This window comes from Clostridium sp. ATCC 25772, assembly GCF_001573875.1.
Lineage (GTDB): Bacteria > Bacillota > Clostridia > Clostridiales > Clostridiaceae > Clostridium_J > Clostridium_J senegalense.
Genome location: NZ_LFRG01000010.1, coordinates 57,672 through 288,357 on the forward strand (window position 1 = coordinate 57,672; position 230,686 = coordinate 288,357).

The 230,686-nt window shown below is 26.8% G+C and carries 233 protein-coding genes, 1 other RNA gene and 3 riboswitches (2 of these 237 only partly in view); of the genes, 24 read left to right on the forward strand and 210 right to left on the reverse strand.

The genetic code is table 11. The annotated features are described in order from the left end of the window. From AZI32_RS04890 to AZI32_RS04965, 16 genes are all read right to left on the reverse strand, one after another. Positions 1 to 53, reverse strand: the 5' end (the start) of a protein-coding gene (locus tag AZI32_RS04890; protein ID WP_061994781.1) for a response regulator transcription factor. Its footprint begins 622 nt before the window's first position; only the first 53 of its 675 coding nucleotides appear in the window; the start codon lies at positions 51 to 53; its stop codon lies beyond the left edge, outside the window. A 92-nt stretch (positions 54 to 145) separates the two neighbouring features. Next, a complete protein-coding gene (locus AZI32_RS04895) occupies positions 146 to 451 on the reverse strand; it encodes a hypothetical protein (RefSeq protein WP_061994782.1) in 306 nt (101 codons plus the stop codon). A gap of 237 nt (positions 452 to 688) precedes the next feature. Then, positions 689 to 2,380, reverse strand: a complete 1,692-nt coding sequence (locus AZI32_RS04900; protein WP_061994783.1) for a cell wall-binding repeat-containing protein — start codon at positions 2,378 to 2,380, stop codon at positions 689 to 691. A 291-nt stretch (positions 2,381 to 2,671) separates the two neighbouring features. Then, entirely contained in the window at positions 2,672 to 3,199 is a 528-nt protein-coding gene (locus AZI32_RS04905) for a GyrI-like domain-containing protein (RefSeq protein WP_061994784.1), read from the reverse strand. A gap of 344 nt (positions 3,200 to 3,543) precedes the next feature. Next, positions 3,544 to 4,104, reverse strand: a complete 561-nt coding sequence (locus AZI32_RS04910) for a GNAT family N-acetyltransferase (protein ID WP_061994785.1) — start codon at positions 4,102 to 4,104, stop codon at positions 3,544 to 3,546. Between the two features lie 234 nt (positions 4,105 to 4,338). Then, a complete protein-coding gene (locus tag AZI32_RS04915) occupies positions 4,339 to 5,052 on the reverse strand; it encodes a class I SAM-dependent methyltransferase (protein ID WP_061994786.1) in 714 nt (237 codons plus the stop codon). Between the two features lie 130 nt (positions 5,053 to 5,182). Beyond that, positions 5,183 to 5,503: a quaternary ammonium compound efflux SMR transporter SugE gene (gene sugE / locus AZI32_RS04920; protein WP_061994787.1), complete on the reverse strand. Its 321-nt coding sequence runs from the start codon at positions 5,501 to 5,503 to the stop codon at positions 5,183 to 5,185. A gap of 127 nt (positions 5,504 to 5,630) precedes the next feature. After that, positions 5,631 to 5,735: riboswitch (guanidine-I (ykkC/yxkD leader) on the reverse strand. 126 nt (positions 5,736 to 5,861) lie between these two features. Further along, entirely contained in the window at positions 5,862 to 6,371 is a 510-nt protein-coding gene (locus AZI32_RS04925) for a hypothetical protein (protein WP_061994788.1), read from the reverse strand. Between the two features lie 72 nt (positions 6,372 to 6,443). Beyond that, positions 6,444 to 6,869: a hypothetical protein gene (locus AZI32_RS04930; protein ID WP_061994789.1), complete on the reverse strand. Its 426-nt coding sequence runs from the start codon at positions 6,867 to 6,869 to the stop codon at positions 6,444 to 6,446. 360 nt (positions 6,870 to 7,229) lie between these two features. Next, positions 7,230 to 8,147, reverse strand: coding sequence for a hypothetical protein (locus AZI32_RS04935; RefSeq protein WP_061994790.1), 918 nt, complete (start codon positions 8,145 to 8,147; stop codon positions 7,230 to 7,232). A gap of 31 nt (positions 8,148 to 8,178) precedes the next feature. Beyond that, the gene (locus AZI32_RS04940; RefSeq protein WP_061994791.1) at positions 8,179 to 9,126 is read right to left on the reverse strand and encodes a J domain-containing protein; all 948 of its coding nucleotides are present in this window, start codon (positions 9,124 to 9,126) and stop codon (positions 8,179 to 8,181) included. Further along, positions 9,123 to 10,856 (reverse strand): Hsp70 family protein, encoded by a 1,734-nt coding sequence (locus AZI32_RS04945; protein ID WP_061994792.1) that lies wholly within the window; start codon positions 10,854 to 10,856, stop codon positions 9,123 to 9,125. Before AZI32_RS04945 ends, AZI32_RS04940 begins: the two co-directional genes overlap by 4 nt. Before the next feature lie 864 nt (positions 10,857 to 11,720). Next, positions 11,721 to 12,308 (reverse strand): DUF3862 domain-containing protein, encoded by a 588-nt coding sequence (locus AZI32_RS04950; protein WP_061994793.1) that lies wholly within the window; start codon positions 12,306 to 12,308, stop codon positions 11,721 to 11,723. A gap of 391 nt (positions 12,309 to 12,699) precedes the next feature. Continuing rightward, the gene (locus tag AZI32_RS04955; protein ID WP_082761142.1) at positions 12,700 to 13,476 is read right to left on the reverse strand and encodes a TraX family protein; all 777 of its coding nucleotides are present in this window, start codon (positions 13,474 to 13,476) and stop codon (positions 12,700 to 12,702) included. A 179-nt stretch (positions 13,477 to 13,655) separates the two neighbouring features. Beyond that, positions 13,656 to 14,111, reverse strand: coding sequence for a GNAT family N-acetyltransferase (locus AZI32_RS04960; RefSeq protein WP_061994794.1), 456 nt, complete (start codon positions 14,109 to 14,111; stop codon positions 13,656 to 13,658). 142 nt (positions 14,112 to 14,253) lie between these two features. Continuing rightward, a complete protein-coding gene (locus AZI32_RS04965; RefSeq protein WP_061994795.1) occupies positions 14,254 to 14,655 on the reverse strand; it encodes a GNAT family N-acetyltransferase in 402 nt (133 codons plus the stop codon). Between the two features lie 240 nt (positions 14,656 to 14,895). Between AZI32_RS04965 and AZI32_RS18300 the strand changes: the two genes are divergently transcribed. Beyond that, positions 14,896 to 15,102: a hypothetical protein gene (locus AZI32_RS18300; RefSeq protein WP_157450841.1), complete on the forward strand. Its 207-nt coding sequence runs from the start codon at positions 14,896 to 14,898 to the stop codon at positions 15,100 to 15,102. A gap of 162 nt (positions 15,103 to 15,264) precedes the next feature. Here the strand turns inward: AZI32_RS18300 and AZI32_RS04970 are convergent, their stop codons facing one another. Together AZI32_RS04970 and AZI32_RS18305 are read right to left on the reverse strand one after the other, a co-directional pair. Then, positions 15,265 to 16,137 (reverse strand): glycoside hydrolase family 25 protein, encoded by an 873-nt coding sequence (locus AZI32_RS04970; RefSeq protein ID WP_061994796.1) that lies wholly within the window; start codon positions 16,135 to 16,137, stop codon positions 15,265 to 15,267. Between the two features lie 414 nt (positions 16,138 to 16,551). Continuing rightward, the gene (locus tag AZI32_RS18305; protein WP_157450842.1) at positions 16,552 to 16,707 is read right to left on the reverse strand and encodes a hypothetical protein; all 156 of its coding nucleotides are present in this window, start codon (positions 16,705 to 16,707) and stop codon (positions 16,552 to 16,554) included. A 760-nt stretch (positions 16,708 to 17,467) separates the two neighbouring features. Between AZI32_RS18305 and AZI32_RS04975 the strand changes: the two genes are divergently transcribed. Beyond that, the gene (locus AZI32_RS04975) at positions 17,468 to 17,965 is read left to right on the forward strand and encodes a hypothetical protein (RefSeq protein WP_061994797.1); all 498 of its coding nucleotides are present in this window, start codon (positions 17,468 to 17,470) and stop codon (positions 17,963 to 17,965) included. 298 nt (positions 17,966 to 18,263) lie between these two features. Here AZI32_RS04975 and AZI32_RS04980 read toward each other — a convergent pair whose 3' ends face one another. The 9 genes from AZI32_RS04980 to AZI32_RS05015 all read right to left on the reverse strand — a co-directional run bounded on the left by AZI32_RS04980 (position 18,264) and on the right by AZI32_RS05015 (position 26,640). Next, positions 18,264 to 18,860, reverse strand: a complete 597-nt coding sequence (locus AZI32_RS04980; protein WP_061994798.1) for a hypothetical protein — start codon at positions 18,858 to 18,860, stop codon at positions 18,264 to 18,266. A gap of 230 nt (positions 18,861 to 19,090) precedes the next feature. Further along, positions 19,091 to 19,258, reverse strand: coding sequence for a hypothetical protein (locus AZI32_RS18310; RefSeq protein WP_157450843.1), 168 nt, complete (start codon positions 19,256 to 19,258; stop codon positions 19,091 to 19,093). 597 nt (positions 19,259 to 19,855) lie between these two features. Beyond that, on the reverse strand, positions 19,856 to 20,446 hold the full coding sequence (locus AZI32_RS04985) for a GNAT family protein (RefSeq protein WP_061994799.1): 591 nt from the start codon (positions 20,444 to 20,446) through the stop codon (positions 19,856 to 19,858). 66 nt (positions 20,447 to 20,512) lie between these two features. Then, positions 20,513 to 21,172 carry a hypothetical protein gene (locus tag AZI32_RS18315; protein WP_061994800.1) on the reverse strand — a complete coding sequence of 220 codons (660 nt, stop codon included), beginning with the start codon at positions 21,170 to 21,172 and terminating at the stop codon, positions 20,513 to 20,515. A 216-nt stretch (positions 21,173 to 21,388) separates the two neighbouring features. Next, positions 21,389 to 21,874 (reverse strand): GNAT family N-acetyltransferase, encoded by a 486-nt coding sequence (locus tag AZI32_RS04995; RefSeq protein WP_061994801.1) that lies wholly within the window; start codon positions 21,872 to 21,874, stop codon positions 21,389 to 21,391. 41 nt (positions 21,875 to 21,915) lie between these two features. Beyond that, positions 21,916 to 22,407, reverse strand: coding sequence for a GNAT family N-acetyltransferase (locus AZI32_RS05000; protein WP_061994802.1), 492 nt, complete (start codon positions 22,405 to 22,407; stop codon positions 21,916 to 21,918). Between the two features lie 728 nt (positions 22,408 to 23,135). Next, entirely contained in the window at positions 23,136 to 24,413 is a 1,278-nt protein-coding gene (locus AZI32_RS05005) for an FAD-dependent oxidoreductase (RefSeq protein WP_061994803.1), read from the reverse strand. Further along, positions 24,410 to 25,405, reverse strand: coding sequence for a sulfide/dihydroorotate dehydrogenase-like FAD/NAD-binding protein (locus tag AZI32_RS05010; protein ID WP_061994804.1), 996 nt, complete (start codon positions 25,403 to 25,405; stop codon positions 24,410 to 24,412). Before AZI32_RS05010 ends, AZI32_RS05005 begins: the two co-directional genes overlap by 4 nt. 119 nt (positions 25,406 to 25,524) lie before the next feature. Then, complete coding sequence (locus tag AZI32_RS05015; protein ID WP_061994805.1) at positions 25,525 to 26,640, reverse strand: D-alanyl-D-alanine carboxypeptidase family protein; 1,116 nt, start codon at positions 26,638 to 26,640, stop codon at positions 25,525 to 25,527. Positions 26,641 to 26,769: 129 nt separating this feature from the next. Between AZI32_RS05015 and AZI32_RS05020 the strand changes: the two genes are divergently transcribed. Both AZI32_RS05020 and ytfJ read left to right on the forward strand, forming a co-directional pair. Further along, entirely contained in the window at positions 26,770 to 27,342 is a 573-nt protein-coding gene (locus tag AZI32_RS05020) for a DUF2953 domain-containing protein (RefSeq protein ID WP_061994806.1), read from the forward strand. A 58-nt stretch (positions 27,343 to 27,400) separates the two neighbouring features. Further along, positions 27,401 to 27,859: a GerW family sporulation protein gene (gene ytfJ / locus AZI32_RS05025; RefSeq protein ID WP_061994807.1), complete on the forward strand. Its 459-nt coding sequence runs from the start codon at positions 27,401 to 27,403 to the stop codon at positions 27,857 to 27,859. 65 nt (positions 27,860 to 27,924) lie between these two features. Here the strand turns inward: ytfJ and scpB are convergent, their stop codons facing one another. The 46 genes from scpB to AZI32_RS05255 all read right to left on the reverse strand — a co-directional run bounded on the left by scpB (position 27,925) and on the right by AZI32_RS05255 (position 70,101). Beyond that, positions 27,925 to 28,524, reverse strand: a complete 600-nt coding sequence (gene scpB, locus AZI32_RS05030) for an SMC-Scp complex subunit ScpB (RefSeq protein WP_061994808.1) — start codon at positions 28,522 to 28,524, stop codon at positions 27,925 to 27,927. Beyond that, positions 28,517 to 29,287, reverse strand: a complete 771-nt coding sequence (locus AZI32_RS05035; protein ID WP_061994809.1) for a segregation/condensation protein A — start codon at positions 29,285 to 29,287, stop codon at positions 28,517 to 28,519. Before AZI32_RS05035 ends, scpB begins: the two co-directional genes overlap by 8 nt. A gap of 227 nt (positions 29,288 to 29,514) precedes the next feature. After that, positions 29,515 to 30,756: a S8 family serine peptidase gene (locus tag AZI32_RS05040; protein WP_061994810.1), complete on the reverse strand. Its 1,242-nt coding sequence runs from the start codon at positions 30,754 to 30,756 to the stop codon at positions 29,515 to 29,517. 237 nt (positions 30,757 to 30,993) lie between these two features. Continuing rightward, entirely contained in the window at positions 30,994 to 32,205 is a 1,212-nt protein-coding gene (locus AZI32_RS05045) for a D-alanyl-D-alanine carboxypeptidase family protein (RefSeq protein WP_061994811.1), read from the reverse strand. A 129-nt stretch (positions 32,206 to 32,334) separates the two neighbouring features. Next, positions 32,335 to 33,639 (reverse strand): pyrimidine-nucleoside phosphorylase, encoded by a 1,305-nt coding sequence (locus tag AZI32_RS05050; RefSeq protein ID WP_061994812.1) that lies wholly within the window; start codon positions 33,637 to 33,639, stop codon positions 32,335 to 32,337. Between the two features lie 268 nt (positions 33,640 to 33,907). Then, positions 33,908 to 34,723, reverse strand: a complete 816-nt coding sequence (locus tag AZI32_RS05055) for a purine-nucleoside phosphorylase (protein ID WP_061994813.1) — start codon at positions 34,721 to 34,723, stop codon at positions 33,908 to 33,910. 107 nt (positions 34,724 to 34,830) lie between these two features. Further along, a complete protein-coding gene (locus AZI32_RS05060; RefSeq protein ID WP_061994814.1) occupies positions 34,831 to 36,006 on the reverse strand; it encodes a phosphopentomutase in 1,176 nt (391 codons plus the stop codon). 440 nt (positions 36,007 to 36,446) lie between these two features. Further along, the gene (gene xerD, locus AZI32_RS05065) at positions 36,447 to 37,325 is read right to left on the reverse strand and encodes a site-specific tyrosine recombinase XerD (protein WP_061994815.1); all 879 of its coding nucleotides are present in this window, start codon (positions 37,323 to 37,325) and stop codon (positions 36,447 to 36,449) included. 230 nt (positions 37,326 to 37,555) lie between these two features. After that, a complete protein-coding gene (locus AZI32_RS05070) occupies positions 37,556 to 37,780 on the reverse strand; it encodes a hypothetical protein (RefSeq protein WP_061994816.1) in 225 nt (74 codons plus the stop codon). 13 nt (positions 37,781 to 37,793) lie between these two features. Further along, positions 37,794 to 38,408, reverse strand: coding sequence for a stage II sporulation protein M (gene spoIIM / locus AZI32_RS05075; RefSeq protein WP_061994817.1), 615 nt, complete (start codon positions 38,406 to 38,408; stop codon positions 37,794 to 37,796). A gap of 199 nt (positions 38,409 to 38,607) precedes the next feature. Then, positions 38,608 to 39,126, reverse strand: coding sequence for an NUDIX hydrolase (locus AZI32_RS05080; protein ID WP_061994818.1), 519 nt, complete (start codon positions 39,124 to 39,126; stop codon positions 38,608 to 38,610). A gap of 163 nt (positions 39,127 to 39,289) precedes the next feature. Next, a complete protein-coding gene (locus AZI32_RS05085) occupies positions 39,290 to 39,703 on the reverse strand; it encodes a DUF3139 domain-containing protein (protein WP_061994819.1) in 414 nt (137 codons plus the stop codon). 687 nt (positions 39,704 to 40,390) lie between these two features. Continuing rightward, the gene (spo0A, locus tag AZI32_RS05090) at positions 40,391 to 41,206 is read right to left on the reverse strand and encodes a sporulation transcription factor Spo0A (RefSeq protein ID WP_061994820.1); all 816 of its coding nucleotides are present in this window, start codon (positions 41,204 to 41,206) and stop codon (positions 40,391 to 40,393) included. A gap of 201 nt (positions 41,207 to 41,407) precedes the next feature. Next, positions 41,408 to 42,595: a SpoIVB peptidase gene (gene spoIVB, locus AZI32_RS05095; RefSeq protein WP_061994821.1), complete on the reverse strand. Its 1,188-nt coding sequence runs from the start codon at positions 42,593 to 42,595 to the stop codon at positions 41,408 to 41,410. A 717-nt stretch (positions 42,596 to 43,312) separates the two neighbouring features. Continuing rightward, on the reverse strand, positions 43,313 to 45,007 hold the full coding sequence (recN, locus tag AZI32_RS05100) for a DNA repair protein RecN (RefSeq protein ID WP_061994822.1): 1,695 nt from the start codon (positions 45,005 to 45,007) through the stop codon (positions 43,313 to 43,315). Between the two features lie 12 nt (positions 45,008 to 45,019). Continuing rightward, the gene (locus AZI32_RS05105; RefSeq protein ID WP_061994823.1) at positions 45,020 to 45,472 is read right to left on the reverse strand and encodes an arginine repressor; all 453 of its coding nucleotides are present in this window, start codon (positions 45,470 to 45,472) and stop codon (positions 45,020 to 45,022) included. Continuing rightward, positions 45,472 to 46,323: an NAD(+)/NADH kinase gene (locus tag AZI32_RS05110; protein WP_061994824.1), complete on the reverse strand. Its 852-nt coding sequence runs from the start codon at positions 46,321 to 46,323 to the stop codon at positions 45,472 to 45,474. The genes AZI32_RS05105 and AZI32_RS05110 overlap by 1 nt, the downstream gene beginning before the upstream one ends. Continuing rightward, positions 46,320 to 47,144 (reverse strand): TlyA family RNA methyltransferase, encoded by an 825-nt coding sequence (locus AZI32_RS05115; RefSeq protein ID WP_061994825.1) that lies wholly within the window; start codon positions 47,142 to 47,144, stop codon positions 46,320 to 46,322. Before AZI32_RS05115 ends, AZI32_RS05110 begins: the two co-directional genes overlap by 4 nt. A 10-nt stretch (positions 47,145 to 47,154) precedes the next feature. Further along, the gene (gene dxs, locus AZI32_RS05120; RefSeq protein ID WP_061994826.1) at positions 47,155 to 49,026 is read right to left on the reverse strand and encodes a 1-deoxy-D-xylulose-5-phosphate synthase; all 1,872 of its coding nucleotides are present in this window, start codon (positions 49,024 to 49,026) and stop codon (positions 47,155 to 47,157) included. A 1,090-nt stretch (positions 49,027 to 50,116) separates the two neighbouring features. Then, complete coding sequence (locus AZI32_RS05125; protein ID WP_061994827.1) at positions 50,117 to 50,983, reverse strand: polyprenyl synthetase family protein; 867 nt, start codon at positions 50,981 to 50,983, stop codon at positions 50,117 to 50,119. A gap of 27 nt (positions 50,984 to 51,010) precedes the next feature. Next, a complete protein-coding gene (locus tag AZI32_RS05130) occupies positions 51,011 to 51,226 on the reverse strand; it encodes an exodeoxyribonuclease VII small subunit (protein WP_061994828.1) in 216 nt (71 codons plus the stop codon). Next, positions 51,226 to 52,431 (reverse strand): exodeoxyribonuclease VII large subunit, encoded by a 1,206-nt coding sequence (xseA, locus tag AZI32_RS05135; RefSeq protein ID WP_061994829.1) that lies wholly within the window; start codon positions 52,429 to 52,431, stop codon positions 51,226 to 51,228. The genes AZI32_RS05130 and xseA overlap by 1 nt, the downstream gene beginning before the upstream one ends. After that, positions 52,421 to 53,269 (reverse strand): tetrahydrofolate dehydrogenase/cyclohydrolase catalytic domain-containing protein, encoded by an 849-nt coding sequence (locus tag AZI32_RS05140; RefSeq protein WP_061994830.1) that lies wholly within the window; start codon positions 53,267 to 53,269, stop codon positions 52,421 to 52,423. Before AZI32_RS05140 ends, xseA begins: the two co-directional genes overlap by 11 nt. 1,051 nt (positions 53,270 to 54,320) lie before the next feature. Further along, entirely contained in the window at positions 54,321 to 54,722 is a 402-nt protein-coding gene (gene nusB, locus AZI32_RS05145; RefSeq protein ID WP_061994831.1) for a transcription antitermination factor NusB, read from the reverse strand. A gap of 140 nt (positions 54,723 to 54,862) precedes the next feature. Then, on the reverse strand, positions 54,863 to 55,255 hold the full coding sequence (locus tag AZI32_RS05150) for an Asp23/Gls24 family envelope stress response protein (protein WP_010292270.1): 393 nt from the start codon (positions 55,253 to 55,255) through the stop codon (positions 54,863 to 54,865). A gap of 75 nt (positions 55,256 to 55,330) precedes the next feature. Then, positions 55,331 to 55,852 (reverse strand): SpoIIIAH-like family protein, encoded by a 522-nt coding sequence (locus AZI32_RS05155; RefSeq protein WP_061994832.1) that lies wholly within the window; start codon positions 55,850 to 55,852, stop codon positions 55,331 to 55,333. 41 nt (positions 55,853 to 55,893) lie between these two features. After that, the gene (gene spoIIIAG / locus AZI32_RS05160; protein ID WP_082761147.1) at positions 55,894 to 56,589 is read right to left on the reverse strand and encodes a stage III sporulation protein AG; all 696 of its coding nucleotides are present in this window, start codon (positions 56,587 to 56,589) and stop codon (positions 55,894 to 55,896) included. A 56-nt stretch (positions 56,590 to 56,645) separates the two neighbouring features. Beyond that, positions 56,646 to 57,236: a stage III sporulation protein AF gene (gene spoIIIAF, locus AZI32_RS05165; RefSeq protein ID WP_061994833.1), complete on the reverse strand. Its 591-nt coding sequence runs from the start codon at positions 57,234 to 57,236 to the stop codon at positions 56,646 to 56,648. Positions 57,237 to 57,307: 71 nt separating this feature from the next. Further along, a complete protein-coding gene (spoIIIAE, locus tag AZI32_RS05170; RefSeq protein ID WP_061994834.1) occupies positions 57,308 to 58,477 on the reverse strand; it encodes a stage III sporulation protein AE in 1,170 nt (389 codons plus the stop codon). A 12-nt stretch (positions 58,478 to 58,489) separates the two neighbouring features. Then, complete coding sequence (gene spoIIIAD, locus AZI32_RS05175) at positions 58,490 to 58,873, reverse strand: stage III sporulation protein AD (protein ID WP_010292278.1); 384 nt, start codon at positions 58,871 to 58,873, stop codon at positions 58,490 to 58,492. 19 nt (positions 58,874 to 58,892) lie between these two features. Then, on the reverse strand, positions 58,893 to 59,090 hold the full coding sequence (spoIIIAC, locus tag AZI32_RS05180) for a stage III sporulation protein AC (RefSeq protein ID WP_010292279.1): 198 nt from the start codon (positions 59,088 to 59,090) through the stop codon (positions 58,893 to 58,895). Between the two features lie 11 nt (positions 59,091 to 59,101). Beyond that, on the reverse strand, positions 59,102 to 59,620 hold the full coding sequence (gene spoIIIAB / locus AZI32_RS05185) for a stage III sporulation protein SpoIIIAB (protein ID WP_061994835.1): 519 nt from the start codon (positions 59,618 to 59,620) through the stop codon (positions 59,102 to 59,104). Further along, entirely contained in the window at positions 59,613 to 60,536 is a 924-nt protein-coding gene (spoIIIAA, locus tag AZI32_RS05190; protein ID WP_061994836.1) for a stage III sporulation protein AA, read from the reverse strand. The genes spoIIIAB and spoIIIAA overlap by 8 nt, the downstream gene beginning before the upstream one ends. A 544-nt stretch (positions 60,537 to 61,080) precedes the next feature. Next, positions 61,081 to 61,638: an elongation factor P gene (efp, locus tag AZI32_RS05195; protein ID WP_061994837.1), complete on the reverse strand. Its 558-nt coding sequence runs from the start codon at positions 61,636 to 61,638 to the stop codon at positions 61,081 to 61,083. Between the two features lie 85 nt (positions 61,639 to 61,723). Next, complete coding sequence (locus AZI32_RS05200) at positions 61,724 to 62,791, reverse strand: Xaa-Pro peptidase family protein (RefSeq protein WP_061994838.1); 1,068 nt, start codon at positions 62,789 to 62,791, stop codon at positions 61,724 to 61,726. A gap of 70 nt (positions 62,792 to 62,861) precedes the next feature. Next, the gene (aroQ, locus tag AZI32_RS05205; protein ID WP_061994839.1) at positions 62,862 to 63,311 is read right to left on the reverse strand and encodes a type II 3-dehydroquinate dehydratase; all 450 of its coding nucleotides are present in this window, start codon (positions 63,309 to 63,311) and stop codon (positions 62,862 to 62,864) included. Between the two features lie 142 nt (positions 63,312 to 63,453). After that, complete coding sequence (locus AZI32_RS05210) at positions 63,454 to 63,954, reverse strand: shikimate kinase (protein ID WP_061994840.1); 501 nt, start codon at positions 63,952 to 63,954, stop codon at positions 63,454 to 63,456. 65 nt (positions 63,955 to 64,019) lie between these two features. Then, positions 64,020 to 64,394, reverse strand: a complete 375-nt coding sequence (locus AZI32_RS05215; RefSeq protein ID WP_061994841.1) for a hypothetical protein — start codon at positions 64,392 to 64,394, stop codon at positions 64,020 to 64,022. Continuing rightward, a complete protein-coding gene (locus tag AZI32_RS05220) occupies positions 64,394 to 64,831 on the reverse strand; it encodes a hypothetical protein (protein WP_061994842.1) in 438 nt (145 codons plus the stop codon). Before AZI32_RS05220 ends, AZI32_RS05215 begins: the two co-directional genes overlap by 1 nt. Positions 64,832 to 64,840: 9 nt before the next feature. Next, positions 64,841 to 65,536 carry a hypothetical protein gene (locus AZI32_RS05225; protein ID WP_061994843.1) on the reverse strand — a complete coding sequence of 232 codons (696 nt, stop codon included), beginning with the start codon at positions 65,534 to 65,536 and terminating at the stop codon, positions 64,841 to 64,843. Between the two features lie 5 nt (positions 65,537 to 65,541). After that, positions 65,542 to 65,949, reverse strand: coding sequence for a hypothetical protein (locus AZI32_RS05230; protein WP_061994844.1), 408 nt, complete (start codon positions 65,947 to 65,949; stop codon positions 65,542 to 65,544). Then, entirely contained in the window at positions 65,928 to 66,383 is a 456-nt protein-coding gene (locus tag AZI32_RS05235; protein ID WP_162266734.1) for a type II secretion system protein, read from the reverse strand. The genes AZI32_RS05230 and AZI32_RS05235 overlap by 22 nt, the downstream gene beginning before the upstream one ends. Continuing rightward, positions 66,373 to 66,789 (reverse strand): type II secretion system protein, encoded by a 417-nt coding sequence (locus AZI32_RS05240; protein WP_061994846.1) that lies wholly within the window; start codon positions 66,787 to 66,789, stop codon positions 66,373 to 66,375. Before AZI32_RS05240 ends, AZI32_RS05235 begins: the two co-directional genes overlap by 11 nt. Beyond that, the gene (locus AZI32_RS05245; protein WP_061994847.1) at positions 66,770 to 67,198 is read right to left on the reverse strand and encodes a hypothetical protein; all 429 of its coding nucleotides are present in this window, start codon (positions 67,196 to 67,198) and stop codon (positions 66,770 to 66,772) included. The genes AZI32_RS05240 and AZI32_RS05245 overlap by 20 nt, the downstream gene beginning before the upstream one ends. A 193-nt stretch (positions 67,199 to 67,391) precedes the next feature. Then, positions 67,392 to 68,591 carry a type II secretion system F family protein gene (locus AZI32_RS05250; protein WP_061994848.1) on the reverse strand — a complete coding sequence of 400 codons (1,200 nt, stop codon included), beginning with the start codon at positions 68,589 to 68,591 and terminating at the stop codon, positions 67,392 to 67,394. Next, positions 68,581 to 70,101, reverse strand: a complete 1,521-nt coding sequence (locus tag AZI32_RS05255) for a GspE/PulE family protein (RefSeq protein WP_061994849.1) — start codon at positions 70,099 to 70,101, stop codon at positions 68,581 to 68,583. Before AZI32_RS05255 ends, AZI32_RS05250 begins: the two co-directional genes overlap by 11 nt. Positions 70,102 to 70,326: 225 nt before the next feature. Here AZI32_RS05255 and AZI32_RS05260 point away from each other — a divergent pair, with 225 nt between their 5' ends. After that, positions 70,327 to 70,599, forward strand: a complete 273-nt coding sequence (locus AZI32_RS05260; protein ID WP_061994850.1) for an autorepressor SdpR family transcription factor — start codon at positions 70,327 to 70,329, stop codon at positions 70,597 to 70,599. A gap of 2 nt (positions 70,600 to 70,601) precedes the next feature. After that, entirely contained in the window at positions 70,602 to 71,246 is a 645-nt protein-coding gene (locus tag AZI32_RS05265) for an SdpI family protein (protein WP_061994851.1), read from the forward strand. 26 nt (positions 71,247 to 71,272) lie between these two features. Here AZI32_RS05265 and dapF read toward each other — a convergent pair whose 3' ends face one another. Continuing rightward, the gene (dapF, locus tag AZI32_RS05270) at positions 71,273 to 72,094 is read right to left on the reverse strand and encodes a diaminopimelate epimerase (protein ID WP_061995079.1); all 822 of its coding nucleotides are present in this window, start codon (positions 72,092 to 72,094) and stop codon (positions 71,273 to 71,275) included. 456 nt (positions 72,095 to 72,550) lie between these two features. On the opposite strand from dapF, the gene AZI32_RS05275 reads away from it, so the two are divergent. After that, entirely contained in the window at positions 72,551 to 74,290 is a 1,740-nt protein-coding gene (locus AZI32_RS05275) for an NFACT RNA binding domain-containing protein (RefSeq protein ID WP_061994852.1), read from the forward strand. 48 nt (positions 74,291 to 74,338) lie between these two features. On the opposite strand, the gene AZI32_RS05280 is transcribed toward AZI32_RS05275, so the two are convergent. The 26 genes from AZI32_RS05280 to AZI32_RS05405 all read right to left on the reverse strand — a co-directional run bounded on the left by AZI32_RS05280 (position 74,339) and on the right by AZI32_RS05405 (position 98,609). Then, entirely contained in the window at positions 74,339 to 75,457 is a 1,119-nt protein-coding gene (locus tag AZI32_RS05280; protein WP_061994853.1) for a class I SAM-dependent RNA methyltransferase, read from the reverse strand. Positions 75,458 to 75,479: 22 nt separating this feature from the next. Then, on the reverse strand, positions 75,480 to 76,016 hold the full coding sequence (gene pyrR, locus AZI32_RS05285; protein WP_061994854.1) for a bifunctional pyr operon transcriptional regulator/uracil phosphoribosyltransferase PyrR: 537 nt from the start codon (positions 76,014 to 76,016) through the stop codon (positions 75,480 to 75,482). 13 nt (positions 76,017 to 76,029) lie between these two features. Further along, positions 76,030 to 76,950, reverse strand: coding sequence for an RluA family pseudouridine synthase (locus AZI32_RS05290; protein WP_061994855.1), 921 nt, complete (start codon positions 76,948 to 76,950; stop codon positions 76,030 to 76,032). Continuing rightward, positions 76,950 to 77,402, reverse strand: a complete 453-nt coding sequence (gene lspA / locus AZI32_RS05295; protein WP_061994856.1) for a signal peptidase II — start codon at positions 77,400 to 77,402, stop codon at positions 76,950 to 76,952. The genes AZI32_RS05290 and lspA overlap by 1 nt, the downstream gene beginning before the upstream one ends. A gap of 110 nt (positions 77,403 to 77,512) precedes the next feature. Continuing rightward, positions 77,513 to 78,121: a TraR/DksA C4-type zinc finger protein gene (locus tag AZI32_RS05300; protein WP_061994857.1), complete on the reverse strand. Its 609-nt coding sequence runs from the start codon at positions 78,119 to 78,121 to the stop codon at positions 77,513 to 77,515. Positions 78,122 to 78,199: 78 nt separating this feature from the next. Beyond that, positions 78,200 to 79,513 (reverse strand): 3-phosphoshikimate 1-carboxyvinyltransferase, encoded by a 1,314-nt coding sequence (gene aroA / locus AZI32_RS05305; protein ID WP_061994858.1) that lies wholly within the window; start codon positions 79,511 to 79,513, stop codon positions 78,200 to 78,202. 12 nt (positions 79,514 to 79,525) lie between these two features. Next, on the reverse strand, positions 79,526 to 80,320 hold the full coding sequence (gene aroF / locus AZI32_RS05310) for a 3-deoxy-7-phosphoheptulonate synthase (protein ID WP_061994859.1): 795 nt from the start codon (positions 80,318 to 80,320) through the stop codon (positions 79,526 to 79,528). 10 nt (positions 80,321 to 80,330) lie between these two features. Continuing rightward, on the reverse strand, positions 80,331 to 81,023 hold the full coding sequence (locus tag AZI32_RS05315) for a 5'-methylthioadenosine/adenosylhomocysteine nucleosidase (protein WP_061994860.1): 693 nt from the start codon (positions 81,021 to 81,023) through the stop codon (positions 80,331 to 80,333). A 1-nt stretch (position 81,024) separates the two neighbouring features. Further along, complete coding sequence (gene aroB / locus AZI32_RS05320; RefSeq protein ID WP_061994861.1) at positions 81,025 to 82,113, reverse strand: 3-dehydroquinate synthase; 1,089 nt, start codon at positions 82,111 to 82,113, stop codon at positions 81,025 to 81,027. A gap of 179 nt (positions 82,114 to 82,292) precedes the next feature. After that, positions 82,293 to 82,892 (reverse strand): DivIVA domain-containing protein, encoded by a 600-nt coding sequence (locus AZI32_RS05325; RefSeq protein ID WP_061994862.1) that lies wholly within the window; start codon positions 82,890 to 82,892, stop codon positions 82,293 to 82,295. 18 nt (positions 82,893 to 82,910) lie between these two features. After that, complete coding sequence (locus AZI32_RS05330) at positions 82,911 to 83,687, reverse strand: YlmH/Sll1252 family protein (protein WP_061994863.1); 777 nt, start codon at positions 83,685 to 83,687, stop codon at positions 82,911 to 82,913. A 3-nt stretch (positions 83,688 to 83,690) separates the two neighbouring features. After that, positions 83,691 to 83,960 carry a YggT family protein gene (locus AZI32_RS05335; protein ID WP_061994864.1) on the reverse strand — a complete coding sequence of 90 codons (270 nt, stop codon included), beginning with the start codon at positions 83,958 to 83,960 and terminating at the stop codon, positions 83,691 to 83,693. A gap of 15 nt (positions 83,961 to 83,975) precedes the next feature. After that, positions 83,976 to 84,443, reverse strand: a complete 468-nt coding sequence (gene sepF, locus AZI32_RS05340; RefSeq protein ID WP_010292327.1) for a cell division protein SepF — start codon at positions 84,441 to 84,443, stop codon at positions 83,976 to 83,978. Between the two features lie 29 nt (positions 84,444 to 84,472). After that, on the reverse strand, positions 84,473 to 85,138 hold the full coding sequence (locus AZI32_RS05345) for a YggS family pyridoxal phosphate-dependent enzyme (protein ID WP_061994865.1): 666 nt from the start codon (positions 85,136 to 85,138) through the stop codon (positions 84,473 to 84,475). 380 nt (positions 85,139 to 85,518) lie between these two features. Then, the gene (locus AZI32_RS05350) at positions 85,519 to 86,235 is read right to left on the reverse strand and encodes a DUF881 domain-containing protein (protein WP_061994866.1); all 717 of its coding nucleotides are present in this window, start codon (positions 86,233 to 86,235) and stop codon (positions 85,519 to 85,521) included. Positions 86,236 to 86,245: 10 nt separating this feature from the next. Next, positions 86,246 to 86,587, reverse strand: coding sequence for a DUF1290 domain-containing protein (locus AZI32_RS05355; RefSeq protein ID WP_061994867.1), 342 nt, complete (start codon positions 86,585 to 86,587; stop codon positions 86,246 to 86,248). A gap of 11 nt (positions 86,588 to 86,598) precedes the next feature. Further along, a complete protein-coding gene (locus tag AZI32_RS05360) occupies positions 86,599 to 87,321 on the reverse strand; it encodes a DUF881 domain-containing protein (protein WP_061994868.1) in 723 nt (240 codons plus the stop codon). A 15-nt stretch (positions 87,322 to 87,336) separates the two neighbouring features. Continuing rightward, positions 87,337 to 88,131: an FtsQ-type POTRA domain-containing protein gene (locus AZI32_RS05365; protein WP_061994869.1), complete on the reverse strand. Its 795-nt coding sequence runs from the start codon at positions 88,129 to 88,131 to the stop codon at positions 87,337 to 87,339. Positions 88,132 to 88,354: 223 nt separating this feature from the next. Continuing rightward, positions 88,355 to 89,464 (reverse strand): stage V sporulation protein E, encoded by a 1,110-nt coding sequence (spoVE, locus tag AZI32_RS05370; protein WP_061994870.1) that lies wholly within the window; start codon positions 89,462 to 89,464, stop codon positions 88,355 to 88,357. A 23-nt stretch (positions 89,465 to 89,487) separates the two neighbouring features. Next, a complete protein-coding gene (mraY, locus tag AZI32_RS05375; RefSeq protein WP_061994871.1) occupies positions 89,488 to 90,441 on the reverse strand; it encodes a phospho-N-acetylmuramoyl-pentapeptide-transferase in 954 nt (317 codons plus the stop codon). Continuing rightward, entirely contained in the window at positions 90,442 to 91,830 is a 1,389-nt protein-coding gene (gene murF / locus AZI32_RS05380; RefSeq protein WP_061994872.1) for a UDP-N-acetylmuramoyl-tripeptide--D-alanyl-D-alanine ligase, read from the reverse strand. Positions 91,831 to 91,833: 3 nt separating this feature from the next. Then, the gene (locus AZI32_RS05385; protein WP_061994873.1) at positions 91,834 to 93,279 is read right to left on the reverse strand and encodes a UDP-N-acetylmuramoyl-L-alanyl-D-glutamate--2,6-diaminopimelate ligase; all 1,446 of its coding nucleotides are present in this window, start codon (positions 93,277 to 93,279) and stop codon (positions 91,834 to 91,836) included. A gap of 392 nt (positions 93,280 to 93,671) precedes the next feature. Then, on the reverse strand, positions 93,672 to 95,861 hold the full coding sequence (locus AZI32_RS05390; RefSeq protein WP_061994874.1) for a stage V sporulation protein D: 2,190 nt from the start codon (positions 95,859 to 95,861) through the stop codon (positions 93,672 to 93,674). Between the two features lie 384 nt (positions 95,862 to 96,245). Further along, positions 96,246 to 96,737: a septum formation initiator family protein gene (locus tag AZI32_RS05395; RefSeq protein ID WP_061994875.1), complete on the reverse strand. Its 492-nt coding sequence runs from the start codon at positions 96,735 to 96,737 to the stop codon at positions 96,246 to 96,248. Between the two features lie 27 nt (positions 96,738 to 96,764). After that, entirely contained in the window at positions 96,765 to 97,688 is a 924-nt protein-coding gene (rsmH, locus tag AZI32_RS05400) for a 16S rRNA (cytosine(1402)-N(4))-methyltransferase RsmH (protein WP_061994876.1), read from the reverse strand. 702 nt (positions 97,689 to 98,390) lie between these two features. Further along, positions 98,391 to 98,609, reverse strand: a complete 219-nt coding sequence (locus AZI32_RS05405) for a hypothetical protein (protein ID WP_061994877.1) — start codon at positions 98,607 to 98,609, stop codon at positions 98,391 to 98,393. Positions 98,610 to 99,171: 562 nt separating this feature from the next. Here AZI32_RS05405 and ychF point away from each other — a divergent pair. Next, positions 99,172 to 100,269 carry a redox-regulated ATPase YchF gene (gene ychF / locus AZI32_RS05410; RefSeq protein ID WP_061994878.1) on the forward strand — a complete coding sequence of 366 codons (1,098 nt, stop codon included), beginning with the start codon at positions 99,172 to 99,174 and terminating at the stop codon, positions 100,267 to 100,269. Between the two features lie 55 nt (positions 100,270 to 100,324). On the opposite strand, the gene AZI32_RS18320 is transcribed toward ychF, so the two are convergent. Together AZI32_RS18320 and AZI32_RS05415 are read right to left on the reverse strand one after the other, a co-directional pair. Then, positions 100,325 to 100,501, reverse strand: coding sequence for a hypothetical protein (locus tag AZI32_RS18320; RefSeq protein WP_157450845.1), 177 nt, complete (start codon positions 100,499 to 100,501; stop codon positions 100,325 to 100,327). Next, entirely contained in the window at positions 100,488 to 102,782 is a 2,295-nt protein-coding gene (locus tag AZI32_RS05415) for an AAA family ATPase (RefSeq protein ID WP_061994879.1), read from the reverse strand. The genes AZI32_RS18320 and AZI32_RS05415 overlap by 14 nt, the downstream gene beginning before the upstream one ends. Before the next feature lie 268 nt (positions 102,783 to 103,050). On the opposite strand from AZI32_RS05415, the gene AZI32_RS05420 reads away from it, so the two are divergent. Then, positions 103,051 to 103,479, forward strand: a complete 429-nt coding sequence (locus AZI32_RS05420; protein WP_061994880.1) for a hypothetical protein — start codon at positions 103,051 to 103,053, stop codon at positions 103,477 to 103,479. Between the two features lie 48 nt (positions 103,480 to 103,527). Here AZI32_RS05420 and AZI32_RS05425 read toward each other — a convergent pair whose 3' ends face one another. After that, positions 103,528 to 106,059 (reverse strand): cation-translocating P-type ATPase, encoded by a 2,532-nt coding sequence (locus AZI32_RS05425; protein ID WP_061995080.1) that lies wholly within the window; start codon positions 106,057 to 106,059, stop codon positions 103,528 to 103,530. An 886-nt stretch (positions 106,060 to 106,945) separates the two neighbouring features. Here AZI32_RS05425 and AZI32_RS05430 point away from each other — a divergent pair. Further along, positions 106,946 to 108,586 (forward strand): putative manganese-dependent inorganic diphosphatase, encoded by a 1,641-nt coding sequence (locus tag AZI32_RS05430; RefSeq protein ID WP_061994881.1) that lies wholly within the window; start codon positions 106,946 to 106,948, stop codon positions 108,584 to 108,586. Between the two features lie 65 nt (positions 108,587 to 108,651). Here the strand turns inward: AZI32_RS05430 and AZI32_RS05435 are convergent, their stop codons facing one another. The 57 genes from AZI32_RS05435 to AZI32_RS05710 form a co-directional block, all read right to left on the reverse strand. Further along, entirely contained in the window at positions 108,652 to 109,437 is a 786-nt protein-coding gene (locus AZI32_RS05435; protein ID WP_061994882.1) for a flagellar hook-basal body complex protein, read from the reverse strand. A gap of 23 nt (positions 109,438 to 109,460) precedes the next feature. Beyond that, positions 109,461 to 110,234: a flagellar hook-basal body complex protein gene (locus tag AZI32_RS05440; protein ID WP_061994883.1), complete on the reverse strand. Its 774-nt coding sequence runs from the start codon at positions 110,232 to 110,234 to the stop codon at positions 109,461 to 109,463. Beyond that, complete coding sequence (locus tag AZI32_RS19025; protein WP_268869834.1) at positions 110,231 to 110,356, reverse strand: hypothetical protein; 126 nt, start codon at positions 110,354 to 110,356, stop codon at positions 110,231 to 110,233. The genes AZI32_RS05440 and AZI32_RS19025 overlap by 4 nt, the downstream gene beginning before the upstream one ends. A gap of 77 nt (positions 110,357 to 110,433) precedes the next feature. Beyond that, complete coding sequence (locus AZI32_RS05445; RefSeq protein WP_061994884.1) at positions 110,434 to 110,922, reverse strand: hypothetical protein; 489 nt, start codon at positions 110,920 to 110,922, stop codon at positions 110,434 to 110,436. Positions 110,923 to 110,933: 11 nt separating this feature from the next. Beyond that, the gene (locus AZI32_RS05450; RefSeq protein WP_061994885.1) at positions 110,934 to 111,665 is read right to left on the reverse strand and encodes a FliA/WhiG family RNA polymerase sigma factor; all 732 of its coding nucleotides are present in this window, start codon (positions 111,663 to 111,665) and stop codon (positions 110,934 to 110,936) included. Continuing rightward, positions 111,649 to 112,314 carry a PilZ domain-containing protein gene (locus AZI32_RS05455; protein ID WP_061994886.1) on the reverse strand — a complete coding sequence of 222 codons (666 nt, stop codon included), beginning with the start codon at positions 112,312 to 112,314 and terminating at the stop codon, positions 111,649 to 111,651. The genes AZI32_RS05450 and AZI32_RS05455 overlap by 17 nt, the downstream gene beginning before the upstream one ends. A 10-nt stretch (positions 112,315 to 112,324) precedes the next feature. Beyond that, positions 112,325 to 113,194, reverse strand: coding sequence for a MinD/ParA family protein (locus tag AZI32_RS05460; RefSeq protein ID WP_061994887.1), 870 nt, complete (start codon positions 113,192 to 113,194; stop codon positions 112,325 to 112,327). After that, positions 113,188 to 114,324 (reverse strand): flagellar biosynthesis protein FlhF, encoded by a 1,137-nt coding sequence (gene flhF / locus AZI32_RS05465; RefSeq protein ID WP_061994888.1) that lies wholly within the window; start codon positions 114,322 to 114,324, stop codon positions 113,188 to 113,190. The genes AZI32_RS05460 and flhF overlap by 7 nt, the downstream gene beginning before the upstream one ends. Beyond that, positions 114,324 to 116,387 carry a flagellar biosynthesis protein FlhA gene (gene flhA, locus AZI32_RS05470; RefSeq protein ID WP_061994889.1) on the reverse strand — a complete coding sequence of 688 codons (2,064 nt, stop codon included), beginning with the start codon at positions 116,385 to 116,387 and terminating at the stop codon, positions 114,324 to 114,326. Before flhA ends, flhF begins: the two co-directional genes overlap by 1 nt. Before the next feature lie 131 nt (positions 116,388 to 116,518). Beyond that, a complete protein-coding gene (locus AZI32_RS05475; protein ID WP_082761148.1) occupies positions 116,519 to 118,360 on the reverse strand; it encodes a fused FliR family export protein/FlhB family type III secretion system protein in 1,842 nt (613 codons plus the stop codon). 18 nt (positions 118,361 to 118,378) lie between these two features. Beyond that, entirely contained in the window at positions 118,379 to 118,642 is a 264-nt protein-coding gene (gene fliQ / locus AZI32_RS05480) for a flagellar biosynthesis protein FliQ (RefSeq protein ID WP_010292382.1), read from the reverse strand. An 11-nt stretch (positions 118,643 to 118,653) separates the two neighbouring features. Next, on the reverse strand, positions 118,654 to 119,466 hold the full coding sequence (gene fliP / locus AZI32_RS05485; protein ID WP_061994890.1) for a flagellar type III secretion system pore protein FliP: 813 nt from the start codon (positions 119,464 to 119,466) through the stop codon (positions 118,654 to 118,656). 37 nt (positions 119,467 to 119,503) lie between these two features. Next, positions 119,504 to 119,851, reverse strand: a complete 348-nt coding sequence (gene fliO, locus AZI32_RS05490) for a flagellar biosynthetic protein FliO (protein ID WP_061994891.1) — start codon at positions 119,849 to 119,851, stop codon at positions 119,504 to 119,506. Between the two features lie 9 nt (positions 119,852 to 119,860). After that, entirely contained in the window at positions 119,861 to 120,367 is a 507-nt protein-coding gene (locus tag AZI32_RS05495) for a flagellar basal body-associated FliL family protein (RefSeq protein WP_061994892.1), read from the reverse strand. 4 nt (positions 120,368 to 120,371) lie between these two features. Beyond that, a complete protein-coding gene (locus tag AZI32_RS05500; RefSeq protein ID WP_061994893.1) occupies positions 120,372 to 121,100 on the reverse strand; it encodes a flagellar motor protein MotB in 729 nt (242 codons plus the stop codon). Further along, positions 121,093 to 121,896, reverse strand: coding sequence for a motility protein A (locus tag AZI32_RS05505; RefSeq protein ID WP_061994894.1), 804 nt, complete (start codon positions 121,894 to 121,896; stop codon positions 121,093 to 121,095). The genes AZI32_RS05500 and AZI32_RS05505 overlap by 8 nt, the downstream gene beginning before the upstream one ends. Positions 121,897 to 121,908: 12 nt before the next feature. After that, positions 121,909 to 122,100, reverse strand: a complete 192-nt coding sequence (locus AZI32_RS05510) for a flagellar FlbD family protein (protein WP_061994895.1) — start codon at positions 122,098 to 122,100, stop codon at positions 121,909 to 121,911. 668 nt (positions 122,101 to 122,768) lie between these two features. Then, a complete protein-coding gene (locus tag AZI32_RS05515; protein ID WP_061994896.1) occupies positions 122,769 to 123,782 on the reverse strand; it encodes a flagellar hook-basal body complex protein in 1,014 nt (337 codons plus the stop codon). Positions 123,783 to 123,874: 92 nt separating this feature from the next. Next, on the reverse strand, positions 123,875 to 124,270 hold the full coding sequence (locus AZI32_RS05520) for a TIGR02530 family flagellar biosynthesis protein (RefSeq protein WP_061994897.1): 396 nt from the start codon (positions 124,268 to 124,270) through the stop codon (positions 123,875 to 123,877). A 26-nt stretch (positions 124,271 to 124,296) separates the two neighbouring features. Further along, complete coding sequence (locus AZI32_RS05525) at positions 124,297 to 125,088, reverse strand: flagellar hook capping FlgD N-terminal domain-containing protein (RefSeq protein ID WP_061994898.1); 792 nt, start codon at positions 125,086 to 125,088, stop codon at positions 124,297 to 124,299. A gap of 42 nt (positions 125,089 to 125,130) precedes the next feature. After that, positions 125,131 to 126,381: a flagellar hook-length control protein FliK gene (locus AZI32_RS05530; RefSeq protein ID WP_061994899.1), complete on the reverse strand. Its 1,251-nt coding sequence runs from the start codon at positions 126,379 to 126,381 to the stop codon at positions 125,131 to 125,133. A gap of 5 nt (positions 126,382 to 126,386) precedes the next feature. After that, positions 126,387 to 126,824: a flagellar export protein FliJ gene (gene fliJ / locus AZI32_RS05535; protein ID WP_061994900.1), complete on the reverse strand. Its 438-nt coding sequence runs from the start codon at positions 126,822 to 126,824 to the stop codon at positions 126,387 to 126,389. Between the two features lie 94 nt (positions 126,825 to 126,918). Next, a complete protein-coding gene (gene fliI, locus AZI32_RS05540; protein ID WP_061994901.1) occupies positions 126,919 to 128,232 on the reverse strand; it encodes a flagellar protein export ATPase FliI in 1,314 nt (437 codons plus the stop codon). A gap of 17 nt (positions 128,233 to 128,249) precedes the next feature. Beyond that, positions 128,250 to 129,011 carry a hypothetical protein gene (locus AZI32_RS05545; RefSeq protein ID WP_061994902.1) on the reverse strand — a complete coding sequence of 254 codons (762 nt, stop codon included), beginning with the start codon at positions 129,009 to 129,011 and terminating at the stop codon, positions 128,250 to 128,252. Next, positions 128,995 to 130,011 (reverse strand): flagellar motor switch protein FliG, encoded by a 1,017-nt coding sequence (fliG, locus tag AZI32_RS05550; protein WP_061994903.1) that lies wholly within the window; start codon positions 130,009 to 130,011, stop codon positions 128,995 to 128,997. Before fliG ends, AZI32_RS05545 begins: the two co-directional genes overlap by 17 nt. A 3-nt stretch (positions 130,012 to 130,014) precedes the next feature. Next, complete coding sequence (fliF, locus tag AZI32_RS05555; RefSeq protein WP_061994904.1) at positions 130,015 to 131,583, reverse strand: flagellar basal-body MS-ring/collar protein FliF; 1,569 nt, start codon at positions 131,581 to 131,583, stop codon at positions 130,015 to 130,017. A gap of 15 nt (positions 131,584 to 131,598) precedes the next feature. Next, on the reverse strand, positions 131,599 to 131,907 hold the full coding sequence (gene fliE / locus AZI32_RS05560) for a flagellar hook-basal body complex protein FliE (protein WP_061994905.1): 309 nt from the start codon (positions 131,905 to 131,907) through the stop codon (positions 131,599 to 131,601). A gap of 9 nt (positions 131,908 to 131,916) precedes the next feature. Continuing rightward, positions 131,917 to 132,348, reverse strand: a complete 432-nt coding sequence (flgC, locus tag AZI32_RS05565) for a flagellar basal body rod protein FlgC (RefSeq protein ID WP_061994906.1) — start codon at positions 132,346 to 132,348, stop codon at positions 131,917 to 131,919. A 3-nt stretch (positions 132,349 to 132,351) separates the two neighbouring features. Continuing rightward, on the reverse strand, positions 132,352 to 132,738 hold the full coding sequence (gene flgB / locus AZI32_RS05570) for a flagellar basal body rod protein FlgB (RefSeq protein ID WP_082761149.1): 387 nt from the start codon (positions 132,736 to 132,738) through the stop codon (positions 132,352 to 132,354). A gap of 86 nt (positions 132,739 to 132,824) precedes the next feature. Next, entirely contained in the window at positions 132,825 to 133,649 is an 825-nt protein-coding gene (locus AZI32_RS05575; RefSeq protein WP_061994907.1) for a flagellin, read from the reverse strand. A 797-nt stretch (positions 133,650 to 134,446) separates the two neighbouring features. Next, the gene (locus AZI32_RS05580; RefSeq protein WP_061994908.1) at positions 134,447 to 134,791 is read right to left on the reverse strand and encodes a flagellar protein FliT; all 345 of its coding nucleotides are present in this window, start codon (positions 134,789 to 134,791) and stop codon (positions 134,447 to 134,449) included. A gap of 5 nt (positions 134,792 to 134,796) precedes the next feature. Beyond that, positions 134,797 to 136,293 (reverse strand): flagellar filament capping protein FliD, encoded by a 1,497-nt coding sequence (gene fliD / locus AZI32_RS05585; RefSeq protein WP_061994909.1) that lies wholly within the window; start codon positions 136,291 to 136,293, stop codon positions 134,797 to 134,799. A gap of 281 nt (positions 136,294 to 136,574) precedes the next feature. Further along, positions 136,575 to 136,964, reverse strand: coding sequence for a flagellar export chaperone FliS (gene fliS / locus AZI32_RS05590; RefSeq protein ID WP_061994910.1), 390 nt, complete (start codon positions 136,962 to 136,964; stop codon positions 136,575 to 136,577). Positions 136,965 to 136,983: 19 nt separating this feature from the next. Continuing rightward, positions 136,984 to 137,388: a flagellar protein FlaG gene (locus AZI32_RS05595; protein WP_061994911.1), complete on the reverse strand. Its 405-nt coding sequence runs from the start codon at positions 137,386 to 137,388 to the stop codon at positions 136,984 to 136,986. 15 nt (positions 137,389 to 137,403) lie between these two features. Then, the gene (csrA, locus tag AZI32_RS05600; protein ID WP_010292432.1) at positions 137,404 to 137,619 is read right to left on the reverse strand and encodes a carbon storage regulator CsrA; all 216 of its coding nucleotides are present in this window, start codon (positions 137,617 to 137,619) and stop codon (positions 137,404 to 137,406) included. After that, positions 137,613 to 138,050, reverse strand: coding sequence for a flagellar assembly protein FliW (gene fliW, locus AZI32_RS05605; RefSeq protein ID WP_061994912.1), 438 nt, complete (start codon positions 138,048 to 138,050; stop codon positions 137,613 to 137,615). The genes csrA and fliW overlap by 7 nt, the downstream gene beginning before the upstream one ends. 19 nt (positions 138,051 to 138,069) lie before the next feature. Continuing rightward, positions 138,070 to 139,272, reverse strand: coding sequence for a flagellar hook-associated protein FlgL (flgL, locus tag AZI32_RS05610; protein ID WP_061994913.1), 1,203 nt, complete (start codon positions 139,270 to 139,272; stop codon positions 138,070 to 138,072). 12 nt (positions 139,273 to 139,284) lie between these two features. After that, entirely contained in the window at positions 139,285 to 140,892 is a 1,608-nt protein-coding gene (gene flgK / locus AZI32_RS05615) for a flagellar hook-associated protein FlgK (RefSeq protein ID WP_061994914.1), read from the reverse strand. A 12-nt stretch (positions 140,893 to 140,904) separates the two neighbouring features. Next, entirely contained in the window at positions 140,905 to 141,321 is a 417-nt protein-coding gene (locus AZI32_RS05620) for a flagellar protein FlgN (protein WP_061994915.1), read from the reverse strand. Beyond that, complete coding sequence (flgM, locus tag AZI32_RS05625; RefSeq protein ID WP_061994916.1) at positions 141,321 to 141,599, reverse strand: flagellar biosynthesis anti-sigma factor FlgM; 279 nt, start codon at positions 141,597 to 141,599, stop codon at positions 141,321 to 141,323. Before flgM ends, AZI32_RS05620 begins: the two co-directional genes overlap by 1 nt. 211 nt (positions 141,600 to 141,810) lie before the next feature. Next, positions 141,811 to 142,938 carry a flagellar motor switch phosphatase FliY gene (gene fliY, locus AZI32_RS05630; protein WP_061994917.1) on the reverse strand — a complete coding sequence of 376 codons (1,128 nt, stop codon included), beginning with the start codon at positions 142,936 to 142,938 and terminating at the stop codon, positions 141,811 to 141,813. After that, complete coding sequence (fliM, locus tag AZI32_RS05635) at positions 142,931 to 143,923, reverse strand: flagellar motor switch protein FliM (protein ID WP_061994918.1); 993 nt, start codon at positions 143,921 to 143,923, stop codon at positions 142,931 to 142,933. The genes fliY and fliM overlap by 8 nt, the downstream gene beginning before the upstream one ends. Before the next feature lie 30 nt (positions 143,924 to 143,953). After that, positions 143,954 to 144,352, reverse strand: coding sequence for a chemotaxis protein CheW (locus AZI32_RS05640; protein ID WP_010292448.1), 399 nt, complete (start codon positions 144,350 to 144,352; stop codon positions 143,954 to 143,956). A gap of 11 nt (positions 144,353 to 144,363) precedes the next feature. Beyond that, positions 144,364 to 144,723, reverse strand: a complete 360-nt coding sequence (locus tag AZI32_RS05645; RefSeq protein WP_061994919.1) for a response regulator — start codon at positions 144,721 to 144,723, stop codon at positions 144,364 to 144,366. After that, the gene (locus AZI32_RS05650) at positions 144,716 to 145,330 is read right to left on the reverse strand and encodes a chemotaxis protein CheC (RefSeq protein ID WP_061994920.1); all 615 of its coding nucleotides are present in this window, start codon (positions 145,328 to 145,330) and stop codon (positions 144,716 to 144,718) included. The genes AZI32_RS05645 and AZI32_RS05650 overlap by 8 nt, the downstream gene beginning before the upstream one ends. Before the next feature lie 15 nt (positions 145,331 to 145,345). After that, a complete protein-coding gene (locus tag AZI32_RS05655) occupies positions 145,346 to 147,772 on the reverse strand; it encodes a chemotaxis protein CheW (RefSeq protein WP_061994921.1) in 2,427 nt (808 codons plus the stop codon). 11 nt (positions 147,773 to 147,783) lie between these two features. Continuing rightward, positions 147,784 to 148,548 carry a protein-glutamate O-methyltransferase CheR gene (locus tag AZI32_RS05660; protein WP_061994922.1) on the reverse strand — a complete coding sequence of 255 codons (765 nt, stop codon included), beginning with the start codon at positions 148,546 to 148,548 and terminating at the stop codon, positions 147,784 to 147,786. A gap of 4 nt (positions 148,549 to 148,552) precedes the next feature. Continuing rightward, the gene (locus AZI32_RS05665; protein ID WP_061994923.1) at positions 148,553 to 149,602 is read right to left on the reverse strand and encodes a chemotaxis response regulator protein-glutamate methylesterase; all 1,050 of its coding nucleotides are present in this window, start codon (positions 149,600 to 149,602) and stop codon (positions 148,553 to 148,555) included. A 25-nt stretch (positions 149,603 to 149,627) separates the two neighbouring features. Beyond that, on the reverse strand, positions 149,628 to 150,116 hold the full coding sequence (locus tag AZI32_RS05670; protein WP_061994924.1) for a chemotaxis protein CheD: 489 nt from the start codon (positions 150,114 to 150,116) through the stop codon (positions 149,628 to 149,630). Positions 150,117 to 150,124: 8 nt separating this feature from the next. Beyond that, positions 150,125 to 150,571 carry a chemotaxis protein CheW gene (locus AZI32_RS05675; protein WP_061994925.1) on the reverse strand — a complete coding sequence of 149 codons (447 nt, stop codon included), beginning with the start codon at positions 150,569 to 150,571 and terminating at the stop codon, positions 150,125 to 150,127. A gap of 11 nt (positions 150,572 to 150,582) precedes the next feature. Beyond that, positions 150,583 to 152,346, reverse strand: coding sequence for a FapA family protein (locus tag AZI32_RS05680; RefSeq protein WP_162266735.1), 1,764 nt, complete (start codon positions 152,344 to 152,346; stop codon positions 150,583 to 150,585). Between the two features lie 214 nt (positions 152,347 to 152,560). Further along, positions 152,561 to 153,364, reverse strand: coding sequence for an aminotransferase class IV (locus AZI32_RS05685; RefSeq protein ID WP_061994927.1), 804 nt, complete (start codon positions 153,362 to 153,364; stop codon positions 152,561 to 152,563). Positions 153,365 to 153,378: 14 nt separating this feature from the next. Next, positions 153,379 to 154,020 carry an HAD-IB family hydrolase gene (locus AZI32_RS05690; protein ID WP_061994928.1) on the reverse strand — a complete coding sequence of 214 codons (642 nt, stop codon included), beginning with the start codon at positions 154,018 to 154,020 and terminating at the stop codon, positions 153,379 to 153,381. Positions 154,021 to 154,192: 172 nt separating this feature from the next. Beyond that, positions 154,193 to 154,594, reverse strand: coding sequence for a DUF1292 domain-containing protein (locus tag AZI32_RS05695; protein ID WP_061994929.1), 402 nt, complete (start codon positions 154,592 to 154,594; stop codon positions 154,193 to 154,195). A 576-nt stretch (positions 154,595 to 155,170) separates the two neighbouring features. Then, entirely contained in the window at positions 155,171 to 158,692 is a 3,522-nt protein-coding gene (nifJ, locus tag AZI32_RS05700) for a pyruvate:ferredoxin (flavodoxin) oxidoreductase (protein ID WP_061994930.1), read from the reverse strand. Positions 158,693 to 158,971: 279 nt separating this feature from the next. Continuing rightward, entirely contained in the window at positions 158,972 to 160,297 is a 1,326-nt protein-coding gene (locus tag AZI32_RS05705; RefSeq protein ID WP_061994931.1) for an MBL fold metallo-hydrolase, read from the reverse strand. A gap of 156 nt (positions 160,298 to 160,453) precedes the next feature. Continuing rightward, positions 160,454 to 161,521, reverse strand: coding sequence for an undecaprenyldiphospho-muramoylpentapeptide beta-N-acetylglucosaminyltransferase (locus AZI32_RS05710; protein WP_061994932.1), 1,068 nt, complete (start codon positions 161,519 to 161,521; stop codon positions 160,454 to 160,456). Between the two features lie 375 nt (positions 161,522 to 161,896). On the opposite strand from AZI32_RS05710, the gene AZI32_RS05715 reads away from it, so the two are divergent. The 4 genes from AZI32_RS05715 to AZI32_RS05730 all read left to right on the forward strand — a co-directional run bounded on the left by AZI32_RS05715 (position 161,897) and on the right by AZI32_RS05730 (position 162,937). Beyond that, complete coding sequence (locus AZI32_RS05715; protein WP_010292473.1) at positions 161,897 to 162,085, forward strand: alpha/beta-type small acid-soluble spore protein; 189 nt, start codon at positions 161,897 to 161,899, stop codon at positions 162,083 to 162,085. A gap of 94 nt (positions 162,086 to 162,179) precedes the next feature. Beyond that, positions 162,180 to 162,368: an alpha/beta-type small acid-soluble spore protein gene (locus AZI32_RS05720; RefSeq protein WP_010292475.1), complete on the forward strand. Its 189-nt coding sequence runs from the start codon at positions 162,180 to 162,182 to the stop codon at positions 162,366 to 162,368. An 88-nt stretch (positions 162,369 to 162,456) separates the two neighbouring features. Beyond that, the gene (locus AZI32_RS05725) at positions 162,457 to 162,645 is read left to right on the forward strand and encodes an alpha/beta-type small acid-soluble spore protein (protein WP_061994933.1); all 189 of its coding nucleotides are present in this window, start codon (positions 162,457 to 162,459) and stop codon (positions 162,643 to 162,645) included. A gap of 103 nt (positions 162,646 to 162,748) precedes the next feature. Continuing rightward, positions 162,749 to 162,937, forward strand: coding sequence for an alpha/beta-type small acid-soluble spore protein (locus tag AZI32_RS05730; RefSeq protein ID WP_010292479.1), 189 nt, complete (start codon positions 162,749 to 162,751; stop codon positions 162,935 to 162,937). Positions 162,938 to 163,178: 241 nt separating this feature from the next. Here the strand turns inward: AZI32_RS05730 and AZI32_RS05735 are convergent, their stop codons facing one another. Next, a complete protein-coding gene (locus AZI32_RS05735) occupies positions 163,179 to 163,406 on the reverse strand; it encodes a hypothetical protein (protein ID WP_061994934.1) in 228 nt (75 codons plus the stop codon). Between the two features lie 328 nt (positions 163,407 to 163,734). On the opposite strand from AZI32_RS05735, the gene AZI32_RS05740 reads away from it, so the two are divergent. Continuing rightward, a complete protein-coding gene (locus AZI32_RS05740) occupies positions 163,735 to 164,244 on the forward strand; it encodes a QueT transporter family protein (protein ID WP_061994935.1) in 510 nt (169 codons plus the stop codon). A 49-nt stretch (positions 164,245 to 164,293) separates the two neighbouring features. Here AZI32_RS05740 and recJ read toward each other — a convergent pair whose 3' ends face one another. Beyond that, positions 164,294 to 166,060 carry a single-stranded-DNA-specific exonuclease RecJ gene (recJ, locus tag AZI32_RS05745; protein ID WP_061994936.1) on the reverse strand — a complete coding sequence of 589 codons (1,767 nt, stop codon included), beginning with the start codon at positions 166,058 to 166,060 and terminating at the stop codon, positions 164,294 to 164,296. A 231-nt stretch (positions 166,061 to 166,291) separates the two neighbouring features. Here recJ and AZI32_RS05750 point away from each other — a divergent pair, with 231 nt between their 5' ends. After that, positions 166,292 to 167,110: a TIM barrel protein gene (locus AZI32_RS05750; RefSeq protein ID WP_061994937.1), complete on the forward strand. Its 819-nt coding sequence runs from the start codon at positions 166,292 to 166,294 to the stop codon at positions 167,108 to 167,110. 55 nt (positions 167,111 to 167,165) lie between these two features. Here AZI32_RS05750 and AZI32_RS05755 read toward each other — a convergent pair whose 3' ends face one another. From AZI32_RS05755 to AZI32_RS05790, 8 genes are all read right to left on the reverse strand, one after another. Further along, positions 167,166 to 168,380 carry a pitrilysin family protein gene (locus tag AZI32_RS05755; RefSeq protein ID WP_061994938.1) on the reverse strand — a complete coding sequence of 405 codons (1,215 nt, stop codon included), beginning with the start codon at positions 168,378 to 168,380 and terminating at the stop codon, positions 167,166 to 167,168. 78 nt (positions 168,381 to 168,458) lie between these two features. Next, the gene (locus tag AZI32_RS05760; protein ID WP_061994939.1) at positions 168,459 to 171,368 is read right to left on the reverse strand and encodes a DNA topoisomerase IV subunit A; all 2,910 of its coding nucleotides are present in this window, start codon (positions 171,366 to 171,368) and stop codon (positions 168,459 to 168,461) included. 12 nt (positions 171,369 to 171,380) lie between these two features. Continuing rightward, entirely contained in the window at positions 171,381 to 173,324 is a 1,944-nt protein-coding gene (locus AZI32_RS05765; protein WP_061994940.1) for a DNA topoisomerase IV subunit B, read from the reverse strand. Positions 173,325 to 173,853: 529 nt separating this feature from the next. Further along, a complete protein-coding gene (gene mnmH / locus AZI32_RS05770) occupies positions 173,854 to 174,885 on the reverse strand; it encodes a tRNA 2-selenouridine(34) synthase MnmH (protein ID WP_061994941.1) in 1,032 nt (343 codons plus the stop codon). 331 nt (positions 174,886 to 175,216) lie between these two features. Next, complete coding sequence (locus AZI32_RS05775; RefSeq protein ID WP_061994942.1) at positions 175,217 to 176,581, reverse strand: VWA-like domain-containing protein; 1,365 nt, start codon at positions 176,579 to 176,581, stop codon at positions 175,217 to 175,219. A 9-nt stretch (positions 176,582 to 176,590) separates the two neighbouring features. Further along, positions 176,591 to 177,709: an ATP-binding protein gene (locus tag AZI32_RS05780; RefSeq protein ID WP_061994943.1), complete on the reverse strand. Its 1,119-nt coding sequence runs from the start codon at positions 177,707 to 177,709 to the stop codon at positions 176,591 to 176,593. A gap of 20 nt (positions 177,710 to 177,729) precedes the next feature. Beyond that, positions 177,730 to 178,530 (reverse strand): hypothetical protein, encoded by an 801-nt coding sequence (locus tag AZI32_RS05785; RefSeq protein WP_061994944.1) that lies wholly within the window; start codon positions 178,528 to 178,530, stop codon positions 177,730 to 177,732. 274 nt (positions 178,531 to 178,804) lie between these two features. Then, positions 178,805 to 179,521, reverse strand: coding sequence for a metallophosphoesterase family protein (locus AZI32_RS05790; protein WP_061994945.1), 717 nt, complete (start codon positions 179,519 to 179,521; stop codon positions 178,805 to 178,807). Positions 179,522 to 179,959: 438 nt separating this feature from the next. Between AZI32_RS05790 and AZI32_RS05795 the strand changes: the two genes are divergently transcribed. Then, complete coding sequence (locus tag AZI32_RS05795; RefSeq protein WP_061994946.1) at positions 179,960 to 180,460, forward strand: GNAT family protein; 501 nt, start codon at positions 179,960 to 179,962, stop codon at positions 180,458 to 180,460. Between the two features lie 74 nt (positions 180,461 to 180,534). On the opposite strand, the gene AZI32_RS05800 is transcribed toward AZI32_RS05795, so the two are convergent. The 3 genes from AZI32_RS05800 to AZI32_RS05810 all read right to left on the reverse strand — a co-directional run bounded on the left by AZI32_RS05800 (position 180,535) and on the right by AZI32_RS05810 (position 183,044). Further along, a complete protein-coding gene (locus AZI32_RS05800; protein WP_061994947.1) occupies positions 180,535 to 181,068 on the reverse strand; it encodes an isochorismatase family protein in 534 nt (177 codons plus the stop codon). A gap of 183 nt (positions 181,069 to 181,251) precedes the next feature. Beyond that, complete coding sequence (locus tag AZI32_RS05805; protein WP_061994948.1) at positions 181,252 to 182,043, reverse strand: YhfC family intramembrane metalloprotease; 792 nt, start codon at positions 182,041 to 182,043, stop codon at positions 181,252 to 181,254. A 233-nt stretch (positions 182,044 to 182,276) separates the two neighbouring features. Next, the gene (locus AZI32_RS05810) at positions 182,277 to 183,044 is read right to left on the reverse strand and encodes a polysaccharide deacetylase family protein (RefSeq protein WP_061994949.1); all 768 of its coding nucleotides are present in this window, start codon (positions 183,042 to 183,044) and stop codon (positions 182,277 to 182,279) included. A gap of 175 nt (positions 183,045 to 183,219) precedes the next feature. Further along, positions 183,220 to 183,322: riboswitch (SAM riboswitch) on the forward strand. Positions 183,323 to 183,389: 67 nt separating this feature from the next. Next, positions 183,390 to 183,490, forward strand: a riboswitch (SAM riboswitch). A gap of 115 nt (positions 183,491 to 183,605) precedes the next feature. On the opposite strand from AZI32_RS05810, the gene AZI32_RS05815 reads away from it, so the two are divergent. From AZI32_RS05815 to AZI32_RS05825, 3 genes are read left to right on the forward strand one after another with little or no spacing between them, the layout of a single operon-like run. Then, positions 183,606 to 184,640: an ATP-binding cassette domain-containing protein gene (locus AZI32_RS05815; RefSeq protein WP_061994950.1), complete on the forward strand. Its 1,035-nt coding sequence runs from the start codon at positions 183,606 to 183,608 to the stop codon at positions 184,638 to 184,640. Next, positions 184,640 to 185,275: a methionine ABC transporter permease gene (locus tag AZI32_RS05820; protein ID WP_061994951.1), complete on the forward strand. Its 636-nt coding sequence runs from the start codon at positions 184,640 to 184,642 to the stop codon at positions 185,273 to 185,275. The genes AZI32_RS05815 and AZI32_RS05820 overlap by 1 nt, the downstream gene beginning before the upstream one ends. An 18-nt stretch (positions 185,276 to 185,293) precedes the next feature. Continuing rightward, a complete protein-coding gene (locus AZI32_RS05825; protein WP_061994952.1) occupies positions 185,294 to 186,130 on the forward strand; it encodes a MetQ/NlpA family ABC transporter substrate-binding protein in 837 nt (278 codons plus the stop codon). A gap of 69 nt (positions 186,131 to 186,199) precedes the next feature. On the opposite strand, the gene AZI32_RS17900 is transcribed toward AZI32_RS05825, so the two are convergent. Beyond that, positions 186,200 to 186,346, reverse strand: a complete 147-nt coding sequence (locus tag AZI32_RS17900) for a small, acid-soluble spore protein, alpha/beta type (protein ID WP_082761150.1) — start codon at positions 186,344 to 186,346, stop codon at positions 186,200 to 186,202. Positions 186,347 to 186,763: 417 nt separating this feature from the next. Between AZI32_RS17900 and AZI32_RS05830 the strand changes: the two genes are divergently transcribed. Continuing rightward, on the forward strand, positions 186,764 to 187,549 hold the full coding sequence (locus AZI32_RS05830; RefSeq protein ID WP_061994953.1) for a Cof-type HAD-IIB family hydrolase: 786 nt from the start codon (positions 186,764 to 186,766) through the stop codon (positions 187,547 to 187,549). A 198-nt stretch (positions 187,550 to 187,747) separates the two neighbouring features. Continuing rightward, positions 187,748 to 188,911 (forward strand): iron-containing alcohol dehydrogenase, encoded by a 1,164-nt coding sequence (locus AZI32_RS05835; protein WP_061994954.1) that lies wholly within the window; start codon positions 187,748 to 187,750, stop codon positions 188,909 to 188,911. Between the two features lie 99 nt (positions 188,912 to 189,010). On the opposite strand, the gene clcA is transcribed toward AZI32_RS05835, so the two are convergent. Continuing rightward, positions 189,011 to 190,588, reverse strand: coding sequence for a H(+)/Cl(-) exchange transporter ClcA (gene clcA, locus AZI32_RS05840; protein WP_061994955.1), 1,578 nt, complete (start codon positions 190,586 to 190,588; stop codon positions 189,011 to 189,013). Positions 190,589 to 190,919: 331 nt separating this feature from the next. On the opposite strand from clcA, the gene AZI32_RS05845 reads away from it, so the two are divergent. Continuing rightward, entirely contained in the window at positions 190,920 to 191,822 is a 903-nt protein-coding gene (locus AZI32_RS05845; protein WP_061994956.1) for a chemotaxis protein, read from the forward strand. A 403-nt stretch (positions 191,823 to 192,225) separates the two neighbouring features. Here AZI32_RS05845 and AZI32_RS05850 read toward each other — a convergent pair whose 3' ends face one another. The 10 genes from AZI32_RS05850 to AZI32_RS05890 all read right to left on the reverse strand — a co-directional run bounded on the left by AZI32_RS05850 (position 192,226) and on the right by AZI32_RS05890 (position 202,465). Continuing rightward, positions 192,226 to 192,723 (reverse strand): hypothetical protein, encoded by a 498-nt coding sequence (locus tag AZI32_RS05850; RefSeq protein ID WP_061994957.1) that lies wholly within the window; start codon positions 192,721 to 192,723, stop codon positions 192,226 to 192,228. A 577-nt stretch (positions 192,724 to 193,300) separates the two neighbouring features. After that, complete coding sequence (locus AZI32_RS05855) at positions 193,301 to 193,672, reverse strand: phage holin family protein (protein WP_082761151.1); 372 nt, start codon at positions 193,670 to 193,672, stop codon at positions 193,301 to 193,303. A 260-nt stretch (positions 193,673 to 193,932) separates the two neighbouring features. Next, positions 193,933 to 194,301, reverse strand: an RNA gene (gene rnpB, locus AZI32_RS05860) — RNase P RNA component class A. A gap of 179 nt (positions 194,302 to 194,480) precedes the next feature. Next, positions 194,481 to 194,615 (reverse strand): CPC_1213 family protein, encoded by a 135-nt coding sequence (locus AZI32_RS19030; protein ID WP_275934973.1) that lies wholly within the window; start codon positions 194,613 to 194,615, stop codon positions 194,481 to 194,483. 768 nt (positions 194,616 to 195,383) lie between these two features. Further along, a complete protein-coding gene (locus AZI32_RS05865; RefSeq protein WP_061994959.1) occupies positions 195,384 to 196,199 on the reverse strand; it encodes a Nif3-like dinuclear metal center hexameric protein in 816 nt (271 codons plus the stop codon). Continuing rightward, positions 196,190 to 196,882, reverse strand: coding sequence for a class I SAM-dependent methyltransferase (locus tag AZI32_RS05870; protein WP_061994960.1), 693 nt, complete (start codon positions 196,880 to 196,882; stop codon positions 196,190 to 196,192). The genes AZI32_RS05865 and AZI32_RS05870 overlap by 10 nt, the downstream gene beginning before the upstream one ends. A 15-nt stretch (positions 196,883 to 196,897) precedes the next feature. Beyond that, entirely contained in the window at positions 196,898 to 197,776 is an 879-nt protein-coding gene (locus tag AZI32_RS05875) for a PH domain-containing protein (protein WP_061994961.1), read from the reverse strand. Positions 197,777 to 198,218: 442 nt separating this feature from the next. Further along, a complete protein-coding gene (gene rpoD / locus AZI32_RS05880; RefSeq protein ID WP_061994962.1) occupies positions 198,219 to 199,286 on the reverse strand; it encodes an RNA polymerase sigma factor RpoD in 1,068 nt (355 codons plus the stop codon). A 19-nt stretch (positions 199,287 to 199,305) separates the two neighbouring features. Continuing rightward, entirely contained in the window at positions 199,306 to 201,072 is a 1,767-nt protein-coding gene (gene dnaG / locus AZI32_RS05885) for a DNA primase (RefSeq protein WP_061994963.1), read from the reverse strand. Between the two features lie 358 nt (positions 201,073 to 201,430). After that, positions 201,431 to 202,465 carry a deoxyguanosinetriphosphate triphosphohydrolase gene (locus tag AZI32_RS05890; protein ID WP_061994964.1) on the reverse strand — a complete coding sequence of 345 codons (1,035 nt, stop codon included), beginning with the start codon at positions 202,463 to 202,465 and terminating at the stop codon, positions 201,431 to 201,433. 854 nt (positions 202,466 to 203,319) lie between these two features. Here AZI32_RS05890 and AZI32_RS05895 point away from each other — a divergent pair. After that, positions 203,320 to 204,387 carry a CotS family spore coat protein gene (locus AZI32_RS05895; RefSeq protein ID WP_061994965.1) on the forward strand — a complete coding sequence of 356 codons (1,068 nt, stop codon included), beginning with the start codon at positions 203,320 to 203,322 and terminating at the stop codon, positions 204,385 to 204,387. Between the two features lie 54 nt (positions 204,388 to 204,441). On the opposite strand, the gene ppdK is transcribed toward AZI32_RS05895, so the two are convergent. From ppdK to AZI32_RS06020, 25 genes are all read right to left on the reverse strand, one after another. Further along, positions 204,442 to 207,078 carry a pyruvate, phosphate dikinase gene (gene ppdK / locus AZI32_RS05900; protein ID WP_061994966.1) on the reverse strand — a complete coding sequence of 879 codons (2,637 nt, stop codon included), beginning with the start codon at positions 207,076 to 207,078 and terminating at the stop codon, positions 204,442 to 204,444. 66 nt (positions 207,079 to 207,144) lie between these two features. After that, positions 207,145 to 207,777, reverse strand: coding sequence for a helix-turn-helix transcriptional regulator (locus tag AZI32_RS05905; protein WP_061994967.1), 633 nt, complete (start codon positions 207,775 to 207,777; stop codon positions 207,145 to 207,147). A 1,066-nt stretch (positions 207,778 to 208,843) separates the two neighbouring features. Beyond that, complete coding sequence (locus AZI32_RS05910; RefSeq protein WP_061994968.1) at positions 208,844 to 209,416, reverse strand: DUF4342 domain-containing protein; 573 nt, start codon at positions 209,414 to 209,416, stop codon at positions 208,844 to 208,846. A gap of 55 nt (positions 209,417 to 209,471) precedes the next feature. Then, positions 209,472 to 210,215 (reverse strand): DNA repair protein RecO, encoded by a 744-nt coding sequence (recO, locus tag AZI32_RS05915; protein ID WP_157450848.1) that lies wholly within the window; start codon positions 210,213 to 210,215, stop codon positions 209,472 to 209,474. Positions 210,216 to 210,226: 11 nt separating this feature from the next. Continuing rightward, positions 210,227 to 211,111 (reverse strand): GTPase Era, encoded by an 885-nt coding sequence (gene era / locus AZI32_RS05920; RefSeq protein ID WP_061994970.1) that lies wholly within the window; start codon positions 211,109 to 211,111, stop codon positions 210,227 to 210,229. A gap of 15 nt (positions 211,112 to 211,126) precedes the next feature. Then, a complete protein-coding gene (locus tag AZI32_RS05925) occupies positions 211,127 to 211,525 on the reverse strand; it encodes a cytidine deaminase (protein WP_061994971.1) in 399 nt (132 codons plus the stop codon). A 195-nt stretch (positions 211,526 to 211,720) separates the two neighbouring features. Then, entirely contained in the window at positions 211,721 to 212,419 is a 699-nt protein-coding gene (locus tag AZI32_RS05930; protein WP_061994972.1) for a diacylglycerol kinase, read from the reverse strand. Between the two features lie 139 nt (positions 212,420 to 212,558). Next, entirely contained in the window at positions 212,559 to 213,059 is a 501-nt protein-coding gene (gene ybeY, locus AZI32_RS05935; RefSeq protein ID WP_061994973.1) for an rRNA maturation RNase YbeY, read from the reverse strand. Beyond that, the gene (locus AZI32_RS05940; RefSeq protein ID WP_061994974.1) at positions 213,031 to 215,154 is read right to left on the reverse strand and encodes an HDIG domain-containing metalloprotein; all 2,124 of its coding nucleotides are present in this window, start codon (positions 215,152 to 215,154) and stop codon (positions 213,031 to 213,033) included. Before AZI32_RS05940 ends, ybeY begins: the two co-directional genes overlap by 29 nt. Positions 215,155 to 215,207: 53 nt before the next feature. Continuing rightward, complete coding sequence (gene yqfD, locus AZI32_RS05945; RefSeq protein WP_242865262.1) at positions 215,208 to 216,380, reverse strand: sporulation protein YqfD; 1,173 nt, start codon at positions 216,378 to 216,380, stop codon at positions 215,208 to 215,210. Continuing rightward, positions 216,373 to 216,657, reverse strand: coding sequence for a sporulation protein YqfC (yqfC, locus tag AZI32_RS05950; RefSeq protein WP_061994976.1), 285 nt, complete (start codon positions 216,655 to 216,657; stop codon positions 216,373 to 216,375). Before yqfC ends, yqfD begins: the two co-directional genes overlap by 8 nt. Positions 216,658 to 217,008: 351 nt before the next feature. Next, positions 217,009 to 217,455: a GatB/YqeY domain-containing protein gene (locus AZI32_RS05955; RefSeq protein ID WP_061994977.1), complete on the reverse strand. Its 447-nt coding sequence runs from the start codon at positions 217,453 to 217,455 to the stop codon at positions 217,009 to 217,011. A gap of 23 nt (positions 217,456 to 217,478) precedes the next feature. After that, positions 217,479 to 217,655, reverse strand: a complete 177-nt coding sequence (gene rpsU, locus AZI32_RS05960; RefSeq protein WP_010292600.1) for a 30S ribosomal protein S21 — start codon at positions 217,653 to 217,655, stop codon at positions 217,479 to 217,481. A 126-nt stretch (positions 217,656 to 217,781) separates the two neighbouring features. After that, positions 217,782 to 218,126: a histidine triad nucleotide-binding protein gene (locus AZI32_RS05965; RefSeq protein WP_061994978.1), complete on the reverse strand. Its 345-nt coding sequence runs from the start codon at positions 218,124 to 218,126 to the stop codon at positions 217,782 to 217,784. A 152-nt stretch (positions 218,127 to 218,278) separates the two neighbouring features. Beyond that, the gene (gene mtaB, locus AZI32_RS05970; RefSeq protein ID WP_061994979.1) at positions 218,279 to 219,583 is read right to left on the reverse strand and encodes a tRNA (N(6)-L-threonylcarbamoyladenosine(37)-C(2))-methylthiotransferase MtaB; all 1,305 of its coding nucleotides are present in this window, start codon (positions 219,581 to 219,583) and stop codon (positions 218,279 to 218,281) included. Further along, on the reverse strand, positions 219,583 to 220,332 hold the full coding sequence (locus AZI32_RS05975) for a 16S rRNA (uracil(1498)-N(3))-methyltransferase (RefSeq protein ID WP_061994980.1): 750 nt from the start codon (positions 220,330 to 220,332) through the stop codon (positions 219,583 to 219,585). Before AZI32_RS05975 ends, mtaB begins: the two co-directional genes overlap by 1 nt. Before the next feature lie 197 nt (positions 220,333 to 220,529). Further along, the gene (gene prmA, locus AZI32_RS05980) at positions 220,530 to 221,468 is read right to left on the reverse strand and encodes a 50S ribosomal protein L11 methyltransferase (protein WP_061994981.1); all 939 of its coding nucleotides are present in this window, start codon (positions 221,466 to 221,468) and stop codon (positions 220,530 to 220,532) included. A gap of 257 nt (positions 221,469 to 221,725) precedes the next feature. Continuing rightward, complete coding sequence (gene dnaJ, locus AZI32_RS05985) at positions 221,726 to 222,850, reverse strand: molecular chaperone DnaJ (RefSeq protein WP_061994982.1); 1,125 nt, start codon at positions 222,848 to 222,850, stop codon at positions 221,726 to 221,728. A 426-nt stretch (positions 222,851 to 223,276) separates the two neighbouring features. Next, on the reverse strand, positions 223,277 to 225,103 hold the full coding sequence (dnaK, locus tag AZI32_RS05990) for a molecular chaperone DnaK (protein WP_061994983.1): 1,827 nt from the start codon (positions 225,101 to 225,103) through the stop codon (positions 223,277 to 223,279). A gap of 20 nt (positions 225,104 to 225,123) precedes the next feature. Beyond that, positions 225,124 to 225,705, reverse strand: coding sequence for a nucleotide exchange factor GrpE (gene grpE / locus AZI32_RS05995; protein WP_157450849.1), 582 nt, complete (start codon positions 225,703 to 225,705; stop codon positions 225,124 to 225,126). Positions 225,706 to 225,732: 27 nt separating this feature from the next. After that, the gene (gene hrcA, locus AZI32_RS06000) at positions 225,733 to 226,767 is read right to left on the reverse strand and encodes a heat-inducible transcriptional repressor HrcA (RefSeq protein WP_199868936.1); all 1,035 of its coding nucleotides are present in this window, start codon (positions 226,765 to 226,767) and stop codon (positions 225,733 to 225,735) included. Between the two features lie 98 nt (positions 226,768 to 226,865). Further along, entirely contained in the window at positions 226,866 to 227,996 is a 1,131-nt protein-coding gene (gene hemW / locus AZI32_RS06005) for a radical SAM family heme chaperone HemW (RefSeq protein WP_061994986.1), read from the reverse strand. Between the two features lie 31 nt (positions 227,997 to 228,027). Further along, positions 228,028 to 229,836 (reverse strand): translation elongation factor 4, encoded by a 1,809-nt coding sequence (gene lepA / locus AZI32_RS06010; protein WP_061994987.1) that lies wholly within the window; start codon positions 229,834 to 229,836, stop codon positions 228,028 to 228,030. A 215-nt stretch (positions 229,837 to 230,051) separates the two neighbouring features. Beyond that, positions 230,052 to 230,300 carry a hypothetical protein gene (locus AZI32_RS06015; RefSeq protein ID WP_061994988.1) on the reverse strand — a complete coding sequence of 83 codons (249 nt, stop codon included), beginning with the start codon at positions 230,298 to 230,300 and terminating at the stop codon, positions 230,052 to 230,054. 158 nt (positions 230,301 to 230,458) lie between these two features. After that, positions 230,459 to 230,686, reverse strand: partial view of a stage II sporulation protein P gene (locus AZI32_RS06020; protein WP_061994989.1) — the 3' end only. 852 nt of this gene lie beyond the right edge of the window; 228 of the gene's 1,080 nt are visible here — the last part of the coding sequence; its start codon lies off the right edge, out of view — the gene reads right to left on this strand; its stop codon occupies positions 230,459 to 230,461.

Consider the following 230,686-nt stretch of genomic DNA (forward strand, 5'->3'; position numbering starts at 1 on the left):
TTCGTTATAACTTTCGATAACATTTTTTCATCTTCAACAAGCAAAAGTTTCATAAAACACCTCCTAAATATTCAAAGCCACACAAATTTGTGTGGCTTTTTATGATATATTTTAACCATATATATAATACTTATTTATTTCCTATTTAATTTTCAATGATTTGTTTGTTCATTTCTACGGCACCTTCTGGCTTCTCAGGCATTTCTCCTTGCTTATACGTTTTAACTTCACCATTTAAAATTTCTTCATTATCACTATTAACATTACTTTTCTCTAATTGTATCGCATCCTTTGGCATCTCAGGTGCCTTTCCTTCTGCATAAGTACCTATTTTTGCTGAAATTTTATCAACAATATTTTCCCCACCTTGGCTTGATGCAAAAACACTTGTTGTTGTACCTACTAACATAGCTAATGTTAAAAGTTGAATACCTAATTTTTTCATTTTCATATTAAAATCCTCCTTGTTTTTTATTGATGTTCTATATCATGGCTTTATTATACATAAGTTAAAGTTAGATTAAAGTTAGATTTTAAAATGAAATTTATTATATTTATATCTACATTATATATTTTTATAAAATGAATATTCTAATTTTAAATTAAAGTACCCTTACTGATTTTAAAATATTTTCCCTTCTAACTGCATTTACATCCTATGTTATAAACAGATATTTCTAACACATATTTATTCTGAATAAATTGCCTTTATATTTTCGCCTGGCAAAAAATTTATATCCTTTATAACAAACTTTTTGCTATCAACATCCCAAGTGTAAATAGTTTCAACTTTACATACATACTTTTTATAATCAAATATATACCAACTTGTTGTTTTTATATCATTCTCACCATTTTTATCAATATCAACTGGCATTACAAAAAGCCAATCAAAATATCCTTTTGAATCATCTATATAAGTATTATTTTTAAGATAATCCAAATAATCAACTTTAAATACTTTGTTACAATCTATATTTCTGAACTCTATTTCTTTTTCACCAGTAAAATGGTTCACAGATATATATTCATTTGGATGCATTATGCCATTGTTATTATTATTTTCATCATCATAAAGAACTTTTAATTTGTTATCTTTAAAGGAATAAATCTCTACTTGTACATATCCGCCACTTCCTCCACATGGCATTTGAACAAAGATATCCATACTTCCATCTTTATTAAAATCATATAATCTTAACGGACTAGTATGACACCCCTTAGCCTTAATCTCTTCTAAAACCATATCTGTATTAGCATCCTTTATTAAAATATATATTTCTTTAACAAAATACTCATCGTATTCCTTACTACACACTAACTGGACCTTTTCATCTTTTCCATCTCCATTTACATCTGAATATTTCTCATATTTTACATAATAATTGTTATTATTAGAAATATCTATTTTACCATTTAATATTATATTTACCATATCACTATTTACTACAGATTTTCCTCCTATAACATTAACATTTTTTATATTATCTACGTTTTTATTCATGAAGTCTAACATAGACACATCTACTTGACTTGAAGCTAACATTAAAGGGGCATTAATTTTTGCAGCCAATGAACTTACTGATAACGCATCTGGATAGTTACTCCCAGATACTACATATACACTTTCTAAATTAATTTCATCTACAAATTCATTTAATATAGCCACATTAGTAGCATACCTATTATTCCCACATATTCTTTTACAATTTTTTAAATTATATTCAACATTTTTTCCTACTACAGAATTACCACCTACAATATAACTTTTACTATATCCACTGTTATTAATAAAAGTTTTAATATCATTTGATAAATTCTCCGGCTTAGTTAGCAATATAGGCATCCCTTTATTTGCAGCTATAGATGATATGGATAAAGCATCTCCAAAATTATATCCATTAACCACTACTATGCCATTTTCTGAACCTATTTCCTTTGCAACTTGTAAACTTGTATCAAATCTTGAGTTTCCTGCAATTCTCCTTGTTTTTATATCCAAATTTTTTATTTCATTTTCTGTATTAGATGATATAGCCCCTATTCCTCCAACTATAATTACTTCTTTCACTTTTAATCTTTCTAATTCCTCTTTTGCATTTTCATTTAATCCTTTACATTCAGTTAAAATTATAGGTGCATCATATTTTTTAGCCATCGGTGCAGCTGATAATACATCTGCAAATCCTTCTCCACTAGCTATAATAGCATAATCTGCTTTTTCCCATCCATTCTTAGATATTTCTTTTGAAGTTTCATATCTATTCGCTCCAAATATTCTTTTATAATTTGGCATTGCATTAACTGTATTTATATTAATTGAATATATAACTATTAATACAATAAACGTAATGCTAATTGTTTTTAAGTATTTTTTCATAATCTCACCCTTTTACATTTTTTTAATATTATGTAATATTATATCATATTAAAAGTGTGATAAATCTTTATTTTTTTAAAAATATGTTCATCTATAAATAATTTAAATACAAAATATTAAGTTTAATATTTTTTCAAATTACTTTAAAACTTTTGTTATAAATCTTATTTAAATTTATATAATTTTGAAGTAATCATTAATAATATCTTTTTCATACTTAAATCCTTTTAAATATAGGAAATGACATAAGCTCTAACCTTATGTCATTTTCTATGTTTAAATAAATTATTTTTAATTAATTATTTTCCTCTTTCTCACAGGAATCCATACTTCAAAACCACATTTATTTGATTTTTCTTCTTCTGGACAATATACTTGAATTTCACAATTCATTGACTTTTCATAACCACTTGTAGGTAACCACTCTGTATTAATCACCTTCATTAAACTTTCTATAGTGTTGTTGTCCTTACTTAAAAATTCCTTAGTCTCAAATACAACCCATGTACTTGCTGGAATTTTAAATGTATCTAAATCTTTATAATCCTTACCATCAGCTTCTGCACCAATAGCTATAACGTTTTCTCCATTGTCTAATTTTTGCGTTGCACACATTCGCCAAAATGGTGGACGATAAAGCTTATACTCGTTTCCAATTTTCTTATCCATTCCCTTATTAAGAAATTCATCCCAAAATAACCATATATCTATATTTTTTTCTTGCCAATTATTAATTTTAGCATTTGTAGTACATTTTTCAAAATTTCTAATAGATCCTACAATCTCAATTTCTTGTTTTTCAATAATATGATATTCCATATCTCTACCCCCTTTTATTTCCATACAAAAGTCAACTTTATAATAGAAATTAATTTTTTCTATAAATCTATTTTTAGTATGAAATGGATGACATACATTTTAGAATAACTGTTTAGGGATGTATAACAATATTTTACAGCCATTTACAATAGTTTGCAACTTATGTATCTTAAATTATATGTTTTACCTAGTAAACGGCTTTATTGAAACTACATTACGTAATTCTACGCTTAGTTGTAAAACAAAGAATATGGATTTTATAGAAAGATAATATATAAAGCTACTCATTAATTTTTTGAGTAGCTTTATTTCATAAAATATGACTACTTTATTAAGTTTTAGTATTATTTATAATATTCATCTTTTAATATTGAATAATACTTGCAATCAACTAAGTTACAACTATTATCCTTAATAAGCTTTCTTAAAGTTCCTTCATAAATTAAATTACACTTTTCCATTACTCGTCCTGATGCAAGGTTATTTACATCAAAACGTGCTCCTATACGTTGAAAACCTATTTCATTAAAACCAAATTCAATTACTTTTAATAATGCTTCTGTCATAATACCTTTATTCCAAAATGCTTTACCTATACAATATCCTACCTCACAGTTTTCATCATTATTATTAATCTCTAGTAAGCTAATATTACCAATTGCATGTCCAGTTTCTTTTAACTCAATAGCCCATTGATATTGTTCCATATTTTTATAATTATTTATCCACATTTCTATGAGTTGTTTACTTATTTCAACACTTTTATGTGCAGACCATGAAAGATATTTAGTTACTTCCGAATCAGATGCCCAATTATTAAACATGTCTAATGCATCCGCTTCTTTAAATTTTCTTAAAATAAGTCTTTCAGTTTCTAGTTTTTCTGTTCCCTTATGTTTTAACACAACCTTATTCACCCCCTGTTATAGAATTCCAAATTGACTTTTAAAATTACTCATTCTAAAACTTGGATGCCTAAAATAGTGAAATATACTCTGAATCACTTAGAATTGAACATTCTATCTTGTATAAAATAAACTTAAATGGGAGCTTATTTCACTATAGCATAACCAATTAAAAACATCATAATTTTTAATTTATTTTATAAAATAAAAAAAGTAAGCTTCTCAAAAACCTCTTTATTTTTTCTTCACTAGTACTGTCCATAGAAAGCTTTTTCCAAAAACATTATCATTATATGATTCTTTCATTTCCCTAAATTCAACTATTTCAAAATATGGTTCCAAAATTTTTTTCAATTTATATTCAGTAAACCCAAGACCTCCATGCATTGAATAATCTCTATATACATCATAATCTGAAATATTTGCTCCACCCTTCAAATTGAAACAAGTCATTGCAAAATATCCATCTTTTTTTAGATATTTTAATATAATATTTAAATATTGATTTCTTCTATGTGGCTTTATATGATGAAAACATCCACTATCATATATAAAATCAAAGCTATCTAATTCATTCTCAAATTCAAATATGGATTGACATAAAAAGTCTACATTTATAGAACTTGCTTTAGCTGTTTCAATAGCCCATTCAATAGTAGTATTGGAAAAATCTATTCCTATAACATCCCACCCATTTTGTGCAAGATATAATGAATTTCTTCCATTTCCACAACCTATATCAAGTGCCTTTCCTTTATTCAATATACCTGAATCAAAATACGAAATAAGATTTTCATCTGGAATATTTTCAAAAAACGGTACAGGTTTATCCTTATTAGAATAAAAATCATCCCACCATTTGTTCTCTCTTTTTTCCATTAAGCTATCTAACATAATAAGTATGTCATCTTCACTATTTACAATTTCACTATCAATTGTATTACTCATCTATATTCCTCCTATACTAATTTGTATTTTTAACAAATTTATTATAATTATACTAAATATTGTTTAAAGAGTAAATATTTTAAATATTCAAATCCAACCATGAACTATCTCAAATATATTAAAACTTCAATTAATGAGATGATACTAACTTCAATCCCACAATTCCAATTACTATAAATCCAATACAAATTAGTCTAGTAATACTTATTGGTTCCTTAAATAATATTATCCCTAAAATTACAGTACCAACAGTACCAATTCCTGTCCAAATTGCATATGCAGTACCCAATGGAAGATTTTTTAATGATAATGATAAAAAATAAAAACTTGCTATCATTCCCAATACAGTAAATGCACTTGGCATAAATTTTGTAAACCCTTCTGAATATTTCAAGCCTAAAGCCCATCCTACTTCAAATAAACCTGCTAAAACTAAAAATAACCATTGCATAATTTTCATTCCTTTCTAATATTAAGTAGTTAAACGCAATTTATTTCTCATCTATTTCTTTTAAAATTTCAACCTATTCCCCTCCTTTTAATGACAAATAAAAAAAGCCAAGGTCGATACGCAAAATATCTCCCAGGCTTTTATCCTTCCGTGAATACAGTTAAACTGTACGTTTTATCTTGGACCAGACCAATTTCTAATTTAAAATTGCGGAACCCTATAAAACTTTTAAGACATATATATTTTTATGTGTCCTAATATATCAAAATTTATTAATATAGTCAATATTTATTAATGTTCTTATTTTCAACCTATATAAGAAAAATATGAAATTATTCAAAACATAATTTTCTTCAAATTACATATATACAAATCTTAATGAATAAACTTTACTTTCTACATAAATACCTTCTATTATAACAGTAGTTTCATAGTTATTATATATACATTCAATCATGATGAACTCTCTTAACATTTTATTTCTATGTTTCGTTACTGATTCTTCTTCATTAAATATTATAGCTTTTTTCTCAGACATTTTTTCACTAATATCTTCTTCATTACTTACATATATATTTTTTATATTATCTGCCTTAATGATTTTAGTCATTTCTGAAAATACAAATTGAATTTCATTATCCATTAAAATCATTGATTGTAGCATAGCTTTTCCCTTATCTTTAAACCCTGATATATATCTAAGTGAATCAGTAAATTTCATTATATAATTTTTATTATTTCTTTTAATTTCAGCTTTTATTTCTAACTCTTCTTTTTTCTCCATATCTTTTTCTTCTATTTTTCCTATTAAAGCTAAAATTAGTATTCCCCCTACAAAAACAAAAATTAATTTTTCAAAATTGTTCATAACAATATCCCCCACATCAAAACAAATCCACTTAAAATTTATTTTGCAGTAAAATAAGGCATAATGATACTTTTATGTTAATTTAATTTTAATATGACCTTTAGCATTATCACCATTAATTTCTACTTTTAATTTTTCATTGTTATTTGGAATTGAAATAGTTTTATCAACAATACCATCTTCCTCAAATAACACTTCACTATTGTTATAAATTTTAATGTTTAAATCTCCATGTTCAACATTAGAATCAATTTTCATTTTATAAGAATTCTTTGAAGAGCTTATTTCTTTTAACTCTGTTCCATCAAATGCTTGAAATTTAATATCATAAATATTATTTTTAGTCTTATCAGTCCACATTATTGTTTTAGCATTCCAACCTATTTCATTTATATTAAAATTTTTCTTTTGATTAATATTTACATATGAATATCCACCAGCAATACAAAACAAACAAGCTAATATACATCCAATCATAAATTTTTTCTTTTTTACCATTGTTTACACCTCTTTATTCTATTTTATTTATTATTTTAGTATTTATTTGTAAAAATGTATTATTTTCCTACAATTAAATTATACTAAACATTTTACAAATAATAAACCTCCATTATTTTTATATTTTTTCTTATTATTACTTTTTATAATTGTTTATATTATTCTGATATTTCCAACTTACATCAGAATAATATTAGATAAAACAGCACCTTTAAGAAAATGTATTTTTGACGGTTACAAAAAAGTTAAAAAGAATGGACATTGAGTCCATTCTCTTTAAAATATCTACAACAGAGGTTTTGTCATACTTAAAATATTTCAGAAACTTATTCTTTATTTCTTTCTTATTTGGGTATATTTTTACTTTTCATTAAGTGTTAGAATTATATTATCACTATTTGGATTAATAACTATTCCATTTAAAATATTAGAATCATTAAATATATCTACGCTAGTATTAACCACAATATTAAAAATTTCTTTATATGTAGCCATTATACTATGATTAAAATAATCAGTATTTATTTCACTATTTTCTGAATATACACAAATATACTTACCTCTATTTTTAACTATTTTAGTTTCATATTTATATGTTAATCCAGCATCATTGGTAATACAATTATCATACTCTGTAAAGTTTTCTAAAGTATAATTAATCGCTAGTAAAAACGTCATTTTTTTTATTTCATCATAAAATATTTGTTTATTAAAATCCGTAACTTTTAATAGTTGTTTAAAACTAGAATTTTTAAATTCTTTAGATAAATTTACATTTTTTATAAAAGTAAAGATATCTAAAAGATACTTTCCATTATTAATGTACCCGTCAATTAGAATAATTTGATTATCCCCCATAAGTTTAATATAATTATCTTCATTTTTTTGAACATCTCTAATGTCTTTAATGACATTTTTTATTATTTTATTCTCCTGGTAAATAACTTGGTTCTCTTTTATTTCAACACTTATATCCTTATTAATTCTTTTTTCATACTTTTTTAGTTGCTGATACTTTTTTACATATGGATAAGCAAAAAAAATCATAACTAAAGGAAAGTTCAGACTAAAAGTTGCCAAAATCATTTCAATACAAAAATGATGATTATTCTGTTGCTTTTTAATTGTACATATATTTATAGCTAAAAGAAAAAATATGATACTTATTACTATACCTATTAAAAAAAGATATATATATTTTTTACCATTTTCATAATATTTTCTAGCTTTATCAATATCCTTATTCAGAGCCTGTTTATCCATTCCAGTATATTTCATTGTAATTCCCCTCCCAAGATGATATTACTACTCAATTTTCATCAATACTAATGGTGTCTTGCTCTGGTATATCAATCTTAATTTTTCCATAATCCTCATTTAACATTTTATTTTCTCGTTTTTTAGTATTAGAAATATTTAATACCATCATAACAACAAAAAACAAAAAAATAATTAATACAAATATAGTTTTTTCTTTCTTTTTATGTGTCCATCTACCTTTTTTTATTAATTTAGTTAGTTTATAAGCTTTAGCTTGTACTTGAATATATTCCAAAGCTGCATCAGAATATAAATCTTCATATTTTAATAAAACATCTTGAAATATACCCTTAAATTCATTACTTTCTAAATATTTAATAACCCTATTATCTCTAAAAACATAACTTAATGTTTCTACACTAGGATTAATTTTAAGCTGATTATCAATCTTATTTAATGTGTAATTTATGTACTCTTTTTCATATAAATATTGATTTTCATCAAACCCCTTTGTATTTATATCTTTCTTTTTAATTTCTTCATTAATCAGCTCTAAATCAATATCTAAGGATAGGTTATTCTTATCTTTCTTTCTACTTTCTTCATCAAGTGAATCTAAATTAATATCTAAGAATAGATTATGGTTATCTTTCTTTTCAATTTCTTCATCAAGTGAATCTAAATTAATTCCAAATTGATATTGGTTATTATTTTTCTCAACATAATCAAATTCTACATCCATAATTATTTCTTTAGATTTGAATTTATCAAATGCTGTGTCAATATTATTGTGAAAATTCATATCATCCTTATTATCTTTATAGATACTATTAACATAATCTAATATGTTTTTATATGCTTGTTGAATTTTTTTAAATTCTTCTGGATACTCTTCAGGGTGATAAATTGCACATTGTTTAGCATAAGCTTTTTTTATGACCTTTCTATCAGTTGTCGGATCAATATTTAATATGTTATAAGCATCTTTAATTATCATAATAAATCCCCTTGATCATCAGAAAAAAATATATCTAATTTGTCTATATTATAATGCTGTTCAAATTGATTAAGAATTTCCTCAAAGCGAGCAATATTATCAAGTCGGCGACGTACATTGTTTTTTAAGTTCTTAATTTCATAGTTAAAACTAGCAACTATGTTTTGTAATTGTTCTTTGTTATAATCATCTAATTCTTCATAAATTCTATTTGCCCTTTCCATCAATAATTCAATTTCAGGATTTTGATTTAATTTTAAAGAAATATCCTTGATTGCATTAAGGTTCTTAACGTCATGGATATTTTGTAAAATATTATCTTCTCCTATTGTTAAAACTGTTTTTTCGCCTGTGGATATAATTTCTACCTCAATGTAAAGCATGGAATTAATATCATAAGAATAAGTTATATTAAATTGTTCTTTTTCTTTTAAATTCTTAGGCAATTTAATGGTTGTAGCACCTAAGAAAAGATTATTTTTAACATACATCCCTTCTCCCTGGTATACTTCTATATTTATTTCTCTTTGACCAACTTCCACAACCTGTAATCTTTTAGTATAACTAGCTGGTAAAACTGTATTTTGGGGAATAATCACAGTGGAATATAAGTTACCGTTATCAATTTCATTATGAGTACCTGTACTAAGTGAAAATGGACAAATATCAGTAACAACCATATTCTTTATTGTTTCATCACGTTGCTTAATTCCTATATATTTGCCTAGTCCCTTAGCTACCAGATAATCTATTTCATTATCTTGAATAACTGGTACTCTAATTAAGTTTGTTAGATATTCTTTAACAATTGGCATATAGCTAGAACCACCAACTAAAATTAAACTGTCTATTTCATCCGCACTGAAACCACTATCTTTTACAGCTTTTCCAATAATAACCTTAATTCTATTGAAGATTGACATTGTAATTTTTTTCAAAATATCAAGTGTAATCATACAACTATAGTAAACTCCATCTAGATTGTGTTGCATCAAAACACTATCCCTAGTTTGTAATTGAATCTTCACACGTTCACTATTTAAAATTAAACTTTCTTTTTTTGCACTATCTAACTGTTCAAAGTTTATATTATTATTGCTACAAAAATATTTAGCTAATATTAGATCAAAGTCACTTCCCCCTAAATGATTATCACCAGCTATAGAAGTAATACTAACCACATTGTCAAAACAATCAACCAAAGAAATATCCAAAGTTCCTCCACCAAAATCAAAAACAATAAATGTTTCATAATCCTCATTATTATGACAAGCAATAGCCGCTGCTGATGGTTCATTGATTAAACGTTCAATTTTAATTCCTAAAGTATTTCCCACTTTTTTAGTTGCCTTACGTTGTTTTGCATTAAAATATGCAGGTACACTAATTACCAATTCATGGATTTCTTCTTTTAAATAATTTTTTGCATCTTCAATTAATTGTTTTACAACTAATGCTGAAAGTTCTTCTGGTAAAAAATATTTTTTACCTAATAAAACTTTTTTATTAGTACCCATATTGCGTTTAAATAAACTAGCTGTCTGATTAGCATGGGTTACCAAACGTTCCTTTGCAATTTTTCCCACTATTAGTTTCTCATTATCATCAATACTCACCACACTTGGTGTAAGGTATTCGCCAAACTGGTTAGGAATCATTTCAACTTTACCATTACGGTAAACTACTGCTAAACTATTTGTAGTACCTAAATCTATACCAATAATTGACATTTTTATCCCCCCTAATTATCCCTATTAAATAGTTATTTTAATCTATGCTATATTCATAACCTTAAAAACAGTTTCTATATCTACATTATTTTTTACTTATTTATGAATCCATTGAATATTATCTTTTTTAATTTCATTTCTACAAATTAATAATCCTCCACTAAAGAAATCGTTCTCATTTTCTTCGATTAAACAGTTAGTATACGTTAATAAAATTTAAAATAACAATCTATCAATAGATTGTGCCAACCTTACTTGATAAATGTTTAATACAAGGTTATTTTTTGTTCACCTAAAAAATATTTTAATATGCCAACGATTATTATAATATTTAAGGATTTTTTCATTATCAGGAAAAGTCTCTATGTATAAAAAAGGCGTGTAATGTTTATTGGCAGGATGAAAGTGGCAACCACTTTCTGAAAATGATTTTAAAAAATCTATCAATATAATTTGATTTGAAAGCTTATAAAATATACGTTGAGAATTACTAGGAACGAAGTGAATAGCAATAACCACAACTGTTCACTATTCACTCTTAACTTTTAACTAAAATAATCTGTTAGTTATTGATAAAATATTAATTTGAGTTTTCTCATTTGATAAATGAATAATTTTAGAACTTAACTTGGAACCCTATAGTATTCTCATAATTTAAAAATAAACGAATTCAATGTTAAATAGAACTGGCTTATTGGTGATTTTCATGTTAAATTGTTTTTATAATATATACACTTCACATTTTATTGTGCAAAATAATTTATACAATAAAATGTGAAGTTTGTCTCTATTTTTTATGTTTTTTAACTGTAAATATATATTGTGAAATTTTCTCAAATATAGTTAGATTAAACTTTCATTATATTACTTTAAATTAAATTGAGCTTTCATAGTAACTACGTCACCTTGGAATGTTACATTACAATTTGTTCCATCCTTATTTATCCAAGAATATATACAACTATCTATATCCATTACCTTTGATTGTGAAGTTAACTCTCCTTCTCCTAGAATTGAATTTACTTCTTCTAAACTCATTCCTTCATTAATTTCATTGTATTTTTCTAATGTTATGTTTGCATCACTTTTTTTCAATCCTGCCTGAGCTTTTCCTGTAATAACTCCATTTTGAACTGTTATATTCATATTTGATATTCCACTACCTGTCCATGTATACATTTTAGTAGTAATTCCTCCAATATCAGAAGAAGTTGTCTCTGTACCCTCTCCTAATACTTCACACGCCTCTTCATAACTTTGATCCATTCCTATTTTTAAGAAATTTTCATATGTAACCTTAGTTTTCGCTTCTTTCTCTTTGTTATTTTGAGACGATGATGTTGCAGATTCATCAGTTTTATTATTATTATCCGATCCAGATGCTCCCTTAATCGCAATAACTATAATGATTATAGCAAGCCAAAACCACCATCTTTTGTAAATTTTTTTCATAATATTAAAATCCTCCTAAAATTTATTTCATTTTAAATTATAACTGTTAAATTTAAACGTGTACATGAGTTTAATATTTATTATAATATTAAAAATATTATGGATATTAATAATTTAAAATCAACTTCGGTAATATGCAATTTTATCTGATAAAAGTTAACATTAACACAAAAATATATCCTTGTAACCATTCAGTAATTAGAATATCATTATACTTTTATGTTACCTTAATTTTAATATGACCTTTATCATTACCACTATTAATTTCCAGTTAATAGCACTAAAAAAAGGAATATCCTAAAATAAGTTTATATTTTAAGACATTCCCTATTATTTTTTATATTAAATTTATATTAGTTTTTCATTAAACATTTTTATAAATTAACTTTATTTACCTTGTTGTCAAATATAATCTTACAAAGTATAGTATTAGTAAGTGTGCTGGATAAAAAAGATAAAAAAAGTATTTTATTTTCAAACCCCTTTCTCCATTGTAAAAATAGATTGCAAGTAGTGAGAGATACACTATTCCCAAACTTGAAGGTACCTCATATAAAAATACAATAGCTCCTGATAATATTTGTAACAATCTCTTTTCTCTAAATATATAAAAAAGAGCTATACAAAGTATTCCGTAATAAGTAAAATCACATTTTATAAATTTAGCCATTATTCCAAATAACACTATAGTAGCTATAATACAAAATATATTAACTACTTTATTCATTTTTTTGCTATTAATAACTTCAATTATATACATTACGCATACTCCTAAAAACAATGTGAAAAACACATTATTTAATCTAGAAATTGGTATAAACATTTTATTACCAAATGCTAAATTGAAAGGTATTTCAGAAACTAAAGCAAATATAAAAAGTCTAAATGCATATTTCTTTTTATTACTTGTATGAACATATCCTTCAACAAGCAAAAAACAAAATATTGGAAAACATATACGTCCTACAGCTCTCATCATTAAATATATGCCATTTAATGTATTCATATCTCCAGTATAAGGTATTTTTTTAGAATATATACCCATTAATATTAACATTGCTGCAAGATGGTCAATAAACATTAAAATTATTGCCATAATTTTTAATGTACTTCCTGATAATCCCCTTTTTGATGATATTTCTGTTTTTTCAATTATAGATGTATCCACTATTATTTCTTCCCCCTGTAATCATAGTTAATAAACATATTTATAAAAAATATATTTATTATAATACAATAAGTCTGTAATCATTTTCATACACTATTTTAACTATTTTTTGTTTAATTGTCAAATATTTCTCAATTTTTACAATATTTTCACTTATTGTATAAAAACCAATATTTTATTTATATTTCTAATTCCATAACTTCATTTTCTATTAAAAATCCATGACGTTTATAAAAGTTTATCGACCTTTCACTTGGCCAAACAAATAACAATTCAATTTTATTATATAATGCCCATTGTTTCACTTTTTTTATAAGCTCCGATCCTATACCTTTGTTTCTAAATTCTATTTTTGTATAAACATTTGTTACATATCCTATTTCTGCAAATAACTTTTGTGGTTTAGGTACCTTTCTTATTCTATTTATATATATATTTGAAACAATTTTATTACTATCTTCAGCTATCCAATATTCCCAACTTTCAGTTTTTAAACCATTTACTAAAAATACATTACACTCTTTAATAAAATCTTCTTTTGAAATCTCAAAATTTCCTTCTTCTTCATATTCGTGTTGCCACCTCATTTCTGAAAGTGTCGGAATATCTTTTTCTGTTGCTAATCTATATATCATATTATCATCCCTCCCACATAACATAAAATTTTTTGCGATTTTCTAATGCTATTACTTTATATTAATAAGTTTTTTCTGGAGTTGCATTTGCTATAATAGTTGAATACATTTTTTTCATAATGTCCATTAAAATATTCTACATTTATTTAATTAACCTCTTTCTTACAAGCTTTGCATAGGGATGTGTCCAACCTAATTTTAAATAAAATGATTCTGATGATGGTAAAGCATCAGTCATAATTAATTCACAGTTTCTCTCCATTAGAATATTTTCTACATGTTCAAGAAGTTTACTACCAATCCTATGTTTTTGCATTTCTTTAGAAACAGCAAGTTTTGCAATATAAGCCCTAAATCCAAAATCATATGCAAATATACAACCTACTATTTTATTTTCAATTTCATAGACAAATACAATAGCATTAGATGAATTAAATGCTTTTTCTAACGTCTTATTATTCCAGTTTGGATGCCAAAAGTCAGGAATTGATTGCATTAACTGTTTTACATAAAGTAAATCTTCCTTTTTCATTTTTCGAATCATACATAGACCTCCCACGTAAATTTAAATTTGTTTTTCTTATATATTATAATAAAATTAATTCTTAAATTAATTCCCAACTTTAAACATAAGTTTATTCGCCTATGTAATTCAATAAAAGTTTCAGAATTCCTTTATATAAGTATTTTTCTAATTCAAAGTACTCCCATAATTTGAATATCAAATACATCATAATCTCATATTATAATATATAAATATATATTAATTTTTGGGGGGATTTTTATGTCATGTAACAATTGGAATAATAACTGTTGCAATGATTGTAACAACAACTGTAATAATGATTGTAACAACAACTGCTGTGATAATTGGGATGACTGCAACAATGATTGTAATAACAATTGGATTGACCACTGTTTAACTGATTGGAACAATAACTGTTGTGATGATTGTGGCTGTGGCCTATTTGACTGGATATTTTGGTGTTAAATAATTATAAATATAATTTTATATTTTCTACACTAACTAAAAATCATCTAATACAATATTAGGTTTTAATATAATACCCACATATTAAACTAGACAAGCTTAATATGTGGGTATTTTTATATTATTTATTCTATATTAGTAACTTTTAATTAAGAGTTAATCTTATCTTAACCCTACCTTTTCCTCAGCAAGCTTAAGAGTTTCTTCTCTATTTTTACCGCGTATATAAACATTAGCCTCTACACCGGTTAATGCTCCAACACTATAAACACTTTTACCCATACCTTTTACATATTCTTCATGATTAACCACAATGCAATCTTCTAGTTTCCATGATAAAATTTTAGCTATACATTCATCTGCGTCTGATCCTTTAGCATAAACAACAACATTTCTATAAACTTTCAAATTTTTTTCACTTCCATTCAAGCTAGATTTTTTTATAATAGATTGATAGTCTACATAGCAATAATTCGTATCAACTTGTCCATTAACCCCATCAAAAGTTCCACTATCTGTAAACTGCCATATACCATAATTACCTCTATAATTACAATTAGAATTATATTCTGCTACCCATTTATCATATCTATTAAATATATCACTTGTAAGTTTATTATTAAACCAATAAGTGTTAGCATAAATTCCAACATGATATCCAGCAGCTTCTATAATATCGCAAAATGTTTTAGCTATAGATGCTATGACACTATTGTTCAAAGTTCCTGTAGTTCCATCGTCCTCTAAATCAAGGTATACTGGATAATCTAACTTGTAACCTTTTATATTTCTTAAAACGTGTTCTGCTTCACTTTTGGCATGGTCTATTGTAACTGCATAAGAGTATATATAAACCCCTACAGGAATACCTAAACGAGCACATTCTTGTATATTTCTTTTAAATTGACTATCGTCTTGACTAGTCATGTTATCTCCATAGCCAACCCTAATAATAGCAAAATCTATTTGACCTTTTATCTTGTCCCAATTTATAATTCCTTGATGTTCACTTACATCTATTCCTTTTAATTTCAAGTTGTTCTTCCTCCTTTAGCCTATTCATTGGTTCAATTGTGATGATATTATCTATTATTTTAAATACAGCATTTAAAAATTTTAATCTTAAAATGAGTAAAAAACTATTAAAAATAAAAGATAATATTCTATATATTTTTATTTTTCATTCTAAATATCTTTGTATAATAATTAGACTTATTTTTTTAATTGCTATAATATAAACTATGCTTTAATTAGTACTTTGCTTAATAATCTTTAAATTTAAAATAAAAATAAAGGAGACATCAAAAAACCACCTGCAATAATTAGAATCCTATCTTTTAATTAATTTTTTAGTACCATTTAAATATACATTAAGTTCTACATTATATAATTCATCACCATCTTCATAGGTACTCATCCCCATCCCAATTTTATGATTTTTCCTATGTATTAAAATAGCATCTTCACTCTTTGTATTGAACCATTTACAAAGATAAGCAGTAACTCTTTTATAAGCATTATTCCCATATAAAATATAATTTCTACTATTTGAAAAACTTCAACTATTCTTTTTCTCTTCTTATCAATTTTTTTTAACATATTCATAATATATATCCTCCATTGCTACCAAAGTATATAACATAAAATTTATTAGCTATTCATAACTCAATTTATATTTTTCTATTTATAATCATATATCTAGAATTATTCCCATTTTAATAATTCTAAACATTTATTCTCTATTTACTTTTCTATTTTTTAATCTAAATGGAAGCTTGTTTCACTATATAAATTTATTGCTAAAACAAAGAATGGTCTGTATTAGAATAAAGTATAAAACTTCATTCTAATACAGACCATTTTTTATATGATATTTTACTTATTCTAATCTGCAATATTAAATACTACTCCTTTAATGGTGAATATTTTAAGTTTTGTCTTTCTGAACTGTCTAAATAATTTCCACCCCAAATTTTTTCTTTTTATTTATTTTTCTCCCTCTTTATCTTTTATCAGAAACTTGAATAATTTAATAAGAATATTGAAAAAAAGTTATTATTATTTTCATGCTTTTTTCAATAAACATTTCTACTAATTCAATATAACATATTAAAATTCCTACTATTATGATTGAATGTATAAATCTATTTAATAATCTAAAATTAATTATATGTTAACTTTATGGAAACACAATAAAAATTTAATTATTTATATAGATTTATTTACTATAATAAAACTAAATTCCTCTGATTAAAAACTTTATAATAAGCGAGACTTATTGCTATTCTTTATAATAAGTAATTGCATAAATTCTCTTTATAATTAACCAGTTCCAATATGATAATTAAGTTAGGAGATATGTATTATGAAAAGATTAACCCCATTCACAATCACGAGTATATTAAAGAATTATAAAAAATTAAAATTATTATCTTTAATATTTTTAATTTTCATAATATTATTTTTTATAATTCCATTCTATATGCCTTTTATGCCACAATATACAATAAGATTGTATTTTAAAAGTGCTAATACAAATAATTTTAAATTATATGAAAAAGTTACTACTGAATTTCTTTCTCATGATGAAAATCTTTTTAAGGAGAGAAATAAATCAAATGATAAATGTTATATTTTTTTTGTTAAACCTACTAAAATGAATGAAGAAACTTTAAAATATAAAATATATGAGGTGAAAAGATATAACAAATCTCTTATAAATTACACAGAGAATGATATATTATTTTATAATATATATGGTATAAGCACTAATATTGATGAAGTTGTTGGTCCATATATAACATTAATAAGATCTAATGATAAAAATAAAACAAAGTGGATTGTTCAAGGGATAGGTTATTAGTATAGAAAAACAAGCTCCAATTTAAATTTATTCAATAACCTTAAACTATTGTTATACAAGATGTAGTGTTGCATTCTAAGTGATTCGGAACATGTGCCACTATTTTAGGTATCCAAGTTTTGGAATGGATAATTTTAAAAGTCAAATTGGAACTCTATAAATCAAAAGAAAGCTGTCTCAAAATAATTGATACAGCTTGTCTTTTTAATTACCTATTTTAATTAATTTTAAATCTTACTACATGTTTATTCCTAAAAAATATATATCTGTAGTAATACCATTACTAAAAGTACTATCACTAAAATTTATATTTAAAATAAGTTTTAACGAAATTAGCCATAGGCTGTTTTTCATCTTTATCTCCAATATAATCTAAGTCTTGATCATAAAAATATAAGTATGCTATACTTTTTTCTTTATCAGATGTTCCAATCATACCAAAAGCTTTTGGAAATTTTCTATTATTTTTTTCATTTTCATCTGCAACTCTAAAATTATAGCTGTTTATTAAAAATTCATGTTCTGGTATAACATATTTATCTTCACCATCATCTACGTTATACATTGAATCTAAACTAACTTTTGAATCTAAAAAATTATATTTTTCTTCTAGTTTAGCTTTTTCATTTTTATATGTTTCATCATCATAACTTACAACAAGAACAACTGAATGAGCTTGAAATATAACCATTGATTTATTAGTATATTTATATGTTATATCTTTATATGTAGGCAAGTCATCTAACTTAGGCATGAAATCCTTTGCATTTGAATCAATGTTACTACCTGTATTAAGATAACTTTCAATATCTGAATTTACTTTACTACAACCAGTAACACAACTAATTAAAACTATTAATAAAATAATAGAACATTTTTTTCTTATTTTTCTCATTCCTTTATACCTGTACATCTAATAATATTTTTTCAACATTAATTATAATTTACCTTTAATAACTCCCTAAATATTATTCTTTTCTTTACCTTAATCATTCTGTATAGATTGCGTCTCTTGTTCTAATTCAATAAGTGCTTCTATTATTATACTATATATTTTAATTTTTTCATTTATTTTGATAAAGAAATATCAAAAAAATAAAATTATAGCTAACCCATATATTATAATTATTCCAAAGAAAAATTTTTCATTTTTTCTTTTTGTATTCTTTCCAAATCAAAACTTAGCTCATTTTTATATTTATCTTTTATATCATCAATACGTCTACGATATTTATTGTATTTCTTATTACTGACCTCTTCTTGTAAGATGGTATAAAATTTAATATCTTTCATTATCTCTTTCCTCTAAAACAATCTATAATTTTAAATTTTCTTCTCATTGTTTTAATTTTTTACACTTACAGTTACTATTCAATAATACTATATATAGTCCTTTTTTATTACATTTCTAATTACAAAAGTAGTTCTAATCGTTCACTCTATACAATTTCTAAATAAAAAATAATACAAATTAAATTATATGTAACAAATTTTTTATAAAAATCATTATTCACTCAACATATTAAAATAACAATAAAAAAACTCTTATTCTCCAATGAACTATATTTATTCAACTACTCAATTAGAAGCTTTATATTTTAATTCAGTTTCTATATTATCTTGCTATTTATTATATTATAAATTTATTCGCATTTATAATATACAAATATATATTAATATTACCTATAATTATAACAATTTTAGTAAATAACTATGAAGGTTTTTGCATTGAAACTATAGCTGATTGTGAAGGTATCAATCGTAAATATATAACTCTTAAATTTAATTTATTATAAGTTAAATTTATTTCTATGATAAATAATAAAGGATGCTAAACAGCATCCTTTAAAATATATTTAACTTTATATTCTAGTCTTAAAGCAAATAACCTTATTTTAAATATTTGAACCTATTCCAAAATAATTCTTTATTTAATTTGAAAGTTAATCCATCATAAAGGTTTCCTATAACTTTCCTAATATTGATTTCTCTATTTACTTCTTTAAATCCACATTTTTTAGCAAGTCCTATCATTCTCTCATTTACTGACCATGTTTGTGTGTATATATCTAATGATTGTTTTGATTTTAATACATAAGAAATAAATAATGAAAATGCAGCTTCACCCAACTTTTTATTTCTAAATTCATTATTTACAATATCAATTCCTATTGCAAACTTTGTTTTATTTCCATCAATAAAATATGATGAAACCCAACCAATGTGTTCCCCATTAACATAACATACCTCTAATCTACTACGTATTTTGGGTAAATCTTTGTTTAGTTTTTTTAATAGTTCAATTTTTAATTCGCCTATATTTACATTTTCTTCTTTTTCCCAAGGAGCATCCCAATCTTGCCATTCAACTTCTTTTGTGTTCCAAATTATATAATCATCTATATCTTCAACACCTGTATCCCTTAAAAATATATCTTGATTATAGATTTTAAATACATTTTTATTAATTAAACTTGACATATTTATATCTCCTATTTCAAAAATAAAATTATGAATATTCTATAAATAACTAATTCAAATATACGTTTATGTACTTGGAATATCTACTAAAAGATTATTCAACAAAAAATTAGGTGTTTGCTCATATATATAATTTAAAATTCCTTGACCTTTACCTTCTTTATAATATTCTGTTGACTTAACTTCATTTAAAAATTGTATAGCTAAATCCTCAACACTTCTTGATGTTGTAATTTTCTTATCTTTCTTTGCAATCTCCACTATAATTTCTGAGTTACTTCTCATATAGTTTGAAAATGAATTTAATATAGCACTCTCAATTTCAATATCTGATGGAAAATATGGCTTAGGATTAAATTTGCTATCTGCCTGTTGATTTGATACTTCCTGCTGCTCTAACTCTTGAGACTCCTCTACCTGTTGTTGCTCCTCTTGCTGTCTTGCTTGTTCTTCTTCTATTTGTTTCTGATTTTCTATCTCTTGTTCTTTTTTAGCCTCTTCGTCCTTCTTTTTCTGTTCTTCTTCTTTTTGCTTCTTTTCCTTTTCGACTTTCTCTTTTTCAACCTTTTCTTTCTCTTCTTGTTCTTTCTGCATTACTATTTTAGTTTTTTCAATAGCTTCTCGCTCTATCTTCTTAATATGTTTGCTGATACCATAACCTATTCCTCCACTTATAATCATGATAGCAATTATGCAAATTATTAATATTTTTTTATTCCTATTCACTTCTTTAATTCCCCTTATTTTGTATTTTTACATTTTCTATTATATCATTTTTATGTAAAATTTAGTATTAATTTATATATTTATACACAAAAAGACCTGTACTAAACAAGTCTTTAAGTTATATACTAATATTTATCTAATTATAATCTCTATAATAACAGTTATAATCAAATTTTCAGATATTCAATATTAAACTATCCTATTTCATTTGAAATTTTAAATATTTTTTAACATAGATATATTCTCTCCTACTTCATCTATTATTTTGTATTCTAAGCTTTTATATAATGAAAAAGCAGGTTTATTATATTTAAAAACGTTAAATAACACTTTTTTAAGTCCCTTTTCTTTTGCTTCTTCTTCAACTAAAAGTAAAGTCTGCTTTCCATATCCTTGTCTACGGAAATTTTCATATATTAAAAAATCACATATAAATGCTATATCTTTCTGATACTTTTGGTACCAAATAATCCCCACATCTTCATTATTACTATTTACAACCATATAAATAAAATTATCTTTTGTATATTTTCCTTCTGGTAAAAATCCATGGAAACTTTTTTTAGCACTTTCAAGTGCATCTTCCTTACTGCATAGACCTGATTTTATCAAATCTTTTGAATAATCTAAAATGTCCCATTCAGCGAATTTATCAAATTCATCATCACTTAGTTCTCTGAACCTTATACTAAAATTTTTCACTTTATTTCTCCTTAACATTTAAAATTTCATAACAAACCTATTTATTTTAGACCATATTTACTAAAAACTAATGAACTAATTTTTTCTTCATAACCTTCATTTATAAATCCCAACTTTAACATAAGATTTTTACTTGCAATATTTTCTTTTTCAACACAAGCCACAAATTCATATTTATCATAATGATTATGTAATTCTTTAATTAATGCTGAAAGTAATTCATAAGCAAAACCTTGCCTATGGTATTTATATGAAATTGTATAGCCTAGTGAAATAGTTCGATTTTCTATAGAAATAAAAATATCTCCAACAATTTCATTTGTTTTTTTGAAAATAATAGCCAAACGCTTTTTGCCTATAGAAAACAAATCATCATTTTTACTCTTTTCAATAAGCTTTGTTAAATTTTTATTATCTTTAAATTGACCTCGTTGAAATTTTGAGCATAAATCATTACTTCTATAGTCTACTAATTCTTCTAAATCCTTAATTTCAAAATTTCTTAAAGCCAATCTTTTAGTTTCAAAATACATAAATCTCACCACATTTATACTTTCAAAATTTTTGTTTGATTTTTTTGACCTAATCCAAGGACGTCGCTTCTCATGGTAGGCATAAGAATCAGATGAAAATATATTTAGAGTTTCTTTAAAGATTTCACAGATTAGCATTTTAAATTTGTTCATTATTACTTTTTAATACTATCAAGGCAATAAAGCTAACTAAAATAACATTTATATTATCGCTAAAGTATCTTAAATCTAATGACCAAATTATAAAAAATACTACTGAAGTTCCACCTATGTAATCAATACTGCAATTGATTTTTCTATTTTTCTTTAAAGCTATTCTTATAGGGAAACAAGCTCAAATTTAAATTTATTCAATAACTTTAAAATATTTTTATACAAAATATAGTGTTGAGTTCTAAGTGATTCAGAGCATGTCTCACTATTTGGGATATCCAAGTTTTGGAATGGATAATTTTAAAAGTCAACTTGGAACCCTATACATATAAACAACTAATAATTAATATTCCTACAAACCATAAACTGAAATTTATTAAATCCTTTGTTATAATCTCTTTATCATAATACTTATTTCCATAAAAATTTTAAAATTCCTTTATAATGTCATGTATATTATTGTTACACTATAATATATAATTTTAAAAACAAAAATTATTTTCATAAAAATAAGCTATCACACAACTAATTTTAGTTAATTATGCAATAGCTCATTATTACTTTTTATTTAAAATTTATATCAACTTTTCATTAAATATTCCATCTAAATTAAGTTTATTTACTCTATTATATATTTCATCTTTATCTATAGTATATAACCCTAGCTCTTTCATTCTATTAAAGTACTCTGCACCTGCAAAGGTATATCTATTTCTTCGTCCTTCTTTTGTTTTTACTTTTTCATTAGCATAGGCTATTAAGTCTCCTATTGCTAATGCTCTTGGAAGTATTAACAGTGGCATTCCTAGGTAATTTCTTACTGCATTGTGTCCTGCGAGACTTCCTGTACATATGGCTTCTGTGTGACCTACAAATAACCCACTTTTCTCTCCGCCACAGAATAAATTTGAAAGTCCATCAACTTTCATATCATCACTTCTAGGTGCTACTGATAGATATCTTATAGAATTTCCTTTTCCTCCTGCATATGGATCTACAAACTTGGCATTTTCTAATCCATGTATTTTTCTTAATTTTTCTAATGGATAATAAGAAGTCATAAGTTTTGCATGTCCTGTATCTAGTAATACTATATTTTCCGCAAACTCCTTTAGTGCATATTGTTGACATACCTTTTGTTTTAATTTATCTAAATTTATATCTTCTTTCGGTACTGTTAACACTACAACACCAGTTTCATCTAATTGTTTTACTATTTCATCTGAAAGAGTTTCTTTAGCTAATTTGCAAGAACCACTAAATGCTCCATAAACATCTTCATCTCTTTCACCTTTTATATCTTCAATACCTGCTCTATAACTTATACTTATTCTTGGTCCAAAAGATGGACACCTTAAAACACACATAGAACATCCATTTCCATATCTTAAACAATTACCCATTGGACCTGTAGAACCTGTGGTTTCAATAAAAACATCACCTTCTATAAAGGAGCCATCATTAATATAAACACCTTTTAATTTATCTCCATCTTTTTCTACATCTACTACTCTAGTTACAACTTTAATCTCTATATCAAGCCCTTCAACATATCTTCTTACATCTGGCTCAATTTTATTTACATCATAAAGCCAAGCATGCTTATGCCCTGGAAAATCTATATCTTTATGCCTTGTATTTCTATCTGTTATATTTATTAAATCCCCAGCACCTAACGCTAATAATTCTTCTGCTGCTGTATATCTTCCGTTGTTTCTCATTATTCCTCCTACGTTTCCTAGTCCTAGTAATAAATCTGTTTTTTCTATTAATGTAACATCTGCACCTGCTTTTTTTGCTGTTATTGCAGCAGCTACTCCAGACCATCCACCACCAATTACAACGACTTTCACAGTGTTCTCCTCCCCTCTAAAATGTACTTAGGTTCAGTTTGTATTTTGCACAATCTTCTTAGTTTGTCATCATTATTTATTCTTGTACAACAACCACAAACCCCTTCACCACAACACATTTTTTCATTATTACTGCAAGAAAACTTAATATCCTTGTCATGGGCTTCTACAATTCTCATAATCTGGTAATTTAAAATATCTGCTGCATCGCAATGTACTATTGAAATATCATTTTCATTTAGTATATCTTCTAAAACTCTTTTAAATTTCCCACTTAATAATCCACCAGGTATTATACTGGTACATTCTATAACTTTATCTGAATACTTTATAAGTTTATCTTTTATAAATATATTTTCAAATGGACTTTTATCTATTATAGTTATAATTTTGTTTTCATTATGATGCAACCACTCTATAACTGGAATCATAGGCGCCTGTCCTATGCCTCTTGCAATAAGTAAACATTGCTTTTTCTTAGTTTCTAAAATTGATTTTACACCTAAAATACCATTCCAAAATGGTCCTTTAACCAATAAATAATCATCTTTATTAGCTTTTGCTAGTTCTTTTGTCTTTAATCCCTTTAATTCAACTGCAAAAGTTAAAGTACTATTTTCCCCATCATTTTCCATGATAGAAATAGGGGTGTCGTAATTGCTTTCTGTATCTTCTCTTCGTAAAAATACAAAACTTCCTGGACTAGCAAGTTCACTAACAAGTTTATCACTAGCAGATATTTTTAATATTAATATTTTATCTTCTAATATTTCTTTATATAAAACTTTGCATCTTTGATGTTTTCTTCCCGGTTTGCTTTTAAAATTATTTGTAACAAATTCTTGGTAGATGCAAACCCCATTCCAATTGCAACAGTCACAAAAATCTTTACCATCTAAATGTGAACATAGTATACAATTACCAGACTCCGCCAAATGACAGGGACAAAATTCACTTCCGCAGTCTATGCAAGTATAAGGTTCATAACTCATTTCAAAACCTCCTATAATACTCTACTATTAGAATATTTACATCATAAGCATTTTGTTACATTTTATAACTAAAACTACAAAACAAAAAATTGCCTTAAATATAAGGCAATTTAATAATTTTAGTTTAATAATTTTTCTTTTATTATTTTATATATAGGTTTTTTCTCTATTTCATTTTGAGATAGCATGTATTCATAAACTATTTTTCCATTTTCATCACTTACTCTAACAGTTCCTATTTTTTCTTCTTCGCTTATTGGTGCTTTTAAATTTTCTGGTACATCTACTTCTATATTTAATTTTTCATCTTCTTTAACTGGAAGAATTACGTCTTTTCTACTTATCAAGTTTAGCTTTCCATCACCATTTTCTATTTCTATGTTCTTTAGCACTTCGCCCTTTGAAATTACTTTTTTATAATCATAAACTTCATCTACATAATTAAAGATTTTTTTTGTTTCTTCCCATCTAGGAGTACAATTTAAAGTTACCATTATTATATCTCCCTCTCCCATGTTTACTGATGAAACAAGACATTTTCCAGCGCCTCCAGTATATCCTGTTTTTACACCATTAGCGTTAGGCATTTGATATAAAAGTTTATTTATATTTTGATAATCTCTTGTAAATCCATGTTTTGATTTATCTATTGATTTTGAAGATACAATTTCATGAAAAATGGGATTTTCTTTAGCTTTTTTAGTTGCTATAGCTAAATCATATGCTGTTGAATAATGATTTTGACTATCAAGACCATGTGGCGACTCAAAATGAGAATCTAACATTCCTATTTGAATACAATATTCATTCATAATACTACAGAAACCTTCTACAGATCCTCCAATACCTTCTGCTATTGCTATTGCTGCATCATTTCCTGATTTAAACATAAGTCCATATAACAATTCATATAATGTAATCTTTTCCCCAGCTTTATATCCAACTGTAGACCCTCTTATTGCTGCTGAATTTTTTGAAATAGTAAATTCCTCTTCTAAATCGCCATAACTTAATGCTACTAAAGCAGTTACTATTTTAGTAGTGCTCGCTACTGGTACTAAAGAACGAGAATTTTGTTCAAATAATACCCTTCCACTTAAACTATCTACCGCAATTGCACTTCCTGCATTTACTCTTAATTTTTTAGGACTTGCATAACATACAGTACTAAATATTTTAATAATAAGAATTGCTACAAGTATTACTGAAAGAGATTTTATATGTGTTTTTTTCATTTTTCTCACCTCTATATATTACTTTGAAAATTATGCTAAATGTGAATATTATTTCCCAATATGGTTAGGATAACTTATAGCTATTTAATTATAAATTTAAAATCCTATTTTATTTATTGGAGGATAACTATGAATTATTTTTTATTTATTTTAACAATAATATTAGCAATATTATTTTGTCCTATTCCTCTAAAATTAAAACTGAAATATATAAATAAAAAACTAGAAATTTTTATTTATAAAAAAAATTTAAATTTAGATAAAAAAACTAAATCTAATAAGATAAATATAGAAAAAAAAGAAGAACCTTCTAAAGAAGGTGGTATTAAAAGAAAATTTTCAAAAGATAAACTTTCTTCAATAGATATAAAAAGTTTATTAAATGATTTAATTTATAATAAATTCAAAGTAAAGATGAAAATTAAATCGAAAGTTGATTATTCGCTTTCAGATGCAGCACATACTGCTATTGTCTATGGATATGCTCATCAAGGTTTTGTACTTTTGCAATTAATTTTAAAACTCTTTTTTAAAGTTAATGATTTTAAATATGATTTAGATTTTGAGTTTAATAAAAGTTACATTAATGTGGAAACAGAGTGTATATTTTTTATAAGTTTAGCAAAAATTATATATGTATGCTTTTTAGTCTTTAAAAACATAAAAAGAAAAGATAAAGTTAAAATTTCACAGCCAGTATAAGCTGTTAAGTAATAAATTTATGTATTACTTAAATTGCTGTTAAGGAGGAGTTTATAAAATGGATAATCATCCAATAGAAAATCTTATGAAAGCAACCATGGAAAATATAAAAGATATGATCGATGTTGACACAATTGTTGGTAAACCCGTTACCGCTTATGATGGTACAGTTATAATACCTATATCTAAAGTTTCCTTTGGATTTGGATCTGGTGGATCAGAATTCGAAAGTGACAAAAATAAAAATTCTATAAATAATCCTTTTGGTGGTGGTTCTGGTGCAGGAATAAGCATCAAGCCAGTAGGTTTTTTAGTAGTTAAAGGTGATTCTGTAAGATTGCTTTCAGTAGATCACAATAATAGTTATGATAAATTAATAGATAGTATACCTCAAGTTTTTGATATGGTAAAAGACCTTTTCAAAAAAGATGATGATTATAAAGAAGATACTAAGAATAATAAGAAATGTTGTTGTGACAATGATGAGTTTGGTACTATAGATGACTTAGATATATAAATATATCTCCTTTCGTAAAATAAAGCAGTAAATTAATTACTGCTTTATTTTAATCCTTAATTATATTAAACTGTTTCAATTTTTTCTTTGCTTTCAATTTCTTCTACATTAAAAGTTTCTAAAGAAGGAAGTTCATCTATATTTCCAAAATCAAAATATTTTAGGAATTCATCTGTTGTACCATATAAATTAGGTCGTCCAACAACATCTTTTTTTCCACTTTCTTTTATAAGATTTTTATCTATAAGGGTATATATAGCTCTATCACTTTTAACCCCTCTTATTTCTTCAATTTCTACTCTCGTTATAGGTTGTCTATATGCTATTATAGATAAGGTCTCTAAGGCTGCTTGTGACAAAGATTGTCTTACATTAGTTTTTAATAATTTTTGTATGTAACTAGAGTTTTTTGGTTTTGTTACAAATTGATATTCTTTGTGATTTTTTATTATTTTAATGCCTCTACTTTCGTCTTCCTTATATATCTTCATAATATCTTTCATAAGTTTCTCTGTATATTCTACAGAACATTCTATTATTGAAGCTATAGATGATAAACTTATAGGGTCTCCACTAGCATAAAGCAGTGACTCTATTATTGAAAAATATACCTTCTTATGTGAAACTTCTTCGATTTCTAATTGCTCTTTATGCAAATTATTCATCTTCATCTGTCCTTTCTATATCATCTACTCTTTCTACATATATATCTGAGAAACTTTTTTCCTGTATAACATTTACCGTTTTTATTTTAATAAGTTCTAACAGTGCTAAAAAAGTTACTATTGCTTCACTTTTACTTTTATATCCTTCTATAAGCCTTGAAAAATGTATCTTAGGATAAGTTTTCATAAGAGTTGTAATTTCTGTCATCTTATCCTCTATTTTAAAGGTTTCAATTTTTATTTTGTCTTCAAAAAAATCTCCCTTTTCATTCATCTTATTAAGGTAATTATTCATCAACTCATTATATAAATTATATAAATCAAGCATTGTTCTATTTTTTAATAAATCTGCAATAGTTTCTTTTTTAGGATTTTTCTCTTCTATTATTTCTGGTTTTTTACTAAATACAGCTCCAGTTTCTAACTGTCTTTCACCTAAAAACTCAGCTACCATTTTGTATTTTTTGTATTGAATTAGTTTTTCCACAAGCTCCTTTGCTGCATCTTCTTCATTTTCATACTCTTCCACTTTAGGTTTAGGCAACAACAGCTTGGACTTTATTTCTATTAAAGTTGCTGCAATAACAATAAACTCAGAAGTTATTTCTAAGTCCATTTCTTGCATAGTTTTTAAATAACCTAAGTACTGATTAGTTATTTCTAATATTTTTATATCATATATACTCATTTCATTTTTCTTAATTAAATGGAGTAATAAATCAAATGGGCCTTCAAAATTTGTTATTTTTATACTTAACGACATATAAAACTCATCCTTTATAAGAATATAAAACCAAATTATTAAATAAAATTAAAACATCAATTTTAATCTTATATTAAATATTATGACTTTATAAATTTCTTTTTTCATATTTTCTAATTATACCACATGAAATTATTTAGTAAAAGAATAGACTTTATTGTGTCTTTATGTAGTTAAAAAAGTTATGGATATTAACTTTTTATAATATCCATAACCTTATATATAATTTAACTTTCTTTTTTTAATTTATCAATCAATTTTTTAGGATTTACAATTTTTTTAATCTCATATTCTTTATCATTCTTTTTAATTTTTAAAACATCACCAGTTTCCAACGCAGTATTCCAAAATACTTCTGGTGTAATATCGGGTTTAACCTGACAAGCCAATGCATATAGCCCTGCAATATATGGTGAACACCAACTCCAACCACCTTGAGAATAAAAAGCATACTCTTCTTTTCCTGTTTCACTTGCAAGTGTTCTTGAATCCATTGGAATAAATAATACTTCACTCTCTTTTAAACCTTTAATTCTAATATTATAAAATTTATCATTATCATCAAAAAAAAGCTTTTCGCTATAACAATTAGGTTTATAAGATGAAATTTCATCTGGATTACTCAATATATCTCTTCCAAGTCCATCATAAGCAAATCCATAGGTGTTTTTTAAAGATGATGAAACCACAAATATATTTTTATCTTTTGCTCTTTTTACAGCATCCATAAATTCTTCGTATCCTTTTTCTTTAGGATTAACTCCTATAGAAAGAGAAATAACTCTAATTTTTTTATTTTCTTCTAAAGTTTCATTTACCTTTAAAATTTTATCAATAGCCTTTACTAACCATACGAAATTCATCTCAACACTTCCAGACCTACTATCTCTGTCTTCCCAACTTGTTGAAATATAGTATAAATCTGCATTTGGTGCTATTCCTACAGTTTCTCCTACAGCAATAGATGCCACTCCCGCTCCATGCATAGTAGGTGAATTTTCAAAACTATGAAATTCTTCATAGTACTTAAGATTATCCTTATATTCCACATGATCTTTTAATAACATCCCATCAATTATTGCAATTCCAACATTCTCTCCTTTAATGCCACTTTTGTGAATGGTTTTTACTCCTAAGCCAGGATTCTTTCCATATTTAATTATTTTCTTAGGTTTATATTCTTTAGGAAGTTTTTTAGGCCACTTTGTAATAGTATCAAATGATGCATGAACTAAATTATCAGTTTCATCACTTAAATCTAACTGTGATAAATCCTTCCCCCTTACATCAACCTGAAATGATCCATAATTATTAGGATCATATTGTGGTAACTCTGTTAATTTGGGTATAGAATTTGTGTAACTAGCTTCATTTTTATTTAAAAAAGTCTGAACACTATTCAAATCTCTATTACATCCAACAGTAAATATAATTGTAGATATCAATAATATAATAAAACTTTTTCTCATAGTTCCCCCTCATAATTATATAGTTTTTATATTTTAAAGTTATTAAATAAATTTAAATTGGAGCTTATTTCCCTATATAACTCTTTACTACAATAATTTTATAGTATCATATATAAGCTAACTAACTAATTTTAAATCCAAATATTAACATTTTGTTTAGAATATTTATTTTAAAAATCTCTCATTATAAAAAGGGATACCAAAAGTATCCCTAATTTAATATTATAAACTTATGCTTTAAAATTCAACTAAGTTTACAACTCCAAATATATTACTTATATTATCTTTTAAATTTCTTAAAAATTGAGATTGTTTTACTTCTCTATCAGTATACATTTGAACAGTTCCTATTAATTCATCACCCATGTAGTATTCACAAGTTCCTATTATGTCCCCTTCTTTATAATGTTTTTTCTCCATATCAATATTGATTTTTTTAGTTATTTCTGCATCTTTACCTTTTTCTAAAGTTATATTTAAGCCTTCATTTGCTTTTGCAATAAAGAACTTATCTCCTTTTTTGTTTAATGGAATAGTTTCTATTTCCTCATCTTTAGCTACTACTTTTTTACTTTCAAATTTTGCAAATCCATAATTCATCAATTTGCTTGCTTCTGCGTTTCTTATTTTATATGTAGGTGAGCCCATAACAACAGCTAACATTCTTACATTATTTCTTACTGCAGTTGCTGATATACAATATTTTGCTTCTTCAGTATATCCAGTTTTTAATCCATCACAGCCTTCGTAAAATCTTACAAGTTTATTATGATTAACAAGTTCTATAGGTGTTTTACGTCCTTCTGATATTGTCTCCATATAAATTGATGAATATTTTAATATTGTAGGATGTTTTAAAAGTTCTATAGACATTGTAGCTATATCTCTAGCTGTACTTAAATGTCCTTCTATTGGAAGCCCAGTACAGTTTTTAAAAGTTGTATTAGTCATACCAAGTTCTTGAGCTCTTTTATTCATCATATCAACAAAAGATTCTTCACTTCCACCTAAATGTTCTGCCATAGCTACAGCTGCATCATTACCTGATGCTATAGCTATCCCTTTTAGTATTTCCTCAACAGTTCTTACTTCACCTTCATCAAGAATCATACTACTTCCACCCATGCTCTTAACTTTAGCACTACATACTATTTTATCATCTAGTTTTAAATCTCCATTATCTATTGCTTCCATAGCAAGAAGCATTGTCATTACTTTGGTTACAGATGCTGGAGCAAATTTTTCATCTAGATTTTTTTCATATATAACCTTTCCAGTAGTAGGTTCTATAAGTAATGCTGATTTTGCATCAACATCTAATGGTGCTGATGATTTTGTTTCCTCTTTTTTATTGATTTCTTTTCCATCTTCAACTGCTATTGCTGGAACTGTTATTTGAAATAATAATAATAAGCTTAAAATAACACTTATAATACTTTTCTTTTTCATTTTTATCCTCCTTATGAAATTAAACTATTTAAGCTTATTTTTACCTAAAAAGAAAAATTTATTAATATAATGATAAATAAAATTATTTTTTCGAACAAAAAAAACTGGCTAAATAAGCCAGTTCAATTTTTATCTTATTATGTCGTGTACTAGTGGTATGTTATCTGTATAATTTTCAGATATTACATAGTTATCTAGTATACCTTTTTTAGCCTTTTCTATGTTATTTTCATCATTTGAATGGATATATGCTAAAACATCTCCTTTAGAAACTTTTTCTCCTCTTTTCTTATTTAACACTATTCCTACTGCTAAATCTATTTCAGATTCTTTAGTTGCTCTACCTGCTCCAAGTTCCATTGCAACTATTCCCATTTTATCTGAATGTATTTTTTCAACTACTCCATCTTCTTCACTTAAAACTTCTACAACATATTTTGCCTTTGGAAGTTTTGATGTGTCATCAATAACTGAAGTGTCTCCACCTTGAGAAGCAACAAATTCTTTAAGTTTTTCTAATGCTTTTCCATTTTCTATTACTTCTTTTAACATTTTTCTAGCTTCATCTCTATCTTTAGCTTTTTCAGCTAATATAATCATTTCACTTCCTAATGTTAAGCATAATTCTTCTAAATCTTTTGGTCCATTTCCTTTTAATGTTTCTATAGCTTCTTCAACTTCTAATGCATTACCTATAGCTAATCCTAAAGGTTGATCCATATCTGATAAAACAGCTATTGTATTTCTATTAACATTTTTACCGATGCTAACCATTTCTCTTCCTAATATACGAGCATCATCTACGGTTTTCATGAATGCTCCATCTCCAACTTTAACATCTAAAACTATTGCATCAGCACCAGAAGCTATTTTCTTACTCATGATACTTGATGCTATTAAAGAAACATTATCTACAGTTGCTGTAACATCTCTTAATGCATATATCTTTTTATCAGCTGGAACTAATTGAGCTGTTTGTCCTGATACAGCTATTTTTAATCTATTTACATTATCTATGAATTTTTCTTCGCTCATTGCAACTGAAAAATTCTCAAAAGTTTCTAATTTATCAACAGTTCCACCGGTGTGGCCAAGACCTCTACCTGACATTTTAGCAACAGGTACTCCTAAGGCTGCTACCATTGGAGTTAATATTAATGTTGTAGTATCTCCAACCCCACCTGTACTATGCTTATCTACCTTTATTCCTTCTATTTTTCTTAAATCTATAACATCTCCAGAATTCACCATTGCCATAGTTAAATCTGCAGTTTCTCTATCATTCATTTTTTGAAAGTATATAGCCATTAATAATGCAGACATTTGATAATCTGGAATTGTTCCATTAGTATAGTTTTCTATTATAAAATTTATTTCTTCCGTTGAAAGTTCTTCCCCATTTTTCTTCTTTAATATTAAATCGTACATTCTCATATTTTGTTACCTCCTATTCTGCATAGTTTTGCAGAATTATTTTAACTTATTATTTTAACTTATTGTTTAAAATTAAAAATTTAATTTTAAAGGTATATTTTAATATAAATTCTACATTAAATCAATATTAATTGTATATTACATTAACAAAAAGTACATATTGTATTAATTAAATGTACATATATACTGTACAAATTACATATTTACTGTATAAAATATTATAGATGTATCACAAATAATGATACATCTATAATTTATTTTATTTATATTATAATTTTTCTATTATTGTTTTAACTAATGCAGTAAAATCTTTTTTTACTTTTGCAGAAGTTTCCATTACTTCTTCATGATTTAATGGTTGATCAAGTATTCCTGCTGCCATATTTGTTATACAAGAAATTCCTAAAACCTTTATTCCACAATGTCTAGCTGCTATAACTTCTGGAGCTGTAGACATACCTACAGCGTCAGCTCCTAATATTCTAGCCATTCTAACTTCTGATGGTGTTTCATATGTTGGGCCTGAGAACATCATATAAACGCCTTCTTTAAGTTTTAATCCTAAATCATTTCCAACTTTTTTAGCTATTGCTACATATTCTTTTGAATAAGCTTCAGACATATCTGGGAATCTTACACCTATTTCTTCATCATTTTCTCCTATTAGTGGGTTATTACCACAGAAGTTTATATGATCTTTTATTATCATTAAGTCTCCTGGTATAAACTCAGTATTTACTCCACCAGCTGCATTTGTAACCATAAGAGTCTTTACACCTAAACTTTTCATAACATATATTGGTAATGATAATAATTGTATATCATACCCTTCGTAAAAATGGAATCTTCCTTGCATCATTATTACATTTTTTCCATTAAGCTTTCCAACTACAAATTGACCCTTATGACCTTGAACAGTTGATACTGGAAAGTTTGGTATTTCATTATATTTTATTACTACTTTTTCTTCTATATTATCAGCCATATCCCCTAAACCAGATCCTAATATTACACCTATTTCTGGTTTAAAGTTTAGTTTACTTTCTATGTATTTAACACTTTCTGTAACTATTTTCATATTCATAGCAGGTTCCTCCTAAATGACGTATTTATCTTAAAAAATTTTCTATTTTAATATCTAGTTATTGCTTCTTCTTTTTTACTAACTCTATTTTTAATTTACACTTGAATTTATTTTATTATTTGATTTTTGAAACTTTCTCCATTTAAAGAGTTTTCTATATCTAATAAATCTAATATTGTCTTTCCTATATCACAAAAACTATTTCTTATTTGTAAATTAATATTATTTTTTAGATTTTTTCCATAAACTAATAATGGAGTGTATTCTCTAGAGTGATCTGTACTTTCATCTGTTGGATCACATCCATGATCTGCCGTTAATATAAGCACATCATCTTCTCCTAAAGCTTCCATTATTTCTGGTAGTCTTTTATCAAATTCCATTAAAGCATCTGCATATCCTTTTGGATCACTTCTATGACCATATTTCATATCAAAATCAACTAGATTTGTAAAAATTAATCCTTCTTTATCAGTTTTTAAGTATTCTAAAGTTTTATCTACTCCATCCATATTATCTTTTGTATGAATAGCATCTGTAATACCTTTTTTATTAAATATATCTTCTATTTTTCCAACAGCCATTACAGATTTATTGTTTTCTTTAATATAATCTAACATAGTTTTTCCAAATGGATCAACTGCATAGTCATGTCTATTTGAAGTTCTTTTAAAGTCACCTTTTTTACTTCCTAAAAATGGTCTTGCTATAACTCTACCTACCATCTTGTCACCAACTAGCATTTCTCTTGCTATTTCACACATTTTATAAAGTTCTTCTAGTGGTATTATTTCTTCATGTGCAGCAATTTGGAAAACACTATCTGCTGAAGTATAAACTATTGGGTAGCCAGTTCTCATATGTTCCTCACCTAATTCATCTATGATAACTGTACCTGAAGCTACTGTATTCCCTAATATTTTCCTTCCGATTTTGCTCTCAAATTCATCTATAATTTCTTTTGGAAATCCTTGTGGATAAGTTTTTAATGGTTGAGTTAATACTAAACCACTAATTTCCCAATGACCTGTTACAGTATCTTTTCCTTTTGAAAGCTCCATAGCTTTTCCATAGTTTGCCATAGGGTTTTCTAATGAATCAACATTTTTAATTTCTATTATATTACCTATTCCTAATTTTTGAAGATTAGGTAATGAAAATCCTTCTACTACTTTTGATATATTTCCTAGTGTATTAGTTCCAACATCTCCATATTCTTTAGCATCTGGAAGTTCTCCTACTCCTACACTATCCAATACAATTAGTGTAACTTTTTTTGTCATTTTTTTAGCTCCTTTCTAGATTTCTAGTTTTTATTTTTATCCTGTTTTTAAATTATTGTATTTCAATTCTATATAAATATTATAATCGAAAAATTTTAATTAGAATGGATTCTATAGTAATTAGAACAAGATATTACTATTTTAATATAAATATCATAAAATTTAAATAAAAAATCTTAACAACTTAGTAAATTTAAAGGTTTATTATAATTTTTAATAAAATTATAGGTTCTATATTAAATTATTTTTACCTATTATAAGTTTTATATAATACTTTTCAATTTAAAAAACTACAACTTTTATTTATTTTTTACAAATATCATATTATGTTAATTATTAATATAACGTTTTAATTAAGGTTTTTCAAGTAAAATTCATTAACAGTTGGTTATATATTTAAATTTTAATATATACGCTAAATTCAAACCTTATTTTATATATCAAGCTCTTGGATGTGCCTTTTTGTAGATTTCTTCTATTTTATTTTTTTGAGATATGAATGTATATATTTGTGTAGCACCAATACTGCTATGTCCAAGTAATTCTTGAACAGATTTTATATCTGCTCCATTTTGTATAAGATGAACTGCAAAAGAATGTCTTAAGGTATTAGCATTTATATACTTATTTATGTTTGCTTCTTTAGCATAAATTTTTATTATTTTCCAAAATCCTTGACGTGTCATCTTTGTACCTTTTGTATTTAAAAATAGGGTTTCCAGATGGTCTATATTAAAATTATCTCTTACTTTTAAATATTCTTTTAATGCTTTAACTGCAGCTCTACCTAATGGAATTATTCTTTCATTTCCATTCTTTCTTTTAACTTTAATATATTCCATTTCTAAATTTTTATCAAAAACAGTTAGATTTAAAATTTCACTTACTTTCATGCCAGTTGCATACATTATTTCCAACATAGCTTTGTCTCTAATTCCCTTATCAGTAGTTGTATCTGGTTGTTCCAAAAAACTATCTACTTCTTCAACTGTTAAAATTTTAGGAATCTCTTTAACTTTTTTGGGAATATCATAAGCTAAAGTTGGATCCTCTTCAACAAATTTATTTATAATAAGATATTTATAAAAATTTCTTATTGAAATTATATTTCTTATTACTGAAGTGTTAGCTTTACCTTCCCTTTGCAATTTTTCAGCATAAATCATTATAGTATCTGTATGTATTGAATTTAAATTTTCCTCTCTACTTTTTAAAAATTTAATAAAATTAGAAATATCTCTAGTATATGCCTCTATTGTGTTCTGTGATAAATTTTTTGAGTGTAAATTTTGAATATATTTTTTTAATAATTTTTCCATAATAATACCTCACTGTACACAAAAATGCCCTAATGGGCATTTAAAATAATCATATTTATATAATGAAACTTCAACTTATTACAACTCATAAAAACATTTTAATATAAATGTAGCTTTTTGAGCATGCACTCACTCTTATATTATCTAAAGTTTACGATATATAAATTAAAGAATAATTTTGAAATCCTATAGGGAAATAAGTTCCAATTTTAATTTAGACATTTATACATTTAAAAGCCTACAAAGTTCTTAAATATATAAATGTAATTATATAGTACTTCCAATGGTTTATCAACATTTCTACCAACTAAAATACTATTCTCATATACTCTCGTATTTTTAGTAAAAAAATATATAGTTGTTTCTAATACATTTGGTAATATTATTCCCATAAAAATTAAAATCCCTAAAGTTTTTAGATATAATAGTAAAAATTTTTTAACTTCGCAACTCATAACTGCTCCTTTATTATACTATAAATCTTATTATAATTGGATTAAGTACACTTTCAACTCCTGAACCTATTATAATTACAATAGTTAACATAATAAAATTTTTTATATATTCTTTAGTTGCAAATGGATTAGTTGAATTTCTTTTTAATTTTATTAAATTTACCGAATATTTTATAGCTAAAACAGAGGCTATTACTATGCATGGTATATATATTAAGTTTTGTGGCAATACAGAAAATATTCCTAACAAAGCACCTTTATTCGCAAATTTTGAAATAAAAAAGCTAAAAGAAAACCCTAAAGTAAATCCCTTTATTATGTTTAAAATTAAAATTACAGGTACACCTACAATAGTAATTCCTAAAATACCATAAGCTAAAATAAATAATCCATTATTTTTAATAGCTTGTACAAATATAGCTTTGCTATTTATGCCTTCTCCTGCTACAGATTGTAATATAATGTTAATATAATTGACCATAGTGTCATTTTCAGCTGGTGTTAAATACTTTACACAACATATCCCCAAAATTATTCCTACACAAATACAAACTGTAGCAATAAAATAAATTAGTGCATTATCATTTATATTTTTTAAAATTTTTTCTGATATTATATTTTTACTCATTTTTACCTCCTAAGTTTTTTTATTTATTCTATAATTTATGTTTTCTAATTCTTTATATCTATAAATATGAATTAATCTTTTATTATATGATTATTTTCTAAATGTGTTACTAATTTAATATACTAAAAAAAGATTGAATTATGATAAAAATCATAATTCAATCTTTTTAAATTATTTATAAGCATTTAAATTTTATTTATTATAAAAAGCCTAATGCAGCTATGGTTTTTCCATCTATCACTTCACCATTTTTTATTTTTTCCTTTAATTTATCTATAGTTATTTCTTTTACATCTATAAACTCATCCTCATCGCCACCTATAGTTCCATCGTATAAATTTGTTGCTTTATATATATAAATAATCTCATCACTAAATCCAGGAGTAGTTGCTATTTTCCCTAAGAACTTTAAATTTTCAGCTTTATATCCTGTTTCTTCTTCTAACTCTCTTTGAGCACATATGACAGGCTCTTCTCCAATTTCTAACTTCCCTGCTGGAATTTCTAATATAGTTTCATTTAAAGGTTTTCTAAATTGACTAACTAAAAGGATAGTATTTTCATCCTTAAATGCTAAAATAGCCACAGCCCCTCTATGTTCAACTATTTCCCTTTTACTTGTCTTTCCATTTGGAAGTTTTACTTCTTCTATTTTTAAATTTAATATTTTTCCTTTGTGTATATAATTAGTACTTATTGTCTCTTCATAAAATTTCATAATATCCTCCAAAATATTTTATTTTAAATATTAAATAAAAAATTTTTTTAAATTAATATTCTATTATTTTATTATTAAACATTTACTATTTCAATATCCTTTATCTTAATACATAAAACTACTTAAAACTTTTTGTAATGACTTATATCTCTATATCATTCATTCATATATTGTTTTTTATCCACGTTAATTTATAATCTTTTAATGGTGGATATTTTAAACTGTCTAAATAATTTCCACCCCACGTTTTTTCTTTTATCCACTGTGCATTCATTCTTGAAGCTGAAAATCTAATTTTTTTATTTTTATATTGATATTTATAATAAACTTCTGGATCTTCACCTTTAATATAGACCATGTAATTATATCCACTAACATCCCAATTTTTTAAAAAATCTTCAACCACAATATCATTTCTTGATATACCCTGTCTATCCATATAATCAAAAATAGTTTTTTTAGCAATATATCTGCTTGTAAATATCCATATTACAATAAAAATTATTATTAATAAGAATATAATAATCTTCTTTTTTCTAAAACTGAGTTTATTATAAGATTCAAACCCATCTTGCATAATACTTCCTAAATTACCCCTTAGTTGTGTAATATACTACTACTCTCTTATATTGTTTTATTAATATTAAATATAATCATTAGTCTTCATATGTTTATAATCATATAATAGCTATATTAATCAAAATACATCAATTTTAGACTCTTTACAACTTTATTGAAGTCTACATCCTTAATTTCGTTTTTAAGCTTCCTGACGCATTTAAACTACTTTAATAGCTTACTAGAATTTATTTTAATTATAACTTTATTATATAATTATTAAAATATACTTTTATGTTATTTAAATATCTACTTAAAATTAAAACTAATATATATTTTATAACTTTTTTATTTTCAACTCTCAAATAGACATTAATATAGGGAAACAAGCTCCAATTTAAATTTATTCAATAACTTTAAAATATTTCATACAAGATGCAGTGTTGAATTCTACGTGATTCAGAGTATGTCTCTATTTTAGGTATCCAAATTTTGGAATGAATAACTTTAAGAGTCAACTTAGAAGCCTATATAATCACTCTTGTACTACTTAATTTATTTTTCCCAAATTATAATATTTCTTTTAATTTTTTACATGAAAAAGGCACACATTTAATCAAATATAATATAAATATTTAATAAAACATATACCTTTTCTTAACTTACACTTATTATTTTTAAAATTATAAATTTCTCAAAATATTTGTTAGCTAACTCTATTTTTTAATCTTAATTTATCTGCAACCATAGCTATGAATTCACTATTAGTTGGCTTACCTTTATCATTATGGATAGTATACCCAAATAATTTATTAATTGTGTCTACTTGTCCTCTGCTCCAAGCTACTTCTATAGCATGTCTTATAGCTCTCTCAACCCTACTTGCAGTAGTATTGTACTTTTTAGCTATAGTTGGATATAATTCTTTTGTTACTGCTGATAAAAATTCTATGTCATTTACAACTAATGTTATAGCTTCTCTTAAATACATATACCCTTTAATATGTGCTGGTACACCTATTTCATGAATTATATTAGTTATTTCTGTCTCTAAATTTATTGGTCCACTTTCAGCTGTTTTTGATATTGTTGGTACTTCTGATACAACTATTGGTTTCTTATTTTCATCACCTGTTATTGTGTTATTAAACATTTGTCTAATTCTTTTTGTAAATACATCCATATCAAATGGCTTAACCACATAATAATCTGCACCTAAAGTTATTGCTCTTTGAGTTATTTTATCTTGACCTACTGCAGATAAAACAATTATTCTTGGCATAGGATCTAAGTTCATACTGTTTAATTTTTCAAGTACACCTAATCCATCTAAATGTGGCATTATTATATCTAAAACTACTAAATCTGGTTTTTTCTCTTCTATGAATTTTAATGCCTCTATACCATCTTTCGCTATAGCAACCACATTAATATCTTTTTGACTTAGTAAGTAGTCATTAAGAATATTACAAAATTCCTTATTATCATCTGCGATAAGTACACTGATACTATTTTGTTCCATATTATATACTCCCCTTTTCCTACTAATTACCATTTTCTAACAATCTATATTTTCGACAAAAGAAATATAATTCCTTCTTTTAAATTAAAAAAAAATGAATTTTGTAATTATTTTACACTTTTTCAAATTTAAAATTAAAATAATAAAATGCATAAGAACCCTCTCTTATACATTTTATTATTTTTCTTTGAAAAAATCTATCTATTTTGATAAAATATCTGAATCCTTTAGCATCCAGTCAATATATATACCATAACCAGTGTCTGGCTTGTTAATTAAAACATGTGTTACAGCACCAATTATTTTACCATTTTGTATAATTGGGCTACCACTCATACCCTGAACTATACCACCAACTTTGCTTAAAAATTCTTCATCAGTGATTTTAATTACCATACTTTTAGATCCTGGTTCATTCTGTGGTAGTAATTTTTCAATTTCTATATCATAAAATTTAGGTTCATTTCCTTCAATTGTAGTTAATATTTGTGCTTTTCCAAGCTTTATCTCATCTCTTGAAGCTATTGGTAGTGGATTATTATAAACTCCATTTAATAATGAATTATTACCTTTACCAAATATTCCACATTCTGTATTATATTCTATATTACCTAAACTACTATTTTCATCTGTAAAAATTCCTCTTAATTCTCCTGGATTTCCTCTTTCTCCTTTTCTTACTGAAACTATGTTAGATGAAATTATTTCTCCATTTGATATAGACATAATATTTCCTGTGTCTACATCTGTTATTGGGTGTCCTAATGCTCCAAATCTTTTGCTTTTTTCATCATAAAAAGTTAATGTTCCAACACCAGCTGTGGAATCTCTTACCCAAAGTCCTATTTTATATTTGTCATCATCTAAGCATTTAACTGGTTTTAACTTAACATCCATAGTACTTTTTTCTCTTTTAATAGTAATTAAAATTTCTTCGCCATTACATCTATTTACAAAAGTTGCTACATCTTCTGAGCTATTTATTTCTTCATTATTAATTTTCAATATACTATCGCCAATTTCTATTCCAGCTTTAGCTCCTGGACTAATTAAGCCATTATTGGTTTGTATATCAGATAATGCTATTACTAAAGCTCCTTTAGTATTTAACTTTATTCCTAAAGGTTGCCCACCTGGATATAATTTAACTTCGGAAGCTTTAGCATATAAACTTTTATTTAATTGTATCGAATCTTTATTTATATTACTTACGCTAAGATCTAAATTTTCAGTTTTAAGTATTCCTTCATTATAGCTATACGAATTATCTTTATTTAATTTAAAAGCCAATTCAATGTTTTTACCTAAATTTCCCGAACTAAAAATTATAATAAAAAATATTATACTTGATATAAATAAAGATAATATATTATTTCTATTTTTTTTCATAATGCTATGCCTCCTTTTAACTTTGTATTTTTAAATTTCCCAAGTTTTAAATTTATTATGTTGATATTATATTTCTTTAAAAGTTAAAATCATAAGATGTTACTATTATTTAGATAAACTTTTAGTATAAGTTTGGAACATAAAAACCTTGTAACAATAAATATATTTAGGTTTTAAACTGTACTTACTATTAATACCTTTTTTATTGTATTAAAATTTCCTTGTATATAACTTTTATTTATATAATTTTTTATATGACAAATAATATAAATATATCTCCTAATATATATTGTATGCTTAACTTATAAATAACTATTGTTATTTTTGTAAATTAATTTTATTTTTTAATATTTATCTCTGATATAGAATTTTAAAGTAAATTGTAAAGTCATTCATTTATCTAGTAAGAAATGTTTTTTAAAAACGGACTATAGTTTCGTGCTAAACCATTAACTCTTACCTTTTTACTGACTATAATTATAATCACTTTTATCAACTCATAACAAAAGTCTAATTAATAAACTTAAATATAAACTTATTTTCCTATATTATAAAAAATATATTCTATAATCATACAAAATACGCTTCACTTAATAAATTAAAATGTTTATATATATATATGAATAGATAAAAAAATTTTAATTTACAAAATTTACACAAGAAAAAAACCATATAAAAATAAAATTTCAATCTTATTTTCATACAGTTTTTTTATTTTTATACTATATTACGTTTTAATATATTAGCCATTTCTATCATTTCTTCTGAATTATCTAGTGTTAACTTAGTTACTTCGCTTCCACCTATCATTCTAGCTATCTCATATTTTTTCTCATTCTTATCCATTTTTCTTACTTTTGTAAAAGTTTTATCATTTGTGGATTCTTTTGCTATTAAGTAATTATAATCCGCCATGCTAGCTATTTGTGGTAAATGAGTTACACATAACACTTGGTGATTTTTTGATATTAAATACATTTTTTCACCAACTCTTTGAGCTATTCTTCCACTTATTCCAGTATCAATTTCATCAAATATAACAGTTGGAATTTCATCTTTGTCCACAAATACCGTTTTAAGTGCTAGCATTATTCTTGAAAGCTCTCCACCTGAAACTATCTCTTCTAACGGTTGAAGTGGTTGTCCAGGGTTTGTTGATATATTAAATTGAACTTTATCCATACCATTAGAATAAATATTTTCTGTAAGCTCTATATTTATTTTAAACGTACTCTTATTAAGTCCTATGTAGTCCAATTCATTCTTTACTTTTTTTTCAAGTTCTTCCCCTATTAAAACTCTAATATTATGAATTTCCACTGCTTTTTCGCCCATTTTTTTTTCCAATTCAGTTTTTTCTTTTTCAAGCTTTTTTATTATTTCACCAAAATTTAAAAGTTCATCATAACGAATTTCTAAATTTTTTTTATAATTTAATATTTCTTCTATTGTTTCCCCATACTTTTTTTTAGCTATACTTAATTGATACATTCTTCCATTAACAAATTCTAATTCTTTTTCATCATAATATATATTATCTTTTATAGTTCTTATATCATCGATATTTTCTTCTATGATATAATAACAACTTTCTAGTGCAGATACTATTTTTTTTATTTCAGATTTATTATTTTCTATAGTTTTTAATTCCCTAATAACATATGATAATCCATCTACAGTAGAATAACCTTCTTCTCCACTGTTTCTTAACATACTATATGAAAGTAATAAACTCTTTTCTATTTTTTCTGCATTAGATAACATTGAAAAACTTTCTTCTAATTCTTTATCTTCACCTATTTTAGGATTTATATTTGAGATTTCATCAATTTGAAATTTTATAAAATCCATATTCTTTTCTCTATCGTTGTTATTTCCTTTTAATTCTTTTATTTTTGATTCTATTAAAGATAATCTTTCATACAATTTTCTATATTCGTCCAATAGAATTGTTATATTTTCACTTCCAAAAGCATCTACATAAATTATATGGTTAGAATTATCTAAAAGATTTTGATTTTCATGTTGACCATGTATATCTAATATCGATTCACTAATAAGCTTAATTTTTGATAAAATTAAAGTTTTGCCATTAGCTTTAGCTATAGTTTTACCAGTGTTAAAACTTTCTCTTGTTAGCACTATTACATCATCATAATCTACTTCTAACATATTTAGTGTAGATTTTATTTTTTCATTGTCTATTGTAAATATTGCTTCAACTACAGTTTTTTCTTCCCCAACTCTTATAAGATTTTTATTAAATTTCCCACCTAAAACAAAATTAATAGCATCTATCAATATAGATTTTCCAGCTCCTGTCTCACCTGACAAGACGTTGAATCCATTTTCAAAATCAATAGAAAGCTCTTCTATTAATGCAAAGTTCTTAATATTTAATTGTAACAACATAATACATCAACCCTATCTATGAATCAATTTCTGTATTCTATCAAATATTTCATGTGATTTTTCATCACTTCTAGTTATAACAAGGACTGTATCATCTCCTGCTATTGTACCTGCAACACCATCAAATGCAAAAGAATCCAAAGCATCTGCTACTAACCCCGCTGATGCGGTTATTGTCCTTACAACTAAAAACTTATCTATCTTTTCAACTGAAGTTGCAGTTTTAGAAAACATATTAGCCATTGCATTAGGGTTATATCCTGTCACTTTACTAGACGCTGCATATTTATATTTTCCATCATGTGATAAGATTTTTATAAGATTTAATTCTTTTATATCTCTTGAAACTGTAGCTTGAGTTACATTGATACCATCATTTCTCAGTTCTTCTGCCAATTCTTCCTGTGTTTCAATATCTTTACTTTTTATTATTTCATAAATTTTATTATGCCTTAAACTCTTCACTAATTATCACCTTCACATTGTATTGATCTTGAAATTATTTTTGTTCTTAATAAGTCAAAATAATTATAGTCATCAAAATTTATTAAGTTGCATTTTCTTGCCATTTTTTCTATATGAATTTCTTCTTTGTCTTTTAATTCTATTACTGATTGACCATCTATACATAAGTATGAACCACAGTCCTGGGAATTAATAGTTATTGATATTTTATTATTAGAATCTAATATTATAGTTTTGCTTCCTATAGAAATGGGGCATATAGGCGTAACTCCTATAACCTCTAATGTTGGATATATAATTGGTCCACCTGCTGACAATGCATATGCTGTGGATCCTGTTGGAGTAGAAATTATAAGCCCATCAGCCTTATAATTTATATAAAAGCTTCCATCTATATATATATCATAATTTATAACACGAGAAAAGCTTCCTTTAGAAATAACTATTTCATTTAGAGCCGAATAATAATATTTCTCATTTCTTTCTGGTAATGAACACTTTATCATCATACGTTTGTTTATTGTATATTCATTAGACTTTATACGCTTAATTCCACTTTCTAATCGAGAAAGCTCTATACTTGTTAAAAATCCTAAATGACCTATATTAACAGCTAATATTGGCGTTTCAAATTTTTCTACTGCTCTTGCTGCTCTTAAAATAGTGCCATCTCCACCTAAAGCTATCAGAAAATCTAATTTTCCACCTTTTTCACTGTCCAAGTTTAAGGAATCATAAAATTTATATATGTTACACTGTTTAAAATATTTTTTTACTATTTTTTCTACTTCTATTATTATTGTGCCTTTACTATCCTTTTTAGAATTAATATTTATCCCTATATTCTTCATACTTCCTCCATTGATAAACTGGAATGAGATATTTTAGCTATTTTTTCTATTTCATCCACTGAGAATATATTATTTGTATTTATAGACTTGGAAAAATACACTAAATATTCTATATTACCGTTAGGTCCCTTAATAGGAGAATAATCTAAACCTATTACAGTTAGTCCAATTGATTCTATAAATTTAACAATTCTAAATATAACTTCTATATGATCTGTAACCTTTTTAACTACTCCTTTTTTATTAACTTTTCCTCTACCAACTTCAAATTGTGGTTTTATAAGCGCTATAATTTTACCATTATCATTTAAAAGATTTGCTACTGATGGAATTATTTTTTCCAATGATATAAATGAAACATCTATTGAAGCAAAATCAGAAAGCTCTTCAAAATCCTCTGAAGTCAAATATCTTGCATTTACACCTTCCATAGATATGACTCTATTATCTGCCTTTAATTCCTTTACAAGCTGATCATGCCCCACATCTATAGAATACACTTTAGTAGCGCCTTCTTCTAACATACAATGTGTAAAGCCCCCTGTAGATGCTCCAATATCTAAGCAAATTTTATCTTTTAAATCTATATTGAAATTTTTTATAGCTTTTTCTAATTTCAATCCACCCCTACTAACATAAGGTATTGTTTCACCTCTAAGTTCTATTTGTGAATCTTTATGAATTTTTTTACCACACTTAATTTCTTTTAATCCATTTACATAAATCTTGCCTTCATTTATATATTCTTTTGCTTTTTCTCTTGAAGATGCAATTTCTTTATTATGCACTAAAATATCTAGTCTAATTAAGTTCTCGTTCATGCCTACTCCTTTATAATGCACTAATAATACTGTTGTAAATTCCTTTTGGATCTAATCCATAAGTCTTATATAACATATCAACGGATCCATGAGGTATAAATTCGTCATCAAATCCTAAGTTAATAACTTTAGTGCTATTATAATTCTTTTTATTTATATATTGTAATACTAAATCTCCTAGACCACCATTTATTATATTATCCTCTACAGTAACTACCATATTGATTCCATCGTTTATAAGTTTATCAATTAAGTTAGTATCTATTGGTTTTATAAAACATGAATTAATTACAGTACAATCTATATTATTTTGAAGCAACTGCTCTTTAGCTATAATTGCATGTTGTACCATTTTTCCTGTGGCCAGAATCGCTATTTTACCTTTTATTCCCTGTAGTACTTCCCATTTACCTTTTTCCATATTTTTTATAGGTGACAGATGTACATTAGCCATATCTCCACCTCTCGGGTATCTTATAGCAACTGGATAATTTGCAGTAACAGCAAAGTTTAACATTACGTTCAATTCGTCTACACATTTAGGACTTACTATCGTCATATTAGGTATATGTGATAAATATGATAAATCAAATATTCCTTGATGTGTTTCACCATCTTGACCTACAATTCCTGCTCTGTCTATAGCAAAAACCACAGGTAAATTTTGTAGCGCTACATCATGTAATACTTGGTCATATCCTCTTTGTAAAAAAGTTGAATATACCGCAAAAACAGGTTTTAATCCTGAAACTGCCATTCCTGCTGCCATAGTTACAGCGTGTTGCTCTGCTATCCCTACATCAAAAAATCTTTGTGGAAATTGTTTAGCAAAACCACCAAGCCCTGTACCTTCAGGCATCGCTGCTGTTATAGCTACTACATCTGGATTATCCTTAGCTATATTTATCATTTCATCCCCAAAAGCTGCTGAATAACTCTTGCCACTGCTTCCATTAATTTTTCCATTACAAGAATTAAATGGTCCTACTCCATGAAATTTATGAGGTGCTTTTTCAGCAAAAGGATATCCTTTTCCTTTTTTAGTTATTGTATGTATAATTACTGGTCCATTAAAATTCTTAGCCATTTTTAGAACTTTACTCATTTCCTTTATATTATGGCCGTCTATAGGTCCTAAATATTTAATACCCATATCTTCAAAAAACATTCCTGGTACAAATATTTGTTTTATACCACCTTTTATTTTATGTATTGAATTTACCATTCCTTTTCCCACAGTAGGTATTTTCTCTAACTTAGTTGTAACCCCAGTTTTTAATTTATTGTAACCACTATCTAATCTTATTTCACTTAAATATGATGAAACTCCCCCTACATTTTTTGAGATTGACATTTCATTATCATTTAATATTATTATTAATTTACTTTTATTATCACCAACATCATTTAATGCTTCCATAGCCATTCCACCAGTTAAAGCACCATCACCTATAACAGCTATTATGCTACTATCTTGTTTCTTCAAGTCTCTAGCTCTTGCCATTCCTAATGCTGCTGAAATTGATGTACTACTATGTCCTGTATTAAAAAAATCATATTGGCTTTCATCTCTTTTAGGAAATCCACTTAATCCATCAAATTGCCTTAAGGTACCAAACATTTCTTTTCTTCCAGTTAACACCTTATGTACATAACTTTGATGACCTACATCCCAAACTATTTTATCTTTATTAAAATCGAATACATTAAATAGGCTAATTGTTAATTCAACTATACCTAAATTTGAAGCTAAATGTCCGCCAGTTACTGAAACTTTTTCTATAAGAAATTGTCTTATTTCACTTGCAAATTCATTTAGCTCATTTAAATCCATATATCTTATACTATTAAAATCACTATAATTATCTAAGTACTTTGTCATTTTCATTATCCTCTTTTTACAAAATATATTATTTTCGTAACCGTAAAAATTATATCATATTTTACAAAATAGCAAAATTACTCTTCTATAAAATTACATCATAATATTATAAATAATTAAAGATTCAATACTTCTTTTAGTATATTGACTTTTCCCCTTAAAATTTATTTCTATCGTTTAATTTTTATAATTACTGTTCAATTTATTACAGAGTTCCAAGTTAAATTTAAAAATTATTAATTAGAAACCCTAGCTACTCAAAAGAGTGATGACAGGCTTATAATTCCTTTAATTAAGTAAATTCACAAATTAAAGTTTCAGCTTGTTTCACTATATTAATAAAAGGTGGTGATATACTAAGTAAAATTTGCGGCTTAGGTCTAGTAGGATTTCCCATAGAATAACTAAATTGTCGCCATTCTAGCAGTTTCCTTTTAATATTCTATCTATACTGTCGCCATATATAGGACTAGATTACCACTTAGTCCACACTACAATCCCTAACATATCTTAAAAATAAACAGTCTAGGAGATTTCCTCAACAGTTAGGTACCTTTTTATCCTCTTTTGCAACATAGGTTTCAGTAAGCAATAATCCTAATACCTCGGCCTAGATATTAGGATTTGATCCTACCTCCACCTATATCACTCAAGGCAAGCTACTCTGCACATAGCTCAGTTTACCACAATGCAGGTTTAATCCATTGCCGTACTTTGGATATCTCTCCCAAAGCACATACAATGGTCTCCACGAATGTAGGGTCAGTTACGCATGCCTTTGCGCTTGCCCCACATTCTTACTCCCAGCACCAACCCAAAACTGGGCGTTTTAAGCCAGCACAAGGAACTTCATCGATATGCTCTTCAACGGATTTTTAGCCCCGTCTTCAAAGATACTTACCCGACTAGAATACTGCACCACCTTTTTTATCACATTATATCATATGCATTTAAAATGTCAAAACCTCCATTTTACTGCTTTTTCCTTCATTTTTCTTTTCTTTCCCATTAAAAACAATTAAGTTTTTTCCATATTTATATACTACTTAAAATTATTTAATTTATATTTTAAACTAATAAAATATTACGATTAATAATTTCTTTTTAACAAGAATTCAGTAAGTTCTATTAATAAATCTACATTTTTATCTAATTGTCTTAGCAATTCAATACATTCATTTGTTAATTTTTCGCAATATTCTTTACATTTTTCTAAACCATACATTGTAATAAAGTTGCTTTTTAAATTATCCTTATCACTTAGACTTTTTCCAGCTGCCTTTTCATCACCAATTACATCTAAAATATCATCCTTAACTTGAAATGCCAAACCAATTTTTTCTCCATAATCACTTAATGTTTCTAACTCTTTTTCAGTAGCTTCTCCTAATATGGCACCACTTAATATTGACGCTTTTATAAGCTGTCCTGTTTTGTTTTTGTGCATCTTTAAAAGCATTTCCTCAGATACCTGTTTATCTTCACTTTCAATATCTATGATTTGCCCTAATATCATACCTTCTGCACCAGCAGCTTCAGCTATCAATTTAGATGCCTTAACCTTTCTTTCTTCTAAACTCATACACTGATTAAACATTATAATCATTGATTCATTTAATAGTCCGTCACCTGCTAATATAGCTCTAGCTTCTCCAAATTTTTTATGATTAGTAGGCATTCCTCGTCTTAAATCGTCATCGTCCATACTTGGTAAATCGTCATGTATTAATGAGTACGTATGAATCATTTCCATTGATAAAGCAAAAGGTAGTGCCTCTTCATATTTTTCTTTATATAAATTATAAGTTAAAAGTAACAGTATTGGTCTTATTCTTTTGCCTCCAACCTTCATGCTATAAAGCATTGGCTCTAAATAATTTTTTAAATCTTCTGGCTTTGCATCAAAATATTCCAATATGTATTTTTCTATTAAATTTTTAAAGTCCTTAATATCCATTTTAAATACCTCACTAGTTATAACTTATTATTCTATATTAAATTCTTCTTCATTATCCCCTGATAATATCTTTATTTTCCCCTCATAATCATTTAAAATCTTATATAAATCATTACAAAGTTTAATTCCTTCTTCATATTTTTTCATAGATTCTTCTAGAGTCAATTGACTATTTTCCATTACATCTACTATATCTGTAAGTTTTGAAAATTTTTCTTCATAGCTTTCTTTTTTTCTTGCCATTAAAATTCCCCCTTCTCTTCTATGATGAAATTACTCTCTCCATTCTTTAGTTGAATTCTTACCTCTTTTACTTTTTTTAATTCACCAATATCTGGTATTATATTGTTTTTATTATCATATATAAGAGAATAACCTTTATTCAAAACATTTAATGGATTATGTGCAGTTAATAAGTTATATTTATTACTTATTTCACTTTTTTCTTTTTCAACTTTACTTTTTATTTTTGCTTCTAAAATATGTTTATATTTATCTACATTATTATATTGGTTAACCACAAAATTTTCTGGACTATTTAATTCTAATTTTTTTTCATATAAATCTATATTTCTTTTTTCTTGATGTACTCTTCGTTCCATACTGATATACATATTATTTTTCAACACTTGTATTTTTTCTTCTATTTGAGATAGAGTTGGAACAACTATTTCTGCCGCTTGTGATGGTGTAGATGCCCTTTTATCAGAAACAAAATCACTTATAGTGAAATCTGTTTCATGACCTATACCTGTTACTATAGGCTTTTTAGATTTTACAATAGCTCTTGCTACAATTTCTTCATTAAAAGCCCATAATTCTTCTATAGACCCGCCACCACGTGCAATTATAATAACATCTATATCATCTATGGAGTTTAATTTTTCTATAGATTTTACTATATCATCCTTTGCATTAATTCCTTGCACTAATGTTGGACATATTAGCATATTAACATTAGGATTTCTCATTTTTGCTACATTTATAATATCTCTAATTGCTGCTCCTGTATTAGAGGTTACAACACCTATCTTTTTAGGAACCAATGGTAATGATTTTTTTCTATTTTCATCAAATAAACCTTCTATCTCCAATTCTTTTTTTAGTTTTTCAAAAGCTACAAATAAATCACCAACACCATCAACCTCCATATGGTTACAATAGAGTTGGTACACTCCTTCTTTTTCATATACTGATATTCTTCCACTAACAACAACATTCATACCATTTTCTGGTATGAATGTTAATGAATAAGTATTGCTTTTAAACATAACGCAATTTATTTTAGAAGAATAATCTTTTAACGAAAAATATATATGTCCACTACTATGAATTTTTACATTAGATAACTCTCCTTTTATTTTTGAATTACTAAGAATAAAATCGTTATCCAATGTCTTTTTTATATAACTATTTAAAGTAGAAACTGTTATTATTTTATCGTACATTTTTCTCCCATGCCTCACATGTATTTTTTATAAGCATTGTTGTTGTCATAGCTCCAACACCGCCTGGTACTGGTGTTAAATGTGATGCTATATCTATAACTTCATCGTAAACTACATCTCCCTTTATTTTACCTTCTACCATTGTAGTTCCAACGTCTATAACTACTGCACCCTCTTTTACAAAATCTTTAGTAACAAATCCTGGTCTACCCATGGCAGCCACTAATATATCCGCCTCTTTACATACATCTTTTAAATTTTTAGTTCTTGAGTGACATATTGTAACTGTTGCATTTTCATTTAACAATAATTGTGCTGCTGGTTTACCAACTATGTTACTTCTACCTATAACAACAGCTTTTTTTCCTTCTATGTTAGGTTCTACAAATTTTATAATTTCTATTACACTTTTAGCTGTACAAGGGATAAAACATTTATCACCTTTGTATAAAAGCCCTATATTAACATCTGTAAGCCCATCTATATCTTTTTTATAACTTATAGAAGATGTAACCTTCTTTTCATCAAATTGCTTAGGTAATGGCAATTGAAGTATAATTCCATCAACATTGGTATCTTCATTTAGTTCATTTATGTTTTTTATAAGTTCTTCTTCAGTAATAGATTCATCTAGAACTATAGATGTATATTTCACTCCTAATGACTCACTAAGCTTTTGCTGATTTTTCATATAAGAAATTGAACCCCCATCATTTCCTACTAAAACAGCAACCATTGAAGGTCTTCTAATACCTTTTGAAACCTTTTCCTCAATTAAACTCTTAATATTTTCCCTATAAGTTTTTGCAATTTCTTTTCCTTCAATTCTTTTACCCATTTGTATGCTCCCCCTTTTTAAATAAATAAATAGATTAATTCTAATCTATTTTAAACTTTTATATTAATTATTTTATAAAAGTAAATCAACTAACATTATAAAATATTTTACCATATATTATAATGTTAATTATTACATATATTATATTAATATATCATCAATTGTTCAACTTGTAAAAAAACCAATTTACTTCAATTATACCTATATAATATTAAGTGTTATAGAGAAACAAGTTCTCGTTTAAATTTATTCAATAACTTTAAAATACTTTTATATAAAATGTAGTGTTGAATTCTAAGTTATTCGGAGTATGTATCACTATTTTGGATATCCAAGTTTGGGAATAAGTAGTTTTAAAAGTCAACTTGAAACCCTATAGTTCATTAATTACCTTAAACAACATTTATGAATTTATAAAACAAGCTGAAATTTTAATTTATATTTATCAGTTGATAAATGCTTAAATGACACATTGAAAAATAAATTTTTACAACTCAAAATCAATTGATAATATCATTTTACTATTAGTAAATTAAAACTTCAGCATATTTTTTATTAATTTATTTAAAAATTTCAAACTTAAATATATATTGATATTTTTCACTAGTAAAATTATAAATTATCTACTATTAAATATCTCTAATTATTATGGTAAATATAAACTTAATATAAGGTTCCAAACTAAAATCCAATTTATACTTTTATCAAGTGAGAATTTAGATATTACATTTAACTATCTAATTTAATAGATATTCGATTTATTCCATAACTCTTTTACTTGTAAAATCTGTTAATGTTTTTAATTAACGAAAATTCCTCATGAATAAGTAGATTACGGATACCCTCAACAGTGAATACATGCTCGAAAGTAGCTTAAATTCACAAACACATTTGAAATAAAAATTTTATATAATTAATGAATAAATTAAGATTCGAGCTTATTTCACTATCTCTATATAAAATTTAAAAGTAAACTTTGATAATTTTTTTAAAATTTACAAACTTAATTTTTATTTATATTACTCTAGTGCAAATTTTTATGTATAACTTACTATTTTTTTATTATGCTGTTTAATACACCATTAACAAAAGATGCTGAATTATCTTCACCATATTTTTTAGCAAGCTCTATAGCTTCATTTAGTGAAACCTTATTAGGAATATCTTCCTCAAATAATATTTCACAAACTGCTAACTTAAGAATTGATAAATTTATTTTAGATATTCTATCAATTTTCCATTTAACTAAATTATTTGATATTGTTTCATTTATCAAATCTAAGTTATCATTTACATTTTTTAATATTCTTATTATGTAAGAAAAATCAACATCCTCTAATTTTACCTCTGCATTTTCTTTAAAACTTTCTATAGTAGACATGTAATCTTCTTTATTAATTGACATTTCAAATAATAGCTTCATAGCTATATCTCTTGTTTTTCTTCTATTCATAAGTTCCTCCTATAAATTAAATGTTTTTCTTATAAACTCACTAAAAAAAATTATTTACTTATTTATTTTCAAACGAAGATAATTATATCATAAATATATGAAATTGAAAAACAAAACCCTCCACAAAGGGAGGGATATTTTTAAATTTCTTTTTCTTCTTTATCTGGTTTAGGGAGTATAACATTCTGAACATATATATTAACGGCAGAAACTGTTAACCCTGTCATTGTTTCAACGGTTCTTTTTACATTTTTCTGAACCTTTTCAGAAACTTCTGTTATGTTAATACCATACTCAACAACCACGTGTAAGTCTATTGTAGTACTATTTTCTTCTAGCGTTACTTTTACACCCTTAGATACATTTTTCTTCATTGGAAATAATTGACTTATTTCACCAGTTTTAGAACTCATTTCAACGATGCCTTTTATCTCAGATGCCGCTAACCCAGCAATAACACTTACAACTTCATCAGATATTTTTACAATTCCTATTTCTTCATTTAAATCTTCAAACTGTCTATTCTCTTCCATACTAGTACCCCCTTATTTATCGTAGGTAAAACTTGTTAAAAATATTATATCAGATAAAGATTTATATTACAAATACTATTCTATAACCTTTATTTGAACATTTTTTATGTTAGCCTTGCTTACTACTACATCTTTTATTTGTCTTAACTGTTGGTCACTTAGCTCTTTTTCATGTTTTACTACTATATTTGCCTTTTCATCTTCTAATTCACATACAACTTCTTCAAATCCTTGAGCTTTTAAAGCTAATTCTATATTTGTTTCTTTGTCTCCTCTTAAAGCTAGATTTTTATATTCTTCTGCTGCTTCTTTCTTTTGTTCTGCTGGAGTTTTATCGTTATCTAATAAACTCTTTAATGTTTGAGTTGCTTTATTTCTTGCTTGATCTCTACTTAATTTTGCCTCTGTAAAATAACTACTACTGCTTGTAGTTTTGCTTTTTTCCTTCTTTTTGTTATCTTTATCATTAGTTGCTGTTTCACCTATAAATTCTCCATCTGTAACATATAAAGGTGAGTTAACTTGAGTTGCTGCATATCCACATAACACTACAACTAATAGTAATGCTGAAATGATTAATGTTTGTTTTTTATTCATTTTTATATTCCCCCCAATTTTTATTTCTAACTAATTATATGCTAATTTTTCATAGGATATACCTGAACTTTTTCTTCTTCCAAATCAAATAAATTAGTAACAGCTTGGCGAACCCTAAGCTCTGTTATTTTATCTGAAGCACCTTCAGCAACAACACATATTCCTGTTATTTTAGGATTGTATGTTTTAACGATAAGAGGCTCAGTTTTAGACCCTTCATTGGACATTACAACTGTACTTCCACCATTTTCTTGATTTATGCTTCTTTCACCTCCAACAGTATCTTTTTCTGTCGTATTGCTCTTAGAGTCATTTATATTTAAAGCAGGCACTTGTTCTTCACCACTCTCAAAATAAATCATAGCTTCAACTCTACCTACTCCATCTATTTTTTCTAATATAGATATGAGTTCACCTTGAACTTTTTCTTTATAATTTGAAGTTTCCATAGTTGCCTCTGTAATTTCTTCTTTATTTTCTTCTTGTACTGTTGCTGTAATATCTGAAGAATTTTTATCACCCATAATTTCACCTTGAGAATTTTGTTTAAAGAAGTTACCCATAAATAACAATGCTACTCCAATGAAAAACAAGATTAACAAATTATACATTTTACCTTTAGATTTGTTTCCATTTTTGTTTTCATCTTTATTATTATCTTTTCCTATACATTGCTGATTTATTCCATTTTCTTTAGATTCTGAAAAAAATTTAGCTTTTATTTTTTCAAAGTCCATATACACACCCCCTTATATTTTTAAATACAATTCTTTTCTTGAGTTTATAGTGAATTTTATCTTTTGCTAACATATATTATGTCCTGTGAAATCTCATACTTTTCACTTAAATATTTTTTTATTTCCTTTGACTCTTCATCATCAGAATCTTCAAATTTATCCACTGTTACACTATTATCTCCCCCTATATCCACTTTTTTTATTTTGTCTATCATCCCATCCTTTAATGCAATTTGCATACTGTCTATTTTAAATGTTGTATTTTCTTCATCAAAAGAAGCTTGTACATCTGCACTAAACTTTTTATCTTTAAATTTATCTTCTAAATCACTTATACATTGACTTTCAAAATTTTTTTGAAAGTTTTCCAACGTATTTTCTATATTTATTTTTTTATATTTTTCATAATCTACTTCATATTCTTTATCAAATATATATGCCGTTGATTTATCTATTTCTTCATATATGTCAACTTGTGAATTTAAAAGTTTTACTATTGGATTTAACATAATTACCACTAATAATAAACCAAGTGCAAAGCTACAATATTTTTTTAATGAATTATCCGGAAGTATCATTTGTACAGCTGTTATAAAAAACATAGCAGTGCACAAAGTGATTATGAATCCTCTTAGTTCTTCAATCATTTTTACCACTCACCAACTTAAAATTTTATTTTTTAAGCTTTCTATATGTTATTAGCCACTGTTAAAAATATTTATATCATTATTATGCTTTTTCCCGTCCCTGCTACTATAGCAATCATTATAAAAAACATTATACTTACACTAATAACACAAGAACTTATTACTATTAATGATCCTCCAGCTGAATTTATAACAGATACTATTTTTTTATCACTAATTGGTTCTAATATAGCTGCTGTTAATTTATATATTAGTGCCATAATTAAAATTTTTATTATAGGCATCAATACTATCATTAAAACTATCAAAAGTCCTACAGTACTTATGGCATTTTTCAAAAGAACAGTATAACCAGCTACTGTAGATATAGCATCTGATAAAGTTTTTCCAATAACCGGTATAAAACTATCTACAGCAAATTTTGCAGTTTTCATAGTTACTGCATCTATACTTTTAGATGCAATACTTCTCACCGTAATCGTCGCTATAAAACCAGTTAAAAATATTCCTTGAACCCAAAGCGCTGATTTTTTTAGTAAATTAGTTAAATTACTTATCTTATAATCATCACAAATATTATTTACAAAATCGAGAACAAAACCCATAGATATAACTGGAATTAAAACAGTAGAATAAAATTTAGCACCTATACTGCTTATTGCCATAATCACCGGATCCATAAGGGTGGCTTCTGCAAATCCTCCAACACTTGCTAGAAGCATCATAAGTACTGGAAATAATGCGGTTATAAAATCACTCATTTCTTTTATCGCAGTTCTTGCAACATCTATTCCCATATAAAAACCTTTTGATACAAGTATTATCATCACTGAATAACAAGCAAAGTGAGCTATGTTAGATAGATTTTCATTGCTAAAAGCCTGTTGTAAATTATTTAAAAGTGCACTGACTATAGCTATTATAATAATTGATCCTACTAATTTAGATGATGCTAATATTTCTTTAACTGAATACATTAAAAGTGTTTTACTTAATCCTTGTATTGAAAATCCACCATCACCAGTTTTCATATAATTCTCAACAAATTCTTTTGGATTTAATCCCCTTAAAATCTCATAATCATTTTGCATATTTGATATATAATCATAGAGTTGATCCATTTTTTGTTTTTGTTCTTCTGTAATCTGAACCTCATCTATCTTGGTATCATTATTATCAATAGCTTGTACATTAAGAGGAATAAATAGTATTAAAGCTAATAAAAATAAAAACTTTTTCATAATATACCTCTTTTATAACATCTTTAATATAGTTTGCATTACGCCCATTAATATTGGCATTGCCAAAGTAAGTATTAAAATTTTACCTGCAAATTCAACTTTAGATGCTATACTCCCCTCCCCTGCATCTTTACAAACTTCGCTACAAAATGAAGCTAAATAAGCAATTGCCAAAATTTTAAATATTATATCTAAATATACGACATCTATATTTGCCTTATTAGCGATAGTCTGTAAGAAACTAATAACTATAGTAAGTTTACTTATTACGAACAAGAAAATTATAATTCCTGCAGCAGTACTAATTAAAAGGGCTATATCACTCCTATTATGCTTAAGGGTTTGTGCCATAAAGAGAGCTGCAAAAGCAAAGCCTACTACCTGTAATATCTCCATAATGCCCTCCTTTATATATCTAAAAATTTACTAAGGTTTGAATTGAAGAAAACAACTTTATTACTAATGTAGTTATCATCATTAATATAATTATTATTCCTGCAAAATTAACCATAGTTGCATAATCATCTCTACCTCCACTTTTTAAAACCTTATCCAATATTATTGTAACTATTCCTATTACTCCTATTTTTATTATCAAAGTAAAATCTAACATATATATCCCCCCTAGATAAGAATTATTACTATCATGGCACCTACAGTAAAACCTAAATATCTATACATTTTTAAGTTTTTCTTCAAATGTTCTTGTGCAGTTTTAATATTTTCTTTTAGATTAAATATTGATAGCTCAAACATGTCTTCTTGACCTTCTAAACTCATCTCTCCCAAAGTTTTAGATAAGTTTAAAAATATAGAAATATCCTCTTTATTAAACCGTAAAGCATCTTTATTTTTTTCAAAAGCTTTGCTAAAAGCATCATATACACTGTCACATGAATTTTCACTTAACAAAACTGATATTTCATTCAAAGTTGTAGTTATAGGCTCTTTTGTATTTTCAGAGACTGTTATTAATGCACTGTGTAATAAAGAGTGACTATACGTAATTTCATTTTTTAAATGATACATAGCTCTTTGAAATTCTTTTAAATTGATTACTCTTATTTTTAAATTTTCACCATATATATAACCAGTCAATGACGAAGTGACTAAAACTATAAATGCCCCTAACAACCTAACCACTTAAAATTCCTCCTAATTCCTTTCCTTTTTTAAAATCATATACATATTCTATAGTTCCCACACCTTTTCTATTACTTAGCACAACCGCTCTATCAAATACATTGTTTTCCATAACTTCTCTAAATACTGGTCTTTTATATAAATCATCTATATCAAATCCATGTATAGTTGTAATAAGCTTTACCCCTGAATTTAAAGCTGCAATAATACTATCCATATCTTTATATGTTCCAATTTCATCACAAATTACAATTTCTGGTGACATACTCCTTATAGCCATTATTATTCCTTCACTTTTAGGACAACTATCTAGAACATCAGTTCTCTCACCTACATTCATTTGTGGTATTCCTTTAAAGCATGCAGCAATTTCGCTTCTTTCATCTATAACTGATACATTTTTACCTTTAAGATTTAATGTATAATTTCCATTTGATATAACCCGACAAACATCTCTTAATATGGTTGTTTTACCACATTTAGGTGGTGATATTATTATGGTGTTTAATATTTCACCTTTATCTAAGATATACGGAATAATAGTTTGTGAGCAATTTATTATCTCCTTTGCAACTCTTATATTTATAGATACTATATTTTTTATAGTTTTTACTTTATTGCCTTCCGTAACAACAGTTCCGCATATTCCTACTCTATGTCCACCTTTTATTGTTATATATCCCTGTTTAATTTCATCTTCAAATGCATATATTGAATAACTACTTATCTTTTGTAATATAAATTTCATTGTTTCAACAGATGGCTTATATTCATATTTTTTTTCTTTATTATTGGAATATATGAATAGTGGTTTGTTTACTTTTAATCTAATTTCTTGTAATTGATTTAATGGAATATCTTTTTCTATAAGTTCTCTTATATTTCTAGGTAAAACTTCAAGTATCTCTATAGCCATTTTTATCACCCTTTCATATTCCATTAATATTTACAAGTTGATAAAATTATTACTAAAACATTTAATTTTTCTTTCCCTGTTGTATACATATATGGAGAAACAAGCTCCAATTTAAATTTATTCAATAATATTAAAATATTTTTATACAAGATGCAGTGTTGAATTCTAAGTGATTCGAAGCATGTCTCACTATTTTGGATATCCATATTTGGGAATGGACAATTTTAAAAGTCAATTTTGAACCCTATATATAGAAAAACAACCTCAAAGGTCAACTTATACATTAAATTTTAAAACTAAAATAGAATCAGGTTATAAAATTGAAAAACGTTAGTGGGAAGTTAAGGATGGATATGCTTGTTAGTTTTTAATTATATGTAATTTACTTTGCATATTTTAGTAGTATAGAATGGAATACTAACATGTATTTTGTCTAAATTAAAAAGCTATAACTTGATAAAATATAAATTAAAATTCTAGACTTTAATCTTATATTTGGACAAAGAAAAAAACTACCCATAGCGGGTAGTTTTTAATATATGAATTAAACTCTTTCCATATATTCTCCAGATCTTGTATCTACTCTTATTGTTTCCCCTTCATTTACGAATAGAGGAACTTGAACAACTGCTCCAGTTTCAACTGTTGCTGGTTTTAATACGTTTGTAGCAGTGTTTCCTTTTACTGCTGGTTCTGTATGAGTTATAGCTAATTCAACAAAGTTTGGAGCTTCAACTGAGAAAGCCTCTCCTTTGTAAAACTTAATTACAGCAAACATATTTTCTTTTAAGAACTTTATAGCTCCTTCAACTTTTTCATAGTTTAAAGGAATTTGCTCAAAAGTTTCTTGATCCATGAAGTAGTATAACTCTCCATCAGAATATAAGTATTGCATTTCTTTTCTTTCTATAACTGCTTCTTGTAATTTAGCTGTTGGATTGTATGTTGTTTCAGTTACTCCTCCAGTTATAACGTTTCTTATTTTTGTTCTAACGAACGCAGCTCCCTTTCCAGGTTTAACGTGTAAAAACTCTATAACTGTGTAAACTTGTCCATTCTCTTCAAAAGTAGTTCCTTTTCTTAAATCTCCAGCTGATATCATTGGTGTTACCTCCTAATATATAAATGTTACATCTATAAGCATATTTATTATACCCATAGATAAATAAATTAATACTACCTAGTAACTATATGCAAATTAAGTTTTTTGGTGATTTCGATAAAACTTCACAGCCATATTCTGTAACTAATATTAAGTCTTCTATTCTAACGCCACCAAAATTAGGAACATATATTCCAGGCTCATCTGTTATTACCATTCCTGGCTCTAATATTTCATTACTTCTAAAGCTAACCATTGGTGCTTCATGAATTAATCTACCAACGCCATGACCTAATCCATGACCGAAATATTCTCCGTAGCCAGCATCTTTTATTATGTCTCTAGCTATTTTATCTAAATCAAAGCATGACATTCCTGGTTTAACAGCTTTTAATGCAGCCTCTTGTGCATTTAGTACTATGCTATATATTTCTTTCATTTTATCATTTGGTTCTCCTATAACTATAGTTCTAGTCATATCAGAACAATATCCATCATACACTGCACCAAAGTCTAATGTCAAGAAGTCTCCTCTTTCAACTACTTTTTCCGTAGCTGTACCGTGTGGTAATGAAGATCTAACTCCAGATGCAACTATTGATGGAAATGATAAGCCACTTGCACCTAATTTTCTCATATAGAATTCAAGTTCTAACCCAATTTCTTTTTCAGTCATACCAGGTTTTATGAATTCTAACATATGGTCAAAAGCAGAATCTGCTATTTGTTGAGCTTTTTTTATTGCATGTACCTCATCTTTTGATTTTATTAATCTTAATTTTTCAACCATACCATTTAATGGCACTAATTCACAGTTAACAGCATTTTTATAGGATTCATATAAATCAAAAGTTAATACATTTTCCTCAAATCCTAATTTTTTAATATTAAGTTCTTTAACCATCTTATCTAAAAACGTTTCAAATGGTCTTTGATACTCATGTATTTCATAATTTTCAACTTGCTGATTTGCTTGTTCAGTGAATCTAAAATCAGTGACGAAAATTGCTCTATCATTTGTTATTATAGAATAACTTTCATCTCCTCTAAAACCACTCATATAGTTTCTGTTAATGTCCCCTTGTAATAGTACTCCATCTAGACCATTTTCACTCATGGTCTTTCTTAAAGTTTCTAATCTTTTAGTATACATAACAAATTCACCTACCCCTTTATATTTTGAAGAATATTTTATGGATAAGTCTATTAAGACAAAAAAATATTTAGCATTTTTGTCTATTTAATAATGTATGCAATATAGACTCAATAGCTAAAATGTAACCATAATATCCTAAACCACTTATAACTCCATAACATCCTTCACTTATAACACTTTTTCTTCTATACTCTTCTCTTTTATAAATATTACTGATATGAACCTCTATAGTTATAATGTTATATGCTTTTATGGCATCTAAAATAGCAATGCTATAATGTGAATAGGCTCCAGGATTTATAACTACACCATCATATATCCCTACAGCACTATGTAATTTAGAGATTATATCCCCCTCATAATTACTTTGGTAAAAATCAATTTGTAAATCTTTTATATCTAAAAATTTTTTTGTTATAATTTCATTTATTTGGTCTAATGTCCTATCTCCATATATATTAGTTTCTCTATTTCCTAATAAATTAAGATTAGGACCATTTATAACTAAAATTTTCATATGTAAAACCACCTTACCATTTTTATAGCCTACAACAATAATATTTTATCAAAAATACCTTGCCTTTGCAATTAAATTATCCCATATATTATCTAATATTTTTTAATTTTATACATTTTTTTACATCCAATTTCAATAAATTTTATCCTAATCTTAGTTTGTTTATTAATTCATTTAAATTTTCATCAATATTTTCTCCTAAATTAACTATTATGTCTGCTTTGTTATATATATTTTTTCTTTGATTATACAATTTATGCATTTTTTCTTTATAATCCCCTCTTAACAATGGTCTATCTTTTGTATGTTTTGCTCGGGATAATAACAGATCAATAGGAACATTTAGAAAAACCACTTTCCCTTTTTCCTTAAGCTTATATAAATTATTATTATATATAGGCATTCCACCACCTGTACTTATTAATAAGCTTTGATTTTTAGGTATTTTAGTTATAAACTCACTTTCTAACCTTCTAAAATAATTTTCTCCTTTTATTTTAAAAATATCTTCTATTGTCATATTTTCATTTTTTGATATAGCCTTATCAGTGTCTAAAAATCTGTAACCTATTCTTTCAGCAACTTTAAAACCTAATGTGCTTTTCCCACTTAAACTCATTCCAATTAAAATTACATTTTTCATAAAACATTCCTCTTTAAAACTTAATTTTAATTTAATTATAGTATTTTATAATTAAATTTGTACAGTTATTTGTTTTTTATTGTATTTAGTGTAAATGTAATTTTTTCGTTATCTAGTATAGTTATATCATTTAATTCCAATACTTCTTCTGAATTTATTAAATATTTTGCAATTGGCATAAACTCTTTGTAAGTTCCTAAAAACTCCACTTCATATTTTGTTCCATTATCTATTGACTCTATTTGTTTTATTTCTAAATCTTCATAAGCAAATATTAGCTCTAATGTGTCTACAAACCCATAATCTTTTTCCACTGTTGCTAAGGTTTCTTTGCTCTCATCTTCTACACTATTATATTTTACATATGTAAAAAGATTTGCAGACGTAAAAGCTATTACAAAAATTATAAACAATTTTAATTTCCAATTATAATTTTTCATTAAATCATCACCTTTATGAATTTTTCATTATTTTCTTCTATTATTGGTGAAATCGTTTTTATACTATATATTTCTTCTATTACTCTTACTGACTCCATATATTCTTTTTTATTATTAATTAATATTGTAAGTTCTATCTCATCACTATTTATTTTTATATTTTTTATATTTAAACTTTCTAATATAAAATTTGAATCTAAATCTTCTAAATTTTCTATAGTGTCAACATTCTTTTTAGGTAAATCACTATTTTCATTAAGTTCATTAACTTCATTAATATTTGTTTGATTATCTTTAAATGAACATATATTATCTTTTATTAAGAATATATTTATTAATAATACTATAATCATAAAAATTTTTAATTTTTTAAATGCAATAGATTTAATATCTTTATTTCTCTTTTTATATACACTTGGAATAAATTCATTTTTCATAATATTATTTCACCTTGCTATTGCAAATTTTATTACTTGGTCTACTGTGAGAGGCAATAGTTCTACTACATTTTTTCCTTTTGTTAATTTCTCAATATTGTTTGAATTAAAATGATATATAGTTTTATTATCCTTAATAAATTCATCTAATAATTTATTAATTTTTTCAGTATCAGTAATTTTCATCACCTTATTAAATAATAAATTTTCCTTATTAACTTTAATAAAATAAATAAAATTTTTATATTGAAAAATCATTTTATACTTTTCTTCCTGTATATATTTTGAATAGTACTTTAAAACATAATTTTGCAAAAATTCTACTTTAAGATTTCTTGAATATCCTATCCTTTTGTCATTTAACAAACTATATTTTTTTTCATGAAAACAATATAAAATAATTTTAAATATATTATCCTTCTCTTCTAACACACTATATTTAAACATAACTTTATCTCCATATCTTAAAGTTACCTCATTTTTAACGAGAGATGATATTTGGTTTTTTTTAACCTTAGGGATAGATATAACCTTAATAAATAATTCTTCCCCCTCTACAAGTACGTTTATATTTTTATTTTTTAAATTTATAGAAAATATTTTATCAAAAGAATATTCTTCTTCTACTTTAAATTTATTAAATATATTTTTCTTAATTTTTACAGCTTTCGTATCATTTTCATTACCATAAAACACTATATTCATATATCTTAGCCCCTCTCTAATTGATCCTTAACAAAAATGAACTTAACTTTATTTTTATTAAGTTGTGGTCTATAATAAGTTTTTTTAATAGTTCCTATATCATATGGTCTAATTAATACTAATAATTCTTCATCTTTATCATACTTTATACTAGCATTATCATACGTAAATTTTAGTTTTTCTAAATTTTCTTTCGAATTTAACATATATTTATTAGCTTTTCCTAATAATACCTCTCTTTGTTTTTCCTCTTGAGATTGAGTTCCTAAATATTCATTATTAACAGAATAATATTTAGATAAAAATTCATTTTCACATATCATATATGAAGCTATTGTAATTACTAATCCGGTTATTATAATAACTGATATCATTGCAAACCCATTCTTTTTCACTTTATAATTGGATGCCATTTTTCACTCCTTTTCCCGTCGTCAGTTTCAATTTTAAAATAAACTAAATTTTCAATCTTTTCCGCTTCAAACTTTTTTACTCCTTTCAAAATATAATTTTTATAACCGTAATCATTGGGAATTTCTTTATTATCGCTGTTTAAAATAAATAGATTATTATTTATACATTTTATTTTTTTGGTTTTTCCATCTTTAAATATTAAAACAATACTGTCATCAAAAACCTTAACTTCACAAGGTCTTCTTTCAAGTTCATATTCAATAAAATATATAGCTTCTTCCAATTCTTGATTTTTTCTATTAGATTTAATATTCTTAAAAAACATATTGTTACTACTTATAAAAAGAGAACATAACACAGTAAGAATTATTACTAATATAAGTGATGATGTTAAAACTTCTATCAAAGTAAATCCTTTATTCTTATTTTTCATAAATTCCCTTAACAAAGGTATATTCCTTATTTTTTTCATATTCACCAATTCCTATTATTTTAGCTTTTACAAAACCATTATCTTCAGTAAAACTAATTTTAATATCACCTTTATCAGATATAATACTACCTATCTTTTCTCCATGATATTTTTCTAAATCATCAAAAGTTATATATATTTCTTTATTTGAAATTTTTTCAAGTTCATCTATAGATGTGTTATATACAATTATTTTTTCAATAGTATCTACTGATTTATGAAACTTTTTATCTTTTTCAAGCTTATTAGCTATACTTCTATTTACAACCATACTTTGTAAAATTAAAGTAACAGCTATTAAAATTATGCTCATAGCTATAACCAACTCTAACATCATAAATCCTTTTTTATTCTTTAATATGGACATAGTTAGTACCTACCATTATACTTATTTCTTTTTTTAATCCTGATTTACTTTTTAATCTTATAGTGCAAGCATCACTTACATATCCACCATTTTTTATATTTAATACATTATTATTGAATTGAGTTATGCTTACATGTTCTGGCAACTTTAAAGTTTCAATAATTTTTGATTTATTTCCTAATATTAAAACATTCTGACCTTGTAAATATATATAGCTTGTTGATTTAAACCTTCTACTATAACTTTTACCATAATTTATAAAATTAACTACGTCATTAGCAGAGTATTCTAATGCTATTTTTTCTTCATATTTTTCAAAGCTTTTATTTGCAAAAGAAGAAATCATTAAAATAGATAAAATTATTGAAAGAGTAACCAAAACCTCTATAAGCATTAGTCCTTTTTTCATAATTTAAATTCACTCTCCAAAGCTTTTAAATTTTATAGTGATCTAAATTTATTTTTAAAGTTATTTTTCAAAATTCAGATAATCAAAAAAATATTCCGATATAATAACTACCTAAATTTAACACTTCATTTTGTATGAAAATATTTTAAAACTATTGAATAAGTTTAAATTGGAGCTTATTTCCCTATATAACTTACATATTAATAAATTCAATCATATTTAGCATAGGCATTAACATTGCTACTATTAGTGTAGTAATTAAAATACCTACAATTATTATTGTCAATGGTTGTGTTATAACTATTGTCTTATCTAAAAACTCTTCTAATTCTTCACCTAATATGTCTTCTAATGTTTTAAAACTTTCATTTAATGTACCCGATGCTTCACCAATAGCTATAACTTCAATAAAAAACTGTGGAAAAAAACTTGTCTCCATTAATGATTGTGCACAATTATTTCCTTGGAAAATCTTTAACATAGCCAAATTCATTTTCTCTTTCAAATATATATTTCCGATGTTATCAATCGTATATTCTAAGCTTTCTACTACATTTAAACCACTTCTCATAAGCAAATTCATGTTTGAACTAAAGTTTTCTCTAAATGTTTTCATCATTAGATTCCCTACAACAGGTATTTTGAATAAATTTTTAGAAACTTTTTTATTTACATATATTTTATTTTTTAAAATGTACATAACAAACATAATCATAAATAAAACTATTATAACTTTTACTTTATTAACCTTTAAATATTTACTTATTACTATATAAAACTTAGTTATATTAGGAAGAGACCCTTTATCTAAATTAAATTGGTTTATAAATGTAGGTAATATAGATGTCATGAAAAATATTTGTATAACCAACCCTAATGATAAAACTATTATTGGATATATTAATGAGGATACAAATTTTCTTTTCAGTTTATATTTGCTTTCATAATACTTTTCCATGTTTTCAAAAACTTTTTCTAAGTTTCCTGTTTCCTCACCTAGTTTTATCATATTTACTAATAATTTAGGATATAAGTTAGAAAACTTTTTCATAGCTTGGTTAAAACTTTCTCCACTTTCCACTTCATTTTTTATAATAGTTAAGCTTTTTTTTATTTGTTTATTATTTATTCTATATATCACCAAATTTATAATTTCCACAAAATTCATTCCTGATTTTAAAGATATGCTCATATACTTACAAAACATAGATATATCTTTATATGAAACTTTGCAAAATATTTTTTTTAATTTACTATCCTTAATCTTATAAAATTTTATGCAATATAAATTATTTTTCTTTAAATATTTTAATAGCTCTATACTGTTTTCTGCAGTTTCATATCCACTTATATTATTTCTGTTTTTATCTACAGCAAAATACTTATACTTCATTTACTTCATCCTTACTTATACAATTCAATTGTAAGTTTGCTATATATTCATCATAAGATGTTAATCCTAATAAAACTAAATTCTTAAGTTTTTGAGATAAAGAATTTTCTTTGTTATTAAAAGTATATTTTCTTAGTTCATTTATATCTTCATAATTCATTATTAATTGTTTATGTTTATCTTCTAAAAGCACCATTTCATAAACCATTTTTCTACCTACATATCCAGTATAATTACAACATTCACACCCATCTGGTTTAAATATGTTTTTAGGCTCATCTAAATTTAAATCTATCATCTCTTCTTTTGTTGTTGTATGGATCTTTTTACAATTATCACAAAGAGTTTTTACTAATCGTTGTGAAATAATAAGTACCAATGAATCTATAACTAGATACTTTGGAACTTTCATATCTATTAATCTTATAATTGATGATGGCGCATCATTGCAATGCATAGTAGATAATATCAAATGTCCTGTTAATGACGCTGTTATAGCTATTTGAGCAGCTTTCTCATCAATTATTTCGCCTACCATTATCACATCTGGGTCTTGTCTTAATATGCTACTTAAACTTCTTGTAAAATTTAATCCTACATTAGGGTTTATATTCACTTGATTAGCTTTTTCTATTTCATACTCAACTGGATTTTCCACAGTTACAATATTTTTTCTTTCCCTATCCATACTCATAACCATTGCATATAATGTAGTAGTTTTTCCGCTTCCTGTTGGTCCTGTTAATAAAATCATTCCATTTTGAGATTTAAGAAGCTTTTTTATTAATTTCTTATCTTGCTTTAAAAATTCTAATTCATCTAAAGAATATAAATTAGAATTAGCATATAATATTCTTATTACTATTTTCTCTCCATAAATTGTTGGAAGTGAGGATACTCTTAAATCTAACTCCTTATCCTCATATATAAATTTCATTTTTCCATCTTGTGGTTTTAATTTTTGGCTGATATCTAACGAAGATAATATTTTAATTCTATATATAATGTTTTCATATATCTCTAGTGGAAACTCCTCTACCTTTACTAAGTCTCCATTTATTCTAATTCGTATACCTACAGTATTTTTTCTAGGCTCTATGTGTATATCACTAGCTTTTTTCTCTATAGCTTCTTTTATAACAGCATCTAAAATTAATACTGCTGGAGATTTGTCTTCTTCATTTGCTGTAAGTTTTTGACTCTTATCTTCTTCCTTATGTTTTTCACTTTCTAATTTCTTTATGTTATATTTTAACTTTTCTTTTTCATAATGTCTGTTTATGAGATATAATATTGTTTTCTTATCTAAGATGTTTTGCTTTACAGTTCTTAGAGAAACAAATTCTATTTCTTCTACTGTCTCTTCATCTAAAAAGTTAGATACAAACAAATATATATTGTCATTATCTAATTTATAAGGCATCATTATATAATTTAATGCTGTTTCCTTGGAAATAACTTTCATTCCAGAATCTTCAACATCTATATTTTCTGCGAATTTTTTCTCCAATGTTATCACCCCTATATTTGAAGTTATTTCCAAGTAAAATATGTATATTCTTCTTCTTTGTAAATTTTTTGTAAATTATATTTGTTCATTAATATAAGAAAGTTTATTTCATACTTCCACTATAGACAAATTTAATAAGTATTATATAATTGAAGTTAGTTAAATAGTTTCCTAATTATCTAATTATTACAATGATGTCTATTTTTTAAGAAAGGAGAAATTTCTTTGTTTAATGATGTTTTCAAAGCACTGTCTGATCCTACACGAAGAAAAATTCTTGATTTACTCAAAAATAGCGATATGACTGCTGGTGAAATTTCAGATTCTTTTAACATATCCAAACCTAGCATATCTCACCATCTTTCATTATTAAAACAAGCAGATTTAGTTTCTGATGAAAGGAAAGGCCAATACATATATTATTCTTTAAACACTTCAGTGTTTGAGGATTTGATGAAATGGTTTATAGATTTGAGTAAAAGTAGTAAGGAGAAATAAATATGAAGAAAAAAAATATATTTATATTAACGTTAATAATTTTATCATTTATAATTTCTTTTATGTTCTATAACAAACTTCCTAATAATATTCCTATACATTGGGGGATTAATGGTGAAATAGATAGATATGGTCCAAAATATTACATATTTTTAGAACCAATTATTTTAGTTTTTTCATACTTATTATTTAAATTTTTGCCTAAAATAGATCCGCGAAAACATAACTATAAAAAATATGAAAAATCTTATGAAAACTCAATTTTTGCCTTTGTATTGTTTTTCTTTTCAATGTTTATATTAACATTGCTTGCTTCTTTAGGATATAATGTTCCAATAAGCAAATTTGTTCCCTTCTTTGTTGGAGTTCTATTTATTATTCTAGGTAACTATTTACCTAAATCTAGAAGCAACTTTTATTTTGGAATAAAAACTCCATGGACGCTTAGTGATGATACTGTATGGAGAAAAACTCATAGGCTTGGCGGAAAGCTCTTTACCATTACAGGTGTACTAACTTTAATTTCAACCCTATTATTCAATGGAACTACTTTATTTTCTATATTAATTACTTGTTTATTAATCTCTTCATTATTACCTTCAATAATGAGCTATGTCTATTTTAAAAATATTGAGAATAAAAAATAGAAGTCATTAAATATGACTTCTATTTTTTATAATATATAAGTATCTCCAGCACATATATTTTCTGCTGGTCCTGTCATCATTACTCCACTATCTGTTATTTCTATAAAAAGTCTTCCACCTGGTGCATCAACAGTAACACTTTTTTTAACAAATCCAAGTTTATTAGTAGCAACTACAGATGCACAACAACCAGTTCCACAAGCTAATGTTGGACCGGCTCCTCTTTCCCAAGTTTTCACTTCTATATGGCTATCATTTTTGATTTTACAAAAATTAACATTAGTTCCTTCTACGAATAGTTCATGTTTTTCAATTTTAGAACCTTCATTTACATTAAAATTATCACCATCATCTATTATAACAGTATGTGGAACACCCATAAGTAACGATGTTAATATATATTCTTTACCACCAACATTAAATCTTTTATTTATTATATTTTCATTATAATTAGCTTTAAAGTCTTTACAATCAAAAGATGGTTTACCCATATTTATTTTTACTCCTTGGATATCACCTTTACTAAAAATCAAATCAGCAATTTTTATTCCATCACCAGTTTGTATCTTCATAGTCTCTTTGCTTACATAGCCTTGTTCATAAACAAACTTTGCAAAACATCTTATTCCATTGCCACACATAGCTGCATAAGATCCATCTGCATTTATTATTATCATCTCTATATCAGCAACTTGACTTTTTCTTGCAACTAATATTCCATCTGCACCTATTCCAAATCTCCTATTACATAATTTCTTAGCTATCATTGATAAATCATTATATTGATTTTTAAAATCTTCAAAAACTATAAAATCATTACCTGCACCATGCATCTTGATAAAATTTATAGTCATAATCATTTCCCCCTATTCATTTTAATTTCTTAATAAATATAGTAAATTAAATTTTTATTTAAAATATCTGCTTATACGCACATACCTTTTTATGTTTGAAATTTAATTGTTTAATATAGGGTTCCAAGTTGACTTCTAAAATTATCCATTCCAAAACTTGGATACCTAAAATAGTGAGACATGCTTCGAATCACTTAAAATTCAACACTGTATCTTGTGTGAAAGTATTTTAAAGTTATTGAATAAATTTAAATTGGAGCTTGTTTCCCTATATATTTTAATATATTAATTATATAATAACACGATTCATTTACAAATTTCAAAAATCTTACCATAGTTATCTTTGTTAATGGTATACTATAAATATATTTTTATAAAAAATTTAAATAACTTTTATTTATAATAGTTATTTATTTCATATATTAAATTCCATAAGAAAGGATGATTCACATGGCATTAGATGGAATTTTTCTGCATAGTATAGTAAATGCATTAAAAGAAGATTTTTTAAATAGTAGAGTTGAAAAGATTAATCAACCGGAGAAAGATGAAATAATATTAACATTTAAAAAAAATAGAAAAACTCAAAAGTTACTTATTAGTGCTAGTTCTAATTTTGCTAGAATTAACATAACCAATAATAATAAAGAAAATCCATTAAAAGCACCAATGTTTTGTATGGTTCTTAGAAAATATCTAAATACAGCTACTTTAATAAATATAACTCAAATTGATAGTGACAGACTTATAGTATTGGATTTTGAAAGTAGTGATGAATTAGGTTTTAATAGTGTTTATTCTCTTATTGTGGAAATAATGGGTAGACATAGTAATATTTCTTTAGTTAGACAAAGAGATAATATAGTTATGGATAGCATAAAACATATAACTGCGGATATAAATACTTATAGGGTTTTATACTCTGGTGTAGAATATAAATATCCACCAGCTTCACCAAAACTTAATTCTTTTAATTTTTCCAAAGAAGATTTTAAAAATAGAGTTGTTGAATTATATAGTGAAAAAGCTATAGACAATAAATTCTTTACATCGATGTTCACAGGAGTTAGTAGTAACTTATCTAAAGAATTAATTTTTAGGCTTACTAAAAAAAATATTGATTTAAATTTAGATAATATAGAAAAAATCTATGATTTTTGTTTAGATATATTTTCAAAGATAAAAGAAAATGATTTTTTCTTTGCATCTTATTCAAATAATGGCATATTAAAAGATTTTCATTGTATAGAATTAACTTCTCTTGAAAATTTTCATTGTAAATCCTATGAAAACCCTTCAACATTAATAGAAGAATTTTATTTTGAAAAAGATAAACATGATAGATTAAATAATCGTAGCCATGATTTACAAAAAATTGTTAATAATAATATAGATAGAGTGAAGAAAAAAATTAGAATTTTACAAAATACATTAAAAGAATGTGAAGAAAAACAAAATATAAATCTGTACGGTGAGTTATTAACTGCTAACATATATTCTATAAAAAAAGGTGATAAATCTATAGATGTATTAAATTACTATAGTGAAAAAGAAGAATATATAACTATACCTTTAAATGAATTTAAAACACCTTCTGAAAATGTTCAAATTTACTATAAAAAATATACCAAATTAAAAAAAGCAGAAGAAAATGCAGTTGTTCAATTAAAAATTGCAAAAGATGAGCTTAATTATCTTGAATCAGTTATGGCTAATATAGTTAATGCAGATAACTATACTGAAATTGAAGACATTAAAAATGAATTAATAGAAACTGGATATATTGCTTTTAAAAAATCTAAAAAAAATTCTAAAAAGAAACCTTCTAAACCAATGCATTTTATATCTAGTGATAATATCGATATTTATGTAGGAAAAAATAATATTCAAAATGATTATTTAACATTAAAATTTGCTCATAAGAATGATATATGGCTTCATACAAAAAATATTCCTGGCTCTCATGTTATAATAAAATGTAACGGCGAAGTTCCTGAAAATACATTGCTTGAAGCTGCAAATCTAGCTGGTTATTACAGTAAAAGTAAAACATCCTCTAATGTTCCAGTGGATTATACAGAAGTCAAACATGTTAAGAAACCTTCTGGTTCTAAACCAGGAATGGTTATATATTACACTAATAAGACAATTTATATTACGCCAGAAATTCCTAAAGTCTCTCAAATATAAATTATAAATATAAAAAGGGTTAATTCAAACTAGAATTAACCCTTTTTACTATTTCTTTATATTATATTGATAATAATAACATTGTATTCTTCCGTTATATAATTTTCTATTCTTATCTGCTTTTTTACCAAAACATTTTTGAAAATCGTCAAAAGATGTTAGCGTGTAACATGACCAATCATTCAAATTATTATACATATTGGCAAACTCTTTATATAATACTTTTACTTCATTTTCATCTAGTAATCTTTCCCCATATGGTGGATTTGTTATTATAAGTCCATTTTTCTTTCTTGAACGTACACTTTGCATTGGAAGTTTTTGAAATTTTATAATATCATCTACACCAGCTTTTCTAGCATTATCCATAGCAGTTCTTAGTACTCTACCATCTATATCTGAAGCCAATACTTCTATTTGTTTATTATTTTCTGCCCTCTTAGCACCATCTCTAACTTGCGCCCACATTTCTTTTGACATATTAGGCCAAGTTTCACTTTCAAAAGTTCTATTTACTCCTGGAGCAATATTTCTCGCTATCATAGCCCCTTCTATTGCTATAGTTCCTGATCCACAGAATGGATCTAAAAGAATTCTTGAACCATCATATTTTGTAATTAATACCATTGCTGCTGCTAAAGTTTCCTTTAAAGGAGCATTTCCTGCATTTTCTCTATATCCTCTTTTATGAAGTCCAACACCAGATGTATCTATAGCTAAAGTTACAACATCTTTTAATATTGAAACTTCGATTTTATATACTGGACCGTCTTCATCAAACCAACTTGTATTATATTTTTCTTTCATTCTTTCTACTACTGCTTTTTTTACTATACTTTGGCAGTCTGGAACACTATGTAATGTTGATTTTACTGATTTTCCTATTACATGCATTTTTCCATCTCTAGGAATATGAAATCCCCAATTTACTGCTTTAGTTCCTTGAAATAATTCTTCAAAAGTTTTAGCAGTAAACTCTGCCATTTTTATAAATACTCTTTCTGCTGTTCTAAGATGTATGTTACATATTGCTATGTCCATCTCATCTCCTTCAAACATAACTCTTCCATTTTCAACTTTTAAATCTTCATATCCTAATTCTTTTAATTCCTTAGCTGTTATAGCTTCTAATCCAAATGTGGTAGTAGCAATAATTTCGTACATCATACTTTTAATCTCCTAGTTTTATTTAATCTTCTAATATATTCACTAAGTCTTCGCCGTCAGTTTCTTTTATTTTTACAAATATTATTTCTTTCTTTGATGTTGGTATATTTTTACCTACATAATCAGCTCTTATAGGAAGCTCTCTATGACCTCTATCTACTAATACAGCTAATTGTATCATTTTAGGTCTTCCTACATCTATTATAGCATCTAATGCTGCCCTTGCCGTTCTTCCTGTGTATAATACATCATCTACTAAAATTATCTTTTTGTTTTCAATTTCTATATCTATATGTGTATTTCCTACCTTAGGTTGTGCTGAAACTTCAGTTAAATCATCTCTATAAAGAGTAACATCAACACTACCTACTGGAACCTTTACTCCTTCAAATTTTTCTATCAATTCAGCTATTCTATTTGCTATTGGAACTCCTCTAGTTTTTATTCCTACTAAAATTACATCTTCTACACCTTTATTTTTTTCTATTATCTCATGTGAAATTCTTGTTAAAGTTCTTTTTATACCTGTATCATCTAATATTATTGATTTAACTTCCAAGACTTAAACCTCCCTATATCTTACTAATATTTCTTAAATTATCCAACAGCTTTTCAAAATACTGTGGTAATTGCGATGAAAATTCAACATATTCACCTTTTGTTGGGTGTATAAAACCTAAATCTTTCGCATGTAAAGCTTGACCTTGCAATTTAAATTTTTGTTTTTTGAATCCATATACTTCATCACCTAGTAAAGGATGACCTATGTGACTCATGTGAACTCTAATTTGATGGGTTCTACCTGTTTCAAGGTTACATTTAACAAGGGTATAACCTTTAAATCTTTCTATAACTTCATAATGAGTAACTGCATGCTTTCCATTCTTTACAACAGCCATTTTTATTCTTTCTACTGGATGCCTTCCTATAGGAGCATCTATTATTCCACTATCTGTTTTGATAACACCTTCAACTAATGCATAATAAGTTCTTGTTATGCTATGATCTTTAAATTGTTCTGCTAACCTATTATGAGCATTATCATTTTTAGCTATAACTAATATGCCTGAGGTATCTTTATCTATCCTATGAACTATACCAGGTCTTGCAACACCATTTATACCAGACAAATCTTTGCAATGATATAATAATGCATTTACCAAAGTTCCATTATAATTTCCTGGTGCTGGATGAACAACCATGTCCTTATCTTTATTAACAATAATAACATCACTATCTTCATATACTATATCCAATGGTATATCTTCAGCCTCTATTTCAAGTTCTCTAGGCTGTGGTACTTCTATATTTATTACATCTTCTAATTTTAATTTATAATTGCTTTTTTTTATTTTTTCATTTACTACTACTTTTTCATCTTCTATTAGTCCTTGAACATACGATCTAGACTTTCCCTCTAACTTTTCACTTATAAATAAGTCTAATCTTTTATTAATATTATCTTCATCTACTTTTAAAAGTATTTTTTCCATTAAATCTCGTCCTTTATTATACAAATTATTATAGCTACTGTACCTAAACTCACTAATATGTCTGCTACATTAAATGTTGGAAAATAATATACATCTTTATAATGTATACAAATAAAATCTACAACAAACTTATAAACTAATCTATCATAAAAATTTCCTAAAGCTCCTGCTATAATCATTGAAAATGCTATTCTTGTAAGCCTAAATGTTGGTTTTGCCTTTAATAAATAAAATATAATTCCACCAACTACAATAGTAGTTATTAAAACTAAAAACCATATCTTATCTTCTAATATTCCAAAAGCTGCGCCTCTATTTTCTAAATAATCCAATTTAAAAATATTATTTATTATTGTTATTCCATCTGTTCCTTTTAAATAACCTAATGCCCATAATTTAGTTACTCTATCAGCAAAAAATCCTATAATTATTATTAATAACTCTAAAATCATAAAACCCACCCCCTAAAAATAGACTTTAAGTATTTACTGTTAAAATTTCATTCTATTTTTTATATTAAGGTGTATATCTAGCTTTAGATATACACCTTAATATTACTAATCTAATATGGTAATTGATTCTTATATTGTGTATTACTGATACTTTCTATTGGGTCAACATAATAGTTATCATCATAATAATTATCATATTCTCCATCTATATCTATAAAACCATTAATACTTTCATACCCATTATTAAATTTATAAACAGAACTATCTGGTGCCTTATATGAATAATATGACGGCCTTTCACTATTTCTTAAATTCTTCATAGTTTCAATAGAATTATTTTTTACTTTAATTTCCTCATTAACCTTGTTTTCACACTCTATGCAATTCTCAGCATATGGAATAAAACTTAGTCTTTCCTGTGATATTAATTTACCACATAAATTACATTTACCATAATCACCACTATCTATTTTATTAATTGCATTATCTATTTTATTAAGTATAGTCTTTTCATTATTTTCAAGTGCTATATCCCTCGTCATGTCAAATAATGCTCCTGCACTATCTCCTGTATGATCATCATATACAGATATCTCACTTGCCATTTCAGCATTAGTATTTATTGATTTTTTAGGTTTCAATTCTTCTATAACTTCGTTTATCTTTTGTTTTTCTCTTATAAGTCTATTTTTAAAATAATTAAGATCATTTTTATTCATAATACATCACTCCTTAAAAGTTAATGTGTAATCTTAATTATTGTTTGTTTATAAGAGAATTTTATTATACTATTTTTATTACATTTTTTCTATTTTTAATACATCTTTAAAATAATTTAGCGATTTTGGAAAAGATATATCAGTGCATTCATAATTTTTTATTATAGTTTTTCCATGATTCTTGATTGCTGCAACTAGAAATGCTAATGCAATTCTATGATCATTATAGGAATCTATTTCTATATTTTTTTCTATTAAATTATCTATTGGTTTAATCTTTAAATTATATTTTCCATCTATAGTAGATTCAATTCCCATGTTTTGTAAATTTTCAATTATAGCTTCTACTCTATCACATTCTTTATACTTTAATTCTTCTACATTTTCAAACAAAGTATTTCCTTTAGCAAAAGCTGCTAAAACGCTTAAAATTGGAATTTCATCTATTATATTAGGAATTTCATCACTTTTCACTGTAACCCCATTCAAATTAGAACTCTCCACATATATATCTCCTATAAGTTCCTCATTTAAAAAGCCAGTTTTGTTTATAGATATATTAGCCCCCATTCGTTTTAATATATCTACATATTTAAGCCTTCCATCATTTAATAAAACATTATTTAATTTCATTTTAGATTTTTCAGATAAAATAGTAGCCCCTATTAAAAATGCTGCACTTGACGGATCGCCAGGAACAAATATATCTTTGCTCTCTATATTTGAATTTTCAATAGAAATTTTATTATTATTAATATTTATATTGGCATTTAAATACTTAAACAATTTTTCAGTATGATTTCTTGTTTTGTGAAATTCAGTAACTATAGTTTTTTCACTGGCTAAAAAACCAGCTATTAGTATTGATGATTTAACTTGTGCTGATGGAACTGTCATATTATATTCTATGCCCTTCAACCCGTCATTCTTATTTATTAGTAATGGAAGTTTCCCATTTTTAGATTCTATATGTCCATTCATAAGCGTTAATGGCTCAATAATTCTTTTCATTGGTCTATTTTGTAATGAATCATCACCAACTAATATAGCTTTAATATTTGCTCCACATAACAATCCAGAAATCAACCTTATTGTAGTACCTGAATTATTACAATTTACAGTACCAATATCTTTATTAAAATTAGTATAACCTGGAGAATCAACATATAAAACTCTGTTATTATCTACAATCTTTTCAATTACTATAACTCCAAGCTTTTTTATTATTTCTAAAGTCGTTAAACAATCTTTACTAAAAGAAAAGTTTTCTATTTTATATTTACCTTTAGGTATGCATCCAATAATAAGTGATCTATGTCCTATAGATTTATCACCTGGTATAGTTAAAGATATATCCCAATTTTTCTTGCTACCATATATACATATATCCATATTTATACTCTCCTAAAATAAATTTTCTATTTTTTTTATATTAGAAATTATTTCACTTAAGTTTTCTATTGATATTGTTTGTTTGGCATCGGATATAGCTTTATCAGGATTTATATGACTTTCTATTATAACGCCATCTCCTCCTGCTACAATTCCTGCTAAAGACATTTTCCCTACAAGCTCTCTTCGCCCTGTACCATGACTTGGATCAACTATTATTGGTATGTTATAATTTTCTTTTATTGCAGCAACTAAGTTTAAATCTAATGTATTTCTTGTATAAGTTTCAAAAGTTCTTATACCTCTTTCACAAAGAACAACATCTGGATTTCCACTACTTATTATGTATTCTGCTGCATTTAGCCATTCTGTAAGAGTAGCACTCATTCCTCTTTTTAAAAGTATTGGTATATTATAATTTCCAAGTTCTTTTAAAAGAGTATAGTTATACATGTTTCTAGATCCTACTTGTATCATATCCAAATGCTCTGCACAAGATTCTAAATCTCTTGCATCCATAATTTCAGTAACTATTGGCATATCAAATTCTTTTCCTACTTCATGAAGTATTTTAACACCTTCATGTTTTAGTCCTTGGAAATCATATGGAGAAGTTCTTGGTTTAAATGCCCCACCTCTTAAAATTTGCACACCACATTTTTTTAATCCACTAGTTATTTTTCTCATGGTTTCATAATCTTCTACTGAACATGGTCCAGATATTATAACTTTTTCTGGTCCACCTATAACTATATCTCTTACTCTTACATTTTTCTGTTTTTTAGACTTTTTATCTTCCAATAACATTAAGTATCACCTACATTGACTTTAACATATATCTTAATATGTTATTTGAATTCTGTACTGCTATATCCTTAAATTTTTCATAATCTATGTGAGCTCCATTATTAGCATTATCTGATATAGATCTTATTACTACAAATGGAACATGATTTAAATATGCAGCATGTGCTATACTAGCACCTTCCATTTCACATGCTAATGCATTAAATTCTGAATTTAACCATTTTATTTTTTCAACATTACCAATAAATTGATCGCCTGAAACTATTCTTCCAACAAAGCTTTTATGATTTTTCAATTGATTGCATGCTTCTTTACATAATTTTACTAATTTTTCATCACATTTAAAATCAAAAACGTCTAATCTTGGTATTTGACCAATTTTATCTCCAAATGCAGAAGTATCCATGTCATGTTGTACTAAATCTGAACCTATAACTATATCTCCAGGATATATTTCCATACCTATTCCACCAGCTATTCCAACATTAATAACTTTATCTACATAATAATCATCGCATAAAATTTGAGTGCAAATTGCAGCATTAACTTTACCTATTCCACATCTTACAATAACAACATTTTTACCGTATAATGTTCCTTTGTTAAACTCCATCATTGCTTTATTTTTTTTGCTTTCTATGTCCATTTCATCTATAAGACCTTTTACTTCTTCGTCCATTGCTCCTATAATTCCTATTACCATTTTAAAAATTCCTCCCTATACTTTTATCAATTGCTTTTAAAATTTCTTCTTCATCAACCTCTATTTTAGTTAAACATTTATTAATGTCCTCTAAAAGGGTAAATTTGATTTTATTATTTTCCATTTTCTTATCATGATTTATAGAATACAAAAATCCTTTTCTATTGTCAACTTTATATGTTGTAGGAATATTTATTTTTTTATAAAGAGTTTCTAATTCTTCATAAAAACTTTCATTTAAATTCAATTTATCTTCGGATATTTTTATTGCAACTAGCATACCAAGTGCTACTGCTATTCCGTGACTCACTTTGTGATTAGAATCAATTTCAATTCCATGACCTACTGTATGACCAAAATTTAATATATTTCTATATCCTAAATCATTATAATCACTTTCAACTACTTCCGATTTTATTTTTATACATTCCTTAACTATATGTAATAATTTATCATTTTCAAGTTCTAATATACCTTTTAAATTATCAGTAATATATTTTAAGATCTCTTGTTTTTTTATGACTCCATACTTGATAACTTCACATAATCCATTTATAAATTCTTTTTCTTCTAATGTTTTTAAAAAATTTACAGATATGAAAACAAAAGTTGGGTCATAAAAAGTGCCTATAACATTCTTTACATTGTTTAAGTTATATGCAACCTTTCCACCTACTGAACTATCTACTTGAGACAAAAGCGTAGTGGGAATGCTTACATATCTTATACCTCTCATATAAGTAGCAGCTACATAGCCTGTTATATCTCCAACTATTCCTCCACCTAAGGCAAATAAAACTGTATTCCTATCGCAATTATTTTCAATAAGAAATTTATATATTCTATCTATTGTTTTATAACTTTTATTTTCTTCACCTTCATCCATGACAAAAATATCATAATGAAACTTTCTCATAAAAGATTTAATATTTTTCTTATATATAGAGTATACTTTACTATCAGTTATAATAATAAATTTGTCTGTATTTTTGATTTTATTTTCACTCAAAGCTAAATATAGTTTATTTAAGTCGTTGTCCATATATACTTTATAAGGTCTAATATTGCTTTTTACAGTGATTTCTTTCACAACTATCACCTCTCATATAAATCTTATAAATTAATTTTTTTACAAATTATTACTTATTCATTTAAAATATATGTATATTATATCATATTAAAAAACCATATAATAAAATTATTTACATATTTAAACTTTAAATAACAAAAAGACTTCTAAAGTAATTCTACCCTAAAAGTCTTATTTTTTTATTCATTTACAAAAAAACTTTTTATTTCATCTAATTCCTTAGCATCGTAAGCAATTTCTTGTGTATTAGAATCTATTTCCTTAATATTTTCTATTGCAACTTCTTGTAAAACTTCATCTACAGCACTAGAAATGTTATAATTTTTATCAAAATCTTTTTCTAATGTTTCAAACATTTCTATTTGACTTGTCATAAAGTTTCTAAATTTAGTTCTAAATTTTAAAAATTCTTGTTTTGTTTTATCAAAATCATCATTTATTTGAAGTACATCGTTATGTGATTTATCTAAAATCCTCTTTGCTGTTTCATTTGCATTTTTAACAATTAAAGTTGCCTCATTCTCTGCAGTTACTTTTGCTTGCTCAGCAGCATTTTGAGCTAGCAATAAGGTACTTTGTATAGTACTTTCTATTTTGCTATAATGTTCCAACTTATCCTGGAAAACTGTTATTTTTTCCTTTAATGTTGTATTTTCTTTATATATAGCTTCATAGTCCTCTGCAATTTTTTCTAAAAATTCCTCTACTTCTTCTGTACTATAACCTCTCATAACTTTTTTAAATTCTTTATTGTTAATGTCCATTGCAGTTAACTTCATAATTTAACTCACCCCTAATTAATTGTACTTTTTTATGGAAATTTTAAATCTATCACTATTAGTTTTCCCTATAACTTCTCCTATTTTAAATTTTCCATAAGTTCTAATAGTTACTATATCCTCTTTAATTATAATTTTATCTTTTCTAGTTTCTTCTACGTAATTTATTAAAACTCTACCACATTGTATTAAATCTAACGCCTTACTTCTAGATATATTACAAATACCACTTATAATATTATCTAATCTTAAAGAAGTAACTATTATAATTTTTTCTTCAAAGTTTATTTTAGGTATGTTTAAAACATTATCCTGTAGTTCAATAACTTCACAAGGACATTTTCCTATAGAATTAAGATTTAACATTAAGAAATCTACAATTTCTTCTACTACGGGAACATAGGCACTATTATCTTGAACTATCAGATCCCCTAAAAGTTCTCTTTTTATTCCTTGAGCCATTATAGATCCTAAATAATCTTTATGGCTTAAATTCTTAAATTTTGACTTATTTACTATTTTTAATAATACCATAGGATAATAACTCGGTATTTCATAACTACTTATAGAAATCATTACTCTTTCACATTCTTCAAATATTCCATTGCAATATATTTTTATATCAATGCTTTTTTCTATGGATTTGAGTTTATTATAAATCCCCTTATATATAAAAAATCTTGAATAGACTACTTTATTAGTTTTATCCGCTAATAAAAGCTTATCATATAGTTTATATATAATATTTTCATCATATCCACTGAAATGATTCAAAAATTCTTTTTTATTCATCATATATTATAGTATTACCATTAATAGCCTTAATATTATACTTTCTATAATATAAATTAAAAAATATGCAATGATTGGCGAAAAATCTAAAAGGAATCCTTTAAAAAGTTTATCATTGATTTTTTCGCACGGAACCATTATTGGCTCAGTAATTGTTCGAACTATAGTCCCTATTTTCCCATAACGAGCATTCGGCACCCAGGATAATAAACATTCTACAAGTATTGCTACCTTTATTACCTCAAAAAACATACTTACTATTCTTATTATAAGCACTAGTTTAACCCTCCATTATCTTTGCAAACCAAAAAGCCCCTTGCTTGACAACTCATTTTTTAAATCATTAGTTACCTCAACATTTGAGGGACACAAAATAAATACACCTTTTTCAACTTGTTGAAGATCTCCTTCTAGCGAATATACTGCACCTATTAAAAAATCTAATATTCTTTGTCCAACTTTTTGCTCTATACCATTTATATTTACTAAAACTATTTTTCTACTTTTTAAATTATCTACAATTGATTTAGCCTCATCATAATTTTGTGGTTTTATTATTACGACTTTTGCTGAAGTAGCTGTGTGTATATTTACTATTTTATTTTGCTTTTTATTTGTTCCAAAGTTCTCAATATCTAATTCATTTTCTTCAAAAATTTCTTCACTTGTTGCTGAAACTTCTTCTTCCCCTTCTTCTAAATCATCTTGAACCCCTATTCCTATTGCATTGGCAAATTTATCCCAAATCTTTCCTTCCATTAATATGTCTCCTCCCACTTTAAATAAATTTAATTTAAATCATAATTTCTTTTTCCAAATAAAGCTGAGCCTATTCTAACCATATTGCTACCTTCTTCAATAGCATATTTATAGTCTCCACTCATTCCAATAGATAAATATTCCATAGATACATTTTTTAATTTCTTTTCTTTTAAATTATCAAATATATTTTTCATATCTGAAAAATACTTTCTACAACTTTTTTCATCACCTTTAGGTATAGTTGCCATAATTCCTCTTACCTTTACATATTCACATTTTTCAACTTCTTGTAAAAGTTCATCTAGATGCTCTAACATTATACCTGTCTTACTTTCTTCCCTGCCTATGTTAATTTGAATCAACGTATTTGCTATAACATTTGATTTTGAAAATTGTTTTTCTATTTCCTGTAATAATCTTACACTATCTAATGAATGTATAAGTTTTACTTTGTTAATTAAATATTTTACTTTATTTCTTTGTAAATGACCTATTAAATGCCAACTAATATCTTTTGGAAGCTCTTCATATTTTTCAATAAGTTCTTGAACCTTATTTTCTCCAAATTCTCTACAACCAGCATCATATATCTCTTTTATGTCTTCTACAGGTTTTGTTTTAGAAACCGCTACAAGGACAATGTCCTTCGACAATTCACTAACTACATTTTTATAATTTTCCTTTATCGTCATTATAATATCCTCCTTAAACAAGCATATTATTCTATTTTAAGCCATTTTATAAATTAAATTTAATTATATATTATATTTCGAATAAAATTCATAAAGTTTAAGCTATTATTTTTATTTTTCTCAATTAACATTAGTATTTTAGAAAATTTATCTATTTTTCTTATTATAATGCTATTCTTTTTAGCATTCAATAATTCTAGCTTAAATTCAATTAAATTTATTACTAATATTAATTCTATAAATATAAATAATTAAATTATTTGCACTAAATATTTTACGTAAAAATATAAATTTGTTAAAAAATCTCAATCTTTATCAATATATTTATTATATTCTTCATTTTAAACAAAAACTCCTTCAAAATACGTAAATATTTGATACTATTTTTCCATATTTTCAGTTAAATAATTATTTTTTATAATACCACTATAAGCTGGGATTTCCAAAGATGACAAAGTCTCGATGTCAACATAACACTCTCTTCTTTTTAATGCCTTAACATGATTTTCTTGAGTTGTTAAATAGTTTTCCATAACATCTTTATTACCTATTGCAGTTATATAAAATGGAGCTACTACTTTTATTCCTCCTACATTTATGTTAGAACCTGCACAAAATCCATAACTGCTCGATACAACCCTATAATCATTAACAGCAATAGCTTCTGCCCCTGCATTTCTTAATTCATTTATTACTTTAATAATATCTTTATCATGTATCAACATGTCTGATGTATACTTTTGTCCAAAAGCAACTTGTGGAGCATCATTTAATGTTATTTTTATTCCTTCTCCTTTTACCTTTGATGTTCCTAGTAATAGTTTATTGTCATTAAGTTCTTTATCTATTTCTTGCATTACCTCAGATGTATAATAAGAACTTTCTTCATATTTCTTTATCTTATTTTCTAAGAAATTTAATTGATCTTGTAATGATATAATATCTCTTTGCAAATTTGCTTTTTCATTGTACGCTTCTTCATATTGATCCATATCAAGATATCTAGTATTATCCCCTATTTCTATATTCATCGAAATTAAAACGCCAACAATTATTGATGCTATAAATACAAATAGCGTGGCTTCATTGTTTCGCACTTACATCACCTCAATTATGGAACTTAGTTTTGTCTAAAAACAACCTTCTTACTATAGCGAAGTTGTTAAATATTCTTCCTGCAAATACTATTATTGCAGCTAAATACACTGGTATACCTAATTTTTCTCCTAAATACACCATTGCTGCTGCTAGCAATGCATTTCCAAAGAACCCTGATATAAACACATCAGCTCTAAAATTTTTATTAACCATAGCTCTTATTGCTCCAAAAACCGAATCTATACAAGCAAATATAGCCACTGATATGTAAGGTGAGAATTTCACTGGAATATTTATATTAAAAACAACACCAAGTATTATTCCTAAAACCAAACCTATAAATATTATCATTTAATCACCCCTTATTCATTGTCAACTTGTTTTACATATTGAAACTGTTGAGTTTCATTAGTTTTTTTAACCAAAATATCATCTTTCATTTCATAAGTCACATCACAGGTCTTTTGAAGTTTTGATGGGATATTACCTGGAAAATTAATAGCACCTTCTAAAAGCTTTTTATTTCCTATTGCTTTTATTACCACCCTGGCTGTAGGTGAGATTCTTTCATTATTTATAACAATAGTATTACTGCCTGCACTTCTTATTCCACTTCTACTTGTAAGTCTTATATCGTTTATAGAAATAGCTTCTGCATCTGCAGCATTTAACTCATTCACAATTGATAACAAATCCAAATCGCTAATGGGAGTAACTTCTATACTGTTATTAAACAAATTACTTTTAGGGGTTATATATATTGTTATACCTGGACCTTTAACATCTACATTTCCACTTTGTAACCTGCTTTGTTGCAACTCATCTAACAATAAAGTACTTTCCTCTGTCCTACCAGCTGCTGCACTTTCAAATTCTTTAGATTTTAATGTCAATTCATCTATCTTTTTTTGAAGATCTTCTTTTTCTTTCTTTAAATGCTCATTTTCTACTAAGATTTCACTGTTATTGGTTGTATCATCTTTTCCAGCAATCTGTTTGTTTAAAGTTTTTATTTGTACTGTTACTAAAAAACCTAAAACTAAAAATATGCTACCTACTATAAGTTGGTTAGTTACCTTCTTCAATTTTAAGCCCTCCTATTAATTTCTATATATAACTGGATTACCATCAAAACTTACATCTACATACCCTTTTATTCCCTGCAACTGTTCATTTTTTAATATATTGATAGCTTTAGTAAGTTTTTCATTTAGATTTTCTTCTGTTCCAATATTTATATACAAGTCACCATCGCAATATAATTTTATATCTACAAAATTATTTAATCCTATAGTATTTATTTTTCTCTTCTCATTTTTATTATATTCATAAATTGTATTACATAAATTATTTATTGTTGATATTCGTTCTGGATTTTTAAGTTCTATTTTACCACCTAATTCTACATTTTTAAACTCTAAATCATTTATATAAATTAGATTGTTATTCTCTATTTTTTTTACTTTTTCTAAAACTATACCATCTTTATCAATAATAAAAAACTCCTCTTTTGATTTAATATAAAAGCTTGCTTGTCTTTCAGTAACTACAATATTTATTTTATTAGGGAATTTAGTTTTTATTTTAACATTTGTGGCATATGGATTATTTTTTATATTTGATATTGCTTCATTTTTTTTGGTTAAAAATATGTTTCTACCAACGGCAATTTTAGAGGCTTCTATTATATATTCAGTCCTTAAATTTTGATTTCCTTCAACCTCTATTGAAGCTATATTAAAATAAGGTAACTTTAAACATAAAGTTATAAGGATACTAATAAGAATTATTAAAAAAGTTGCGGTTCTTTTAATTCTTTTAATTTTTTTCTTTTTCTTTAATAGTTCTTCCTTATTCTCTAAAATAGATTTTTTTTTATTTTTTACAGTCAGCATATCTTCTTCACCTATTTTTCATAAATTTACATTTTATTGATTTATAGTTAATTATATACCATTTATACATTTTTTTAAATATTCATAGAACACCACTTATATGATAACACTATTTTAAATTAAATTCATTATAAAAATCAATTTAATAGCATTATTAAAAGTTCAATAAAAACAAATAAAATTGACACAAACCATGTCAATTTTATTTTTAAATCATATTATTTTATAAGCTTTTATAATTATTTTGCCTTGTAATATTTAATAATATCCCCATTGCTGTCATATTTATAACTAAGGATGAACCCCCATAACTTATAAAGGGAAGGGGGACCCCTGTTGTAGGCATTGAAACTGTAACAACTGCTATATTTATAATAGCCTGTAATGTTATTATAGCAACTATTCCTGTTGCAAGCATTGTGCCATAAATATCTTTAGATTTTAAAATTGCAATTAATCCTCTCCATAAAAATAGTATAAAAAGAATTACTACAAATGCACATCCTATAAACCCTAACTCTTCTCCTACAATGGCAAATATAAAATCTGTATGTGGTTCTGGTATATAGAAACATTTTTGTCTTGACTGTCCTATACCAACTCCTGTAAGCCCACCAGACCCTAGTGCAAGTAAAGATTGTATAAGTTGGTATCCATCTCCTTGAGCATCTTTCCATGGATCCATAAAACCTATTACTCTTCTTAGTCTATAATCTTCAAATACTATAAATATTACTCCTAGAGCTATAATAGGCAAAAATATTTTTGCGAATTTTTTTATTTCAACACCTGATATTAGTAGCATAACAAGTGCTACCATCATTGTTATAGCTGTAATACTTAGGTTCTTTTCTGCTAATATCAAACCTGCATAAACACCTGCTACAGCTAAACAAGGGAATATACCTTCTTTAAAACTTTTTATTTTTTCACCTTTTCTATCTATGAACATTGCTATAAATAGTACAACAACATATTTTGCTATTTCAGATGGCTGAAAACCTAGTGGTCCAAGACTTATCCATCTTCTAGCACCATTAACCGGTGGAAAAACAAATACTAATAATAATAATACTATTGTTATTATCATTAATTTACCTGTATATCTTTTATATTTATGATAATCTACGTTCATAGTAACTATCATACTTATAACCCCTAAAGAAGCCCACATTAATTGCTTCCAAAGATAAAATTCTGCATTATTATTTTTAAATGCTGCAGAATATGAACTAGCACTATAAACCATAAGCACGCCAAAACATACTAAAGTCAAAATTATAGCAAAAAGTATAAAATCAATCTCCCCTAGTTTTTTTTTGGTTTTCTTCATATTTCATTTCCCCCAATACTATTTTAAGGTGTAATTGATAAGAAACCTATTAAACAAAGAACTACTGTAATTATGGAAAATACAGCAACTATTTTACTTTCATGCCATCCTGATAATTCAAAGTGATGATGTATTGGACTCATCTTAAATACTCTTTTCCCTGTTAGTTTAAAGGATATTACCTGTATTATAACGGATAAAACTTCTAAAACATAAATTCCTCCAACTATCAAAATCAAAATTTCTAATTTTAGCACCATAGCTACTGCAGCTATTGCGCCACCTAACGCTAGAGAACCAGTATCCCCCATAAAAATTTGTGCTGGATAAGAGTTATATCTTAAAAATCCTAATAACGCCCCTGCTACAACTCCGCAGAAAATTGCTAAATTATAATATCCCATACCAAAACTAACCAATGCAAAAAATGTCATTACTAATAATGAAACAGAACTTGCAAGTCCATCTAGTCCGTCAGTTAAGTTAACGGCATTTGTTGTTGCTGCAAAATAAAATACTATAAATGGAATAAAGAAAGGTCCTAACTCTATAGTTCTATTTATAAATGGAATTATTATATCTGTACCCATTCTTTGTGATGAATAATATCCTAAGAAAATAGCTAAAGCAACTAATAATATCATCTTTTGATAAGATTTTAATCCTTCATTATGCTTGTGTATTATCTTTAAAGAATCATCAATAACACCTATAATACCAAAACCAACTAATGAAATAAGAGCAATCATCGCCTCTGGTTTAACATCTCTTAATATTATAACCATAGTTATAACTGTAGCTAAAATAAATATTATACCGCCCATTGTAGGTGTACCAGCCTTCTTTAAATGGCTTTTGGGACCTTCTTCTCTAATACTTTGACCAAATTTAAATTTGGTAAGTAAAGGAATCATAACTGGTGATAAAATTAAAGTAACTATTAAAGCTATTAAAACTGAATATATAACTTTACTCATTTATATCACCCCCTTAGCATCAAACTCTTTCATTGCATCTACAATAATCTCAAATTTCATTGATCTAGATGCTTTTACAAGTAATACATCTTCATCTTGAATATTGTTTTTCAAAAAGTTTATAGCCTCTTCCTTAGAAGTAAATATATTAAAATTATTATCCCCAAATCCTTCTTCAAAAGCATTTGAATACTCACTTATTACTAGTAACATATCTACGCTATTATTTTTTGCATATTTAGCAACATCCATATGGGCTTTATATGATTCATCACCTAACTCTTTCATAGATCCTAAAACTGCTATTTTTCTTTTTCCATTTAAATTTTTAAGTACATCTATTGCAGCTTCCATTGAATCTGGACTAGCATTATAAGCATCATTAACTATTGTGAATTTATTGCATTTTTCGATATCTAGTCTCATAGATGTAGCTTCTAAATTTTCAAACCCTTTGTTTATATCACTGTATTTTACATCAAACTTTCTTGCTACAGCAATTGCAAGCAATGAGTTTAATACATTGTGTTTTCCTAATACATTAATTTTAAATTTCTCATCAATTAAAGAATTATTTTCTAACACATTAAATTTTATATTTTCTTCACCTATAATTATGTCACAAGCTTTAAAATTATAATCACTTTCTATACCAATTTTTTCAACAATAAAATCATTAGAAGTTACTATTGATAATAAATCATTATCACCATTTACAATTAAAACATTACCTTTTTCAAAAAAGTCTACTATCTCCATTTTTGCTTTTAAGATATTTTCTCTAGTTTTTAAATTTTCGATATGAGAAATTCCCACATTTGTTATAACTGCAATATCTGGTCTTGCTATCTTTGTTAATCTATGAATTTCATTTAAATTGCTCATACCAAGCTCTAAAACAGCCATATCATAAGAATTATCTATGTCAAATACCATAAGAGGTAGTCCAACTTCATTATTAAAATTTCCTTTAGTTTTAAAAACCTTATATTTTTCTGATAAAGCGGCTGCAACTAAATCTTTTGTAGAAGTTTTACCTGTAGACCCAGTTATTCCAACAACTTTTATATTTATTTTTTTTCTATAGTATTCTGCTAAATCCCTTAATGCTTTTCTTGTATCTTCTACTAGAATCACCGATGTATATTCTTTTATATCTATTTTTTTAAAATTCTCATCATGAACAATTAATATTCCAGCTCCATTTTCAGAACACTGTTTTAAATAATTATGTCCATCAAAATTTTCTCCCTTTAAAGCAAAGAATATATCACCTTTTCTTACTTTTCTACTATCTATAGATACAGATTTAAAATTTTCTATATTTCCATTTAAAATTAATTTACCATTAAGTGCATTAACAATTTCATTAATTGATAAATATTCCATGACCTAATACAGCTCCTTTATAATGTCTTCTATTACTTCTCTTTCGTCAAAATGAATTGTTTTATTCTTTAGTACTTGATAATCCTCATGACCTTTTCCTGCTATAACTATAATATCATTTTTCTTTGCCATTTTCATAGCTTCTTTTATAGCTTCTCTTCTATTTTCTATAACAATATAATTATCACTTTTTATACCTTTTTTTATATCCTCAATTATTTTAAAAGGATCTTCTGTTCTTGGATTATCTGAAGTTATTATTGCTATATCACTTAATATTGCGCCTATCTCCCCCATTATTGGTCGTTTTACGCTATCTCTATCTCCTCCACACCCAAATACAGATATAAGTCTTCCTGTAGTAAATTCCTTAACAGATTTTAGAATTTTTTCTAATCCATCAGGAGTGTGTGCATAATCTATTATAACATCATAACCTAAATTATGATTTAACGTTACTATTTCACATCTTCCAGGCACTGTTATAGATTTTAGTCCTTCTTTTATGCTTTCTATAGTTGCTCCTTCATTTAAAGCCGCAACTATACATCCTAATGCATTATAAACATTATATTTTCCTGGTATACTAAGATTAATAACTTCAGCTTTGTTTTTATAATTTATTTTGAATTCTATACCTCTTGAATGAAGATTTAAATCATATGCCTTTAAATCTGACTCTTCATCAATAGAATAAGTTATAATTTCATTATGTGCTATATTTTTAATTTGTTTTCCATAACTGTCATCTATATTAATTACTGACACTTCACTTGCTAAAAATAATTTTAATTTTGCATTAAAGTAATTTTCAAAAGTTTTATGGAAGTCTAGGTGATCTTGTGTTAAATTTGTAAAAATACTTTCTTTAAATTTAACTCCATATACTCTATAAAGATCTAATGAGTGAGAAGACACTTCCATAACGCAATGAGTAACCCCATTATCTACCATGTTTTTAAACAACTCTTGTAATTCTAAGCATTCTGGTGTTGTTCTTTCACTTTTCAATTTTTCATTTCCTATGTAATTTGCAATTGTTCCTATTAATCCTACTTTATAACCACACTTTTCTAGTATAGATTTAATCATAAAAGTTGATGTAGTTTTACCATTAGTTCCTGTAATGCCTATAACATTTAATTTTTCACTTGGATTATCATAGTAATTTCCAGCTGCTATTGCAAGAGTTTTTCTGCTATTTTTAACTAAAATAACAGTAACATCTTCACTAATTTCTACATTTCTTTGTACTATAATAACTTTTGCTCCCTTTTCTATAGCAGCTTTTATATAATCATGTCCATCAACAACAAAGCCTTCTATACAAAAAAAAGCATCTCCATATTGTATTTTTCTAGAGTCATATTGAATAGCATTTATATTAATATCACTATTCCCTCTTATAACTTTATACTCTATATTATTTAAAAGTTTAGATAGCTTCATATTTCCACTCCTTTATATAAACTACTTATCTTTTTATTTTAATTACCTTAATTATAGATATACATCTTAAACTTTAATATATTGCTATTTCATAAACTTAATTTCTAGTTAAAACAATTCATTCATAACTATCATGTAAATTAGTCTTAATATAAGGTTTGAAAACTATATTTTTACTTATACAAAAACTATTACATCTTTAATTGTTTATCTATAACAAGGGAATAGGTAGCATACCTTATGCATGCTACCATATAAATTTATCAATATATATAGTTATACACCATATTTTAAATGTTATCAATAAAATTCCATTACTTTATCCCAATCTAATCAAACTGCAGTTATATAAGTTGTATAAAAAATTATACCTGCCTCATAAAATTACTAGGTTAATCATCAAGTATTGATAAATGTGCTGTTATTACCGTTCCTTTAGAAACTATTTGATTTTTAGCTATACTTTGTTCTATTACAAGTCCCTCACCTTGGAATTCAAATTCTAATCCTATTTCCTTTAATATACTCTCAGCCTTTTCAGGTGTTAACCCAGTAATGTCTGGAACTAAAACTTTTTCATCATCGTCCTCTCCATTGCCTACATATACTAATAATTCTGTTTCCTCTTTTACAGAAATACCTGGTTTAGGATTTATATCAACTATAAATTCTCCTTCACCTTCAACTCTATATTTTAATCCTAAATCTTTAAGAATTTTAACACCATCTTGTTTTTTAACGCCTCTAATTTCAGGTATGTTTACATCCTTTAATTTTCCTTTATCAGAGTCTTCACTATATTCAGGCTTAACCCCTAAATAATTAGCTATATCTGTAAATATCATTTTTCCTACTGGTGCTGCTATTTGTCCTGCATAATACATTGATGGATCTGGTTCATCTATTGATACAAAAACTGTGACCTTAGGGTTATCTGCTGGAAACATTCCCGCAAATGAAGATACATATTTTCCCTGTCCATATACACCATTAACAACCTTTTGAGCTGTACCTGTCTTTCCTCCTATTTTATATCCTTCTATATAACATTTAGAACCTCCACCAGATGAAATTGTTGCTTCCAGATTCTCTCTCATTTGCTTCATAGTTTCTTCTTTAAAATTTCCTTCTATAATTTTAGTTTCATAGGTATTATCAATAACTTTTTCGCCACTTGGCTCATAGTGGATTATTTCCTTCATAACATGCGGAGTAATAAGTTTTCCTCCATTTGCTATAGAATTAAATGCTTGCATATATTGCATTATAGATAAAGTATTACTTTGTCCAAATGATATAGTTGCAAGGTCTACTGTTGTAATTTTATCCACAGGTTTTATTATACCAGAAGCCTCTCCTGGTAAATCTACACCAGTTTTTTTACCAAACCCAAACTTTTCAATATATTGAGAAAGATTTTCTTTTCCCATCCTCTCTGCTAAAGTCATAAAACCAACGTTACATGAATTTTTTATTATTTCTTGAAAAGTTAGAGTGCCATGTCCTATTCTTTTCCAACAGTGTATATTCCTTCCTCCAACTGTCATGCTACCACTACACACAAAGCTATCATTTTCTTTAACATTACCAGTTTCTATAGCTGCTGTAGCTGTAACAACTTTAAAAATAGATCCCGGTTCAAATGTATCACTTATGCACCTATTTCTCCAAATTTTTTGAGTTTCATCATTACTAAGACCTTCTTGCCAAGGAGAATTAGGATTATAATCTGGCTTATTAGCCATTGCTAATATTTCACCATTATTAGGATCCATAATTACAACTGATACTGCTTTTGCACTATTATCTTCTAAAGCTTGCGAAGCAGCCTTATCTGCAAAAGATTGCATATTCTTATCTACAGTTAACACTACATCTTTTCCATCAACAGGCTTAGTATAATTAGATATACTGTTTGAAATGCTCTCATCTTTAGTATCTAGCTCATCAATTTTAATTCCAGGTACACCTGATAAATACTTATTATAATATAATTCTACACCGGTTAATCCATCACCATCTGAATTTGTATGCCCTAGTACATGAGATGCAAAATTATTATTAGGATAATAACGTTTTGTATCTGGAGTTATTACAAAACCTATTATATCTTTTTTTTGTTGATATGCATTAATTTTATCTACAGCTTCTTTTTCAACTCTTCTCTTTAATATAGCACTTCCCATTAACTTTCCATTAGGTAACCTTTTCGTCATTATTTTTAAAGCTTTCTTAGGTTCCATGTCTAATATTTCAGCTACATCTGGTGCAATATCTTCCATGGTTAAATTTTGACTTTCCAAAGAATCTCTAAGAGCATTAAGGTCTAAATCTACTCTATATACATTGGCACTTACCGCAAGTTCATTTTCATCTCGATCTAAGATTCTTCCACGCTTAGCACTTACTCTTACATCATTTGTCCACTGAACTATTGCCCTATTCTTATAATCATCGCCTTTTACAATCATTATGTAACTAAGCCTAATAATCAAAGTAATAAATATTACAAATGCTAAACTAATTAACCCTATTACTCTTCTTTTTATTTTTATCTTATCTCTTAACTCTGATTTAGCCACACACATTCCCCCAAAACATTACTTTTGCTAAAACATTTTTAGTTTAAAACTTTTCACCAAAAGCACTCCTGGATATTAAGTGTATTTCAAATTTATTTGTATATTATTGAATATTTGTTAATATTTTACATTAAAAAATTATAAGATACCCTTATATAACTTTTAAATATTAATACACTTAATATAAAAATTTAATGTAATAAATATTTATTACATTAAATTTTCTATACCAATTTTATTTTTAGCTTATTAATCAAAGTTACAACTGAATATAGAAATTTCTTACGTTATAAACTAACAATTTAAAATTATGTTAAAAATTTTTATTATATAATCTACATTCTTTTCACCTAAATATAACAAGTAACTTTATAGTAAAAAGTCTTAAAATAATAATTTCTTAAGTTTTTCAAAAATTTTCTTTGTAGAAGAATCGGATAAATCTTTACTAGCATTATCATTTTTAGTTGAGACTTCTTTAGCTTCCAAATTCATATATAGTGCTTTAGATGCTTCTGGTTTTTGCATATCTAATTTATTTACAGCAACATCTTCTATATAGCTCAAATTATTAAATTTAATAAGTTGTACTTTTATTGATTCATTATCAGCTTTTAATTTAGAAATCTCATCTTTTTTATCGTTTATTTGTATTTGTGTATTATATATCGCTGAATATCTGGACAAAATAAACACTCCTACTACAAATGAGCATGCTACATTTCTTATAAATCCAAGTCTCTTTTTTATAATCTTTTGCTTGTCTACTTTTACCCCAGTTCTTTTTTGTTTCTCAACTTTTTTACGTTCTACGGCAACAGTTGTTTTTAATGCATTGCTTCCATTTACAATTGTTTTGTCCTTTTCTACTACCATTTTACTCCCCCCACACTAATTTTAGAACTAAATTTTTCTAGCTACTCTTAATTTAGAGCTTCTACTTCTAGAGTTATTTTCTTGTTCTTCCTTTGATGGCTCAATTGGTTTTCTACTAACTAAATTTACTATTGGTTTTTTATTGCACACACAAAATGGTAACTCTTTAGGGCAATTACATGGATCATTTAATTCTTTAAATTTATTTTTAACTATTCTATCCTCTAAAGAATGGAAAGTTATTATAGCAATTCTACCATCACTATTTAAAGCTTCCACAGAATCTTCTATGGCTTTGTTAAGTATCATAAGTTCCTTGTTAACTTCAATTCTTATTGCTTGAAAAGTTCTCTTGGCCGGATGCCCTCCATCTTTTTTAAATTTACCTGGAATTGCAGCCATTACAATATCTGCAAGTTGTAATGTTGTTTCGATAGGTCTTCTATTTACAATAAAATTTGAAATTCTCTTTGCAAATCTTTCTTCTCCAAAACTTTTTATTACATCTGCAAGTTCCTCTTCACTATAATCATTAACTACATTATATGCAGATAATGAATTTTCTCTGTCCATTCTCATATCTAAAGGTGCATCTTTCATATAACTAAAACCTCTATCAGCATTATCTAACTGGTATGAAGATACGCCTAAGTCCATAAGTATACCATCCACTTTTTCTATATTAAGATTTTCTAAAATTTCCTTTATATTATAAAAGTTATTATGAACAAATGTTGTATTTTTGTATTCCTTTAATCTTTCACTTGCTGCCTTTAAAGCATCTTTGTCTTGGTCAATACCTATTAGTCTACCTTTTTCAGATAATTTTTTTAATATTTCACTTGAATGACCTCCACCGCCTAAAGTACAGTCTACATATATTCCATCTTCTTTAATATTAAGTGCTTCTATACATTCATCTAGTAACACTGATACATGTTTAAAATCCATTGCTATATCTCCTTAAATGTTAGTTCTTTTTTATTTAATATAATAATATAATAATACAATAAAAACTATAAAAGATTTATAAATAAAAATTTTTAAAAATTAATTCTTTACCTATTTATTTTTTTAGTTTTGATATAAATTTATCATTTAAAATATTTGCTTTAATGATCATAAAATTATTTAAAGTATATATAATAATTTTATATTCATCAATAAAAACAAATTTTTCATATAAATAAATTTTAAATTGTTTTATTTCATTAATATATATGATTATAAATTAGTTTCAAATTTTAAAACTTTGTATTCTATAGTATTAGATACTTGTTTTTAAAATATCCCTATATAATATAATACTACATATGCATTAAAAATTTAAACTTTATTAAATATTTATATCATAAAATATTCTATCACTATATTAAAATTCCTTTAAAATATCCTAGTTTATTTCTTGTTTTTTCCTTTATATATATATATATTTCGTATATTTTTTGTCGAAATATAGTATTCTTTTTATTAAGTGTTTATTTTTCTGTAAATATCTTTTTAATTTTACATTTTTTTATTTATTATATGTATTTAAATTTTTATTTATTATTTAGATTATAGTTTTAAATACTTAGAATTCAACACTACATTCTGCATAAAAATATTTTAAGGTTATTGAATAAATTTTAATGTAAGGTTGTTTGCCTATAATTATTTATCTTTTAATTTATTAATATCAGATATTATTTCCTCTAACTTATCCAAAATAATATATGTACACATAATTATTATTCCCCCTATAATCACTAAACATAAAATCACAAATTCTTCATGTACAGGAAAACTTCCCATCCAAAACAATTTAGCTGTCACAATAAAAAATAAAAAAGTAATAATTTCCCCTAAAACTAAATGTTTAATTTTTCTCATTTATATAATCCCCTTATCTTTAAATAGTATTTTTAGTTATATTCTTTGTATCCTATATTTATTTTCTAATTATTATGTATAAACTCCTTTTTATTTTGATTTTTTCTTATTATAATTAACTCCACATTAAAACACTTAAGGAAATTACAAGTTTTCTTGAAATTAAATTTGTTCTAGAGTATAATTTTAAAAGAGTTTTATAGTTTATATTTAAAAATTAATACAGTGATATAAGTTAAAGTTTTAATTATTAAATTAGAGCTTTAATATTCTTATAGGGAAACAAGCTCAAATTTAAATTTATTCAATAACCTTAAAATATTTTTATGCACGATACAATGTTGAATTCTAAATGATTCGGAGCATATATCACTATTTTAGGTATCCAAGTTTTGGAATGAGTAATTTTAAAAGTCAACTTGAAACCCTACATTGTCGCTTTGTTACAAATGAAAAGCTTACATATAGTTGTTTAAACCGTATAATTTTTAAACTCTATAATAAAAGCAAATATAAATTTTTATAATTTGAATATTTTTTATGGAAAGGAACGAATTTACATATGAAACTAGGAATAGTAGGATTACCTAATGTAGGAAAGAGTACTCTTTTCAACGCTATAACTAAAGCTGGAGCAGAATCTGCTAATTACCCATTTTGTACTATTGAACCAAACGTAGGAGTTGTTAGTGTTCCAGATAAGAGACTAGATGTACTTGAGAAAATGTATAATACAAAAAGAAAAATTCATACTGCAATAGAATTTTATGATATAGCCGGTCTTGTTAGAGGTGCTAGTAAAGGTGAAGGACTTGGAAATAAGTTTTTATCTCATATAAGAGAGGTTGCATCTATAGTACATGTTGTAAGATGCTTTGAAGATGAAAACATAGTACACGTTGATGGATCTGTTGATCCAATTAGAGATATTGAAACTATAAGTCTAGAATTAATTTTTTCTGACTTAGAAGTTTTAGATAGAAGAATGGAAAAATCTTTAAAACTAGTTAGATCTGGGGATAAAACAGCAAAATCTGAATATGAATTAATGGAAAGAATAAAAAAACATTTAGAAGCAAGCAAACCTGTAAGAACTCTTGAGGTTACAGAAGACGAGGATGAATTTGTAAAAGGATTATTCTTAATAACTTCTAAACCAGTTTTATACGCTTGTAATATAAGCGAAGATGATTTAATGAACGGAAATCTTGAAAATGATTTAGTAAAAAGAGTTAAAGAGTATGCTAGTAATGAAAATTCTGAAGCTATGGTTATTTGTGCAAGATTAGAAGAAGAACTTTCAACTCTTGATGAAGAAGAAAAACTTTCAATGCTTGAAGAATATGGTCTTAAAGAATCAGGTCTTGATAAATTAATAGGAGCTAGTTATAAATTATTAGGACTTATTAGTTATTTAACTGCTGGTGTTCAAGAAGTTAGAGCCTGGACTATAAAAAATGGAACTAAAGCACCTGCTGCTGCTGGTAAAATCCATAGCGATATAGAAAGAGGTTTTATCAGAGCTGAGGTAGTTTCTTATGATAAATTAGTTGAGTGTGGTTCTGAAGCTTCAGCTAAAGAAAATGGTCATTTTAGACTTGAAGGAAAAGAATATGTAATGCAAGATGGAGACGTTGTTAATTTTAGATTTAACGTTTAACGGCTTATTAAATAAAAAAACACAACAAAATTAATTTTTGTTGTGTTTTTTATCTTTATTTACTTAATAATTTTCTTGCTATACTTAAATTTTTTATCTTCCATAAATTAAAATTATACTTCTTATTTCTTTGTAAATCCTTAACTATTATTTTTGGTTTTTTCCCTAAATAGGTTTTTATTTTAAAATTATTTAACCTTACTGTAATATCAAGGTTTTTATTTTTTTTCATTGTAATTTAAGAGCTCCTTATCTATTATTTTTCTTATTCTTTCTAAATTTAAATTTCTTTTGTCCATTAATACTTTTATTGCATCTTCTATATTTTCCATAGTATATATGGAAAATATCCCTTCTTTAATTGCTTCTTCTACTTCTTCACAAAGGACTAAGTCATCTTTATTAGACTTTGGTATTAATACACATTTGTTTTCTACTACATCTACGCTTTTACATACTTTGAAAAATCCCTCGATTTTTTCATTCACTCCACCAATTGGTTGAACATCACCAAACTGATTTATAGAACCAGTAACAGCTATATTCTGCTTTATAGGAATTTTAGTTAAAGATGATAACATACAAATAACTTCTGCTACTGATGCACTATCTCCATTGACTACACCATAAACTTGTTCAAAACTTAGATGAAAATCTACTGGTAATTTTTTATACCCTCCATTTAACGCATTCATATAACCTTTTAATATGCTTATAGCCTTATTGTGTATCTGACCACTTAAATTTGCATCTCTTTGGGAGTCTATAATGTTTCCATCACCTTTATAACAGCTACAAGTTATCTTTAATGGCCGACCAAAACTTACATACCCAGTACCTACTACTGATAATCCATTTATTTGTCCAACCTTGCTTCCATTAACTTGTATTAAGTTTCTTTTTTCTTTATATCCTTCAAGAAATTCTAATTCTATCAATTCATCTTCATAAGCAACAGATAAAATATCTTCCTTGTCTATTATGTCTTTATCATTTTCTTTTGCATAATTATTAGCTAATAATATAAGACTTCCAACATCATCATTTTCAAAATATAACTTATTCTTACTTTCAGCTTTTCTACATAAATATTTAGCTACTTCTTTTATAGCCTCTTCAGTCAATTCTCTAGTATTATTATTTTTACAAAACATTTTTATTTGCCCTATAAGTGCTTTTTTAGAATTTTTATTTATTTTTATAATGGGATTATATTCTGCTCTTATTTTAAATATTTTTTTAAAATCTTCATCATTTCTATAAAGCACATCATAAAATTCATAATCTCCTACTAAAATAACCTTTGGTGATATTTTTATTGGCTCTGGTTTTAGTCCACTTAATGCTAGTAATTCTAAATAGCCCTTATTATAATCTAAATCTACCTTCTCGTTCAATAAAACTTTTTTTAGATAATAATATGATTGTGGATTATTAAGAAGATTATTTAGCCTTATTATTAAACAACCACCATTTGCCTTTATTATGCTACCTGCTTTTATTAAAGAAGGGTCTGATATATATATACCATTATGATTTTCATATTCTATACTACCTATTAAATTATTTAAGCTTGGGTCCTCTTCAAATATTACTGGTGGCTTTTTATTATTAGAATTATCTACTACTACATTTACAATATATTTAAAAATTATTTCATTAATTTTTTCTTCATCATCTTCATAATTTACAGTATAATTTTCAAGTAACTCTGTTAATATTTTATTTGATACAAATTTTAAATATTCTTTGACTTGAACATCTGATTCTAACAACTTAGAATATTTTTTTTCTTCCTTTTCTATTATATTTAAAAGATATTCCCTCATTATTTCTTTTATTTTTTCAAGTTCTTTTATTTCCATATCTCTAAGTTCCTCTATTATCTCTTTGGTTTTTATTTTTAAATTATTTACTCTTGATAACATATCTTCTTTAGTTTCCTCATCTAAATTTTCATATTCGTCTTCTGTCATTTCTTTTTCTTCATTTAAAGGTATAAATGTAAATCCCCCTTCGCTAGATCTTATATCGAACCCATTTTCCTTAGATACCGTTACTAGAGCAGAAATCATTTCACTTCTTTTTTTCTGTATTTTCTCTACAAGATTTTCTTTCTCCTTACTTATAGAGTTTGTGTAGAATTCAAAGGTTTTATTTGCTATTAAATCCTGTAGTTTCTCCAAAGTATTCTTGAATAAATTTCCATGTCCATTTCTCACAAACATAGGTACAGGTTTTTTTATGTCATCTTCAACCACATAACATATATCATCTGGAGCATCGTAATTTTTAAATATTTCTTTTACATAATTTATTATATTATCCATTTTATCCTTAGAATAATCATCCACTAAGTAAACATTATATCCTTCTTTTTCTATTTCAATTGCTGCTTTTATTTTCTTATATGCTTTTTCATATTGTGGAATCATAGACATATTATTTTTGAAGGGAATCTTATTCACCTCAAATTTAAACACAACCTCTTTTGGAGTTAATTTCTTTTTCATGGCTCCCCTCCCGTTAGTAATCACTTATTATATTAATATTCTAACAATGATGTTTTTGGAACAAATTTATCAATTTTAAAATAAAATCTATAAATTTCATAAAAATACACATAATAAAATATATATTTAACACTATTCTATTGCATAATCTTCGTTTTCAATTTAAACTTGTTAATTAGTACGACTTAATATATAATAAATTTATTCGTAATTATTATTTAAATTATTAGATAAAGCTATATATTATTACTGAAAAGGAGTTATTTATATGGGATTTAAAGATAAGTTATCTCAAAGTTATACTAGCGCTTACTTAAATAGATATGGGGATAGACTAACTCAATTACAAGGAAGAATTTTATCTATTAAAGTAGAACAAAAAAGCTTTTTAGGTATTATAAATACAATTACTGCCACTTTAGTTATTAAAGCAATGGCTTCAAGTGGAGTTAATACTTGTTATTACAAAAAGAGACGATGGTTTAAAAAGCCTGCTTTTATGAACATATCTCAAGGTCATTCTGTCATTATTCAAGGTTTAAAGCCTGATAAAAAGAAAAAAAGAAAGAAAAAGCAAGATGAATTTATTTCTATAATTAATATTGTAAATATGACCAATAAAAGTGAACTTGTGCCATCTAATGGTGAAATACCTAAAAAAGTACAGCGTGTTAAAGCTGATAGACGATATAAATAAAAGGAGATTTTAAATCTCCTTTTATTTATTTAAATTAAATTTTAAATTTTATTTTTTATTTTTGTGACTCAAAAATATATATAAGCTATTTATAAAGGCTATTGTTCCTGAAAAGAACAGAATTATTAACCATTGTCCTAAGTCTAATGATACTGTTTTAAATATTTTTTGAAATATTGGCATATAAACAATCGCAATTAAAGATAATAAAGATAATCCTACAGCACCTATTAAATACATATTAGTAAAAGGATTTATCTCAAATAAAGAATACCTTTCAGATCTACATTCAAAAACATGTATAAGTTGAGACATTATTAATGTTCCTAGTGCTAAAGTTCTACATGTTTCTAAGCTCATTCCATAATATTTTCCAGCAATAAATGCCATAACTGTACAAATACCTATTAAACTACCTCTTAAAATAATTTTTTCTTTTAATCCTCTTGCAAATATACTCTCATTTTTTTCTCTTGGTTTTTGCATCATAATATCTTTGTCCCCTGGGTCTACGCCTAAAGCTATAGCTGGTAATCCATCCGTTACTAGATTTACAAAAAGAATTTGTATTGGAAGTAACGGAGTCTCTAAATAAAATAATGAAGCTAAGAACATAGTAAGTACTTCACCTAAATTACAGGATAAAAGATATCTTATAAATTTTCTTATATTGTCATATATCTTTCTTCCCTCTTCTACGGCAGCTACAATTGTAGAATAATTATCATCTAATAAAATCATAGATGCAGCTTCTTTTGTTACATCTGTTCCAGATATACCCATAGCAACCCCTATATCTGCTTCTTTTACCGCAGGAGCGTCATTTACACCATCACCACTCATAGCTACAATTTTACCTTTTGATTTAAAAGTTTTAACTATCCTTAATTTATGTTTTGGATTAACCCTTGCAAAAACTCTATAACTATCTATATTATCTTTTAATTGTTTATCAGAAAACCTATCTAATTCTTCTCCAGTTATAACTTGTTCTAATGAATTGCAAATTTCTAATTGTTTTCCTATGGCATAAGCTGTATTTTTATGATCTCCAGTTATCATTATAGGTTTTATACCTGCCATTTTACATTCAATTACAGAATCTTTTGCTTCTTTTCTTGGAGGGTCTATTATACCTGCTATACCTGCAAAAATTAAGTTGCATTCTAAATCATTTTCTTTTTTTATTATATTCTCAATTTTATAAGCACCTGCAATACATCTTAAAGCATCGTAAGACATATCATCTATAGCCTTTTCAACTGATTTTTTATAAGTATAAGTAAAAGGCTCTATATTGCCATTTATTAATATATGTGTACATTTATTAAGTAACATTTCCGGTGCACCTTTTACATAACATGTCTCCTTGCCATCTTCATTTACAACTACAGACATCATTTTTTTCGTGGAATTAAATGGAATTTCGAATTCTCTTCTAACTTTTGAAATAAACTTTTGTAATTCTTTTGGAGATTTGAAAAATGCTTTTATTAATGCAGTTTCTGTTGGATCTCCAAAAAGACATTTATCTATGTTTAAACCTTGAAAATTATAATCACAGTTATTACAATATACAAATATTTTTTTTAGTATTTCATTTTGATTTTTACTTTCGTCATATATATTACCATCAAAATAAAATTTTTTTACAACCATTTTATTTTCTGTAAGAGTTCCAGTTTTATCTGTACAGATAATTGAAGTGCATCCTAATGTTTCTACTGCTGGAAGCTTTCTTACTAAAGCTTGTCTATCAAGCATCCTTGAAACACCCAGCGCAAGTGCAACTGTAACTATTGCAGCTAATCCTTCTGGTATTGCGGCAACTGCTAAAGTTACTCCTGATAAAAACATAGTATATGGATCTTGACCTCTTACAATTCCTAGAACAGTTACTATAGTGCAAATTACTAGACACATTACAACTAAGATTTTACCAAGAGCATCTAATTTTTCTCTTAATACAGATTTTTCAGTATCTATGCTATTTAGCATATGGGCTATTTTTCCCATTTCTGTATTCATCCCTGTAAGTAATACCTTCGCTATACCTTTTCCTGTTAATACAGTAGTTCCCATATAAACTGCATTGGACTTGTTTTCCTTTGAATCCTTATAAACTCCCACAGATTCTCCAGTAAGCAAAGATTCATCTACCATAAAAGAATTGTCCTCTAAAAGAATTGCATCAGCTTGTACCTTATCTCCACTTTCTAATATTAAGAGGTCTCCCGGCACTAAGTACATAGAATTAACTATCTCAACCTTTCCATTTCTTATTACTTTGGCTGTTGGTGCTGCCATTTCTTTTAAAGCTTCTAATGATTTTTCAGTTTTAAATTCTTGAACAAATCCAAGTATTGCATTCATAAAAACTATTATAAGTATTGTTATGGCATCTGCTAAATCTCCCATTATTCCTGAAATTATAGTAGCACCAATTAATACCCATATTATAAAATCATTAAATTGACTTAAAAATATTTTTAGTGCTGATATTTTCTCTTTACTTTGAAGAACATTTAAGCCAAACTGTTTAATCTTTTTTTCTACTTCATCCTTTGTAAGTCCTCTCATTTCCTTATCATACAATTTTATCCCCCCTTTATATTCTTTTGCATAACTATGGTTATGACTTATATAGGACTTGAATTAAAATTCTATCCTATATAGTGAAACAAGCTTCAAATCTTAAGCTACTCAAGAATTTTAAAAGAAATTTTCTTTTTAAATATTCTTGCTCTAATTAAGCTATTTTAAAGCTTGCGTTGACTTTTTTAAATATCCAAAATTTTTAACGTATAAATTTAAGTGTTATTTTGGAATCCTATATAATGAAACAAGCCCATTTAAATTTTCTATGAGTTTAAAAAGAATTTTATTCTAAATATTTTTATATAATTAATTTATTTAGGGCTTGCATTCATTTTCTTTTTGTATCCAAAATTTGCGTTGTATAAATTAAACCATAATTTTGGAACCCTATATTATAGGGAAACAAGCTCGCATTTAAATTTATTCAATAACTTCAAAATATTTTTATGCAAAATATAGCGTTGAATTTGAAGTGATTCGGAGCATGTCTCACTATTTTGGGTATCCAAGTTTTGGAACGAGTAATTTTAAAAGTCAACTTGGAACCCTATAAGAATGAACTTAAAAGAATAACTTTTATACTTTAAATACTTTTTATAATTGAATCTTTAATATATAATTTAAATGAATATTGTTTTTTATATATATCATACTAATTTGTTATATGGTGATAAAAACATATTTTCAAATTAGAGTTTAAAAGTACTTATCATTCTTCTATTGCTAAATATATGTATGTTCTTTTGATTATATGAAATGTATTAAAAAAAATATTCATAGAAATTTATACTTTACATTAATAAATTATCCCTTTACAATTACATATGTACTGTTAAATTTATAAAATATTTTTAAGGAGGTAATAATATTGAAAAATAGTATTTATATTACAGGACATAAAAACCCTGATTCTGACTCAATTTGTTCTGCTCTTGCCTATGCAGAGTTTAAAAATAAAACTCAAAAAACTCCTGCAACTGCAATAAGATTAGGCGAAGTAAATAATGAAACAAAATTTATTCTTGACTATTTTAAAGTAGAACAACCAAAACTTATTACGACCGTAAAAACTGAAATAGCTGATTTAGAAATAGATACAGTAGCACCTATTTCTCCTGATATTTCCTTAAAAATGGCGTGGTCAATAATGAAAAAAATTAATTGTAATACACTGCCTGTAGTTGATGAAAATGAAAGATTAATAGGTATAACATCTGTGTCTAACTTAACTTCTAGTTATTTAGATATTTGGGACAATTACATACTTGCTAAAAGCAATACAAAGCTTGATAACATATTAGATACATTATCTGCAAGAGTTGAATACCTTAGCGATGAAAATTTACAACTTAAAGGTAAAATTGCCGTTGCTAATATGTCTCCAAATGATGAAAAAACTATAATAGAAGAAAATGATATAGTTATATGTGGTGACAGAGAAGATATACAAAATTTTGTTGTTAGTAAAAAGGTAGATTTAATGATTATAACAGGGAACAGAGAACCATTACCTGGAATAATAGAAAAAGCCAAAGAAGCTAACTGTACAATAATCGTTACTCCGTATGATACATTTACTACATCAAGACTTATAACTCAAAGCATACCTGTAAGTTATGTTATGACAAAAAACAATTTAATAAGCTTTGAGATTAATGATTTCATTGATGAAATTAAAGATATTATGCTTGAAACAAGATATAGATGCTATCCTGTTACAGACAGTAATGGTAAAGTTATAGGCACTATTTCTCGTTATCATTTAATTAATCAAAGAAAGAAAAAAGTAATTTTAATGGACCACAACGAAAAGTCTCAATCTGTGGATGGAATAGATGATGCTGAAGTTGTTGAAATAATAGATCACCATAGAATTGCAGACATTCAAACAGGACTTCCTATATATTTTAGGAACGAGCCTGTTGGAAGCACTTCTACCATAGTAGCTTCTATTTATTTTGAAAATGGCATAAGACCAAGCAGACAAATTGCTGGAATATTATGTGGCGCTATAATTTCTGATACATTATTACTTAAATCACCAACTTCTACATTAGTAGATGAAATAGTATTAAAAAGACTTGCTCAAATTGCTGATATAAACATTGAAGATTTTGCTAATGAAATGTTCAAAGCAGCTACTTCTCTTGAAGGAAAATCAGCGAAAGACCTTTTAAACCAAGACTATAAAACATTTACGATAGGTGAAACTAAAATAGGAGTAGGCCAAGTTACTACAACTTATATTGAAGGATTTAAAGATATAAAAAATGACCTTCTTGAGTTAATGGAAACTGTTGCTTCTGAAAGTAATCTTGAAATGATAACATTAATGATAACAGATATCTTTAATGGTGGCTCTTTATTCTTGGTATGTGGAAATAAAGATCTATTTATTAGTGCATTTAATACTACACTTGAAGATAATGCCGTATATCTAGATGGAGTTGTTTCTAGAAAGAAACAAGTTATTCCACCATTAAATGAAGCTATAGATAAAATGAACTAAAAAAAGTGCCTCTTAAAATGAACTATCATTTTGAGGCACTTTTCTTATTTTAATATAAAAATTATTTATCTTACGCTATTAATCATTCCCCACATCTCATCTGCAGTTTTAAGTGCAGTAGAACCTAAAGAAAATGCTCTTTGAGTTAAAATCATATCACTCATCTCTTCACCAACATTTACATTAGAATTTTCTAAATATCCCTGTAAAATATTTTTATCTGTGGTTTCATACATATTACTACCTTCTAAAGGAATATATAAATTTTCTCCTATTGACATTAAAGACGTATCTCCCACTACACCATAAGTTTTTATTTGACCTAACTTCACAAAATTTCCATTTATGTTTTTTAAAACTCCACCATCTTTATCTATAGTGAAATCACTTCCATTTAGCTTTATTGGACCACCAGGATAATTAACTTCATTTCCTCTTTCATCAACTATACTTACCCTGTTGCCATTTCCATCAGCTAAATTACCATTAGCATCAACTGCAAAGCTTCCAGCTCTTGTATATGCTTCTTTTCCATCAGCAGTATATATTTTAAACAATCCATTTCCATCTATAGCTAAATGTGATGCTGTGCCTGTATTTTGAAGGGCTCCTTGTTGAAATTGTCGTACAACTTTTCCAGATTTCACACCAGTTCCATATGTTAAGTCATTTTTCCCATCAGTGATTGGATATCCATTTCTATTTAACGAATCTTGATACAAATCCTCAAATTGAACATCTAGTCTTTTATAACCAGAAGTATTAACATTGTTTATATTATTAGATAATATATCTAATTTATTCTGCTGAGCCATCATAGCACTTTTATTTGTAGATAACAATGTAAACATTTATAGTTCACCACCTTTAAATTTTATCTTCTTGCTATATCGTTAACTGCTTTTCCTAAAGTTTCATCTAAAACCTTCAACGTTTTAATATTACTTTCAAATCCTCTCATTGTAGACATCATATCTGACATCTCTACAACTGTATTAACATTTGATTGTTCTAGTCCCTTTTGTCTTATAAATGCATTAGATCTTGTTCCAGGCTCCGTTGTAGAATATATATTGTGACCAATCTTAGTTAAATTGTTATAATTTTGAAAATCAGTAACTTCAAACTGATATTTTAAATTTCCATCTACCCTAATATTGCCTAACTTATCACAGTTCAAATCACCTTTTCCTATATTCATAGGTTCTAAATTTCCTGTAGCGGAATTTCTCCCCAAAACAACATCTCCACTTTGATTTACCAAATATCCATTTCCATCTATTGAAAAATGTCCATCTCTAGTATATGCTACTTCATTATTTTCTCTTTGACGTACCATAAAAAATCCAGTACCTTCTATTGCAAAATCCGTTGGGCTACTTGTATCCTTAACAAATCCTTGTTCAAAATAAGTAACCTTGTCATTTATTTCTGCGCCATTACTTAATGCTCCAATGTCACTTTTATAATTTTTTCCTGCTACTAATTTATCTTTATTAGAAATCATAACTTCATCAAAGGATTTTATTGCTAATTTTTCTACCTTATATCCAGGTGTATTAACATTTGCCATATTATTCATTATTGCATTTTGTTTTGCTTCACTAGTTATTAATCCAGATGCTACTGTATATAGACCTCTTATCATTTTTTCACCTCATCCTTATTAATCATAACTTTCACTTCATCAGGATACTTCATACCTAATTTTCTCGCTCTCATTTCTACTTGAGAATCACTTAATGAATATGTAACTTGTGATATAGTCATACAAAAGGCTCCTATTAATATACCAATACCTATACCTAATAATATTTTTTTATCAGATAAAAACTTAAATGTATTTTTTATTTTAGATATAATTCTTCTATTAATAGTACTTCCCCCTTTCCAAGTTTTAGCTTGTCCGCTATTTCTTCTACAGAAAAGTTTTGACTATAAAGCGCTTTTATTTGTTCAACTTTCACACTATTTTCACTTAAACTAACTGTACAATTATTACTATTAGTTTCTATGTTAAGTTCAGTATTTTTCATATTTTTGTTAGTTGAATAAATCTTATTTTTAGTAATATATTCATCTTTTATTTTATCGTATCTAATACCATCTTCTTTACTACAATCTTTTTCAACAATATTTTTTAAATCTTCAATTTCTAATTGAAGGTTTAATATTGTTTCACTAAATTCTCTTCTTAATTTTCCTATTTTTACATCTATATTATCCAAAGAATCTTCAGTTTCATTTAATATTTGAGAGAAATTTTTATTCTTTCTTAAATCCTTTACACTGAAAATTATAATTATACTTGCTATAAAAACTAAAATTATTAGCATTTTTTACTCCCTTAATAAATTTCATATTTCAATTTTTTTAGTGCTTTTCTTAAATTAATTATAGCCTTGCTATGCAATTGACAAACTCTTGATTCTGATACTTCTAATATTTTTCCTATTTCTTTTAATGTAAGTTTTTCATAATAATATAATGTAATTATAAGTCTATCTTTATCTCTTAATAAGTCTATTGCTTTTCCTAGATACTCTATTAATTCACTTTGTTCTAAAGACTTCTCTGGTCCTATTATTTTTTTATCTTCAATTGTCCCTATTAAAGATATGTCATCATCATCATTAAACATTAAACTTTCTAAAGAAACAATCGATATATAATTTATATAGTTTTCTATTTTAGTAAGATCACTTAAGGATATATCCATTTCTTTTGCAACTTCTTGACTATTTGGTTCTCTTAAAAATCTGTTTTGTAAATTTTCTACAGCTTCATTATATTTATTTAGTTTATCCATAGCCCCTTTAGATATGGGGCTATTTTTCCTTAACTCATCTATCATTGATCCTTTTATCCTTATAGCTGCATAGGTAGAAAACTTCATACCTTTACTCTCATCGAACTTATTCAATGCGTCCATAAGTCCTATCATTCCATAGCTTACCAAATCTTCATATTCTACATATTTTGTTTTACCCATAATAATTCTTGATGCAATATACTTTACTAATGGAATATATTGTTCAACTACATGGTTTTTTTCAGTTTGGTTATTCAAAATTGTCACCTCCCGAAGTCTTAAGCATTCTTCTCATTTCCATAAATATATATCTAATAACTTTTTCTCTTTCCTGTTCTTCTATCTCTAAAAAATCTACCCCGCAAACATATTTATTCTCATAGTCCTGTTCTATTCTTACAATTTGCCCTAAAACTATAATTTCTTCTGTTACATTTAAATGCATTATAATATAATCTTTCAATTGTGGCTTTTCTGCTACTCTAATTTTTAAACCACCACCACTTAAATCCACTGTATATCCAACTTTAAAATCTAAAATGTCATAACTATTAAGTTTATTTTTAGGATAGGTCTTAGTTATATAATAGTTTACTATCCCTGTATGGCTAATTCTTACATATTTTCGTCTTTGTATTTTTCTAATATCATATGGTTGTCCTAATATCACCAGTGGAACTTTATCATACTTTCTTCCAACAACATCAACTTTAAATTTATAAACTTTACCCTTTCTATCATTATAAATAACTTCATATTTTTCATTTGGTCTCATAGTTAAATAAGTATTGTTTATAGTTGGTATAAATATTGATATTGTATCTTTTTCAACTTCTTGAATTGTAGCTTTAGCATAACCTTCCTCAGTTAAAACTTCTAGTATGGTATTTGGATGAAATTTTATATTGATGCTCATTTTTTTCCCCCTATGATATAATATTAAAAATTTTTTTAAAGAATTTTTGGATACCTGAATTGTTTTCTCTAATAAGAAGTCCTTCCATTTTCCTTGCTATATTCTCTATGTCTTTACTAACATATGAATTAGGATATCCTATATATACTGGTTTTTGCACTCTTACAGATTTTAACAGTTTGCTATCTTCATAAACTTTACCTAAAAAGTTTAGTTTTATATCTAAAAATTTTTCTGCTGCGCCCTGTAGTTTTAAAAATGTATTTTCACCTTCTATATTATCCAATACCCTATTTACAATAATATTGCCATTATCTTTAATGTTAAAATGTCTTACTGCTTTTATAAGGCTATAAGCATCTGTTAAAGATGTTGGCTCTGGTGTAGTTACCACTATAAAATCATCACTACAGGATATAAAAGATAAAACACTTTTATTAATCCCAGCACCTGTATCCATTAATATATAATCATATCCTCTTAACCCTTCTAAATTTTCCAAAAACTTTTGTCGTTGTATATCTGTTAAATCATCCATTCTTCCAAGACCTGATCCTCCAGATATCAAATTTACTCCTAATGGACCTTCTACTATAATTTCAGTAATATCCTTTTCATTGAATATAATATCAAATATGTTATACTTTGGAAAGCACCCCATTAAAATATCATCATTTCCCATACCTATATCTGCATCAAATATTAAAACTCTTTTACCCATTTTTTGTAGACATATAGCTAAATTTACCACTATGTTACTTTTTCCAACTCCACCTTTACCTGATGTAACTGTTATTATTTTTGTTGACAGATTTTTATCATTTTTTATTTTAGTACTCTCATTTGCTAATTCTCTAAGTTTAGATGCTTGATCTAACATATGCTATTCTCTCCCATTATTAAACTTAAAAGCTCCTCCTTACTTGGAAATTTTATATCTTCTGGAACATTTTGACCTGTAGTTATAAAACTTAAAGGTACATTAACTTCTTTTAATATATTTAATATAGACCCATAAGTTGATGTTTCGTCTAATTTTGTTATTACTACTCTATTAACACCTAAATTTTTATAGGAATCACCTATTACTTTTATATCTGTATTTTTCACACTAGAACTTAAAACTAAATTAATATTTTTAGAATTTGATTTTTCCACATAAGCTCTTAGTTCAGATAATTGCATTGTATTTTTGCTGCTCCTTCCAGTAGTATCAATTAATATAACATCACAATTTTCCATAGACTTTATTGCACTTTCCATATCTTTCAAATTAAATACTACATTAAAGGGAATGTTCATTATTTCTGCATATGTTTTTAATTGCTCAACGGCACCTATTCTATAAGTGTCTATTGTTATTAGACCTACACTTTTCTTTTCTAAAAGAGCTAATTTACCTGCTAACTTTGCTATTGTTGTTGTTTTTCCAACACCAGTAGGTCCTACAAATACCATAATTTTATCTAAATAGTTTTCTTCTAATATTATTTCCTCTTTTATTAACTCTTTTATTTTATTTAGTTTTTCTTTCTCATCAATGTTTTTTACCTTTAGCAACAAGTTTTCTATTATTTCCTTTGATATATCTTGTTTTTCTAAGTATTCTTCTGTTTTATCTGTAAAACTCTCTTCTTTATTCAAAACTAAAGTATTTATCATATTTTTTATCTGTTCCATCTCACTTAATAATTCACTATTATCTGACTTATCATTAGTTTCATATTTTTCTTTAGTATTTGCTCTTTCTGCCAGTGCTTCTAATAAATCATTCTGTATATCATCTGATACATTTAAGTTTTTTTTACTTATATCCTCTTTAATATATTTTTTATTATCCTGCGATTCTACTGCAGCAGTTATTTCTACTATTTTCTTAGAAAACAATCCATTAAGTCCAGGCTTTCTCATTTTTTTTTGACTAATTATCACTGCATCTTTGCCAAGTTCTTGCCTTATCTTTCCTAAAGCCTCATTTACATTGTTTGCTGTATATTTTTTTATTATCATTACAATGAAACAACTCCTTCTGCTTTTATTTCTACATCATTAGGGATTTCATTTAAGGACAATACCATAATTTGAGGAAACACCATCTCTATAAGTTTTCTAAGTGCTGGTCTTATTTTAGGAGAAACTAACATTACTGGTATATTATTGTTGAAATACGTACTATCTAACACTAATTTAATTGCACCAAAGATTTTTGTTGTAATGTCTGGATTTAATGCTGGGAAAGAACCTTGTGGTGACTTTTGAATACTATTAGCTATAATGTTTTCCAACTCTGAATCTACTGTTGCCACAGTTATAGACTTTCTTTCATCAACAAGTTCACTACATATACTTCTTGAAAGTGCAAATCTTACATATTCAGTTAGTATCTCTATATCTTGAGTATTTCTAGCATTGTCAGCTAATGACTCTAATATAGTTACCATATCTTTTACTGATACTCTTTCTTTTAAAAGGTTTTGAAGAATTTTTTGCACCTCACCTATAGTCATTAAATCTGGTATTAACTCTTCTACTACTGTAGAATATTTTTCTTTAACCGAATCTAAAATCATTTTTGTTTCTTGTCGTCCTAAAAGTTCATGACAATGAGCTTTTATAGTTTCTGTTAAATGAGTTATCATAACTGTTGTCGGATCTACAACTGTTAGTCCCTTAATTTCTGCATCTTCTCGTTGATCTTTGTTAATCCATACTGCTGGTATTCCAAAGGTAGGTTCTATAGTATTTATTCCAGCCATATCTATACTTTCACTGGTTGGATCCATACATAAAAACATATTAGGCATAATTTCTGCCTTTTCTATAACTGTTCCTCTTATTTTTATTACATACTCATTGCTTTTTAATCTTAAATTATCTCTTATTCTTATAGGTTGTACAACTATTCCCATCTCTATAGCACACTGCCTTCTTACAGAAGATATCCTCTGAACTAAATCTCCACCAGCGGCATCATCTGCTAAAGGAATTAATCCATAACCTATTTCTATTTCCAAAGGTTCAACAGAAATTAAATTCATAACATTTTCTGGTTCCTTTTTTTCTGTTTCTATTATTTCTTGTTCTTCCATTTCAATTTCTTTTATAGTCTTTTCTTTTTCATCTTCAAATAAAAGATATGAACTATATGCAGTACCTGCTGCTAATAGCATAAATACTATTTTAGGCATTCCTGGTATTAATGATAAAATAAAAAGTACTACTGATGCCATTCCTATAACCATTGGGAATGCTGTAATTTGTCCACTTAATTGCTTACCGAAGTTTTCATCACTACCGGAACGAGTTACTAGTATACCTGATGAAGTTGAAATTAATAGTGCTGGTATTTGAGATACCAAACCATCTCCAACAGTTAATATTACATATTTGCTTGCTGCCTCTGACGCAGTAAGTCCGTTCATTAATACACCTATTATTATTCCTGCAACAATATTTATTATTGTTATTATAATACCTGCTATTGCATCACCTTTTACGAACTTAGATGCACCATCCATAGCTCCGTAAAAATCAGCTTCTTTTTGAAGATTTGATCTTCTTACTCTTGCTTCTTCCTCTGATATCATGCCTGCATTTAAATCGGCATCTATACTCATTTGCTTACCTGGCATAGCATCAAGAGTAAATCTTGCTGATACTTCTGATACCCTACCTGCACCATTTGTAATAACAACAAATTGAATAATTACTATTATTAAAAACATTATGATACCTACAAAATAGTTTCCTCTAACAACAAATTGTCCAAAGGTCTCAATAATATTTCCTGCATATCCCTCACCTAATATAAGCCTTGTTGAGGACATATTCAGTGCTAATCTAAACAATGTTGTTACCAATAACAATGTTGGAAATACTGAAAGCTGTAATATACTAGTAGTAAACATTGTAATTAGTATAATAATAACGGATAAAGTAATATTTATTGCTAAAAGCATATCAAGTATTGGTGGTGGTAATGGAATTATAATCATAAGAACAATTCCTATAACACCAAAAGCTATAATAATATCTATATTCTTTTTTAAATCAAAATTCTTTAAAGCCTCCATGCCATCATCCTCTACCTCAATCTAAACATTATGAAACTCTCTTAATGTTTAATATAATTTTAATAATCTATAGGGTTATAAATTGACTTTTAAATTTACGCACTTATCAAATGAGAAAATTTAATATTTTTTTACTTTTTCATTTTATAAACAACAGCTAAAATTTCTGCTACTGCTTGATACATGTTATATGGAATTTCCAATCCTAAATCTACTTCTTTATATATAAGTCGTGCTAAAGGTTTATTCTCAATAATTGGGATATCATTGTTTTTGGCAATTTCTTTTATTTTTATCGCTATATTATCTGCTCCTTTACCTATGACCTTAGGAGCAACTCCACTATTCTCCTCATATTTTAATGCTATTGCTATATGAGTTGGATTAGTTATTACCACTGTAGCATCTGGTATATCCTGCATCATTCTTCGCATAGCCATTTCTCTTTGCTTTTGCCTTCTTTTCCCCTTAACAATAGGATCTCCTTCTTGTTGTTTAAATTCTTCTTTTACTTCTTGCTTTGTCATTCTTAAATCTTTTTTAAACTTATATTTTTGATACCCATAATCTGCTATTCCAATTACAATCATTACTAAACTTACTTTTTTCAAAATATCTACTATAAGGTCTCCTAATGCATAAGTCATCGCTACAAATCTTAAATTAGTAAAATTTAATATACGATAATAATTTGACTCTATAAACTTATACCCAACATATCCGATAATAATTATGATAATTATGTTTTTTAATAAATCTATAATAGCTTTTATTGAAAACATATTCTTTAATCCCTTTATAGGATTTATTTTTTCAAACTTTGGCTTTAGCGGTTCTTTAGTAAACATTTTACCTACTTGAGCAATGTTTGCAATTACTCCCATAACCATTATTGGCAATGCTACTGGCAAGAATATAATAAGCATCTTTATAATTACAATTTTCACAATTTCACTTACATTGTTTAAAGTAAGCTCCATATTGGTATACTGAGAAAAAAACATTATAAGTATTTCTTTAAGTCCATTTAAAACTCCCTCAAGAAAAAACATAGCTACTGCGGTAACCCCTAAAAGTCCTATGGCAGAAGTAAACTCTTTACTCTTTGCTACTTGGCCCTTTTTTCTTGCATCACTTTTCTTTTTAGGAGTTGCATCTTCTGTCTTTTCTCCACCTTCACTGGCAAAAAACACTAATACACATGGTAATACATCTAATAGTCCTTTAATAGCCTGAGACATCTGATCTAAATTATTAATTATCATTTTCATTAATACCGGTACTGATAAGGATACTGTAAGTAATCCAAGCATTATTTTTATAGGAATACCTAGCATCATTATATTTAACTGTGGCATTACCCTTGCAACTAAACCTAAAGTGAAATCTGTAATTATTATTATAAAAATTATAGGTACTGCCATTTTAAATCCTATATAAAAAAACTCTATAATAACATGTACCATATATGTAAAAATTTCCGGTTTAAAACTTAATGCTCCAATTCCTACTAAGTTAAAACTTTCTGCCAATGAAGCTATAACTAAATGATGTCCATCTATTAATATAAATACAATCATGCATAGCATATAAAAAAATCTTCCTAATATTGTCGCTGTCTCATTTGACAATGGGTCAAATACTGCTGACATAGAAAAGGAAACTTGAAAATCTAAAAATTGACCTGCCATTTGTACAATCTGAAAAACTATAGTAGTTATAAACCCTAACAATAATCCAATTGATATCTCTTTACAGATTAGAACTATAAAATACAAATTATTGTTAACTTCAGGTGCTGTTTTTCCGATTATAGGGACCATTATAAATGTTAGTAATAAAGATAAAACTACCTTATATCTTTGTGGAACACCACTTGGAAAAAATAATGGCACATAAAATATAAAAGATGTTAACCTTGTAAATACTAGTATAAATATTAAAAGTTCTTGTAAATTCACTGATTCTATCAAAATTTATCCCACCTAAGGCTATATATTAGAAATTACCGAAAAAATATATTTAGTAAAAGATATCATGGTATTTCCCATAAATCCTGCTGTTAATAATCCAACCAATGCAACTGCAACTATCTTAGGTACAAAGGTTAAAGTTTGCTCTTGTATTTGAGTAGTAGCTTGAAAAATACTTATCACAAGTCCTACAACTGTTGCTGTAATAAGCATAGGTCCTGCTAAAATAAGTGAGGTTTTTATAAGCTCCCTCATAAGTGCTATAACCAAATTTTCTGACATATAATCACTCCTTACTTAAAGCTCATAATCAATGATTGACTTATTAAATTCCAACCATCTACCAGTACAAATAATAACAATTTAAAAGGTAATGATATCATTACTGGTGACAACATAAACATTCCCATTGCCATAAGTACACTGGAAGTAACTATATCAATTACTAAAAATGGAATAAATAATAAGAATCCTATTTCAAATGCCGTTCTTAATTCACTTATCATAAATGCTGGCATTATAGCATAAAGAGGAACATCGTCATATATTGGAACTTCTACGTTATCTTTTCCTTTTTCATATTTTACTGTGTCTTCAAGATTACCTACTTCTAAAAATAATTTTAAATCCTTTGTTCTTGTTTGCCTTAGCATAAAATCTCTCATTGGATTTATCGCATTAGTATATGCCACTTCAGTGGTAATTTTATTCTCCATATAAGGTTTTATTGAGTTATTATTAATATCTGTAATTGTAGGCGCCATAACAAAAAACGTAAGAAAAAGTGAAAGCCCTATTATAACCTGTCTTGGGACAGACTGCTGAATCCCTATAGCATTTTTTAATATAGATAATACAGTAACAATTCTTACAAAACCTGTTGTCATCATTATTATAGATGGTAATAATGTAAGTACTGTTAATGCTAATAGTATCTTTATATTCTCTACAAAATCAGTAGGATTTTCTCCACCTTTAAAATCAACACTTATATTAGGAATTGGTATTGTATTATTAGGTGCAGCACTTACTACCTTATATCCTATAAAGGAAATTATTAACGCCAACATAATTGTGGTAACATATTTCTTTTGTCTATTTTTCATATAAATTCCTCTTTTATATTTTAATTTTCTTAGAATATTATTTTTTGTGTTTTCGTCTATTTTTCCATATATCACTATATTTTTTTATACTTTCTTCATAATTGTTACTTTTCTCTTCTAAAATTTTCATCTCATCGTCATCTAATTCTCTTAGAATTCTTATTTCATTGTTAGTTGAACTTACTACACATACTTTTTCACCAATTTTAACTATTAAAATTGAACCCTCTTTAGATAAAGAGAGTTTTTCTATAACTTTCATATATTTTCCTGGAGGAGTTACATAAAGTTTACTAGTAACTCTTCCAAGCAAATATATAAGAATTAGTATACATGGTAAAAATATTATAAGTTGTAGAAAGCTTTTTATAATTTCACTTTCCATACTAAACCTCTATTGAACTAATATTTCTGAAAAATAAACATTATATAGTTGTCCTGTACTTAATAATTCATTAATTCTTGTAATTAATTCATCCTTTAACTGTTCTTCTCCTTCTGGAGATAAATCAGCAGTTTTTTTAGTTCTTAAAGTATTTGTTATTGAATCTCTAATTGCAGATTTCTTTTTTTCTATTTCTGGTAGTAAATCCTTGTTTTTCTCATCATATCCTAATGAAATTTTTATTTTCAAATATCTTGGTTTTCCTTCGTCTGCTAAATTTACTAAGAATTCATCTAAATCATAATATCCTTCATTTTTTAGTGAATTATTACTAATTACTTGCTGCCCATTTCCACTTACAGGAACATCATCTTTTGTACCAAAAAAATATCCTGCAAACATACATCCACCAGCTAATATTAAAAATAAAAGTATAACTAAAACAACTTTTAATACATTGCTCTTCTTGTTTTCACTACCTTCAATATTTTCTTTTTTGTTTTTTTCTTTAGCCATAATTCTACTCCTTTTTATTTGTAACAATAATTATATTTACCCTTCTGTTTTGAGCTCTATGCTCATCACTATCATTAGGTACTATAGGACTATATTCACCACAAGATACTGCCATAAACCTTTCTGGATTTTTATTGCCTTTTTCATTTATAAAATATTGCATTACGCTTATAGATCTTGCTGAAGATAAATGCCAATTGCTAGGATATATATCACTGTTTATAGGTACATTATCCGTATGTCCCTCTATAATTATTTTATTATTTATGTTAGATATTATTGTGTTAATTTTTGATAATATTTCTTTACTTTCAGGTAAAAGATCTGCCTTTCCAGAATTAAAAAGAACTGTCTCTTTCATTTGAATGTTTATACCTTTTTCATCTTCATAAACATTTACATCTGATTTTAAATTATTTTCCATTATAATTTCCATAACCTGTTCATATACATTATCTTGCATATGTTGACTGCTGTTTTTTTCACCTTCTGTCATTTCAGGTTGTCCAACAATTGGAACTTCTCCACTAGATGTATTGAAATCTAACACATTTTGTGATGAACTACCAGTAAACATAAGTTGGAAAGAATTAGACAATTGCATAAACTTTTCTTCATTTACTGTTGACATAGAATATAGTAGAACAAAGAATGTTAAAAGTAGAGTCATAGTATCTGCAAAAGTTCCAAGCCATTCATCAGTCCTCATATCCTTTTTGCTTTTTCTAGCCATTCTCTACCTCACCACCTGATTCAACTTTAAATGTTTCTTTTTCTGCCGGTGATAAGTATGCTAATAATTTATCTTCCACAATTCTTGGGTTTGCACCAGATTGTATTGCAATAACTCCTTCAACTATCATTTCCATATTTGCAACTTCTAAAGCTGTTTTATTATCTAATTTTGCTGCTATAGGTAGTGCAATTAAATTTGCAATTAATGAACCATAAAATGTGGTTATAAGTGCTGCACCCATACCTTTTGTTAAAGCATCAGCATCATTCATGTCTGATAGCATTTGTATAAGCCCTATAAGAGTACCACACATACCAAAAGCCGGAGCATATGCTCCCCATGATTTCAGCATTGCTGAGCCTTGGGAATGTCTAGTTTCTAACTGTTCAATTTCTAATGCCATTATTTCTTTTATCGCTTCTGGCTCTATTCCGTCAACTACCATGCTTAATGCTTTTTTTGTAAATGGATTTTCTATAGATGATATATCATCTTCTAAGGATAATAATCCTTCTCTCCTTGCTTTTCTTGACATCTCTGTAAAATTCAATACTATATCTGTTTTAGAACTAGCATCTTCTTTAAATGCTTTTGCTATAACTTTTCCAAGTCTCTTAATATCTTTCATTTCATAAGATATTAATACTGCACCTATAGATCCACCTCCAGTTATAGCAATAGACGCTACATCTATATATATCTTGGCATTACCTCCTGCATCCATTATTCCATAAATAACTAGCACCCATGCTACGATAAGGCCAATAATTGTTAGCATATCGTTCTTTTTCATATTTATGTCCTCCTAAAAGTTTCCTGAAAATATTTTTCTTTTAAATTCAATTATTTTTTTTATTACTTCATCACGATTTTCTTTTACTAAATAAACCTTACCATTACTTAAGGTAATAACTGTGTCTGGAACTGATTCTATTTTTTCAATATGATCACAATTTATAATAACTTTTTTCTCATTTAAAGTTGTAACTTCAACCATACCTCTCACCCTTTTCAATTTCAAATTTATATAAACACAAAATAAAGGAATTACCATCTAATAGATAGTTTGTCCACTTTTAGAAGATGTTAAATGTGTATCAGCTGATAACAAGATATTGATAAATAAATTTTAACTTTAAGTTATTCCCCTTATGGTGTTCCAAGTTAAGTTTTAAGGTTATCATTTATCAAATCAGAAAACTCTAATTAATATTTTTTCAATAACTAACAGATTATTTTAGTTAAAAGTTAATAGTTAATAGTTAACAGTTATGGTTATTACTATTCACTTCGTTCATAGTAATTCTCAATATATCTTTTTATAAATCATTTTTAGAAAGTGGTTGCCACTTTCATCCTAAATTCTTAATTCATAATTCTTAATTCATAATTCATAATTCTTAACTAAATATATTTGCACTTATTTTTCTCAACTGATAACAAAAATTTCATAAATAAATTTAAATGGAAACTTATTTCCTATATTTGTGTTACATTCAAACCTAAATTTATTAAACTTTTTATATTATTTATAAGTATTATGTATAACAATATTTATATTTTTATATCCAACCTGCAAACTAATTTACAGGTTGGAAAATGTATTAAAAATTTTAAATGCTTTTTAATTTTCTCTTAAATTTAAATTCTTATTAATTAAATTTTTTACCTTTTTAAATTAACTAGCTCTTGAAGTATTTCATCACCAGTTGTTATAACCTTACTACAAGCTTGGAAAGAACGACTGGCAACTATCATCTCTGTAAATTCTACAGCTAAATCTACGTTAGACATTTCAAGCATACCATTTATTATACTTCCATAAGCTGCTGCTGCTTTTTCATTATCTGATCCCTTTCCTGGTCTATAAGCTGGCTTTCCTGAGTTCACACCTGGAACATACATATTTTGACCTACCCCTTCAAGTCCACCATCATTTACAAATGATGCCATAGCAACTTGACCTATTACAGCTGAAGTTCCATCTTCTAAAGAAACTTTTAAAACTCCATCTTTTTCTATAGTAAAACCTGTAACTTTAATCTTTTCTCCCGCACCATTTATTACATTTTCAGGAATTGCTAAAGGCTTTAAGTCTCCTTTCAAAGTACCTTCTGCTCTTTCCATTTCTCCGTCTTTTAATTCGTCAACCGTAACTTCTATTTTTTTAGACGTATCATTATAAGCAACAGTAGCTCCACCACCCTCTGGATAGTACCCCATAACTCTATATCCATTAGGTGTTACTAGATTCCCTAAACTATCTCTTTTAAATTCTCCATCTCTTGTATAAAAAGGCTCTATGTTACCTTCATCAGTACCATCACCAGTAATCTTCACACTGCCATTTACAGGTCCTTTTCCAACTATAAAATAACAACCACTTCCATCAATTGCATTATCTAGTGGTCTTCCTGTTGGGTTTAAACTTCCCTGTCCTGTATTTACTTCTATACTTTGAAGATTAACGCCCATACCTATTTGCTTTGGGTTACTTCCTCCTAATGCTAAAACTGGTCCAGAACCTTTTCCTATAGTTTCACGCATTGTATCTTGAAAAGTAACTCTTGATGATTTAAATGATGTTGTTCCTGAGTTTGCTATATTATTACCTATAACGTCTAACTTTTTTTGTTGTGCATTCATTCCTGATATGCCTGAATACATGGATTTTATCATCTTTACTTCCTCCTTTAATTTCATCTCAAATCTATCGTTCATTGAGATAGAAGGCTTCCTAAAAAGGTCCAGCCTTTATTTAATATTTTTTACTATAATAGAACTACAGAATCTACATTAGTTACTACATTAATTTCATCTTTATTTTTTTCCATAGCAGTTATTATTGTTCTATTTTTTATACTTGCTATTAAGGCCATATCTTTATAAAGAATCAATGCTTCCCTACTTCCCTTTTCACTTGCTTTATTTATTCCTTCGTTGATTTTATCTAAAAGTTCACCACTAAGTTCTATATTTCTTTCTTTAAGTCTTTTTGCAGAGTGGTTTGATAAAGTAAATCCCTGGTTTTTGGCTTTTTCTGATTTAAATATATCATCAAAGCTTTTGCTTTCCTTAGCTTCATTTTTAGTAATATTTTTTTTATCCTGTAAATTACTAAAATCACCTATGGGATACAAAACTCCATTTATAATTCTATAACCCATTATAAAACCTCTAATCTTTTATAATTTTATTGTTGTTTTTTTATATTCATAATGTAATCGAATGGATAATCTTTAATCTCTGGTTTTCCATTCTCATCATATTTTAAGTTGCCATCTTCATCTTTAAGATGTACTTTTACTTTTATGCCTTCTTCATCTCTAAATATTTCTGTTACTGTACCATAAGGTCTCTTTTTCTCTGGTTTTTCAATTGGCTTTTCTTCTTCATCGCCTTCTTCATTACCTTCCTCAGGATCTTTTCCATCTACATCTTTATCCCAAAGTTCAATATCTTTACCTATTAAATTTGCTCCATTTATAAAGTTGATATAATCTAAAGTTGGATCATCTATTTTAGCTACTTCTAACACATCATTATAATCAAAGCTTTTAATCTCTCCATCAGCAGTTACAACTGTTATATATACATTGGATCCATTTTTATAAACAGATTGAACCACACCAACCTCTTGCTCACCCTTAGTATTAGCCACATTTAATGCTACAAATTTCCCTACCAATCCTTGAGCACCAGAAAGTCTCATAGTAGTATTTAAATTAGCCATTTGTTCCAAGCTTGAAAATTGAGCCATTTGAGTTACATATTGAGTATTATCCTGTGGTTGAGTTGGATCTTGGTTTGCAAGTTCAGCAGCTAATATTTGTAAAAACATATTTTTATTCATATCTTCGCCAGGTTTAACAACATTAGTTCCTCTTTCAGTTTTGCTAGCTGTAGCTGACGCTTTACTATCTTTCTTTAACTGATCCATTTGGAAACTAGAATTACCAGTTTTAGGTAAACTTACATTTGGCACTTTTAAAACCTCCTTTTCTTTTATAGTAAAATAATTCAAAACTTACACTAATACATTTAACATATCATCATTAGAATCTTTATCTTCACTTTCACTATTTAAATTTGATTCATCTATATTTTCTGTACCGTTAATATTATTATTTTTTTCTTTATTATTCTCATTAGATTGATTTTCTTTATAACTACCATCATTAAAATATGTTGTATCTTCGTTATAAACTGATACTTCAACATTTTGAATTTTTATTGTATCATTTGTAAGCTTGTCCATAATTTCTTTTACATTTGCGTTAAGTAATGCAACAGTTTCTTTATTAACAGCTTTTAATTGAGCTTTCATCATATCCCCTTCCATAGTAAGATTTATTACAATCTCACCTAAATGCTTAGGATTGACTTTCACAACTAGATCTTGAATATTATTAAGATTCATATACTTTATAGATTTAATAATATCCTCATTAAAAGAAGTTTTATTAATTAATAAATTATCTTTTGGTATGTCTTCCACTGGATTATTACTTATTTTGCTTAAAAGATTATTAAACTTATTTAAAGGCAATTCTTGTTTTTCACCACTTATTTTTTCTAGTAATTTATCCTCTTTAATTAACTCACTTTTTAAAAGATTTTTACTACTATCATTGTTATTTTTATTGCTATTTTCCTTAGTACTGTCCTTTAAACTATCTTTAGAATTCTCTTTGATATCTACTACTAATTTAGGCATTTCTTTATTTTCTGCATTGTTTACTTCTTTTTTAAATGAATTTATAGCTTCTTTCAATGATTTTTCAATTAGTTCCTTTATACTGCTATCGTTTATGTTTTCATCCATATTTAACTGTGATAATAGCTTTGTTAAGGATTCATCTAAAGAATTTTTATTTAAAATTTCACTAAAATCACAATTATCATTGATAAATTTACAAATTAAATCTTTTAACTGTTTGTTACTTATATTTTCAACTTGTATTTCATCTGGATATACCTTAGCTAGTAAATTTACTATTTGTTTTTTTAACTCTTCTAAAGAATTTTCATCTAAATTTTCTATACATTCTTCAACTTTTTCTTCTAATTTTTCTTCAACCTTCTCGCTTTTCACTTCATTACTTCCAGATACTTTTTCATTATTAGATATCTTCTTTTCATCTGTATTAGTCTTACCTTTATCTAAAAGTTTTTGAAATGTATTAGAGTTTTCTTTATCTTTTGATACACTTTTTTCTTTTTGTGGTAAATTTTCCATTGCATCTTTTCTAATAGTATTCAAAAAATTTATTTCCATATTTTTCACCTCCTTTCAGCAACTTTCCTTATGTGACCATATAAAGCAAATTCATCTGCTTGCTTTTGTTCTTTCATTGATTCTTCATCTTTAAAACGTTTATAATCCTTTTCTTTTAAGATTTCTACGGTTTTTCTTTCCACTTGAGCCTGTACTAACTCTTTTCTTTTATTTTCTGTAGCTACCTTTCTATTTTTCAATTCCTTTTCTTCAGTTTCTATAGCCATATTTAATGTATTTAAATATTTAAGGACCACTTTTCTTTCTATAGTACTTAAATTTAAAGGAACATTTTTATACTGATTATAATCGGTTTTAAATTCCTTTATTTTCTTTTCAACTAAATTTTGAGAAGTCACAGCTTGTACAAATTCTCTTTTTTTACCCTCTTCTTTTTCTTCTCTTATATCTAATAGCTTTTGAAGTTTAAATTTGTATGACATAGGTTCCCCCTTATATAAAATCAATTGTTAACCAAAACAAGTTTTAAATTTCATCATTTGATAAATATAATAAGTTTAAAAATTATCTTGGACTCTATAACTGACTAAATGTATTCTCAAGGAAAGACACATTTTCATCAAAATTTGATTCTTCTTTTATACCTTGTCTTAAAAAATTTATAAGAACATCATTATATTTTATAGCCATATCTATTTTAGGATTGCTACCTTCTACATATGCACCTAAATTAATTAAATCTTCGGCATCTTTATAAGTAGCTAATAAATCCCTAGCTTTAGATGAAGCATTTTTATGATTTTTACTACATATTTCTGGCATAAGTCTACTAACACTGTTTAATATATCTATAGCTGGGTAGTGATTTTTAGCTGCTAATGCCCTAGATAAAACAATGTGTCCATCTAATATACCTCTAACAGCATCTGCAATAGGTTCATTAAAATCATCACCATCTACTAACACTGTGTAGAAAGCTGTTATTGAGCCTTTATCAGACATCCCACTACGTTCTAATAATTTAGGCAGCATAGCAAACACTGATGGTGTATATCCTTTAGTAGCTGGTGGTTCACCTATAGCTAGTCCGACTTCTCTTTGTGCCATTGCAAAACGTGTTACTGAATCCATCATTAAAATTACTTTTTTTCCTTTATCTCTAAAATATTCTGCAATTGCTGTAGCTGTAAAGGCCCCTTTTAATCTTACAAGGGCAGGTTGGTCAGAAGTAGCACATACTACTACTGACTTTTTTAACCCTTCTGGTCCTAAATCTTTTTCTATAAAGTCAAGGACCTCTCTTCCCCTTTCACCTATAAGACAAATAACATTTATTTCCGCCTGTGCTTCTCTAGCAATCATACCTAAAGTTGTACTTTTACCAACACCACTACCAGCAAAAATTCCTATCCTTTGACCTTCGCCACAGGTTAAGAATCCGTCAATGGCTCTAACACCTGTTGGAATAACTTCTTTTATTCTTCGTCTTTTTAAAGGGTCCGGTGGCATTGCCTCTAAAGAATAATTGGTAAAGGTTGAAATTTCATACTCATTTAATGGATTTCCAAGTCCATTTAATACCTTTCCAAGTAATTCATCACTACATTTAACACTTAATGGTTTTCCTGTAGGAAGAACTCTACACCCTGGAGCAATACCCTTTAATTCACCTAAAGGCATTAGTATTACATTATCCCCTCTAAATCCAGTTACTTCACTTTCAACAGCTTCATTTAACTGATTATAAACTTTACAGACTTCTCCTACAAAAGCCCTTATACCTTTCACTTCTATAGTTAGACCTATAACATTTACTACTATTCCTTCTTTGTAATAATAATCAGCATTTTTAATTTTATCTTCTAGCTTGTTAAAATTTAAAGTTAACATTTAATATCACCTTTTAGCTATCTTTCCATAATTAATTCTTTTAATTTGTCCATAATATAATCAATACCTATCTCAACTTTTCCATTTTCTTTTTCTATAATGGCAACTCCATCTTCTAGTGAGTTATCCTCTACAATAAATATATCTCCACTAAAAGCTAACCTATTAATCATATTAAGCTTCTCATCTTCTAATGAATTTTTATATTTACAGTTGCATCTTATAATAAAATAATTTTCATTTTTTTCTTTCGAAAGAATATCATAGACAATATTGTTTAATGCATCAAAGTTGCTTAATTCCTTTTTTAACACTTCATTAACAGAAATTAATACAAGGTTTCTAAAATGCTCTTCTTTTTCTTCAACATACCTTTTATATTCTTCTTTAGCATTTGCAAGTACTGCCTTAGCATTTTCTATTATAAGAGCACCCTCATTTAAAGACTTTTCCATTCCTTCATCATAGCCTTTTTCAAAACCATTATTATATCCTTCTAAACTTCCTTTTTCAAAAGCATTGGTCTCTATTTCTTTAGCATCTTCTGATGCCTTAACTAAAATTTTGTCACTTTTTATTTGAGCATTTTTTATAATGCTATCAGCCATATTTTCCATACTTTTTAAAAGTTCATCATTATTAACTATATTAATAGTTTTCTCATTCTCTTTTCTATCTTCTTTTTCTTTATCAATAAGTTTGAAATTAATGGCAGAGATTTCTTTTTTTCCTTCTGTTATAACATCTTTGTTTTTAATAATATTATAAGATGATTGCATCCTCTCCACCTCTTGCTATTTGTATTTCACCAGCATCTTCTAATCTTCTTATTATTGCAACAACCTTTTGTTGAGCTTTTTCAACTTCAACAAGCCTTACTGGACCTAAGAATTCCATGTCCTCTTTTAGTGTAGCCGCTGCCCTCTTAGACTGATTCTTAAATATGGCATTTGCAACTTCTTCAGAGCACCCCTTAAGGGCAAGACATAATTCTTTATTATCCACTTCACGTAATATTCTTTGAATAACTGGATCTCCAAGAGTAATAATATCCTCAAATACGAACATAGATTCCTTAACTTTTTCTGCAAGTTCACTATCTTCATGATCTAAAGCTTCTGTAATATTTTTTTCTGTACTTCTATCAACCTGATTTAATATATTTACTAAGGAAGGAACACCTCCCACAATAGTACTTTCACTATTGTGGATTATATTAGATAACTTATCATTAAGCACTCCTTCGATTTCCTTAATAACCACAGGGTATATAGTATTCATAGTGGCTATCCTATAAGCAACTTCCGCTTGAAGTTCAGGAGGAAGTTCTGACATTATTTGTCCTGCTTTATCCGGTTGAAGATAACAAAGTATTAACGCTATTGTTTGAGGATGTTCATTACGTATAACATTCATAAGTTGAGTTGCATCAGCTTTTCTAGCAATAGAGAATGGTCTGTATTGCTGGGTTGCTTCTGTAACTCTCTCTAATATTTCTGATGCTCTTTGAGTTCCTAATGCTTTAGATAAAAGATTTCTTGCATACTCTATTCCACCTTCTAAAATATAATCTTTAGCCTTATTCATCTCTAAGAATTCATCTAATATAAATTTTCGTTGTTGTGACGATACTGAGCTCATGTTAGCAATTTCATAAGTTACCTTTTGTATATCTTTTTCTGGTAGCCTTTTTATAATTCCTGAAGATGCTTCAGGCCCTAATGTTATAAATAATATTGCCGCTTTTTGAACACCGGTCAATTTCTCTACTTTAGCCATAAATTATCCCCTTTCATCATCTGCTAACCATGATTTAACAACATCTGCTACCTGTTCTGGTTTATTAGTTGCATACTTTTTAACTTCACCTGTAACATGCTCATTTTCATTTTTAGCGTCTAAATTTAAAGTTTCAAAAACTTCTTTTGGTTTTACGTCATCTCCGATTATAATATCAAAGTTTGAATCCTCATCTTCATACTCTTCTTCATCTTCTCCCCTTGATTTCTTAACTGCTAAAATTATTGCTAAAATTGCTATAAGCGCACCAACTCCACCTACTACCATAGCTATAATCTTGTTTCTTTTCGCAGCAGCTTCTTGTTTTTTCATATCTTCTAATTCTTTTTGAGCTGCTTCTTTTTCTGCATTATCAAAATCTAATGATTCAACAGTTACTGAATCTCCTCTTTTTTTATCTAATCCAATAGACTCGGTAACTAGATTTCTTATAGCATTTTTTGCTTGAGCATCTACTTTACCATCTACTACTACAGATGCTGATAATTTTTGAACTTCTCCTGGTGCTTTAATAACTGTTTGTTCCTTTTTAGATAGCTCATAATTTGTAGTATTTTCTTTATGAGTAACTCCTTTTTCTGTCTCTTCATTATTCTGAGTGTTATTCATATTATTATCTACTGGACTACCTGATGTGTTACCACTATCATTTTCTGTAGTAACAACTTCATGATTACTTACAACTGCGCCTTCTTTACCATAATCCACACTATTTTGCTCTACTGCATCAAAATTTAATTCTGCATTTACAGATACTCTAACTTTGTCTTTATATATAGGTTCAAGTACATTCATTATTTTTTTTGAATATTCTTCTTCCAATTGCTTTTTAGCTTGTAATTGCTTTTCAGTAGAATTAATAGATTTATTTTCACCTTTTTCATCATAAAGACCTTCTGTTAATAACTTGAAATCGTCAGATACAACAGTTACATTTTCATTTGGAAGGTTTTCTACACTTCCTGAAATTAATGAAACAATAGCCTTTACTTGATCCTCAGATAATTGCTTGCCTTTGCTCATTAATAATGTTACTGATGCCGATGCTGGAGTCGGTTTAGTTATAAATGCAGATTTATCTGGTATAACTAAATTAACTTTTGCATTCTCCACTTCCTCAAAAGATTTTATAGTTCTTTCTAATTCTCCAGCTAATGCCCTTTGATACATAACTTTAGTTTCTGTATCTGTAGAACCTACTGAACTTTTCTCATCAAACAATTCAAAACCATTGCTACCTTCTTTGAAAGATACTTGTGATAATAATTCCATTCTTAACTTATCTACATCTTTCTTTTCTACTAAAATAGAATCCCCTTGAATTTTATATTTATATTTTTTCTCTTCTAATTTTTCTATTACTGCGCCTGAATCCTCTGCTGTCATTTTGGAGAATAATACTGCATATTTAGGTTTTAAAGCAAGTACTGACATCGTTATTACAGTTATTATAGCAACGGAGGTAAGTATAGCTACAGCTATCTTTTTAGCCTTGCTCATTTCTTTTATTTTATCTTTTTGCTCTTTTAAGCTCTCAGATAGCTTACTCATTCTGTGCACTCCTTACTATATTTGCATTTTATTAAATTCTTCATAGGCATTTATAAGCTTATTTCTTACTTGAACTGCTAGTTCTAATGTCAATCTAGCTTCTTCCGCTGAAACCATTGCTTCATGTAAATTAACATCACCTTTTATAAAACCATTTGTTTCTTCTTCTGCTTTTACTTGTGTTTCATTAACCTTATTTAAAGCTGAATTTAACATTTCAGAAAAACTACTTCCTATATTGTTTTGCTCATTCTTATTCTCAATATTTCCTTTTACCCCTTCATTAAAAACCTTAATGCCGGGAACAAATTCGTTTGTTACCATAAAATTCACCTATCTTCCAATTTCTAATGTTTTTGATATCATATTCTTTTGAGTATTTAATGCTGTTATATTTCCTTCGTAGGCTCTTGAAGCAGCAATTAAATCTACTGTTTCATTTAATATATTTACATTAGGCATTGTTACATATCCCTTTTCATCTGCATCAGGATGGGATGGATCATAAACTTTTTTTAGTGGAGATTTATCATCTTCAACACCGACTGCTTTAATTCCCATCGGTTTTAGTTCTACCTTACCACTTGACTTATCTATCTCTTTTTGTAAATTTTCTTCAAAGGTTGCAATTTTTCTTACATAAGGCTTTCCATCAACGCCTCTTGTAGTATTTGCATTTACTATATTAGATGTTATTGTATCTAGTCTTAATCTTTCTGCTGAAAGACCACTAGCACTTATTCTCATACCTCTAAATGCTTCCATCTATTAATTACCTCCTTTTATCACTGTACTTCTCATATTGAATCTAGTATTAGCTTGTTTTACTAGCGCATCATACATTAAACTATTTGATGCTGCACTGGTCATTTCACTTTCTATATCAACATTATTTCCGTCTTCTCTCATACTAGATTTATTATCTTTTTTTACTTCTATATCATCTGCAGAAAACCCCATATGTTTATTGCTAGTTTTTTTTAATTCATAATTTTTTGAATTTTCCTCTTTAAGTGCTTCATCAAAATTAACATATTCTCTTTTATAATCCTTTGTATTTACATTTGATATGTTATTGTTTATAACCTTTCCACTTAAAGTTGTTACATCCATTCCTTTTTTTATTAAATTATATGTAACATTATCTATTCCCAATATTATCCCTCCTCTTTATACACTTAACTTCAGAATTACATCAAAAACTAAAGCTTATTTCCCTATATAGTTTCACTTTAATTTCTTTATTTTTTACCTATATTTCCAATAATGTTCAGCACATCTTGAGGAAGCTTATTTGCCTGAACCATAAGTGATAATCCTGCATTTACTAGAACATTATTTTTAGTATACTCTATAATCTCCTCGCTAATATCTGCACCAGTTAAAGAGCTCTCCGCATTTTGTGTTTTTAATGATAATTCATTTAACATTTCAGTATTACTAGTTAATCTATTTGATATAGCTCCCATTTTACTTCTGCAATCGTTTAATTTACTTATAGCAGTATTTATTGTATCTATAGACTTATTTATTTCTTCTGTAGTTAATACTTTAATTTGTCCATCTAATCCTAACCCTGAAGAACTTAAATCACTTGTTGGGATTGTAGTTTGCTCGCCGGCATTACTACCACATTGAACTAGTATTCCTTTATCTGACGATAATATCTTTTTACCGTTTATTTCTGTATTTTTAGCTATATCATCAATTCCTTCTAATATAGAATTTATTTCCTCTTGAATTATTTTTTTATCTTCTTCAGAGCCTGTCCCCCCTGCCTGTATAGTAAGCTCTTTAATTCTTATTAATGAATCTGATATATTCTGCGATGCACTATCAGCTGTTTGTAACATACTTATAGTATCTTGTGTATTTCTTGATGCCATTTCTAATGATCTTATTTGTATTTTCATATGCTCACTACTAGACAATTTATTAGGATCATCCTTAGCTGTTGCAACTTTTAATCCTGAATGAATTCTGCTCATAGCTGCATTTTGTTTAGATAAATTTTTACAATAGGCATTATATATGTTTAGAGCTGACATATTATGATTTAATCTCATCTACTTCACTCCATATTCTTAATTTAATATTTGTAAACACTGTATACAACAAATAGTTTACCACACTCTTATATAAAGACAATTACATAAGTATTTAGTAAACTTTTCAATAATTTAGATATATTTCATATATGTATACTACCTTTTAATCTCTTAATGATATAGGTAAACAAGCTCCAATTTAAATTTATTCAATAACCTTAAAATATTTTTATAAAAGATATAGTGTTGAATTCTAAGTGTTTCAGAGCATGTCTCACTATTTGGGGTATCCAAGTTTTAGAATAATCAATTTTAAAAGTCAACTTGTAACCCTATAGTATACGAATTATATTAACATTGGATATTAATATATAAGTAAATCAAGCAAAAATTTCAACTTATACATTATCCAATTTTAAAATCATAATACTATAATGTTGATAGCGTCACTATAGTATTATGATTAAATTTGGGTTGATTTTTATAAACACATTTTTCGATAGTTATCATGTCTCACTATTTGGGGTATCCAAGTTTTAGAATAATCAATTTTAAAAGTCAACTTGTAACCCTATAGTTTATATTAAACAAGGTAGGTTGTCTTGTTTATTAGAACTTAAACACTTTTCTTACTTCTATATTAAGTTTTTAAATTTGCTTTTTCAATAAACTTGTCACAAAATGCACTTTAATTGTAACATATATACAAAATTATCATATATTTATCAAAAAATATCATAACTTCTATATTTTTATGAAATTTTATAAAAAAATTAAAGTCTACATAAACTTTTTATGTAGACTTTGTTTTAAATTTAGACTTTTTCATTTATGAAATAAGAATTTCTATAAAAATCTTTATTATATTGATTATTAGCTACTTTATTTCTTGATATAATTTTTATCTTATCCTTTATTTCATCTTTTCTTGTGTTAAATAAAATTTTAATCTTTTTCTCATCCTCTAATAAATTTAATTTACATATAACACTTTTTAATCTTTCTTTATCTACATTAGAATTTTCTATTTTATTTATTATCATTTGTTTTTCTATAATTAAGCTTTCTATATTATCATAAGACGCATTTTCAATATCTTCACTAAGGCTTCTTATTATTTCTTGATTTATAGAAGAACATCTTTCAAGTAAATTTTCCATGTATTTTAACTACCCATCTGCTGTGTAAACCAATTCATTTGAGAATTTAATGAATTCATAACCTTCTCTAACTGAGCAAACTGTAGATAATATCTATTTTCCATTTCATTCATTTTCTTTACTTGTTCTTTTATCATATCTTCTTTATCTAATATGCTTTTAGTTAAAATATTATTCTTATCTGTTACACTACCTTCAATTCCAGCTTTTTCTAGTAGTAATCCTCTATTTCCAGTATCACCTAATATTCTTGTACTTGCATATTTTTTAAATGTTGTATCTACTTTTTCCATTCCTATTTTAAAAGTATTAAATGTTTTTTCTGCATCTTCATTTAATGCCTTTTTAAACTTATCTTCATCTAAAACAAGTTTTCCACCTTCTCGCACATTATCAGATGTTTCTATGCCTATACTAAATAAAGTATCCTTATCTCCAAACATATCCATTCTTAACTCTGACATCATGTTCTTAAGATAACTATCACCTTTTAATATACCCTTTTTAGTTTGTTCTTCCCATTTTTTTATTTCTTCCTCTTTCATATCTTTCTTTTCATCATCTGTAAGAGGCTTATAACTATAATTTCTTTTTTCTGTATTAAGTTTGTTAACCTTATCTATTAATTTATTATAATCTTCAATAAAGCTTTTAACTGTTTCAATTGCTTTACCATTGTCTTTATTTATAGTAATTGTAAAATCTTCACCAATTTCTGCTCCATTTAAATCAAAATTTATCCCATCTTTTGAAAATTTATTATTATTTGATGTAATATCATATTCATTTGAATCACCAGGTAATGTTATTGTACCCTCAAAATTTTTTCCAATTCCAATATGTTTCTCCTTATCAATCGTAGTTGGCACTTTTAATTTTGTCATCAATCCTGTTTCATCAGTAATCTCTAGTTTTGCATTTCCCCCTGTTTTCTGTGTACTTATTTCAAAACTATTCGAAATTTCACTATATTGTAATTTCACTTCACCTTTTGTTTGTTCTGAAATTTTTTTTGCTACATCTTTTATTGTCATATCAGGTTCTAGTTTAATTACAACTTCATCCCCATTATTAGCTTTAATTTTTAAATTTTTCTCTGTGTCAATACCTTCTAATTCTTCAATCTTACTTTCCCATTTTATTCCTTTTTCAACCTTTTCACCTTTAAAACTAGCATTAGTTGCAAGTTGTGAAACTTTAACTTTATATGTTCCTTCTTTAGCCTCTGAATTTGCTGATATGTTTAATATTTCATTACTGCATTTAACTTTAGAACTATTTAAAGACTCTGAAGATAGTAAGTACGTATCTTTATTTAGAACATCAAAATATTTACCCATTAACCCATGAACATCTTTTATAATGTCTCTATATATTTCCTGTTGCCAAAGCACTACTTGTTGTTGTTGCTTCATCGAATCTATTTTAAGCTGTTGTGGTTTAAGCATGTCTTTTATCATGGTGTCTGTATCCATGCCTGTTGCCATACCCGTTATTCTCATATAATTCACCCTTTCTAAATTAATAATATTTTATAAAAATATAGGGAATAAATTAGTTTTTATTCCCCATATACCTATTAGATAATATATTGTTATCGGATAAAAATATATTTAGAGTTTCTTTGAAAATTTCATAGATTAGCATTTTAAATTTTTTCATTATTACTTTTTAGCGCTATAATCTTAGAATTTTAAGCTTAGGTTTACACCTATGGTAGCTAATTTAATATAATTAACATATTTACAAAAGTTCAATATATATGTTAATTTATATTTCTTACTTATCTTTGTTTAGCTGCTATTTTATATGCATCATTCCACATACTTCTAATATCTTCTATAAGTGGTATAATCTCATCCATTATATTTATGTCAGATTTTATATTAGCTTCCATTAATCTATTATTTATAAATTCATATACAGATGATAGACCATCTATCCATTGTAGATTTGTACTTCTATCTAATGATATCATTAACTCATAAAATATATCCTGAGTTTTTACTAAGTTTTCATGCTTCTGTTTTATATCCTTGTCTAATATTGCTTGTCTTCCTATTTTGGCATATTTTACTGCTCCATCTAAAAGCATCAATAATAATTGCTCTTTTGAAGCATAGTTTATGCTATTTTTTTTATAAGCATTATATCCATTAGCATAAGAATTCATCCTTTAACCCACCTTTTACCTATGCTTTTTCATCTAGTAGAACTCCTGCCATTTCACACATAGCTGCCACCATATCTAATATTTTTTTAGGTGGTATTTCTTTTATTACTTTATCATTTTCTTTATCCATTATTTTTACTATAAAAGTATTTCTAAAAAATTCATGCTGTTCATATTTTACATAGGAATCATGTTCCTTTAAAAATACATTTAATTTTTCTACAGCATTCTTTAATTTCTTCTCTTCAATATTTTCCTTTGAATTATATTTATCATTTAAACCAATACCTTTATTTTTTTCACCTTGAATATCTGAAGCTTTGTCTTGTTGTTCTACTAAATTAGCATCTTTTTTTTTGTTAGAATTTAATTTATTATAGTTTACTTCCTTGTTATCTACAATTTTCATTGTTCCAACTTCCATGTTTACACCTCTTAATTATTTTTTTAATTTTCCAAGGATTGAGGTATCTACTGAGACTGCATTTTTATTTTCTATAGTTACAGCATCCTTCAATTCCTTTCTTAGGATTGTAACATCTTTTGGTGCATTTATAGATAATTTTACTGACCCATTATCTAGTTTAACTACAACGATTTCAACATCTTCACCTATTAATATAGATTCCCCTTTTTTTCTACTTACAACTAACATTTTAAATTCTCCTTAAATAGTAGTTCCTTTATATTATAACTTTCATTATCTATTATAATTTGTTTTCCAAGATTGCTACTTATATTTAAAACTATAGGGGCTTTTAAATTAGTTGTAATTTTATTTATATCTGAATTTAATGTTACTGTAGTATAAACCGCTACTTCTTTTTCATTTTTAATCTTTAATTTAGACACTATTTTATCACTCAAATTAAACTCATAATTTTTTATTACTAAAAATGGTGACATAATAACTATGCCTACTGATTCATCTTCAAGTGAATGAATAACTTTAAAATCTTCATTATCTTTTAGTGAAAATATTATATATTTTTTTAAATGCTCAAATCCTAAAAGACCATCACTTAAAGTTATAATTTCATCTTCATCATATTTTACAATGCCATGATACTTAGTCTTTAGTTCCATAATTTTTACTCCTTATTCATTATCTTATAAAATCTAATAAAGATGGTGGTAATATTTTAGATGCTGTTTGAAGCGATGCTAAATAAACAGTTTGTATCATTCCCATCTCCATGCTCTTTTCCACCCAGTCTATATCTTCATTGTAAGACAATATTGCTTTAAGGTTTATATTTTGGTCTTCATTTACATTTTTTGCACCTTTCATTCTATTTTGAAAAGTTCCAACCTTTGAACGAACACTTAAAAGATTGCTAATTGCACTATCTAATCTTTCTAAGTCCTCATTATTCACTTTGGATATGTCTCCATCTTCTCCTAAATCCTTTATTATATCATTTAATAGATCTCCTAAAGTGTCATTTGCTGCAATTTTATTATCTATATCTATTTTTATATCGATTTCTTTTCCCTCTTTATTCTTTAACGGTTTACCATCTTTATCTACAAGTTGTCCATTTTCCTTATTTATCTTCAATAATTGGTTATCTTTATCTTTAAGTTCTCCATTACCATCAATTGTGATAGGCTCTCCATTATATAGGATCTTTTCCCCATTTCCATCCACTAAATGTGATTCCTTATCTACTCTTAAAACATTGTTATCTTTATCAATTTTTAATAGGTTTCCATTTTCATCTTTTAAAATTTCATCTTTTAAATCTTTACTTGTAAAATTTAAAAGTTCATTAGCATTAACACTATATTCAATAACAACTCCAGAAGAGATTTCAACCTTTAAATTGTCTCCAATGGTTCCATCGATAAGTTCTCCATTTTCATCTACAGTGGTAGGTTTTTTGTCACCATGGGTTCCACCAAAAATATATTTTCCATCAAAGGACGTATTTAATATTTGAGAAATTTCATTTACTTTCTCTGATATTTCATCTTTAACTGCTTTTAATTCATCTTTATCATAAGTACCATTTCCAGCTGAAACCATAAGTTCTCTTATTCTACTTAAAGACTTACCTAAATTATCTAATGCACTATCTGTTGTATCTAACCAGTTTATAGTATGGTTTATATTAGTGTTATACTGCTCATTTGCATAAATTTCACTATATATTTGCATAGAACGAGCTGCTTTAAATGGACTATCAGATGGTCTTTTAAATTCTTTACCTGTATCAAGTTGCTCTTGTTTACGTTTCATATGATTTAAGTTTACATTCATATCTGCTAAAAATGAATTTGACATCATTTTGTTAGTTATTCTCATAAAACCACCACCCTAACGTTTTAATCCATTTATTACTACATCTAACAATTCATCTACAGTAGATATCATCTTTGCATTTGCTTGATAAGCATGGTTAAACTGAACTAAATTTATAGTTTCTTCATCAATAGAAACTCCTGATGTAGACTCTCTTTTTTCAATAAAACTACCTAATAGCATTTGTTTATTAGCAACATCTCTTTTAGCAGCTTGAGCTTCAATACCTAATGTATTTATTATGCCTTTATAATACCCCTCTACACTTGCACCATCTTTATTATTTTCAAAAGTTATAATACCTTCTGAAGTAACACCATTTTCTATTTTATAGCCATTATTAGTTTTAAATTGATTTAATGTGGTATCTTTTTTAACACCATTTGTTTCATCATCAATTATAAATTTCATATTTCTAAGCTGTGCTATAACTAAAGCTCTTTTTCCATCTGTTCCACCACTATTTGAACCACTGCTTACATTTAAAAGCATAGGATTTTTCAACAAATCCTCATTTATAGTTATATTTCCTGCAGTTATATTCATACCTGAATCATCATTACCTATTTTATCTTCCTCTGTTCCATCAGTGAAAAAGTTTCTATTTCCACCACCATCTGAATGTATTGCATTAGTAGATAATGCTATAGTTTTTGCTAAGTTATCTAATTTATCTATGTTAGATTGTATTTTTTCATCTAATTTTAGTAATCCACCTAATGTTCCAGCTGATGGATATAAATTTTTTGAATCAATAACTAATTCAGTTACATATTTAACATCAGAATCAGATTTTCCTTCACCTGGTTCAATTTTTTTGCTGGTTTTTTTAACTCCAACAAATTTATATCCTTTACCTTCTTCATATTCTATATGATACTTAAAATCACTATCTGTATCCTGTATTAAATTTATATCAGTTCCTTCTGGTTTTAATGATATTCCATTAAGATTCTCTGAAGTTACATCAATACCAAATTTTGTACTTAATTCATCTAATAATAAATCTCTAGAATCTAATAAATCATTAGGATTATTTCCGGCAAAAGTAACCTTTTTTATCTCTTTGTTAAGTTCATTTATTTGATCTAATAAATTATTTATATCTTCTACTGATTGTTTTTTTTCTGTCTCTAAGTTTCCTTTAGTGTCTTCCAGTTGTTTATGTGTATGATTTAATAAATCTGTTAATTGTTTAGCTGTTTGAACTACTACTTGTCTTGCTTCTGATTTTTCTGGGTTTAATGATAATGTTTGCCATGCATCATAATACTCTGACAATAATTTTGATATAGCTGTATCGCTAGGCTCATTAAATATCCCTTCAATTTCAGATAAATATTTTTCTTTAGCTATTGAGTCAGCAAGATTACTAGACTCTCTTCTAATTTGATAATCTAAAAAAGTATCTCTTGTTCTTGTTATAGCTACTACATTTACCCCTGTTCCTATTTGACCTGGACCTGCAAGTGTTATAGGACGACTAGCAGATAAAATAACATGTTGCCTTGAATATCCAGGAGTATTTACATTAGACATATTATGTGATGTAGTGTTAAGAGCAGATTGTTGTGCAAGCATACCTAATTTAGATACTTGCATTGTTCCAAACAAACCTGACATTTTATCACCTCGCTACCTTCTAATTTTTCCATAAGAATTATAAGTGTTTATGGCACCTTTATCTTGTGGTTTTAACATGTTAATCATTGCATTAGTATAATTTAGTGCTTGCTTTAACAAAATGCTATTACTATCTTTTTGCATCTTTGTTTCCTCTAAAAGCATAATGCAATCATCATAATTTTTTTCTAATTCTTTATCTTTATATTCATCTATTACTTCTTTCATAGATCTTCCTTTTGTAATTTTTCTTCTTTCCATTTCAACTATTGCAATTTCTTTGTTTGATTTTTCAATGTTAGAAATGATTGACTCCAACCCCAAAGCATCATCTTTAACTATTAAATTGTATTGTTGTTCTAATAAATTTAAAATTTCTCCAATAGCTTGTTTTTCCTTAATTAAAATATCATTCAATTTATTATTCATTAGTAGTATTCTCTCCCATTTAAATGTTCTATGATTTTTTCTGCTACTAACTTACTATCAACCTTATAAGTTCCTTCTTTAATTTGAGCTTTTATTTTCTCAATTCTTTCAGTAGAGGTTTCTTTTAAATCAGTTGCAGCCATAGTATTTAAAGTTTTTCCTAAGTTTGAAATTTCACAGCTATCTTTAATTGAAATTTCATTAGTTTTAGCCACTGTTTTATTCACATTTTTATATGAGTTAATGGCCATAAAATTTGATGTACTATTAATTTTCATTTTTCATACCTACCTTGTGTTTATTCTAATAATTATATCGTTATCTTATATTAAAAGTTTATAGAAAAAAGTTTAAAAACTTATACTAAATTTAAATAAAAGTTAATATTTTTAAAATAAAAGGCTGCGAAAAAATATATTTAATATACTTATTCACAGCCTTTTATTTATATCAATAGATTATAACTCTTAAAAATATATACCATTGATTTTATTTACCAAGACTTCTAACTCTTTCTTCACCACTTACTATTCCTGTGATTTTAACACCAAAATTCTCATCAACTACAACTACTTCGCCATAGGCTATTTTTTTGCCATTAACTAAGATATCCACTGGTTCCTCTGCTAATGTGTCTAACTCTATTAGTGATCCTGTAGTTAATTCTAATACTTCTCTTATATTTTTTCTAGTTTTACCAAGCACAACAGATACTTCTAGTGGTACATCTAGTATTAAATCTATATTATTTGGCATACTTGTAGTTGGTCTATTATTCAATTGACTAAAGGCAGCTTGTCTAACTTGAACAGGCTCATCATTAGTCTCTATTGATTTTGGTTCATAATCATAGTTAACATTTTCATTTTTCATTTGAATTTCTTCTTTTGTGTTATTTTCTTCCACTACATTTTCTTCTTTAGGCGTAGTTTCTTCTTCTGTTCCCATCATTATAGTTATAATTTTTTGAGCAGTAACTAGTGGTAATACTTGCATAATACTACTGTCTACTAAATCTTCAATATTCATTCTAAATGATATAAATGCAATTTCTTCTTCTTCATTAATTTCTTCTGATAATGGTGATGTTGTTTCATCACAAATACTTGATAATGGTGGTGAAATATTTACTTCTCTTCTGAACATAGTAGCCATAGAAGTAGCAGCCGAACCTATCATTTGATTCATAGCTTCAGATACTGCACTAATTTCTATTTCTGAAAGCTCACTGATTCCATCTACTTTTCCATCTCCACCCATCATAAGGCTTGCAATAACCGCTGCATCGCTTATTTTCATTATTAATAAATTTCCACCCATTATTCCACTAGTAAATTTAACATCTAAAACTACATTTGGCGTTTCAAAGCCTTCTCTTACTTTTCTTAAAGTACTTACTTGTATATTTGGTGTAGTTATATTTACCTTTTTTCCTATAATGGTGGAAAGCGCTGTTGCAGCGGATCCCATAGAAATATTTCCAACTTCACCAAGAAGATCTTTTTCTATATCACTTAAAACTTCCTTTTCTTTTTCCTTTTCACTCTCTTTAGGTGAAGAGTCATTTCCATTTAATAAAGAATCTATTTCTTCTTGTGATAGAAATCCGTTACTCATCGTTCTCCACATCCTCGCTTATATATTCTATTATTTGAACTGCTCTTTGCTTTCCACTTAAGCCAGGTTTACCAATATAAGTCAATTGTTCTTCTACATAAACCTCTGCTGGTGAATCTATATTATTATCTAAAGTTATAACATCTCCTATATTTAAAGATAAGAAATCACTAACTGTTATTTCTGTTTTTCCAAGTATAGATAAAATATCTACATTTACTTTATCTAGTCTATGTCTTACCTTCTTCTTATGCTCATTTGCTAGTTCGTCATCATTGCTAAACCAATATCTAATTACGAGCTTATCTAAAACTTTCTCTATACTAAGATATGGTATACAAATATTCATAAACATAGTAGTGCTAAACATTTCAACGGTAAATGTTATAAGAGCAACTGGCTCATTAGGCGCTAGAGTTTGATTTAATGCTGGATTTGTTTCTATTTCTTGAATTTCTGGTTGTACGTCTAAAACATCTTCCCATGCTAATTTCAAATTTGATACTAATCCACTATTTAAAACTTTAATAAGTTTCTTTTCTATTTCTGTAAGCTCCTTTAATTTAGGCTTTTTATAACCTGAACCTCCTGCTAAAACATCATACATTCTAAGAACAAATTCTGCATTAGTTTCAAGTAATATATCTCCACTTAATGGTGGCATTTTAAAAAGTGTAAGCACTGTAGGATTTGGTATAGAGTGAATAAACTCTTCATAAGTTATTTGCTGAACACTTTCTACATTAACTTTTATATTACTTCTAAGTTGTGCAGTTAAATAATTAGAAATTATTCTACTGTAATTGTCATGAACAAGCTCTAAAGTTCTTATATGATCTTTAGTAAATTTTTGAGGCCTTCTAAAATCATAAGGTTTTACTTTAACTTTCTCTTCCTTCACTTCCAATGAATCTGCCTCTAAATCTCCAGAAGATAAAGCAAGCAAAAGAGCATCTATTTCTCTTTGAGATAATACTTCTGACATTACTCTACCTCATTCCTATATTCGTAGATTTTATATATTTATTTTATCAAAATCTAATAAAGTTATAATTCTATCTTTTAAATTAATTACACCTTTTATAAATACTTTTTCCTTATCACTAACTACTCTTTCTACAGAACCATCTTCTACTTCTAACACCTCATCTACTGAATCTACTGTAATACCAACAGCCTCATCTTCTAGATTTAATATTATAATATTTTGTTCCTCGGTATTAGCTGATTTCATATTTAATACTAAGTTTATATCTAAAATTGTAATTATAATCCCTCTTAAATTTATAAGCCCTTTTATATGACTTGGTGCCTTGGGTACTAATGTGATGTTCATCATATCACATATACTTTGAACTTTGCTAGTTTCAACAGCAAATTGTTCATCCCCAATCCTAAAAACAACAACTTGCATTGCTAGTCCCCCTATCCAATTACTTTATTTATAGCTTCTAATACTCTATCTGCTTGGAAAGGCTTAACTATAAAATCTTTTGCACCTGCTCTTATAGCATCCATAACCATGCTTTGTTGACCCATTGCACTACACATTACTATTTTGGCATTTGGATCAAACTCTTTTATAGCTTTTACAGCTTCTATCCCATCCATATCCGGCATAGTTATATCCATTGTAACCACATCTGGTTTCTCAGATTTATAAAGTTCTACAGCCTTTATTCCATTTGGTGCTTCTCCTACTACTTCAAATCCATTCTTTTCAAGAATGTCCTTTATCATCATTCTCATAAATGTTGCGTCATCAACTATTAATACTTTAGCCATTTAAATTTCCCTCCATTATTCCTAAAGATTTCAATATTTTTTCTAATGAGCCAGGCATAGGAATATAATAAAAATGCCCGTTTAATGTTTCGTTTTCTTGAATAAATTCTGTTTCAATATCTAAAACAGACTCTCCATATTGACCAGCTTCCATAAATGTTGTTGAAAGTATAGCCCCTATCATATCACTAGCCACTGCTGGCACAGAAAGCGTTAAGCTCAAATTTGTAAGTGATGCAATGGCATTTATATAAGTGGATGAAATTATATTGCCAACCTCGGCTAAAACCGATAGTCCCATTTCATTTACTTCATCTCCACATTGGCCACAAAGACTACTTATTATATCCAAAAGAGAGTTTTCATCTATTATGAATAACATATTTCCTGGTGCATCACCAAGCACTCTAATTACAACTGCATAGACTAAATCTTCAGCATCATTTTCAAATATTTCTTCGTAAGGTATTAAATTTACTTTAGGAAAAGTTATATCAACCTTTTTATTTAAAAGATTAGATAATGCTGTTGCAGAATTTCCTATTCCTATATTTCCTACTTCCCTTAGTGCATCTAACTGGAGATCAGTTAGCTTCGTATATTCCAAATTTTAAGCACCTCCTTATATCAATGATGCAACATCTAGTATTAATGTTACTAATCCATCTCCTAAAATTGTAGCACCTATATATTCATTTAAATTCTTTAATGTCTTGCCAAAAGGTTTGATTACTATTTCCTGTTGGCCTAATAATGAATCTACAAGTAAGCCAACTTCCCTTTCTCCCACCTTAGTCATCACTACATATTTTTTCCCATGATCATCTTCTGGAATGTTTAATTTTTCATTAACTCTTATAAGATTAACTATATTATCGTTATAAATTATTACCTCTTTATTGTTTGTCTTTTTAGTTAATTCTTTCTTATATTCAACAACTCTATCTATATATCCTAAAGATATTGCCATTGTTTCAGATCCTACTTTTACAAGTAATGCCTGTATGATTTGAAGTGTAAGTGGAAGTCTTATAATAAAACTTGTTCCCTTACCTAATTCACTTATAGCATCTACAGTTCCTCCTAATGCAGCAATTTTAGTTTTTACTACATCCATACCAACACCTCTGCCTGATATGTCTGTAACTACTTCATTAGTACTAAATCCTTGGCTAAATATTAAATTTTTGATATCATTTTCGCTCATACCTTCTGTAGTTATTCCTACACTTTCAGCCTTAGCTCTAATTTTTTCAACATTTAATCCTTTTCCATCGTCTTCAACTTTGATTACAGCCTTAGTTCCTTCTGGATATGCTATAAGTTTTATTTTTCCATTTGGATTTTTACCTGCTTTAATTCTTTCTTCTGGACTTTCTATCCCATGGTCTGCTGCATTTCTTAGAAGGTGAATTAATGGTTCCCCAATTTCTTCTATAACTGTTCTATCAAGTTCAGTATCTTGTCCCAATATTTCAAGATCAATTTCCTTGCCTAATTCTATAGACAAGTCTCTTATCATCCTTGGAAATCTATTAAATACAGCATCTAATGGTAACATTCTTATTTTCATAACTAAGTCTTGTAAATCAGATGTACTTCTAGCTACTTGTTCTAAAGTTTCATTTAATTCTGGTATTTTATGATTTAAACTTATTTGTTCTAGTCTCGTTCTATGAATTACAAGTTCCGAAACCATATTCATAAATTTATCTAATCTTTCCAAATCTACTCTTACTGATTGTCCAACTGTTCTGCCCTTAGGATGTTTGTCTGAATTATGCTTATCATTATTTGTTTTCTTACTCTTAACATCCTTACCTTTTTCTATTTCTTTGTTTATTTCTTTTATTTTCTCTACTTTATTTGTAATTTCTTTTGGTTTTAAATTTTTTATATTTTTTTCATTATTAGTTTCTGAAATACTAACGATTTCTACACTTTTAACTTCCGATATTTTAAATAATATATCTTTAGTTTCTTTTTCAGTTTTCTTAGTAATATAAGTTAGTTCTATATTATAATCAAAATTTTCTGCCTCTAAATCTTCTGATGCAGGTATTGATTTTATAACCTCTCCATGGACCTCTAACTCTTGCATTATTATAAATACTCTTGCTGATTTTAATAATGTTCCTTCATCTAACTCAATACTTATATTAAGGGCATTAAATCCAACTTGCTTAGCTTGTTTTATAACATCCATATCATATTCTGATAAGCTATAATTTAAGCAATCACTATTAACACCATTTTTAACTTCTTCTTTATTTTTATCTGTTTTCACATCTGAAACTTCAACTATTCTTACTTCTGAAATATCCTCTATTAAACCTTTTATAATTTCTTTATTTTCTTTTGTTATATATGCAAAGTTTATATCCAAATCAAAATCTTCAATTTCTAAATCTTCTAAAATAGGTTGTGTTTTTATAATTTCTCCATGCTCTTCTAAAGCCTGCATTATTACAAATGCTCTTGCTGACTTTAAAATTGTCCCATCATCTAATTTCACATAAATACTATAAGCATTAAAGCCAGAATCCTTAGCTTGTTTAATTACATTTAAATCATATTCATTGAATTGAAGTTGATTTGCTACATCACAAACTGCCTCCATTGATTTTCCCTCTGTATTTTCAGCAGTCTCTTTAGCTTCATCGCTTTGTTTTTTATTACCTATATCTTCTAATTGATGAACTATATCTGATATATCATAATCTAATTCTTCACCATCAGCAATAGTGTTTATCATATTCTCCAAATTATCTAGGCATCTAAATAATACTGTTACAACCTTTGGAGTTACATTTAATTCTCCTTCTCTAAACTTAGATAAAACATCCTCCATTTTATGAGTAAGTTCTGCTATAGTATTATATCCCATAGTCGCAGCCATACCTTTTATAGTATGTGCTACCCTAAATATTTCATTTAACCTTTCTTTATCATTAGGTTCTTGCTCTAAAATAAGGAGACTTTCATTTAAAGTTTGAAGATTATCCATTGATTCTTCTAAAAACATTGAAAGGTATTGTGACGTATCCATATTATTCCTCCTTAAAGCTTCCTATAAATAAAAGTGGATACTTTTTCAAAATTGAAAGCCTTATAATTATATATACTTTCCGTAGCCCCTACAAAAAGTATCCCACCTTTTTTTAAGGATCTACTAAATTTATCATAAATTCTATCTTTTATATCTTGATTAAAGTATATTACTACATTTCTACAAATTATTATGTCAAAATTACTTTCATAATTTTCTAAAATAAGGTCATGTTTTTTAAATGTTATCATTTTCTTTAATTTATTATCTATAACATAACTTTTATCATGACTTTTAAAATATTTTTTTAACAGCTGTGATGGTACATTCTTAATCTCTAAGCTAGTATATTCACCTTTTTTTGCTTTGTTTAATATATTATTATCAATATCTGTTGCTATAATTTTATGATTAACTCCTGGTGATATATCATCTAATATCATAGCTAAGGAATATGGCTCTGCACCAAGAGAACATGCTGCACTCCAAATTTTTAGTGGAGACTTATAGTTCAAGTTATTTTTTATAACATCCTTAAACTCGTCGAAAATTTCAGGATTTCTAAAAAATTCCGTTACATTTATAGTTAAATAATCTAAGAATTTTTCTCTTTGAATTTTATCAGTTTTTAGCATTGTTATATATTCTTCTATTGAACTTGCGCCTACTCTAGTCATTAAACTTTGGATTCTTCTATGCAATTGATTAGATTTATATGCCGTTAAATCTATTTGCAGCTCTCTTTTTACCCAAATTTCAAGCGGTTTAAAATCCATTACTTTAGTCAACTCCTCTAACTACTTTTGTTATTCTGCTTGATACATAATGTAATGGTAATACCTCATCTACTTTATTAGTTTCAAAAGCAGCTTTAGGCATACCATATATTATGCAAGTTGACTCATCTTCTGCCATAGTATAACCACCTCTATTTTTAACCTCTATTGTTCCATTGGCTCCATCTTTACCCATTCCCGTTAAAACAACACTTAATAACTTACTTCCATAAACTTTTGATGCTGATATAAAAAGTCTATCTACAGCTGGTTTAACACCACAAACTGGAGAAGTATCTGTAAGTCTTATATAATTTCCTTCTACCTCCATATGATATCCTGCCCTTGCAACATAAACAACATTTTCTTCTATACGCATTCTATCTTCAGCCTCAACAACTTTCAAATTACTTCCCCTATCTAATCTCTCTGCAAAAGCTTTAGTAAAACCAACAGGCATATGCTGAACAACAAAAATTGGAACTCCTAAGTTTTCAGGTAGTCCTGTAATAACACTGTACAATGCTTTAGGACCTCCTGTAGATGCTCCTATTACTACTGCATTTATATCTTTATGGTTAGTTTCCTTTTTTCTAAGTCTTTCCATAAAATTTAAATTCGTCTTATTTCTTGTTGATATAGATTTAATTGTTCTTTTTTCATTTCTTATCTTTTTTATTAAATCATCCTTAACAGTATCTATATCTAATGAAATTGCTCCTGATGGTTTACATACAAAATCAAAGGCTCCAAGAGCAAGACAGTCCATAGTAATTTCAGCCCCATCTTTAGTTAATGAACTTAACATTATTATTTTCGAAGCTATTTTCTTTTCTTTTAGCACTTTTAATGTAGAAATTCCATCTAAAATTGGCATTTCTATATCTAAAGTAATTACATCCGGTGTAATTACTTCTAGTTTTTTTAAAAGTTCCTCACCATTTCTAGCTATAGCAACTACCTCCATGTCTTCTTGCTCATTTATCATATCAGATATTATTTTTCTCATAAGAGCGGAATCATCAACTACTATAACCTTTATTTTCCTGTCCATTAACTATCACCTCTAATAATAAACTTTAAATATCCTTAATGCCTAAACCTATTGTTTTCACTTGAAGTACTCCATTCTCTGTATTTAAGGTGATAGTTCTTCCTTTATTTCCACCTACATCTTCTGACTCAATTGGAATTTTATATTTTTTAAGCATTTCCTTAACAGCTTTTGCGTTTCTATCGCCGATATCCATGTTCATATTTTTGTCTGCAAAACTAAACATAGATGCTCCCCCTGCAATTTTTGCTTTTAAAAACTTTTCATTTGCTCCTGCATTTTTCATCTTATCTACCAATATAGGTATAGCTAGGTCTGCAAATTTAAGCTTATTAGTAATTTTAGTGAACTTAGTACTATCTGGAAGCATTATATGGGCAAGTCCACCAATTTTAGAGTATTTATCAAAAAGTGCTATACCTATACATGATCCAAGACCTATTGTTATTAATCGATCTGGATTTTTTCCTATATTCAAGTCTCCTATACCAATTTTTATATCTTTTTTTTCCATAGTTTCACCTAATATACAAGTTCTTTTTCTTCATCTGATAATATATTGGAAAGAGATAAAAATATTATTATCCTATCTTTTTCTTTTATTAAACCTTGAATATATCTTTTTGATATATCAGATGCTATATCTGGAGCAACTTCAATATTATTAACACTAATAGGTTTTACTTCCGATACTGAATCAACTATTATTCCTATTTTTCGTTCGGCATCCCTTACTACTATTATTTTTAGCTCATCTTTAATTTTTTCACCATGTTTATTAAATTTATCCGAAAGTGATATTACTGGAAGTATGCTTCCTTCATAATTTATAATGCCTTTTAAAAAATTCGGTGCATCTGGTAATTCTGTAGGTTCTTCATAAATTAAAATTCTCTCTACATCCATAATATTCTCGGCATAAAATTGATCCCCTATTGAGAAAATTAGCATCTTTATTTCTTCATTCATTTTTTCACCCTCTATAACTTTAATTTTTCAACACATATTTCATCATCTTTATCTAAATAAACGTGAATATCTTTACTTGGTTCTTCTAATACATATTTTTTATTCCCAATTATAAACTTAGTGTTATAATAAGCCATAGCTACATATATATGTCCTTTATCTTTAACTTTCAATACATTCATAACACCATTAGGTGTTCCTACTATTTTAGCTTTTATTTCATTTTCAGCACTTATAACTCCGCCTCTAATTGTACTTTTATCATTTATAAAATATATGCTATCTAAAGAACTAACATTAGATTTATATATTCCTTTTCCATCAATATAAATATTTCCTGTGACACCAATATTACAATCTTGCGCATAAGTTATATACATATCACACCTTTTATATATTTTGCTACTTAATTCTTCTATTTTTTCTTTTAATAATTTCTCCATATAAATTACTTCATTTATAGTTTTAAAGTTATCAAAATAACAATTACACATTTTTACGGAAACAAATTTATATAAATCACACTGTATATCCTTTTGACTTTTCATTGAATTAATTAAATTATAAATATCCATATTAAAGTTTTTAAATCTGGCATCAATAATTGCATTTATTAAATCTTTTTCTTTGATTTGATTAGCTAAATTATTGCTACTATTTATTTTATAAAGATTTTCGCAAAGGTTGAATATTTTTTCATGAATTTTTTCCACCTGCTCTATATATTTAGAGTAGTCTGCACCAATATTTCCACCTAATATATTTGATGATATAATATTACCTTTTACTTCTATATCTCCTTCTGCATTTAACGCTCCTCTTAAAACGTTGCCATGAATAATTATACTATTTCCACTTTCAACCTTCATATCATCTTTAACATTGCCATGAACTATAACATCACCTATAAACCTTATATTACCTTTTGATATATCTACATCACCATCAACATTAAAAACCTCTTCAACAGAAAATGTGTTGCTTCTGAGGTAAGGTTTCCCGCTTATTGTGGCATATGCTCTATTTCCAACAATATTCACACCTTTTCCATTTTTTATGGTTTTAATTTTTCTTTTTGGTGGTTTAATTACTTGTCCATAAACATTAAAACCTATCTTCCCATTTTTACCTATCTTCAACTCACCAATTAAATCACCGGATTCTACAGTTTCCACTTCTCCTATAGATTTAAAATCAACTCTTCCATTATCATCTTCAACTAACTTCTTTTCATCCATTACATTAAAATATGCTTTGATTTCATCATCTATAGGTTTAATTGGCTCTTTCCCTATTGCTATACTAATGCTTTCTATAATATCGTTTTCACAACAATATTTTATAGCTTCATTATCTAATCCATAAATTATCCCTAATTTATTAAGTTCCATAGTCAATTCTGATTCAGTATATCTAGGTGCTGTCAATTCTCCTATTACCTCTATTGTTGGTCGTAGTATTGGTGAAATTTGAGAATCCTTAATTTTATATAGATTACATTTTTCTTCTTTTATTGTAACTTTTGCTTCTATTTTATCTTCTGATATCTCTATATTTAGATGCCTTTTTGGTTTTTCTTGATTTTTAATAGTAAATTCCACTACATTTTCTTGAAAAACTTCTACAGGTTCTGTAATAATTTTGCTATCAATTTTTATTTCTACTTCTGGTGATGGTAAAATTCTAGCCGGTAATTTTCCTTCTTCAGGATTTAGAACAAAAATTTTATTATTTTCTACCTTTATAACACCTAACCCATTTGTTTTTACTTCCACCATAAATCCCCCCAAATTAAAGTTAACCTAGAGGATTTTAAACGATTTTTCAGACTATAATAATTCTATTAAAGTTTATAACTTTTCTACTTTAGTCATATTCAACTAAATAATAGATTAAATATACTTTATAATTCTAATCTATTATTTTTTTTCATATGCCTAAATTATCGTCAAAATCCCCTATTACTTTATATATTCCCCTAAAAAATTACTAACTTATATCTTTTTTTATTAATTCATCAAACTTATTTTTTATATCATTTATTATTTTATTCTTTTGTGAATTTATTTTTAACTCATCTATACTTTTTATTGGCAATACCTTTGGAGATGTACCTGATATAAACGCCCCTTCTATTTTATCTAACTGTTTATAATATAATTCCTTCTCTTCTATTTCAAGACCTAATTCGTTACAACACTGAATTATTTTCATTCTTGTTATGCCTGGTAGCACCTTACTTCCTGGCGATGTTACAATTTTACCATCTATAACCATAAATATGTTAGACCTACTACCTTCTGTAATGTATCCATTTCTATCTACTAATATGGCTTCATAAGAATTACTTTCGTCTAGTTTTCTATTAACCCTTTCTCTAAATGTGTCATTTATTACTTTTGCGTTAGGATTTTCTCTTTCTCCAAAATATAATATTGTTTTTACACCATTAATATACAAATCTTGTGAAGGATAGCTATGTGGTATAAAAAACATATATCTATCGCTATTATCTAATATGATTTTAACATTTCCTTCTGTTACATTATTTACTTTTACTAATTTTTCTATTTCATCTTTTATAATTTCCGTAGTTACGACACAATTGCTATCTGTAATTTTCACAGAATTTATTAACCTTTCTATATGCTCCTTTAAAAATAAAGGTTTCTTATTTATAATTCTTATAACTTCATAAATTTGCTTTGATGATACTGGTTTTATTACTTCAAATTCATCTGTATTTTTTATATCTCCATTATATAGAATATATTCATTAGAAATTTTAACCATTACTGTAACACTCCCTACTTCCATTTTAGTATTTGCAACTTATCATGTTTCCTTTTGTAATTTATTAAATAGCCATTTCCAACTAAATTCAATAAAGGTAAGTCTGATAATGAATCAGAAAACATATATGAATTTTTAAAATCTACCTCTATACCTTCTTTTTCTATTTCCTCCATTAACCTTTTAACCTTTTCTTCACCTTTGCAATTTACACCATCTATTATTGGTCTATGAATGCTATTTTCCACTTTAAATTTAGTACCTATAACTTTATCTACTTCTTTTATTTTATAAAATTCATTTATATAAAATTCAGCTGAAGCGGATATTAAATAAATTTTACATCCCTCTTTTTTTAATTTTTTCATCATATCAATAGCATCTTGATAAAGTATATTACAAAGTCTTTTCTCATAAAAATCTTTAACAATCTCCTGCATTTCATCTTCTTTAATTCCATCTATGAATCTTATAAACGTTTCTTTTGATTTTCCTGCATCCTTTAATCTTAACGCAAATAATAATGTGGATATTATATTCCTTGGTGCATATGTTATAAATTTAGGATTTTTCTTTATCATAAACATATAAAGTTCTAAAAGTGTTTCTCTTTTCGTTATAGTATAATCAATATCAAAAATAGCTAATTTCTCCATATCTTTCTCCTGACAAACAATATTTTTTTTGCTAAATATTTTTAAAATGAATTTTCAAAATAATCTATCTATAAATACTATAAAAGTTAATAAGTACTATATAATTATTATTTTCCTTTATATTATTATAAAATAAAAAAGTCGTTTTGATAACGACTTTTTACTTTTTTAATTAATTTTGTTCTGTAATTGATTTTTCGTAATATTTTTTAGCTGCATCGTACTCTTCATCATCTGGAACTACTAATTCCCCAACTTCATCGTCTCCAACAACTTTAAATAAATATACTGAACCATCATTTGGATTTTGAACTAATGCAAATTCATTTTCATTAAAAACGAATCCATCTACTATCTCACATATTATAGTGTTTCCTTCTTCATCCTCTAATGCAACTGTTAAAACTTCGTGATCTTCACATCCGCATCCACAACCTTCATTTTCATGGTTATGTCCACATCCGCAACCTTCGTTTTCATTACTATGTCCGCCACATCCACAGCCTTCGTGTTTTACTTCATTCTCTTGGTTATCGCATCCACAGCCGCATCCGCAATCTTTATTATCATTCATATTTAACACCTCCTATATGGTTATATTCTAATTGTACCCTTAATTTAACTTTTTTAAAAGCTTTTTTAATAAAAATATATATATTATAAAATATACATAATTTTCATAACAAATATTACTTTATTTACACTAACTAAGAATATATAAACTCTATATTTAAACTCTATATAGGGAAATAAGCTCAAATTTTTGTTATCAGTTGAGAAAAATAAGTGCAAATATATTTAGTTATGAATTATGAATTATGAATTTAGGATGAAAGTGGCAACCACTTTCTGAAAATAATTTTAAAAAATCTATCAATATAATTTGATTTGAAAGTTTATAAAAAGATACGTTGAGAATTATTAGGAACGAAGTGAGTAGTAATAACCACAACTGTTAACTATTCACTTTTAACTTTTAACTAAAATAATCTGTTAGTTATTGAAAAAATATTAATTTAAGTTTTCTCATTTGATAAATGAATAAGTTTAAAATTTAATTTGGAATTCTATAGTTTCTTTAGATTTGAATTCTATATAAATGAAAAAGGATTACTCAAACTTTGAGTAATCCTTTTTTATTTAAATTATATTAGATTTGTTGTTCTGCAAGTCTTTTATAATTTTCTCTTCTTTCTTTAGCATCTTGCTCTGTTTTAGCAAATAATGCTTCAGCATCTTCTGGGAATGCTTTTGCTAATGAAGCATATCTAACTTCTCCCATTAGATAATCTTTAAATGATAATGTTGGTTCTTTAGAATCTAAGCTGAATGGGTTTTTACCTTCTTCTTTTAATACTGGGTTATATCTATATAATGCCCAATATCCAGATTGAACAGCTAATTTAGATTCTAATTGAGTAGATCCCATACCTTTTTTGATTCCATGGTTTATACATGGTGCATAACCAATTATTAATGATGGACCATCATATGCTTCTGCTTCTCTTATAGCTTTAAGAGTTTGATTTTGATCAGCTCCCATAGCTACTTGAGCTACATAAACATATCCATAACTCATAGCCATCATTCCTAAATCTTTTTTCTTAGTTCTCTTACCTGCAGCTGCAAATTTAGCTATAGCAGCAGTTGGAGTAGATTTAGAAGATTGACCTCCTGTATTTGAGTAAACTTCTGTATCAAATACAAATACATTTACATTTTCTCCGCTTGCTAATACATGGTCTACTCCACCGTATCCGATGTCGTATGCCCAACCGTCTCCACCGAAGATCCATTGTGATCTTTTAACGAAGAAATCTTTTTTATTATAAACTTCAGCTAAAGCTTCATTTGATTTTTCATTTTCTAATAATGGTAATATTTTAACTGCTAAAGCTTTTGTAGCTTCTGCATCATTTGCATTTTCTAACCATTCTTTTAATAAACCTTTTAATTCTTCACAGATATTAGCTTCAACAACTTCTTTAACTGCTAAAACAAGTTTATCTCTTAATTGGTTAGCTCCTAAGAACATACCTAATCCAAACTCAGCGTTATCTTCGAATAATGAGTTTGCCCAAGCTGGACCTTGACCTTTATGGTTAGTTGTGTATGGAGTTGAAGGTGCACTTCCTCCCCAGATTGATGAACATCCAGTAGCATTAGCTATCATCATTCTATCTCCGAATAATTGTGTTATAAGTTTTGCATATGGAGTTTCTCCACATCCTGCACAAGCACCACTGAACTCTAGAAGTGGAGTTTCAAATTGGCTACCTTTAACACTGTTTACTCCCATTGGATTTTCAGCTTTTGCTGGTAAGTTTTTAACTGCAAAATCCCAAACTTCTTTTTCTTTTTCTTGAGTTGCGAAAGGTTTCATAACTAAAGCTTTTTCTTTTGCTGGACAAACTTGAGCACAGTTTCCACATCCAGTACAATCTTCAAGTGCTACTGTCATTGCAAATTTTAATCCTTCAAATGCTTTTCCGCCTTTAGCATCTACAATTTTCATATTTTCTGGAGCACCTTCAAATGCTTCTTCTTTAGCAACATATGGTCTTATAGTCGCATGTGGACATACATAAGCACATTGGTTACATTGAATACAATTTTCTGGTATCCATTCTGGAATATTGATTCCTATTGCTCTTTTCTCATATGCAGCTGTTCCTGGTTCAAATGTACCATCTTCTATACCTGCGAAGGCACTAACTGGTAAATTATCTCCTTCTTGTCTGTTCATAACATCTACAATGTTTTTAACGAAATCAGGTTTTTCTTGAATTGGAAGAGCTTCATCTTGAGCATCTTTCCAAGAAGCTGAAACTTCTACTTTAACAATAGATTCAATTCCTTTATCTATAGCATCATGGTTCATTTTTACAACTTTTTCACCTTTTTTGCCATATGATTTAATAACAGCATCTTTTAAGTGTTTAACTGCTTCTTCAGTTGGAATAATTTTTGATAATTCAAAGAACGCAGCTTGCATTATCATGTTTATTCTTCCACCTAAACCTAAATCTTGAGCTATTTTAACAGCATTGATTGTATAGAAGTTTATGTTATGTGCTGCAATATATCTCTTCATTGAAGCTGGTAAATGTTTTTCTAATTCTTCTTGATTCCAGATGCAGTTTAATAAGAATGTTCCATTATCTTTTATTCCTGCTAGAACATCATACTTATTAACATATGATTGGTTATGACATCCAACATAGTCTGCAGCATTTATTAAGTATGGTGATTTGATTGGTTTCTTACCAAATCTTAAGTGAGAAACTGTTATACCACCAGATTTTTTAGAGTCATATGCAAAGTATGCTTGAGCATACATATCTGTATTGTCTCCAATTATTTTTATAGCACTTTTGTTAGCTCCAACTGTACCATCTGATCCAAGACCCCAGAATTTACAAGCTGTAGTTCCTTTATCTGCAACTTGTATACTTCTTGATACTTCTAATGAAGTAAATGTTACATCATCATTTATTCCTATTGTGAAACCGTTTTTTAATTCATCATTTTTTAAGTGATCAAATACAGTTACTATATGATCTGGAGTAGTGTCTTTTGAACCTAGTCCATATCTTCCACCTATTATAGCTGGTTTATTTTCACAATCATAATATGCATTTCTTATATCTTGATATAATGGTTCTCCAGCTGATCCTGGTTCTTTAGTTCTGTCAAGAACTGCTACTTTTTTAACAGTTTTTGGCATATGTTTAAAGAAATGATCTAATGAGAATGGTCTAAATAAACGTACTTTTAATAATCCAACTTTTTCACCTTGAGTTGCTAAGTAATCTATTGTTTCTTCTACAACATCACAAACTGAACCCATTGCAACTATTACTCTATCAGCATCTTCTGCACCATAGTAGTTAAATACATGGTAATCTGTTCCTATTTCTTTGTTTACTTTTTCCATATATTTTTCAACTAATTCTGGAACAGCTTGATAAAATTTATTTGAAGCTTCTCTAGTTTGGAAGTACACATCAGGGTTTTGAGCTGTACCTCTTGTTACTGGATTATTTGGATTTAATCCTCTATTTCTAAATGCTTCTACAGCATCTTTATCTACAAATTTTTCTAATGTTTCATAATCCCAAGCTTCTATTTTTTGAATTTCATGTGAAGTTCTAAATCCATCAAAGAAATTTAAGAATGGAACTCTTCCTTCAATTGCTACTAAGTGAGCAACTGGAGCTAAATCCATAACTTCTTGAACGCTATTGTTTGCAAGTAAAGCAAATCCTGTTTGTCTTGCAGCCATTACGTCTTGGTGATCTCCAAATATTGATAATGCTTGTGCTGCTAATGCTCTAGCAGTTACATGGAATACTCCTGGTAATAATTCCCCTGCTATTTTATACATGTTAGGAACCATAAGTAGTAATCCTTGAGAAGCTGTAAATGTAGTTGTTAATGCTCCTCCTTGTAATGATCCGTGAACCGCACCTGCTGCACCTGCCTCAGATTGCATTTCCATCATTTTTACAGTTTGCCCAAAAATATTTTTTCTACCTTGCGCAGCCCACTCATCGCAGTGCTCTGCCATTGGTGATGATGGTGTTATTGGATATATAGCAGCTACATCAGTGTAAGCATAAGCTACGTGAGCAGCAGCAGTATTTCCATCCATAGTTTTCATTTGTCTCATTGTCCAAACCTTCTTTCTTAATATCTATTATTATAATAATTTTTTTCGCTATTTGGTTAATTCCTATCTTTTTTTTTAATTGTCTAAAATAATAACATAGTAATTATCTGATAATCATTATCCATGTCATCAAAAAAAATTTTAGGATAATACCTCGAAACAACTCAATTTTTATAATATTTTTACTAAAAATAGCATTTTATACAGCTTTCATAATCTATGATAATGCTATACCACTTAAATTTCAAGTGCTTAAAGGCCATTTTCATTGTTATATTTTTAACTATTTGTATTTTCTATACACCCAATTGCAGGTATGGATACATCGAACTTCTTTTTTTCTAAATTGTCTTTCAATTCACAAAGTGCTGTTTCCTTTCCATGAACTAAAAATATTTTCTTAGGTTTAGTTTTAAAATTACATACCCATTTTTCCAAACTATTTTTATCAGCATGGCCAGATAACCCCTGCAAATTGTATATATTGCAATTAATTTCTAACTCTTCTTTTAATATACAAATATTTCTTTTTCCACCTAAAATATGCCCACCGATTGTGTCATAACCCTGAGCACAAACAAAAACTAAAGAGCTATTTTCGTCCTCTATATTATTTTTTATATGATGTACAATCCTTCCCCCTTCGCAATCACCACTAGAAGATATTATAACTATACCTTTCTTATTTTTTAGTTTTTTTGATTCTTCTAATTCCTCTATGAAGTGGAGATTTTTGAACTGAAAAGGATTATCTCCTTCATTTAAAAATTTTTTTGCCTCCTTATCAAAATATTTTTTATTATTTTCAAAAATTTTAGTAATCTTAGTAGCCATAGGGCTATCCACATATATATCTATGTTGTAATCTTTTTCAGTTTCTATAAATTTGTTTAAAGTATATATTATTTCTTGAGTTCTTCCTAATGAAAATGCAGGTATAATTACATTCCCATTTTTAGAAATAGTTTTCTTTATAATCTCCATTAAAAAATCAAATTCATCTCTTTTAACATTGTGAATTTTATCACCATATGTACCTTCTAGTATTAAATAATCACTGCTATATATTTTTTGGGGATCATCAACTATTAATAAATTATCATTTCCAACGTCCCCGCTATACACTAGTTTTATATTATTTTCATCATTTATTATAATTTCGCATATAGCAGAACCTAAAACATGTCCTGCATCTCTAAATATCAACGATACATCTTCGTTGATAATAATTTTTTCTTCATAGTCATATCCTATAAATTTTTCAAAATATATTTCACTTTTACTTTTTTCATCCTTATCACATGAATTTTCTATATCTGATAATAATACCTTACAAAGTTCTACTGTTGGTTTTGTGCATATAACATTACCCTTAAATCCTTGCTCATATAGTTTTGGAATTCTTCCACTATGGTCTAAATGAGCATGGGATAATATTACCGCAGATATTTCTTTAGGGTTGAACATAAACTCATCATTATTAAATTCTTTTAAATCTTTTCCTTGAAATAAACCGCAATCTAATAATATTTTAGTGTCACTCACTTCTAACAAATGACATGAACCGGTTATACACTTAGCGGCTCCACAAAATTTAATTTTCATACTAACCCCTCTTTTATACTTATTTTTATAATAAATTAACTTTTAATTCATATATCTTTTTTATTCAAAAATATATTTTCCAAATAACATTTTCTTTATACAAAATAAGATAGTACTTTAAAATATAAAGTACTATCTTATTTTGTATTTTAAGTTTTATATACTACATTTCTCTATTAATTCTATTATATTATCAACACTGTTTTTAACTTCACTCTTATTCATATTTTCAATGTATTTATCTTTATTACTGTTTAATTCTTTTATTTTTTCTAATAATATTTTTGAATTTAATTCTTCTTCTTCTAAAACCATACTATACCCATCTTTTTCAAAAGATCTAGCATTTAAAATTTGATCACCTCTACTAGCTCTAGCTGAAAGTGGTATAAGTAAATTTGGTTTTTTTAGTGCTAAAATTTCAAATATAACATTAGCGCCAGCACGTGATATTACTAATGAAGAGATTTTCATCAAATGTGGCAATTCTTCTTTTACATATTCAAATTGAACATATCCATCTTTTTTTATTGTATTATCTATATTTCCTTTTCCACATACATGTACTAAATTGAATTCTTTTAATAACTCATCTAAATTTTCTCTTATAGAATCATTTATAAATTTTGATCCTAAACTTCCACCGATAATTAAAATTATAGGTTTTTCATCCTTAAACCCACATATTCTTTTCCCTTCTATTTTGCTTCCATTTAGAATTTCTTCTCTTATAGGAAGTCCTGTTAATACACCTTTAGATTTCTCTATATGATTTAAAGCTTCTTTAAATGTAACACAAATTTTAGAACAATATGGCATAGATATTTTATTTGCAAGTCCTGGTGTCATATCAGCCTCATGAATTATAACAGGTATTTTTCTCATTTTTGCAGCTAAAACAACTGGTACTGATACAAATCCACCTTTTGAAAAAATTATATTTGGTTTTTCTTGCTTTAATATTTTTTTTGCATCAAAAATTCCCTTTATAACCTTGAATGGATCCGAAAAATTTTTAAAATCAAAATATCTTCTTAGTTTTCCACTAGATATTATATGATATTTTATGTTTTCTGCTTCAATAAGTCTTCTTTCAATTCCATCTTTAGTTCCTATGTACTCTATATCATAACCTAATTCTTTTAACTTTGGCATAAGAGCTATATTAGGTGTAACGTGACCTGCAGTTCCACCACCAGTTAAAATTATTTTTTTACTACTCAAAATATTTCCTCCTACCTTTTCTATTAATTATTTTTTTAATTCATATCTTAATCTTTAATATACCTAAAACCTATAATTTTTAAATGCATGATATTTTTAAAAATTATCCTACATTATATATAATATATTTTTTATAATTTTAAAATAACCTCAAACTATTTTATATATTATTTATTTAAACATTATAACTCAATAATTTAAAATTATTTTTCAAAACTACATTATATAATATTTTTTTTAATTTTCATAGTTAATTTATTACCTAATATATTACAAAACAAGAATTTTATTCAGAAGTTTCCTTTAAACTAATAAAATAAAACTTTTATATTCGGTTAAAATAAGACTACAAACAACAAAAGGAGGTGAAAAACAATGGGATATAATAGAGTATTAGTTCCAGAAGCTAAAGAAGGATTAAACAACTTCAAAATGGAAGCTGCTAAAGAAGTTGGAGTTAATCTTAAAAATGGCTACAATGGAGACTTAACTTCTAAAGAAGCTGGTTCTGTTGGTGGTCAAATGGTTAAAAAAATGGTAGAATCTTATGAAAAAAATTTATAATTAAATTTATAAGATAATAGAATTAATTATACTAATTCTATACTATCTACCTAAAATTATTTAATTATTCAATTTGATTAGGAGGTGCTCTACTATGAGTAGAAACAGAGTATTAGTTCCAGAAGCTAAAGAAGGATTAAATAACTTTAAAATGGAAGCTGCTAAAGAAGTTGGAGTTAATCTTAAAAATGGTTACAATGGAGACCTAACTTCTAGAGAAGCTGGTTCAATTGGTGGCCAAATGGTTAAAAAAATGGTAGAGACTTACGAAAGAAATCTGTAGTAGGCTAATTTACCTAGGGTTTATTAAATCTAGTCTCTAATTTAATAATTATATAAATTAGAGATACATTAATAAGGAGGTGCTCATAATGAGCCAAAATAGAGTATTAGTTCCAGAAGCTAAAGAAGGATTAAATAATTTCAAAATGGAAGCTGCTAAAGAAGTTGGAGTTAATCTTAAAAATGGTTACAATGGAGACTTAACTTCTAGAGAAGCTGGTTCTGTTGGTGGTCAAATGGTTAAAAAAATGGTAGAATCTTACGAAAAATCATTATAATAAAACTTTTGACACTTTATCAAATATCAAACAAGCTACAAAATTTTATATTAAAAACCATTTAAAGTATTTAAATATACTTATATTAAAGGAGGCAATTTAAATGAGCAGAAATAGAGTATTAGTTCCAGAAGCTAAAGAAGGATTAAACAATTTCAAAATGGAGGCTGCTAAAGAAGTTGGAGTTAACCTAAAAAACGGTTATAATGGAGACTTAACTTCTAGAGAAGCCGGCTCAATTGGTGGCCAAATGGTTAAAAAAATGGTAGAAGCTTACGAAAGAAATTTATAATAAATACGTTTCAAAATTTATTATAAACCTTTAACCTGATGTTTGATATATAGTTTAGATTTATAGTATATTACTATATATTAATATCCCATAAAAGAGTTATTTAAAATATTTTAAATATTTTAAATAACTCTTTTCTTTATTTTTTATAAAAATCACTTTTTCAAAGACAATTCTTATTAAATTTTCACATAAAAAAGATTGTATCAGATTTATAGATACAATCTCTTTTTATAATTAATTATTGAAAAGAGTTTGATTTGTTTTTTTTAGCATCATCTGCTTGGATTTTATTTTCTATAGATTTTGCATTACTTAAACTATTTTGAACTGAGTTCAATTCATTTTGTAATTGTGCTTTAGTACTATTACTTTCAACAGTATTAGCTGCACTATCAATTGAATTTTTAACATTTTCCAATTGGTTTATTGAATTTTTAACATTTTGTTTAGCATTTTTTTTAGCCATTTGCTGTTCCTCCTAAAATATTCTTTTTACAAGAATATTATGTGCAACTATATTTTAAATATACTTATGATTTTTAAGTTTACACATCTATGTTTTTAATCTATAATTTAAATTTATTAATCCAATATTTTTTTAGAATCTCTTTGAACCTCTAATGTTAATAGAATCAATACCTATCTTTTTTAATTATCAAGTAGTTTTAATTTCCAACTTATTTCCTTATCTCGCTCTTGATTTTAGGCTGTTATAAATATATAATTATTATAGTATTGGCTAAGACAGTTCGTAACCATCCTGTCTAAAAACAAAACTATGGAGGTATATATAAATGAATAAACAAAACAATACTAAAAAAATTGCATTTGCAGCTCTTTTAGCAGCAATATATGCAACACTTACTGTAACTCTTAACTTTATGAGTTATGGGCCTATTCAAATTAGAATTGCAGAAGGATTAACAGTTTTACCTTATTTCTCACCTTATGCGATTTGGGGACTTTTTTTAGGTTGCTTAATGTCTAATATTATTAGTCCTATGGGCATTCCTGATTTAATAGTAGGTTCTTTAGCTACTTTATTAGCTTCTTATTTAACCTATAAAATTGGAAAAAGCAATTTAAAACATAAAAGATTATTAGCTCCACTTCCAGCGGTATTAGTTAATGCTATTGTAATTGGAAGTATGTTAAAAGTTCTTTATGCTCCAAATGTACCTTTGATTTTCAATATGATTTATGTTGGAATAGGTCAATTTATTTGTTGTTATGGATTAGGACTTCCATTAATATCAGCTTTAGAAAAAAATTCAAAGATAAGTAATATGCTTAAACTAAATTAAGATTTAAAATAAGGAAAAAGCAGTAATATATATTACTGCTTTTATATTTTTATTGTATCTTAAAATTATTTATTTTTAGTTGCACTGATACATTTCCATTATACTCATTAATTGATGGTGAAAAAATTAAATCTATTTTCATACCACAAGGATTTTCTAGCATATATTCATAACTCTCACCATATGCTTCTTTTAAATTTTCTATAAATTCCTCTACTTTATTAAAACATATTCCATCTATATATTTATTTGTATCATTAATTCTACATCTTAATTTTAATGTATTTTTATTTTCTCCTAATATACTTATTTTTTCTATAGATACATTTTTTTCAGCAAGTACTGGAGATGCATTTCCTTTTCCAAAGGGCTCTAAGGTTTTCAATTCATCTATAACTCTAAAATTTATATTTTTCAATGACAATCTTTCATCTATCCTTATTTTATATATTAAATCATTCTCTGTTAATGTACATAATTCATTTATTTTTAACCTAAAATCATTAATATTTTCTTTTTTTATTGAAAGTCCTGCCGCCATAGGATGTCCACCAAACTTTTCTAAAAGACTTTTACATTTTATTAATTCTTCAAACATATTATATTCTGAAATAGATCTTGCTGAACCTTTAGGCATTTCTTTTCCTTTAGTTAAAACTATAGTTGGGCGATTATAACTATCTTTAATCCTTCCAGCAACTATGCCTGCTATGCTCTCATGTATTTTTTCATTATAAATTACTAAAATTTTATCATTTTTCAAATTAGAATTTTCTATAATTTCCCTTACTTCCTCCACTGCCTCATTTGTTAATTCTTGTCTTGTCTTATTCAGTTCTACTAAAGTTTTTGCCAATTCTTTAGCTTTTTCTTCAGTGTCTGCCAATAATAAATCTACAGATAAAAATGCTGTTTCCAATCTTCCAGTAGCATTTATGCATGGTCCTATTAAAAAACCTATATGATATGAAGATACTTCACCTTTTATGTTTAACTCTTCTTTTAAAGCAGCAATGCCTAAATTTTTAGTATTCGCTAAAATTTTCAATCCTTCTTTTGCTATGATTCTATTCTCATCAACTAAATCTACTACATCACAAATGGTTCCAATAGCCGCCATATCTATAAGTTCATAAGCTTTTTCTTTAGGTATATTCATCTCATTATAAATACCTTGGGCAAATTTAAAAGCTATTCCTGCACCACATAAATTTTTAAATGGATAATCGCAATCTAATCTTTTAGGATTTATAACTGCATCTGCATTAGGAAGCTTATATACTCTTTCTCCTTTTTCTTTCTCTTCAAAAGGAAGTTCATGATGATCTGTAACTACAATAGTCATTCCTAACTCTTTTGCTTTTTCAACTTGTTGTAGTGCTGATATTCCATTATCACAAGTAATTACCACGTTATAGCCTTCTTCTTTAATTTTTTCAAGTCTTTCGCTTGACATACCATATCCTTCTGTTTCTCTATTGGGTATATAATAGTTTACCTTTGCACCACATAAAGTTAATGCTTTATATAATATTACTGTACTCGTAACGCCATCGGCATCATAATCTCCATAAATCATAATTCTTTCTTTATTTAAAATAGCACCTTTAATAATATTTATACCATTTTCCATATCCTTCATTAAAAACGGATTATTCAAATCTTCTAAATGTGGATTTAAAAATTTTTTCATATCTTCTATGGTATTAATTCCTCTATTTATCATAATTTTTACTATGAGAGGACTCACGCCTAAAATTCTTCCGACTTTATCTAAATTAGTTTTTGTAGTTCTCAACATCCATTTAGTTTTCATTTCCTCACCCCTAAAATATAATATAAAACATAACGCATAAATAATATTTTATATATTTACTTACTTAAATACAATAATTTAATTTTATCATATTTTCCATTTAAGCAAAGGTTATATAACTTTTAATTAATAATTATTATTTTAAAATTATTATTACTATTGATTTTTAATAATTATTTGATAGAATTATTTATTATATATAAATTTCAAAATATGTTTAGGAGGAATATTATGGATAAATTACTTTTTGGAATATCAGGTCTACCCTTAGGTGAACTTAACTCTAAATTTACCTATAAAACAGGCATACCTTATTTGAAGACCTTAGGATTAGATGCTATGGAATTACCCTTTGTTAGATCTGTTAATATTACTGACAAAAATAAAGATGATGTTTTAAAGGCTAAAAATGATAATAACTTTTATCTTTCAGCTCATGGATCATATTATATAAATCTAAATGCAGATGAAATTGAAAAACAAGAAAAATCCATAGAAAGAATTATTCAAGGTGCTGAAGGTTTAAAAAAAGTTAATGGCCGTAGTTTAATTTTTCATCCTGGGTTTTATCTTAAAGATTCAAAAGAAGAAACTTTTGAAACTATAAAAGAAAATTTGCTTAAACTCCCCAATATAGGTATCGATTATAGACTTGAAACTACAGGTAAAGGAACCCAATTTGGTGATTTAGAAGAATTAGTATCCCTTTGCAAGCATGTACCTACATGTAAACTTTGCGTTGATTTTTCCCATATTCATGCAAGATATAATGGTGCATTAAAAAGTTATGATGATTTTGCTAAAATATTAACTTATATAGGTGACAATTTAGGTGAAGATGCTTTAAATGATATGCATATACATATATCTGGAATAAACTATGGTGAAAAAGGTGAAAAAAACCACTTACCTTTTGAAGAAAGTGATTTCAATTATAAAGCATGTATGAAAGCATTTAAAAATTTTAATATAAAAGGTTGTATCATTTGCGAAAGTCCTATACTTGAAAATGATTCCTTATTACTAAAAAATACTTATCAATCTCTTTAATAAAAAACTATGAAACTATTTATATAAATAATTTCATAGTTTTTTATGTTTTTAACTAACCTGTAATTACTTGTATTGTAGGATTTTTTAACACTTTATTCACAATCTCTAGAATTTCATTTTCTGTTATATTTTCAATTTCAAATTCATCAAATAATAAATTACAATCGCCATACATAAGTTCATATATAGCAGTATTAAAGCTTAACGCTATTGATTTTTCAAGACCTAACATTCTTTTCAATTTACAGTTTTTAACTATAGACTGTATTTTTTCCTCTGTAAATATCTTTTTAAAATTTACAGTTTTTTTAATGTTATCATCTATTAATTTCATTGCTAATTCTATATTTTCCTTAGATGTTCCTAAACTTATTGAATATAATTTTATTCCTGATTCATTTTTCAAAAAACCTTTTATATCATATACTAGCCCTCTTTTAGTTCTTATTTCATCATACAAAACTGAGCTAGTTCCCTCTCCAAAATAACTATTAAAAATTCTCAAAATGGTTATTTCTCTATCACTTAACTCATCAATAGAAAAGATATACTGTATTTTACTAGAATTTATTCCTTCTTTATATTCATAAAAAATATTATTTATATTTTTTTCATAAATGATGCTTTCTTTTTCTTTTTCTTTAATATAGCCATTTTTAAAATAATTTTCAACTATCTTTATCACTTCTTCAAAGGATATAGATGAAACTACTGATATAACCATATTATTAATATGATAGTACTTATTATAATATTTTTTCACATCTTCTATAGTATATTTTTTTATTAAACTTTCATTTCCTATAATTAAATCTTTAATTCTTCTTTTAGAAAATCCATTATATAAAACTTTATCTTCACAATGTTGTGATACATCATCACTCCATTCTTTAAGTTCTTCACATATAACTGAAATTTCTTCTTTAAAATATTTCTCTTCAAATGTAGGATTTAAAATTATATCACTATAAAGTTCTAATCCACGTTCAAAGTCTTCTGATAAAGATGTTCCATAATATACTACATAAGGATAATTTGTCATAGCATTATGAAATCCAAAAATTTTATCACACTCTTTGTTTATATCTATTTCACTTCTACTTTTTGTTCCTTTAAATACCATATGCTCTACTATATGACTAAGCCCTATTTCATCTTCTCTTTCCTTTATGGCTCCACCATCTATTGCTATAGTGAAGGATGTAATATCTGTTTTTGTATTAGTATAAATCAATTTTAATCCATTATCTAAAACTATTTTTTCCATATCTTACCCCTATTTATAAATTTTAAAAATAACTAGCCAAATAGACTTTTAAGCTCTATATTAGCTAGTTATTATTTTTTATTCTATATTTACTTCTGCAATTTCATCATCTAGTAACTGCATTATACTTCTTCCTCTTCCAGCTCTATTTTGAGGTATTATCTCATTTATAGATATCTTTTTACTATTTCCACTTACAGTAGTAAGAATTAAACTACTATTTAATTTATCAACACAAACCTCATCATTAATAATATCTTCATTTGCATCTACTATTTTAGCATAACTAACTATATCATCATCTTTTAAACTAATAGCAGTTACCCCACTAGCATTTCTTCCCATAGGATTTATGCTTTCTAATGCAAATCTTATAGCCATTGCATTCTTAGTAATAACTATGATATCATTTTCACCCTTATCTTCTACAACTTTTATAACATTATCGGCACCTCTTAATTTGCATGCTACTGTATCTATATAGCTTCCACTAAACTCTGTAATGTTAGTTCTTTTTATTAATCCATTTTGTGTTATAAAATAGAAACTTAAATCATCATTATATTTATTAAAAGAATACATTGATATTATAGTGTCTTTAGGATCATACTCTTCTACAAATTCTTTCAATGAATTACCTTTTTTATTACCTACATTATGCAACATATATCCCTTTAATTTATATACAATCCCACCTTCAGTGAAAATTAATATTTCTTCCATACTGTTTGTTAGAATGCATACATCTTCTTGTGTAGCTCTTTGAGATACTCTTAGTAAATTTTTAGAATTAATACTTAAATAGAATTCTTTAAAATAAAACTCACCAGTATATTCAGCATTTATTCCCTCATCGTTATTAGGCAATGTATATATTTCACTTCCCAAAGCATTCTTATCTGTACATTCTAAAGTAGGCTCCTCTACAGTAAACACCAATCCATTTTTACTTTCTATTTTTATAAACTGTTCTTCTCTATCTTTGTTTAATATTGACACATTTATTAACTTTTCATCACGTCTAAGCTTTATAGCTAGAAGCTTAGAGTAATTAGTATTAAATTTACTAAGCTCTGTTTTTTTCAAGATTCCTTTAGATGTTATAAACATTATATCTAAAGGTTTTTCAAAAGCATCTATTACAAAAGCATTAATTATTTGTTCATTATCTAAATTTAATGTTTTTATAATACTTTCAATTTTTTCGCCTTTTTCTTTCCATTTAAATTCTGGTATATTATTTATCTTTACTTGATACATATTACCTAAATTAGTAAACATCACAAGAGTATCTTTTGTATTACCCTGTATCAGAAATTTATTAAAATCTCCTTCTCTATGCTCTATATCATTTATATCCTGTGAAGTTCTAATAAATGATTTTTGAGCAATTCTTTTTACAAATCCTTCATTAGAAAGTGTAATTACAACGTCTTCTTCAATTATCAACTCTTCTACTTCAATTTTAGCTTCTTCATCATTCTCAACAATAACAGTTCTTCTATCATCATTATACTTATCTTTTATTTCTAAAAGTTCTTTTCTTATAACCTTTATAAGTTCTTTTTCATCACTTAATATTTTTCTTAACTTTCTCATAAAGCTTTCAAGTTCTTTATATTCCTTTTCAAAAGTTTTAACCTCAAGACCTGTAAGCCTATACAGCATAAGCTCTAAAATAGCTTCTGATTGTATTTGAGTAAATGCAAAGTTATTTATTAAGTTTATAGACGCATCCTTTTTAGATTTAGATTGTCTTATCGTCTTAATAACATCATCCATGACATCTATAGCTTTTATAAAACCTTCTACTATATGAAATCTTTTTTCTGCTCTTTCAAGGTCTTTTTTTGTTCTTTTTGTTACAACATCCTTTTGATGATTTATATAATGAGATATTATAGATTTTAGTCCTAATGTTTCAGGCTTTCCATTTGCAATAGCTACCATATTAAAGGATATATTACATTGAAGCTCTGTTTTTTTAAATAAATATTTTTGAACTTTATTTACAAGTTCTTTTGTTGCACTTTTTTTAAATTCTATAACAGCCCTAATTCCATTTCTATCTGATTCATCTCTTATATCTGAAATTATATCTAATGCTTTTGAATGTTTTTTATCACCGGTCATATCTGATATGTTTTGAAGTATTTTAGCTTTGTTTTTTCTATATGGGAATTCATTTATAACTATAGCTAATCTATTATTTTCTAGTTCTTCTATATGTGTTTTTGCCCTTAATGTAACCTTTCCCTCTCCTGTCTCATATGCAGCTAGTATAGCATTTTTTCCTATAAGCGTTCCACCTGTTGGAAGGTCCGGTCCTTTTATATAGTTCATTAATTCTTTTGTGGTTATTTCACTATTTTCAGCATAAGCAAGTGCACCATCTATTACCTCACCTAAATTATGTGGTGGTATATTTGTAGCAAGTCCTACAGCTATACCAAAAACTCCATTTACTAATAAATTAGGATATCTAGCAGGTAATACTGTAGGTTCCTTTTCTGTATCAGAATAGTTTAAATCCATGTCTACTACATCTTTTTCTATATCTCTTAACATTTCCATTGCAATATTAGAAAGTCTCGCTTCAGTATAACGCATAGCTGCTGCACTATCTCCATCTATACTTCCCCAGTTTCCATGACCATCTATAAGTGGCATTCTTGTTGAAAAGTCTTGAGCTAATATTACCATTGCATCATATACAGAAGTATCTCCATGTGGATGATATTTACCTAATATATCTCCTACAATTCTAGCTGACTTATAATACGGCTTATCCGGATATGCCTTTAACATATATGCACCATAAAGAATTCTTCTATGAACTGGCTTTAATCCATCTCTAACATCTGGAAGTGCTCTATCTTTTGCAACCTCAACTGCATAAGGAAGATAATTCTCTGGCATAGCTTCATCTATTGGTGTATTTAAAATATTGTTATCTTTTGGTATTTCTTTATTTATTTTTTTCGCCATAAATTCTCCCTCCTAAAATTCTGCATACTTATACATATAATTTTTTCTTGGTTCAACAATATCACCCATTAAAAGTGAAATCATTTTTTCAGCTTTTGCCGCATCTTCTATTGTAACTCTTTGAAGTGTTCTTGTTTCTGGATTTAGTGTTGTGTTCCATAATTGATCTGGATTCATCTCTCCAAGACCTTTATATCTTTGAATTAATGCACCTTTGCCAATTTTTTTCTTAGCTTCTTCTAATTTTTCATCATTATAAACATAAATATTTTGTTCTTTATTTTTAACATTTTTATAAACCTTATATAATGGTGGAAGTGCTATATAAAGATGTCCATTTTGAATTAATTGTCTCATATATCTATAAATATATGTCATCCATAGTGTTCTAATATGATACCCATCCACATCAGCATCACTTAATATTATTATTTTATCGTACTTAAGATTTTCTTCTTTATAACTATCTAAAATTCCAGTTCCAATAGCTGTATTAAATATTTTTAATTCTTCACTAGCAATAACATTTTCTAGCTTTTGTTTTTCCGTATTCATTATTTTACCTTTTGAAGGCATTATACTTTGAAACCTTCTATCTCTGGCTTGCTTTGCACTTCCTCCTGCCGAGTCACCTTCAACAACTATAAACTCAGTAAAACTATTATCTTTTAGTGTGCATACTGCTACTTTTCCTGCTAAAGGAGAAGTTCCATTTCCTATCTTTTTCTTTTCTGCATCATTTATTTTTTTTATTTTTTCTCTACGTTGAGATGCAAGTATAGCATTATTCATTATACTTGTAGCAACTTCTTTGTTATCTTCTATCCATTCTCCAATTTTATTATAACAAAGTTCGTTCATCATAGAATAAGCTTCAGCATTACCAAGCTTAGTTTTAGTCTGACCTTCAAATATAGGGTTACTAACTTTTATTTTAACTATTGCAGTCATACCCTCCCTTAAATCATCACCTTCAAACTCTTTATCTTTTTCCTTGAGAAGATTAAGTTTTTTACACCATTCTTTGAATATTCTCGTCATACCAGTCTTAAATCCTGTTTCATGGGTTCCAGCTTCAGTAGTTGGAATATTATTTACATAACTTGCTATGTACTCCGTTGTTGAATCTGTAAACTGTATACAAACTTCACCTTCTAAATTCAATCCATTTATTTGTTTTTCTCCGCTAAAAATTATAGGATCTTTATGCAATGGTGTTTTACTTTCATTTAAATATTCTATAAAATCTAAAAGTCCTCTTTCTGAATGATAAACTTTTTCCACTGCCTCTTCTTTTCTTTCATCTCTTAAAACTAAAGTTATACCTTTATTTTGAAAAGCTAACTCTTGTAATCTTTCATCTATAATATCAAACTTATAGTCTACGTTCCCAAATATTTCTTTATCTAATAAGAAAGTTATTTTGGTACCTGTTTTTTTTGTATTTCCTATTGCTTCTAAAGCAGTAACAGGTGTACCTGGCATTTTTCTTTTTAATTGCTTATCATGTGCATACTCAAATCTTTGTCTAAAAATCTTACCCTTTTGCATTACCTCTACTTGAAGCCACGAAGACAATGCATTAACAACAGCTGCACCAACACCATGTAGCCCCCCAGATGTTTTATAATTAGAATTGTTAAACTTTCCTCCAGTATGGAGCTCAGTATAAACCATTTCTACTCCTGATTTTTTCTTTAAAGGATGTATACCAGTAGGAATACCTCTACCATTATCCGTAATTGTTACACTTTTATCTTTATTTAATATAACTTCTGCTTTATCACCATATCCATTGGCAACTTCATCTATAGCATTATCTAATATTTCCCAAATACAATGGTGTAATCCTTTAGTTCCTGTAGAACCAATATACATACCAGGTCTTACTCTTACAGGCTCTAATTTTTCTAAAGAGGTCAAATCCGTAACTTCATAACTATTAACTTCCTTCATTTTAAGCCTCCTATGTTAATTATTTTACTTTATTTTCAAAATTAAAGAGTTCTAAATTCATATTTCAACTCTTATATATTTTTAATTCTTATTATTTTATAAACACAAATAAACCTTATATAAATAAATTTTGCTTAAATAAGTGTCTAAATATTTACCTTCCTCTTATCATAATTATTAAATAAAAAACTTCAATTATGGAGGAAAAAATTTGATTTTTTCATAAAATCTATTTTAAATACATCAAGGAATATATTATAACCTATTTTTATTAAAATACAAAATTTTATATATTGTGTAATTTTAATTAATTGAAAATAGACAACTAGTAACCTATTAATATTTATCTTAGCTTTATAAAAACAATACAAAAATCAATAGTTACATTCTATTTTTATATTGTTTTAAATCAAGTATAATATTAATTTTAATAATTACCAATTGCCATTTTTAATAATTGTTATTTGAATCAAATTGTAAATTTTGTGAATTTCTTAATACTCTAAATATGTATATAAAGATAAACTACTTACTTTTTTAAATGATTATCTACAAAACTCTCTAATTCTTTAGCCGCTTTTTCTACTGTTGAAACAAAAATTTTCAAGTCGTAATCATATTGATTAGCACTATGCATATACATTGGATCATAGTACTTTACCATAAGTTCTTTTACTACTTCTTCATAGTCATTTTCCATAACTTTTTTGCAAAATTCTTCTAAACATTCTTTACTTAAAATCTTTTTTATTTTAATTATTGAATCACAGATTTCTTCATTTGATGTTTTACATTTAGTATATTCTTTAACTATTAAATTACATCTAAAATCTAAATCTGCATCTACAAATATATGTATTCCATTTTTCATTGATTCATGTATGTACTCTGGAATAATTACTCTACCTATCCTTTTGCTCTCCGCTTCTATAAAAACAAAGTCACTATTCCTATGTTTAAGTTCATTTAAAATTAAACTTTCAAACTTTTTCTGTGAATTAACATCACCAAGGCCTACAGATCCTAAAATAGAACCTCGATGATTAGCAAACCCTTCTAAATCTAATATATCATACCCATCAGATTTTAATTTTTTTAATATTTCTGTTTTACCTACACCTGTATTGCCATGAAGAACTATATATTTAACTTGTTCATTGACCTTTGGTAATTCTTCTAAAACATAACTTCTATAACTTTTATATCCACCTTTAATCCTTTCAACTCTCATCCCTAGAGATGATAATAATGCAACTAAAGATCCACTTCTCATGCCACCTCTAGCACAAAAAAGTACTATTTTTTTATGATTTTTTCCCAATTCCAAAAATTCATCGTATATTGACGGCAATTTTTTCGATACTATTTCCATACCAGTTCTTTTAGCTTTTTCTGTAGATTCCTGTTTGTATATAGTTCCTACTAAAGCTCTTTCTTCGTCATTAAAAAGTGGTATGTTTACAGCACCTGGAATAGTATTTTCTTTATATTCTAGTGGACTTCTAACATCTACTAAAACATAATCTCCTTTTAATTCCTTATATTCTGTGGTCTGAAACATAATAAGCCTCCAAATCTTCAATTCACAATTCACAGTCCACAAATAATAAATATTTATTTAAAAATCTATATATTTTTATGCCTTGTGAATTATAAATTGTTAAAGTTTCTACTCAAAGTTATATTTTAATAGTTTCAATGCACCAATGTCAACATATGCTTAATTTAAATTTTAAATAATTATTATTATTTTTTTAAATTTATTAAACAAAATAAAAAAAGGTGTCTTTTAAAAATTATTATATCAAAGTCTAAAACACCTTGTTTTTATTAGTTTATTTTGTTTTTTAATTTAATCATATAATTTAATTAAGCTTCAATTTGTTATTTTATTATAATATAGGTTGTTGATTGTTCATTGACCAACCATCACTTCTTATATCCATCATATCTATGGTATCTTCTTTACTTTTTACATCTTTTAGTTTTTTTATTACCCCAAATTTATTTTCAAGGGATAATTCATCACCTTTCCCTGATATAATCCAAAGTGTTTTGTATTTTCCTGGTTTTACTTCTAATTCTCTTTCTCCTTTTCCATCTGTAAAATATATTAATATATTTGTATCTGTATTATTTACATATTTAAATACTGGTGAAAAACTAGTGCCACCCCTAGTATTTAATCTATCCTTTATATCTTTTGAAATTTTAACTTTATATGTCCTTCTAATTTTAGTGTCACACTCTATTATTGTAATTTCATATTTATAATTTTTAACAATATTTAACACTTCATTTATTGCCTCATTAAATTCTTCATCACTTATACTTCCACTTATATCTATAGCTACTACAATTCTAGCAATATGATTAGAAAGTTCCCCCCTTAAATCTAATCTATTAGGCTGTCTTCTATTTCTTCTTGTTATTGTCTTTTTTCGTCCTTTTTCTAGTGTTCCCATAATTTTTTTTAAGTATAAATTCCATGAAATCTTATTATTATTGGAGTTCAAATCTGATAGGATGTTTTCCACATAGAAATCAACATTATTTTTTTTAGAATCATTAACAATCTTTTGGGTTATACTTTTTACAATCTTTTCATCATAAAAATCACTTTTTCCCCAACTATCATGGGTTCTAGCTACATCATATTCTTTTTCTATTGAATCGTTTTCTTTTGTATCCTCCTCTTCTCCATCTTTATTATCATCTAATAAATCTAATTCCTTTTGAATTTCTAAGATATATTCCTCCATACTCCTATAAGGCTTTAAAGCTAAATTATACTTTAAATTTACCCATTCAATAGTTGTTGCATATGGTGGCAAATAATCAAGATATTGGTTTACGACTATATCCATAGCCATATTTATAGCCAGCGTACTAAATTTGTTTTTTAATTCTTTACCTCTTACTAAATGTAATGATATTATATGTATAATTTCATGTTTAATTGAGGTTTTCATCTGATTTAAATCTAACATTAAAAACAATATTGGATTAAAATATATAGTATATCCAGAAATATTCAGACTTATAGCTGTAGGTGATGTAACATCATATTTTATTTTTCTATCCATTTTCAATAAAAAGTATCCATAGAAATTTTCACTATCATCTATTAATAAAAAATTAATTTTATCTATTAATTGAAAAAATCTATCCTCAAAATCATTATTTATATCTTTTATATATTGAATATTAGATATTTCATTGTATAACTCTTCCTTTAATTCATAAAAACTTTTCATAATCCTCACCTATCCATTTATGCTGGTATATGCCTTAAAATAACCTTCTATAAAATTATTATTTTTCAAACATTCTTTATAAATATTTTTGTATTGTCCTTTTATATCCTTCATAATTCCAATTTTTAAATCAACGGGATAGTATCCTATGAATTCCACTAAACGCTGTATTTTTTCAGAAGATATTTCATTATTTTCCATAGAAATTAATATGTTTTTTATAGTTAAATATAACCTTGTGTGACTTTCTTTTTTTAGTCTAAAAATTACATCTTCAGATAAACTTTCTTCATCAAATACTTCTTTGTATGTAATTAACGGTAATGTACTACTTTCTATAAAAGCCATAAACTCCTGAGCAATTTCACTTCCAACATTACCTTTCAATATATTAAAAAATATTTTTTTAGGTATTCTATAACTTTCTTCTTTATATAATTTATAACTCTTTGATACCCTTTCAAAACTTCTTGGTGTTGCTTTTATTCTTTCACTACTTTTACTACTATGCAAATATTCAGGAAATGTAGATATAAATTCTATAACTTTTTCTTCTAATTTATTATTTATTGCCCATTGAATCCAATTTTCAACATTGCTTTCCATTTCAAGCCATACAAATCTATTTTCTTGAGCTGGATCCATATCTATAACTTGATAATCGAAATCATCCTCATACTTACTTGATGGATTCATGGCTGCTAATAATTTTACAGATTCATGTAAATTATATCCATTTATTTCTTTATTCAAAATTAAGTTCATAAGTTCTTGTTGAACAGTATGTTCACAGCGATTGATTTCATCTATGAAAAGTAACACTTCTTTTCCACTATTTATAGCTTGCTGAATTTGTTGTAGCTTAGTATGCACTGCATACACTGTTCTCTTTTCAATATGTTCTAATTTGTTTTCATCTAAGTATTTGTATTCATCAACTGTTGGTAATCCACCAATCTCTCCTTCTTTTAATAAATTACCATCAATAATAAACATACTCCAATTATTTTTATTAGCTAATTCTTTTGCTAAAGCAGTTTTTCCTATACCACTTTGTCCAACTATTAATGGAACTTCATTAGTTTGAATAATTAATTCTGCTGCTAACAATGTATCTTCAAAATTCATATTTCAACTCTTCCTTATCTTTAATATTTTAATTTTTCATCTACTGCAATTCTTTTACATTTTGCACTACCGAATCTGTATATAAACATAATTTTATCCATTGATATATTATTTTGATTTATACCAATAGACTTACAGTTTAAAAAATCTCTAACGTATTTATCTTCTACATCTTCATTAGAGAAAATCTCTTTTAATATATCTTCTATTTTTTCAATATCTATGTGATTTTTAAAATATTTTATAGCTAATATATTTTCTTTTAAAAAAGACACTTTTTTTTCATAATTCAACTCCTTAACCAACTGTACTGATGCTTCATTAATTTTAACTGCTAATCTTTCAATACTTTCCTTTGGGTTTTCAATATACCTTAATGCATGATAATCTTTTTCAATTGCTAACTTTTGAATTTTTTCACTTGGATTTTTTATATATTTTATAGAATCATAGTCTTTCTCTATAGCTAAAATTTGTATTTCTTCACTTGGATTTTCACAATACTGTACAGCCCATCCTTTTTGTGCAATTCCTAATCTCACTATTTTTTCGCTTGGATTTTTTATAAATTTTAATGCATTCCATGAATTTTCAACTGCAATTTTCTGTATTTCTTCATTTGGATTCTCAATAAATTCAATTGCCCAGACATTATTTTTTACTGCATTTTTTTTCATTTCTTCACCTGGATTATTTATATATTTTATCATTAATCCATTTTTACTTATTGCTGCAATTTTCATATCATCAGTAGGATTATTTATGTTTTTTATTACTATAGGGTTTTCTTTTATTAACTTTAAAATTTTTTCCTCATTCATATAAATACCTCTATAAATTTTTAACTATTCCTTATTAATAATTATTATCCGTTATATTGTAATTATATATTTTTTTTCTTGTTTTTTCAAATATATTTTCACATAAAAATAAAAGTCAAAATCTTAAAAATGTAATTTTAATATGACACTTTTAAAGTTTTGACTAATTATTTTTATATTCTTTTATATAATAAATAAAATCCATTAATAGAATCTATTTATGCTAACCTTTACATATTTAAACTAATTATCTTGTTTGTTATATATAATAAAATTATCCTAAATTGTAAAATAATTTTAATATATTATCTTTATCAGGAACATTTTCATTGAAAAATTCCATTATAGTTTTGTCTATATTATACTTTATACTTTTAAAAGAAATATCTACAGTTCCATCATCGTCGAATTCCATAACCGCAAAGCTTACATACCCACCATCTCTAGAACATCCTATAGATCCTGGATTTATTATAGGTTTTCCTTTCCAATATTTTACAAGTGTTTGGCAATGACTATGCCCAATTAAAACATAATCGCAAACATCCCCATAATCTTCTGTAAATTCATCCAAAGTTACTTCTTGATAAAGAAGCGGTAATTCATTCATACTATCTATTCTGGAATGAACCATAAGAATTTTTTTTCCTTTTATTTCAATTATTCTTTCTGTAGGAACGGTTTTTAATTTATTAATCCTTTCTTCACCTAGAAGATTAATATTCCACTTTTGATGTTCCTTTTCACCTTCCGTAAATTCTTCACAACAATTAGTAACTATTGAATAATCAGTATTCCCTAAAATATTTATAAACCTTTTATCATTCATAATAATATCAAAAACTTCTAAAGGATTAGGCCCTTCCTGTATAAAGTCACCTAAATTCAAAATCTTATCTACATTTTCTTTTTCTGCGTACTGTAAAAAAACATTGAAAGCTTCCATATTACTATGAATATCAGCAATAACTAATACTTTTTCCTTCCCCATAGACTACTCTCCTTTGATGTTTCATTGAAATAATACTTAATTTTCTAAATTTTCCAAATAGTTATTTGTATATATTATATCACTTAAATTTTTTTAAACAATTATTTTTACTATTTTTAACAATTTTTATATGTAATTAACATTTTATTCATTATACTATTTTATCCATATATATTTTAAAATATACTATATGATTTTATTATAAGGTTTCAAACTATCTTTTAAATCTATATTAATTAAATTTCTTTTAACTTTTAACCTGATAGTTTTAATATTTTGTATTTAATGTTAAAATGTTCCTATGGAATTAAATAGATATGATTTTATCTATTAGTATTTGAAATCAAACATGCTTTTTTGAGACTTATGACTTATACGTTGTGGACTAAATTATTAATTTACTCATACTAAATTGCTATACATTGGAGGGCTGAATTTATGTATATGTTTTGTGAAAATGATAAATTGTATTTAAGACCATTAATACTTAAGGATTCAGATTTTATTTATGAACTTAAAGAAAAAAATAAAAATTTTATTTTAAACTATGCTGAAGTATCAAAAAATGCTCAAAAAGAAAAAATCAAAAATAGTATTTCTAAAGATGATGAGTTATATTTACTTATCACATTAAAAGAAACAAGAAACCATATAGGTTATATACACAGTAAATTTTTTAATAATGGAAAAATTGCTGATATAGATTTTGTAATAAATGAAAATAATTCTAAACTAATGGAGGAATCTTTAATTTTGTTTAGAAAAGAACTTTTTAAACAAGGGTGTATTAGATTAGAATGTAATATTTGTAGTTCTAATCTATTAGGAAAAAAAATATTAGAAAATTTAGATTTTAATTTAGAAGGCACTAAAGAAATGTCATATTTTAATAATAATAATTTCTTTGATGTTTTAGTGTTTGCTTCATTAAATCGTTAGTTTTGCAAGTGTGTATTATTTTATATAAAAAAACAGTGTATCATTAAAATTATTTTAATATACACTGTTTTTATTTATTTTATATTTTCTAATTCTAAAAATTCATTTAAATACAAAACTTCTATTTGTCCAGACCAATTTAGCACTGAACCAACTAAATCTTTTATATCTAAATCTTCCATATCATACGTTTCAGAACTATTAACAGTTCCTGTAGCATCTTCTATAAAAGTAACTTTATATCCTCTATCAAAAGCTGCTATTGCTGTAAACATACAACAGAATTCTGTATTAAAACCTACAATTATAACTTCATTTATGTTATTTGCCTTTAATATTTCTTCTAAATTTGTTTTGAAAAATGCACTTGGTGTAGTTTTAATTACTAATTCATCACAGTAATCTATAAATTCCTCATGTATATTTCCTCTGTCACAGTTTGGATTAAAAGGACTCTCATCGCTTTTTTCTACATGTTTTGTAAATATTATTTTATCACCTTTTGCCTTGCATATATTAATAATTTCTCTTATTTTTTCTTTTTCTTCCTTAAAATTTTTTTGACTTAAAATATGTTTTTGCATATCCACTACTATTAATGCTTTCATATTATATTCACCTCATAATTTTCTTTAAACATTTAACTAAATAAATTGATGAAAACAATCAATCTACTTCTTCATTTGATTATTTATTATTTTCTATCTCTTTAATATTATAAGTTAAAATGAAATCATTACAAGAACTTATTTTATGTTTTTATATAATATCTTCTCTATTTTTGAATTGAATTATATTTTTTCTTTAAACTTCTTCCTAGTTTTTATTATTATGAATAAAATTACTATAGCAATTATCACCAAATACTCTTCTAAGAAGATTATATTCTCTATAGCATTGACTTGATATAATGCAACAGGAAAATTTATAACTGCATGACATAGTATAGCCAAGAAAAAATATCTTATCTTTCCCTCTCTTACTGCATACAAAACTAAAAGTGACAACCCTAATTGAATTATTAATGAACTAGATCTCTCTATTCCTGCTATAATCCATGTATAAGATGGCATTTGAATCATTTGTTCTTTTATATACATTAATGTTTGTGCTGTACTATTATCAACCTTGTCTAATAAATTTTCAAAATTACCCGTATTTATCTGAATTGCTGTTATAAGATTATTTATATACATACTTCCAGCTATTAAAAAAGCTTCTATACCTCCATGTCCTAATCCATAAGCTATACCATTTTCAAAGCTTCTATCTTTCTTTAAAATCCATTTAAAGCATATAAATCTTGCAGTTTCTTCAAATATTCCAGCCATAAGACCACCATAAAGCATATATGCTATTGGTTGTCTTAAGAACGTAGCAGTTTTTTCATTATTATATAAAACATACTGATGTATAGAACCTTCTAATAATTTAACTGCCACTAAAAAAGCAATTGCCCCTACTATTACATATTTTAATGATATATTATGTTTCTTTCTTAAAAATACTATAAGTGCTATTGGCACAATAATACTTAATATAATTGTAATTATCATAAAAAATATAGAACTTCCACTTACCACTAAATCATCTCCTTAAAATATTATAATTAAAGCATTTAATATTGTGATACATTATATTTAGAATTTTTAATGAAGTTATTCTTTTTCTAAATTTTTATTTAGTTTTTTATTTATTATACATAATATCATAGATTTGTTACAATTTAATTATAAAGTAGTTTATGTACAAAAAACTAACAATTTTTTGTACATAATGGATATAGTTCTATATTTTAATTTTATTAATTCTAATCTTAATTATATCTATTTATTAATTTCTTTTCTATAAGAATTTCACGTTCTTTTTCATCTACCATATCTAAAGATTTAAATTCATATCCTTGTTCTTTTAAAGATTTAATAATTGTTCCTAATGCTTTTGGAGTAGTCTTATTTGATGCACCATCATGCATTAAAATTATTATTCTTGATTTATCAAGATTTTTACTATTCATAGCCTTAGAATAGTTACATATTAATTGCTCTACTGGAATGTTTATTCCCATTGCATCTTCAATAGATATATTCCAGTCTACATAATATAACCCCCTACTAATTAAACCATCCCTAATTTGTTTTAATGTTGATTTTTGTGGTATTCCTGTACTTGATCCACCAGGCATTCTCATAAACTCATAATTTTTCTTATTTAAATTTTCATTTAAAACATTTTTTACTTTTTCATAATCATTAAAATACACATCTGCACTTACATAATTACTATCATTATGGGTATATGTATGAGCACATATACTATGATTTTTTTCTTTAATTTCTTTTAAGATATTAGGATTTTCTTCTACTAATTTTCCTATAACAAAAAATGTAGCCTTTATATTTTCCTCATCTAAAATTTTCAAAACCTCTAACGTTGTTTCTGTTGGTCCATCATCAAAAGTTAAATATACTATTTTATCATTTTCTTTACATTTACTATCATCTGAAATAGCTAAAACGCTTATTGATGTGAAAATAATAACACTAATAATAATTGTAACTATAAAAAAATTCTTCCTTTTCATATTGGTTTATCCTTCCTTTCTATCTTCAGCAATTCTTTAAAGTCATATATTATTATTAGTATTATTGTTTTTTTATATGCTAAAGAATCCTCAACTATAGGTATTAATGTCAAAATAATGTTGACATTTTGATTATTTTCTATATAATATAAAATATAGTTAAAATTTAATAGTTTTCTTATTACGAGTGATTGAGGGATCTGGCCCTATGAAGTCCGGCAACCAGCTTTTATTAAGCATGGTGCTAATTCCAGCGGTGTTACGCCGAAAGATAAGATTTGTATTTATCCTCTTATCTTTAAAGAGGTTTTTTTGTTTTTAAAATTAAATATATGAATCTAAATACTCTTATCCAGAGTGGCGGAGGGACTGGCCCTACGATGCCCAGCAACCAGCTTTCATTAGGCAAGGTGCTAATTCCAGCGGTTTTTACCGAAAGATAAGAAAATCCCCTTCTTATCTTTTGGAGGGGATTTTTTTATTGCTAAATTTTAATACATATATTCAATACACTATTTCTATAGTTTTAACCATAATTACATTGAGGATGTGAAAATAAATATGATAAAAATTAATAATTTAACTAAAATATATAAATCTAAAAATTTTAAAGAAATTATTGGATTTGAAAATTTAAATTTAACTATTAACGAAGGCGACATATTTGGAATTATTGGTCCTAGTGGCGCAGGTAAATCTTCTGTTTTAAGATGTATTAATTTACTTGAAAAGCCTACTAAGGGCGAAATTCTTTTTAAAAATATATTAGATTTTAAAAATACCAATGATTTTATAAATATATTAGATTTATCTAATAAAGAGCTTATTTCTATAAGAAAAAAAATAGGCGTTATTTTTCAAAATTTCAATTTACTCATGAACTCTACTGTTTTTGAAAATATTGCTTTTCCTTTAAGAATAAATGGAATGTCTGACAGTGATATAACTAAAAAAGTTACTGAACTTTTAAAATTAGTTGATCTTTATGATAAGAAAGATTCTTATCCTTCTCAACTGTCTGGTGGACAAAAGCAAAGGGTAGGTATCGCTAGAGCACTAGCTAATGACCCTAAAGTTCTTTTATGTGATGAGGCTACTTCTGCCTTAGATCCTAGTACTACAGATTCAATACTATCTCTTTTAAAATCTATAAATGAAAAATTTAATATAACTGTGATTTTAATAACTCACGAAATGGATGTTATAAAAAATATCTGTAATAAAGTTGCTGTATTAGATAAAGGAAAAATAGTAGAACAAGGTTATGTAACTGATATATTTGCAAACCCAACTTCTAATATAACAAAAAAATTTTTAAATCAAAATATTACTGTTCCTGATTCTATAAAAAATAGCTGTGAAAATTCACACTCTATAGTTAAACTTACATTTTTAGGTTCTAACACAACAACATCTACAATATCTCATATTTCAAGAGAATTTAATGTGGATATAAATATTATCTCTGGAAACATAGATATTGTTCAAAATATTCAAATTGGTCATCTTATTGTAAATATTGCTTCTAATAAAAATTTAGATGAGATCCGCAATTATTTAATTAACAATGATATAGGATGGGAGGTTCTTAATTAATGATTTATGCTTTACTACAAACACTATATATGGTATTTTTTTCAACTATTTTCTCTTTAATTATAGGTTTTCCGATTGGTATTATTTTAGTACTAACAAGTAAAAATCATTTATGTGAAAACTTAAAGTTAAATTCTTTTTTAGATACTATAATAAATATATTTAGGTCAATTCCTTTTATAATTTTAATAGTTGCATTATTTCCTATTTCTAAATTTATAGTTGGAACAACTATTGGAACTACTGCTGCAATTCTTCCTCTTTCTATAGCAGCTGCTCCATTTGTAGCAAGAATTATAGAAAGTTCTCTTAAAGAAATTCCATTTGGTATTATAGAAGCTGCATTATCTTGTGGAGCAACAAATATGCAAATTATCTTTAAAGTAATGCTCCGTGAAGCAATTCCATCACTTATATCTGGAATAACCCTTACAATAATAAATATTATAGGGTATTCTGCTATGGCTGGTGCAGTTGGAGGCGAAGGTATTGGTGATTATGCTATAAGAGAAGGTTATATGAGATATAACAACAATATTGTCTTATTAACAATCTTAATTTTAATTGTAGTAGTTCAACTTATTCAAAGCATTGGCAATTATTTATGTAAAAAATCCAACAAAAAAGTTCTTTAATTTAGGAGGTATTTATTTATGAAAAAATCTTATTTTACAATAATCTTATTAACTTTATCTTTAATAATTTTTACAGCGTGTTCACCTAATAGTGGTTCTAAAGACTCTTCAAAAGAAACTAATAATTCTAATGAAAAAACTATAGTTATAGGAGCTTCTCCAGTGCCCCATACTGAAATTTTAGAATTTGCAAAAACAAAATTAAAAGATAAAGGAATAAACTTAGAAATTAAAACATTCACAGACTATGTTGTACCAAATAAAGCCCTAGATTCTGGTGAATTAGATGCTAATTTCTTTCAACATAAACCTTATTTAGATGATTTTAATAAAAATAATGGTACTGATCTAATTTCAATTGGTGAAATACATGGTGAACCTTTATCTGCATACTCAAAAAAAATAACAAATTTAAATGACTTAAAAGAAGGTTCTACTATAGCTATACCAAATGATGGTTCAAATGGTACAAGAGCATTAAAACTTTTAGAAAAGGAAAAGCTTATAACACTAAAAGATTCTAATAAAACTATACAAACTGAAAAAGATATAAAAGATAACCTGAAAAATTTTAAAATTAAATCTATAGAAGCTTCTCAACTTCCAAGAATATTAGAAGACGTTGATATTGCAATTATAAATGGAAACTATGCATTAGATGCTGGACTTGATACTAAGTCTACATTATTTTCAGAAGATATATCTGATATAAATGAATATGTTAATATTATAGCTACCACTTCTGAGAACAAGAACAACGAAGCACTTAAAGAGCTTGTTGATTTTCTTAAAAGTGATGAAATGAAACATTTTATAGAAGATAAATATGGTAACGCTATTCTTCCCGCTAATTAATAATAAATTTATCTTATATACTTTAAAAGGGTATGAATAAAATTCATACCCTTTTTTAAATATGTTCAGTTATTTAACTGATTTTCCTAATTTTTTAGATTCTTTAGAAACACCTACTTCATTTGATGTTTCCATATTCATTTTTTCTAATTCTTTTTTAGTTTTTTGACCTGCTTTTTTATTATCCTTACTATTTTTATTATTCTTATGTGACATATTACTCACTCCTTTCCTATGTTAAATCTTAAATATATCTCATAAATAGTATCAGTATTGCAGAGAAAATTATACATATATTCTGATTATTCGTTTTAGTTAATCTTTTTATTTTTAAAATATTTTATATTATAATTAATTTAAAATATAAATTTCATTGAATATAAGGTTTCAAGTTAACCTTTAAAATTATCCATTCCAAAACTTAGATACCTAAAATAGTGAGACATGCTCCGAATCACTTAGAATTCAACACTATATTTTGTATAAAAATATTTTAAAGTTATTGAATAAATTTGGAACCCTATAACTTCAATGAAACAAGTAGGAATTAAAATTAATATATAAATTATATATTAATCTTAAATTCTTATATTTAGATAAATTAATAAACAAACTTAAGAAAAGGTGATCGGTATGATAAAATTAATTGCAAGTGATATGGATGGCACTTTACTAGACTCTAACGGTATTTTACCTTTAGACTTTTATTCTGTACTCTCTAAACTAAATTCTAAAGGTATAATGTTTGTAGCTGCCTCTGGGAGACAATATCATAATTTAGTTAAGACTTTTGACAAAGTAAAGAATGATATTATTTTTGCTGCTGAAAATGGAACTTATATTGTTCAAAATGGCAAAGAATTATATTCAAATTGTATTTCTAAAGATATAATACCTGAATTATGTTCATTAGCTGCTACTTTTGATAATTGTTATATTCTTTTATGTGGAAAAAAGGCAGCTTATTTACAGACTAATAAACCATCTGTAGTAAAGGAAATAAAAAAATACTTTGAAAATGTAGAAATTGTAGATAATATAGCTACAATAGATGATGAAATTTTAAAATTTACTTTATGTGATTTTAATGGAGCTAACGGAAATTCTTATGAAGTTTTCAATGAAAAATATAAAGACAAGCTTAAAGTTGTAACTTCAGGTAATATTTGGCTTGATATTATGAATAAAGATGCTAATAAAGGTGTTGCTATTAAGTTTTTGCAAAATAAACTTAACATCTCTTTTAGTGAAACTATGGCATTTGGAGACTATTATAATGACTTAGAAATGCTTAAGGCATGTAAATATAGTTATGCGATGGGAAACGCTGTGGATGCTGTAAAAAAAGTTAGTAATTATTTAACAGACACTAATGAAGAATATGGTGTGCTTAAAGCTATAAGAGAAGCAGTTATATAACTGCCTCTTTTTAATTATATATATTTTTAGAACAATACTTGCTCTACATTAGTTAACAATAAAATTATATAAAAACATCTAATTAAAATCATAATGCCATATTAATAAATAAGTAAAACAACTACTATATTGATTTATCAATATAGTAGTTGTATAATTTCAATTAATATTCAAATAAATTTTAGGAGTGATACTACAATGTTAAATTTTTCATATAAAAACCCTACAAAATTAGTTTTTGGTAAAGATACTATATCATCACTTGGTTCTAATATAAAATCTGATTCAATTGATAAAGTTCTTTTATTATATGGTAAAGGATCTATTTTCAAAAATGGAGTTTATGATTTAGTTACTGAATCTCTTAAAAATAATAATATAGAGTTTATAGAACTTTCTGGTGTTAAACCAAACCCAGTACTTTCTAAAGTTAAAGAAGGTATAGATATAGTTAAGAATAATAACTTAAAAGCAATCGTAGCTGTAGGTGGTGGAAGTGTTATTGATTCTGCTAAAGCTATATCTGCTGGTTCTTGTTATGAGGGCAATGTTTGGGACTTGTTTGAAGGTAATGGTAAACTTGCAAAAGCACTACCTATATTTACTGTACTTACTCTTTCTGCAACTGGTTCTGAAATGAACTGTGGTGGTGTAATAACAAACGAAGATGAAGGTAAAAAATGGTCATTCGGTTCTCCATTGCTTTATCCTAGAGTATCTATTCTTGACCCATCAATACAATCTACACTTCCTACAAAGCAAACTGTTAATGGTGCTGTAGATACTATAACTCATGTATTCGAAGCATATTTTGGTGGAACTAAAAATACAGATATGGTAGATGAATTATCCGAAGGCATTATAAGAACAGTAATAAAACATTCTAAAATTCTTATTAATGATAGTAATAACTATAATTCTAGATGTGAGCTTTCTTTTGCTGCAACTTTAGCTTTAAATGGTCTTAATGGCTTAGGAAGACTTGGAGATTGGTCATCTCATTCCATAGAACATTCATTAAGTGTTTTAAATGATATATCTCACGGTGCTGGTCTTGCTATAATTATGCCTGCATGGATGAAATATGTTTATAAAGAAGATATCTGTAAATTTGCTAAAATGGGTAGAAATATTTTTAATATAAATGAGTGTGATGATGAAAAGGCCGCATTAAGTGCAATTGAAGCTCTTAAAAACTACTATAAAGAAATAGGAGCACCAACTACTCTTAAAGAAGTAGGAGTTTCATTTAAAGACTTAGATTTTGTTGCAGATAATGCAGCAATGTCTGCACCTTTAGGTACTTTTAAAAAGTTAAATAGAGAAGATATTTATAAAATACTTCAAATAGCTTTTGAGTAAATATTAAACTAAAATCCAGAATTTTTATCCTTATAATAAAAGAAATACTATTTAATTAGCTTTAAATAGTACTTCTTTTTATAAAGAAATAATAATTTATTAATTATTACATAATCCTGTACATATATTATCTAATTTTTCTAAAATACTTGAGGCTTTATCTTCATCAACTAATGCAACTATATAATCCCCACTAAGTATCCTTGTAAATCCTCTAGGTATTATTTCTTTGTCTCCTCGCTTTATTGCCACAATTAAACAATCCTTTGGCCAGTTTATATCTTTCATTAATTGTCCCTCTGTAGTACATCCCATGTGTATAGCATATTCTATCAATGTTTTAGTCTTACTGTTTCCTTCAAAATTTTCCCCATTCTTTCTTAAAATATTTTCTAGTAAACTTTCATAAATTGGTTCTGATTTTAATAAATCAGAAGTTATATATGCAAATATACAAACTATTGCTAAAGGTAACATATGATCAAAAGAACCTGTCATCTCTGTAATTAATATTATACCTGTTATAGGTGCTTTAACTATTGCAGTAAAATGTCCTGCCATTGCTAATATTATAAAAGTTAATATATAAATGCTAGGTACTCCTAAACTATAACATACTATAATGCCAAAAATATTTCCTACTAATGCTCCAAGTACTAATAATGGAAAAAATATTCCCCCAGGTATACCTGAACCAAAGCATATAAGAACTAATAAAAATTTTATAACTAAAAAAAGCAACAAAGTTACCAATGCATACTTATTTTCTGACAAACTCATTATAAGATTATGCCCACCACCAATTAATATTGGTGAAATCACACCTACAATTCCTGTTACTATAAAAGGTATTATTGTCTTTACTTCAATAGGAATTCTCTTAAAGCTACCATAAATTTTTTGACTTTTTAATATTCCTTTGTTAAAAATTGTACCACTTATACCAACTAAAACTCCTAATAATATTAAAACCCAATAAAACTTCAAAGGCAATGAAGCTATTCCTTTAAAATTTAATGCTGGATCTAAACCTAAAAATCTCTTTGCCACAAAATCTGCTGTAAGTGCTGATGACATGGCAGAAAGTAAAACTAATGGAGAAAAATTTTTATGAGTTTCCTCTAATGCAAACATTACCCCTGATAATGGTGCATTAAATGCAGCTGCTAATCCTGCACTAGCTCCACTTGTAGTTAAAAACTTTTCTTCAATATTTACTCTTTTAAAAATCCTAGAGAACCCTTGTCCAACTGCTGCTCCCATTTGAACTGATGGACCTTCTCTTCCTGCTGAAAGACCTACCCCTAAACAAATCACTCCACCTATAAATTTATTTATAAGAACTCGTAACCAATTAATGTTTAATTTTCTAACTAAAAATCCCTCTACTTGAGGTATCCCACTACCTGATATCATCGGCTCTTTCTTTACTAACACACCAACTAAATATCCTAAAAATGATAAAATTATAATTACAACTGCTATTTTTATAGGGTTACCCTTTGAACTACTATAAATATCATTAGAAATTTTAAATAATTTATCTATAGCTAACCTATTCAAAACAATAATTATACCTGTAATCAGGCCAACTACAGCACCTTCAATTATAAGCTTAAATCTTAAATTTTTTCTATGTGATAAAATATTAGTAGTTTTATCTTTAGATATCTCCATTTTAATCCTCCTTTTCTTAATATGAACAGCAAAAAACTAAGCATTTAAAATTTAAATACTTTTTCATATACTTAAAATTATTTATACTTTATATGAATTTGCTCTTTTTTATTATATAACTCATATCAAATTATTTCAAATTTATAAATTAAAATTTAAAATACATTAAAGCAACTATCTTTTTACACGAAATATATATTAACTTTTTCTATAACAAAATTTTTATTATAATATTATTCATAGAAAAGTTAATTTGCAAATTTATACTAAAAACTGTATATTCAAAATATATATAATATATTAATATTTTTAAAAAGTAGGTGTTAATTTTATGAAAACAGATATACTACTAGAGTCTGGTACTGGTGAAGTTGAGATACTAGAGTTTATAGTAAATACTAAACATTATGCAATAAATGTTATAAAGGTTAAAGAAGTGGTGGATATAGATAACCTAACAGAACTACCTAATAATCATCCTTCTATAGATGGTGTAGTTCTTTGTAGAGATGAGATACTTACCTTAATTAACTTAAGTCAAGTTCTTGATTCTCATAAGAATAATAGTACAAAACCTTTTAAAGCTATTTTATGTGAATTTAATAAAGTTAAAGTAGCCTTTAAAATAGATGATATTGTTGCAATTCACCGTATTAAGTGGGAACAAATTCGAAAGCCTGATGAAATTTCAACTAATCCTTTAGTAATTGGAAACATATTATTTAAAGACAAAATTATATTACTTTTAGATTTCGAGAAAATTATTACTGACATAAACCCCAAAATAGGTATAAGTGAAGATAAAATTAAAGATGTACATTGTAAAGATAGACATGGAGTAAAAATTGTTTTAGCTGATGATTCAGCATTAATAAGAACACTTTTAAAAAACACACTGAATAAAGCTGGTTTTAATGATTTAATATTTTTCAATGATGGTAATGAGGTATTAACATACCTTACTAGCTTAGCTGAAAGTAAAAAAGAAAACTTTATAGATGATGTTCAAATACTTATAACTGATATTGAAATGCCTCAAATGGATGGTCATACTCTTGTAAGAAAAATTAAAGAACATACTACCTTAAGAAAATTACCTTGTATAATCTTTTCATCTTTAATTACTAATGATTTAAAACATAAAGGTATTGATGTAGGTGCAAACGCTCAAATTAGCAAGCCCGAAATTGGACAACTTGTAGATACCATAGATGAATTTATAATTAATAAATAATTATAAAAAGCACTAACAATATTTTCTTAAAGTTATTGTTAGTGCTTTACATATAAATTAACTAATTATAAACTCTAATTTCAACTTGTAATTTTATCAAGTTGAAATTTTTTATAGGATTCTAAGTTTACTTTTAAAATCACTCGCTTTAAAACTTGGATACTCAAAATAGTGAGACATGCTCCCAATCACTTAGAATTCAACATTGCATTTTATATAAAAACATTTTAAAATTATGGAATAAATTTAACTTTTAACTTATTTCTCTGTATAGGGTTCCAAGTTGACTCTTAAAATTATCCATTCCAAAACTTGGATACCCCAAATAGTGAGACATGCTCCGAATCACTTAGAATTCAACACTCCATCTTGTATAAAAATATTTTAAGGTTATTGAATAAATTTAAATTGGAGCTTGTTTCCCTATATAACTCTTGTTGTATAACTGCTCTAATTTTTTTATATATTCCTCTTGTATATTTATTATAATACTTAAAACTTTATATTCAGAGGTTTCCCAATCATCCTCATCTTTTGTTATTCTACCTCTTACATCTATAAATAGTGCCCTAACATCTTTATTTATTTCTATTGCACATTCAATTAGCTCTTTTGTATTAATTCCGCAACTATGACTACTAATCTTATTGTTAAATTGAGTAATAAGTGATGAAATTTTATCATATAAAAAAAAATTTATTTCTTTTGTACTTTCATAATCCATAGACTCCTTTAACCCTTTATAATAATTAATTTTTTCCTTCTCATGTTTTTTTAATATATTTACAAAAACATTAAAAGAACTTATGTTGTTATTATTTTTAATATTTTCGTAAAAATTTAAAATTTTATTTGATGTGTCTATTGCCCTGTCCACTAAATCAATTAAATTATAACCCATTTCATTTCCTCCTGCGTTCTAACAACATAAAATCTTTTTAATATTAAATTTTCAAACTTCACGTTGCGCTCATAATATACTTACGTATATTTCTATACTTTAGTTAAGTTATCATCATATTTATTTTATTGAATTAACAGCTATTCTGATACAATTTCTATATAATCTCTTTTTAAACACTTAGATTATTTATATTCCTTATTTCTCACTTTTTTCATATTTATATATTACTATATTTTTTATTTTAATTAAACTTTTATTAAATGATTTTTCACCTGTAAAATCTTAAAATAATTTTTACTAAAAGAAAAAATTTATCTCAATTTGAAATTCAACAACAAATTTAATCTACTTTTTATTTATTATGCTCACATATATTCCTTAATTTAATATGATTATTATCTTCTATGTAACTTTCAATATATAAAGAATTTAATGCAGTTTATAATATTAATCACTTAACTGTTTTTATCTTAATTTTTATTAGTATATACCCTATAAATATATACTAATAAAAGTAAAAAACACCCTATAAATATTAAAAAAATATTTATAGGGTGTTTTTTATAATATTATTTTACATAACTCTTCCTGGAAATATGGCGTCTATGATTCCAATAATTATAGCTGCTATTAAAGCTCCTATTATAGATACTCTCATATTTGGTACTACAAATTGTGCTAAGTATATTATTACAGCTGCAATAGCAAAACCTTTAAAACCTTTTCCAAAAGGTGATGCATCAACTCCCATAAGAGCTTCTACAAAATAGTCTAATACAGTTATAACAACCGCTGCTATAATCATAGACCATAATCCATTAACAGTAAAACCTGGTGTCAAAAATGATGTCACACCTAAGACAATTGCAAATAATACTAATCTTACTATCCATCCTAAGAAACTACTTTTATTTTCATATTTGTTTTTATTTTCGTTTTCTGACATTTTCATATACCTCCGTTTTAAATATGTTTTATTAATTCGTATATATTATACCCATATAAGTAAAAAATATAATGCTTGTTTTTAATATCAATTTTTAATATAAGTAAAATACCAGAAATTCTCACTTAATTTTCAAATTTTACCTTGCCATATACTTCCTTATTTTATGCTAATGACTCACATTATTAATTTTTTTATTCAACATTTTATTTTATTATACACATAAAGAAAAACACTAGGCGTTAACCTAATGTTTTTCATATACGAGATAAATCTATAAGCCGAGTTCTGTATTTGACAATCATCTATCTAGGCCTATTGTTACCAATAAACTCAAGCGATACACCCGGGGACGGGACGGGCAGCCCCATATATCCCCCTATTCGATCTTGCTCCAGATGGGGTTTACATAGCCGTACAGTCACCAGTACGCTGGTGAGCCCTTACCTCACCTTTCCACCCTTACCAGTTAGATAAAATCTAAACTCACAAGTAAACTTGTTCTGGCGGTATATCTCTGTTGCACTTTCCTTAGAGTCACCTCCACTGGGAGTTACCCAGCACCCTGCCCTACGGAGCTCGGACTTTCCTCTCCTGAAAAAATCAGCAGCGATTGTCTGACTTACTCGCAAGATTTATATTATCATACTTTTAATATAAATGCAAATTTTTTTGTATTTTTTAAAATTAACTATATAAATCATTATAATTTTTGTTGTAAAAATAAATTTTTTTATAATTGTATATATATTAAATTTAAATAATAAAGAAAATGCAATGACAAATATCATTGCATTTTCTTTATTATTTAAATTTTAAAATCAGTTGGATTGTATTCTTTAGCCTTTGGTTCACCAAAAACAGCTTTAGCACTTTCAGTTCTTGGGTCATGATCAATATGCTTGTGCCCATTGTTTTTTTTCTTTTTCATTTTATTTCCCATCGGTAATCAACCTTTCTTAAAATTTAATTATAGAAGTATTAAAATTTAATACTTTAATACTTCTAATAGCAGAAATATTTTATAAAATATTTTAACCCTATATTCAATAATAAATCTATTTTTATGCAGTATAAGTGTTTATCTTAGGAAAAGTTATTTAGTCTTTAATTAAGTAGTATTTGTATTACTTTTTCTTTGGTGAATACTATACTACATAGCTTATGATTATAGGTTTAAATATTAAATAAATATATTTCTATAATTAGCTATAAAATTATAACTAACTAATTTTATATTAATCTTTAACATAAACATAAAACAGAAGTTGTTTGGTAATAGTATAAATAATAATAGTCTTAAATTAAATTTAATTTTCTTACCTTTATAAAAATTACTTTCTCTTCTTAAACTAATATGTTTATATTACTTTAAAAGATTAATATAATAATTACTTTAATATATAATATTAAAATTAAAGTAACTATTTATCGGGTATCCTACAACTTTAAATTTATATTTAAAATGTAGGTTAAAACCCTATATCAACTCAGTTAAAACTATATACTTTAATAATTATATTTAAATAACTATTTTTATTAATTAGTTTGTGAGCTGATTATATTCTTATTATGTACTTCATAAAACTTTATATTCAATAATTTGAGATGCAAAATGAACCAAAGTTATATAAATATAATAACTTATACAAATATTTTCTTAAATTGAAAATATAAAGCTCTAAGCTAATTCTAGCTTAGAGCTTTATATTTAAACATATTTATATGGATCAACTGTTTTTTCTGATAGAATTATTTCATTATTAAATCCATTATTTCTTAAAATTTCTTCAAATTTTTTACTAAATGCCACCATTGGTAGCCATTCTGTAACAAAGTGTCCTGCATCTATTACTGCTATGCCTTCTTCTTTTATATCACTTATGTAATGATACGTTGTATCTCCTGTTATTATACAATCTGCACCCTTTGTTTTGCTTAGATTTAAGTAATCTTGTCCACTACCATTTATTATAGCTATAGTTTTTATTAATTTTTCTTCATTACCAGTATATCTTATATTAGATGCCTTAAAACTTTTTTTAACTTTTATACAAAGTTCTTTCAATGAAATGCCTTGTTCTAGCTTTACTAATCTACCTATGCCATGTTTTCCATTATTATAGCCTAAAGCTCTACTACAATCTAGAACCTTAAATTTATCATATCCTAAAATCCTAGTTGCCATCTCATTAATTCCATTTTCAACTGAATCCAAATTTGTATGACTTGCATAAACATTTATATCATTTTTTATAAGATTTATTATCTTTTTTCCTAATAATGTATCTGTAGTTATACTTTTAGGTTTTAAAAATAATATAGGATGGTGGTTTAGTATAAAATTACATTGTTTTTCTTTTGCTTCCTCAATTACATCTAAAGTAGTATCCAAAGCCACTAATATTTTTGTTACTTGTTTTTCTTTATCTCCAATCATTAAACCTACATTATCATAGTCTTCTTTTAATTTTATTGGAGCATATTGATTCATTATTTTTATTATATCCTTAACCTTTAAAGACATTCTAAAAACTCCTTTATTTTGCTTACTTTAAATTCCAATTCTTTTTTTCTACTTGTAGCACTTTCACTATTTAATTTTAATCCATCACATATTTTCATGTATTTTCCAAGTTTAAAATTTAAATATTCTTTCATAATTGGATGTTTTTTCTCTAATAAAATTTCACTTATTTCATAATATATAGTTTCTATTTCTTTTATATTATTATTATATCTAATTTTAAATATTTCATAGAATTTTTCATCTTCTTTTACTAGATTTTCATCTAAAATATCATAGCCTTTACTATATATATACTCTTTTAAAACTTCTGGATTTTGAACTGGTTGTAAAATAACATAATCTAAATTTTTAAATACATCCAAACTTTCTTCTATTATATCTCTAATTAAGTTTCCACCCATACCAGCTATTATAGCTGCTTCAACTTCATTCTTTTTAATTGTTGTAAGTCCGCCACCTAATCTACATTTAATCCTATTTTCTAAACTGTAATTTTTTATATTTAATTTTGCTTTTTCTACAGGTCCTTTATTTATATCTGATGCTATTGCATAATCTATTTTTTTGTTTTTAGCAAGATAAATAGGAATATAACCATGATCCGTTCCTACATCTACTATAGTTTTTGTATTATTATCTATCATTTCGCTTATAGTTTTCAATCTATTACTTAAATTCATTTGTATCATCCTTTACTAACCTATCAATATTTTAATTTGTATAAATAAAAATAACAAAGCTATAACTAGAGGAACGTATAAGTATCTATACGCTACTTTTTTATCATACTTAGCATAAAAATATGCAGCATAATACATACAGAAAAATAATGCCATATTAAGAACTCCATAAGTCATTTGTGCTGAAGCAAATTCTTTAGAAGTGCCCACTTTAACCACATTAAATTTAGCATCAAAGGTAATAGGCATAATATCTGGCAATCTTTCCGTTAAATATAAAATCAACGGATTTAAAATTAAAATTACTATTACTATTCCTGTTAATATTATTGGTATTTTAAATTTCCATTCTTTATATATCTTGTGAATTTTATTAAATTTACCTTCCCACTCTGTTAAGTGGATATTTTTTTCTTCAATGTTTTTTTCAAAGACTTCTATGTTTTCAGGCGATATCGCATAATTTATTTCTTTAGTTTTTAAATATATAACATCTTTATTATTAGTAACAAACATTCTTGTAGTACCTATTTTTTTAATAACAATTCTTCCTAACGCAAAATTATGTGTAGCTATTCCTGAAAGTTTCACTCCTTTTATATTGCCTTTAGTTTTAGTATATCCCTCTATTTCATCTGTTGAAATTTTAATCTTTTTCAATCCTTTAAAACCAATAATTAAAATTTCTTTTTCCTTAATTTCATACTTTAAAGTTATCCATAAACCTATATAATAAAAATAATATATGTTATATGAAATTAATAATAACTTTAATAAACTTATTATTATATAAGAATTCATATATCCCATAAGAAAAATTACTGCTATATTAAATATTATTACAAATAAAAAAACTACTAATATTTCTTTTTCTTTTCTTGAATTGAATAGCACCTTATCACCTCTTTTCAACATATTTTATATATATTATAAATCATATTTAATTTTTAATCGTTTATTCTAAATTTATTTTTTATCTTACAATATGTTCTTCTTACTTTTAAATAAATAGAAGCTATTTTTTACACAAGTCCTATTAAAGAAAATAATAGACCAGAATCACAATGTATATTTTGTTAAACCCAAGGAAAACAGATTTTAATAATAGAATTATTAAAGTTCTATAAACATAGAATTTTGCAAAATAGATTAGTAATTTGAACTATTACTTAAACTGAATATGGACTAATTATATCATAAAACAAAATTACCGTAAAATTAAATTAAAACTATATTTTTATTATTTTTTAATTTAAAATAAGCTAAAGGTAAAAATACCTTTAGCTTTATATTTGTATATTCTAAATGCCAGTTATAAATTCATTAAACCTCATTTTTAATCTAAGTAATCTTTTAATTTCTTACTTCTACTTGGGTGTCTCAACTTTCTTAATGCTTTTGCTTCAATCTGTCTAATTCTTTCTCTAGTAACATTAAACTCCTTACCTACTTCTTCCAAAGTTCTAGCTCTACCGTCATCTAATCCAAATCTTAATCTTAATACTTTTTCTTCTCTTGGTGTTAATGTTTGAAGCTGATTAATTAATTGTTCCTTAAGCATAGTAAATGCAGCTGCTTCCGCTGGAGCTGGAGCCTCATCATCTGGTATAAAATCACCTAAATGACTATCTTCTTCCTCACCAATCGGAGTTTCTAGTGATACTGGCTCTTGGGCTATTTTCATTATTTCTCTAACTTTATCTACAGACATATCCATCTGTTTTGCAATCTCTTCTGGTAATGGTTCTCTTCCTAACTCCTGAAGTAATTGTCTTGAAACCCTTATTAATTTATTTATAGTTTCAACCATATGAACTGGTATTCTAATAGTTCTAGCTTGATCTGCTATAGCTCTTGTAATCGCCTGTCTTATCCACCAAGTTGCATATGTTGAGAACTTATATCCTTTTCTATAATCAAATTTTTCAACAGCTTTTATAAGTCCTAAATTTCCTTCTTGTATTAAATCCAAGAATAACATACCTCTTCCAACATATCTCTTAGCTATACTTACAACAAGTCTAAGGTTTGCTTCTGCTAATTTTTTCTTAGCATATTCTTCCCCTTCTTCTATTCTTTGCGCTAAGTCAATTTCTTCTTCTGATGATAATAGAGGTACCTTTCCAATTTCTTTTAAGTACATTCTTACTGGGTCATCTATTGAAATACCTTCCGGTATAGATATATCTATCTCTTCTTCTTCTTCTTCCTCTTCTTCTTGAATTTCTCCAACTACGTCAATTTCCATTGCTTCTAATGCTTCATATATTTTTTCTATTTGCTCTGGATTTAATTCTACATCATCTAGTTCTTCTACAATTTCTTTATAAGTTAAAGATCCTTGCTTTTTTCCTTTTTCTATAAGTTTCTTTACTACTGCAACCTTTGAGTTCTTGTCTTTCATTGTGTTACCTCCTTTCATGCTATTGTAAGTTTTTTAAAGTCTTTTGTATTTCTATAAACTGCTGAGTATATTTTAATGTTTCTTCCACATTTCCTTGTGCTTCATAATGTTTAATTTTATTCATAACTTCTTTTTCTGACTCCTCTAACTTATATTTTTTTATATTTTTTATACAATCTTCTATCATTTTATCTATATTACAATTTTCCTTATCAATAGAGCACTGTAATAAGTTAATAAATTGTTTAGTTGTTTCACTATCATTACAATTATTTTCAATAGATTGTATTTTATTATCATAATTTAAATTGGAAAATTTAACTATTAACTCGTAAATTCTCTCATGTGCTTCAGACGAAAAACCTATATTTCCTAACAATTCTTTTGCTTTATTAAAATATTCTTTGTCTTCTAACATGTACTTTAATAAAATTCTTTCAGCTTTAACAATTGCTGGTTCAATATATGAAGTCTTATTAAATTTGTCAAAATCAATTACATTATTAGATTGTATTTTTTTATTTATTCTATTAAATTCATCATTTAATATTTCATCTTTTACATGTAATTTCTCAGCAATTTGCTTTATATAGATATTTCTTTCAAATTCACCCACATCTTGTAGTATTTTCATTGCTAAGTTCTTATACCTTATTATCATTTCATTATCTGAGAAATTTATTCCTTCTTCTGCCTTTTTTAATCTATATTCTATAAGTGGCAATGCATCATCCATAAGTTTTTCAAAAGCGCTCTTACCATACTTTTTTATAAAATCATCTGGATCCTTGCCTTTAGGTATTGAAAGTACTCTAACCTCTAACCCAACCTTTTTTAATATTTCTAGACCTCTTGCAGTTGCCTTTTGTCCTGCATTATCTGCATCATAAGCAATTATAACCTTATCTGCATATCTTTTTAAAAGTTTAGCTTGATTTTCTGTTAAAGCAGTTCCTAAAGTAGCCACTACTCCTTTTATTCCTTCTTGGTATAAAGCTATACAATCCATATACCCTTCTACCATAATTATCGTCTTTTTAAAATCGTCTTTTATTGCAAAATTTAATCCATATAAATTAGTTCCTTTATAAAATAATGGTGTTTCAGGAGAGTTTAAATATTTAGGTTTGCTATCATCTAAAACTCTTCCTCCAAAACCTATAACTGTCCCTCTATGGTCAAATACTGGAAATATTATTCTATTTCTAAATCTATTATAATAATTATTTTTTGGACTTTTTATTATTAATCCTAACTGCTCCATTTCATTATCGGAATATCCTTTGTTTTTAAGATAATTTCTTAAATCTTGCCAATTGTCTAATGCAAAACCTAGCCCAAACCTGTTCATTGTCTTGTCTTCAATTTTTCTATTTCTTAGGTAATTCATAGATTTTGTATTCTTTCTTAAGTTAGCAAAAAAGAATTTAGCTGCATCTACATTCAGCTTTTTCATTCTTTCAAATTTATCTTTTTTTTCTTTATTTATAACCCCTTTTTCTTCTACCTCTATCCCTAACTTTTCTCCTAATTTTTTTATTACTTCTGGGAAAGTCAAATTTTCTGTTTTCATGACAAAACTAAAAACATTACCAGCTTCTCCACAACCAAAACACTTATAAATTTGTTTATCTGGAGATACAGTAAAGGATGGAGTATTCTCATTATGAAATGGGCATCTTCCAATAAAGTTTCTTCCTGCTCTTTTTAATGAAATTTTTTCAGATATAATGTCTACTATATCCGCTTCATCTTTAATTCTTTGAATGACTTCTTCTGAAATCACTAACTAAATCCCACCTTTTTTTATTTATCTTCTTGAAATTCGACAAAAAAATTAAAATTCCTTCTTTATTTTTAATTTTTTTTATCGAAATTTATATTTCACTTTTTATATATTCTTTATAAAGTAAAAATCTCCTTCAAAAAGTTAAATTTTTATAACATTTTATAGTAAAACAAGTTCACATTTTAATTTATTCATAAATTCTAGAAAATTTTCATTCTAACATATCTCCTTGAATTCAACCTAATTTTTAGCTAAATTACATCTTTTTTAGGTATCCTAATCTACAATGTATTGTTTAATCTGTAATTTTTAAATTCTATATATCAATCTTTTCTAAATACATTATTGACATATTCTATATAATATATGTACTACATTTAGGCACATATATATCATTAAATACTCTTAAACAATATTCATCACTCATACCTGATATATAATCTGCTACCCCCTGATGTAATCCTTCTTTTAAAACAATATTTTTATAGAAATCTGGCAATTGTTCTGGTTTATTATAAAAATATTCATAAATATGTCGTAAAATAAACTTCGCCTTATCTCTCTCTAGTTTTAAAATATTTCCTTTATAGATTTTTTTAAACATAAATCTTCTTAAATTGCTTAAAGCTTCTTCAATTTCTAATGATAATTCCACTTTACTTATATTTTCACTTATATTTTCAAGAGTTTTATTAACGCAATCTATTATCAAATTATTTATTCGTTTATTATGATTTTCTCCTAAAATTTTTATAATATCCATAGGAAGGTCTTTTTCTTTTAATAAACCCGCCCTTATAGAATCATCAATGTCATGATTTACATAAGCTATTTTATCGCTATATTTAACAACTTGTCCTTCTAAAGTCGTCGGATTATTCCTATCTAACCCAAAACCACTATGATAAAGTATGCCATTTAATACTTCCGTCGTCAAATTTAGTCCTTTTCCGTCATTTTCTATTTTAGTTAAAACCCTTACACTATTACTATTGTGCATAAAACCATTAGGCAAAAGCTCATTTAACACTTCTTCACCAGTATGAGCAAAGGGTCCGTGTCCGATATCATGTCCTAATGCTATTGCTTCTATTAAATCTTCGTTTAATCCTATAGCTTTTCCTATAGTTCTAGCTACTTGACAAACTTCTAAAGTATGTGTGAGCCTTGTTCTATAATGATCGTTTAATGTTTTAATATATACTTGACTCTTAACTTTTAATCGTCTAAAAGACTTAGAGTGAATTATTCTATCTCTGTCAATCATATAACAAGTTCTAAAATCGTCTTCTTTCTCTAATATTTTTCTACCCTTTGTATTTATTGAGTAAGTTGCAAAAGGATTTAATATAAGTTTTTCATTTTTTTCTATTTTTTCTCTTATATTCATCAAAAATCCTCCTAACCTTTATATGTTACTTACTTATTCTATCAATATTATTGAAATTCCTTTGTTAAAATTAAATTATACTATATATTTTATTTACAAACACTAAAGTAATATAAAATTTTAGTTATATTTTTATAATACTTTAGCAATTATAAATCATATAACTAAAGTACCTTAAAGTCAAATCTATTATTTGTAAATTTTTAATTTCAATTTCAAATATACCTTTTTCATCAATAAAATATTTAAATACCTTTAGTACTTACAAAAATTGAAAATTATTCTCTTCAATATAATCTTAGGTGCAAATCTTATTTTAGAGAATATATTCATTGAAAATTGATTTAGAAACTCTTATAGATTTTTGTTTGACTTTTTTGACCTAATCAAAGGACAGACTAGCCGGTGCACCAGACAAGGACATCGCTTATCCGGGTGGTCATAAAAATCAGATAAAAACATATTTAGAGTTTCTTTGAAATTTTCACATACTATCATTTTAATCTTTTTCATTATTACTTTTAACACTATAATTTTGGAACTTTTAGGTTTAGCTTTACGCCTATGGGGTTCCAAGTTGACTCTTAAATTTATTCATTTCCAAACTTGTATACCTAAAACAGTGATACATGCTCCGAATCACTTAGAATTCAACACTGTATCTTGTATGAAAATATTTTAAAGTTATTGAATAAATTTAAATTTGAGATTTTTTCCCTATATAAATCCATTTAAGTTTATTCTAATATTTTAATTATTATTCTAATTTTAATAAAGTATTTTTATCATTCATGTATATTAGCGTTTTTTTATTAATATGTTTATAATGTAATCTTTTTAAAGGAGTATTGTTAATGAGTACATTAGATGTTTCTAAAAATAATTCTAAATTTTTAACTATAAATAACGTAAAAACTTATGTTATTCCACATTATGATTTAAATGATTTTACTATAGAACAAATTAAATTCAAAGATACCGATAAGCAAAGAGCTGTTTATAAGATTGTTACACCGGATAATACATATTGTATTAAGAAAGTTTATTATCCTGCAGAAGAACTTATGTTTGTATATTCTGCTATAGAGTGGATTTACAGACATAATATCCACGTTCCTAGAATTTTACCTACAAAAAACCATGGTAGATTTGTAAACTATAATGATATGCTTTTTATTTTAACTCCTTGGATTGATGGGCTTAAATGCAATTTTAATTCCCAATATGAAATACTACTAGCTGCTGAAACTTTAGGTAAAATCCATAGTTATTCTAAACTATTTCAACCTATAAGTGAAAGTAAAATCAAAGTTGGTTGTAGTAATCTTTATAAATCTATAAACAAACATTTTAATAATTTATTGGTTTATTTTAACTTAGCCTCTAGGTTTAATGATAACTACTCTAAAATCTATTTAAAAAACTTTGAAACCAATATAAAATTAGCTCAATTATCTAATTATATAGCTTCTCTAATAGATGAATCTTACTTGTCTAAGTCAATTTGTCATAATGACTATGTTAGTAAAAATTTAATTTTAGATATAGATGATAATGTATGGGTGATAGATTTTGATAAATGTAAAATTGATTATTGTGCCCTTGATATTGGTTATTGTCTAAGAAGAGTTTTACGTAAAGAGAAGATAAATTGGAGTTTTACAGTTGCTATGAGCTTTTTTGAGGAGTATGAGCTAAGTTCACAACTCACTTTAGATGATTATAAATATCTTTTATCATATCTATCATTTCCTCAAAAGTATTGGAAATTATCAAGGGATTATTTTGGTAATATAAATAAATGTAATAAAAAAATCTTTTGTAAAATGCTAAAGAAAGCAACAAAAGACTGTTATTTTCAATATGATTTTTCTCTAAAATTCAAAAGTTATATCGAACAAAAATTTAATACAAGACTTTAGTTTGAAAATATTAAAACCGCTACACATATGTGTAGCGGTATATATTTTTAAATATTATTTTCTTGGATTCTTAACTTGCGCTTGAGCTGCTGCCAATCTAGCTACCGGAACTCTAAACGGTGAACATGAGACATAGTTCAATCCTACACCATGGAAGAATTCAACTGAAGATGGATCACCACCATGCTCTCCACAAATTCCAACTTTTAAGTTTGGTCTAGATTCTCTACCTAACTTAGCAGCCATTTCAACTAACTTTCCAACACCATCTTGATCTAATTTTTGGAAAGGATCAAATTCATAAACTCTTTTATCATAATAATGTTTTAAGAAGTTTCCTGCATCATCTCTTGAGAAACCAAAAGTCATTTGTGTTAAATCATTTGTTCCAAATGAGAAGAATTCAGCTTCTTCGGCTATTCTATCAGCAGTAAGAGCTGCCCTAGGAACTTCTATCATAGTTCCTACAAGATATTCAAGTTTAACATCACTTTTCTCTATAATTTCCTTTGCAACCTTATCAACAACATCTTTTATACATTTTAATTCTTTTACTTCGCCAACTAACGGAATCATTATTTCTGGAACTATATCATATCCTTTTCTTCTTTTCACATCTATCGCTGCTTCTATTACAGCTCTTGCTTGCATTTCTGCTATTTCTGGATAGGATACTGCAAGTCTACAACCTCTATGTCCCATCATTGGATTAAATTCATGCAATGATTGAATTGTAGATTTCAAATCTGCTACAGTTATATCTAAATCTTCTGCCAATTCCTTTATATCTGCCTCATCTGATGGTAAAAATTCATGTAGCGGTGGATCTAAAAATCTTATAGTTGCAGGTTTTTCTTTTAATTCCTCATAAATTTCTATAAAATCTTGTCTTTGAATTGGAAGAATTTTATTTAAAGCTTTTTTTCTTTCTTCTTCATTTTTTGCAACTATCATTTCTCTAACAGCCATTATTCTATCTGCTGCAAAGAACATATGCTCTGTTCTACAAAGTCCAATACCTTCAGCACCAAATCTAATACCTTGCGCAGTATCTTTTGGTGTATCAGCGTTAGTTCTTATTTTTAGAGCTCTTATACTATCTGCCCAACTCATAAGTGTTTCAAAATATCCACTTATAGCTGGTTCTACAGTTTTAATTTCACCTTCATATACATTACCAGTACTTCCATCTAATGATATATAGTCGCCTTCTTTATAGATTACGTTATTAGCTATTAAAGTTTTTTCTTCTTCATTAACTCTTATTTCACCACATCCAGCTACACAACAAGTTCCCATGCCTCTTGCAACGACTGCAGCATGGGATGTCATACCACCTCTTACTGTAAGTATTCCTTCTGCTGCTACCATTCCTTCTATATCCTCTGGTGATGTTTCAAGTCTAACTAAAACAACCTTTTCTCCTCTACCTTCATGAGCTTGTTTTGCTGCTTCTGCTGTAAAGTATATTTTACCACAAGCAGCACCTGGTGAAGCTGGAAGTCCACTTGCTATAGGAATACTTTTTTCTATTTCTTTATTGTCAAAATTTGGATGTAATAAAGTATCTAATTGTTTTGGATCAACCTTCAAGACTGCTTCTTCTTTAGAAATCATACCTTCTTCTACTAAATCCACCGCAACTTTTAATGCAGCTTGCGCTGTTCTTTTGCCATTTCTTGTTTGAAGAAAATACAATTTGCCTTCTTCTATAGTAAACTCCATATCTTGCATATCTTTATAATGTTTTTCTAAAGTATCTGCTATGGATATAAATTCCTCATATATTTTAGGCATATCTTCTTTTAATTTTGAAATTGGTTGTGGTGTTCTTATTCCTGCAACAACATCTTCACCTTGAGCATTCATTAAATACTCTGCAAATATTTTATTTTCTCCTGTTGCCGGATTTCTCGTAAAACCAACACCTGTTCCTGATGTATTGCCTTTATTTCCAAATACCATTTCTTGAACATTAACAGCAGTACCCCAGCTAGATGGAATATCATTAAGCCTTCTATACACTATAGCTCTTGGATTATTCCAAGACCTAAATACCGCTGTTATAGACTGTATTAATTGCTTTTTAGGTTCTATTGGAAAATCTTCATTTATTTCCTTTTTATAAAGTTCTTTAAATTTTATAACTAATTCTTTTAAATCATCAGCATTTAATTCTGTATCTAATTTAACTGATTTTTCATTTTTCTTTTCATCCATTATGCTTTCAAAAAGTTTTTTATCTATTCCCATTACTACATCTGAAAACATTTGAATAAATCTTCTATAAGAGTCATATGCAAACCTTGGATTTGATGTTTTTTTGGCCATTACTTCTACAGTATCATCATTTAATCCTAAATTTAATATCGTATCCATCATGCCAGGCATAGAAGCTCTTGCTCCTGACCTTACTGAAACTAGCAATGGATTTTCAAGTCCCCCAAATTGTTTACCTGTTTCATTTTCAAGTTGCTCTAATTTGTTATAAATTTGATTTACAACTTCATCACATATAATTTCATCATCTTCATAATATTTATTACATGCCTCTGTTGTTACCGTAAATCCCATAGGTACAGGTATTCCTATGTTGGTCATTTCTGCTAGATTTGCACCTTTGCCCCCAAGCAAATCACGCATATCACCATTTCCTTCTTTAAATAGGTACACATATTTTTTCTCTTCCATGTTAAACAACCCCTTAATTACAAAATAATATTAGAAATATATAGCTAAATAGATAAATTTTTCAATTTATCTATCTTCACCCAGTTTAACAAATATATTAGTTATGCTAGTTTTTGAAACTTTCCCCTTTATCTTAAAAACCTCTCTGCCATCTTCAATTTCTTTACCTACCACTGGTAAGCAATCAACTTCATGTTCAATTATTTTTTTTGCAGCATCATATACTGAATCTTCTTCTTCTACTAAAACTATATTTGGCATTCTTGACATAATTATGCCTACTGGAACTTTGTGTATGTCTGCAGTACCCATAGCAGTTTTAATAAAATCTTTTCTAGAAACAATACCAACTAAATTATCATTATTTACTACAAACAAAGTACCTACATCACTTAAAAACAAATCTAAAATAGCATTATAGACAGTAGTTTCTTCTTGTACTACTATAGGCTTTGACATTACATCTTTTACTTTAATACTTCTTATATAATCACTGCTAAAGCCTATTGATGAATTTTTAGAGTAAATATATCCGACTTTAGGTCTTGCTTCTAATATACCAATCATGGTTAAAATTGATAAATCTGCTCTTAAAGCTGAACGTGTCAACCCTAATTTTGCAGCTAACGCTTCACTAGTAATTGGTGCATTTTCTTTTACAAGTTTTATAATTTCTTCTTGCCTTGGTGAGAATTCTATTGTCTTCGCCCTCTTTCAGTTTAAATTTTTTAATGCTATCCCCTTTTCCTATAAAACTAAATTTTACAATTTCAATGTGTAAAATAACTATCAATCAAAAATAAACTAAATATTATTTTAATTTAGCTTTTATTATCATTTTATTTATTTTAACAAATATTAATCTTTTTTATAATATTTTATTTTATGAAATATTAAAAACTAGTATATTTTCCTCTATATTTTACCATACAGGGACATATCATGCAAATTATGAAGGATAACATTTAAATTTCAAATTATTTTAAATATTTACATGATTTAATCTTTAATACATTTTGTTTTTTAATAAAATTAAATTTCTTAAAAAAACATTGAAAAATGTATTTCATTTAAGGTTTTTCGCATTATATCTGTTATACTTTAAATTTGATATTGTATATTTTTTATGCTACTTTACTTTTTATTATACACCTTTTTATTAAATATTTCAAAATACATATATGATTAACAAGTTTTTATTATATCTATTTCAAGCTAAATATACAAGTTTTCATCTTATTTCTTGCTTGTTATAAATATAACATAATAAAAAATATTTTTTCCCGTATATTTCCTTATATTTCTTCATTTTTCTAAGTTAGTATTTAAAAATTATTTTTATAACTTTTAATTTTAAAAGTTGTTTAACTAATTAAAATAAGCCCCTAAATATATATTATATTTAGGGGCTATAGGGTTCCAAATTAAATTTTAAACTTATTCATTTATCAAATGAGAAAACTCAAATTAATATTTTATCAATAACTAACAGATTATTTTAGTTAAAAGTTAAGAGTGAATAGTTAACAGTTATGGTTATTACTACTCACTTCGTTCCTAGTAATTCTCAACGTATCTTTTTATAAATTTGCAAAGCAAATTATATTGATAGATTTTTTAAAATCATTTTCAGAAAGTGGTTGCCACTTTCATCTTAAATTCATAATTCATAATTCTTAACTAACTATATTTGTACTTATTTTTCTTAACTGATAACAAAAATTTGATGTATAAATTTAAGTTGAAGCTCGTTTCCCTATATCTTTTACAAATTAACTTTATAAGAAAATGAATTTTCCTTTAAATTATCTTCTTTATCTGATAAGCTGTTTAATTTTAATTTTATTGTAGACGTTACATCTGACATTTTTTCCATTACATCTGAAGTTGTAGATTTAACAACTTTTTTACCATTTTCTATATATTTATTAATTACTTCTACCGTTCCATCTTCCTTAGTTACTTCTATAGTAACTTTAGTAACAACAGCAGTGGCTGTTAATGTTGCAGTAAGTAATACTAAAAATTTAGGATACAATGCTGATATTGCCCCTGTTACTATAACCCCGTTTAAGGGTACATCAACTATTACCTCATCATCTTTTTTTACTCTTATTCTAATTACATTGCCTTTTTCAATTAATCTTTTTATATAATTAACTATTTCATCTTTATCAAAAAGTTCCTTCTTCTTTTTATCCGATTGACTTTCTTCTAAATAAACCAATGCTTCTACTAAATCACCATCACATTTTTCTAAAACTTTTTTCGCTTCACTATAACTAATATTGAATCTGTTTCTTAATATATCTATTTTTTCTAAAGTTATTTCACTCATTTTTACACCCCCATACTTTATAAACTCTATTTTAAAAGTTTTTCAAGTAAAAATCCTATTCCACTTTAAAATGTTTTAACATATCAAGACTTTTAGGTCTTTTAGTATAATTTGTACTTATAATATTACTTAATATCTGTTCTATTTCTTTTTTTGCATTTTGTGGGACCTTTATCCTTGGAACTTTTTCCAATTCAGATTTATTAAGGAATTTTAATATATTATAAGCTATTGTTGATATTTGTGTTACATATCTTTTCTCACAATTATTACAAATCATACCATAATATTGCATAGATAAATAATTTGAAGTATTTATTTTATTTCCACATATGCAACACTCTTCTAAATTTATACCATAACCAGTATGAGATAAAATCTTTAATTCAAAGGCTCTTGCTAAAATATCTAAATCTACAACTTTATTCTTCATTAAATAAAAAGCTGTAATTAAATTTTTGAATATAAAGAATTCCTTTTGTCCATCTTCACAACATATGTCAACTAATTCATTTAAATAAGAACCATATATTAAGTATTCAAAGTCTTCTAGTAAATCCTGAAAGGATTCTATTATTTTTCCTTCATTTAATATATACATACTTCTACCTTTGTAAAGTACAAATTCACCATAACAAAAGGGAAGTGTAGTTGACATAAGTTTACTTTTCCCTTTTCTAGCACCTTTAGCTATTAATGAAATTTTTCCTAATTTCTCTGTAAAAAGCCATACTAGTTTATCATTTTCTTTGTAATCTTGAGTTTTTAGAACTACACCCCTAGTTTTTATTAAATTCAAATCTTGAACTCCTATTTTTTATATCCAAGTTCTTTAAGCATAGTAGGACTATCTCTCCAGTCCTTTTTCACTTTAACCCAAAGTTTAAGATTTACTTTGTTTCCAAAAAACTTTTCTAAATCTTGTCTTGCATATGTAGATATCTTTTTAAGCATGTTTCCATTTTTACCTATTATTATACCTTTATGAGAATCTTTTTCACATAATAAATTAGCTTCTATTTTATATATACCTTTTTCATTTTTTTTCATTAATACTATCTCTACCGCTATTCCATGAGGAACTTCTTTAGATAATAATCTTAATGCTTTTTCTCTAATACTTTCTGTAACTATAAATCTTTCTTGTTTATCTATAATCATATCTTCTGGGTAATACTTTGGTCCTTCCGGTAAATTTTCAACTATAAGCTTCATTAACGTCTCTATGTTTTTCCCATTAATTGCAGATAAAGGGATAACCTCTTCAAAATTCATAGTTTTAGAATATGTATCTATGGCTTTAGCCACTCTTTCTGCAGGATTTTCATCAATTTTATTTACTAATAAAAATGTTGGAACCCCAGCTTCTTTAAGCTGATTTAATATATGTTCATCTCCTCTGTGCATTTCATCTTCTGGTGTTGTTATAAACAACACTAAATCTACTTCTTTTAACGAATCCTTTGCTACATTAACCATATATTCTCCCAGTTTATGTCTTGGCTTATGCATTCCTGGGGTATCTACAAATATCATCTGATAATCTTCCGTTGTTTTTATAGTTTGTATATTATCTCTTGTAGTTTGTGGTCTACTAGAAACTATAGATACTTTTTCTCCCATTATATAATTTAATAATGTAGATTTACCTACATTTGGTCTTCCTATTATTGTTATAAATCCTGATTTAAACATTTTTTCCTCCAATACTTACTTTATTAAGTCTTTCTTTGTAAATGCTCCTGGTAAAATTTCTTCTAAAGTTTTTATTTGATAATCATCTTCATTTTTAACTACTATTATTTTTCCATCTTCTTCTAAAAACTCTGATATTACTTGCCTACATATTCCACAAGGAGCTGTATATGTAGATTGATCTCCTACAACAGCTATAGCCTTTATAGAATTATGCCCTTCAGAAATTGCTTTAAATATAGCTGTTCTTTCAGCACAATTAGCAGCACCATAAGACGCATTTTCTATATTACAGCCTCCATATATAGTTCCATCCTCTGTGATTACCGCTGCACCAACCTTAAAGTTGGAATATGGAACATATGCATTTTTTCTTGCTTCTATAGCTTCTTTTACTAATTCTTTATAATCCATATCTATTCCTCCTAAATATAAACTTTAAATAAATAATAACTTAATTTTGTATTTTACAAATCCATGCTAAGTTTATTATAAATATTTATTATATATATTCATTAAAATTTTATTCGGTTCTTTACTATATTTATACATATAAAGTGTACGTAAATTATACCACTAAATAATTTTAATTCAATGTTTTTTAACTATTTACGAGAAAAAATTATACAAAAGCAAAGTTACCAATATTCCAAACATTGCGCCAACAGCAACCTCTAATACAGAGTGTATTTTAGCATCAACTCTACTTTGTGCTACAATTAATGCCAAAAAATAAGATAATACCATTATCACAGAATTATTACTAATTAAAGTTATAGTTGTTGCAATAGAAAAAGATATTACACTATGACCACTTGGCATTCCACCCCTTAATGGCGTTCCTTCTCCAAATATTGCTTTTACAACTAAAGTAAGTATACTAACTATAACTAATATAAGAAATATCATATGCGGATCACAATTTCTAATTTTATTAAGTACATTAATTGAAAAAGGTCTTATTCTATCCCAAAATATAACATACGCCACTATCACTGCATTAAATGCAGTGATTAATACAGCCCCAGCAGCAACATTTTTCGATATCTTCGCAAGCGGATGGTAATAATTGGTAGTTGCATCAATTGCAGCTTCCACAGCCGTGTTTATCATTTCAGCAACAATTACCATAGTTATTGTTATAGTTGTAATAAGTAGCTCAACTTTACTTAAATCATAAAAAAAACATAATGTTAAAACCATTATTGCTGCTATAACGTGTATTCTCATATTTCTTTGAGTTCTTATAGAATATATTATTCCCTCTATAGCATAGTTAAAACTATCTAGAATTTTCTTAACTTTCATAATACTAGCCCCTTATTTGTAGTAAAAAATTCACAATCTAATCTTTTATATAGTTACTAATATCTTGCTCATATTTTTTATATTTATCTTATGTTTTCAAAATATTTTATAACTAATTTAATTTAGATTGTGAATTATATTATCTTGTTATATTAAATTTTCTCATTATCTCTTCTTCTCTTTTTCGCATTACTTTTTTATCATCATCTTCCATATGATCATAACCTAAAAGATGTAATATAGAATGTACTACTAAATACATAACTTCTCTTACAAAAGAGTGTCCATATTCTATTGATTGTTCTTTTGCTCTTTCAAGCGATAAGGCCATATCACCTAAAATTAATCGCCCTTCATTTAGTTCATAAGGCATAAATTCATAATTTACGTACATATCTTTAAAATACTTATCCTTTTCAAATTCTAACATAGGAAAAGATAATACATCCGTAGCATTGTCTATTCCTCTCATCTCATTGTTAATTTCTTTTATTTCTTTATTATCAACAAATATTATGCTAATCTCATAAGGTACATTTACACATTCTTCTTTTAAACTATATTCTATTATTTCTTTCATTTTATCTTCTAATTCTTCTGTTACTTCAATTCTACTTTGTCTGTTGTCTATTAGTATCATTATTTTTCTCCTTATTCTTTAATCTATCCATAGGGTATTCTATTCTTCCATGATATATCCCCTTTAGTACTTTCAGAAAAGAATCTTTTATAATCTTAAGATCCCTAAAAGTCAATTCACAATTATCCAATTGATTTTCTGATAACTTTCCTTTAAAGATGTTATCTACCATATTTTCTATTTTTTCTTTAGTTGGGTTTTGTATAGACCTAACTGCCGCTTCAACACTATCTGCTAGCATTATAATACCTGCTTCTTTCGTGAAAGGCGCTGGTCCTTTGTATTTATAGTCTTCTTCATTTATGTCATCGGGATTTTCCGAATTATTTTTCATTGTAATATAAAAGTATTTTACCAAAGAATCACCATGGTGTTGGCCTATTATATTCTGTATAACAGTTGGTATACCATATTTTTTAGCAAGTTCAATACCATCAGTAACATGAGAAGTTATTATTAATGAACTCAATTTAGGTGATATTTTATCATGAGGATTCTCTCCACTAAATTGATTTTCTTTAAAATAATAAGATCTTTCTATTTTTCCTACATCATGATAATAAGATGCCACCCTAGCTAAGACAGCATTAGCACCTACAGCTTCAGCGGCTATTTCAGCTAAATTTGCAACTAACACACTATGATTATATGTTCCTGGTGCTTCCATGGATAACCTTTTTAAAAGTGGACTGTTAGGATTTGCCATCTCTAACAATTTTATGTTTGTCACTATATCAAAAATATTTTCTAAAAAAGGTAACATACCTATAGCTAAAATTCCTGATATTAAACTTGCAGTGGCTGCAAATGCAGCTTGAGTTATTATACCTACAACATGGTTACTAAGAACATAACCTATTGCAAATGCAAAAACAAAATTTAATACTGCTAAGTATAAACAAGATTGCAATATATCATTTCTTTGTTGTATTTTTTTCAATACAATTGGTGCATATACTGCATTTAAAAGAGCTATAAGCATAACGCTTGGATTGAAATTTATAATTATACTTATAATTAATACATTCAATATATTTATAGTCATAGAAACTTTTTCGTCCACAAGGATACTCATTAATATAGGGACACATGCAAATGGTATTAAATATGGCGAAATCATACTTAGAGTTGCACTTAATATAACAGATATTACAGTTAAAATATTTATAACTACAGTTTTATTATACTGTTTATATATATCCCATCTGATAGTTTTTAAATAATACCACTGCATAAGCATTACACCTAGCACTAGTATTAAAAGTGTTGCATATAAATTTATTCTAAGAGACTTATCCTTATTTAAAAGCCCTAACTCTTTTAAAATTTCTATTTCAATCTGGCTTACTGGTTCTCCTTCTTTAACAATTATTTGATCTTTTTTTATAACTACCGGTTTTACAGCCTTTTGAGCTTCTTCCTTTTGCTTTTGAGTTTTTTCATAATCAACAAAAAAGCTTGGTTTTACTTGTGAATATCCTACTGCCATACCAACATCTTTTAAATTCTTAGAGAATCTAGAATTATTAAATAACGTAGTTATTATTCCTTGAGCCAAAACTATTTCCTCAGGTTTGTCTTCATGAATTTCAACTTCATCAAATAACTTCTCCATAGAATTTAACATAAACGTCTTTAATTCTTCTAAGTCTTTTACATCTGATACTGCCAATGTATTATAAGCTTCATCAGATAAATTAGCAATTTTAGATGACTTTTTTAATTCTTCTATATTTTTTTGTTTTTCCTCTTCTTGAGAAGTTGAATTCTCATACTTTTTATTTATTGATATTACTGTATTAAAAAACTCTTCTATGGTTTTAATTGCAGTAACACTAACCTCACTATTATAACTATATACATCTGCTATATGTTTTATAGCCTCATCCTTTGCCTGTTCTGTAGCAAATTGATTTTCAATATCCTTAGGAGCTTTAATATCAACTTTAGGTATATCCCCAACCTCTAAATCATAAGTTTCTGTAATTACAGAAGTTGAAGTTAAAAAGTATATAATAGCAGTAGTAATAATAAATATTAATCTTGCTGATAATTTAGGCATTTTCTTTTTTTTACCTATTTTAAACCCTTTCATAAACATCCCAACTTTCTTTTCTCTAGTTTATATCTAACCTACTCTAAGATTGTTTATTCATTTTTTTCAGCTTTTTCTTCTATATTCTCCTCTATAATATCGCTCTTTGCTTCTTCTAAAGATATATCTTCTTCAGCTATTACAAGTACTGTAATTAAAAAATTATCACCTTTATCTTTTATTTCAGGCTTTACTTCTAGTACTTTAACAAATTTGTCTAAGTTAAGTAAAATATTATTACTAAGTTCTTTAATAACCATATCAGTATTGGCCTCAACATTTTCTTCTAGTACTTCCTCATAGATTTCTTCACCTATAAACCATTTGTTATTCTCTATTTTATCATAATTTTCAAATGCATTTAAGGCATTTTTAATATAAACTTTTTTCCCACCTATTTTTATATAATAGCTTCTAGCTTTTTCCCCTGTTTTTTTTCTTACTACTATACTTTTAGGAATTTCTTTCTTTTGTTCATAAAATGTTTTGGCAAACACATTTCCTTCTGCCTTAACATCATATTCTTTACCTTCTTTTCCTTGTTCTCCCTTTATTAATAAGTCACCTTTTTTAACAATTTTCCCTCTTTCCACCATAACAGTTCCACCCTGAGAGAATATTCGTTGTACTTCTCCATCTCTTTTTGCAACAATATTTCCTGTCAGTTTTTCCTCTTTTATTTTTGGTGGTGCCTGCCTTTCTATTACCTCAACTTTTAATTTTGATCCATCTATTCTAGCTTTTACCCACATTACTTCATCATTATCATCTATTATTCTTTCTTCTACTCTATGAACATCAAAACTATTTTTATAAGTTCCTTTTTCTATACCATATGATTTTAACAATTCTCTTATTTCAAAAGGTGCTATATAACTTTCTGTAACCACCTCTATTTTCCAAATAAAACTACTTAAATAATATAATACTCCCACAAAAATAAGTACTGTAACAAGTAACGTCCTTCTTCTTTTTAATTTTAAAATTTTAAACATAATACCTTTTCTATTAAGAACTTTTAATTTACTATTGGTTTTTTTTACTCCTTCTAATAAAACTTCATAATCAATGAATTCAATTTCCATAGTGCAATTGGTTAGGCTATTTCTTTTTAAATTTCTTACTTTTACATCTTTTCTCCATAAAAAATTTATAAGCTTTTCTAGGTTTACTGTTTCAATCTCTACTACTAATAATCCTTTTTTATAATTTAAATCTTTACTCATTTTTCTTGTATCCAATAGCATTAAAACTTCCATTTAAAACTATTGTCGTTCCTCCTACAAAAGATATTTCAAAATTTTCACCTAATATTTCCAATACACCAATAGAAGTTTTTACTTTTATCTCATTACTTTCAAATGTGGTTATTCCTTTATGATTTTCTATTGTAATTTCTGAATTAGATATTACCGTTATTTTAGGTAAGTCTAATACAGTATCTCTAGGTATGTCCAATTTTTCAACAATTAGCTCTGCTTTCTTTTTCATCTTATTTTTCAAAGTACCCACCTCTTTAACCTGTATTTTAAATTACTATAATTAAACAGTATTTTTTATAGGAATCCAAAATTACTCTTAAATTTATACCTAGAGTATTTCCATTCCTAAAAGAGTGATTACATGCTCGGAAATCACTCAAATACATAATTCCAGTTAGACTAAAATATTTTTGTAAGTTATGAATAAGTTAAAACTCGAACTTGTTTCACTATATTACTTATATATAGCTCTGTTATTTACTATATAATTACATGTTTTATTTTATGATTGTCTACCAAAATAAATTACTTGTTTTAAGGTTAAAAAGATTTTTTATATATAAACGAAAAAAGAACTCAGAAAACTGAGTTCTTATTTATTCAAATATTCTTTAACTATTTGACTTACTATTTTTCCGTCCGCTCTACCATTTGTTTTAGGTCGAACAATAGACATTAATTTGCCCATATCTTTTATGCTATTTGCGCCAATTTCTTCCGCAGACTTTACAACAATTTTTCGAATTTCATCTTCAGTTAACTGCTGAGGAAGGTAATCCAACAAGATTTCTATTTCAGCATTAGTGCTATCAACTAAATCTTGTCTATTTCCATTTTTAAATTCTTCTAAAGAATCTCTTCTTTGTTTAACTTCCTTAGCTAAAACCTCAATGACTTGATCATCATTAAGACTTCCACTGCCATTTTTCTCTATAAGCAAAATTGCAGCCTTTGCCATACTTATAACACTAGCTTTAAATTTATTTCTTTCCTTTAAAGCATTTTTCCAGTCTTGCTGTAATCTATCTTTAAGGGACATAGCTTTACCTTCTTTCAAAAATTCTATTTGAATTTTCTCTTTCTTGCAGCTTCTGATTTTTTCTTTCTTTTAACGCTTGGCTTTTCGTAATGCTCTCTCTTTCTTACTTCTGAAAGAACACCAGCTCTAGCACATTTCTTCTTAAATCTTCTTAAAGCATTTTCTAATGATTCGTTTTCTCCAACTTTAATTTCTGACATTATTATCCCTCCCTCCGCTAGCTCAATTCAAATTTTTAATTTCAAATAGCCATGCGGGACATAAATAGCACATTGTTAATTATACAATACATTTTCATATTCTGTCAACAATTTCATTTTTTTTATTTAGCCTGGTGGCCATGCTAAATTTCTACCACCTAAGACATGAAAATGCATGTGTCCAACAGTTTGACCACCGTTTTTTCCTGTGTTATTAACAATTCTAAATCCATCTTCTGATATTTTCAATTCCCTTGCAATTTTATTAATTACAACAAATATATGAGATATTATGTCAGAATTTTCTTGTGTTATTTCATTAGCACTTGATATATGCTCTTTAGGAATAACAAGCACATGAACTGGAGCTTCTGGATTTATATCATTAAAAACTAGAACCCTATCATCTTCATAAACTTTTTGACTAGGTATTTCACCATTAGCTATTTTACAAAAAATACAATCACTCATAACGTTCTGTCTAAATTAACTATATACTGTTAAAATAAACTCTACCCTCCTTAATATAAATTTTATTTATATTAAAATATATAAATAATCAAAATTCAAAATTAATTATAATATCTTATTGTGCACTATTCTAGTTTTTTTATTAAATTCTACTATTTTTCTACTATACCTATCATATTTTCTTTTTCTACTTCTAAAAGTTTAACCTCTATTATTTTTCCATCTAACTTCTCTGCACTTTCTACTGTAACTTTTATATAATTAGGTGTATATCCTATATAATGGTTTTCTTTATTTTTCATTTCTTCTTCAAATAAGACGTTCATACTCTTACCTTTAAATTTTTCCATAAACTCTTTTTCAAGATCTAAATTTAAGTTTATAAGCTTTTCACTTCTTTGTTCTTTTATCTTACCATCTACTTGAAGTATCATTTTTGCAGCTTTAGTTCCACTTCTTGGACTATACTTAAATACATGTATTTTAGACAATTTTATATCCTGTAAAAATCTATAAGTCTCATCAAACTCTTTTTCACTTTCTCCTGGAAAGCCAACAATTACATCAGTGGTTATAGAAACATCTTTTATGTATTTTCTTAAGTTATTCACAACATCCTTATACTCTTCAGCATTGTAATGTCTATTCATTCTTTTTAATGTAGCATTTGATCCACTTTGAAGTGATAAATGAAAATGAGGACAAAGTTTTTTCAAAGAAACTATTTTTTCAATAACTCCCTCTGTAAAAAATGTTGGATCAATTGAACCTATCCTTATTCTTTCTATACCTTCTATTTTATTTATCTCTTCTAACACTTTAACCAATGACCAGTCATTATCTAAATCCACACCATAAGACGCAATATGAATTCCTGATAAAATAATTTCTTTAAACCCATTTGCAGCTAGTTGTCTTACTTCATCTAAAATCAAATCTGGATTTTTACTACACACAGCTCCTCTAGCAAAAGGAATTAAACAGTATGAACAAAATTGATTACATCCATCTTGGATTTTTAAAAATGCACGAGTTTTATCCTGGTATTCTTCTATTTTTAATTCTTCAAATTTTTTATTTTTCAATACATCATTTACTTCAACGAATTGTTTTTTTTCAACTCTAGCTCTATTTACATAATAAACAATATCCCCTTTGTTTTTTGTACCTAAAATTACATCTACACCTTCTATTTTAGAAATTTCCTCTGATGCAATTTGAGAGTAGCAACCAACAACTGCTATTATTGCCCCTGGATTTTTTCTTCTTGCTCTAGAAATCATTTGGCGAGATTTTTTATCTCCCATATTAGTAACTGTACATGTATTTATAACATAAACATCTGCCGCTTCATCAAAAGTTGCAGTTTCATATCCTTCTTTTATAAATTTTTCTGTCATGGCTTCTGACTCATAAACATTAACCCTACACCCTAAAGTAGCAAAAGCAACTTTCATTATAAAACTCCTCCTAAATCAGCTAATTCATACATTATAAGACTTAAAGCTGTAAATCCTGCTGTTTCTGTTCTTAATATTCTTGGACCTAATGTAACTATATTGGCACCTTTAGCTTTTAATTTTCCGATTTCTTCTTCTTCAAAACCACCCTCTGGTCCAATTACAATAGCTACATTTTTTATAGAATTCTTATCTAAATTATTTGCAAGTTTTTTCATTCCATATCCCTGTTGATTTTCATAGGGAACTACAATTAAATCCATATCATCTATTTTTTCTATAAGTTTTTCAAATTCTATTGGTTTATTTATACTTGGAATTAAACTTCTTTTACTTTGTTTGCAGGCTTCCAATGCTATTCTATTCCATCTATCAACTTTTTTGAATTCTGAATCATTTTTAACAACTACTCTTTCCATTATTACTGGCGTTATAGATGCTATTCCCAATTCTGTGTTTTTTTGAACTATTAAATCCATTTTAGTTGACTTTGGCAACCCTTGAAATAAGTGCACTCTTACCTTACTTTCATTATTTAGCTCACACTGTTCAAGTATTTTTGCTATAACTTCTTTTTTGTTAATATCTTCGATTACAGCTAAATACTCTTTACCTTCACAATTATTTATATTGATTTTATCTCCAATTTTCAATCTTAAAACTTTGTATATATGTTTTACATCTTCTCCATCTATTTTACATACATCACAACATATATTTTCTTTATTCACAAAAAACTTATGCATTTTTTCACCACCGTTAATTAACTTTAAATAATATGTTTTTCACTTATACATAAAAACAATACTTTCATAAAGTTCCAATGATATAAATAAAACCATAAGGTATAGTTAAAATTTAGAACCTTATAACACCATTAAGTTTATCATTGAGAACTATCTATATAAAAAATATAATATCTAATTAAGTGTTTAAATGCAACTTATATATTTTTAGCTATTACACAAGCCCATTCTCCATCATTAATGACTTCCACAACTTCAAATCCACATTCTTTCATTTTATTTTGAACTTCTTGCTGTTTATCTAATATTATTCCTGAAGTTATAAAATATCCATTCTTATTTATAAACTTTTTAACACCTTCTGTTAAAAATATTATTACATCTGCTATTATATTAGCTACAATAATATCAGCTTTTCCTTCTACAACTTCCATTAAATCTCCGTGTAAAATTTGTATATTTTCAATGTCATTAAAGCCAACATTATTTCTTGCTGAATCTACTGCTACAGGATCTAAATCTACAGCTATAACTTCTTTCGCCTCAAGTTTTGCAGCAGCTATAGCAAGTATTCCTGAGCCTGTTCCTATATCAAATACTCTACTATTCTTTTCAACATATTTTTCTAAAGATTTTATACACATTCTAGTAGTTTCATGTGTTCCAGTACCAAATGCCATACCAGGATCTAATTCTACAATTAACTCATCATCTTTTGCAATATATTCTTCCCATATTGGCTTTACAACAATTTTATTTCCTATTTTAGTAGGCTTATAATATTTTTTCCAATTATTTTCCCAATCTTCTTCATTCACTTTTACTACATCAACAGTTCCTTCGCCTTTATCAAAACCATATTCAGATAATTTTTCTACATTTTCTTTTATGTATTTTATATATTTTTCAAGGTTTTCATCTTCTTTATAGTAGCCTTTTACTACAGCACCTTTTTTTATATTTAATACTTTTTCATCAAAATAATCCCAATCGCCAGGATTCTTTTTCTTAAATTCTACATCTTCTGAATCAATTATAGATACACCTTCAACCTCTGTACTATAAAATATTCCTGTTACTGCTTCTACAGCTTCACAGCTCGTTACAACCGTTATTTCAATCCATTCTTTACTCATAATTTTTCCTCCAATATTAATTCTATTACATTAAAACGCATATAAATTAATGTGATTTATATATTATTTATTTAAATTGTATTTTAAATTAAATGTCTTTATCTATATATACTATCATAAATTTTAACCTTTTTTAAATATATTAATCCTAAAGTTATATAGTATATTTATATTCTTATTCCCAATTAACCTGTTTTCAATTTATTTATCTATTAAAAAATAAAGAGAAACTTCTTACTTGAAGTTTCTCTTTCAATCTATTTTCCAAACCATTTTCTTTTAGCATGATGTTGTATTCCTTCACTAGACTCTTCACTAGCTTCCATAAACATATTAAGAGCTTCCTTTTGTTTTCCGTTTAATTCTTTTGGAACATCTACTATAACTTTAACATATTGATCTCCACGTCCTGCTGAATTAACTCTTGGAACCCCCTTACCTTTTAATCTAAATGTTGTTCCTGGTTGTGTACCAGCTGGCACAACGTATTTAACATCTCCATCCACTGTAGGAACTTTTATTTCTGCCCCTAGTGTAGCCTGTGCAAAGCTTACATGTGTTTCTATATAAATGTCAAATCCTTTTCTTACAAATGTTTTGTGAGATTGAACTCTAATATTTATATATAAATCTCCTGCCGGACCACCATTCTCACCAGCTTCACCTTGGCCTCTCAATGGCATAACATTTCCATTATCTACACCTGCTGGTATATTTATAGTTATATTTCTTCTTTTAGTTTCTTTACCTGTACCTCTACAAGTTGAGCAAGGACTATCTATTACCTGACCCTTTCCTCCACAAACATCACAAGTTGAAGATGTAGCTATAACCCCTATCGGTGTCTGCCTTTGTATTCTTACTTGTCCAGTACCATTACATTTAGAACATGTTTTTGGAGCTGATCCATTACTAGCACCTGTTCCATTACAACTTTCACATTTTTCTTTTCTGCTTATTTTCACTTCTTTTTCTACGCCAAATACAGCTTCTTCAAAAGTAAGATTTATATTGTACTCAAGATCTGCACCTTTTCTCGGTCCATTTCTTCTTGATGAACTTCCACCAAATCCACCAAATCCTCCAAATATATCGCCAAATATGTCTCCAAAGTCGAATCCACCAAATCCTCCTTCAAATCCACCAAATCCTTGACCATTAAAATCCGCTGTTCCAAATTGATCATATCTTTGTCTTTTTTCGCTATCCGAAAGCACTTGATACGCTTCATTCAACTCTTTAAATTTTTCTTCTGCTTCTTTATCACCTGGATTCCTATCTGGATGATATTTTAATGCAGATTTTTTAAAAGCTTTTTTTATTTCATCTTCAGTTGCACTTTTATCTACACCTAAAATTTCATAATAATCTTTATTTGCCATTATATTAATTTCACCACCTATTATACTCTAACCTTTATAATATAAATTATATTACGTATTATTTCAACATTAATATAATATAAAATTCCACTTTAACCGCATTAGTATGTAGTGCTTTTTATCAATTTTAAATTATTACATATATATCTTATTAAAACTCATCCAAAGCTGTTACCAATTTAAGTATATTTTATAAAATAAGAATCAAATTACTATCTGCTGTTAATACATATTACTCAAATTGAGGGAAGAGCTTTTATGCTCATCCCTCTTTTTTGAGTAGTATTAAGCTAATTTTATTTTAAATAAATTTTAAAAAAGTTGATAGTTATGGTATTTATAATTAAATACTATTTAATTATTTGACTATACACATTCATAACTATCAACCTTTACTTTTTTAATCTTTTAAAATAAATTTGTTAATTAGTCTACTTTAAAATCTGTATCAACTACATTTTCATCTTCATTACTACCATTTTGTTGTGGTTCAGCTTGAGCTTCTCCTTGTGCTCCAGCTTCTCCTTGATACATTTTAGAAGATACTGCATAGAATGCTTGTGTTAATTCTTCTGTAGCTTTTTTAATTGCTTCTATATCTTCCCCATCTTTAACAGCTTTTAATGCATCTATTTTAGCATTTATTTCTGATTTATCTTCTGCTGAAACTTTATCTCCTAACTCACCTAATGTTTTCTCTGTTTGATAAACCATTTGGTCAGCATTATTTTTAACTTCTATAGCTTCTTTTCTTTCTTTATCTTGAGCTGCAAATTGTTCTGCTTCATCTACAGCTTTTTTAATTTCATCTTCATTTAAATTTGTAGATGCTGTTATTGTAATATTAGCTTCTTTTCCTGTTCCTTTATCTTTAGCTGTTACATTTACAATACCATTAGCATCTATATCAAATCCAACTTCTATTTGTGGAATTCCTCTTGGAGCTGGTGCTATTCCTGATAAAGTAAATCTACCTAATGTTTTATTATCCGCAGCCATTTGTCTTTCACCTTGAACAATGTGAATTTCAACAGATGTTTGACCATCTTGAGCTGTAGAGAACACTTGGCTCTTCTTAGTTGGTATTGTTGTATTTCTTTCTATTAATGGAGTTGCAACTCCACCTAATGTTTCTATTCCTAATGTTAATGGAGTAACATCTAATAATAGTAATCCTTCAACATCTCCTGTTAATACTCCTGCTTGAATTGCTGCTCCAACTGCAACACATTCATCTGGGTTAACTCCTTTTGATGGTTCTTTTCCTGTAAAGTTTTTAACAGCTTCTTGAACTGCTGGTATTCTTGTAGAACCTCCAACTAAAAGTATTTTATCTATATCATTTATTGATAATTTAGCATCTGCAAGTGATTTTTTCATTGGCTCAATTGTTCTTTGAACTAAGTCATGAGTTAATTCATTGAATTTAGCTCTTGTTAAGTTTAGGTCTATATGTTTTGGACCTGTAGCATCTGCTGTTATAAATGGTAAGTTAATATTTGTTTGCATTGAAGATGATAATTCTATTTTAGCTTTTTCTGCAGCTTCTTTTAATCTTTGAAGTGCCATTTTATCATTTCTTAAATCAATACCATTTTCAGCTTTAAAGCTTTCAGCTATATAGTTCATTATTTTTTCGTCGAAGTCATCTCCACCTAATTTAGTATCACCTGTTGTTGATAAAACTTCAAACACTCCATCTCCAAGTTCTAGTATTGATACATCAAAAGTACCGCCACCTAAGTCATATACAAATATTTTTTGATTTGTATCCATTTTATCAAGACCATATGCAAGTGATGCAGCTGTTGGCTCATTGATTATTCTTTTAACATCTAAACCAGCTATTCTTCCTGCGTCTTTTGTTGCTTGTCTTTCACTATCATTAAAATATGCTGGAACTGTTATAACTGCTTCTGTTACTTTTTCACCTAAATAAGCTTCTGCATCAGCTTTTAATTTTTGAAGTACCATTGCAGATATTTCTTGTGGTGTTAAATCTTTTCCATCTATATTAACTTTATGACCTGTTCCCATATGTCTTTTTATTGATATTATAGTTTTATCTGGATTAGTTATCGCTTGTCTTTTAGCAACCTGACCTACTAATCTTTCTCCATCTTTCATAAAAGATACAACTGATGGTGTAGTTCTAGCTCCCTCAGCATTTGCTATAACAACTGGTTCTCCACCTTCCATAACTGCTACACATGAATTTGTTGTTCCTAAATCAATACCAATTACTTTTCCCATTATAAATTACCTCCTAATTGTTAGTTTGCTACTTTTACCATACTATATCTTAGTACTTTTTCACCTTTTTTGTATCCTTTTAAGAATACTTCAACTATTTGATTTGCTCCAACACTATCATTTTCTTCATGCATTACTGCATTGTGATAGTTAGGATCAAATTCTCCATTTGTATCTATTTCTTCAACTTCTAATTTTTCTAAAGAAGTATTAAACTGTTTAACTGTCATTTCGATTCCTTTTCTTAAATCCTCTAAGTTAGAATCACATGATAAAGCACGTTCTAGATTATCTGAAACTTCAAACATTTCTTTTAAAACATCTTCATATGCATTCAGATATACATCTTGCTTTTCTTTTATTGTTCTTTTTCTATAATTATCATATTCAGCAGAAATTCTTAATTGTTTTTCTTTTAATTCTTCTACTTCTTTCTTTAATTTTTCATTTTCTTCTTTTATTTTTTTTACATCTACTGGTTCAAAAGTAGTTTCTTTTTCTTTTGAATCACACTCACATTGATTTTCTGAACATTCACTTGTTTTGTTAGTATGTTCATCTTTAATTTCATCTAGATTTTCATCTATATTATTCTTATTCAATTTTGCACTCCTCCATTCCATAGCTTTTTAAAACTTCTTATATATCTCTTCTATATTAAAGTTAAGCTCATCTACTAATGTATTTAAAATTCCTACTACTTTGCCATACGGAATTCTTGTTGGCCCTATAACTCCTATAGTTCCCAGTGGTATTCCATTGTAATTGTAAGTAGCTGTTATAATACTACATTGCTTGGTATATTCATTAAAATTTTCTTTTCCTATACTTATGGCTAATCCATTTTCCTTATTTTGATCTAATAAACTTTTTACAAATTCATTATTATTTAAAAAATTTAAAAAATCTTTCGCCTTTTCTATATCATTATATTCTTGATAATTAAATATATTTGTTGAGCCTTTTATATATATTTTACTATTTTCTTCATTTATTAAAGTCCCATACAGTATAGGAATGATAGCATCTAAAATTTCTTCATTTCCTTTTAATTCTCTTTTAATATTTAAAAGAAATTCCAAAGAAATATCTTCAATATTTATATCTCTTAGTTTTTCATTTAAAACATTATTTAATTTTAAAAGAGTACTGCTATCTATCGGTTTTGTAATTTTAATAATATTGTTTCTAATTACACCACTATTAGTTATCATAGTTGCTAAGACATTATTATTATCAACTAAAGAAAGTTGAACATGTCTTAATGTACTTTTCCTAAGAGACGGAGCCTTTACTATAGATGTAAGTTTTGTAAGATCTGATAAAATTTCAGTAGCATTCATTATGATTCTATCTATTTCACCACAAGCCATATCAATTATAGATTTTTTAATTATAGCTTTTTCTTGTGATGTTAAATTAGATATTTTCATTAAATTATCTACATAAAGTCTATAACCTTTATCAGAAGGCTTTCTTCCAGAAGATGTGTGAAGTTGTTCTAAATATCCCATATCTTCCAAATCCGCCATCTCATTTCTAATAGTTGCAGAACTGATTCCTAAATCATATTTTTTAGCAATAGTTCTAGATCCTACAGGCTCACCACAAGTAATGTAATCATGGATAATAGCTTGTAGTATATAAATTTTTCTATCATCCATTTTCATATTATCACCTCTTTATTAGCACTCGTTAACAAGGAGTGCTAATTACTACATTCTTAACATATCATTTTAATATTAATTTGTCAATACCTTTTTTACTTTTCTAATATAAATTCACACATTATGCTGTTCGACACTTCTATTCCTTTTTCTGTGAGGTATATTTTTTCACCATCGTCATTTATCATTTTTAAGCCTTTAAATCTATTAATAATTTCCCCATAAATTTCATATATATCCTTAGAAAATTTAAGCTGAAACTGCTTTTTATTAACACCCGCTATTTTTCTCAATCCTAAAAACATATATTCTTCAATATCATCTTCTATCCTATTTTTTTTACTTTCTATTATTGCACTTCCATTTTCATTAATTTTTTTAATATATTCTTCTATATCACTTTCATTATAATATCTTCGTCCATCTACATAAGAGTGGGAAGAACTTCCACAGCCAATATAAGGTTTTAATTCCCAATACACCAAATTATGTCTACATTCTTTATTAGGTTTGCAGAAGTTTGAAATTTCATAATGATTATAACCATTTTCTTTTAGTATTTCTAAAGTTTTTAAATACATTTCCCTTTCATCTTCTTCACATGGAAGTTTTAATTTATCATTTTCAAATAAACTATAAAATTTAGTATCTTCTTCTATTATTAAACTATAACAAGACAAATGTTCTGGGTTAAGTTTTACAACTTTTTTTAGTGTCTCTTTCCAATTATCAATATCTTGATTTGGAAGTCCAAAAATTAAATCTATATTTATATTTTTATATCCACATTCTCGTGCTAATTTATAACTTTTTTCAAAATCTTCTACAGAATGTATTCTTCCTATACTTTTTAAAAGATTATCTTGATAAGCTTGAAGACCTATGCTTAATCTATTAACACCCATGCTTTTAAATAATTCTAATTTTTCTTTTGTGAATGTACCTGGATTTCCTTCTACTGTAAACTCAACATCAGGAGCTAAATTTAATTTTTCTATACTTTTTTTTATATATTTTAATCCATCTAAAGATAAATAGGTGGGAGTTCCCCCACCTATAAATACCGTTTTTATAATGTAATCTTTGTCTATTTTATCTATTTCTGTTCCTAACGCTTTAGCGTACTCTAGCATTTTCCCGTCACATCCACTAAAAGAAGGAAAATCACAATAAAAACACTTATTTTTACAAAATGGTATGTGAATATACAATGATACATCTTTCATTTTGCATTCCTCCTTATAGCTTTTAGTAAAATTAATCTATTTTAAGCACTGCCATGAATGCTTCTTGTGGAACTTCTACACTTCCAACTTGTCTCATTCTTTTCTTTCCTTGTTTTTGTTTTTCTAATAGTTTTTTCTTTCTTGATATATCTCCACCATAACATTTTGCAAGAACATCTTTTCTCATAGCTTTTACAGTTTCTCTGGCTATAATCTTTGAACCTACAGCTGCTTGGATTGGAATTTCAAATAATTGTCTTGGAATAATTTCTTTCAATTTTTCTGCCATATTTCTTCCTCTATGATAAGCCCTTTCTTCTGGAACTATCATTGATAAAGCATCTACAACATCTCCGTTTAACATTATATCAAGTTTAACTAGTTTAGTTTCTTTATATCCTTTTAATTCATAGTCAAAAGAAGCATATCCTTTAGTTCTTGATTTTAGTGCATCAAAAAAATCATATACTATCTCATTTAGAGGCATATCATAATTTAGCATAACCCTTGTCTGATCAAGATATTGCATATCTATAAATACTCCTCTTTTTTCTTGACATAATTCCATAATAGCTCCTACATAATCTGAAGGCGCTATTATGGATGCTTTTACCATAGGCTCTTCCATATAACTTATTTCTGATATTTCTGGTAAATTTGTAGGATTCGTAATTTCTAAAAGTTCACCATTTGTTTTTGTAACTTTATAGATAACTGATGGTGCTGTTGTAATTATATCTAAATTAAATTCTCTTTCTATTCTTTCTTGAATTATTTCCATATGTAATAATCCTAAGAAACCACATCTAAATCCAAAACCTAATGCAATAGATGTTTCTGGTTCAAAAGATAGTGCAGCGTCATTTAGCTGCAATTTTTCTAAAGCTTCTTTTAATGCTTCATATTTTGAACCATCTGCTGGATATATTCCACTAAACACCATTGGTATTGCTGGTCTATAACCTTTCATTGGTTCTTTAGTAGGTCTATTTGCTTCAGTTATTGTATCTCCTGCTCTTGCATCTCCTACATTTTTTATAGCAGCACTTAAATATCCAACTTCTCCAGCTCTTAATTCTTCAATCGGCATTGGTGCTGGAGTAAACACTCCAACTTCCGTAACTTCACAAGTTTTATTAGTATTCATTAATTTTATTTTTGTGCCTACTTTAACACTTCCGTCAAAAACTCTTATATAAGTAACAACACCTTTATAACTATCATAATAAGAATCAAAAATTAATGCTTTTAATGGTGCTTCTTCATCACCAGTTGGTGCAGGTATTTTTTCTACAACTGATTCTAATACATCTTCTATATTTAATCCTGTTTTAGCTGATATTAAAGGTGCATCCTGTGCTTCTATGCCTATAACATCTTCTATTTCTTGCTTTACTTCCTCCGGTCTTGCACTTGCTAAATCTATTTTATTTATTACCGGATCTATTTCTAAATCATTATCTAATGCTAGATAACAGTTTGCAAGAGTTTGAGCTTGAATCCCTTGTGTTGCATCTACTATTAAAATTGCTCCTTCACAAGCTGCTAGACTTCTAGAAACCTCATAATTAAAGTCTACATGTCCTGGAGTATCAATTAGATTTAATATGTATTCTTTTCCATCTGCTTCTCTTTTATATACAAGTCTTGCTGCTTGTGCTTTAATTGTTATTCCTCTTTCTTTTTCTAACTCCATATTATCAAGTACTTGAGATTCCATTTCTCTTTGTGTTAATGTACCTGTTTTCTCTAGCAATCTATCAGCTAATGTAGATTTACCATGATCTATATGGGCAACTATTGAAAAATTTCTTATATACTTTTGTCTGTCACTTTGCATGAATTTTACCCCCGTTTGTGTAATGGATATATAAATTTACTTTATATTATCAAATTTTTTTACTACATTTAAATTTTAATATACTTTTTATAAATAAATTATAATTACTCAGTTTAAATTATACCATACAACTTATTTAACTTGTCAATGATATGTATTAAACAACCTTAACTTTAAGTCTTTTATAATTTTTCATTCTATTATAACTTATGTAATTAGTTTATGTTCTCTTTTATGTTATTAAATATAATTTTAAAGCCATTTTCTAAATCATAAAAAAAATCACTTTTAAAAACTAATTGTTTTTCATTTAATTTTAATATTATTTTAGGTTTATCCTCATTACAAATTTCTATATTACTATTTTTTTTCACTACATCACTTGAATTTTTATTTATCACGACAATTCCAATTATAATAGCTAATGTACATAAAATTATTATATTTTTTTCTTTTCTTCCCAAAAAGAGCACCTCCAATATTATAATAATTCACATTATATATGTTTTTTATTCAAACATTAAAACGCAAAAATATATTTTAGAATTAAAATTTAAAAAGCCCTATCAAAATAAATTTTAACTTTCATTTTGATAAAGCCTTTTATATTATAATATTATCTTTATTGTGATAATCCTACACTAATAGAGTGAGCCAAATATTTCATACTGGCTTTTGCCTCATCAAGAGTATTAGTTGTAGATCCGACTTCAATTAACACTGCATTACTACTTAAATCTTGACTGTAATAAGTTATTCCCGTTGTGTAAACATCATATATAGCTCTTCCCCTAAATAAATCTGGGTATAATGTCTTAGATGCTCCTACAATGTTATTCATTATTTCTAA

What these genes read in the sequence shown, in the direction of transcription:
- AZI32_RS05290 (WP_061994855.1), bottom strand. Translation starts at nt 76,950, where the DNA reads ATGGAAAAAATACTTTTAAAAGTAGATGAAGATAATATTAATAAAAGA.
- AZI32_RS04950 (WP_061994793.1), bottom strand. Translation starts at nt 12,308, where the DNA reads ATGAAAAAAATTTACAAAAGATGGTGGTTTTGGCTTGCTATAATCATT.
- AZI32_RS05735 (WP_061994934.1), bottom strand. Translation starts at nt 163,406, where the DNA reads ATGGCTAAAAAAAATGCTAAACAAAATGTTAAAAATTCAATAAACCAA.
- AZI32_RS05265 (WP_061994851.1), top strand. Translation starts at nt 70,602, where the DNA reads ATGAAGAAAAAAAATATATTTATATTAACGTTAATAATTTTATCATTT.
- flgM (WP_061994916.1), bottom strand. Translation starts at nt 141,599, where the DNA reads ATGAAAATTAATAGTACATCAAATTTTATGGCCATTAACTCATATAAA.
- flhF (WP_061994888.1), bottom strand. Translation starts at nt 114,324, where the DNA reads ATGATAATAAAAAAATATACAGCAAACAATGTAAATGAGGCTTTAGGA.
- spoIVB (WP_061994821.1), bottom strand. Translation starts at nt 42,595, where the DNA reads ATGAAAAAAAATAGAAATAATATATTATCTTTATTTATATCAAGTATA.
- AZI32_RS05930 (WP_061994972.1), bottom strand. Translation starts at nt 212,419, where the DNA reads ATGAAAGTTAAGAAAATTCTAGATAGTTTTAACTATGCTATAGAGGGA.
- AZI32_RS05575 (WP_061994907.1), bottom strand. Translation starts at nt 133,649, where the DNA reads ATGAGATTAAATCATAATATGTCAGCTCTAAACATATATAATGCCTAT.
- AZI32_RS05850 (WP_061994957.1), bottom strand. Translation starts at nt 192,723, where the DNA reads ATGGGTTATAATTTAATTGATTTAGTGGACAGGGCAATAGACACATCA.
- AZI32_RS05660 (WP_061994922.1), bottom strand. Translation starts at nt 148,548, where the DNA reads ATGGATTTTAAACCGCTTGAAATTTGGGTAAAAAGAGAGCTGCAAATA.
- dnaK (WP_061994983.1), bottom strand. Translation starts at nt 225,103, where the DNA reads ATGGGAAAAGTAATTGGTATTGATTTAGGAACAACAAATTCATGTGTA.
- AZI32_RS05760 (WP_061994939.1), bottom strand. Translation starts at nt 171,368, where the DNA reads ATGGCGAAAAAAATAAATAAAGAAATACCAAAAGATAACAATATTTTA.
- AZI32_RS05435 (WP_061994882.1), bottom strand. Translation starts at nt 109,437, where the DNA reads ATGTTTACATTGTTATCTACAAATAAAAGTGCTATGATGGCTCAGCAG.
- AZI32_RS05845 (WP_061994956.1), top strand. Translation starts at nt 190,920, where the DNA reads ATGAAAACAGATATACTACTAGAGTCTGGTACTGGTGAAGTTGAGATA.
- AZI32_RS05740 (WP_061994935.1), top strand. Translation starts at nt 163,735, where the DNA reads ATGAATAAACAAAACAATACTAAAAAAATTGCATTTGCAGCTCTTTTA.
- AZI32_RS04980 (WP_061994798.1), bottom strand. Translation starts at nt 18,860, where the DNA reads ATGAGAAAAATAAGAAAAAAATGTTCTATTATTTTATTAATAGTTTTA.
- AZI32_RS05280 (WP_061994853.1), bottom strand. Translation starts at nt 75,457, where the DNA reads ATGATGTACGAAATTATTGCTACTACCACATTTGGATTAGAAGCTATA.
- spoIIIAC (WP_010292279.1), bottom strand. Translation starts at nt 59,090, where the DNA reads ATGTTAGATTTTACTTTGATAATAAAAATAGGAGTAATAGGAATAGTT.
- AZI32_RS05730 (WP_010292479.1), top strand. Translation starts at nt 162,749, where the DNA reads ATGAGCAGAAATAGAGTATTAGTTCCAGAAGCTAAAGAAGGATTAAAC.
- spoIIIAF (WP_061994833.1), bottom strand. Translation starts at nt 57,236, where the DNA reads ATGATTGAAGAACTAAGAGGATTCATAATCACTTTGTGCACTGCTATG.
- AZI32_RS04905 (WP_061994784.1), bottom strand. Translation starts at nt 3,199, where the DNA reads ATGGAATATCATATTATTGAAAAACAAGAAATTGAGATTGTAGGATCT.
- AZI32_RS05250 (WP_061994848.1), bottom strand. Translation starts at nt 68,591, where the DNA reads ATGAAGTATAAGTATTTTGCTGTAGATAAAAACAGAAATAATATAAGT.
- ytfJ (WP_061994807.1), top strand. Translation starts at nt 27,401, where the DNA reads ATGGATAATCATCCAATAGAAAATCTTATGAAAGCAACCATGGAAAAT.
- fliF (WP_061994904.1), bottom strand. Translation starts at nt 131,583, where the DNA reads ATGAGTAAGCTATCTGAGAGCTTAAAAGAGCAAAAAGATAAAATAAAA.
- AZI32_RS04965 (WP_061994795.1), bottom strand. Translation starts at nt 14,655, where the DNA reads ATGATTCGAAAAATGAAAAAGGAAGATTTACTTTATGTAAAACAGTTA.
- fliQ (WP_010292382.1), bottom strand. Translation starts at nt 118,642, where the DNA reads ATGTCAGAAAATTTGGTTATAGCACTTATGAGGGAGCTTATAAAAACC.
- AZI32_RS05545 (WP_061994902.1), bottom strand. Translation starts at nt 129,011, where the DNA reads ATGCAATCATCTTATAATATTATTAAAAACAAAGATGTTATAACAGAA.
- AZI32_RS05240 (WP_061994846.1), bottom strand. Translation starts at nt 66,789, where the DNA reads ATGTCCATATTAAAGAATAAAAAAGGATTTATGATGTTAGAGTTGGTT.
- lepA (WP_061994987.1), bottom strand. Translation starts at nt 229,836, where the DNA reads ATGCAAAGTGACAGACAAAAGTATATAAGAAATTTTTCAATAGTTGCC.
- AZI32_RS05690 (WP_061994928.1), bottom strand. Translation starts at nt 154,020, where the DNA reads ATGGAGAAATTAGCTATTTTTGATATTGATTATACTATAACGAAAAGA.
- AZI32_RS18305 (WP_157450842.1), bottom strand. Translation starts at nt 16,707, where the DNA reads ATGAATATGTTAAAAAAAATTGATAAGAAGAGAAAAAGAATAGTTGAA.
- AZI32_RS05055 (WP_061994813.1), bottom strand. Translation starts at nt 34,723, where the DNA reads ATGAATATGAAAATAGTTACAGAAAGTGTTAAATACATAGAAAGTAAA.
- AZI32_RS05230 (WP_061994844.1), bottom strand. Translation starts at nt 65,949, where the DNA reads ATGGCATCCAATTATAAAGTGAAAAAGAATGGGTTTGCAATGATATCA.
- AZI32_RS05780 (WP_061994943.1), bottom strand. Translation starts at nt 177,709, where the DNA reads ATGAATTTTGAAGATACATTGTTAGCAGCAGAATTAATTATTCAAACT.
- AZI32_RS17900 (WP_082761150.1), bottom strand. Translation starts at nt 186,346, where the DNA reads ATGTCACATAAGAATAATAAAAATAGTAAGGATAATAAAAAAGCAGGT.
- AZI32_RS05050 (WP_061994812.1), bottom strand. Translation starts at nt 33,639, where the DNA reads ATGAGAATGTACGATTTAATATTAAAGAAGAAAAATGGGGAAGAACTT.
- AZI32_RS05765 (WP_061994940.1), bottom strand. Translation starts at nt 173,324, where the DNA reads ATGAAGGAAGTTAATAGTTATGAAGTTACGGATTTGACCTCTTTAGAA.
- AZI32_RS05060 (WP_061994814.1), bottom strand. Translation starts at nt 36,006, where the DNA reads ATGACAAAAAAAGTTACACTAATTGTATTGGATAGTGTAGGAGTAGGA.
- AZI32_RS05620 (WP_061994915.1), bottom strand. Translation starts at nt 141,321, where the DNA reads ATGAATAATAAATTGAATGATATTTTAATTAAGGAAAAACAAGCTATT.
- AZI32_RS04915 (WP_061994786.1), bottom strand. Translation starts at nt 5,052, where the DNA reads ATGAGTAATACAATTGATAGTGAAATTGTAAATAGTGAAGATGACATA.
- AZI32_RS05070 (WP_061994816.1), bottom strand. Translation starts at nt 37,780, where the DNA reads ATGAGTTGCGAAGTTAAAAAATTTTTACTATTATATCTAAAAACTTTA.
- AZI32_RS18300 (WP_157450841.1), top strand. Translation starts at nt 14,896, where the DNA reads ATGTCATGTAACAATTGGAATAATAACTGTTGCAATGATTGTAACAAC.
- AZI32_RS05910 (WP_061994968.1), bottom strand. Translation starts at nt 209,416, where the DNA reads ATGAGTGAAATAACTTTAGAAAAAATAGATATATTAAGAAACAGATTC.
- AZI32_RS05810 (WP_061994949.1), bottom strand. Translation starts at nt 183,044, where the DNA reads ATGAAAAGGAAGAATTTTTTTATAGTTACAATTATTATTAGTGTTATT.
- AZI32_RS05505 (WP_061994894.1), bottom strand. Translation starts at nt 121,896, where the DNA reads ATGAAAAAGAACGATATGCTAACAATTATTGGCCTTATCGTAGCATGG.
- flhA (WP_061994889.1), bottom strand. Translation starts at nt 116,387, where the DNA reads ATGGAGGCTTTAAAGAATTTTGATTTAAAAAAGAATATAGATATTATT.
- ychF (WP_061994878.1), top strand. Translation starts at nt 99,172, where the DNA reads ATGAAACTAGGAATAGTAGGATTACCTAATGTAGGAAAGAGTACTCTT.
- AZI32_RS05775 (WP_061994942.1), bottom strand. Translation starts at nt 176,581, where the DNA reads ATGAAAAGTTTTTATGAATTAAAGGAAGAGTTATACAATGAAATATCT.
- AZI32_RS05415 (WP_061994879.1), bottom strand. Translation starts at nt 102,782, where the DNA reads ATGAAAAAGAAATTAACTCCAAAAGAGGTTGTGTTTAAATTTGAGGTG.
- AZI32_RS05670 (WP_061994924.1), bottom strand. Translation starts at nt 150,116, where the DNA reads ATGGAAAAAAAAGATATAAAAATTGGTATAGGAGACTTGAATATAGGA.
- recJ (WP_061994936.1), bottom strand. Translation starts at nt 166,060, where the DNA reads ATGAAAACTAAATGGATGTTGAGAACTACAAAAACTAATTTAGATAAA.
- AZI32_RS04930 (WP_061994789.1), bottom strand. Translation starts at nt 6,869, where the DNA reads ATGGTAAAAAAGAAAAAATTTATGATTGGATGTATATTAGCTTGTTTG.
- AZI32_RS05300 (WP_061994857.1), bottom strand. Translation starts at nt 78,121, where the DNA reads ATGAATAAAAATGATCTTAATTATTTTAAAAATAGACTTATAAGAGAA.
- AZI32_RS05835 (WP_061994954.1), top strand. Translation starts at nt 187,748, where the DNA reads ATGTTAAATTTTTCATATAAAAACCCTACAAAATTAGTTTTTGGTAAA.
- AZI32_RS05040 (WP_061994810.1), bottom strand. Translation starts at nt 30,756, where the DNA reads ATGAGAAAAAGTTTTATTATATTATTGATATCTACAATTATATTTACT.
- AZI32_RS05890 (WP_061994964.1), bottom strand. Translation starts at nt 202,465, where the DNA reads ATGAATATAAGAGAAAAAATAGAAAAAAATGAAAAACTTATATTAAAT.
- AZI32_RS05870 (WP_061994960.1), bottom strand. Translation starts at nt 196,882, where the DNA reads ATGAATTTAAGTAATAGATTGAAAACTATAAGCGAAATGATAGATAAT.
- AZI32_RS05595 (WP_061994911.1), bottom strand. Translation starts at nt 137,388, where the DNA reads ATGGAAGTTGGAACAATGAAAATTGTAGATAACAAGGAAGTAAACTAT.
- AZI32_RS05015 (WP_061994805.1), bottom strand. Translation starts at nt 26,640, where the DNA reads ATGAAAAAAACACATATAAAATCTCTTTCAGTAATACTTGTAGCAATT.
- fliO (WP_061994891.1), bottom strand. Translation starts at nt 119,851, where the DNA reads ATGGAAAGTGAAATTATAAAAAGCTTTCTACAACTTATAATATTTTTA.
- fliD (WP_061994909.1), bottom strand. Translation starts at nt 136,293, where the DNA reads ATGAGAATAACGGGTATGGCAACAGGCATGGATACAGACACCATGATA.
- AZI32_RS05225 (WP_061994843.1), bottom strand. Translation starts at nt 65,536, where the DNA reads ATGAATATAGTGTTTTATGGTAATGAAAATGATACGAAAGCTGTAAAA.
- AZI32_RS05020 (WP_061994806.1), top strand. Translation starts at nt 26,770, where the DNA reads ATGAATTATTTTTTATTTATTTTAACAATAATATTAGCAATATTATTT.
- AZI32_RS05440 (WP_061994883.1), bottom strand. Translation starts at nt 110,234, where the DNA reads ATGATAAGAGGTCTATATACAGTAGCATCTGGATTAATAACTAGTGAA.
- AZI32_RS05865 (WP_061994959.1), bottom strand. Translation starts at nt 196,199, where the DNA reads ATGTCTTTAAAGGTTAAGGATATAATAAAAATAATGAATCAATATGCT.
- AZI32_RS05155 (WP_061994832.1), bottom strand. Translation starts at nt 55,852, where the DNA reads ATGAATAAAAAACAAACATTAATCATTTCAGCATTACTATTAGTTGTA.
- era (WP_061994970.1), bottom strand. Translation starts at nt 211,111, where the DNA reads ATGTTTAAATCAGGATTTATAACAATAATAGGAAGACCAAATGTAGGT.
- AZI32_RS05210 (WP_061994840.1), bottom strand. Translation starts at nt 63,954, where the DNA reads ATGAAAAATGTAATTTTAATTGGAATGAGTTTAAGTGGGAAAAGCACA.
- fliG (WP_061994903.1), bottom strand. Translation starts at nt 130,011, where the DNA reads ATGGCTAAAGTAGAGAAATTGACCGGTGTTCAAAAAGCGGCAATATTA.
- AZI32_RS05150 (WP_010292270.1), bottom strand. Translation starts at nt 55,255, where the DNA reads ATGGAAGAGAATAGACAGTTTGAAGATTTAAATGAAGAAATAGGAATT.
- AZI32_RS18320 (WP_157450845.1), bottom strand. Translation starts at nt 100,501, where the DNA reads ATGAAAAAAAATAAAAACCTTGATATTACAGTAAGGTTAAATAATTTT.
- murF (WP_061994872.1), bottom strand. Translation starts at nt 91,830, where the DNA reads ATGGAATATTTATCAATTAATGAAATTGTTAATGCACTTAATGGTAAA.
- AZI32_RS05530 (WP_061994899.1), bottom strand. Translation starts at nt 126,381, where the DNA reads ATGGAAATAAATTTTTTGAATACTATTAGAAAAGATGCAATGGAAAAT.
- AZI32_RS05580 (WP_061994908.1), bottom strand. Translation starts at nt 134,791, where the DNA reads ATGGAAAATTTACTTGAAAGATGTTCTTCTATAAATCAAGAAATAATA.
- yqfD (WP_242865262.1), bottom strand. Translation starts at nt 216,380, where the DNA reads ATGAGTAAAGATTTAAATTATAAAAAAGGATTATTAGTAGTAGAGATT.
- AZI32_RS05820 (WP_061994951.1), top strand. Translation starts at nt 184,640, where the DNA reads ATGATTTATGCTTTACTACAAACACTATATATGGTATTTTTTTCAACT.
- AZI32_RS05125 (WP_061994827.1), bottom strand. Translation starts at nt 50,983, where the DNA reads ATGGATATTAAGGACTTTAAAAATTTAATAGAAAAATACATATTGGAA.
- AZI32_RS05715 (WP_010292473.1), top strand. Translation starts at nt 161,897, where the DNA reads ATGGGATATAATAGAGTATTAGTTCCAGAAGCTAAAGAAGGATTAAAC.
- spoIIIAD (WP_010292278.1), bottom strand. Translation starts at nt 58,873, where the DNA reads ATGGAGATATTACAGGTAGTAGGCTTTGCTTTTGCAGCTCTCTTTATG.
- hemW (WP_061994986.1), bottom strand. Translation starts at nt 227,996, where the DNA reads ATGAAAGATGTATCATTGTATATTCACATACCATTTTGTAAAAATAAG.
- AZI32_RS05220 (WP_061994842.1), bottom strand. Translation starts at nt 64,831, where the DNA reads ATGAAAAATGAATTTATTCCAAGTGTATATAAAAAGAGAAATAAAGAT.
- mnmH (WP_061994941.1), bottom strand. Translation starts at nt 174,885, where the DNA reads ATGTTTCAGACCACAGAATATAAGGAATTAAAAGGAGATTATGTTTTA.
- AZI32_RS05115 (WP_061994825.1), bottom strand. Translation starts at nt 47,144, where the DNA reads ATGAACGAGAACTTAATTAGACTAGATATTTTAGTGCATAATAAAGAA.
- AZI32_RS04895 (WP_061994782.1), bottom strand. Translation starts at nt 451, where the DNA reads ATGAAAATGAAAAAATTAGGTATTCAACTTTTAACATTAGCTATGTTA.
- AZI32_RS05000 (WP_061994802.1), bottom strand. Translation starts at nt 22,407, where the DNA reads ATGTATTTTGAAACTAAAAGATTGGCTTTAAGAAATTTTGAAATTAAG.
- nifJ (WP_061994930.1), bottom strand. Translation starts at nt 158,692, where the DNA reads ATGAGACAAATGAAAACTATGGATGGAAATACTGCTGCTGCTCACGTA.
- xerD (WP_061994815.1), bottom strand. Translation starts at nt 37,325, where the DNA reads ATGGAAAAATTATTAAAAAAATATATTCAAAATTTACACTCAAAAAAT.
- dxs (WP_061994826.1), bottom strand. Translation starts at nt 49,026, where the DNA reads ATGACAAAGTACTTAGATAATTATAGTGATTTTAATAGTATAAGATAT.
- aroA (WP_061994858.1), bottom strand. Translation starts at nt 79,513, where the DNA reads ATGGATATATGTATATATGGTAGCAAGAAAAATTGGGATATATCTTTA.
- AZI32_RS05515 (WP_061994896.1), bottom strand. Translation starts at nt 123,782, where the DNA reads ATGATAAAATCCATGTATTCAGGCATATCAGGAATGAATGCACAACAA.
- AZI32_RS04945 (WP_061994792.1), bottom strand. Translation starts at nt 10,856, where the DNA reads ATGTCAATTATTGGTATAGATTTAGGTACTACAAATAGTTTAGCAGTA.
- AZI32_RS05665 (WP_061994923.1), bottom strand. Translation starts at nt 149,602, where the DNA reads ATGGACAGGAAAATAAAGGTTATAGTAGTTGATGATTCCGCTCTTATG.
- AZI32_RS05975 (WP_061994980.1), bottom strand. Translation starts at nt 220,332, where the DNA reads ATGCATAAGTTTTTTGTGAATAAAGAAAATATATGTTGTGATGTATGT.
- AZI32_RS05895 (WP_061994965.1), top strand. Translation starts at nt 203,320, where the DNA reads ATGAGTACATTAGATGTTTCTAAAAATAATTCTAAATTTTTAACTATA.
- AZI32_RS04925 (WP_061994788.1), bottom strand. Translation starts at nt 6,371, where the DNA reads ATGAACAATTTTGAAAAATTAATTTTTGTTTTTGTAGGGGGAATACTA.
- fliM (WP_061994918.1), bottom strand. Translation starts at nt 143,923, where the DNA reads ATGTCAGAAGTATTATCTCAAAGAGAAATAGATGCTCTTTTGCTTGCT.
- AZI32_RS05045 (WP_061994811.1), bottom strand. Translation starts at nt 32,205, where the DNA reads ATGAAAAAGAAAAGTATTATAAGTGTTATTTTAAGCTTATTATTATTA.
- AZI32_RS05455 (WP_061994886.1), bottom strand. Translation starts at nt 112,314, where the DNA reads ATGAGCATCAATATAAAATTTCATCCAAATACCATACTAGAAGTTTTA.
- AZI32_RS05405 (WP_061994877.1), bottom strand. Translation starts at nt 98,609, where the DNA reads ATGAGAAAAATTAAACATTTAGTTTTAGGGGAAATTATTACTTTTTTA.
- AZI32_RS05010 (WP_061994804.1), bottom strand. Translation starts at nt 25,405, where the DNA reads ATGAGTTATGAACCTTATACTTGCATAGACTGCGGAAGTGAATTTTGT.
- AZI32_RS05785 (WP_061994944.1), bottom strand. Translation starts at nt 178,530, where the DNA reads ATGAATGAGGAAAAAATTTTAAAGTTAATAAAAGAAAACCCTATAGTA.
- AZI32_RS05395 (WP_061994875.1), bottom strand. Translation starts at nt 96,737, where the DNA reads ATGGTAGTAGAAAAGGACAAAACAATTGTAAATGGAAGCAATGCATTA.
- AZI32_RS05425 (WP_061995080.1), bottom strand. Translation starts at nt 106,059, where the DNA reads ATGAGAGGACTTACAAAGGATGAAGTAGAAAAAAAGATTAAACAGTTT.
- AZI32_RS04940 (WP_061994791.1), bottom strand. Translation starts at nt 9,126, where the DNA reads ATGATAATTAAAGATGCTTATAACATATTAAATATTGATCCGACAACT.
- AZI32_RS05720 (WP_010292475.1), top strand. Translation starts at nt 162,180, where the DNA reads ATGAGTAGAAACAGAGTATTAGTTCCAGAAGCTAAAGAAGGATTAAAT.
- csrA (WP_010292432.1), bottom strand. Translation starts at nt 137,619, where the DNA reads ATGTTAGTTGTAAGTAGAAAAAAAGGGGAATCTATATTAATAGGTGAA.
- AZI32_RS05705 (WP_061994931.1), bottom strand. Translation starts at nt 160,297, where the DNA reads ATGAAAATTAAATTTTGTGGAGCCGCTAAGTGTATAACCGGTTCATGT.
- fliI (WP_061994901.1), bottom strand. Translation starts at nt 128,232, where the DNA reads ATGTTAACTTTAAATTTTAACAAGCTAGAAGATAAAATTAAAAATGCT.
- aroQ (WP_061994839.1), bottom strand. Translation starts at nt 63,311, where the DNA reads ATGAAAATTTTAGTTATAAATGGTCCTAATCTTAATTTATTAGGAAAT.
- spo0A (WP_061994820.1), bottom strand. Translation starts at nt 41,206, where the DNA reads ATGGAACAAAATAGTATCAGTGTACTTATCGCAGATGATAATAAGGAA.
- AZI32_RS04975 (WP_061994797.1), top strand. Translation starts at nt 17,468, where the DNA reads ATGAAAAGATTAACCCCATTCACAATCACGAGTATATTAAAGAATTAT.
- rpoD (WP_061994962.1), bottom strand. Translation starts at nt 199,286, where the DNA reads ATGAAAGACAAGAACTCAAAGGTTGCAGTAGTAAAGAAACTTATAGAA.
- AZI32_RS05725 (WP_061994933.1), top strand. Translation starts at nt 162,457, where the DNA reads ATGAGCCAAAATAGAGTATTAGTTCCAGAAGCTAAAGAAGGATTAAAT.
- AZI32_RS05035 (WP_061994809.1), bottom strand. Translation starts at nt 29,287, where the DNA reads ATGTCGTTAAGTATAAAAATAACAAATTTTGAAGGCCCATTTGATTTA.
- AZI32_RS05510 (WP_061994895.1), bottom strand. Translation starts at nt 122,100, where the DNA reads ATGGTTGAAGTTACAACTTTAAATGAGAAAAAAGTTATTATAAATTGT.
- AZI32_RS05355 (WP_061994867.1), bottom strand. Translation starts at nt 86,587, where the DNA reads ATGATAATATTTATAGGTTTGGTTTTAGGAATAATACTTGGTGTTGTT.
- AZI32_RS04985 (WP_061994799.1), bottom strand. Translation starts at nt 20,446, where the DNA reads ATGTCAAGTTTAATTAATAAAAATGTATTTAAAATCTATAATCAAGAT.
- spoIIIAA (WP_061994836.1), bottom strand. Translation starts at nt 60,536, where the DNA reads ATGGCTATAGAGATACTTGAAGTTTTACCTAGAAATATAAGAGAACTT.
- AZI32_RS05640 (WP_010292448.1), bottom strand. Translation starts at nt 144,352, where the DNA reads ATGCAAGTTGTTGTTTTTAGGATTGGGGATGAACAATTTGCTGTTGAA.
- AZI32_RS05830 (WP_061994953.1), top strand. Translation starts at nt 186,764, where the DNA reads ATGATAAAATTAATTGCAAGTGATATGGATGGCACTTTACTAGACTCT.
- rsmH (WP_061994876.1), bottom strand. Translation starts at nt 97,688, where the DNA reads ATGGATTTTAAACATGTATCAGTGTTACTAGATGAATGTATAGAAGCA.
- flgL (WP_061994913.1), bottom strand. Translation starts at nt 139,272, where the DNA reads ATGAGAATAACTAACAAAATGATGTCAAATTCATTTTTAGCAGATATG.
- AZI32_RS05965 (WP_061994978.1), bottom strand. Translation starts at nt 218,126, where the DNA reads ATGAGTGATTGTATTTTTTGTAAAATAGCTAATGGTGAAATACCTAGT.
- ppdK (WP_061994966.1), bottom strand. Translation starts at nt 207,078, where the DNA reads ATGGAAGAGAAAAAATATGTGTACCTATTTAAAGAAGGAAATGGTGAT.
- AZI32_RS05130 (WP_061994828.1), bottom strand. Translation starts at nt 51,226, where the DNA reads ATGGCAAGAAAAAAAGAAAGCTATGAAGAAAAATTTTCAAAACTTACA.
- sepF (WP_010292327.1), bottom strand. Translation starts at nt 84,443, where the DNA reads ATGGAAGGAAAGATTTGGGATAAATTTGCCAATGCAATAGGAATAGGG.
- AZI32_RS05140 (WP_061994830.1), bottom strand. Translation starts at nt 53,269, where the DNA reads ATGGGTAAAAGAATTGAAGGAAAAGAAATTGCAAAAACTTATAGGGAA.
- AZI32_RS05420 (WP_061994880.1), top strand. Translation starts at nt 103,051, where the DNA reads ATGGGATTTAAAGATAAGTTATCTCAAAGTTATACTAGCGCTTACTTA.
- mtaB (WP_061994979.1), bottom strand. Translation starts at nt 219,583, where the DNA reads ATGAAAGTTGCTTTTGCTACTTTAGGGTGTAGGGTTAATGTTTATGAG.
- mraY (WP_061994871.1), bottom strand. Translation starts at nt 90,441, where the DNA reads ATGAGTAAAGTTATATATTCAGTTTTAATAGCTTTAATAGTTACTTTA.
- AZI32_RS05245 (WP_061994847.1), bottom strand. Translation starts at nt 67,198, where the DNA reads ATGAAAAAAGGACTAATGCTTATAGAGGTTTTGGTTACTCTTTCAATA.
- AZI32_RS05275 (WP_061994852.1), top strand. Translation starts at nt 72,551, where the DNA reads ATGGCATTAGATGGAATTTTTCTGCATAGTATAGTAAATGCATTAAAA.
- AZI32_RS05110 (WP_061994824.1), bottom strand. Translation starts at nt 46,323, where the DNA reads ATGAAGAATATAGGGATAAATATTAATTCTAAAAAGGATAGTAAAGGC.
- clcA (WP_061994955.1), bottom strand. Translation starts at nt 190,588, where the DNA reads ATGGAGATATCTAAAGATAAAACTACTAATATTTTATCACATAGAAAA.
- AZI32_RS05855 (WP_082761151.1), bottom strand. Translation starts at nt 193,672, where the DNA reads ATGTCAGAAAACGAAAATAAAAACAAATATGAAAATAAAAGTAGTTTC.
- AZI32_RS05445 (WP_061994884.1), bottom strand. Translation starts at nt 110,922, where the DNA reads ATGCTAATAATTTTAGTTTTTATAGCAAGTATAATTATAATTTTCAGT.
- spoIIIAE (WP_061994834.1), bottom strand. Translation starts at nt 58,477, where the DNA reads ATGAAAAAGTTTTTATTTTTATTAGCTTTAATACTATTTATTCCTCTT.
- fliY (WP_061994917.1), bottom strand. Translation starts at nt 142,938, where the DNA reads ATGAGTAACGGATTTCTATCACAAGAAGAAATAGATTCTTTATTAAAT.
- AZI32_RS05800 (WP_061994947.1), bottom strand. Translation starts at nt 181,068, where the DNA reads ATGAAAGCATTAATAGTAGTGGATATGCAAAAACATATTTTAAGTCAA.
- AZI32_RS05330 (WP_061994863.1), bottom strand. Translation starts at nt 83,687, where the DNA reads ATGATGAATAAAAAAGAATTTTTGAATCATTTCAGTGGATATGATGAA.
- fliS (WP_061994910.1), bottom strand. Translation starts at nt 136,964, where the DNA reads ATGAATTCTTATGCTAATGGATATAATGCTTATAAAAAAAATAGCATA.
- AZI32_RS05495 (WP_061994892.1), bottom strand. Translation starts at nt 120,367, where the DNA reads ATGGCTAAAGAAAAAAACAAAAAAGAAAATATTGAAGGTAGTGAAAAC.
- sugE (WP_061994787.1), bottom strand. Translation starts at nt 5,503, where the DNA reads ATGCAATGGTTATTTTTAGTTTTAGCAGGTTTATTTGAAGTAGGATGG.
- AZI32_RS05200 (WP_061994838.1), bottom strand. Translation starts at nt 62,791, where the DNA reads ATGTATACTAAAAGATTAGAAACTTTAAGAAAGACCATGAGTGAAAAT.
- dnaJ (WP_061994982.1), bottom strand. Translation starts at nt 222,850, where the DNA reads ATGGCAAATAAAGATTATTATGAAATTTTAGGTGTAGATAAAAGTGCA.
- nusB (WP_061994831.1), bottom strand. Translation starts at nt 54,722, where the DNA reads ATGAATAGAAGAAAAACAAGAGATATAGCTATGAAGCTATTATTTGAA.
- AZI32_RS05815 (WP_061994950.1), top strand. Translation starts at nt 183,606, where the DNA reads ATGATAAAAATTAATAATTTAACTAAAATATATAAATCTAAAAATTTT.
- recN (WP_061994822.1), bottom strand. Translation starts at nt 45,007, where the DNA reads ATGTTGTTACAATTAAATATTAAGAACTTTGCATTAATAGAAGAGCTT.
- rpsU (WP_010292600.1), bottom strand. Translation starts at nt 217,655, where the DNA reads ATGTCAGAAATTAAAGTTGGAGAAAACGAATCATTAGAAAATGCTTTA.
- AZI32_RS05315 (WP_061994860.1), bottom strand. Translation starts at nt 81,023, where the DNA reads ATGGTAATAGGAATTATAGGAGCAATGGACGAAGAAGTAAAAGGTCTT.
- flgK (WP_061994914.1), bottom strand. Translation starts at nt 140,892, where the DNA reads ATGTCAGGTTTGTTTGGAACAATGCAAGTATCTAAATTAGGTATGCTT.
- flgC (WP_061994906.1), bottom strand. Translation starts at nt 132,348, where the DNA reads ATGGAAGCATTTAGAGGTATGAGAATAAGTGCTAGTGGTCTTTCAGCA.
- AZI32_RS05685 (WP_061994927.1), bottom strand. Translation starts at nt 153,364, where the DNA reads ATGGTTAAAATTTCTAATGAATATATTCTATATAATGGAGATATAAAA.
- fliP (WP_061994890.1), bottom strand. Translation starts at nt 119,466, where the DNA reads ATGAAAAATAGACAAAAGAAATATGTTACCACAATTATGTTGGCGTTA.
- AZI32_RS05755 (WP_061994938.1), bottom strand. Translation starts at nt 168,380, where the DNA reads ATGGAAAAAATAGTTTTAGATAATGGATTAAAATTGATTTATACTAAT.
- hrcA (WP_199868936.1), bottom strand. Translation starts at nt 226,767, where the DNA reads ATGGATGATAGAAAAATTTATATACTACAAGCTATTATCCATGATTAC.
- spoIIM (WP_061994817.1), bottom strand. Translation starts at nt 38,408, where the DNA reads ATGAGTAAAAATATAATATCAGAAAAAATTTTAAAAAATATAAATGAT.
- spoVE (WP_061994870.1), bottom strand. Translation starts at nt 89,464, where the DNA reads ATGAAGAAAACCAAAAAAAAACTAGGGGAGATTGATTTTATACTTTTT.
- scpB (WP_061994808.1), bottom strand. Translation starts at nt 28,524, where the DNA reads ATGAATAATTTGCATAAAGAGCAATTAGAAATCGAAGAAGTTTCACAT.
- fliW (WP_061994912.1), bottom strand. Translation starts at nt 138,050, where the DNA reads ATGGAACTAAAGACTAAGTATCATGGCATTGTAAAATATGATGAAGAT.
- ybeY (WP_061994973.1), bottom strand. Translation starts at nt 213,059, where the DNA reads ATGATACTAATAGACAACAGACAAAGTAGAATTGAAGTAACAGAAGAA.
- AZI32_RS05235 (WP_162266734.1), bottom strand. Translation starts at nt 66,383, where the DNA reads ATGAAAAATAAGAATAAAGGATTTACTTTGATAGAAGTTTTAACATCA.
- AZI32_RS05825 (WP_061994952.1), top strand. Translation starts at nt 185,294, where the DNA reads ATGAAAAAATCTTATTTTACAATAATCTTATTAACTTTATCTTTAATA.
- AZI32_RS04935 (WP_061994790.1), bottom strand. Translation starts at nt 8,147, where the DNA reads ATGAAATATACTGGAATGGATAAACAGGCTCTGAATAAGGATATTGAT.
- AZI32_RS05925 (WP_061994971.1), bottom strand. Translation starts at nt 211,525, where the DNA reads ATGGATTATAAAGAATTAGTAAAAGAAGCTATAGAAGCAAGAAAAAAT.
- AZI32_RS05695 (WP_061994929.1), bottom strand. Translation starts at nt 154,594, where the DNA reads ATGAATGATAATAAAGATTGCGGATGCGGCTGTGGATGCGATAACCAA.
- AZI32_RS05645 (WP_061994919.1), bottom strand. Translation starts at nt 144,723, where the DNA reads ATGGCTAAAGTATTAATAGTTGATGACGCAACATTTATGAGAATGATG.
- AZI32_RS05365 (WP_061994869.1), bottom strand. Translation starts at nt 88,131, where the DNA reads ATGCTGACTGTAAAAAATAAAAAAAAATCTATTTTAGAGAATAAGGAA.
- AZI32_RS05460 (WP_061994887.1), bottom strand. Translation starts at nt 113,194, where the DNA reads ATGTTAGATCAAGCATCTAAACTTAGAGAATTAGCAAATGAGAGTACT.
- AZI32_RS18310 (WP_157450843.1), bottom strand. Translation starts at nt 19,258, where the DNA reads ATGAAAGATATTAAATTTTATACCATCTTACAAGAAGAGGTCAGTAAT.
- fliJ (WP_061994900.1), bottom strand. Translation starts at nt 126,824, where the DNA reads ATGTCATACAAATTTAAACTTCAAAAGCTATTAGATATAAGAGAAGAA.
- AZI32_RS05655 (WP_061994921.1), bottom strand. Translation starts at nt 147,772, where the DNA reads ATGGATACGTCACAATACCTTTCAATGTTTTTAGAAGAATCAATGGAT.
- AZI32_RS05940 (WP_061994974.1), bottom strand. Translation starts at nt 215,154, where the DNA reads ATGAAAGGGTTTAAAATAGGTAAAAAAAAGAAAATGCCTAAATTATCA.
- AZI32_RS05345 (WP_061994865.1), bottom strand. Translation starts at nt 85,138, where the DNA reads ATGACGATAAAGGAAAATTATAAAAATGTAGTTAGTGAATTGTCGAAG.
- prmA (WP_061994981.1), bottom strand. Translation starts at nt 221,468, where the DNA reads ATGAGTAAAGAATGGATTGAAATAACGGTTGTAACGAGCTGTGAAGCT.
- AZI32_RS05520 (WP_061994897.1), bottom strand. Translation starts at nt 124,270, where the DNA reads ATGGGTTATAGAATTATAAATGGAGTTTTGTATCCCATAGGTGATTTT.
- AZI32_RS05675 (WP_061994925.1), bottom strand. Translation starts at nt 150,571, where the DNA reads ATGAATGAAGAAATAAAGATGCTAATTTTCTCAATAGGGGATCAATTT.
- AZI32_RS05500 (WP_061994893.1), bottom strand. Translation starts at nt 121,100, where the DNA reads ATGGCTAGAAAAAGCAAAAAGGATATGAGGACTGATGAATGGCTTGGA.
- xseA (WP_061994829.1), bottom strand. Translation starts at nt 52,431, where the DNA reads ATGTACGATAAAATAATAACAGTTTCTACTTTAAATAGTTATATAAAA.
- AZI32_RS05750 (WP_061994937.1), top strand. Translation starts at nt 166,292, where the DNA reads ATGGATAAATTACTTTTTGGAATATCAGGTCTACCCTTAGGTGAACTT.
- lspA (WP_061994856.1), bottom strand. Translation starts at nt 77,402, where the DNA reads ATGATTTTAGAGTTATTAATAATAATTATAGGATTTTTTGCTGATAGA.
- AZI32_RS19030 (WP_275934973.1), bottom strand. Translation starts at nt 194,615, where the DNA reads ATGGGAAATAAAATGAAAAAGAAAAAAAACAATGGGCACAAGCATATT.
- AZI32_RS05325 (WP_061994862.1), bottom strand. Translation starts at nt 82,892, where the DNA reads ATGAAGTTAACTGCAATGGACATTAACAATAAAGAATTTAAAAAAGTT.
- AZI32_RS05385 (WP_061994873.1), bottom strand. Translation starts at nt 93,279, where the DNA reads ATGAAGCTATCTAAACTTTTAAATAATATAGAGTATAAAGTTATAAGA.
- AZI32_RS19025 (WP_268869834.1), bottom strand. Translation starts at nt 110,356, where the DNA reads ATGACTATATCACAAGTTACATATTCATTAAGTGATTCTCAAGTAGAA.
- AZI32_RS05790 (WP_061994945.1), bottom strand. Translation starts at nt 179,521, where the DNA reads ATGGGGAAGGAAAAAGTATTAGTTATTGCTGATATTCATAGTAATATG.
- aroF (WP_061994859.1), bottom strand. Translation starts at nt 80,320, where the DNA reads ATGTTATTGGAAGATAAAAAGTCTAAAAAACAGAAAAATGTAAGAGTA.
- spoIIIAG (WP_082761147.1), bottom strand. Translation starts at nt 56,589, where the DNA reads ATGGACTTTGAAAAAATAAAAGCTAAATTTTTTTCAGAATCTAAAGAA.
- efp (WP_061994837.1), bottom strand. Translation starts at nt 61,638, where the DNA reads ATGATATCAGCTGGAGATTTAAGAAAAGGAACTACTTTTGAAGAGAAT.
- AZI32_RS05795 (WP_061994946.1), top strand. Translation starts at nt 179,960, where the DNA reads ATGTATATGTTTTGTGAAAATGATAAATTGTATTTAAGACCATTAATA.
- fliE (WP_061994905.1), bottom strand. Translation starts at nt 131,907, where the DNA reads ATGGTAACAAACGAATTTGTTCCCGGCATTAAGGTTTTTAATGAAGGG.
- AZI32_RS05080 (WP_061994818.1), bottom strand. Translation starts at nt 39,126, where the DNA reads ATGAAATTTTATGAAGAGACAATAAGTACTAATTATATACACAAAGGA.
- AZI32_RS04900 (WP_061994783.1), bottom strand. Translation starts at nt 2,380, where the DNA reads ATGAAAAAATACTTAAAAACAATTAGCATTACGTTTATTGTATTAATA.
- AZI32_RS04960 (WP_061994794.1), bottom strand. Translation starts at nt 14,111, where the DNA reads ATGATATATAGATTAGCAACAGAAAAAGATATTCCGACACTTTCAGAA.
- AZI32_RS05955 (WP_061994977.1), bottom strand. Translation starts at nt 217,455, where the DNA reads ATGTCCCTTAAAGATAGATTACAGCAAGACTGGAAAAATGCTTTAAAG.
- AZI32_RS05085 (WP_061994819.1), bottom strand. Translation starts at nt 39,703, where the DNA reads ATGCAAGATGGGTTTGAATCTTATAATAAACTCAGTTTTAGAAAAAAG.
- AZI32_RS05215 (WP_061994841.1), bottom strand. Translation starts at nt 64,394, where the DNA reads ATGAAAAATTATAATTGGAAATTAAAATTGTTTATAATTTTTGTAATA.